The sequence below is a fragment of the Butyricimonas sp. DFI.6.44 genome (genome assembly GCF_022132345.1).
In the GTDB taxonomy this organism is placed as follows: domain Bacteria; phylum Bacteroidota; class Bacteroidia; order Bacteroidales; family Marinifilaceae; genus Butyricimonas; species Butyricimonas muris.
The window spans coordinates 1-230,686 of sequence record NZ_JAKNJD010000008.1 but is presented as its reverse complement, the minus strand read 5'-3'; the positions used below and the strand labels follow the sequence as shown (position 1 = coordinate 230,686).

At 44.6% G+C, this 230,686-nt stretch carries 166 protein-coding genes, 3 tRNA genes and 1 pseudogene (1 of these 170 cut by a window edge); 112 read left to right on the top strand and 58 right to left on the bottom strand.

The features are described 5' to 3' along the window. From L0M98_RS12785 to L0M98_RS12775, 3 genes are all read right to left on the bottom strand, one after another. Window positions 1-816 carry the 5' portion of a primase-helicase family protein gene (locus L0M98_RS12785; protein ID WP_227216294.1) on the bottom strand. It extends 372 nt beyond the left edge of the window, so 816 of the gene's 1,188 nt are visible here — the first part of the coding sequence; it begins with the start codon at window positions 814-816; its stop codon lies off the left edge, out of view. Window positions 817-1,063: 247 nt separating this feature from the next. After that, entirely contained in the window at window positions 1,064-1,429 is a 366-nt protein-coding gene (locus L0M98_RS12780; protein WP_195483799.1) for a hypothetical protein, read from the bottom strand. A gap of 10 nt (window positions 1,430-1,439) precedes the next feature. After that, window positions 1,440-2,648, bottom strand: coding sequence for a site-specific integrase (locus tag L0M98_RS12775; protein ID WP_227216292.1), 1,209 nt, complete (start codon window positions 2,646-2,648; stop codon window positions 1,440-1,442). 340 nt (window positions 2,649-2,988) lie between these two features. On the opposite strand from L0M98_RS12775, the gene L0M98_RS12770 reads away from it, so the two are divergent. Next, window positions 2,989-4,335, top strand: coding sequence for an ATP-binding protein (locus tag L0M98_RS12770; protein WP_227216290.1), 1,347 nt, complete (start codon window positions 2,989-2,991; stop codon window positions 4,333-4,335). A gap of 69 nt (window positions 4,336-4,404) precedes the next feature. Here the strand turns inward: L0M98_RS12770 and L0M98_RS12765 are convergent, their stop codons facing one another. Together L0M98_RS12765 and L0M98_RS12760 are read right to left on the bottom strand one after the other, a co-directional pair. Continuing rightward, window positions 4,405-5,055, bottom strand: coding sequence for a hypothetical protein (locus L0M98_RS12765; RefSeq protein WP_227216289.1), 651 nt, complete (start codon window positions 5,053-5,055; stop codon window positions 4,405-4,407). 80 nt (window positions 5,056-5,135) lie between these two features. Next, window positions 5,136-5,774 carry a DUF6266 family protein gene (locus L0M98_RS12760; RefSeq protein ID WP_227216287.1) on the bottom strand — a complete coding sequence of 213 codons (639 nt, stop codon included), beginning with the start codon at window positions 5,772-5,774 and terminating at the stop codon, window positions 5,136-5,138. Between the two features lie 625 nt (window positions 5,775-6,399). Here L0M98_RS12760 and L0M98_RS12755 point away from each other — a divergent pair. Continuing rightward, complete coding sequence (locus L0M98_RS12755) at window positions 6,400-8,283, top strand: leucine-rich repeat protein (RefSeq protein WP_227216285.1); 1,884 nt, start codon at window positions 6,400-6,402, stop codon at window positions 8,281-8,283. Window positions 8,284-8,324: 41 nt separating this feature from the next. Then, on the top strand, window positions 8,325-9,581 hold the full coding sequence (locus L0M98_RS12750) for an agmatine deiminase family protein (RefSeq protein WP_227216283.1): 1,257 nt from the start codon (window positions 8,325-8,327) through the stop codon (window positions 9,579-9,581). 180 nt (window positions 9,582-9,761) lie between these two features. Here L0M98_RS12750 and L0M98_RS12745 read toward each other — a convergent pair whose 3' ends face one another. Together L0M98_RS12745 and lon are read right to left on the bottom strand one after the other, a co-directional pair. Continuing rightward, complete coding sequence (locus L0M98_RS12745; protein WP_227216282.1) at window positions 9,762-10,874, bottom strand: Fic family protein; 1,113 nt, start codon at window positions 10,872-10,874, stop codon at window positions 9,762-9,764. A 162-nt stretch (window positions 10,875-11,036) separates the two neighbouring features. Then, window positions 11,037-13,451, bottom strand: coding sequence for an endopeptidase La (gene lon / locus L0M98_RS12740; RefSeq protein ID WP_099290623.1), 2,415 nt, complete (start codon window positions 13,449-13,451; stop codon window positions 11,037-11,039). A gap of 219 nt (window positions 13,452-13,670) precedes the next feature. On the opposite strand from lon, the gene L0M98_RS12735 reads away from it, so the two are divergent. Further along, window positions 13,671-14,846 carry a GlmU family protein gene (locus L0M98_RS12735; protein ID WP_227216281.1) on the top strand — a complete coding sequence of 392 codons (1,176 nt, stop codon included), beginning with the start codon at window positions 13,671-13,673 and terminating at the stop codon, window positions 14,844-14,846. 54 nt (window positions 14,847-14,900) lie between these two features. Here L0M98_RS12735 and L0M98_RS12730 read toward each other — a convergent pair whose 3' ends face one another. Continuing rightward, window positions 14,901-15,164, bottom strand: a complete 264-nt coding sequence (locus L0M98_RS12730; RefSeq protein WP_099290812.1) for a type B 50S ribosomal protein L31 — start codon at window positions 15,162-15,164, stop codon at window positions 14,901-14,903. A gap of 218 nt (window positions 15,165-15,382) precedes the next feature. Then, entirely contained in the window at window positions 15,383-16,138 is a 756-nt protein-coding gene (locus L0M98_RS12725; RefSeq protein ID WP_099290621.1) for a Fic family protein, read from the bottom strand. 175 nt (window positions 16,139-16,313) lie between these two features. On the opposite strand from L0M98_RS12725, the gene L0M98_RS12720 reads away from it, so the two are divergent. Further along, the gene (locus L0M98_RS12720; RefSeq protein ID WP_099290620.1) at window positions 16,314-16,811 is read left to right on the top strand and encodes a 3'-5' exonuclease; all 498 of its coding nucleotides are present in this window, start codon (window positions 16,314-16,316) and stop codon (window positions 16,809-16,811) included. On the opposite strand, the gene L0M98_RS12715 is transcribed toward L0M98_RS12720, so the two are convergent. Genes L0M98_RS12715 through sppA form a run of 3 tightly spaced genes read right to left on the bottom strand, consistent with a single transcriptional unit; the run spans window position 16,806 to window position 20,465 of the window. Beyond that, on the bottom strand, window positions 16,806-17,618 hold the full coding sequence (locus L0M98_RS12715) for a purine-nucleoside phosphorylase (RefSeq protein ID WP_186976864.1): 813 nt from the start codon (window positions 17,616-17,618) through the stop codon (window positions 16,806-16,808). The genes L0M98_RS12720 and L0M98_RS12715 overlap by 6 nt on opposite strands. After that, the gene (gene lpxK / locus L0M98_RS12710; RefSeq protein WP_227216280.1) at window positions 17,593-18,645 is read right to left on the bottom strand and encodes a tetraacyldisaccharide 4'-kinase; all 1,053 of its coding nucleotides are present in this window, start codon (window positions 18,643-18,645) and stop codon (window positions 17,593-17,595) included. The genes L0M98_RS12715 and lpxK overlap by 26 nt, the downstream gene beginning before the upstream one ends. Window positions 18,646-18,659: 14 nt before the next feature. Then, complete coding sequence (gene sppA / locus L0M98_RS12705) at window positions 18,660-20,465, bottom strand: signal peptide peptidase SppA (protein WP_186976860.1); 1,806 nt, start codon at window positions 20,463-20,465, stop codon at window positions 18,660-18,662. A gap of 200 nt (window positions 20,466-20,665) precedes the next feature. Here sppA and murA point away from each other — a divergent pair, with 200 nt between their 5' ends. Together murA and L0M98_RS12695 are read left to right on the top strand one after the other, a co-directional pair. Beyond that, the gene (murA, locus tag L0M98_RS12700; RefSeq protein ID WP_186976858.1) at window positions 20,666-21,973 is read left to right on the top strand and encodes a UDP-N-acetylglucosamine 1-carboxyvinyltransferase; all 1,308 of its coding nucleotides are present in this window, start codon (window positions 20,666-20,668) and stop codon (window positions 21,971-21,973) included. Window positions 21,974-22,067: 94 nt separating this feature from the next. Further along, entirely contained in the window at window positions 22,068-22,304 is a 237-nt protein-coding gene (locus L0M98_RS12695; RefSeq protein ID WP_227216278.1) for a hypothetical protein, read from the top strand. Window positions 22,305-22,344: 40 nt separating this feature from the next. Here the strand turns inward: L0M98_RS12695 and folK are convergent, their stop codons facing one another. The 4 genes from folK to L0M98_RS12675 all read right to left on the bottom strand — a co-directional run bounded on the left by folK (window position 22,345) and on the right by L0M98_RS12675 (window position 27,088). Next, a complete protein-coding gene (folK, locus tag L0M98_RS12690; RefSeq protein WP_227216276.1) occupies window positions 22,345-22,824 on the bottom strand; it encodes a 2-amino-4-hydroxy-6-hydroxymethyldihydropteridine diphosphokinase in 480 nt (159 codons plus the stop codon). Between the two features lie 67 nt (window positions 22,825-22,891). Then, the gene (locus tag L0M98_RS12685; RefSeq protein WP_099290613.1) at window positions 22,892-23,524 is read right to left on the bottom strand and encodes a DUF4290 domain-containing protein; all 633 of its coding nucleotides are present in this window, start codon (window positions 23,522-23,524) and stop codon (window positions 22,892-22,894) included. 145 nt (window positions 23,525-23,669) lie between these two features. Then, window positions 23,670-25,940, bottom strand: a complete 2,271-nt coding sequence (locus tag L0M98_RS12680; RefSeq protein ID WP_227216275.1) for an ATP-dependent helicase — start codon at window positions 25,938-25,940, stop codon at window positions 23,670-23,672. Between the two features lie 428 nt (window positions 25,941-26,368). Beyond that, window positions 26,369-27,088: a 16S rRNA (uracil(1498)-N(3))-methyltransferase gene (locus tag L0M98_RS12675; RefSeq protein WP_227216273.1), complete on the bottom strand. Its 720-nt coding sequence runs from the start codon at window positions 27,086-27,088 to the stop codon at window positions 26,369-26,371. 213 nt (window positions 27,089-27,301) lie between these two features. On the opposite strand from L0M98_RS12675, the gene L0M98_RS12670 reads away from it, so the two are divergent. After that, window positions 27,302-27,766, top strand: coding sequence for a hypothetical protein (locus L0M98_RS12670; protein WP_227216271.1), 465 nt, complete (start codon window positions 27,302-27,304; stop codon window positions 27,764-27,766). A gap of 84 nt (window positions 27,767-27,850) precedes the next feature. Here the strand turns inward: L0M98_RS12670 and L0M98_RS12665 are convergent, their stop codons facing one another. From L0M98_RS12665 to L0M98_RS12660, 3 genes and pseudogenes are all read right to left on the bottom strand, one after another. Next, window positions 27,851-30,463, bottom strand: coding sequence for a golvesin C-terminal-like domain-containing protein (locus L0M98_RS12665; RefSeq protein ID WP_227216357.1), 2,613 nt, complete (start codon window positions 30,461-30,463; stop codon window positions 27,851-27,853). A gap of 174 nt (window positions 30,464-30,637) precedes the next feature. Then, window positions 30,638-31,222, bottom strand: a pseudogene (locus L0M98_RS22695) (ABC transporter permease); the annotation flags it as partial. 238 nt (window positions 31,223-31,460) lie between these two features. Continuing rightward, window positions 31,461-33,620, bottom strand: coding sequence for an elongation factor G (locus L0M98_RS12660; RefSeq protein WP_227216270.1), 2,160 nt, complete (start codon window positions 33,618-33,620; stop codon window positions 31,461-31,463). Window positions 33,621-33,806: 186 nt separating this feature from the next. Between L0M98_RS12660 and L0M98_RS12655 the strand changes: the two genes are divergently transcribed. Then, complete coding sequence (locus L0M98_RS12655; RefSeq protein ID WP_099290811.1) at window positions 33,807-34,487, top strand: zinc metallopeptidase; 681 nt, start codon at window positions 33,807-33,809, stop codon at window positions 34,485-34,487. Between the two features lie 137 nt (window positions 34,488-34,624). Here the strand turns inward: L0M98_RS12655 and metK are convergent, their stop codons facing one another. Beyond that, window positions 34,625-35,911, bottom strand: a complete 1,287-nt coding sequence (gene metK / locus L0M98_RS12650; RefSeq protein ID WP_227216269.1) for a methionine adenosyltransferase — start codon at window positions 35,909-35,911, stop codon at window positions 34,625-34,627. Window positions 35,912-36,148: 237 nt separating this feature from the next. Here metK and L0M98_RS12645 point away from each other — a divergent pair, with 237 nt between their 5' ends. The 12 genes from L0M98_RS12645 to L0M98_RS12590 all read left to right on the top strand — a co-directional run bounded on the left by L0M98_RS12645 (window position 36,149) and on the right by L0M98_RS12590 (window position 53,926). Next, a complete protein-coding gene (locus L0M98_RS12645) occupies window positions 36,149-37,069 on the top strand; it encodes a cation diffusion facilitator family transporter (RefSeq protein WP_186976841.1) in 921 nt (306 codons plus the stop codon). 137 nt (window positions 37,070-37,206) lie between these two features. Next, a complete protein-coding gene (locus L0M98_RS12640; protein WP_186976839.1) occupies window positions 37,207-38,391 on the top strand; it encodes an ROK family transcriptional regulator in 1,185 nt (394 codons plus the stop codon). Between the two features lie 24 nt (window positions 38,392-38,415). Further along, window positions 38,416-40,344, top strand: coding sequence for a glucosamine-6-phosphate deaminase (gene nagB, locus L0M98_RS12635; RefSeq protein ID WP_227216267.1), 1,929 nt, complete (start codon window positions 38,416-38,418; stop codon window positions 40,342-40,344). A gap of 184 nt (window positions 40,345-40,528) precedes the next feature. Beyond that, window positions 40,529-41,035 (top strand): sigma-70 family RNA polymerase sigma factor, encoded by a 507-nt coding sequence (locus tag L0M98_RS12630; RefSeq protein ID WP_141560884.1) that lies wholly within the window; start codon window positions 40,529-40,531, stop codon window positions 41,033-41,035. A gap of 49 nt (window positions 41,036-41,084) precedes the next feature. After that, window positions 41,085-42,218 carry a FecR family protein gene (locus L0M98_RS12625; protein ID WP_186976835.1) on the top strand — a complete coding sequence of 378 codons (1,134 nt, stop codon included), beginning with the start codon at window positions 41,085-41,087 and terminating at the stop codon, window positions 42,216-42,218. 168 nt (window positions 42,219-42,386) lie between these two features. Next, on the top strand, window positions 42,387-45,659 hold the full coding sequence (locus L0M98_RS12620) for a SusC/RagA family TonB-linked outer membrane protein (RefSeq protein WP_227216265.1): 3,273 nt from the start codon (window positions 42,387-42,389) through the stop codon (window positions 45,657-45,659). A gap of 12 nt (window positions 45,660-45,671) precedes the next feature. Beyond that, window positions 45,672-47,168, top strand: coding sequence for a RagB/SusD family nutrient uptake outer membrane protein (locus L0M98_RS12615; protein WP_227216263.1), 1,497 nt, complete (start codon window positions 45,672-45,674; stop codon window positions 47,166-47,168). Between the two features lie 21 nt (window positions 47,169-47,189). Continuing rightward, on the top strand, window positions 47,190-47,945 hold the full coding sequence (locus L0M98_RS12610) for a DUF4843 domain-containing protein (protein WP_227216261.1): 756 nt from the start codon (window positions 47,190-47,192) through the stop codon (window positions 47,943-47,945). A 12-nt stretch (window positions 47,946-47,957) separates the two neighbouring features. Next, on the top strand, window positions 47,958-49,538 hold the full coding sequence (locus L0M98_RS12605) for a hypothetical protein (RefSeq protein ID WP_227216260.1): 1,581 nt from the start codon (window positions 47,958-47,960) through the stop codon (window positions 49,536-49,538). Window positions 49,539-49,549: 11 nt separating this feature from the next. After that, complete coding sequence (locus tag L0M98_RS12600) at window positions 49,550-50,656, top strand: hypothetical protein (RefSeq protein WP_227216258.1); 1,107 nt, start codon at window positions 49,550-49,552, stop codon at window positions 50,654-50,656. A 55-nt stretch (window positions 50,657-50,711) separates the two neighbouring features. After that, window positions 50,712-52,127 (top strand): BACON domain-containing protein, encoded by a 1,416-nt coding sequence (locus L0M98_RS12595; protein WP_227216257.1) that lies wholly within the window; start codon window positions 50,712-50,714, stop codon window positions 52,125-52,127. Window positions 52,128-52,222: 95 nt separating this feature from the next. Continuing rightward, the gene (locus L0M98_RS12590; RefSeq protein ID WP_227216256.1) at window positions 52,223-53,926 is read left to right on the top strand and encodes a thioredoxin family protein; all 1,704 of its coding nucleotides are present in this window, start codon (window positions 52,223-52,225) and stop codon (window positions 53,924-53,926) included. Window positions 53,927-53,987: 61 nt separating this feature from the next. On the opposite strand, the gene L0M98_RS12585 is transcribed toward L0M98_RS12590, so the two are convergent. Next, on the bottom strand, window positions 53,988-55,625 hold the full coding sequence (locus L0M98_RS12585) for an ABC-F family ATP-binding cassette domain-containing protein (RefSeq protein ID WP_227216254.1): 1,638 nt from the start codon (window positions 55,623-55,625) through the stop codon (window positions 53,988-53,990). A 151-nt stretch (window positions 55,626-55,776) separates the two neighbouring features. On the opposite strand from L0M98_RS12585, the gene L0M98_RS12580 reads away from it, so the two are divergent. The 21 genes from L0M98_RS12580 (at window position 55,777) to L0M98_RS12480 (ending at window position 84,779) form a co-directional block, all read left to right on the top strand. Next, complete coding sequence (locus tag L0M98_RS12580; RefSeq protein WP_227216252.1) at window positions 55,777-56,823, top strand: PDDEXK nuclease domain-containing protein; 1,047 nt, start codon at window positions 55,777-55,779, stop codon at window positions 56,821-56,823. Between the two features lie 118 nt (window positions 56,824-56,941). After that, entirely contained in the window at window positions 56,942-58,054 is a 1,113-nt protein-coding gene (locus L0M98_RS12575; protein WP_227216250.1) for a helix-turn-helix domain-containing protein, read from the top strand. A 118-nt stretch (window positions 58,055-58,172) separates the two neighbouring features. Beyond that, on the top strand, window positions 58,173-59,933 hold the full coding sequence (locus L0M98_RS12570; RefSeq protein WP_227216248.1) for a leucine-rich repeat protein: 1,761 nt from the start codon (window positions 58,173-58,175) through the stop codon (window positions 59,931-59,933). Between the two features lie 224 nt (window positions 59,934-60,157). Then, a complete protein-coding gene (locus L0M98_RS12565) occupies window positions 60,158-60,967 on the top strand; it encodes a KilA-N domain-containing protein (protein WP_227216247.1) in 810 nt (269 codons plus the stop codon). A gap of 66 nt (window positions 60,968-61,033) precedes the next feature. After that, on the top strand, window positions 61,034-61,942 hold the full coding sequence (locus tag L0M98_RS12560) for a fimbrillin family protein (protein ID WP_227216245.1): 909 nt from the start codon (window positions 61,034-61,036) through the stop codon (window positions 61,940-61,942). A gap of 377 nt (window positions 61,943-62,319) precedes the next feature. Continuing rightward, on the top strand, window positions 62,320-63,228 hold the full coding sequence (locus L0M98_RS12555; RefSeq protein ID WP_227216243.1) for a PLP-dependent cysteine synthase family protein: 909 nt from the start codon (window positions 62,320-62,322) through the stop codon (window positions 63,226-63,228). Window positions 63,229-63,594: 366 nt separating this feature from the next. After that, entirely contained in the window at window positions 63,595-65,070 is a 1,476-nt protein-coding gene (gene gnd / locus L0M98_RS12550) for a decarboxylating NADP(+)-dependent phosphogluconate dehydrogenase (protein WP_186976815.1), read from the top strand. Between the two features lie 6 nt (window positions 65,071-65,076). After that, entirely contained in the window at window positions 65,077-66,579 is a 1,503-nt protein-coding gene (zwf, locus tag L0M98_RS12545; protein ID WP_227216241.1) for a glucose-6-phosphate dehydrogenase, read from the top strand. Further along, window positions 66,576-67,418 carry a patatin-like phospholipase family protein gene (locus tag L0M98_RS12540; RefSeq protein ID WP_370645651.1) on the top strand — a complete coding sequence of 281 codons (843 nt, stop codon included), beginning with the start codon at window positions 66,576-66,578 and terminating at the stop codon, window positions 67,416-67,418. The genes zwf and L0M98_RS12540 overlap by 4 nt, the downstream gene beginning before the upstream one ends. A 4-nt stretch (window positions 67,419-67,422) precedes the next feature. Further along, complete coding sequence (locus tag L0M98_RS12535) at window positions 67,423-67,839, top strand: DUF2721 domain-containing protein (RefSeq protein ID WP_186976810.1); 417 nt, start codon at window positions 67,423-67,425, stop codon at window positions 67,837-67,839. A gap of 102 nt (window positions 67,840-67,941) precedes the next feature. After that, complete coding sequence (locus tag L0M98_RS12530; RefSeq protein ID WP_227216240.1) at window positions 67,942-68,718, top strand: Cof-type HAD-IIB family hydrolase; 777 nt, start codon at window positions 67,942-67,944, stop codon at window positions 68,716-68,718. Window positions 68,719-68,974: 256 nt separating this feature from the next. After that, window positions 68,975-70,585, top strand: coding sequence for an ABC-F family ATP-binding cassette domain-containing protein (locus L0M98_RS12525; protein ID WP_227216238.1), 1,611 nt, complete (start codon window positions 68,975-68,977; stop codon window positions 70,583-70,585). A 69-nt stretch (window positions 70,586-70,654) separates the two neighbouring features. Further along, window positions 70,655-71,629, top strand: coding sequence for a phosphatidylinositol-specific phospholipase C (locus tag L0M98_RS12520; RefSeq protein WP_227216236.1), 975 nt, complete (start codon window positions 70,655-70,657; stop codon window positions 71,627-71,629). A 562-nt stretch (window positions 71,630-72,191) separates the two neighbouring features. Beyond that, window positions 72,192-72,752, top strand: coding sequence for an RNA polymerase sigma-70 factor (locus L0M98_RS12515; RefSeq protein ID WP_227216234.1), 561 nt, complete (start codon window positions 72,192-72,194; stop codon window positions 72,750-72,752). Window positions 72,753-72,807: 55 nt separating this feature from the next. Further along, the gene (locus L0M98_RS12510) at window positions 72,808-74,022 is read left to right on the top strand and encodes a FecR family protein (protein WP_227216232.1); all 1,215 of its coding nucleotides are present in this window, start codon (window positions 72,808-72,810) and stop codon (window positions 74,020-74,022) included. Between the two features lie 75 nt (window positions 74,023-74,097). After that, window positions 74,098-77,655, top strand: a complete 3,558-nt coding sequence (locus tag L0M98_RS12505) for a SusC/RagA family TonB-linked outer membrane protein (RefSeq protein WP_227216231.1) — start codon at window positions 74,098-74,100, stop codon at window positions 77,653-77,655. A 10-nt stretch (window positions 77,656-77,665) separates the two neighbouring features. Next, complete coding sequence (locus L0M98_RS12500) at window positions 77,666-79,261, top strand: RagB/SusD family nutrient uptake outer membrane protein (protein WP_227216229.1); 1,596 nt, start codon at window positions 77,666-77,668, stop codon at window positions 79,259-79,261. Next, window positions 79,249-79,890: a hypothetical protein gene (locus L0M98_RS12495; RefSeq protein ID WP_227216227.1), complete on the top strand. Its 642-nt coding sequence runs from the start codon at window positions 79,249-79,251 to the stop codon at window positions 79,888-79,890. The genes L0M98_RS12500 and L0M98_RS12495 overlap by 13 nt, the downstream gene beginning before the upstream one ends. 10 nt (window positions 79,891-79,900) lie before the next feature. Next, window positions 79,901-80,704 carry a hypothetical protein gene (locus L0M98_RS12490; RefSeq protein WP_227216225.1) on the top strand — a complete coding sequence of 268 codons (804 nt, stop codon included), beginning with the start codon at window positions 79,901-79,903 and terminating at the stop codon, window positions 80,702-80,704. A gap of 20 nt (window positions 80,705-80,724) precedes the next feature. Further along, window positions 80,725-82,002, top strand: coding sequence for a thioredoxin family protein (locus tag L0M98_RS12485; protein WP_227216223.1), 1,278 nt, complete (start codon window positions 80,725-80,727; stop codon window positions 82,000-82,002). Beyond that, on the top strand, window positions 81,999-84,779 hold the full coding sequence (locus L0M98_RS12480) for a M16 family metallopeptidase (protein WP_227216221.1): 2,781 nt from the start codon (window positions 81,999-82,001) through the stop codon (window positions 84,777-84,779). Before L0M98_RS12485 ends, L0M98_RS12480 begins: the two co-directional genes overlap by 4 nt. A 210-nt stretch (window positions 84,780-84,989) precedes the next feature. Here L0M98_RS12480 and L0M98_RS12475 read toward each other — a convergent pair whose 3' ends face one another. From L0M98_RS12475 to L0M98_RS12435, 9 genes are all read right to left on the bottom strand, one after another. Continuing rightward, window positions 84,990-85,544, bottom strand: a complete 555-nt coding sequence (locus L0M98_RS12475; RefSeq protein ID WP_227216220.1) for a tetratricopeptide repeat protein — start codon at window positions 85,542-85,544, stop codon at window positions 84,990-84,992. Window positions 85,545-85,690: 146 nt separating this feature from the next. Next, window positions 85,691-86,860 carry a TlpA disulfide reductase family protein gene (locus L0M98_RS12470; RefSeq protein ID WP_227216219.1) on the bottom strand — a complete coding sequence of 390 codons (1,170 nt, stop codon included), beginning with the start codon at window positions 86,858-86,860 and terminating at the stop codon, window positions 85,691-85,693. Between the two features lie 37 nt (window positions 86,861-86,897). Continuing rightward, window positions 86,898-88,091 (bottom strand): TlpA disulfide reductase family protein, encoded by a 1,194-nt coding sequence (locus tag L0M98_RS12465; protein ID WP_227216217.1) that lies wholly within the window; start codon window positions 88,089-88,091, stop codon window positions 86,898-86,900. Between the two features lie 22 nt (window positions 88,092-88,113). Continuing rightward, window positions 88,114-88,836 carry a fibrobacter succinogenes major paralogous domain-containing protein gene (locus tag L0M98_RS12460; RefSeq protein ID WP_227216214.1) on the bottom strand — a complete coding sequence of 241 codons (723 nt, stop codon included), beginning with the start codon at window positions 88,834-88,836 and terminating at the stop codon, window positions 88,114-88,116. 2 nt (window positions 88,837-88,838) lie between these two features. After that, entirely contained in the window at window positions 88,839-89,756 is a 918-nt protein-coding gene (locus L0M98_RS12455) for a hypothetical protein (protein ID WP_227216213.1), read from the bottom strand. A 21-nt stretch (window positions 89,757-89,777) separates the two neighbouring features. After that, window positions 89,778-91,367, bottom strand: a complete 1,590-nt coding sequence (locus L0M98_RS12450; RefSeq protein ID WP_227216211.1) for a RagB/SusD family nutrient uptake outer membrane protein — start codon at window positions 91,365-91,367, stop codon at window positions 89,778-89,780. Between the two features lie 12 nt (window positions 91,368-91,379). Then, a complete protein-coding gene (locus L0M98_RS12445) occupies window positions 91,380-94,991 on the bottom strand; it encodes a SusC/RagA family TonB-linked outer membrane protein (protein WP_227216203.1) in 3,612 nt (1,203 codons plus the stop codon). Between the two features lie 163 nt (window positions 94,992-95,154). Beyond that, window positions 95,155-96,297, bottom strand: a complete 1,143-nt coding sequence (locus tag L0M98_RS12440) for a FecR family protein (protein WP_227216197.1) — start codon at window positions 96,295-96,297, stop codon at window positions 95,155-95,157. A gap of 123 nt (window positions 96,298-96,420) precedes the next feature. Beyond that, window positions 96,421-97,023: an RNA polymerase sigma factor gene (locus L0M98_RS12435; RefSeq protein ID WP_227216195.1), complete on the bottom strand. Its 603-nt coding sequence runs from the start codon at window positions 97,021-97,023 to the stop codon at window positions 96,421-96,423. A 134-nt stretch (window positions 97,024-97,157) separates the two neighbouring features. Between L0M98_RS12435 and L0M98_RS12430 the strand changes: the two genes are divergently transcribed. After that, window positions 97,158-97,892, top strand: coding sequence for a hypothetical protein (locus tag L0M98_RS12430; RefSeq protein WP_227216194.1), 735 nt, complete (start codon window positions 97,158-97,160; stop codon window positions 97,890-97,892). 119 nt (window positions 97,893-98,011) lie between these two features. On the opposite strand, the gene L0M98_RS12425 is transcribed toward L0M98_RS12430, so the two are convergent. From L0M98_RS12425 to L0M98_RS12360, 14 genes are all read right to left on the bottom strand, one after another. After that, window positions 98,012-98,084 (bottom strand) — tRNA-Gly (locus L0M98_RS12425). A gap of 5 nt (window positions 98,085-98,089) precedes the next feature. Beyond that, window positions 98,090-98,171 (bottom strand) — tRNA-Tyr (locus L0M98_RS12420). A gap of 170 nt (window positions 98,172-98,341) precedes the next feature. After that, window positions 98,342-99,025, bottom strand: coding sequence for a NigD1/NigD2 family lipoprotein (locus tag L0M98_RS12415; protein WP_227216192.1), 684 nt, complete (start codon window positions 99,023-99,025; stop codon window positions 98,342-98,344). A 261-nt stretch (window positions 99,026-99,286) separates the two neighbouring features. Continuing rightward, on the bottom strand, window positions 99,287-101,050 hold the full coding sequence (locus L0M98_RS12410) for a sensor histidine kinase (RefSeq protein ID WP_227216190.1): 1,764 nt from the start codon (window positions 101,048-101,050) through the stop codon (window positions 99,287-99,289). A gap of 12 nt (window positions 101,051-101,062) precedes the next feature. Further along, the gene (locus L0M98_RS12405) at window positions 101,063-101,740 is read right to left on the bottom strand and encodes a response regulator transcription factor (RefSeq protein ID WP_099290574.1); all 678 of its coding nucleotides are present in this window, start codon (window positions 101,738-101,740) and stop codon (window positions 101,063-101,065) included. Between the two features lie 10 nt (window positions 101,741-101,750). Further along, complete coding sequence (locus L0M98_RS12400; RefSeq protein WP_227216188.1) at window positions 101,751-102,428, bottom strand: phosphate signaling complex PhoU family protein; 678 nt, start codon at window positions 102,426-102,428, stop codon at window positions 101,751-101,753. 118 nt (window positions 102,429-102,546) lie between these two features. Beyond that, complete coding sequence (gene pstB, locus L0M98_RS12395) at window positions 102,547-103,314, bottom strand: phosphate ABC transporter ATP-binding protein PstB (protein WP_227216186.1); 768 nt, start codon at window positions 103,312-103,314, stop codon at window positions 102,547-102,549. 68 nt (window positions 103,315-103,382) lie between these two features. Further along, complete coding sequence (pstA, locus tag L0M98_RS12390; RefSeq protein WP_227216184.1) at window positions 103,383-104,246, bottom strand: phosphate ABC transporter permease PstA; 864 nt, start codon at window positions 104,244-104,246, stop codon at window positions 103,383-103,385. A 7-nt stretch (window positions 104,247-104,253) separates the two neighbouring features. Then, window positions 104,254-105,105 (bottom strand): phosphate ABC transporter permease subunit PstC, encoded by an 852-nt coding sequence (gene pstC, locus L0M98_RS12385; RefSeq protein ID WP_227216183.1) that lies wholly within the window; start codon window positions 105,103-105,105, stop codon window positions 104,254-104,256. A 108-nt stretch (window positions 105,106-105,213) separates the two neighbouring features. Beyond that, window positions 105,214-106,272 (bottom strand): phosphate ABC transporter substrate-binding protein PstS, encoded by a 1,059-nt coding sequence (pstS, locus tag L0M98_RS12380; RefSeq protein ID WP_227216181.1) that lies wholly within the window; start codon window positions 106,270-106,272, stop codon window positions 105,214-105,216. A 99-nt stretch (window positions 106,273-106,371) separates the two neighbouring features. Continuing rightward, window positions 106,372-107,352: a hypothetical protein gene (locus L0M98_RS12375; protein ID WP_227216179.1), complete on the bottom strand. Its 981-nt coding sequence runs from the start codon at window positions 107,350-107,352 to the stop codon at window positions 106,372-106,374. A gap of 115 nt (window positions 107,353-107,467) precedes the next feature. After that, on the bottom strand, window positions 107,468-108,004 hold the full coding sequence (locus tag L0M98_RS12370) for an RsmD family RNA methyltransferase (protein WP_227216177.1): 537 nt from the start codon (window positions 108,002-108,004) through the stop codon (window positions 107,468-107,470). Continuing rightward, window positions 107,992-108,834: a DUF3822 family protein gene (locus L0M98_RS12365; RefSeq protein WP_227216169.1), complete on the bottom strand. Its 843-nt coding sequence runs from the start codon at window positions 108,832-108,834 to the stop codon at window positions 107,992-107,994. The genes L0M98_RS12370 and L0M98_RS12365 overlap by 13 nt, the downstream gene beginning before the upstream one ends. 26 nt (window positions 108,835-108,860) lie before the next feature. Then, window positions 108,861-109,511, bottom strand: a complete 651-nt coding sequence (locus L0M98_RS12360) for a hypothetical protein (RefSeq protein ID WP_099290566.1) — start codon at window positions 109,509-109,511, stop codon at window positions 108,861-108,863. Between the two features lie 181 nt (window positions 109,512-109,692). Between L0M98_RS12360 and L0M98_RS12355 the strand changes: the two genes are divergently transcribed. After that, window positions 109,693-111,120 carry an ATP-dependent DNA helicase gene (locus L0M98_RS12355; protein WP_227216167.1) on the top strand — a complete coding sequence of 476 codons (1,428 nt, stop codon included), beginning with the start codon at window positions 109,693-109,695 and terminating at the stop codon, window positions 111,118-111,120. Window positions 111,121-111,197: 77 nt separating this feature from the next. On the opposite strand, the gene L0M98_RS12350 is transcribed toward L0M98_RS12355, so the two are convergent. From L0M98_RS12350 to L0M98_RS12305, 10 genes are all read right to left on the bottom strand, one after another. After that, the gene (locus L0M98_RS12350; RefSeq protein WP_227216165.1) at window positions 111,198-114,473 is read right to left on the bottom strand and encodes a hypothetical protein; all 3,276 of its coding nucleotides are present in this window, start codon (window positions 114,471-114,473) and stop codon (window positions 111,198-111,200) included. Between the two features lie 156 nt (window positions 114,474-114,629). Then, window positions 114,630-115,010 carry a fibronectin type III domain-containing protein gene (locus L0M98_RS12345; RefSeq protein ID WP_227216163.1) on the bottom strand — a complete coding sequence of 127 codons (381 nt, stop codon included), beginning with the start codon at window positions 115,008-115,010 and terminating at the stop codon, window positions 114,630-114,632. A gap of 249 nt (window positions 115,011-115,259) precedes the next feature. Beyond that, window positions 115,260-117,002 carry a phospho-sugar mutase gene (locus L0M98_RS12340; RefSeq protein ID WP_186976770.1) on the bottom strand — a complete coding sequence of 581 codons (1,743 nt, stop codon included), beginning with the start codon at window positions 117,000-117,002 and terminating at the stop codon, window positions 115,260-115,262. Window positions 117,003-117,155: 153 nt separating this feature from the next. Next, complete coding sequence (gene rplS, locus L0M98_RS12335; protein ID WP_099290562.1) at window positions 117,156-117,509, bottom strand: 50S ribosomal protein L19; 354 nt, start codon at window positions 117,507-117,509, stop codon at window positions 117,156-117,158. A gap of 240 nt (window positions 117,510-117,749) precedes the next feature. Beyond that, window positions 117,750-119,447 (bottom strand): dipeptidase, encoded by a 1,698-nt coding sequence (locus tag L0M98_RS12330; RefSeq protein ID WP_227216162.1) that lies wholly within the window; start codon window positions 119,445-119,447, stop codon window positions 117,750-117,752. Window positions 119,448-119,483: 36 nt separating this feature from the next. Then, window positions 119,484-119,945, bottom strand: coding sequence for a DUF4293 domain-containing protein (locus L0M98_RS12325; protein ID WP_227216161.1), 462 nt, complete (start codon window positions 119,943-119,945; stop codon window positions 119,484-119,486). 15 nt (window positions 119,946-119,960) lie between these two features. Beyond that, window positions 119,961-120,839, bottom strand: a complete 879-nt coding sequence (locus L0M98_RS12320; RefSeq protein ID WP_227216159.1) for a nucleoside phosphorylase — start codon at window positions 120,837-120,839, stop codon at window positions 119,961-119,963. A 93-nt stretch (window positions 120,840-120,932) separates the two neighbouring features. Further along, complete coding sequence (rny, locus tag L0M98_RS12315; protein WP_099290558.1) at window positions 120,933-122,468, bottom strand: ribonuclease Y; 1,536 nt, start codon at window positions 122,466-122,468, stop codon at window positions 120,933-120,935. A 276-nt stretch (window positions 122,469-122,744) separates the two neighbouring features. Further along, on the bottom strand, window positions 122,745-123,032 hold the full coding sequence (locus L0M98_RS12310; protein ID WP_099290557.1) for a cell division protein ZapA: 288 nt from the start codon (window positions 123,030-123,032) through the stop codon (window positions 122,745-122,747). Between the two features lie 2 nt (window positions 123,033-123,034). Beyond that, a complete protein-coding gene (locus tag L0M98_RS12305; protein WP_099290556.1) occupies window positions 123,035-123,325 on the bottom strand; it encodes a hypothetical protein in 291 nt (96 codons plus the stop codon). 88 nt (window positions 123,326-123,413) lie between these two features. Between L0M98_RS12305 and L0M98_RS12300 the strand changes: the two genes are divergently transcribed. The 16 genes from L0M98_RS12300 (at window position 123,414) to L0M98_RS12225 (ending at window position 140,552) form a co-directional block, all read left to right on the top strand. Further along, window positions 123,414-125,087, top strand: a complete 1,674-nt coding sequence (locus tag L0M98_RS12300) for a M23 family metallopeptidase (RefSeq protein ID WP_227216157.1) — start codon at window positions 123,414-123,416, stop codon at window positions 125,085-125,087. 78 nt (window positions 125,088-125,165) lie between these two features. Then, window positions 125,166-125,444 (top strand): tetratricopeptide repeat protein, encoded by a 279-nt coding sequence (locus L0M98_RS12295; RefSeq protein ID WP_186976747.1) that lies wholly within the window; start codon window positions 125,166-125,168, stop codon window positions 125,442-125,444. Window positions 125,445-125,988: 544 nt separating this feature from the next. Further along, complete coding sequence (rpsU, locus tag L0M98_RS12290) at window positions 125,989-126,180, top strand: 30S ribosomal protein S21 (RefSeq protein ID WP_099290553.1); 192 nt, start codon at window positions 125,989-125,991, stop codon at window positions 126,178-126,180. A 70-nt stretch (window positions 126,181-126,250) separates the two neighbouring features. Further along, window positions 126,251-127,162 (top strand): tyrosine-type recombinase/integrase, encoded by a 912-nt coding sequence (locus tag L0M98_RS12285; RefSeq protein ID WP_099290552.1) that lies wholly within the window; start codon window positions 126,251-126,253, stop codon window positions 127,160-127,162. Window positions 127,163-127,180: 18 nt separating this feature from the next. Next, a complete protein-coding gene (gene hpf / locus L0M98_RS12280; RefSeq protein ID WP_099290551.1) occupies window positions 127,181-127,477 on the top strand; it encodes a ribosome hibernation-promoting factor, HPF/YfiA family in 297 nt (98 codons plus the stop codon). A gap of 171 nt (window positions 127,478-127,648) precedes the next feature. Further along, window positions 127,649-128,836 carry an elongation factor Tu gene (gene tuf, locus L0M98_RS12275; RefSeq protein ID WP_099290550.1) on the top strand — a complete coding sequence of 396 codons (1,188 nt, stop codon included), beginning with the start codon at window positions 127,649-127,651 and terminating at the stop codon, window positions 128,834-128,836. A gap of 97 nt (window positions 128,837-128,933) precedes the next feature. Then, window positions 128,934-129,006 (top strand) — tRNA-Trp (locus tag L0M98_RS12270). A 19-nt stretch (window positions 129,007-129,025) separates the two neighbouring features. Continuing rightward, window positions 129,026-129,217 (top strand): preprotein translocase subunit SecE, encoded by a 192-nt coding sequence (gene secE / locus L0M98_RS12265; RefSeq protein WP_099290549.1) that lies wholly within the window; start codon window positions 129,026-129,028, stop codon window positions 129,215-129,217. An 18-nt stretch (window positions 129,218-129,235) separates the two neighbouring features. Next, window positions 129,236-129,784, top strand: a complete 549-nt coding sequence (gene nusG, locus L0M98_RS12260) for a transcription termination/antitermination protein NusG (RefSeq protein WP_099290548.1) — start codon at window positions 129,236-129,238, stop codon at window positions 129,782-129,784. Window positions 129,785-129,807: 23 nt separating this feature from the next. Beyond that, complete coding sequence (gene rplK / locus L0M98_RS12255; RefSeq protein ID WP_099290547.1) at window positions 129,808-130,245, top strand: 50S ribosomal protein L11; 438 nt, start codon at window positions 129,808-129,810, stop codon at window positions 130,243-130,245. Between the two features lie 24 nt (window positions 130,246-130,269). Next, window positions 130,270-130,965: a 50S ribosomal protein L1 gene (gene rplA / locus L0M98_RS12250; protein WP_099290546.1), complete on the top strand. Its 696-nt coding sequence runs from the start codon at window positions 130,270-130,272 to the stop codon at window positions 130,963-130,965. Between the two features lie 29 nt (window positions 130,966-130,994). Next, window positions 130,995-131,513 (top strand): 50S ribosomal protein L10, encoded by a 519-nt coding sequence (gene rplJ, locus L0M98_RS12245; RefSeq protein WP_099290545.1) that lies wholly within the window; start codon window positions 130,995-130,997, stop codon window positions 131,511-131,513. A gap of 42 nt (window positions 131,514-131,555) precedes the next feature. Next, a complete protein-coding gene (gene rplL, locus L0M98_RS12240) occupies window positions 131,556-131,933 on the top strand; it encodes a 50S ribosomal protein L7/L12 (protein WP_099290544.1) in 378 nt (125 codons plus the stop codon). Window positions 131,934-132,026: 93 nt separating this feature from the next. Continuing rightward, entirely contained in the window at window positions 132,027-135,839 is a 3,813-nt protein-coding gene (gene rpoB / locus L0M98_RS12235) for a DNA-directed RNA polymerase subunit beta (protein WP_099290543.1), read from the top strand. Between the two features lie 91 nt (window positions 135,840-135,930). After that, window positions 135,931-140,175, top strand: a complete 4,245-nt coding sequence (rpoC, locus tag L0M98_RS12230) for a DNA-directed RNA polymerase subunit beta' (RefSeq protein ID WP_227216155.1) — start codon at window positions 135,931-135,933, stop codon at window positions 140,173-140,175. Between the two features lie 59 nt (window positions 140,176-140,234). Further along, the gene (locus L0M98_RS12225) at window positions 140,235-140,552 is read left to right on the top strand and encodes a DUF3467 domain-containing protein (protein WP_099290541.1); all 318 of its coding nucleotides are present in this window, start codon (window positions 140,235-140,237) and stop codon (window positions 140,550-140,552) included. A 124-nt stretch (window positions 140,553-140,676) separates the two neighbouring features. On the opposite strand, the gene corA is transcribed toward L0M98_RS12225, so the two are convergent. After that, entirely contained in the window at window positions 140,677-141,738 is a 1,062-nt protein-coding gene (gene corA, locus L0M98_RS12220; protein WP_186976727.1) for a magnesium/cobalt transporter CorA, read from the bottom strand. A gap of 20 nt (window positions 141,739-141,758) precedes the next feature. After that, a complete protein-coding gene (locus L0M98_RS12215) occupies window positions 141,759-143,309 on the bottom strand; it encodes a mechanosensitive ion channel family protein (protein ID WP_227216153.1) in 1,551 nt (516 codons plus the stop codon). Window positions 143,310-143,703: 394 nt separating this feature from the next. On the opposite strand from L0M98_RS12215, the gene L0M98_RS12210 reads away from it, so the two are divergent. Further along, complete coding sequence (locus L0M98_RS12210; protein ID WP_186976725.1) at window positions 143,704-145,548, top strand: 2-oxoacid:acceptor oxidoreductase subunit alpha; 1,845 nt, start codon at window positions 143,704-143,706, stop codon at window positions 145,546-145,548. A gap of 2 nt (window positions 145,549-145,550) precedes the next feature. Further along, window positions 145,551-146,567: a 2-oxoacid:ferredoxin oxidoreductase subunit beta gene (locus L0M98_RS12205; RefSeq protein ID WP_099290538.1), complete on the top strand. Its 1,017-nt coding sequence runs from the start codon at window positions 145,551-145,553 to the stop codon at window positions 146,565-146,567. Between the two features lie 52 nt (window positions 146,568-146,619). On the opposite strand, the gene L0M98_RS12200 is transcribed toward L0M98_RS12205, so the two are convergent. Further along, window positions 146,620-148,983 carry a GH92 family glycosyl hydrolase gene (locus L0M98_RS12200; protein ID WP_227216151.1) on the bottom strand — a complete coding sequence of 788 codons (2,364 nt, stop codon included), beginning with the start codon at window positions 148,981-148,983 and terminating at the stop codon, window positions 146,620-146,622. Between the two features lie 115 nt (window positions 148,984-149,098). Between L0M98_RS12200 and L0M98_RS12195 the strand changes: the two genes are divergently transcribed. From L0M98_RS12195 to L0M98_RS11950, 50 genes are all read left to right on the top strand, one after another. Further along, entirely contained in the window at window positions 149,099-151,252 is a 2,154-nt protein-coding gene (locus L0M98_RS12195) for a cation:proton antiporter (protein WP_186976716.1), read from the top strand. Window positions 151,253-151,269: 17 nt separating this feature from the next. Beyond that, complete coding sequence (locus L0M98_RS12190; RefSeq protein ID WP_227216149.1) at window positions 151,270-153,879, top strand: hypothetical protein; 2,610 nt, start codon at window positions 151,270-151,272, stop codon at window positions 153,877-153,879. A 21-nt stretch (window positions 153,880-153,900) separates the two neighbouring features. Further along, complete coding sequence (locus tag L0M98_RS12185) at window positions 153,901-154,500, top strand: RNA polymerase sigma-70 factor (protein WP_227216148.1); 600 nt, start codon at window positions 153,901-153,903, stop codon at window positions 154,498-154,500. A 195-nt stretch (window positions 154,501-154,695) separates the two neighbouring features. Continuing rightward, window positions 154,696-155,877 (top strand): FecR domain-containing protein, encoded by a 1,182-nt coding sequence (locus L0M98_RS12180; protein ID WP_227216147.1) that lies wholly within the window; start codon window positions 154,696-154,698, stop codon window positions 155,875-155,877. Between the two features lie 149 nt (window positions 155,878-156,026). Continuing rightward, window positions 156,027-159,575, top strand: coding sequence for a SusC/RagA family TonB-linked outer membrane protein (locus L0M98_RS12175; RefSeq protein WP_176554917.1), 3,549 nt, complete (start codon window positions 156,027-156,029; stop codon window positions 159,573-159,575). Window positions 159,576-159,582: 7 nt separating this feature from the next. Further along, window positions 159,583-161,148, top strand: a complete 1,566-nt coding sequence (locus tag L0M98_RS12170; protein WP_227216139.1) for a RagB/SusD family nutrient uptake outer membrane protein — start codon at window positions 159,583-159,585, stop codon at window positions 161,146-161,148. 19 nt (window positions 161,149-161,167) lie between these two features. Further along, window positions 161,168-162,001: a hypothetical protein gene (locus L0M98_RS12165; RefSeq protein ID WP_227216137.1), complete on the top strand. Its 834-nt coding sequence runs from the start codon at window positions 161,168-161,170 to the stop codon at window positions 161,999-162,001. A 131-nt stretch (window positions 162,002-162,132) separates the two neighbouring features. Then, a complete protein-coding gene (locus L0M98_RS12160) occupies window positions 162,133-164,898 on the top strand; it encodes a zinc-dependent metalloprotease (RefSeq protein ID WP_227216135.1) in 2,766 nt (921 codons plus the stop codon). A 130-nt stretch (window positions 164,899-165,028) separates the two neighbouring features. Beyond that, a complete protein-coding gene (locus tag L0M98_RS12155) occupies window positions 165,029-165,574 on the top strand; it encodes an RNA polymerase sigma factor (protein WP_227216134.1) in 546 nt (181 codons plus the stop codon). A gap of 128 nt (window positions 165,575-165,702) precedes the next feature. Further along, on the top strand, window positions 165,703-166,893 hold the full coding sequence (locus tag L0M98_RS12150) for a FecR family protein (protein WP_227216133.1): 1,191 nt from the start codon (window positions 165,703-165,705) through the stop codon (window positions 166,891-166,893). 144 nt (window positions 166,894-167,037) lie between these two features. After that, on the top strand, window positions 167,038-170,553 hold the full coding sequence (locus tag L0M98_RS12145; RefSeq protein ID WP_227216131.1) for a SusC/RagA family TonB-linked outer membrane protein: 3,516 nt from the start codon (window positions 167,038-167,040) through the stop codon (window positions 170,551-170,553). Between the two features lie 21 nt (window positions 170,554-170,574). After that, window positions 170,575-172,071, top strand: coding sequence for a RagB/SusD family nutrient uptake outer membrane protein (locus tag L0M98_RS12140; RefSeq protein WP_227216129.1), 1,497 nt, complete (start codon window positions 170,575-170,577; stop codon window positions 172,069-172,071). Between the two features lie 10 nt (window positions 172,072-172,081). Then, window positions 172,082-172,990, top strand: a complete 909-nt coding sequence (locus L0M98_RS12135) for a hypothetical protein (RefSeq protein WP_227216127.1) — start codon at window positions 172,082-172,084, stop codon at window positions 172,988-172,990. Between the two features lie 9 nt (window positions 172,991-172,999). Next, entirely contained in the window at window positions 173,000-173,998 is a 999-nt protein-coding gene (locus tag L0M98_RS12130; protein WP_227216125.1) for a TlpA family protein disulfide reductase, read from the top strand. Between the two features lie 116 nt (window positions 173,999-174,114). After that, complete coding sequence (locus L0M98_RS12125; protein WP_227216354.1) at window positions 174,115-175,815, top strand: S8 family serine peptidase; 1,701 nt, start codon at window positions 174,115-174,117, stop codon at window positions 175,813-175,815. 18 nt (window positions 175,816-175,833) lie between these two features. Continuing rightward, window positions 175,834-176,967 (top strand): aspartyl protease family protein, encoded by a 1,134-nt coding sequence (locus L0M98_RS12120; RefSeq protein ID WP_227216123.1) that lies wholly within the window; start codon window positions 175,834-175,836, stop codon window positions 176,965-176,967. A 3-nt stretch (window positions 176,968-176,970) separates the two neighbouring features. Beyond that, on the top strand, window positions 176,971-178,245 hold the full coding sequence (locus L0M98_RS12115) for a thioredoxin domain-containing protein (RefSeq protein ID WP_227216122.1): 1,275 nt from the start codon (window positions 176,971-176,973) through the stop codon (window positions 178,243-178,245). A gap of 180 nt (window positions 178,246-178,425) precedes the next feature. Next, window positions 178,426-178,971: an RNA polymerase sigma-70 factor gene (locus tag L0M98_RS12110; RefSeq protein WP_227216121.1), complete on the top strand. Its 546-nt coding sequence runs from the start codon at window positions 178,426-178,428 to the stop codon at window positions 178,969-178,971. Between the two features lie 79 nt (window positions 178,972-179,050). After that, window positions 179,051-180,214 (top strand): FecR domain-containing protein, encoded by a 1,164-nt coding sequence (locus tag L0M98_RS12105; protein WP_227216120.1) that lies wholly within the window; start codon window positions 179,051-179,053, stop codon window positions 180,212-180,214. Window positions 180,215-180,319: 105 nt separating this feature from the next. Next, window positions 180,320-183,895: a SusC/RagA family TonB-linked outer membrane protein gene (locus tag L0M98_RS12100; RefSeq protein ID WP_227216118.1), complete on the top strand. Its 3,576-nt coding sequence runs from the start codon at window positions 180,320-180,322 to the stop codon at window positions 183,893-183,895. Between the two features lie 16 nt (window positions 183,896-183,911). Further along, on the top strand, window positions 183,912-185,396 hold the full coding sequence (locus L0M98_RS12095; RefSeq protein ID WP_227216116.1) for a RagB/SusD family nutrient uptake outer membrane protein: 1,485 nt from the start codon (window positions 183,912-183,914) through the stop codon (window positions 185,394-185,396). 26 nt (window positions 185,397-185,422) lie between these two features. After that, window positions 185,423-186,331, top strand: a complete 909-nt coding sequence (locus L0M98_RS12090; RefSeq protein WP_227216114.1) for a hypothetical protein — start codon at window positions 185,423-185,425, stop codon at window positions 186,329-186,331. Window positions 186,332-186,387: 56 nt separating this feature from the next. Continuing rightward, window positions 186,388-187,386, top strand: a complete 999-nt coding sequence (locus L0M98_RS12085) for a TlpA family protein disulfide reductase (RefSeq protein WP_227216112.1) — start codon at window positions 186,388-186,390, stop codon at window positions 187,384-187,386. A 98-nt stretch (window positions 187,387-187,484) separates the two neighbouring features. Further along, window positions 187,485-189,185, top strand: a complete 1,701-nt coding sequence (locus L0M98_RS12080) for a S8 family serine peptidase (protein ID WP_227216352.1) — start codon at window positions 187,485-187,487, stop codon at window positions 189,183-189,185. A 14-nt stretch (window positions 189,186-189,199) separates the two neighbouring features. After that, window positions 189,200-190,339, top strand: coding sequence for a retropepsin-like aspartic protease (locus L0M98_RS12075; RefSeq protein ID WP_186976680.1), 1,140 nt, complete (start codon window positions 189,200-189,202; stop codon window positions 190,337-190,339). Between the two features lie 3 nt (window positions 190,340-190,342). Further along, window positions 190,343-191,512: an aspartyl protease family protein gene (locus L0M98_RS12070; RefSeq protein WP_227216110.1), complete on the top strand. Its 1,170-nt coding sequence runs from the start codon at window positions 190,343-190,345 to the stop codon at window positions 191,510-191,512. A 5-nt stretch (window positions 191,513-191,517) separates the two neighbouring features. Then, window positions 191,518-192,789, top strand: coding sequence for a thioredoxin domain-containing protein (locus L0M98_RS12065; protein ID WP_227216108.1), 1,272 nt, complete (start codon window positions 191,518-191,520; stop codon window positions 192,787-192,789). A gap of 395 nt (window positions 192,790-193,184) precedes the next feature. Further along, window positions 193,185-193,748 carry an RNA polymerase sigma factor gene (locus tag L0M98_RS12060; protein ID WP_227216107.1) on the top strand — a complete coding sequence of 188 codons (564 nt, stop codon included), beginning with the start codon at window positions 193,185-193,187 and terminating at the stop codon, window positions 193,746-193,748. 85 nt (window positions 193,749-193,833) lie between these two features. Beyond that, entirely contained in the window at window positions 193,834-194,982 is a 1,149-nt protein-coding gene (locus tag L0M98_RS12055) for a FecR domain-containing protein (protein WP_227216106.1), read from the top strand. Window positions 194,983-195,060: 78 nt separating this feature from the next. Beyond that, the gene (locus L0M98_RS12050) at window positions 195,061-198,630 is read left to right on the top strand and encodes a SusC/RagA family TonB-linked outer membrane protein (protein WP_237961705.1); all 3,570 of its coding nucleotides are present in this window, start codon (window positions 195,061-195,063) and stop codon (window positions 198,628-198,630) included. Window positions 198,631-198,642: 12 nt separating this feature from the next. Continuing rightward, a complete protein-coding gene (locus tag L0M98_RS12045; RefSeq protein WP_227216103.1) occupies window positions 198,643-200,208 on the top strand; it encodes a RagB/SusD family nutrient uptake outer membrane protein in 1,566 nt (521 codons plus the stop codon). 27 nt (window positions 200,209-200,235) lie between these two features. Next, complete coding sequence (locus tag L0M98_RS12040) at window positions 200,236-201,174, top strand: hypothetical protein (protein WP_227216100.1); 939 nt, start codon at window positions 200,236-200,238, stop codon at window positions 201,172-201,174. A gap of 17 nt (window positions 201,175-201,191) precedes the next feature. Then, window positions 201,192-202,322 carry a TlpA family protein disulfide reductase gene (locus L0M98_RS12035; RefSeq protein ID WP_227216099.1) on the top strand — a complete coding sequence of 377 codons (1,131 nt, stop codon included), beginning with the start codon at window positions 201,192-201,194 and terminating at the stop codon, window positions 202,320-202,322. Between the two features lie 15 nt (window positions 202,323-202,337). Beyond that, window positions 202,338-203,480, top strand: a complete 1,143-nt coding sequence (locus L0M98_RS12030; RefSeq protein ID WP_227216097.1) for a TlpA disulfide reductase family protein — start codon at window positions 202,338-202,340, stop codon at window positions 203,478-203,480. A gap of 883 nt (window positions 203,481-204,363) precedes the next feature. After that, window positions 204,364-204,915, top strand: coding sequence for a sigma-70 family RNA polymerase sigma factor (locus tag L0M98_RS12025; RefSeq protein ID WP_099290513.1), 552 nt, complete (start codon window positions 204,364-204,366; stop codon window positions 204,913-204,915). Between the two features lie 105 nt (window positions 204,916-205,020). Further along, entirely contained in the window at window positions 205,021-206,187 is a 1,167-nt protein-coding gene (locus L0M98_RS12020) for a FecR family protein (RefSeq protein ID WP_227216096.1), read from the top strand. A gap of 145 nt (window positions 206,188-206,332) precedes the next feature. Next, window positions 206,333-209,899 carry a SusC/RagA family TonB-linked outer membrane protein gene (locus tag L0M98_RS12015; protein ID WP_176554914.1) on the top strand — a complete coding sequence of 1,189 codons (3,567 nt, stop codon included), beginning with the start codon at window positions 206,333-206,335 and terminating at the stop codon, window positions 209,897-209,899. Next, window positions 209,896-211,404 carry a RagB/SusD family nutrient uptake outer membrane protein gene (locus L0M98_RS12010; protein ID WP_099290510.1) on the top strand — a complete coding sequence of 503 codons (1,509 nt, stop codon included), beginning with the start codon at window positions 209,896-209,898 and terminating at the stop codon, window positions 211,402-211,404. The genes L0M98_RS12015 and L0M98_RS12010 overlap by 4 nt, the downstream gene beginning before the upstream one ends. 20 nt (window positions 211,405-211,424) lie before the next feature. Then, on the top strand, window positions 211,425-212,300 hold the full coding sequence (locus L0M98_RS12005) for a hypothetical protein (RefSeq protein ID WP_227216095.1): 876 nt from the start codon (window positions 211,425-211,427) through the stop codon (window positions 212,298-212,300). A gap of 143 nt (window positions 212,301-212,443) precedes the next feature. After that, window positions 212,444-215,089, top strand: a complete 2,646-nt coding sequence (locus L0M98_RS12000; protein WP_227216093.1) for a zinc-dependent metalloprotease — start codon at window positions 212,444-212,446, stop codon at window positions 215,087-215,089. 7 nt (window positions 215,090-215,096) lie between these two features. Next, window positions 215,097-216,188, top strand: a complete 1,092-nt coding sequence (locus L0M98_RS11995) for a TlpA disulfide reductase family protein (RefSeq protein ID WP_227216091.1) — start codon at window positions 215,097-215,099, stop codon at window positions 216,186-216,188. Window positions 216,189-216,585: 397 nt separating this feature from the next. Further along, complete coding sequence (locus L0M98_RS11990) at window positions 216,586-217,122, top strand: RNA polymerase sigma-70 factor (protein WP_227216089.1); 537 nt, start codon at window positions 216,586-216,588, stop codon at window positions 217,120-217,122. Between the two features lie 195 nt (window positions 217,123-217,317). After that, window positions 217,318-218,493 carry a FecR family protein gene (locus L0M98_RS11985; protein ID WP_227216087.1) on the top strand — a complete coding sequence of 392 codons (1,176 nt, stop codon included), beginning with the start codon at window positions 217,318-217,320 and terminating at the stop codon, window positions 218,491-218,493. Between the two features lie 145 nt (window positions 218,494-218,638). Continuing rightward, complete coding sequence (locus L0M98_RS11980; protein WP_227216085.1) at window positions 218,639-222,178, top strand: SusC/RagA family TonB-linked outer membrane protein; 3,540 nt, start codon at window positions 218,639-218,641, stop codon at window positions 222,176-222,178. A gap of 35 nt (window positions 222,179-222,213) precedes the next feature. Further along, window positions 222,214-223,695, top strand: a complete 1,482-nt coding sequence (locus L0M98_RS11975) for a RagB/SusD family nutrient uptake outer membrane protein (RefSeq protein ID WP_227216084.1) — start codon at window positions 222,214-222,216, stop codon at window positions 223,693-223,695. A gap of 21 nt (window positions 223,696-223,716) precedes the next feature. Beyond that, window positions 223,717-224,676 carry a hypothetical protein gene (locus L0M98_RS11970; protein WP_227216082.1) on the top strand — a complete coding sequence of 320 codons (960 nt, stop codon included), beginning with the start codon at window positions 223,717-223,719 and terminating at the stop codon, window positions 224,674-224,676. Between the two features lie 95 nt (window positions 224,677-224,771). Next, window positions 224,772-225,773: a TlpA family protein disulfide reductase gene (locus tag L0M98_RS11965; protein WP_227216080.1), complete on the top strand. Its 1,002-nt coding sequence runs from the start codon at window positions 224,772-224,774 to the stop codon at window positions 225,771-225,773. Window positions 225,774-225,883: 110 nt separating this feature from the next. Next, entirely contained in the window at window positions 225,884-227,584 is a 1,701-nt protein-coding gene (locus tag L0M98_RS11960) for a S8 family serine peptidase (protein WP_227216351.1), read from the top strand. 6 nt (window positions 227,585-227,590) lie between these two features. Next, window positions 227,591-228,760: a hypothetical protein gene (locus tag L0M98_RS11955; protein ID WP_227216078.1), complete on the top strand. Its 1,170-nt coding sequence runs from the start codon at window positions 227,591-227,593 to the stop codon at window positions 228,758-228,760. A gap of 25 nt (window positions 228,761-228,785) precedes the next feature. Then, entirely contained in the window at window positions 228,786-230,057 is a 1,272-nt protein-coding gene (locus tag L0M98_RS11950; protein WP_227216077.1) for a thioredoxin domain-containing protein, read from the top strand. A 301-nt stretch (window positions 230,058-230,358) separates the two neighbouring features. Here L0M98_RS11950 and L0M98_RS22690 read toward each other — a convergent pair whose 3' ends face one another. After that, on the bottom strand, window positions 230,359-230,622 hold the full coding sequence (locus tag L0M98_RS22690; protein ID WP_370645653.1) for a putative quinol monooxygenase: 264 nt from the start codon (window positions 230,620-230,622) through the stop codon (window positions 230,359-230,361). Window positions 230,623-230,686 lie beyond the last annotated feature (64 nt).

Sequence of the window (230,686 nt, the reverse complement as noted above, 5' to 3'; positions counted from 1 at the left end):
TGACAACTCCCGATGGATAAGGAAGTACAGAAAAGCGGGGATTTCATCCTTCAGCTTTTGCAGGAAATCGGTGTCATCACACTGCAACCGTCCTATCTTGCGTACCCAATAGCGTGTCTCGCCTGCGTCAATGATGACGGGCAAATGCTCGTTGTTGGAACACAACACGAACTTGGCGAAGAAACCGATTTCGTTACGGTCTTTGCCTTTGGCTTCCACCTTATAGGACAATGTAGTACTGAGGTTCTTCAACCGTTCACTGTCCTCCCTGCGGTTGAGCAGTACTTCGTCCACCATGATGAGCAGTTTCCCTGCCCAATCGGAATTGAACTGGCTGCGGAAGTCCTCGTTGGTGTTGAACGTCACGTTATCTTTAAAGATGGCTTTCAGGAAGTTCAAGAACGTGCTTTTGCCCGTGTTCCGTTCTTCGGACACCAACAGCAGGATAGGCAGCTTTTGAACAGGTTGCAGGTAAAGCAGTTGCAGGTAGTCCATGCCCAACTCGTATTGCTCTCCGAAGATATGCTCCACTAACGAGCGGATGCAGGGGAAGCAGCCCTCCTGCGGTCGGTGTCCTATCGGCTCGTAGAGGTTGAGGAACTTTCCGACAACGGGCTTGTAGCCCACATGGTCGGGGACGGTACAGAACCCGTCATACTTCGGCACGGTCGCCATGCGGTCTTTGCCGTAGTCCTGCCGCAAGGTCTCGGAGTTCCATGCGATGCGCTTCTTTACACAGCCTCCGTCAATCAGTGGCTGGTCAACAATCTTGTAGAGGGTTGTCCCTACGCGGATGAATTCGTTTTGTTCTGCCATAGGCTTTGCTTGGTTTTATGTCGCCGACAACAGTGTCTGCAACGGGTTAAACAATCGGATGCAAAACTACGGCACAATGCTTAAAACATTGATACGCAAAACGAAGCGGAACGGTGCAATCATAACAGACAGACGAGAAAATGCAGAAAATCGCATAAGGGAAAGGAGCAGGAAAGAATAAAGAAAGCCCGAAGAAGAGTGGCATTGTCGCTTCTTCGGGCGGTTGTCGTATGTACGTACCCACGCTCTAACACTCGCACATCGGTCTGTTTACTGACACCCACAAGACTTGTTTCTCTTTTCGCCCGTAGAACCTTTCCAATAGGGCATCGCGTACCCTTGCCGCACATTCGGTATTGATGCGGAATGCGAGTGCCACGACCATAGACAGGGCATACACGTCCATGCCGTAGCCATCGGGCAAACAGATATACCGTTCTGCCTCATGTTGTTTCAGCACTCCACTTTTATATACGGCTCGGATGGCTGTACGGAGTGTCGGGGCGATTGTACCAAACAATGAGGACAACTCTGCTTCCGCCATCCATACATTTGTAGTAGTGGGTATAGTCACTCTACCGTACTCATTCATCGTAATAATGTCCCGTTCCATAATCAAGCGATTATATCGTGAAACGTCCGCTTATTTTGCTCTCAAAGGCTGAAATGTCGCTGTTTAGTTTCGTGTTCGTTACCTTGGCATAAATCTGCGTGGTCTTGATGTCCGTATGTCCGAGTATCTTGCTCACGCTTTCTATCGGCATACCGTAGTTCAATGCCATGACAGCGAAGCTGTGGCGACTGAGGTGAAAGGAAACCGGCTTCTCGATGCCGCACTTCCTCGCTATGTTCTTTATGCGTTTGTTCACCATGTCAAGTGAGCCTATGTTGAACAGTCTCTTGTCTTTTCGGAACGGTTCATAATGCTTGATTATCTGCATCGGAATGTCCATCAGCTTGACTTGGAACGGAACACCTGTCTTTTGCCGTTTCGACACAATCCACAGCGCACCGTTCATTTCCACGACATTATCAGTCGTGAGGTTCTTGATGTCTATGAACGATATGCCCGTCCAGCACCCGAACAGGAACAAGTCCCTTGCCAGTGCAAAGTTTGGATTCTCCAGTTTGATAGTACCCAATGCCTGAAGTTCCTCCTCCGTAAGGAAGCCGCGCTCCTTGTGGTCGGGGTCAACGTGGTACATTGCAAACGGGTTTCTCGGTATCTTTCCGTTGTAGTGAGCCGTGGTGACGATATGTTTCAATGGTATGGAGTATATCCACACGGAAGATTGTGCAAGCCCTGCCTCGTTGCGCAGATACAGGCAATAGTCGCGGATGAAATCCTCCGTAAGTTCGTTCATCGTTATGTCGGCACGTTTATATTGCTTTCTGATAAACTCGGCTACATACTTGCGGACAGTCAGGTATTTCAGATATGTGCGCTTGGAGCGGTCTTTACCCACACGTTTGGCAAAAGCCGCGTTTTCCTTGTCAAAGGCACGTAACAAGGTTTCATATTCTGTGCCTATGCCCTGATAAGCATTACGTACCATTTCAGCGGTCACACAGGCTTCACGGTCTGAAAGACGTTGGTAGTGCTTTGCTATCTGTGCCTTAATGTTCTCCAACGCGAAGTTTACCGTCTGTGCCTCCTTGCTCTTGCCTTTGGCGCGGTTGCCTTTTGCGTCCCAAAGTGCCTTCGGGATGGTCTGTTTACAACTGAACTGTGCGATTGTCCCGTTGATGGTCACACGTCCCATGATGGGGACAACTCCGTTTTTCTCCTTGCTTGCGTTCACGTAGAACACGGTCTTGAATGTACTCCTCATAATCCTTACTTTTTGTTTGGTGCAAAATTAGTTTATGGGAGTTGTAAGGGCAGAATGTAAACCTACGCAGAACGCAGAAATATAGACCGTTAGCGTTAAAAGTGCATCCGATGTCGGGTAATGATTTGGAAGTGCATCTGTTTCCATATTCTTCCCAAAGCCTGTCTCCCGCATCTGTGCCACTTTGTGCCAATCTATGCCGAAACCTCCTGACTGTCAATTGAAATGCTCAATTCTGCTCAAATCTTCATTTTATCCTATTCTTTTTCACGAAAAAACGGTAAAAGTATCCCTGATTTTTCGTGAAATTGTTATCTTTGCAATTAAAATAGAGTGTATTATGAAAAATGTATATTATCCGAGATTAATTGACAAGTACTTGTTGGAGTGGAAAAATGAAAGAAAGCATAAACCATTGTTGCTTCGAGGTGCAAGGCAGGTTGGGAAATCTTCAGCTATTCGTCAGTTGGGTAAGACATTTAAGTATTTTGTTGAAGTAAATTTTGAACGGGATAAAGAGATTGCTTCTGTATTCAAGGGTAATTTGAAGCCTCAAGAAATTGCGTCACGTCTTTCGGTTTTTTATGGATTACCAATCGTGCCCGGTGAAACACTTTTGTTTTTGGATGAGATTCAGACGTGCCCGGAAGCCCTGCATAGTCTTTGGTTCTTTTATGAAGATTATACCGACCTTCATGTTGTGGCGGCTGGGTCGCTACTTGAGTTCGCGTTAAAGAAAATGACGTCATTTGGTGTTGGGAGAGTGCGTTCGTTTTTTATGTACCCGATGTCTTTTGATGAATTTCTTGTGGCAATGGGCAATGAAGGTTGGGTGGAATTGAAACAAAAAGCATCTCCTGTTAGTCCGGTGTTCGAGGCTCTGCATGGGAAACTGGTTGAATGTTTCCGCGATTATCTGATGGTTGGGGGAATGCCCGAATCCGTGGCAAATTGGGTGGAAACAAGAGATTACTTGAAGTGTCAGCAAGTTCAGGATGACATAATGCTGGCCTATGAAGATGATTTCTCGAAATACGAAGAAAAAGCCGATCCGATATTGTTAAGACAAACTCTTCGAAGCGTGGCGTTGCAGGTCGGATGTAAATTTGTTTATAGTGACGTGCAGGGTAATTATCGCGGTGAAAAGGTAAAAGGTGCGTTGGAGTTGTTAAAGGATGCAGGATTGATTAGACCGGTTGTTCATACGGCTGCAAATGGAATACCGCTTGGGGCCGAAATAAACGATAAGTTTATCAAGTATATTTTTTTAGATAGCGGATTGTTGTTGCGGTTGTTGGGCATGGAGAATGCGGGTGGTGCGTCTGAAATGTCCAAGTTGATTCTTGTTGGTGCTGCTTCCGAACTGGTGAATAAAGGGCGTGTGACAGAGATGGTGGCCGGCTTGGAGTTGTTGAAATATAATACTCCTGCGCAGCGGCATGATTTGTATTATTGGCAGAACTTATCTCGTGGAGCACAAGCGGAAGTGGACTATGTAATAGCCAAGGATATGAAAGTAGTCCCATTGGAAGTGAAAGCGGGTACAACAGGTTCAATGAAAAGTATGTACCAATTTATGGCGAATAAACAACTCACGTACGGAATACGAACATCGCTTGAGAATTTTGGCGCATTGGAGAAGGTGGATATTATTCCGCTATATGCGTTATCCAATATGTACAGGTGAAGCAATAGATTAAGTAATAAAGATTGCAGATTAGTCTTCTTAATCTGCAATCATTTTTATAGGAGGCACTCAGAGTTCCACCCTCGCGTGCCAGCTCGCGGAGAAATCCGTGCCATTGTTTCCAGCGAAAAAGATATACACGTGTGCTGATGTCCCAAGCCTTTCATCAAGAGTAAATTCTCCTTGCAAATCACCTCGGCATCCTTTCACGTTTGGAGCCAAGCGGGGTGAGCGTTGCAGGTTGTCATACAATATTCCTACCTGCATTGTGTCCGTTCGTGCTGTTGTGGTCCAGAGCCTTTCCTCCTGCCATGTTACCCGGAAATGATTGCCTTCCCGTGTCACTTGCAGATTACGGGGCAATGCCAATATTCCTTGGGTAAACACGAAATTCTCGAAATCTACAAGTTCCCCTTGCCCGTTGAAACAGCGGGCGTTGGTTGAGTGAAATAGGTTCGGGGCTGTCCGTCTTTTGGGCTTGGCGGCAGCACGCCACACGTCGGGCGAAACCTGTTTCATGTACTCCCTGTAAAACCATTGTACCGCCGTGAAGCGGGTGGTTACTTCCTGTTGTTTCGTGGTACGTCCCTTCTCTTCCCATTTCCTCGGTTTCCCGGGAATGGCGTATCGCTTGATGTGTAATTTGTCATTGCGCACGAAAAAAATCATGTTGCCTTTTCTACCGCGGATATGGCCTTTGAAAAAATCGATGACTTCCATAGTCGTGTTTTGTCATATTTGATACTTTAATAAAAGGAGAGGGAAATTCCCGTTTCTGGTTTTTCCCTCTCTGTTGGATGTTAGACGCCTTCCTCCACCGTTAAGTACATGGACTTGGATGCCTTCTTACCGTCGGCGCTCGTGGCGAAAACGTACACGTGCACGTGCTCTTTCTCCCACCTCTGCGGTAACGCGATGGAGGTGGAGCCGCTTTCTCCTCGTTGGCGCAAGGTTTTTAGTCGGCATAAGCCTTGGTTGCTTTCCAGCAACACGGCATACACCTTGTCGTCTGCGTTACTGTTGCTCTCCTCTTCCGGTGCCATTTGCTCGAACGAGAATTTTTGATTCTCTGTCGAGTAAGTAACGGTCACTTCTGGTGTGAGCAACTGTCCGTTGGCACAGAGCAACTGCTCGTAGTCGACGGTGAGCACGTTACTCTCCACCGAGCAAATGTCTTTGTTTATACTGACAAATGCGTTTGCAGCGGAGAGTCCTCGTTTGCGCTGAGGAAATCCCTGCGTGATAATCGTTTGGAGGATAGTTGCCAGCTGGATCAGCATTCCAAACTTCATCCGTTGCTCAACAGCAGCAGGTGAATTGCTGCTTTTCCCGCCGGCACCCTTTCTTCTTGCGATATTATCACTGTATCGCATGTAATACGATACTTTTCCCACGGAGCCGATGATGGCTCCCAGCATGTCTAATAAAACTTTAGCCATAATTGAAAATTATTATAATAAAACAATATTTGTATAATAATAGCCCGTATGGGCTTTTGCTTTTTAAAATGTTGTTGGTGAACGAATTTTTTTCATGTTAGTAAATATTTTAAAAATAAATAGTATGTATAATTAATTTGTATAATCAAAAATAATATAAATCTTATTACTTGAAAAATCAAATATTATATGTGATTAATAAATAATATATCTAATATTTTTTCATTTTGTTTGATTTGATATTTCTGATGCGATTTACCATAAAATTATTTACTTTCATTATATATATTAATACTAGTTATACTGAATATGTTATATAAATAAATATTCTTACATTTGCGGTAATGCTCGGGTTATGGAAGCGTCTGTTCCGGGCAGGACATATTCAAAAGCGTTTTGCTTATCCTTACTTTGAAAACGGCCAATTTTTAGCGCGAAGGATAAACAGATTAAGACGCTCATGCTTTCCGTGTACACTTTTCTAATGTATATCGGCTAAGCGTGGGGTGCTGTTTATTTTGCGCTGGGTGCTTGGCCGTACCTCAAAGTAGATAAACTAAAAGTTCCCACGCTTTTCTTTTTTATTAATAAACCATCCGGGAATTGTGGTTCAAATGGCTAGACTATGAAAAGATGTATTTTCTTTTTACTCTTTCTCTCCCTGGGATTGCTTGTCGCTTGTAGCAAGTATGACGATGGTAAATTGTGGGATAAAGTAAACGACTTGGATTCCCGATTGGCAGCTCTTGAAAAGCAATGCAAGGAAATGAACACGAACATTGCTTCCATGAAAGTTATCCTTGATGCCTTGCAAACCAATGATTACATTACCAATGTAACCGTTATCTCCGAGAACGGTATCGAAATCGGTTATAAACTCGATTTCAAAACACACCCGTCCATAACAATATACCACGGGAAAAACGGAGAGGCGGGACAAACCCCGGTAATAGGAATAAAGCAAGCAGAAGATGGATATTATTATTGGACTCAAAAAGTAGGTGACCAAACCACATGGCTTTTAGACGAGGGTGGAAATAAAATAAAAGCCAAGGGAGAAGATGGTGAGGATGGTGTCACTCCTCAGTTACGAATAAATAATAATAAATGGGAACTTTCCGTGGATAATGGTGTTACTTGGAGCGTGTTGGGAGAAGCAAGTGGAGATTCTTTTTTCAAAAACGTGATCAATAAAGAAGATATATTAATTCTCGAACTTGCAGATGGAACAGTCGTTACGTTACCAAAAGGAGCAAGTTTTTCGGTCGTTTTAGATAGAGATAAAATAGAGAATGCAAGTCATAATACTACGTATAATATTGGTTATGTGGTAATTGGAGGTGAAAGTGTAATCGATGTGAATGTTGTTGCGAATGGCTGGAATGTTACTGTTTCAAGAGGACAAAATAGTGGGAACATAAGTATAACGACTCCAGAAATTGTAATTGATAGTCAATTCTTTGTGATTTTTTCAGATGGTAAGAGTGTAGTTACACGTGTGATTACAATAATAAATGGACGTTTAATTCATGTGGAAAAAGCGGGGACGTTGAGTACATTAATTTCAAAAGAGGAAGTACATCAATGTGAACGCATTAAAATTACGGGGACATTGAACGATTTTGATTATAACTTTATCCGAGAAACAATGAGGGCAAATCGAGTAATTACACTAGATTTGTCAGCTTTGGATGATGAAACTATTCCGGAATCAGCTTTCAAGTTTACTGGTTTACAAACTATTGTTCTACCAGAAAAATTAATAGCAATACCAGATAATGCATTTTATAATTGTAGCATAACTTCAATAAAGATTCCTGATGGTGTAACCGTAATTGGGGACTCTGCTTTTTATCGCTGTCGTAGTATACGTGGAGATTTAGTTCTTCCTGATAATGTGCGAAGTGTTGGAGCGCATGCTTTTGAATTTTGTGGTTTTGACGGTCAATTGTTTTTGAATGTAATGTTACGAGAAATAAAAGAATATGCCTTTTCGAGGAGCCAATTTACGGGAAAATTGACGATTCCTACAAAAGTGGAATATATAGGTGATTATGCGTTCTCTTATTGTAAAGGCTTTACAGAACTTGATTTTACCCTTGAATCAGAACTTGGTGAAGCTAAATTGTCTATAATAGGAGAGGGTGCTTTTGAACACTGTGCGGGATTCAAGGGAGATTTAGTATTTCCTGATAATTTGGAAAAGATAGGTAGTCGGGCTTTTAATGAAAGTTTTTTTGGGGGGAGAAGTGGTAATTTAGTGATGGGTAAAAAAATTAAGGAATTAGGAGGGTTAGCTTTCACTTATCTTGATTCAGATAGAGCGTGTTGTATTTTGAGTAAAGTGTATTTTAAAAGTAGTGTACCACCGTCTGGGGGATTTAAGGCATTTTTCGGGTTTGAGAAATATAAGTATTTAGATTATGTCGGAGTGCCGTATGGATGTAAGGACCTTTATTACAATTATTTTAGTCGTAATATTTATGTTATAGAAGAGGTCGGTTTTTAAAAAATCTCCTTGCTTGTTTTACCTCATTTAATTATTTACCTATGAACATCGAATTCATCATCGGAACCCTCCTCGGGGTAATCGGAATCATCCCTATTCTAATCTCGGTTGTTAGATGGATGAGGAAATCCGATTTATCCCGGTTGATGGAAAAACTCGTCGATAAAGAGATTTCTCGAAAGGAACATCAGAAAATTTTGCGTGTCATGAACAAAAGGCTATTACTCTCCGGTTACAAGAAGCTGGGCGACGAATACATCAACCAATTCACCCTTGGTAAACGGGGCAAAGAAGCCGTTTTTGAAGAAATGTGTCTGCAAAACCGTATCGAACCGACTCCCGAGTTGTGTCGAATGTTCTTGAAGGCTGATGCTCCGTCCATTCGTGAACGCTATTACCGTCAGGTTGATTCCCCGTCCGCCACTCCCGTCACGTCAAGAGGTGCCGAAAGTACGAATAGCTACCAAGTTGTCTATATGTCCGAATTGTTACTGGAAAAATACCCGATCACGTGTCGTCAACTAACGGGAATCTTGGAAAAACATGGAATTCCTTTCCGTTTCTTGAAAGGCACAAAAGATATCTGGTGTCGGGATTATATGCCAATACAAACGGCATCGGGCAAATTGGTGCAATTCCATTACGAACCTTCTTATTTGAAGGGTGAGGAATGGGAAAGTTCCCGTTCGGATGTTAAGGAAGTCTGCCGGAGCAATGGTTTTCACCCGATATTCTCTAGTATTAACCTTGACGGGGGTAATGTCTTGTTGTGCGAGGATCGTGCCATCATTTCCGACCGGGTATTTACCGAAAATCCCGGGTACCCGGACAAGCAACAATTGATAGCGGAAATCGGGGAGTTGTTGGAGGCGAAAGTGATCGTGATTCCCGCTCAAAAGGGAGATATGACGGGGCACGCGGATGGAATGGTGCGGTTCGTGAATCGTGACACCCTCCTTGGCAATAACCGATTGGATGACTACAAATACTGGCGGGATGGAATCGACAAGGTGTTGAAACAATATCATTTAGAGTATGAAGACGTCCCTTTTTTCTGGGATTACAAATCTCCCGCTCATCCCCATCACGCTATCGGTATTTACGTGAATTATTTGGAAGTGGGTAATTTGATTGTATTACCTGTTTTCGAGGTTTCCGGTAACAAGGATGCTGAGGCTGTGGAACGTTTCCGGCAAATCTTCCCCGATCGCGTCATAGAAACTATAAACTATAACGAAATCGGCTTGGAGGGAGGGTTGCTGAACTGTACGACTTGGGTGATGCGAGAGGTCGTGTAGGGGATATCCCCGTCCGTTACGGTTATCAAGTATTGATTAGGTATTGACTATCTATTGACCATGAATTGTGAATACAATAGTTAGTCAATACTTATTTAATAGGTAATTAGTACTTCAGAACCGGAACGAATGGTGAAGTCATGAATAAAACCCTGCAACACGAGTGAAAAAGAGGTGAGGTTATTCTACGTTGTCTTTAAGTAAGTAGTTTGCGCTTCGTCCGCCACCATCTGCTGATATCAAGATACCTTTCTCTATAAGATCGGTTATATCTCTGAGTGCTGTTGCTTGTGAAGTTTTGGTTATTTTTGCCCATTTCGAAGATGTGAGTTTGCCTTCAAAGCCATCCCAAAGACGGTTTATAATTTTTACTTGTCTTTCGTTCATAGATACTTCTCGGTGTCTTTGCCAGAACGAAGCTTTCTGAACAACTCTTTTCACGACATTCTCGGAGTGAAGAATAGCTGACTTCATCGTCAGTAAGAACCATTCAAGCCAGAGAGTGATGTCTGTGGTGCCTGTCGTGGTCTTTTCCAATACCTCGTAATAGCGTTTTTTTTCTCTGAGTATTTCTGCTGACATACTGTAAAACCTGAGTGGAATCCCATCAGCCTTCGCGAGTAACATATCCGTGAGCGTTCTGGTTAAACGCCCGTTTCCATCATCAAATGGGTGGATTGCCACGAACCACACGTGTGCAATTGCGGCTTTTAACACGGGGTCTATACTATTCTCCTCGTTTACCCAAGCAACGAATTCATCCATCATAGTTGGTACTACATCGGATGGCGGGGCTTCATAGTGAACTTTCTCCTTGCCCATTGCGCCGGAAACCACCTGCATCGGTTCCGCTCCGACCCTGTATGCTCCGACGGTTATTGGGTATATTCCGCTTCTTCCTGTAGGGAAAAGGGCCGCATGCCAATTGAATAATCTCTCGTTTGACAATGGCTTCCCGCTATTCCTGACGGCATCTAACATCACTTGCACGACTCCTTCCGTGTAATGGTCTGGTTCTGGCAACCCTTCCGTTTCAATGCCTAGGTGTTTTGCAATAGATGAGCGTACTCGATCTGAATTCAGTACCACGCCCTCGATTTCATTAGAACGCAATATGTCTTCTGTCATCACGTCCAATGATGTCTTGTTTTGGATATCGAAACCCAATCCTCCCATTAATCCTTGTATCTTCCCTTCGAGGTTACGAACTTCTGAGAGTAGAGTGATGAGTCTGGAATTGTCCCACGTGAATTTTGTCCAAGTTGGATATTGCCATATATATGTTGGTTTCATATTGGTGCGATTATTTCACAAAGATAATTCCATGATGTGAAAAAACAAATTATTCTCTTCAAATTTTGATGAGAATAGTGCCAGTATTCAAATCAAGCGATTTGAACTAGTCAGTCATGTGGGTTTACGTCTGAGTGTTTCAGACGTAAACCCCAGTTATTTTTAAATCAATGCGATTTCCAGTACTTCCCGGATGTGGTTGACGAAATGGAAGGTGATACCCGAAACGTATTCCTTTTTGATTTCGTCGATGTCTTTTTTGTTCTCGCAGCAGAGGATAATCTCTTTGATTCCGGCTCGCTTGGCGGCGAGGATTTTTTCACGGATGCCGCCTACCGGAAGGACTTTGCCGCGCAGGGTGATCTCTCCGGTCATAGCAAGAGCTTTTTTCACTTTTCGTCCGGTCAGTGATGATGCCAAGGAGGTCACCATGGTGATACCTGCCGAAGGACCGTCTTTGGGTACGGCGCCTGCCGGAACGTGAATGTGAATGTTATGTTCCTCTATTGCCGCGGGGTTGATGCCCAATTCTTCGGCGTGTGATTTAATATATTCCAATGCCAGCGTGGCTGATTCTTTCATTACGTCACCGAGGCTTCCGGTCATGGTTAATTGTCCTTTGCCTTTGCTGATACTCGATTCCACGTATAGAATTTCTCCGCCCACGGCAGTCCAAGCCAAGCCTGTCACAACACCCGGTAGTTCATTTCCTTGGTATTCTTCTCTGGTAAAGATAGGAGTTCCGAGGTATTCTTCCACGGTATCTTTTGTCGGTTGCACCGTGAAGCTGGGGTCTAAGGCCACGTTTTTAGCCACTTGGCGCATAATCTTAGCCAAGGTTTTGTCTAAACCGCGCACGCCGGATTCACGGGTGTATTTGTCGATAATATAGTTCAATATATCATCCGAGAATGTGATCTGTTCTGCTTTTAGCCCGTGATTTGCCAGTTGCTTCGGGATCAGGTGACGTTTGGCAATTTCGATCTTTTCTTCCATAAGATAGCCGCTGACCTCTATCATTTCCATACGATCTCTCAACGGGGGAGCGATCGTGGAGATGTCATTCGCCGTGGCGATGAACATGACTTTTGATAAATCATAATCGATATCCAAATAATTGTCATGAAAAGCCGTGTTCTGTTCGGGATCAAGTACTTCCAATAATGCAGACTGCGGATCTCCTCTGAAATCCTGTCCTACCTTGTCGATTTCGTCCAGAATAAACACGGGGTTCGAGGTCCCTGCTTTTTTGATACTTTGTATAATCCTACCCGGCATGGCACCGATGTATGTACGGCGGTGTCCCCGGATTTCGGATTCGTCATGCAAGCCGCCTAATGACATGCGAACGAATTCCCGGTTCAAGGCACGTGCAACCGATTTGCCGAGAGAGGTTTTACCCACACCCGGGGGACCGTACAGGCAGAGAATCGGGGATTTCATATCTCCTTTCAGTTTTAACACGGCAAGGTATTCCAGAATGCGCTCTTTCACCTTATCCAGCCCGTAGTGGTCGGCATCCAGTATTTCGGATGCTTTTTTCAAATCGAAATTGTCTTCCGAATAGTGCTCCCACGGCAACTCGGTCAATTCCTTCACGTAATTGAATTGCACTGAATAGTCCGGGGTTGACGGGTTCTGGCGTTTCAGTTTTTGGAGTTCCTTGCGGAATATTTCTTCCACGTTCTTCGGCCATTTTTTCTTTGATGCGGCCTCTTCCAGTTCTTGCAGGTCTTCATCCACGGGATTTGCGCCCAACTCGTTCTGGATAGTCTTCATCTGTTGATGAAGCAGGTATTCTCTTTGTTGTTTATCAAGGTCGACCTTGACCTTTTGTTGAATATCCTCTTTTAATTCCAGAACTTTGACTTGTTTACCCAGTAGTTCCAGTAATTTGTTTGCCCGTTCTTTCAATCTGTCGATTTCGAGCAATTCTTGTTTATCCCTGTAATCAATCTCTGTGTTTGAAGATATGAAATTGACAAGGAATAACATGCTCTCGATATTTTTCAAGGCGAAGCCTGCCTCGTTGGGAATATTGCTGGAAAATCTCACGATTTTCATTGCCATATCCTTTAGGGCTTCGGAAATGGCATTGTATTCCTGATCTTCCGTGTGTATTTTTTCCTCTTCTTTCACGATGATTTTACCCACGTGATAGGGTTCATCATACAAGATGTCATCCAAATGGAAGCGTCTTTTCCCTTGGATAATAGCTGTGGTCGTTCCGTCGGGCATCTCTAGCAATCTTAGCACGGAAGCGACCGTACCTGTCGTGTACAGATCGGTTTGCTGCGGGTTTTCCGTGAGGATATCCTTTTGTGCGATGACACCGATTAACGCGCTTTGCTTGTAAGCGAAACGTACCAGTTTTAGCGATTTTTCCCTACCGATATTGATTGGGATAATTACCCCCGGAAACAACACGGTGTTCCGTAGTGGTAAAATTGGCAGAGTGTCAGGTATATTACTGTGATCGTTCAGCATCTCTTTCTCGTCACCCAGTATAGATAAATAATCCTGATTTTCCTCTGATAAATTATCTTGTAAAAAATCTTTTAAATCTATATTGCTCATTATAATCTCCTTATCTATTTGTAGTTGTTTCTTCGTGTGATTTGGTTTCTTTCGGGAGTCCCTTGATTAGCCTTGAATCAGAGGACTGCCATTTTGGCAAAAAATTCCTGAAAAATAAACCATTACTTAATAGGACAATTCCTATGCCAAAGATTTTTTGGTCGAAATAGGGTAAAAAAAGATGCAATTGTTACTTTTGCACATAAATATAAAACACAAATGAAAATAATTTTATTCGACGATAAAAGTTGGAGAACGTTGAGACCTCTTACTTTGACTCGTCCGGTATCTGAACTAAGGGTAGGGATTCTCACGATTCGAGAGAAGTGGGAAAAACGGTTAGGTGACAAGGTTGCATACCTGACCAAGGACTACCTGCAAGAAAAATACCCGTTGTCTGTGGAAGATGATAATTTGCTGATCAACGCGTCCGTGTGTCCGAACCCACGTTTGTTGGGTGAGATCGGTGGTCTGCAGCCGGGGGAAATGTTATTACAGGGCGATTGTGTAATCGCTTTGCGTGTGGATAAACGGGAGGTCGCAGCCTTTAATCCTGCCGTGTTACCGGGTTTAGTACGAAAGGAGTTCACGGGTGAATTTAATCGTGTGGAATATCCTTATCACGTGTTTTCACTGAACGGGCAAGAGTTGGAGATTGACTTCAAGTTATTGACCGAGGGACGGAAGAGTGCGCCGTTGGATAGTGGCGTGCGGGTATACGGGAAGTATCCTGTCTTCGTGGAGGAAGGTGCCGTTGTTCGCGGTGCCGTGATCAACACGGAAGGCGGTCCCGTGTATATCGGGAAGGACGCGGAAATCATGGAAGGAGTCCTCGTGAGAGGTCCTTTGGCGATGTGCGAACATGCGGTATTGACGATGGCGGCGAAAGTGTACGGTCCCACGACTTTAGGACCTTATTGCAAGTGCGGGGGTGAGGTAAATAACGTGGTTTTGCTCGCGTACTCCAACAAGGCTCATGATGGGTTCTTGGGTAATTCCGTGCTGGGGGAATGGTGTAATATCGGGGCGGGAACAAACAACTCGAACTTGAAGAATACCTACGTGGAGGTGAAGTTATGGGATTACGAAACGAGACGTTTCCGGAAAACCGGACTTCAGTTTTGTGGTCTGATTATGGGTGACCATGCCAAGTTGGGAATTTCTACAATGATTAATACCGGAACGGTGATCGGCGTGGGAGCTAACGTGTACGGGGCAGAATTTCCCCGTAATTTTATTCCCTCTTTTGCTTGGGGCGGTGCCTGTGGATTTACCGAACATATGATGCCTCAGTTTATCGCGACAGCCGAAGCCGTGATGAAACGTCGGAATAAAGTATTCGATGACGTGGATCGTCGGATTATCGAGCATGTGTTTGCTGATCCGGACAGATAAAATAAAAAAAGGAGATTCTGTGAATCTCCTTTTTTTATTTCTATTTCAGAAAGATTATTTCTTTCTGTTTTCCATGTGCGATTTGTAACGGTTCATGAACTTGTCAACACGTCCTGCAGTATCGATCAATTTGATCTTACCGGTATAGAACGGGTGAGAAGAGTTAGAAATTTCCATTTTTATCAATGGATATTCAACTCCGTCGATTTCGATAGTCTCCCTCGTTGCGGCGGTAGACTTGGTGATAGTAGTCATGCCATTAGACATATCTTTAAATACTACTAATCTGTAATTTTCAGGATGTATGCCCTTTTTCATCTCGTATATAATTTTTAAAATTGTTTCTACATTAACGGGCAGCAAAGATAGTCGATTCATTATAAATCACAAAGAAATTCAAGGACTTTTTTCGAGATGAGGTATTAAAACGTCATTTTTCCGTGAAGAGTACCGTTTGTTTGTATTTTTGGAAATAAAATGACGCCGGGGTTTACGCTTGTCAGCACGTACCTTCCGGCGTCGGGGAATGGATTATATCATTTTTGCGGGACCACTTCCTTCCTTAAGTTTTTCAGCAATTCTTCCCCCACGAAGCGCTCGAAGACTTCCGGTGTCGGGTTGTCTTTCTGCATCTTTAGAGCCGCGAGGTATTTTGCCTTGTCCTCGCCCGGAATGATAATCAAGGGTTCAAGGAACATCATCTGTATGTAGTTCATGAATAATAAAGCAACAGTGATGTTTGCCGCCCCGAAAGGCTTGATATGGGAAAAATAATAATGAAAGTCTGCTCCCAATTTTACGGTAAGTATATCATGAACGTTATTCAGTTTCTCGTTTGTTTCTTTACACAGGCTGTCCAGTTTGTCCGGTATTTGATCATAGTTTGCCGTGACGCCTTCTTCGTAGTATTCTTCACCTAAGCGGAAATCTCCCAAAGAGGTATCGTAACTGCCCACGGGAGTCGTTTCTTCTTTCCCGGTATGGTGCATTACTTTGGCACTGACCTCCCGAACGAAATCGGACGAAAGCCGCTTGCGCTGTTGGGCACATTTCATGAGGAAGAGAAAAGCGTTGCTCAAGTCTTTTATCCGTAGTACGGTTTCCCGCTCTACCTTGGGTGAAATCTCGATGTCATTCAAGATATTGAAAAAATCTTGTTTCTTTATATCCATCCCGTCCAGACGGGCAATCTCGTAAAGCAAGGTTTCCACTCTTCTTGGGGAATAACCTTTTGTTGCCAGTTTGGCTCTTCCGAGATATTCTTCTCTTGTTCTACATAGTTCTTGCCACATAATCGTTCATTTTTTCTATTTGGTACGTGGTATTTGTCGGTTTAGTTTTGTTTTTATATTTATTTGATAGATGAGATTATCTGTTGACAATACAGGGGTGGATATTGACAATAATATCGTATTTTTGTATGCTTGATTATGATTCACCAAGCGTATGCTGCTTAAAGAATAAAGTATGTTGAAGGATTTTACGGCAATAGATTTTGAAACGGCTAACCACCACCCGACGAGTGCTTGCTCTATCGGGATAGTCGTGGTGCGTGACGGTGTTATCGCGGATGAGTTTTCGCATTTGATAAAACCGGAACCGTTTTATTTTTACCGGAAATTTATCGGGATTCACGGCATTACCCCCGCGATGGTGGAAGACGCTCCTTCATTTTACGATTTGTGGGGAAAGATGGGGCGGTATTTTGACACGGAGGCGTTGGTTGCTCACAATGCCGGGTTTGATATGAGTGTTTTGAAGGCTTGTCTGGAGCGGTCGGACATCTATATCCCGATGCCCCAATCGTATTGCACGTGCCGACTCTCCCGAAAATTGGTAAAAGGTTTACCTAATTATAAACTGAACACGTTGTGCGAGCATTTCGGGATAGAACTGAATCACCACGAGGCATTGAGTGATGCCCGTGGTGCTGCTAAAATCATGATAGAACTCGGCCGTTTATAATCGGCTGATAATTTCCTTGAATATGGCTCCCATGCGTGGTTGGGCGTGGTTGCCCACGTCTTGTACTTCCGCGTGATTGGTGTCGAGTAAATCCGGAGTGGCGGTACTGTTCGTGATGACGGACATGCCGAAACATTCCATCCCCATGTGGCGTGCCACGATGATTTCCGGTACGGTAGACATTCCCACGGCATCCCCGCCTATAACGCGAATCCAATTGTACTCCGCCGGGGTTTCGAACGAGGGACCTTGCAGTCCGGCGTAGACGCCTTTCCATAATTTGATATCCAGTTTTTTCCCGGCTTCCTCGGCGAGCTTGATCAGGCGGGTACTGTATGCTTCCGCCATGCTTGGAAACCGGGGACCCAATTCGTCGATATTCTTACCCCTGAGCGGGTGTTCGGGAAAGAGGTTGATATGATCCCGGATGATCATAAGGTCGCCCGCGAGATAACTCGTGTTCACGCCCCCGGCGGCATTCGACACGAACAATGTCTTTACACCCAAGGCGTGCATGACTCTCACGGGGAAGGTTACTTCTTGCATGGAATAGCCCTCGTAATAATGGAAACGTCCTTGCATGGCGATCACTTTCTTGCCCCCGAATGTTCCGATAAGCAATTGTCCCCGGTGTCCCTGTACCGTGGATACGGGGAAATGAGGGATGGCCATGTAAGGAATGGCGTGTTCTATTTCGATGGATTTCCCGAGTTCTCCCAATCCGGTACCCAAGATAATCCCGATCGTGTGTTCTCCTTTGATATAAGGTGCCAAGTATCGGCTACTTTCTTTTATCTTGTCTAACATAGTTGTATATATTTTTAATGAGTTGGTCTTGTGATGTCAGAAATTCCGGTTCGATGGGAACATAGAATATCCGTTGTCTGATTTCATCCGGGATATTACTCAAGGCTAACCGCACGGCATCTTTTTCTGTCGTGAAGATGTATTTGTTCGGGTTGCTGATTTTGTCGTATTCCTGAATGATACGGTGAATATCCCCGTCCCGGTAATTGTGGTGGTCGGGGAAAGCGATTTGGTGTATTTGTTTGGTTAATTTTTCAAGATACTCGATGTAAGGGGCCGGTTGGGCGATTCCCGTTACACACAGGATAGCGCTGTCCGGGGTAATGGAGCAACGGCTGGTTTTATCCAGCGGGGTGATGTCCCCGTATTTCATCGTGGTGAACAGCAATTGCTGGTAAGCCATCAAGTTCAAGTGTTTCAAAATAATCCGCTTCTCGATGGGAGAAATGTTAGGCGGACATTTTGTCACGATCACGTAGTTTGCCCTGTCTTTGGCGCTTGCTTTCTCTCTGAGGCGTCCCAAGGGCAGGAGGTGGTCTTCGTATATCGGGCGGTTGTAGTCGATCAACAAAATATTGATATCCGCTTTCACGTACCGGTGTTGAAAACCGTCATCCAGAACGATAACATCCGGTTTCTCCGGCAATTGCATCAGTTTCTTGATGCCTCTCACCCGGTTGGCATCAACGGCGACCGTGATATCCGGGAATTTGTTTTTTATTTGCATGGGCTCGTCACCGATTTCGCTGGCAGTCGATGTCTCCGTTGCCAGCACGAAACCGGACGTTTTACGTTTATAGCCCCGGCTCAGGCAAGCTACCCGGTAGTCGTTTTTCAGCACGTTGATTAAGGCTTCCGTGTGGGGAGTCTTGCCTGTACCGCCCACGGTGATATTTCCAACGCAGATAATGGGAATATCAAATTCGTGAGACTCCAGTATGCCTAAGTTAAATAGTCTGTTTCTGACGCTGACACCTAGACCGTACAGGACGCTTAATGGCCATAAAGTAAGATATTTGAGCACCATGTTCTACATTCGCTTTAGTTAAAAGTGAGATCGTAAGGTATTCTGGCTACCATACCGTTTATTTTTAGTAATTCTTTTTGACTCCGGTATATATCATAGAAATCGCCCAACTCTTCTTTGACAATTTTTGCTTTTACCGTTTCGGTAAGGTTGGACAGGATATCTTCAAGCGGGTTGCGCTCCGTCGGGAGTTCCGTGATCTGGTATTCCGTCAGACCGGCTTTCGCGGCGGCAATTTGGATGGCGTCGTTCAAACCGCCCAGCACGTCAACCAACCCGATTTTTAAGGCGTCCTCTCCGGTCCATACGCGCCCTTGAGCGATCTCGTTCACTTCCTCTTTCGTCATGTGGCGTCCTTGGCTAACCCGGTCTAGAAATGTATCATATCCCCGGTTGATGTAGTTTTGCATCACGTTTCTCTCGTAGGCGGTCATCGGTCTGTCGCTGATTGGTATAGGTAACGGGTAACCACCGCCGAAATCGCTGTGGTCGTTGGTTTTTACCACGTCGGAATTGATTCCTAATTTATCCTTTATCAATTTCTCCCCGCTAAACAGCAACCCGAATATCCCGATGGAACCGGTTAATGTCGTGGGATCGGCAACGATCGTGTCGGCAGCACAGGAGATGTAATATCCGCCGGAAGCGGCAACATTTCCCATCGACGCGATGAGCGGTTTCTCTTGGGCGGCAAGCTGAACTTCTTTCCAGATGATATCGGATGTCAAGGCGCTTCCCCCCGGTGAGTTTACACGTAGTACGATAGCCTTTATATTTTTATCCTCCCGGGCCTTGCGTATGGTTTGCGCTAATTCCGGTCCGATGCTTGTAGCTGACTGTTGGAAACCGATATCCCCTTGCGCGTAGATAACGGCAATCTTGTCTTTGGCAAGGTTAATGGTCGGGAGTACGGCTCTTTGATATTTATCGAGCGTGATCATGGATAATTGGGTAGAGTCCGGAATGCCACAAGCCGTGTTCAATTTGCGGAGCATTTCGTATTCGTAGAGAGTGCCGTCGAAGAAGCCTTCTTTCACGAATTCCTCGGCAGGATATACTTGAAACTCGTTTGTCAGTCGAGTGATTTTCTCTACCGGTATATTACGGGTTACTGAAATTCCCTTGATGATATTTCCCCAGAGAGAATTTAAGTAGGTTTGCACTTGTTCACGATTGGCGTCGCTCATGTGATCTTGTAGGAAAGGCTCTACTGCCGATTTGAATTTCCCTACACGGATAACTTCCGGTTCGACGCCGATTTTCTTCAACAGATCCTTGTAGAACGATACGTTGGCGGACATTCCCGTGAGTAATAACGGGGTTTCCGGGTTCACGAATATACTGTCGGCAACGGTTGCCAGATAGTAACTTTTCTGGTCGTATCCCAAGTTCGAGTAGCTATAAATAAATTTTCCGCTTTCTTTGAATTTCAATAGCGCGTCCCGAATCTCATCAATCGTGGCGAGTGCCCCGAAGTTGGATTTTATTTCCGTCAAGTCAAGATAGATTCCCTTGATCCGGTCGTCTTTCCCGGCTTGTTCGATGTATTTCAGTATTTTATTTAACCCGGTTTGTTTGTTCATGGATAAAGACATGATATTCAGATTTTCTAACGGGTTATCGGAAGCTCTGTCCGGTATTGGATCGCTGAAGGATAATTTCAGAATAGAATTGTCCGTGACAGTAACACTCTTGCTGCCGGCAAAACTGATGAGGCTGACAGAACTGATGAACATTACCATGCAGATAATGAGCATGAATATGTTCACGATAAATACGCCGATGACGGTCGCTAATAGATACTTTAGAAAGCTTTTCATAATGTAATTTTAGTCGTTAATTATTTATTATACAATAAACGAGTTAGCTTTTTATATTGGGTACGTGAGAATCATTTTTCAATAAAAAATGATTTTCACAAATGTATGCAATAATTTTGGTCATGCAAATTTAAAATTGGTGTTGTTTTGTTTCTCGTCTATTTTTTGATAGTTTTACGTCGGAACAAAATAGATACGGAATGAGTAAGTTTGAAGTTATAGGAGGGAAGCGGTTAAAGGGCGAACTGGTCCCTCAAGGAGCGAAGAATGAAGCGTTGCAGGTGATATGTGCCTGCCTGTTGACGAAAGAAGAAGTAGTGATTAGCAATATACCGGAGATACTGGACGTGATCAAGTTGATCGAGTTGCTGAAAGGTATCGGTGTGCAGGTGGAGCGATTGCAAAAAGGGGAATACTCCTTCAAGGCTTGCAATGTCGATTTGAAGTACTTGGAAACGGAAGATTTCTACCATAAGGCATCCAGTTTGCGCGGTTCCATCATGATTCTCGGACCTTTGTTGGCGCTCCACGGTTTCGGGTTGGTGCCGAAGCCGGGTGGGGACAAGATTGGGCGTCGTCGTCTGGATACCCATTTTTTGGGCTTCGAGAAGTTGGGGGCTACTTTCGAGTATGACGGGGTGTCCGGGTGTTTTAAGGCGTCGGCACAAAAGCTCAAGGGGGCTTATATGTTACTGGACGAGGCGTCGGTGACCGGAACCGCGAATATCGTGATGGCGGCAGTCCTCGCCGAAGGGGTTACGACTATATATAATGCGGCTTGTGAACCTTACGTGCAACAACTTTGCAAGATGTTGAATGCCATGGGAGCCCGTATTTCGGGGATTGCTTCCAATCTGTTGACTATCGAGGGTGTCGAGAGTCTTCACGGTTGCCGTCACCGTTGTTTGCCGGATATGATTGAAATCGGTAGTTACATCGGGTTGGCCGCTTTGACGCGTTCGGAGATCACGATCAAGGGATGCGCCATTCCCCAGTTGGGAATTATCCCGAATGCTTTCCGCAAGTTAGGAATCCGCATCGAGGAACGGGACGATGATTTATACATCCCCCGTCAAGAGCATTACATGATAGAGGACTTTATCGACGGGTCCATTCTCACGGTTGCCGATGCCCCGTGGCCGGGTTTGACACCCGACTTGTTGAGTGTCTTTTTGGTTGTGGCAACGCAGGCTAGGGGTAGTGTGCTGATTCACCAGAAGATGTTCGAGAGCCGTTTGTTTTTCGTGGATAAGTTAATCGACATGGGAGCAAAGATCATTCTTTGTGACCCGCACCGCGCCACGGTTATCGGTCAAAACCACGAGTCGCAACTGCGTCCCACGAAAATGACCTCTCCGGATATCCGTGCCGGAATCGCCTTGTTGATCGCTGCCCTCTCCGCACCGGGAAAGAGCGTGATTGACAATATCGATCAGATCGACAGGGGGTATGAAAATATCGACGAGAAACTGAACGCTATCGGGGCGGAGATCAAGAGAATGGTGTAATTGATTACAGTGTGTAAGTTGTTGAATATGAATAACAATATGGAAAAATAAGATTGCGTTCTTCAAGGATGCGGGGACTGTATTGGAAGTTCCCGTGTCAACAGAAGAAAAAACAGTATGGCTCAATCGTCAGCAGATGTCTGTATTGTTTGATAGAGATGTAAAGACCATTGGTAAACATATCAACAATGTTATGCATGAAGAATTGGAAGGACAAGTGGTAGTCGCAAAATTTGCGACTACCACTCGGCATGGTGCAATGGAAGGCAAAACACAAACTAAACAAACGGAATATTATAATTTAGATATTAGATTGAAGGATACTCTATGAAGATTTTTGTAATCTAAAATCATAAATCTAAAATCGTAAATTACAAAATTATTTCGGCTTTTAAAGTATCCGGACTTTCTTGCAGGAGTTCGGATATTTTTTTACGGAGAACGGGATGCATGAAGTCCGGCATGATTTCATTTAACGGGCACAGGACAAAATTGCGTTGTGCCATTCTGGGATGAGGTACTGTCAGACGGGGGGTGTCGATGATCCGTGAGTCACAGAACAGTATGTCGATATCCATGGTACGGGAACAGAATTGTACTCCCGCGCGTACCCTCCCCAGTTTTTGTTCGGTTTGCTGGCATTTGTCGAGAACTTCTTCCGGGGATAATTCCGTGTTGTAGGTCACGATTTGATTGTAAAAGGTATTCTCCGATTCAAATCCCCAAGGGGCGGTTTCGTAGAGGGAAGAACGAGTTTCGATCTTCCCGAGCTCCGACATTTCTTTTACCGCTTCATCAATGAGTGCTTTCCGGTCACCTTGATTTCCCCCGAAAATAAGAGTTACCAGCATGTACTAATTTTAGATTTTAGATTTTAGATTTTAGATTGAGTAACCTCAGTCTGAAATCTAAAATAAATTAGTGTTTCTTGTAATTGAACTTTCTATTCTTTTGTTGCCTGTTATTATTATTGTTGTTGGAAGGTTTTTTATTCGTCTTCTGCAACAAGTCTTTAGAATGAGATAATGTCATTCCTTCCGGCATTTCGATATTACCACCGTACAACGTGTTTATATCACAATAGATTTGTTCGTCTTCCACGGAGTCTTTGTTCCACGTGAGGAACGATTTTTTCATGTGGTTTGCCGTCAATACGGTAAGAACTCTCTTTATTTCAGGGTCTTCTGTTTCCTTGATTTTCTCGATTAGTTTTTCGGTGAGCAATCCGTAATGTTTATATTTGATACGGTGTTTGCTGTACGGCAGCCTTTCCGGCTTTTCTTCCAGAATGGCTTTATCGGGAAGCGGGTAGGGGGAGTCGATATCCAACGTGAAATTCGACATGATCATCAAGTGATCCCACAGTTTATGCCTGAAATCCGGCACGTCGCGTAAATGCGGGTACAAGTTTCCCATCACGCTGATAATCGTTCTGGCTGCACGGGTGCGTTCGTCTCTATCTTCTATTGTTGCCAGATGGTCAATCATTATTTGAATATTTCTCCCATATTCCGGAAGAATCAGTTTTTTTCTTTGGCTATTATAGTCCATTACAGGATATGTTTTGTATTTAAATTAGTTATTTATGGGGAAACGCCGGAAAAATCATTTCGCTATACCGGAATAAAACTCCCTCACGTGTAATTATAGATATTTAGAATATGCCGCAAATATAATACTTTTTATTTATAAGTCGTTAATTTGTATCCCCTTGCACGTATAGTTTTGCAAACTTTAACAAAAGTACTTTCTGACCATGCTTGGCAAATAGCACTTTAGCTTTTTTGTTTACCCCCAATCCGTCGAGCGTGATGACCTTTCCCGCCCCGAAATTCGGGTGATAGATAATCATTCCGGGTACTACCGTGTCGCCGCTGATCGCTTGCAATCTGGAGGTGTCCACATCCGGTATTTCCACGTTCGGCTGAGGGGATAAAGTCGGTTTTGCCATCCTCGTCACGCGTCCCGGCACTTGCAATTGCCGGTCTTCCCGTGAGCGGGTGGGGGTGAAAAAACCTTCCAGATACACGGGGTCGATTTCCGCGATAAATCGTGACGGTTGCGGGTACACCACGTTCCCGTTCTTGTAGCGGGTGGTGGCGTATGTCATGACCACTTTTTTCTCCGCGCGGGTCAGTGCCACGTAAAACAGGCGTCTTTCTTCTTCCAGAGCCGCGGGGGTATAAGCGCTTTGTTGAGCGGGGAAGAGGTCTTCTTCCATGCCCACGATAAAGACATTCTCGAATTCCAATCCTTTCGCCGAGTGAATGGTCATCAGCGTCACCTTGTTGTTGTCTTCCGGTTTTTCGCTATCTTGGTCAGTCAACAAGGCAACTCCCTCGAGGAACGACGGGAGTTTATCATCCCGTCCCTCGTTGTAAGCCGTTTCGCTGAAGTCTTTCACCGCGTTTAGCAACTCCTGTATATTTTCCTTTCGGGATACGCCTTCCGGGGTATCGTCGGCGGATAGATCGTCGATGATACCGGATGTTTTGGCGATACGGTAAGTCGTGTCGTACGCGTTTTCTTCTTTTGCCAACTCGGTAAAGCCCTCGATCAATTGCCTGAAATGCGTCAGTTTGGCAGCCGTCGCGGCAGAAACCACGCCGGGTACTTTGTTCAAGTTGCAGAGTACCGTCCAGATGCTCGCGTTGTATTTCAGGGCGACTTCCTTGAGTTTGTCCACGGTCGTGTCGCCGATACCTCTTTTGGGATAATTGATGATTCGCTTCAAGGCCTCCTCGTCATTCTGGTTGACGGTCAGGCGAAGGTATGCCAACAGGTCTTTGATCTCCTTTCTTTGATAGAAAGAGAGTCCCCCGTATATTTTGTAAGGAATATTTCTTTTGCGCAAAGCCTCTTCCATGATACGGGATTGCGCGTTTGTCCGGTAAAGGATGGCAAAGTCATTAAATTCCGCTTGCTCGTTCTGGGAGATGCGGAATATCTCTTGGGCAACTTGGAAACCTTCTTCTTTGTCCGACATGGCTTTCATTACCCGTATTTTGTCGCCTTCCTCGTTTTCCGAGAAAGTCTTTTTGGGTATCTGCTCCTTGTTCCGGCTGATGATACTGTTCGCCGCGTCCACGATGGTGGTCGTGGAGCGATAGTTCTGCTCCAGTTTGCAGAGCTTGTAGCCGGGGTAGTCGTTTCGGAAATTCAGAATGTTCTCGATACGGGCGCCCCGGAAAGAATAAATACTTTGCGCGTCGTCCCCGACCACGCATATATTCTTGTGTTGTTCCGCGAGTTTCTTGATAATAAGGTATTGCGAGTAATTGGTATCCTGATACTCGTCGACCAGAATGTAATCGAATTTCTTCTGGTATTTTTCAAGTATTTCCGGGAAGTCACGGAACAATATATTGGTTTGCAACAATAGATCGTCAAAATCCATGACATCGCTTTGGCGGCATCGTAACTGGTAATACTTGTATATTTCCGTGATCATCGGTTTTTTCGCCGCTTGATCGGCAGCCACGATTTTTGCCGATTGGGCGTACGCCTGCGCTACGACCAGATTGTTTTTAGCCATGGAGATTCGTCCCAGCACGTCGTTCGGTTTATATACCTTATCATCCAGTCTTAAATCTTTAACGATCGATTTGATCAGGTTCTTGGAATCCTGCGAATCGTATATCGTGAAATTGGACGTGTACCCGAGATGTTCGGCTTCCACCCGTAAGATTTTCGAGAAGATGGAGTGAAATGTCCCCATCCACAAGTTGGAGGCATTTCCTTGTCCGACGAGCGTGGCAATACGTTTTTGCATCTCGCGTGCCGCTTTGTTCGTGAAGGTTAGCGCCAAAATACGGTAGGCGGGTACGCCTTTGCTCAGCAAGTTAGCGATGCGATATGTCAATACCCTTGTCTTTCCCGATCCTGCACCGGCAATCACAAGCGTGGGGCCTTCCGTGTTTACAACAGCCTCTCTCTGGTTCTCGTTCAATTCGTTAATAAAGTCCACGATTTTTGAGTTTTCTGGAATCTTGAATTAGTCGTGCAAAAATATAAAATCATTTCCATATCGACTGGTGTATCGCGTGAAAATTTACAATTTGTTCCGAAGGAGCATTTATGCGGGGAATATTTATCTCACTCTCTTTGGCTTGAGTGAGGGAGGCATAACGGTTATGCTAGGGTTAAGCTCCGGTGTCGGGTAAAACTTGTTAAAATTTTGGTCGTGTATTGCTACGGAACGAGGATTTTTCGCCCAAGTTAAAAAAGCGTATTTTTTACTAAAACGTGGGCGAAGAGTGGGCTATAAGTAGGCGAAGAGTGGGCGATCCCGCCCAATAGTCTGCCAATTGTCGCCTTTTAACCGCCTAATGGGGTAGTATATCCCTAATTTGCGGGTAGGAAAAGTTATAGCCAAGTAAGGGAAGATGCCGTTTGTCAGTCGTGTTTTACTCGGGTTTCCTGTATGAAATTGATGCTGTGGCAAGCCACGATGCCTGCGGTTTCCGTGCGCAGGCGACTTTCGCCCAGTGTCAGGGGGATAAAGCCGTTGTTTTTGGCAAGTTCTATTTCCCGGCTGGAAAAGTCGCCCTCGGGACCGATTAGTATGGTGATCGGCTGGTCGGGGAGATAGGCTTCGTCCAGTCGTTTTTTGTTGTCCTCGTCACAGTGGGCGATACATTTTACGCCTTCCCGCCGTGCCTGCACGAAATCGTCGAAGGGTGTCATCGGGTGAAGCTCGGGAAGGTAGGCTTTCAGCGATTGTTTCATGGCGGAAACGATTACTTTTTCCAGTCTGTCCGGTTTGATGATCTTTCGCTCCGAGTGTTCGCAGAGTAGCGGGGTGATCTCGTCGATTCCTATTTCCGTGCATTTCTCGAGGAACCATTCGATGCGCTCGATGTTTTTGGTCGGGGCAATGGCGATATGTACGCGGAACTCCCGTTGCCCGTAATGTTCTATTTTCTCGATGCACTTGATTTCACAGCGCTTGGCATTCGGCTGGATGATCTCGCAGGTGTAGAATCCCCCTTTACCGTCGATTAGCGATACTCGGTCACCCGCTTCGAGGCGAAGTACTTTGATGCAGTGTTTTGATTCTTCTTCCGGTAGCGTGTATTCATTGCCCGTGATGTCCGGCGTGTAAAATAGGTGCATAGTTCCGTGTTTTAATGACGGGGCAAAGGTATAAAAAGGCTTGATAAGACACAATTGCAGTCGATAATAATATTTTTAAGCGTACGTTCTTTTCTTGTTTAGTGTTGTGATTATATATTGTAATTATTTTACTAATGTGATATATTTATGTTGAGTTATTCATTGAGATTTAATATATTTGCAAATATGATTATTAATCTAAAATAAATTAGTATGAAAAAAATTAAATTGTTAGTGTTTATTGTCGTTTTAAGTTGTGGTGTTTTTTATACCGCACGTGCTATTATTTTCGATGAAGTGCCCGGTACTCCTAGTTTTATATATTGGAACGTGGATGGTCAACACGAGGGGGACCCTTTGATTTTAAAATTGGGAAGTTCGCTAGAAATGTATATTTGTGCGGAAGCTCCATTTGATGTATATCGTCTTGGAATCGAGGCAAGAATCACAATGTTAGGAGTGACGTTTAATATTCCTATGCCGGAAAATGATTATTCGGCTCATATTGTAAATGCGGAATTGCCTTTAAAAATGGGAAGAGATTTGATATGTCGATTTACGTTTTTTATGCCGGATTATACTTTTATGGACGGATTGCCGGGGAGTATGGAGATTTTGTTTTATGATGGCTCAAAAGTAATTGCGGCGGGTAAAACAAAAGTGAAAATAAGTAAATGATATGGATTGAAAAATGATTATACATTAGAATTGTTGGAATATTTGTTTTTACGGTATCTAATGTATAATCACGTTTTGTCAGTGTTATTTCGTGTTTTTATATACCCATTTGATGGCGTCCGCAATGAGAATTTGCTCCTCGTCACCTTCATCGTAAAGAAATATTTTATGCTCTCCGGGTGTGCAATAAAATGAACCTAAAGAGTGCCAGCCTTGATTTTGATTCATATTAATGTACGAGAGTTCTTCCTGCTTGTCATGGAAAAAAATTCCATATTTTTGTATATAGGATTTTAAACGATTATTAGCTGGAATATAGTTTTCCGGTATATAGACCAGAATCTCGAACATTCCTTCCCTGTCGAGATTGGTTTTCCATTCTGCTGCAGATTTGTTGCTGGATTTCACTTTTTTGTACATGTAACTTCGAATCGGGAAACCATAGGCTTCTTGATGGATATATTGTTTCCATGTATCGGGGGAAGTTGTTATCCATTGAGATTTGAAGTTCTCGTACTTTTCCCATGTATGGATATCATTTTTCAGATGAGCTCGTAATTTACCGGAGTATTGTGTCGTTTTGAATCCGGGATCGGTGTTATCCACGATAGTTTCGTCAGGTGTTGTTAGAAAATGTTCTTTAGTAAGATCACGTGTATATTGTGTCGTATCGGATGAGAAGGCATTAGGGGTGCTGTTAATTTGAATCCGGTTCGGGATATTTCCTGAAATGTTCGTGTTTAGACTTATTGCGCGTAAGTTGTCCACCATGAAAGAGAATTCTTTTCCCGTGTTGGCTTTGATTTCAATCGCTTGATATTTAATGAGGTGTGCTCTTTTCTTTTCGTCAAGAGCCTGTCGCAATGCGGTCAAACCACCGGGTGGTAAGGTTTTACTTTCGATATTTATGATGCCGTCTACGTTGCTATTGTTGAAAATGCTGAATTTGACATTACTCCGGTGGCGTCCGTCTGTTGTTTTGATAATAGTGTAATAGGTGTTTTGAATAAAATAGGTTGGAATTTGATTGCAATTGTACCATATAGGGATAATTTCTTCCCAATCGATGTGGTGTTTTGCTTTGAATTCTTCGTTGAGCAGCTGAAAATTCACTTTTTGAAATTGATACCGGGTGATAAAAGTGTTCAAAAATGATATGAGGCTATCTTGGGGTATGCCTCGTGTGTTGAGAATATCTACCAATTCCCGATTTTTTAATACTAGAATGGCATCAAGAACAGGTGATTCGATGTGCTCGTCTTGCAAAGCTTCTTTCAGACTCTTGCCGGAAAGATATTCTATGGCTTGAAACTCTGTTCTCGGTAATATATGTTTGCGTCCGTCTGTGTTTGTCGCGTTGTTGTCAATTAAAGTGATGTTGACGATGGTATTGATGCAGGGGTATTCGCTTGAATACAGGTATGTCATTTGATTGATAAAAAGCGGGAAAATCAAATGCAGGTTTTTCGAATACTCGAAAGAATCAGGATAAAGTAGCTTTTTTTTTCTTGAATATAGTGCCAGAATATTTTCCCATGAAAACGAGTGTTGAATGTTGTTTTCTTTTAATAGGAAATTTTGAATACTTGAACTTTGTTCGTCGGTTGTTTTTTTGCTTGGAGAAATTGGTGTGCCGAATCCTCGCTCCGGGTAGAATACCAGTTCCGGTTGAACGAATTCACTTCCCCCTTGCGCGTTACGAAAGTAAGAGGTGAAATTGACAGGGGTTTCGGTGAGGATAAATCGTTTGTAGGGATAGTTTTTTCCTGTGGTAACTTCTGCTACATGTTTCACTTGTCGTATTAAGTCCACGAGAGAGAAATCTTTGTGTTTCCCGAAATTTTTGAATAAGTGGGCGTGTTTGTTAAAGATATTAAGTTCGTATGTGATTGAGTCAACTGTGATTCTACGAGTTATGTAATCCCCGATACAGAGTGAAATACCGGTGAGTGGATATTCATTTTTAAAAACGGTGTATTTGCTGTTAAATGATTTTTTCCCTTGTGAGATTGCTTTGTTTTTTCCGGTGGGTGATACTTGTAATGTATAATTCGTGAAATTTTTAGGTGTTTCGTGTGGTGAATGTGGATTTACGGGAGGTTCCGTTGTTGGATACCATGAAACTTCCGGGGTTAGTAAAGTGAAGTTTTTTTCTTGGTATGCGTAATGTTTTCCGTGGCGACTCGCTAAATACATTTTATCACTTGTATTCGTGATTGCTTTGTCCGGGATATCCAAATAGCATAAATTTTCATCGACTCGTCCTTCGTATGATATTTGAAACTCTATTGAATCATTGACAAGGAGCTGGTTTTTAATAATAATGACTTGCTGCTTGCGTTCATAAGGTAGGGGTATTCCGTTAGAAGTCAGCGAAGTGATTTTTAAACCGGGATTAAGATAGAGGATAATTTCATCAAGTATTTTTCCCGATAGGTTTTGTACGAGTAATTCGGAATTTACTGACATTTTTTTATGCGTTTGCTCGTATTTTATGTTTTGCGATAGTAATGTTGCTTTGGGGGCGGATGTAAATTTGTTATAGATGTCAGAATAAGTATGACGGAGTGAGAGTGAACATTGGTTTGAAATGAAAAAGGTGATACCGGAGAGAAGTCCGATTGTGATGAGAGTTACTGTGATGTAGAGCCTCTGTTTTTTTGAGGGATGATTGGGAAGCCGGGGAAAGTTAAGCACGGTCAATTGAATTAATCCTAAGCCAAGGAAAAGCCAGCAACCGCGTTGGAGAAGATAATTTGTTATATTCGGGTGTCCCGTGATGTCAGAGAATGTATTGGGAAGCGTGATCCCGAACGGGTCAAGAAGGCCGGATTGATAATCTGTAATGTAAAATACGGTGAAAAACACGTATCCCAAAAGAATAATAATACTTAGTATGTGGTTTTTTATCCAAGTAACCATGAAAAACGAGAGTCCCAATATAAATATAATGGTGGGGACAAGTAGCGTGAGCAGATAAAATAAATAATGTAATATATTGAAAGGTGCAGAACTGGTAAATACATGCGTGAACATGGTTAATAACAGAAGTAATGTGGCAACTCCACCAAAGACACAAATAAATGCAAAACAGATTCCCTGTATATATTTCGTGTTACTTATCGGGCGATAGTATATTGTTTCTAATGTGTCGATTTTGCGTTCTTTGTACAAAAAGTATGATCCGAAGACAATTAACGGGAGTGTTAGAAAAATAGAGAAGAGGAAAGTATTCATGTATGGAATAAACGAGGAGAAGTTTAATTCATCCAAGCTGGAAGAATAGAAAATATTACTTTGGTTTCGTATTTGTGCATATATAATGATTCCATACGTGAAAAGAAAATAGATGATCAAGAACTTGCTTCTTAGCAAGAGTTTTATGTTATAATGAATGACATGTAAATTAAGAATTTTGTTTTTAGACAATTCTTCTGTTTGTTTCTCGGGTGTCATAGATTAATGTATTGTTTGCAAGTTTTGAGCGTGTGATGATACAAATATATACAAATGTATTTGTTTTTGTATTATTAATATGTAAAATTGATGTATTGCTCCGGGAATAATGAAATTTAGTGGCTGTTATTCCGTGTAATTAGTATTGTTCCACTTGTTCGCGAGTAAAGAAACTCCAACTATTTTGAATACAATCAAAATAGTTGGAGTCGTGTAAGTTGAATTTATGTATCTGTAATTAATCTTCGTCTTCCTTCTCTTCTTGGTAAGTTTTCAGCAGCTCATCCTGAACTTCTGACGGCACTTTTTCATAGCTGGCGAAACTCATCGTGAAGGAGGCGCGTCCACCGGTGATGGAGCTTAATGCCGTGGAGTAGCGTTGCATTTCTTTTAACGGTACTTTCGCCATTAGTTTCTGGAACCCGGAGTCGGCTTCCATTCCCATGATGATGGCTCTACGGGTTTGGAGGTCGCCCATCACGTCGCCCATGTATTCGTCCGGAACGAGGACTTCCACGTCGTAGATAGGTTCAAGGATTTTCGGACCGGCTTGTTTGAACGCGGCGCTGAAGGCATTGCGTCCGGCAAGTTTGAACGAGATTTCGTTTGAGTCCACGGGGTGCATCTTGCCGTCGTACACGCTGACACGGATGTCGCGGGCGTATGAGCCGGTAAGCGGGCCTTCTTCCATTTTCTCCATGATACCCTTCAAGATTGCCGGCATGAAGCGGGCGTCGATGACACCACCCACGATACAATTGTAGAATACCAATTTCCCTCCCCACGGCAATTCAACGACTTCGGTGTCTTTCACTGAAATTTTGCTGTCGACACCGTTGATTTTGTACATGGTCGGGGCGGGCATGCCCTCGGCATAAGGTTCTATCACGAGATGTACTTCTCCGAATTGTCCGGCACCTCCCGATTGTTTCTTGTGGCGGTAGTCGGCGTAAGAGTATTTGGTGATGGTTTCGCGATACGGTATTCTTGGCGGGTAAAATTCGATTTCCAACTTGTCGTTGTGCTCGATGCGCCATTTCATCGTGTTCAGGTGGAATTCTCCCTGACCGGAGATAATCATTTGTTTCAATTCCTTGGAATATTCCACGAGGAACGTGGGGTCTTCCTGATGAATACGTTGCAGTACTTCGGCGAGTTTTTCCTCGTCGCTCGTGTTGGCGGCACGTACGGCTGTTCTGAAACGGGGATTCGGGTATTGGATTTGACCGAATTTATAATGAACGTCTTTCTCGTTCAGCGTGTCGCCGTTGTTCGTGTTTTTCAGTTTAACGGTGGCGCCAATATCTCCTGCCATCATTTCAGGTACTTTCGCACGGTTTTTCCCGGCTACCGCGTATAGCGTGGAGATACGTTCTTTACTGTCGTTGGTGGCGTTATATAGATCGTCACCTTCATGTACCGTGCCGGAAGCCACTTTGAAATAAATCACTTCTCCCAAATGAGGCTCTACCGTGGTGTTGAACATGTACAGGGAGGTCGGGCCTTTTTCGTCGTAAGGAACTTCTTGACCGTCTTCGGTGATGGACGGGGGCATGCTGCCGGCACTCGGTGCCACGTTGATAACAAATTCCATGAAACGACGCACGCACATGTCTTTCTCTGCCGACACGCAGAACACGGGGAACATATCCCGTGCGATGAGTCCTTTGCGGATTCCCGTGCGCATCTCGTCTTCTGTTAGCGAGCCTTTCTCGAAGAATAATTCCATGAGTTGCTCGTCGTTCTCGGCGGCAGCCTCGATCAATGCGTTATGCAGTTCGTGCGCTTTCTCTTCTTCTTCTTTGGGGATGGGGAGTACTTCCGGTTTGCCGCCCTCGGGTTTCCATTGGTACATTTCCATCTTTAAAACGTCAATTACCCGGTTGAATCCGAGTCCCGGGTTCACGGGGTATTGTACTTGCACGACTTTTGAACCGAAAGCGGCTTTCGCTTGTTCCATCGTGTGGTCGAAATTCGCTTTCTCGTGATCTACTTGGTTGATAACGAAAATCAACGGTTTGTTGAGTCTTTTCGCGTGACGTGCGATGATTTCGGTTCCTACCTCGACACCTCTAACGGCATTAATGACCATTACTCCGGTATCGACAACGTTCAGCGCAGAGATAACTCCTCCGACAAAATCGTCTGCACCCGGGGTGTCAATAAAATTGAGCTTGTGCTCTTTCCACTCCGTGTATAGTACAGCCGGGAATACTGATGATCCGTATTCCTGTTCTACCGGACGGTAGTCGGATGAAGTGTTTTTTGCACTAATGCTACCTCTGCGCGGGATGACCCCGCCCTCGTACATCATGGATTCCGCTAACGTGGTTTTGCCGGACCCGGCACTACCCACCAGCGCGATGTTTTTAATTTCGTTAGGTTTATAGGTCTTCATTATAATACAGTTTAGTTAATAACGTATATAACTGTTCAAATAATTCGAGGGTTACAAATTAGTGAAGATTTTATTAAAAAGCAATAGTTTATGTCATTCTTGCTAAAAATATTTATCAACGGGGGGAATGGTCTGTTTTTTGTATATATTTGAAATGAATTTTAATTTGATTGATTTATGACAGGAATGAGTTTGATTTGGATAATATTTATTGGATTTGCGATCTTGAGTTGGTTGGTAAGTCACCAGTTACAAGTTCGTTTTAAGAAGTACTCTAAAATACCCACCGCTAACGGGATGACCGGGAAAGACGTGGTGGAGAAAATGTTGAGGGATAATGGTGTACAAGGGGTGAAGATCGGTAGTGTACAGGGGCAACTGACCGACCATTATAATCCGACGAACAAGACGATTAATTTGAGTCAGGAAGTATATTATGGTGCCAATGTGGCAGCTGCGGCTGTGGCAGCACACGAGTGCGGTCATGCTTTGCAACACGCGCAGGCTTACGGTATGTTGAAATTGCGTTCGGCTTTGGTGCCGATGGTAAGTTTTGCTTCCCGGTGGGTACAATGGATACTGTTGGCGGGAATCTTAACATTACAGGCATTCCCTCAAGTAATGTTGGCTGGGATTATTCTTTTTGGAGCAATGACTTTATTTAGTTTTATCACGTTACCCGTGGAAATTGATGCCAGTCATCGGGCATTGGCATGGTTGCGGAATTCCGGCATAACGACTTACGAATCGCAAGAAAGTGCTAAGGATGCCTTGAAATGGGCTGCTTACACGTACGTGATTGCCGCACTTGGTTCTTTAGCTACCTTATTATATTATGTCATGATCTTTATGGGGCGGAGGGACTAATAAGTTTGTAAGGTTTATAAAGTTTATAAGGTTCGTAAGGTATAAGGACTTTGAGAACCGAAGGTTCAACTTTATAAACTTTATGAACTTTATAAACTTTACGAACTAAAAAAACGAGAGGTGTTCCCTCTCGTTTTTTATAAAAAGGCTTCTTTGATTTTTTCGACGTAATCGAGTTTTTCCCACGTGAAAAGTTCGACTTCTACTTCTTTAGTCGGCCAATAGTTCGAGGTGAATACTTTTTTCACGGTTCTGGGAGTTCTTCCCATGTGGCCGTAACTTGCCGTTTCCTGATAGATCGGGTTACGGAGTTTCAAGCGTTGCTCGATGGCTTTCGGGCGAAGGTCGAAAAGTTGTTCGATTTTCCCGGCAATAGCGGAATCGCTCAGGTTCACTTTTGCCGTGCCGTAAGTGTTCACGAATATTCCCACGGGACGGGCGATACCGATGGCGTAGGAGATTTGAATTAATATTTCATCGGCGATGCCTGCCGCAACCATGTTTTTAGCGATATGACGGGCGGCGTAAGCGGCTGAACGGTCTACTTTGGAAGGGTCTTTGCCGGAGAATGCGCCGCCGCCGTGCGCACCTTTTCCGCCGTAAGTGTCAACGATAATTTTTCTTCCGGTAAGCCCGGTATCCCCGTGAGGACCGCCGATCACGAATTTGCCCGTGGGGTTGACGTGGAGAATCAGGTTCTCGTCAAACAGGGCTTGCACGCGTTCCGGCAATTGTTGTTTTACCCGCGGAAGCAGAATGTTGATGATGTCCCAACGGATTTGATCCACCATTTGGGAGTCAGCTTCAAGCCGGGCTTCCGGTGATGTTTCTTTGGCACGGACAAATTCATCATGCTGGGTGGAGATCACTATCGTGTGAACACGGGCGGGTTTGTTGTCGTCGCCGTATTCAATGGTTACCTGTGATTTCGAGTCCGGGCGCAGGTAGGTCATTTCCTGTCCTTCCTTGCGGATTCGGGCGAGCTCGAATAACAGCAGGTGTGATAACTCGAGAGCTAGCGGCATGTAGTTATCCGTTTCGCTGCAAGCGTAACCGAACATCATGCCTTGGTCGCCGGCTCCTTGTTCCATCGGGTCTTCGCGTACCACTCCCCGGTTGATGTCGGGAGATTGTTCGTGAATGGCACTGAGGACTCCGCAGCTGTTCCCGTCGAACATGTATTCGCTTTTGGTGTAACCGATGCGGTTGATCACGTCACGGGCGATTTGTTGCACGTCCACGTAAGTTTTCGTTTTGATTTCTCCCGCGATGACGGTTTGTCCCGTGGTTACCAGTGTTTCGCAGGCAACCTTGGCGTCCGCGTCGAACGCGATGATTTTGTCTAGCACGGCATCCGAAATCTGGTCTGCCACTTTGTCCGGATGTCCTTCCGATACGGATTCAGATGTAAATAAGTATCCCATAAATTAATTTTAGATTTAAGGATTTTAGATTTTAGATTGAATCATAAATCGTAAATTAAACTATAGGAAAGTACATGGATGGTTGAATTCAGAATTATTCTGCGTTTTAGCACTTTTTTTCCGTGGTTGCAATCAGCCAAATCTTTCCACTTTTATCGGGTGCAAAGGTAATTATTTTCTCGATGAAATGAAACCATTCATGGAAGAATTGAGTATTTTTACAAAAAATAAGTAGCCATGAAGAACGAACATTCGCACGAGGGACATTCACATGCAGGTCACAATCATTCCCACGGGGATAGTACGAAGAATTTGGGTATCGCTTTTTTCTTGAATTTAGGTTTTGCTGTTATCGAGATTATCGGGGGCGTGTGGACGAATTCGGTAGCGATTATATCGGATGCCGTCCATGATTTCGGGGATGCTTTTTCGATAGGGGTATCTTTTTTCTTGGAACGATACTCGAAGAAACGGAGAACCCGGACATTTACTTACGGGTACAAGCGGTTTTCAACCTTGGGAGCTTTGATTAATTCTATCGTGTTGCTCGTCGGGTCTGTTTTTGTCTTTATGGAGACGATACCCCGTCTTTTTCATCCTGCCGAGGTGAATTATTCGGGGATGATGTGGTTGGCTATCGCGGGGTTGGCGGTAAACGGTTTTGCGGCGTTGCGTCTGATGAAGGGAAATTCCATCAGTCAGCGTGCCGTGATGCTACATTTACTGGAAGATGTGCTGGGGTGGTTGGCGGTACTGGTCGGCAGCTTGGTTATCCGTTACACGGGATGGTATTTCATAGACCCGCTTCTGTCCGTGTGTATCGGTATTTTTATCCTGACAAACGTGTGTCGCAACCTGTACGCTATTTTCCGGATTCTTCTGCAAGCGACGCCGGAACGTATACCGGAAGATAAGGTGAAGCCTGTTCTGGAGGGGGTGTCGGGAGTGAAGGAAGTGCATGACCTGCACGTGTGGACGTTGGACGGGGAGAAGAATATCGCTTCCGCTCATTTGATTGTCCCGGACGTTGCCTCGCGGGAAGATGTTATCAAGGTAAAGCACGAGGCTGTCGATAAGTTGAAAGAGATGGGAATCGACCACTTGACCGTCGAGATAGAGTACGAATCGGAAGGTTGTTACAGTTGCCCGGATGAATAGCATGTTTTGAATAACGGGTAAAAGTTATGTAGTAAGAAAAATATTTTTCATTTTGAGTGATACTTTCGTAAATATTTTAGAAAGTATTTTGTATATTTGTGGTGTGATAATGATGAATTCTTCGGATAGATGAAATTATGAACGACTCGAACACCATAAATAAAGGTTTTTTACCGGGCTTGAAGGAGAAACGGTACTTGCAGAAGAAGGCGATTATCGGCTTCCTTTACAAGATGGGCGAGTTGTCGAAGCCTGAAATCTGTCGGTTGACAAACGTGACTACTCCCACGGTCGGTAAGATGATTGATGAGTTGATGGAGGAAGGTTGGGTTGTTGACCGGGGATGCGGAAATTCTATCGGGGGGAAACGTCCTCATGTTTTTTCATTGAATCCCGATGCTGCCTATATACTGGGCGTGGATATAGGGCGCGAGTATTTGCGAATAGCTATTTTTAACCTGCAAAACGAGCCGATAGAGGGGATTCTGGAATACCCGTCCATATTGGAAGGACAGGATGATGACGTCACGCTGAAATATATCAAGGAGAGAATTGACGAGGTTATCGAGAAATTGGGTGTTGACCGCGCGAAGATCAAAATGTGCGGGGTTGCGCTTCCGGGATTGATAGACCGGGAAGGGAATACCTATACTTATCTGACGTACGAACGTCCCGGTTTGAAGGACATTCTGGAAGAAATGTTGGGGATGCCCGTGTTTATCGATAATGACTCGAACGTGATGGCAATGGCGGAACACACGTTCGGGATAGCGAAAAATATAAACAATGTTCTTTGTATTAGCGTAAACGAGTGTATCGGTTTGGGAATGATTTTGAACTCCAAGTTGTATCGCGGGGGAATCGGGATGGCCGGAGAGTTCGGGCATATCCGTATTTCGGGACTGGATGCGCCTTGCCATTGCGGGAAAATCGGATGCTTGGAAACGGTGTCTTCCGGTCGGGCAATCGAGAAAGTGGCGGGGAGGTCGTTGCAAGCCGTTATAGATGCCGCCGGAAAAGACGATATTTCGGCAATCGAGGTGTTGCATCAGGCGGGCGAGAAGTTGGGCGAAGGGATTGCCGCGATGATACACCTGTTTAACCCGGATATGGTCGTGATCGGGGGTGAAGTCACGGAGGCGGGGGATTTGCTGATCGTTCCGGTGCGACAGGCGGTAAATAAATACGCTTTGGCACGGATGCGCAATCATTGCGAGCTGGTGATGAGTAACTTGGGAGGCTATTCGGCGATACTGGGAACGTTGATGATTGTGATGGAACATTTGTATGATGATTCGGAGAGTGTTTATTCACTCTATTAACCGGTATATAAAAGGAGGAATAATATGGTAATAACAAAAAACTACATCGCGAAGGGAGAGGGAGCTGACAGGTTCGAGAAGATACCCGTTCAGATCTATGAAACGGCGGACGAGGCGGTGAAAGCCGTTGCCCGGGAAATCGCGGATTTGGTGCGAACCAAAGCTGCCAGCAGTGAAAAGTGTGTTCTGGGATTGGCGACGGGAGTTTCCCCGATTAAATTGTACCAAGAACTCGTGAGGATGCACAGGGAGGAAGGCTTGTCTTTCCGCAACGTGGTGACGTTCAACTTGGACGAGTATCTGCCGATGCCGAAAGAGTCGGAGCAGAGTTACCATTATTTCATGCATCATCATTTATTTGATCATATAGATATTGATCCTAAAAATATTCATATACCCGACGGTACTTTACAGACGGAAGAAGAGATAGAGAAATTCTGCGAGGATTACGAGAAAGCGATTGACGCGGAGGGCGGAATTGATCTTCAAGTACTGGGTATCGGTCGGACGGGACACATCGGTTTCAACGAGCCGGGGTCTTTTATCACGTCTACCACGAGAAAGGTTTACTTGAATGACTTGACGATTAAAGACGCGATTAAGGATTTCGGGAGCCGGAATCTGGTACCCACGAAAGCGATTACCATGGGGGTGGGGACGATCATGAAAGCAAGACGGGTTGTTTTGCTCGCGTGGGGAGAGAAGAAAGCCCCGATCATCAAGGCTACCGTGGAAGGACGGGTGTCGGACACGGTGCCTGCCACTTTTTTGCAGATGCATTCGGACGTGCAGTTTGTGATTGACGAGAGTGCGGCGGGTGAATTGACGAGAGCGGATTACCCGTGGTTGGTGAGCAAGGTGGATTGGGACAAGAAACTGATTCGTAAGGCGGTTTTGCGTTTGTGCCAGAAATTGAAAAAGCCTATATTGAAGGTCGAGGATAAAGATTATCAGGAGAATGGTCTGAGTGATTTGATAGAGTTGTTCGGTTCGGCAAATAAAGTGAATATCGAGGTGTTCAACGATATGCAACACACGATTTCCGGTTGGCCGGGAGGGAAACCGAACGCCGATGATTCAACCCGTCCGGAAAGGGCGAATCCTTACCCGAAACGCGTGTTGATTTTCAGCCCGCACCCGGATGATGACGTGATTTCCATGGGAGGTACCGAGGCGCGTCTGGTGGAACAGGGGCATGAGGTGCACGTGGCGTACCAGACATCGGGGAATATCGCCGTGTTTGACGATTATTTGTACCAGATGATGGATGTTGCCGATATGTTCTCTCGTAACTTGGGAATGGAGAACGAGAGTTTTAAAAGCTTGAAAGACAAGATACATAACCGGAAACCGGAGGAAAACGAATCGCCGGAGTTGTTACCGTACAAGGCGGCACTGCGTTCGGCAGAGGCGTTGTCAGCCTGTCGGTTTATGGGAATACCGAAAGAGAGAGTGCATTTCTTGAATATGCCTTTCTACGAAACGGGTTCTGTGAAGAAGAAGCCGTTAGGAGATGGGGATATTGATATTATCGTGAAATTGTTGCGGGAGATTAGGCCTCACCAGATATATGCGGCGGGGGATCTTGCCGACCCGCACGGGACACATGCCGTTTGTTTGGAGGCTATCATGCGGGCGTTTGATGTCGTGAGTGGGGATGAATGGTTCCGGGATTGTTACACATGGTTGTACCGCGGGGCATGGTTGGAATGGGAAATGGAGAAAGTCGATATGGCTGTACCGGTGAGCCCGTCGGAATTGACAATCAAACGGGAAGCCATTTACAGGCACGGTTCCCAGAATAACGGTCCGGCATACCCGGGAGATGATCCGCGGGAGTTCTGGCAGCGGGCGGAAGATCGCAATCGTAACACGGCCGATTTGTATAACAAGATCGGGATGGCGGAATACGAGGCGATGGAGGTCTTCGTCCGTTACAAGCATGAAAAATAATATGTTGTGTTTTATATTTTTTTTGCGGGAGCGGGATTCTACGGGATCCCGTTTCTTTTTATTCGCCGGTGGAAGCTCATTAAATGGTTGCGTATGGAGAGAGGGGTGAAAGAAAATGGTTTTGTTTTTGCAAAATGTCGATGAAATTGTATTAATTTGTCTTTAGGATTTATATTTGATATTTATGTTGGGGCGTCGAAATTTGGAGCGAGAGTTCGAGAATATGTTTAAGGAGAACTATTCTCGTTTGTGTCAGTATGCTTATACTTACTTGAATGATAAGGATGCGAGTGAGGATGTGGTGAGTGAAGCTTTCGAGTATGCATGGAAGAAGTATAAGGAACTCAAAAAAGATGAATTGTTTGCAGTTCTTGTTTTGCGGGTGAAACATGGAAGCATGAATTATTTGCGTCATCGCAAGGCGGTCGATAAATATGCAGCAATGCTTATGAAAGCGGATAGAGAGGGGGAGGATTTGACAGGAGAGGATGAGGATAGAATAAAGCGTGTGGAAAAGGTGATCTCTACTTTGCCTGTTCAAACTCGGAGAGTGTTGGAAGAATGTTGTTTTAATAGGAAGACGTATTTGGAAACGGCGGATTTGTTGGGAATTAGCAGAAATACGGTGAAGAAGCACATGATGAGGGTTTTGGAGTTGTTGAGAGAAGAGTTTTTTGGAAAAAATGAATGAAGGGGGTACCCTAAACAAGATGATAGGTGTATTTATTAAAGGTTAGAAGATGGATAATATAAAGCAAGATATGGATAAAACAGATAGGTTGTTGGATGCTTTGGATGATCCCCAAATCAAGGATGAGGAGCTGGAAAGGATGTTATCGGATCCGGACTGCGCACGTGATATGCGTTTGTTGGAAGATTGCAGAAGTTATTTCGTCCGTGAGTTGCTGGAAACGGATTCGGATAAGGCGTGGGGTAAGTTTGCACGAAAACAGCGGGTGAAGAGGTATAGACGTTTGTTGGTCGGTTTCGTGAGCGGGGCGGCAAGTATTTTGTTATTGTTGTGGATATTTAGGTTTGCTTTCCAGCCTTCTGTTCAACGAGAGTTTGTTACATTTTTGCCGGACACTTCTTTCTCGAACGTGGTGTTGTGCACGGGTGACGGACGAAAGGTGGTTCTTTCGAATTCGAAAATGGATAGTTTGCCGGGTAATATCATGGTGGCTTCCGATAGTGGCAAGATGTTGGTTTATGAACCTGTAGAACCGGACCGAGAGATGGAAATGCACACGCTTTCGACATCCAGCGGGTGTTTTTATCAATTGTGTTTGTCGGATGGAACCCGGGTGTGGTTGAACGCGGAGAGTAGGTTAAGGTACCCTAGTGTTTTCCCGGAAGGAGAGAGAGTTGTCGAGTTGCAGGGAGAAGGTTTTTTTAAGGTGGCACATGATGCGGCACGTCCTTTTAAAGTGAAGGTCGGGGAGCTGGTGACGGAGGTGTTGGGAACGGAGTTTAACGTGCGTGCTTATTCCAGAGAGGATACTCACGTGACGTTGTTGCAGGGGAGCGTCCGGGTGACGGATAAGGTTTCTGCCGCGGAAGCGGTTATTCGTCCGGGAGAGGATGCGTTTTTAAGGGAAGATGGTTCTTTCGAGATTAAAAATGTGGACACAGATAGTTTTTATTTATGGATTGAAGGGTATTTTTATTTTGATAACGAGTCTTTGGCGGAGATTATGCGGGAGTTGTGCAGGTGGTATGGTGTGCGTGTCGTGTTCCGGGATGAAACATTTATGCATTTGCGTTTGCATTTCTTGGCGGAAAGGGATTTGCCCGTGGATAATGCCTTAAAATTATTGAATATGATGGGAGATATGAAAATTACTCGTGAGGGAAATACGATATTTGTAGATTAACAGGTTAGTATATTGTGTTTGTGTTGTTTAACAGCCGTGTTTGCGGCTGTTATTTTTTTGTCTAATTTTTTTAAAAAGGGGGGTACCCTATTTTTAATTACGCGTGTTCTTGTATATGAATTATAAAATTAACAAGACAAATTTATGGGACATCAAAGTATTTTTTGCATGCGAGGGCAAATTAGGCTGTTCGGGGTTTCTCGGATTGTATTGTTCGCGTGTTTCTTGCTTTTAACGTCTTTTGTTCAGGCTCAAGAACGGAAGAATATTACGGTAGATTTTAAAGAGGAGGCTTTAGGGGAGGTGTTGAAAAAGTTGGAAAAACTTTCTCCGTATAAGATTTTGTTCACGTATGATCACGTGCAGGGGTATAAGGTGACGGCATCATTGAAGAATGTCACGATACTCGATGCGTTGAAAAAGGTGTTGGAAGGGAAGCCGTTCACTTACTCGGAAATTACCGATGGCAAGTATATTACGGTGAAATACCAATCCGATAAGAAGAACTTGGACGGGAAGGTCGTTACAGTCAAAGGAGTGGTGCTTGATAAAAATAAGGAGCCTCTTCCGGGAGTGACAGTGATAATCAAGGGTACTTCTACGGGGGTGGCAACTAACGCGGATGGTATGTACGAGATTGTTGTCCCTACTTCGTCGGAAACGGTGTTGCAATTCTCTTGTATCGGGATGAAGAGTGAAGAGGTTAAGGTCGGAAAAGAGAAGACGATTAACGTCACGATGAGCGAGGAGGTGAACGAGGTGGATGAAGTGGTGGTAAACGGTATATACACGGCATCAAAGAATAGTTACACGGGAGCGGTATCCACGGTTCGTTCCGAAGATATTCTTGCAGTTTCTCAGACGAATTTGTTCAAGGCGTTGACCGTGCTTGTGCCGGGAATGAGAATCGTGGATAATAACGAGCAGGGTTCGAATCCTAATTATATCCCGGAGATTATTATCCGGGGTACGACTTCGATAAAGACTTCCGATGACCAGTATGGTTTGAACTCTCCATTGATTATCGTGGATGGAGTGGAAACAACTTTGGAAGGATTGTATGATATGGATGTGTTTGATATTGAGCGTGTCGATGTGTTGAAGGATGCTTCGGCAACGGCTATCTACGGTGATAAAGCGGCTAACGGGGTTATCGTGGTGACTCGTAAACGAGTTGCGGATAGTAAATTGCGGATGCGTTACAATTTTGTGCCTGATATCCAATTCCCTGATGTGAGTTCTTATAGTTTGTGTAATCCAAGACAGAAATTGGAATTGGAAAGACGTTGGGGAATATATGAGGGAATGAATGGAGAGAAGGAAATGGAGTATAACAGGAAATTGAAGTTGGTTAACTCGGGTGTTTATACCGATTGGGCAGCAATACCCGTGCGAATTGCTTGGTCGCATAGTCATTCACTTTCTGTTACCGGTAGAGGAGGCGGTTTGGATTATAGTGTGACTGCCCGTTACGGGGATGCACATGGTGTAATGAAAGGGGATTTTCGGCGGAATTACGGTATCGGTTTTTATTTCTCGTATATTTTTAGAAATAAATTGACGGTTACGTTCCGTTCGGATATTCGAAAGACGGATTCGAAAAATTCTCCTTACGGATCGTATTCTCAATGGGTGGTGCTGAATCCATATGATTGTCCGTACGATGAGTATGGAGAATTAATACCTAAACTTTCTTTTGGTGCAGTTAATCCTATGTATAATGCGTCAACGGGAAGTTTCTCGAAGAGCAAGTCGAAGAATATAAGTAACAATTTGACGTTTCGTTGGGATGTGATGAAGGGTATGATTGTAAATTTAAGTGCGAATTTATCTTTAAGTGATAATCGAAGTGATGATTATATATCTAGTTTGCATACATCATCTATGGTGGGAAATGAATCTGCCAATACCAAAGGTAGATACGTTTTGTCGGGGGCAGAGGGGACAAGTTGGAGTATGACCGGGTCGGTAAGTTATTCGTTGCCTTTTGATGACAAGGGAAGTATTTTGACAACGAATGTCGGTTCAACAATAACTCAAAGTAATTCATCGTCATTCGGTATGGAGGGAAGAGGTTTTCTTAAACCTGTAATGAATGATATTAATTTTGCCCGTACTTATCCTTCGGGAGGAAAGCCTAGAGGTAGTAACGATTATTCGGCAAGCGTGGGGGTATTTGCGAATTTGAATTTTATCTTTAGAAATCGATATTTCCTTGATGGAAGTTATCGAAGTTCCGGTAGTTCGGTTTTGGGAGGAAATAATCAATGGGCTCCTTATTGGTCTTTCGGAATAGGTTGGAACGCTCATAACGAGAGTTTTATCAAAGCACTTTCTTGGATAAGTACTTTCCGATTCCGCGGTAGTATAGGTTTTGTCGGTAGTGGTAATTTTGGTGGTAATATGGCGCAGACAATCTATACTTACGGGGACGCATATCTGTTAGGATTAGGAGCAATTCCATCGCAATTAGGGAATCCCGACTTGAAGGCACAACGCACCTTGAATATGAATGGTGGTGTCGTGTTGGATATTCTTGAAGGGCGGTTTCAGGTGAATCTTGATTTTTACAGACAACGCACGAAAGATGCCTTGTTGCCGATCGGACTTCCTCTTTCTACCGGGGCTGCCACAGTTCAAGCCAATCTCGGTGAAAGTTTGAACTGGGGAATGGAGATATCTGTTTCTTCTTTGCTGGTGAGGACAACGGATTGGTTGTTGCGTTTGACTGTGAATACGCATCACACGGAAAATAAATTGATGAAAATTAGTAATGCACTAGCCAGACAGAACGAGGCGAATATGCGGGACAAGGGGGTAGCCCCCAAGTTGCAACTTCGCGAAGGGGAGTCAATGGATGCTATTTATGCCGTGGATTCGTGGGGGATTAATCCGGCTAACGGGTTGGAAGTGTTTCTTAAAAAAGATACGAAAGAACCCACGTATACTTATAATGTGGAAGATATGGTCGCATTAGGGGATACAAAACCTTGGTTCGAGGGAAGTTCGTCCCTCTCGGCAGCTTGGCGGGATATAAGCGTGGGTATGGCATTCAGTTACACGTTCGGGGGGTATATTTATAATTCGACACGGGCTGCAAAGGTGGAAAATATAGATATAACCAAAAACGTGGATGTGCGGGCATACACGGAGCGTTGGGTAAAACCGGGTGATGTGGTGGCGTATCCTAAAGGAGAGTATGAGCAACAACGGTTTGTTAAATCGGCCCGGTTTGTGGAGAAGAAGAACGAGGTTTATTTGTCATCTGTGTCAATCTCGTATAATTTGCCTCAAACGTGGGTGAGAGGAATCGGCTTGAAGCGATTGACAGTGGGTGTTACATTCTCGGATGTGTTGCGGTTATCTACCGTGAAGTATGAAAGAGGTACTTCTTATCCGTTTATGCGCGGTTTCAATTTTATGATTAGTCCTACATTCTAATATAAATGAATTATGAATAGAGTTATTGTATTGGTATTTTTACTGGGAGTTTTTTTTTCTTCCTGTGAGGATTTTTTAACGGCACGCGATAAGTCTTCTATTTTGGAAGATGATTTGTTCACGGATCAAGAGGGGATAGAGGAGGCTATGTACGGGCTTTACGTGACGTTAGCAAAGGGGGATATGTATGGAGAAACTTTCCAACAGACGATTGATTTGTTGGGACAGTATTTCGCTATAGGGAAAGAAGCGGGTAGTGATGCTTCGGCGGGTGGTATATATGACAAGATTATAATGCATGATCACACGGACCAACGGGCGATAGACAGGTATAAAAAAATGTGGCAGACTTCTTACAAGTTTGTAAGTGACGTGAATAAAATATTAGAGAGGTTGGAAATTTGGGATGGAAAGAGGTTGAAACATGAAAAGATGTACAAAGGGGAAGCTTTAGGGGTTCGTGCGTATGTCTTGTTTGATTTGTTGAGGATGTACGGTTCGGCTTTGGAAGAAAACAGGGGGATTCCCTATGTTACACAATACGGGATGTACGTGACACCTTTTTCCACGACGGGAGAATGTTACGAGAAGATTATTGCTGATTTGAAGGCAGCGGAACAATTATTAACAGAAGACGAGTCGCTCTTGGTCTATCCTCGTTTGCCGGAGAATATGTATGATTTGTTTACCAGTGAACGCGTATCTCATTTTAATCTTTACGCGGTGAAGGCAACTTTAGCCCGTGTCTATTGGACAAGGGGAAGGGCGGGTGATTTGGATAGTGCGGGAATGTATGCCCGTGAGGTAATCGAATCCGGCAGGTTTCCGTTACCGAGTGACGGAACAACGATTAGTTCCACGCATTTTATCCGCTGTATGGGAGGGACGGTAAACGCTGATGAAGCTATTTTCGGACTTTATGTTTCCAATATGTATGATAATTGGTCTGGGGAGCTTCTTTTGCAGAGCGGGGGGTGGTTGCCTGCGGAGCCGGAAATGTATAAAAGACGGGATGATAAGTTTGATTATCGTAATGAATGGATAGGGGTGCCTAATATATATAATATGTCGCTAGCGGATAGAATCCGTATCTATGGAGATCGTTATCTGAAAGTGTTGGATCGTGTGCTGATAAATCCGGGCGATAAAGATTTGGCGGGAATCGGTTTCAACGGAGCGAATATGATTCGTATTCCGGAAATGTATTTGATACTGGTTGAATCTTTGGTTGAATCTTCTCCAGAAGAAGCAAAAATTTTCTTTAATAAATATTATGCTTCGCGAGGAATGGGAAACTTCGAGGGTGATTTGACAATTGAAATTATTGACGAGGAATTCAGAAAAGAGTTTGTACTGGAAGGACAATATTGGTTTCGTTTGAAAAAAAGACAGCCGGATAAGTTAAAATTGGTTCCTCAGATTGGAGGTGAACTTATCATGGATGAGGATAAATGGAATTTGAATATACCGGACGAGGAGTTTGAATACCGCGATGAATCGACATATTGATTAATTAAAGAGAGAAGAGTTATGAAGAAGAAATTTTACGTGATATGGAGTATTATTTTATTGATGTTTTTCGCTTCGTGTGAAAAAGATCCGTGGGTATGGGATACAAGTAGAAAGACGGGTATTGCTTTAGATCGGAATGTCGTGGAAATACAGTTTTCAGAGTATACTGATACGACTTGGGCAGCGGGAGGTGCCTCGTATTCGATACTTGGAGTCCCGGTTGATTATGATAGGGAGATTCTTGTAGAAGTTATTGATAGTTTGACGAATATGCCATCAACGGATTATAAGATTGAGGCAGTTTTAACGGCAGGAGCCGTGCGGGGAGCGATTCGAGTGTGGGCTCGTCGTCCGGCTTACAAGGAGTATGAGGACATGAAATTGTGGGTAGGATTGAGGATTTTGGAAAATGATGAATTTATACCGATGATGCAGAGTCCGGAAGTGACTTTTGGCGTGAAGGTCGTGCATCCCCAGCAACCTAAATGGTGGGTGGAAGATTTGTTAGGGAAATTTTCGGAAGTTGCCTACAGAAAGTTATTTGAGATTTATAATGAATTATGGTATAAATGGCCAAGACCGGAGGAATATCGCGCCATGCTTGATCTGTTTGGGTATCGGTTGCAGATGCTTACGAATGAGGGAAAGTGGAGTGGGATATATTTGGCTTATCAACCCTTATTTAAGCAAGGAGTGTTGGTGCCGCTGTTTGATTATTTTACGGAACATCCTAATCCGGAGGTGGAAATTCCGGAGTGGTACAATAATAAATAAAAGTAGATGAGTATGAAAAAGGTAATATTAGTGGTGCTTGCGGTTTTTCTTGTCGGCTTGGTAAGTTGCGTCAAAGATAAGACGACCGGACCGCATATAGAGGTTTCCGATATATATATATCCGATCAGGATACCGTGTTATATCCTAAGTTGGGGGAAGAGTTCGTGTTTGATCCTTCTGATCGGATATCACAAACAGATCCGTCCTGTCCGCTGACTTATCAATGGCGTTATGGAAAGATTTATGTTAGTGCTAAAGGGGAGTATATGGTTCATCCACAAGATTCATTGAAAATGTTATCGAATGATAAAGTGCTAAGATTCACTTTCGACAGGCAAGAGCCTTATTTTGCTCGTTTAAGGGTTTCGAATGAATTTGGCAGTGCGTATCGTTATTTTATTGTAAAGCCGAGCAGTAATTTTGACGAGGGGTTGGTTATGTTGAGTCGCAATGATGAGGGTGATGCCATGTTTTCCGTGCAGAATACCGTGACGGATGAAATAGAACTCGTGCAAAAAGAGGCTTCCGATTTCTGGTATCGGACTTCAGAGGATGTACCTGTTCTAAAAGATGATATCGTGGATTTTGCGTTTGTTTGCGGGGGGGGCGATATTTGGTTTCCTCGGGTAGGTTATCCTTATATTCTTTCCCGGAAAAATAAACAGGCATATTATTTGGATCACAATACATTGAGAGTGATTACCGGTTTCGAGTTTTCAGGAACGCCATTAAAGTTAGGAATGTGTGGGGTGGGCAAGTTTGATTTGTTTGCATTCTGTGATGATGGGGATATGCGGGTACAAACTTGGAATTGGCAAATGGAAGTAGAGAGGAAAGTTTTCAAAGATGTTCATCATTGGGATCGCTTTCAGCGGGTTAAAATACGTTCGGGCATAGAGAGAAACAGCGCTTTTCTAGATATTCTTTTTTTGCATGATGACGAGAATTCAAAGTTATATGGCATATGGGCTGATGGACTTTCCAATAGTGGGATAGGGCCGGAAGCTTATCCGGGAGAAAAAGTGATTTACGCGATACCGTTTGAAACGGCAAATATCGGTGTACATGATTTTTATATTGTGACGCAAAATATCGAGAATCCGTCGAAGATAACGATAAGGCAAGTTTCCGATGTCGGATACACGGGGAGTATGTATCTTCTGTTTGGTTTATACAATGTGGTATCTTCGTATACGTATGATTTACCGGAGGGTGAAGAGTTGACTTTAACACCGGAAGCGCAGGTTTTGAACGTGTATCAACATCGTTCGATTTTGTATAATACAGACCGTAAGATTTACATGTGGAAACCCGGTGCTTCGACGGAACCTAAGTTGCCGACAGAAGAATCCGAGCTTTGTTTTGACGTGACCAGTGTGAATCCCAATGCCGTGATTACTTGTATGACACAGGATATTACGAATAAATATGTCTTTGTCGGGGTGTATGACCCCACGGCAGAGGGAGAGCGTAAAGGTAGCGTGTACGTGTTGGATTCGTTTGATTTGTCTTTGCTCAAAAAGTGGGAACACGTGGCATACAAGCCAATGAATATGTATTATAAACTTCATTTGTTGCGTACGGATTACTGATTTATACAGGTATGAATAGATATGTTATTAATTTAGTGGGATTGCTGTTTGCGGTGTTGTTGGGCTGTACTTTTCAGGTATATGCACAGAAAAAGAAAGGGACGTGTGAGTATGCCATTCTGGTGAGCAAGGCTGTGCGAGAGGATTTAGCGTGGAAAAAATTGACCGAGACATTGAAGATGAATCACGGGGGAGTGGAGTTTGATTATAATCAATATCCCGGGGAGGTTTTCGATAAGTTGAAACAGGCACAGCCCCGTTACGTGACTGTCGTGGAGAAAGCGGAGAAGATAACCCCGTTGTTCGTGAGAATGATGCATGCCATGAGTCGTAATATGAGTGATACCCCGTACGAGGATTTTGTCTGGGGAATAATAACCGGAGAGCAAGCTGTTGATGCGATGCGGATGGTGACAGATGCACAGACTCCGAAAAAGGTGGATATGGGATGGTTGGAAGCGTGTGAGTTGGAGAAGTTATCAGGTTATAATGGGGTGAATTGGAGTACCGGGGCTTGGAAAGATAGCTGGAAGGAACGAATGAAGACTCCGGCTAAGCACACGGTAGCCGAGGCTGTGTTTTTGCAGCAGCAGTGTATTTTGGAACGTTTGGCGGCGTGGGACCCTAAGTCGCTTGGTTTGGTTTTGCCGGAGAATGAAGAGGGATGCGTGGTTGACGATGAGGCGATAAGAATCTTGGTAAAAAAAGAATTGGGAAAAGAGTGTACGGGAGAACAGATCGAGTTGCTGAAAAACCGGGATGTGTTGGTGTATTACGGGGATCCGAAGTGGAATATCAGGTTGAAAGAGGTATTATCTCCTTTTAAGATGACGTGTAAGAAGCAACGTTTGCTTTGTACGGTGACTTTCGAATCGAACGGGAAGGCGTGTGATATTGACGAGTATATCTTCTTTTTCCCGAAGCGTCTGGAGGAACCGAGTTTGTTGGCGGAATTGCGTGAAGGAGAAGAGCTTTTGTTTGATGATACGTTTATGATTATTCGTAATGTGCATCTTGAAGCGGGAGAGAAGTATTCAATCAAGTTTTCGGTAGAAGGTGCGGATTCCATGGGAATAAAAGTGATGAAAATATTACAATCAAAAAGTGTAGAATTTTAGAAATATGTTTTTAATAGGCATAATTATATTTATTAACAATCAAAAGACAAATATTATGAAAAATTGGTTTTTGTATTTATGTTTGGCTATGTTTTCTGTTTTTTTTGCGTGTAGTGATGACAAGGAAGAAGGGGAAGATGAGAAGTTTATGTTGACGGTAGACAAGGAAAAGTTGGAATTTGAAGCGGGAACAACTGAAGGCATGATGGAGCGTATCCGTGTCACGACAAACGCAGAGGATTGGACCGTTGATGTGGAGATGGAAGGGGATAAAAAATGGTTCTCTGTGACCAAGTTGGATCAGCAATGGTTGGAAGTTGTGGCCGAAGTGAATAATTCTGTAGAAAAGAGAGAAGGTAAATTATTGATTAAGTCGGTAGGGAATCCGGATAAAGTGATTCCTGTGCTTCAATCGGCGGCGGCAGAAGCTACTTTGGAGTTGTCGAAAAATGTAATCATATTTGATAAAGCAGGAGGTAGCGAAGCTATCACGGTTACAAGTAATCAAGCTGCCATCCGCTTGGAAAATGTGGAGAAGGAGGATTGGTTTAGCGTGACTCTTGCTGAAGATAATAAGTCGTTTACGGTGGAGGTGAAGGAAAATGCAGATGAAGAACCGAATGAAACAAAGTTTAATGTGGTGGCAGGGATTGATGAAGAGAATCAAAAAGTAATTGAAGTTACTGTGAAGCAAGTTGATGCTGTGGTGTTGAATGCCAGTGGGTATCGCATTGTTTTAGATGCTCCTGCTGGGGCAACAACCGCGGAATCAAGCGAGGATTGGTGTACGGCAGAGTTGAAAGACGGTAAGTTGGTGGTAAGTGCATCCGGTAATGTCGGGGGAGATGCAAGGAGCGCGACTGTAACTATGGGTGAAACGATTGTTCTTGTGGAGCAAGAAGGTGGAGTGTTTAATCCCGGAGATGTTTTCAAACATAATGGAGTGGCTGTTGGTATTGTCGTTAGTCATGATGAAGAAGGACTTTTGGTGATTGCCTTGGAAGAAAAAGAAAATGTAATGTTTTGTGCTAATGGCGCAGTGATAACAGGGGGAGGGTATGAGCCTATTTATAGTAAAGTCAAAGAGATGTATCCGAATGATTGGAAAGATGCATTTCCTGCATTTGCTTATTGTGCGGAAATGGAAGAGAAAACCGGAATGGAAGGATGGGTTTTGCCAAGTTTTTGGCGTTTAAAGGGGGATTTCGTTACACTGGAAGGTAATCTAAAATCTGAATGGCCTAAATTGAAAGCTAATTGTGAGAAAGTAAATAATGCATTGAAAGCGTTGAACGTGCCGGAATATACCACGGGATGGTATTGGTGTGATGCTCATATGGATATGTATGGATGGGGATGGGCTTGGAATTTGGAAAATAATCCAACTATGGGTGGAAGATGTATGAGTAAAGGCTCTACTAATATGTTCATTGCTCGTTGCTTCTGGTGGAAACGTGATTTAGCGAAGTAAAAGCTTTTGATTCTTGTTTGACAAAAGAGTTGCAATGAATCTATTAGATGTTTTATTGCAACTCTTTTTGTGTTCTAAAGAAATTAATTTGTAATATGAAAATTATTATTGTCAATTTATTTTTGTTGATATCGAGTTTATCTCTTTTTGGACAAGGAGTAAATTTTGAAGCTCTTACGTTTAATGAAGCTTTGGCGAAAGCAAAGCAAGAAAATAAACTCGTGTTTGTAGATTGTTATACGGCATGGTGTGTTCCGTGTCGTGTTATGGCAGAAAATGTATTTCCGCAAAAGGAAGCCGGTGATTTTTTTAACCCTAAATTTGTCTGTGTGAAATTTGACATGGAGAAAGGGGAGGGGCTGGAATTGAGTAAGAAGTTGAAAATTAAAGCTTACCCGACGTTTTTTATAATTCGTCCGGATGGAACCATACAACATATGATTGTAGGGGGAGGTGAGTTGGAACCTTTTATTAATAAAGTAGAGCGAGGGTTAGACAAGAAAACTTCTCTTACTTATTTGAACAAGCTGTACGAGAAAGGAGAAATGACGAAAGAGCAGTTGATGATTTACATGGTCGTGCTGCAAGATGCGGGTGAAAGGGCGAAGAGCAAGGAGATTGGAAAGAAGTTGGACTCCGTGTTGACGGAAAAGGATAAAATGAAAAAAGAATATTGGCCTATTCTTGAAAAAAGTGTTTATGGTTCAGATGATTTTAGCTTAGTATTGAATAATATCGCTATTTTCAAAAAAAACGTGGGAGGAGAAAACGTGGAGTCGTATTTGTATCAAAATTATAGCTCGACTTTAAATCAACTTGTTTCTGAACGCCCGAAAGATTTTTCCACTCGTTTTACTCAAATTCGCGAGGAATTGGAGAAATCGTATTTTGAAAAACGGGAAAAATTGGAAGTTTCCCTTGACTTTTGTGAAGCTATTGCAAATGAGGATATTGAAAAGATTATAAATTTGATTTCACGAGGGAACGTGGAATTATGGAGTCATACGGGGAAACGAGCTAGCGAATTGCTCGTGCATAGGGCGTCAATAGATCAGTTGAAGAATGTGGCAGCTTTAGAGTGTCAATATATCACCGGTAACGAGTCGGAAGCAAAAAGGAAATTTTTGAAAGAGATGTTTGTCGATTTTAATATAGCTGCCCGCACGATGACTTTTGAGGAGGCATTTGAAGTGGCTAAACAAAGACGGGGACGTGTTTTTATAGATTGTTATGATTCAGATAGCCCGGTTTGTCGATATATGTCAGATACGGTATTTCGGGATGAAGAGCTCAAACGTGTTATGAACGAAAATTTTATATACGTGAAATGCGATATAAAAAAACAAGAAGGTCGGAAGGTTTGCAAAAAATTTGATGTACATGTTTACCCGACTTTTGTTGTGGTGAATTGGAAAGGAGGTGTTCGTCATAAATTTACTGGAATAGGGGATGCGGAATATTTTTGCGCAAAACTTGAAGATGTGTTTAATGGGTATACGGCGTTGGAGTGTCTAGAAGAATTTTATAATATGGGAAGACGGGATAAGAAATTGTTGACTTCGTACGCGGAAGCATTGGCCTCTGTCAAGGATTCCCGTGCTCCGGGGGTTGTGAAGGAATTATTTCGAGTACTAAGTGACGAGGAGAGAGTTTCATCTCGTTATTGGTATATTTTTTCAGAAAAAGAATACAGTCCTAACGGTTCGGATGCGGAGAAATTTTTATTGAAGAATCGGACAAAATTTGTAGAGGTACAAGGGTTGGAAACCGTTGAGCAACGATTGAGGGATTGTCAATAACGTGTGGGGGATATTATTGTAGCGAATATTACTGTAATATTCGCTACAATAATTAATGTTATTATCCCTTTCGCTCGATTTCTTTCAAGTTCTCCATTTTCTTTTTCCGGAGGAAGCCTTGGATGTCTTCGAGGTGCTCGGTGACTTTCTTGTTGCCGAACTCGTAGACTTTTTCTGCCAGTCCGGTGAGAAAATCACGATCGTGCGACACGACGATGAGGGTGCCGTCGAAGTTTTTCAAGGCGCTTTTCAGAATGTCCTTGGTACGTAAGTCTAAATGGTTGGTCGGCTCGTCGAGAATCAACAGGTTCACGGGGGATAGCAATAGTTTTATCATTGCCAGACGGGTACGTTCGCCCCCGGAAAGGACTTTTACTTTTTTGTCCACGTCGTCGCCGCTGAACATGAAGGCTCCAAGCATATCCTTGATTTTGTGTTTTAGTTCCAATGGGGTTACGTCATCGATGGTCTGGAAAACGGTGAGGTTTTCGTCCATGAGCGAGGCTTGGTTCTGGGCGAAATACCCGATCTGGACGTTGTAGCCCAAAGTCAGCTTTCCGGTGTAGGGGATTTCTCCCATGATACATTTCACGAGGGTGGATTTTCCTTCCCCGTTGCGTCCGACGAATGCTACTTTCTCGCCTTTCTCTATCGTGAAGCTGGCGTTTTGAAAAACGACATGACCGTCATAGTCCTTCGTGAGTTCCTCGGCGATGACGGGATATTTACCCGAATTGGGGGAAGGCGGGAATTTCAGTCGTAAGGCGGAAGTATCTACTTCATCCACTTCCAGTATTTCGAGTTTCTCGAGCATTCTTACCCGGGATTGCACTTGCAGCGTTTTGGAGTAGGTTCCCTTGAAGCGTTCGATAAATTCCTTGGTTTCGGCAATCATTTTTTGTTGCTCGTCATAAGCCTTTTGCTGTTGGATACGGCGTTCTTGGCGCAACACGAGGTATTGCGAGTAATTTACCTTGTAGTCGTAGATACGCCCCATGGTGACCTCTATGGTGCGGGTGGTGATGTTATCCACGAAAGCCCGGTCGTGGGAGATCACGACAACCGCTTTCCCGTTGTTCACGAGGAAGTCTTCCAGCCATTGGATGGAGTCGATATCCAAGTGGTTGGTAGGCTCGTCGAGCAGTAATACATCGGGATTTTTAAGCAGCATTTTTGCCAACTCGATACGCATACGCCATCCCCCGCTGAAGTCGGAGGTCGGGCGGTTGAAGTCTTCCCGTTGGAATCCCAAGCCTAAAAGAATCTTTTCAACATCCGCCTCGTAATGCGTGGAGTCGATGCTGTAAAATTTCTCGCTCAGGGTGGAAACGTCCTCAATCAGTTTGTAATACTCGGGAGAATCATAATCCGTTCTTTCGGTCAGTTGTTGGTTCAGACGTTCAATCTCTTTCTCCATCTCGAAAAGATGGGCGAAGGCCTGTGCGGTTTCATCGAAGACGGTACGCTCGTTTTGAGTCATCAGATGCTGGGGCAGATAGGCTATCACCGTGTCTTTCGGGCAGGAAACGTTACCCCGGTTGGGTTGTCTTTCCCCGGCAAGGACTTTCAACAGGGTGGATTTCCCCGCCCCGTTTTTACCCATGAGGGCGATACGGTCTTTGTCGTTAATCACGAATGATATGTCTTTAAAAAGTGCTCTGTCTCCAAATTCTACTGTTAATCCGTCTACTGAAATCATATAAATTGAAAATTGAAAGTTGAAAATTGAAAATGGATTCACCATTTCCAAATGGCGGTGCGAAGATAAAATAATTTGTTTATATTTGTGCATGAACGGCGAAAAGAGAAAACCTGCTTTTGTAAAAGGCATGAAAAATGAAGGAAAAAATATGAGCAAATCTATTAGTATATTAGACAAGGACTATCTGCAATGGGTGAAGGAGTTGAGTATCCGTTATCGTCAGAGTCAGATAAAAGCGGCGGTAAAGGTGAACAGTGTTCTCATCGAATTTTATTGGGGATTGGGAAGCGATATCGTTTCGTTGGAAGTGGATAATAAATACGGGGGTAAATTCTATGCTACCCTTAGTGCGGATTTGCGTAGGGAAATGCCCGGTGTAGAAGGACTTTCCGAATCGAATATACGATATGCCAAGCGTTTTTTTCAGCTTTATGCCGACCGTACCCGAAATCTTCAACAACTTGTTGAAGAATTGTGTAACATACCGTGGGGACACCATATACGCATCATTGACAAGTGCTCGGATAATCCCGACAAAGCCTTGTTTTATGTGCGCCAAATCTTGGAACACGGGTGGAGCCGTGCAATGTTGCTCAATTTCCTTGATACCGATTTATATGAACGGCGAGGGAAGGCTTTAACTAATTTCCAGCACACGATGCCTGTTGTTACAAGTGATTTGGCTCAAGAACTTACAAAAGATCCTTATAGTTTTGATTTTCTTGCCATGCGTAAGGGCTATAATGAACGACAATTGAAGGATGCGCTGTTGATGAATATCACTAATTTTCTGGTAGAACTTGGAACGGGCTTTGCTTACGTGGGGAGGGAATATCGGTTGCAAATAGGTCAAAAGGAAAAATTCATCGATTTGTTGTTTTACAATCTTACTATCCGTTGCTACGTTGTGGTGGAAGTCAAGATAGACGAGTTTGATTCTGCCGATATAGGTCAGCTTGGTACTTATGTGACAGCCGTAAACCATCTTTTACGTAAAGAAGGAATAGATAATCCAACAATAGGGTTACTTATTTGCAAGAATAAGGACAATTTGTTGGCGCAATATGCGCTGGAATCAAGTCGTCAACCGATTGGTATATCAGAATACGAGTTGTCCCAACTTTATCCAACCGAAGTAGAGGGAACCATACCATCAATTAATGAGATAGAGTCGAAGTTAAATGATAGGTCGTAAATTCAACTTAGAAAGAAATGGACTTTTGCACACCTTCATTGTGTAACGTACCGTGGGGATGCCATATTGTATAAACAGCGAAAAGCAAGTAATTTCGCGATTGTAATGATTTGAAAGGATGGATGTCGTAACGTATAAATTTTTGATGGGAACCTCGGCTTTCGTGATCGCGATACTCGGGGTTATGCTGGCGGCTACGACAATACAGCCGGAAAGCGGGTTGGAGAAGTTGCGTAAGGCGCGCAATATCCTTGTGCCTTCGTATTTCGTGTTGGCGCTTCTCAGTCTGGTGTGCTGTTTCACGGGGTATGACCGTCGTGTCGAACCTGCCAGCACGCTTTTTGTAGCTTCGTTTCAAGCTCTTCTCTTCACCATGTCCATGTTGGTTTTCATACGTCCGAATGTAGTCCGGTGGGGAATCGTGCTCCGGCAGGCAGGAGGAATCACGGTAGCGGGCGTAATCTTGTTTGTTGCCTTGTCCTGTTTTGCCGACTATTATTGGGGGCTTTTTTACGCGGGCATTGTTGCTTATATTATCCAGCTGGTGATATACACGCGGCTATTCATGTTGGCGTACCGCCGGACGGTGCGCGAGGTGGAGGATTATTATGACAATGACGAGGAGTACCGTCTGTCGTGGATAAAAACGGGGTTTTATAGTGCGTTGGTTGTCGGCGTCATGGCAATACCCGTGTTATTTTTTACCGCCTTGTACAAATACTTCGTCCCGTTGTACGTGCTTTACTATAGTTTCATGGTGATGTGGTTTGTCAATTACTATCGCAGAATGAAATTCGTGATGCCTGTCATCACGGTTGCCTCGTCGGCAGCGGCTGAAAGCGCGAGAAAGCCCGATGGCGAGGTCGTCGTGGCGGATGCTGCCGGAAAGGAACGGTTGTTAAAGGAAAAATTACAAAAATACATAGACGAGAAAGAATACTGCCGGAAAGATATTTCTTCCGATCGCGTGGCGGATTCTTTCGGGGTGAGTCTGTCATTCTTCCGGCAATACATGAAAACGTGCCACGGGATGGATTTCCGTTCGTGGCGCAAGGAACTGCGTTTACGCGAGGCAACGCGGTTGTTTGACGAACACGCGGAATACGGCATAGATGAAGTCTGTGAAAAAGTAGGTTACAACAATTGCAGCAATTTCAACAGGGACTTTAAACAGATGACGGGGACAACACCTAAATGTTACCGGGAGAGAGTTAATGGGGAAGCCCGCTAATTATCTTTCGTGCAAACAAACGAAAGATAATTCATTTTTTTTGCCTCGGCGGCTTTTACTTTGTATTTTTGTAGATATATCTCCACGGTGAATTATCATTCAATCAATATACAAGCATATGAAAAATAATCTATTTTCACTTGCGCTGGCAATGCTGTTGCTTGCCTCGTGCGGTAAAGACAAAGGTCATAACCCGGAAGAAGACAACAATGTCGTGCAAATCACCGCCTCTATCGACGGCACTGTCGATGGCGGAACGGTATCCGCGGGGCGTGCGACTGTCGATAATGACGGGAAAGGTACATTCGACCCCGGCGACACGTGGGGACTTTACACTTACACGGCTAAAGGCGATTACATGAACGCCAACACGGAATATAAGTACGGGGAAACTACCTTGCACTGGGATGACCTCAGCGAGACGGAAGCGGTGACTTTCTCCGCCCACTACCCGCGCATCACGGGCACCATGCCGGACATTGACGACCCGGCGGCATACCCGTATATGCCCCAAGCGTGGAACCACACGGACGACCTGCTCCATGCCACTGCCACGGCAAGCAAGGGCGGGACGGTGGCACTGACATTCAAGCATCTGATGCACCGGCTCGTCGTCAACCTGGCGGGGGGCGATGGCATGGAGGGGGCGGACTTGTCTTCCGCCCTGATAAACTCTGTGGCAAAGGATGGTTACACGCCAACGATGCGTGCCAACGTGGAGGTGAACCTGCTGACCGGCGCAGTGACCTATGGCAGAGCAACGGGCAGTGTAATCTTCAGCAACGGAGGCGGTGCCAAAGCCGACTGGAAAATAGCGCCGCAAGACCTCACCGCAGGCGCGGAATGGCTCAGGATAGAGGTTGGCGGGGATGTGTGGTACTATCATGTACCTGCCGACCTGAACACTGCCGAACCCGGCAACCAAACCCGCCTCGAAAGCGGCAAGCAACTCACCCTCAACCTCACGCTGAAGAAGAACCCCGACACGGGCAACACCGAAGTGGAACTCACCGGCAGCGAAATCTCCGGCTGGGACACGCAGCCCCCGATTAACGACATCATCGACATCAACGGAAGCGGAGCCCCCACCTCCGGCGACATCGACATGACCAACATGAACGCCGACGAAGTAAAGGCCGCCATTACGGCAGCCCTCGCCGCAGGCCACACCGAAATCAAGCTGACGGGCGAATTTTCCAAGATAGGATTGGGCGCAGTGGACGACGCATTGGGTACATTTTCCTATAATACGAAAATCACGAAATGCGACCTCAGCGAAGTGACGGACTGGGGAACACCGGTAACACTGCCCGGCAACGCCTTTGCGGGTTGCACCGCTTTGCAGGAGGTGACGCTGCCCGATTACGTGCAGGTAATCGGAGAATATGCTTTTTTCAATTGTACTGCGCTGACTACGGTGAATCTTCCGCAGGTTACCCGGATTGAACAATACGCATTTCAGCTATGTACTTCATTGGCGGAACTCACGCTGGATAAAGTGGCAGCGATAGACAAGTGTGCTTTCTTCGGATGCACGAGCCTCAAAACGCTCAAACTGCCGAAGTGTACCCGGTTCGGTGATTATATCGTAACGGGCTGTAGCAGCCTCACCCGAATAGAAGCCACCGCAGCCGGAAATTTCGTTGACATAGAAAATGGTACCAGTATAGAGCACTCCGCCGTTTTTCAGAACAGAGCCGGCACTCATACCGGAGCGAACACATTCGACTCCGCCAAGTGCGACCTCGTGCTGAACGCCGACAAGCAAGAGGGTGGCTCTGCCGTCCCCACAGTCTACAACAGCAACGAATGGGCTGGGAAGGGAGGCAGCGGCTACCTCATGCAATGGAAGAGCATCAGCTTTGCGCAGCAGCCGTAATCCGCGCCTTTCCCGAAGTTGAACTCCGAGGCGGTCAAAGTTCAACATTGGCACCGCCAAAGTTCAACTTCGGGAAGCGGTTCGCCCCCGCAAGGGCACAAGCGTTCTTTGAAAGATTGTATTGGAGATGGAAAGGAAAAACGAGTGGGATACTTGGCCATCCGGCAGCGAATCGGTACTTTTGCAACCGAAACTATAACCTATAAGAAAGGAGAACTCTGAAAATGGCAAAGATAACCGTACAGAACAAAGAAATCACCATTGTGTCGGCAAACGATTCGGACTATATCTCACTGACAGATATGGCAAACGCCAAAGAAAGTGAAAGCCGGGCAGCAGACATTATAAAGAATTGGCTGCGCAACCGATATACACTTGAATTTCTCGGAACATGGGAAATAGTTCACAATCCTAATTTTAAAGTGGTCGAATTTGACCACTTTAAATCACAAGCCGGATTACCAAGTTTTGTAATGAGTGTGTCCGAATGGACGGAAAAAACAGATGCCATCGGTATTATCGTAAGAAAAGGAAAATATGGTGGAACATACGCCCACAAAGATATAGCATTTGAATTTGGATCGGCCATCAGCGTGTTGTTTAAAATCTATTTGATTGAAGAGTTCCAGCGCCTCAAAGAGCAAGAACAAGCCCAAATAGGCTGGAGTGCCAAGCGTGAACTGTCGAAGATAAACTACCGCATTCACACGGATGCTATCAAGCAAAACCTTATCCCCGGGGAAATCACCCCGCAACAAGCCTTGCGTATTTATGCCAGCGAAGCCGATGTGCTGAATGTAGCCATGTTTGGCATGACCGCCCTCGAATGGCGCGACGCGCATCCCGACCTCAAAGGAAACGTGCGCGACTATGCCGGTATCAACGAGCTGATTTGCCTCTCGAATATGGAGAATCTGAATGCCGTTTTCATCAACGATGGCCTGCCGCAGCACGAAAGGCTTGTCCGCCTTAACCGGATAGCCATTCAGCAAATGCAGCTTCTGGAAGACGTAAACAAGAAATACCTGAAATAACCCCATCCTCCAATATCCTCTTTCATATTGAACGCTTAAAATGTAAGAACTTAAAATTAAGCGTATATGAACAAGAAAACATTTTTATCCTTCGGCCGCAGGCAAAGCGTCTGCATTGCCGTCCTGCTGGCGATAGCCGCAACCGCTGCGCTCACCTCGTGCAGCGACGACGACACTCCCGGCAACACCATCCGCTTCACCACCGCCGTTGCCGACTTCACGGGCAGCGATGCCGCCGATAACTCCGGCACACGCGCCACCATCAACGACGAGGACGGCACGGGCAGCTTCGCCAACGGCGACGAAACGATGATTATTGGATTCGCCTATACAACAGCGATGTCGGTTGTCACAAAAGAACACCCCGCCACCTACAAGGACGGAACATGGACTACCGACATGACGTGGGATGAATTCGGCGAGGTTGGGATTGTCCGTTTCTCCGCCTTTTTCCCGAAACGGTCTCTGGCCGACTTTGATGAAAACGGTCTAATGAACTTTAATCCCACCGATCAAAGCACCCCGGAGAAGTATGCCGCCTGCGACTGGATCAGTGCGTTGGCTACCGGGAAAAAAGCCGACCAACCGACGATACAGCTGACGTTCAGCCACCTCATGCACCGCCTCACGGTAAACCTCAGCCTGTCCGACACTCCCGGCACATTGACACAGGCGGATGTGGATGCCGCTACGGTCGTGATAAAGAACATGGAGACCAAAGGTGTTGTAAGTTTTAGCGGCGGCGTAGAGCCGCAGGCTGGGAATACCGGAGACTTCACCCCCTTGAAATCCGCTTCCGGCAACAGCTTCTGCGTCCTCCTCCTGCCACAGTCTGTTACTCCCGGAACCCCGTGGATAGAAATCACCGTGGGCGACCGAACCGTCACCTACGCCGTCCCTGACGGACTGACCGAGCTGCAAGGCGGAAAGGAACAGGTGGTGAACCTTGCGCTGACCAACAGCGGGGTAAATTGAAACTGTGCCGTCCTGAAATAGAGTAAACCGATTTCAGGACGGCACAATAAAATAACTGAACTTATCGGGAGTTTATTTCAAAAAAGAGAGGGAAACGGTAAAAAATGTAATGTTTTTCTTATATTTGCGGTATAAACAAAGTGCCGCAAGGCAAATATTAATCTTCTAATACATGAACACGATGGCAATTCTTTTACAACAATCGCAAGTGGGGGTATTGAACTTTGAATCTGTCAAAGGGAATGCTTGCTGCTGTTGTTGCTGTCGATGTAGATAATTCGGAACTTATTTATTCAGTGATGTAATGATTTTTGATTCGGTGATTATTTAGAATCATGGAGTCATAAATCGTCGATCATAAATCAAAAATTATACAAATGGTAAAGAAGAACATTCTTGAAACCATCGGTAATACACCGATGGTGCGTATTAATAATTTATACGTGAAATCCGGCGTGAATATTTACGCCAAGTTGGAGGGATTTAATCCCACGGGAAGTATTAAAGACCGGATTGCAATGCAGATGATCAAGCAGGCGGAACGGGAAGGGAAGCTGGTGCCCGGGAAGACAATTATCGAACCCACGTCCGGTAACACGGGAATCGGGTTGGCAATTATCGGTATCGTGAAGGGATATGACGTGGAGATCGTGATGAGTGAGGCGGTTTCCGTGGAGCGACGGAAGATTATCCGGTCGTATGGGGGAAAAGTGATTCTGACTCCTGCGGCGGAGGGAACGGACGGGGCGATTCGGCTGGCTCATAAATTGGTGGAGGAGAACCCGGGGAAGTATTTTATGCCCGATCAATTTAGTAATGCCGGGAATTATCAAGCTCATTACGAGAATACGGCGATCGAGATATGGCAGCAGACAGAGGGGGAGATTGATTATCTGGTGAGTGCTCTCGGTACTTCGGGGACGATTATGGGCGTTTCCCGTTTTCTGAAAAAGATGCAGCCGAACATAAAGGTCGTGAGCGCCCATCCCGTGAAAGGGCATTATATACAGGGACTGAAAAACATGGATGAGGCAATCGTACCCGCTATTTATGATCCGTTGCATATCGATATGCAGGTTATGGTCGAGAGCGAGGAGGCTATTGCTATGGCACGGGAGATTATCGCCAAGGAAGGTATTTTTGCCGGCATGAGTAGCGGGGCGGCTATGCTGGCGGCATTGAGAACGGCGGAACGGATCGATGCCGGGAATATCGTGGTGATATTCCCCGATAGGGCGGAAAAGTACTTGAGTACCTCGATGTTCGATGATCTGGCAGATGATTAAATCTGCCGGATAACCCGTGCAGGGCAAACGCATCAAGACGCTTTTTGCCCGGTTCATAAAGTTGAGCTTTCAGCTCCTAAAGTTTATAAAGTTCATAAAGTAACGGGCGTCCTTCGGACAAGGTTTACCGGCAGCCATGCTGCCGTGGACAAAGCGCCCGCTAGGGTCCATAAACCTTATGAACTTTATAGACTTTATAAACTTTTAACTAAAAGGGCAAAAAGCGTCTTGACGCGTTTGCCCTAGTGGGGGATGGCACCTTTTTTGTTAGCTTGTTTAACAAAGTTAAGAATAAAATAGTGTGAACGAGAACAAAACGATAAGAAATATCGTAAAACGTAGTTACGAATAAAATTACAAATTATTATGCAGGTATCAGATATAGGATTGATAGGTTTGGCGGTGATGGGTGAAAATCTTGCGTTAAACTTGGAAGATAAAGGTTACACGGTTTCTGTTTATAACCGGGTACATCCTGACCGTGAGAGCGTCGTGACTCGTTTTATCGAGGGACGGGGGAGAGGGAAACGCTTTCATGGGACCTACACGATAGAGGAATTTGTGGAATCGGTGCGTCTGCCCCGGAAGATCATGTTAATGGTCAAGGCGGGCGATCCCGTGGACGAATTGCTCGGGCAGCTTGTGCCGTGGCTTTCTCCCGGGGACGTGATTATTGACGGGGGAAACTCCGATTATCACGACACGGAACGCCGGGTGAAGATGTTGGAAGAGAAGGGATTTTACTTTATCGGGGCAGGGATTTCCGGTGGTGAGGAAGGTGCTTTACACGGGCCTTCTATCATGCCGGGAGGGTCTGAAATGGCTTGGCCGCTCGTGAAAGATATACTTCAATCGATTGCCGCGAAACTGGATGACGGTTCGCCTTGTTGCGAATGGATAGGGGCGGGGGGTGCCGGACATTACGTGAAGATGGTTCACAACGGTATCGAATACGGGGATATGCAGTTGATTGCCGAGACATATTCCATATTGAAGAGGAGGACCGGGTTGGATAATGACGGGTTGGGCGACGTGTTCGAGCAATGGAACCGGGGAGAATTGAATAGTTTTTTGATAGAGATTACCTCTCGTATCCTGCGCTATAAAGAGGAGAACGGGGATTATCTTTTGGATCATATACTGGATGTCGCCGGACAGAAGGGAACGGGGAAATGGAGTGTCATCGCCTCGCTGGATGAAGGTGATCCCCTGACGTTGGTTTCCGAAGCCGTGTTCGCCCGTTTCATGTCGGCATTGGTGGAGGAACGGGAACGGGCTTCCAAGCAATATCCTTCCGGTAAAGTGGGTGATATGAAGACGAATATCCCCTTGAATCACGAGGGAATAGAAGCGGTGAGGGACGCGTTGTACGCGGCGAAGCTGATTTCTTACGCGCAGGGCTTTTCCTTGATGCGCAGGGCTTCCGAACGTTACGGGTGGAACTTGGATTTGGGAACGATAGCCAAGATATGGCGTAAGGGCTGTATTATTCGTTCCGTGTTCCTCGAGCGGATCACGCGGGCATTTCATAAAAACAGTTCTTTGGAGAATCTTTTGTTTGACGCCTTTTTTCACGAGAAGATGGAGGATGCACTTTCCGCCTTGCGGGGAGTTATCGTGGATTGCGTGTTCAACGGGATAGCTGCTCCCTGTTTCTTCGCGGCGTTGAGTTATTTCGATAATTTGCGCACGTTGGATTCTTCCGCGAATATGATTCAGGCACAACGGGATTATTTCGGGGCGCATACTTACGAGCGGACAGACACGGAGAGAGGGCGCTTCTTCCACACGGACTGGACAGGGGAGGGCGGAAAAACAGTTTCAGGTACTTATAACGTGTAAAAGAATATGAACAGACCGGAGGATCAAGTATTGGTAATTTTCGGGGCATCGGGCGATTTGACTAAACGTATGCTGATGCCATCGCTATACGAGCTCCACGTGCGACAAATGTTGCCGGAGCGTTTTGTTATTTTGGGGACGTCGCGAACCCCGATGAGTGACGATGAGTTCCGCTTGTCTATACGCGTGATGCTGCAGGAGTTGAAAGGGGAGAATAATTTGAAGGGTGAGGAGGTCGATAGTTTCATGCGGAAAGTGTATTACCAGCCGTTCGACCCGGAGAATGGGGCGGACGAGTTGGGAGAGCGGGTGATGTTTCTTATGGAGGAGAACGCGATTCCCATGAAGGTCGTGTATTATCTGGCGACTCCGCCGACTTCTCAACAGGCGATAACGAAATATTTGGGGCGGAGTTGTTTGTTCCGGGTGAAAGAAAAAGGAGGTTGGCATCGTATCGTGGTGGAGAAACCTTTCGGGATTAACTTGGAAACCGCCCGAACGTTGAATAATTCTTTGCTGGAAGTATTTCGCGAGAACGAGATTTACCGAATCGACCATTTCTTGGGGAAGGAAACGGTGCAGAATATTTTGGTGTTGCGGTTCGCTAACCAGATATTCGAGTCGATGTGGAACCGGAATTATATTGATTACGTGGAGATATACGCTTTGGAATCTCTTGGAATCGAGAAGCGGGGGAAATATTACGAGACGGCGGGTGCGCTACGGGATATGGTGCAAAATCACTTGATGCAGTTGCTGGCATTCGTGGCGATGGAGTCACCGGCGACGATGGAACCGGAGGTGATACGCGACGAAACGGCAAAAGTATTGCGTTCCCTGCGGCTATGGACGGGTGAAGATATTGCCCGTAATGTCATCCGGGCGCAGTACGAGGGGGGAGAAGTGAAGGGGCAAACCGTGCCGGGATATCTGCAGGAGAAGGATGTAGCCCCTGATTCGGACACGGAGACGTATGTTGCCTTGAAAGTATTTATTGATAATTGGCGATGGAGTAACGTGCCTTTCTATATTTACACGGGAAAGCGTTTGAAGGATAAACGTTCGGGCGTGGTAATCCATTTCAAATCTACCCCGCACAAGTTGTTCGAGGGGCAATGTCAAGGGACGTCCTGCAACCAGTTGATTATCAGGATGACGCCGGACGAGGGGGTGATGCTGAAATTCGGGTTGAAGATGCCGGGAGGCGGATTCAAGGTGCAGCAGGTGGGTATGGATTTCCTGTACGCGTCGCTTTGCAATAATTATTTGCCGGGGGCTTACGAGCGCTTGTTGCTGGATGCCATGCAGGGGGATTCCATGCTTTATACCCGGAATGATGCTTTGGAGGCAAGCTGGCGTTTTATTGACCCTATCGAGAATTATTGGCGGGAACATCCGGGGAAAGATTTGTCGCGTTACGCGGCAGGGAGCGAGGGACCTGATTTAACCGGAGTGTGGGACGTGTTGCCGCCCGTGTCGAAAGAAGAGAAAAATGTTTGTTGGTTATGATGATAGATGAACGTACGGGATTGGTGTTGGAAGGCGGTGGTATGAGAGGTGTCTTCACTGCCGGGGTGTTGGATTGGCTGATGGATAACGGGAAGTATTTCCCTTACACGATAGGCGTTTCAGCCGGGGCGTGCAACGGTTTGTCGTATGCTTCCCGTCAACGGGGGAGGGCGAAAATCTGTAATATCGATTTGTTGGACAAGTACCGGTACATCGGGGTGAAATATTTGTTCACGAAACGGAGTATCATGGATTTCGATTTGATTTTTAATGATTTCCCGACTCGAATTATTCCTTACGATTACGATACTTATTTCGCTTCACCGGGGCGTTTTGTCATGGTCACGAGTAATTGCCGGACGGGCGAAGCGAATTATTTCGAGGAGAAGAACGATAGGGTACGTTTGTTGAATATCTGCCGGGCATCATGCAGTTTGCCTTTCGTGTGCCCGAAATCTTACGTGGACGGGGTGCCTATGCTCGACGGGGGAATTAGTGACGCGATACCCATCCGTAGAGCGATTGCCGATGGTTTTTCCCGGAACGTGGTTGTGTTGACACGTAATAAAGGTTACCGGAAAGAGGTGACGGATAAGTCTATCCCGTGGTTTATGTACCGCCGTTACCCGGCCTTGCGGGAGAGCCTGAGAGTGAAGAATAAGCATTATAATGAAACCCTCGACTACGTGGAGCAACTGGAAGAGAAAGGACAGGTGATTATCATCCGACCGGAGCGACCGCTTGAGGTTGACCGGATAGAACGGGACGTGTTGAAATTGACGGATTTGTACAATCAAGGATATGAATGTGCCAAACAGGTATTAAGCAGTTATTTGTGATGTTATGGAAGAATTGACGTTGACAACCCCTTCGATATTATTTTCCGCCATTTCGTTGATCATGTTGGCGTACACGAACCGTTTTCTGGCTTATGCCCAAGTGATACGGAATTTGAAAGGGGAGCATGAAAGTCGTCCGAACGCGATGACTAAATTGCAGATTGATAATCTGAAAAAGCGACTTTATATGGCAAGGTCGATGCAGATATACGGGGTAATGAGTCTGCTGCTTTGCGTGATATGTACCCTTTTTATCTATATCGGGTTGCAGACCGTGGCGGTTTACACTTTCGTGCTGGCTTTGTTGCTGCTGGTAATCTCTTTGGGAATATCCGTGAAGGAGATACTTATTTCCGTGAAGGCGTTGGAATACAGGTTGGATAATGTACTGCCGGAAGAAAAGGAACATCCACGCCGATAATTACCTGATGTTTACGGGGAATGTCGTCGGAAATGTTTTTTGATATAGAGCAATTTTTCCGGTGCGATTTATTCTTTACTTTTGTGGCGAAATAATAAGGAGATGGTAAAAGCAATTTTTTTTGATATTGACGGGACTTTAGTGAGTTTTGAAACTCACCGGATACCGGAGTCCGCGGAGAGAGCGATACTTGCCTTGCGGGAGAAAGGCATTTTGGTTTTTATCGCTAGCGGAAGACATTTGCTTTCTATAAATAACTTGGGTTCGCTGGTGTTTGACGGGTATATTACTTTGAACGGGGGATATTGTCTTGCGGGGAAAGAGCGGGTGATTTACAAGCATAGTATTCCCGAAGAGGATATTGCCTCGCTCGTGCAATACATGGAGAAGGAGAATGAGTTTCCTTGTATCTTTGTTCACGAGCATACACTGTATTTGAACTACCATAACGAACAGAGCCATCAAATCTTTCGAATGCTGGATTTCCCGGAACCCCCGGTCGCTCCTTTGCGGGAAGCGAGTAAGGGAGAAACGTTTCAATTGGTTGCATTTTTCACGAAAGAACAGGAAAGAGCAATCATGGAGGCTATGCCCCACTGTGAGGCAACTCGGTGGAACCCGCTTTTTACCGATGTTATTCCCCGGGGCAGCAGTAAAAGTGTCGGGATTGACAAGATGCTGGAACATTTTGGAATTGCTTTGGATGAAACAATGGCTTTCGGTGACGGGGGGAATGATATTTCCATGTTACAGCACGCGGGAATCGGCGTGGCAATGGGAAATGCCGGGGATGAAGTGAAGAAAGTTGCCGATTACGTGACCTCTTCCGTGGACGAGGATGGCGTGATAAATGCTTTACGTCATTTCGGGGTGTTGTAAATCCGAATAAAATCCTTACTTTTGTGCTTGGAAACTAAAAAAATACACCAATGAAGATGTCTAAATAATTAAGTCGGATTTTATCAATTGTTTCATGTGCCGGTATGACCGTTCAGAGGGTCATCGAGTGCCGACTTTTAATTTAGAATCATGTCCCTTAATCTATAAGAGTTTGTAAAGTTTATAAGGTTTGTAAAGTTCATAAAGTATCTTGTAAGGATGCGTACCTTACAAACTACCTTTAAACATTGTATTTATGAGTGATATAATAGTAAAACAAATAACTTATATTCACCCGGATAGAGAGCCGTTGTTTCAAAATATCAGTTTCACGGTTGATGCGGGAGAAAAAGTGGCGTTAGTAGGAAACAACGGTTCGGGTAAGTCCACGCTTCTGAAGATTATAGCGGGACAACTACAACCTTCGGGGGGAGAGATTGTCTGTGATGCCGTACCTTATTACATCCCGCAGCACTTGGGACAATATGATTCCCTGACGGTAGCGGGTGCATTGCGGGTGGAGAGAAAAATAAACGCCCTGCACGCTATTTTAAGAGGTGAGGTTGATGCAGGGTATTTCTCGGAACTTGATGACGATTGGCAGATAGAGGAGAAGTGTCGGGCAGCGCTGGACGGTTGGGAGTTGCAACACGTGGAGTTAACCACGTGTATGGCGTTGTTGAGCGGTGGGGAGAAAACCCGTGTTTTCCTTGCCGGACTTGATATCCATACCCCTTCTGTCGTGTTGCTGGATGAACCGACGAACCATTTAGACCATTGGAGCAGGGAGAAATTGTATGAAACGATTTGTCGGGGGAATGCCACGGTCTTGGTAGTGAGTCACGACAGGACTTTGTTGAATTTGCTTCACCAGACGTTGGAGTTGAGCGGAAGAGGAGTAACTGTTTATGGCGGGAATTATGATTTTTACCAAGAGCGGAAAGAGATTGATATTCATGCTTTGCAGGAACGTATTGAAGATAAACAGAAAGAGTTACGTCTGGCAAAGAAGATAGCACGGGAGGCAGCGGAGCGTCAGCAAAAGAGAGAGGCGCGGGGTGAGAAACTGAGTTCGCGGAAAGGGACTCCCCGTATCATGATGAATACGTTGAAAAACAGGGCGGAAAGTAGTTCGTCCAAGTTGAAGGACGTGCACGCGGAGAAGATAGGCTCTATCGCCGACAGTCTTTCGGAAAGTCGTGCGGCGCTACCTGAGCCGGGACGGATGAAAGTGAATTTTAACCCGTCCGTGTTGCACGAGGGAAAGATTTTGCTCACGGCACGGGATATTAATTTTGGATACTCGACGGAAATGTTGTGGGCGCATCCTCTTCATTTTCAAATTAAGAGCGGGGAACGAATCGCTTTGAGCGGACGAAACGGTTCGGGGAAAACTACCTTGTTGCGTATGCTGTTGGGAAAATTAGAACCGACAAGTGGCGAACTGATACGGGCTGATTTCAAGTATGTCTATCTTGACCAAGAGTATTCCATGCTACGGGATAATCTTACTGTTTACGGGCAGGCGGAACATTACAACGTGAACAATCTGCCGGAGCATGAATTGAAAACGCGACTTAATCGCTTTTTATTCCCTGCCGAGGTATGGGATAAACCTTGCGAGCAATTGAGTGGAGGTGAACGGATGAGATTGATTTTTTGTTGTCTGATGATAAGTAATAACACGCCCGATGTGTTCGTGTTGGACGAACCCACGAATAATCTGGATATCCGGAATATTGAAATCATGACTTCAACGATTCGGGATTACCGGGGTACCGTGATTGTCGTGTCGCACGACCGGCGTTTTATGGAGGAGATAGGGGTGGAACGTTGTATTGATTTATCTTCGAGAGATTTGTGTTAAAAGTTAATTTCCCTATATTTGCGATTATTGTTTGGTAATAGAGAGTGGATATTAAAATGGATTTGGCAAATGAGAGCATGTGTTTTATGGATATTGTATTTGTGCGTGTGTTGTTCCGGGAGTAAAGATGATAAGATTGAGCAAGTTCCGGAATCATCTTTGGATACTTATACTTGGATGGGAAGTCTTGAAGACGAGTGCTTGTTGAGCATGTTGTCCATTCCCGGGACGCATGACAGTGGGGCGAAAGGTTCTATTTTAGGAATGGCTAACGCTCAAGATTTAACTTTGGAAGAACAATTGGGGTTGGGAGTTCGCTGTTTCGATATTCGGTTGAAGGACGCGAAAGAGGGATTGGAAATTCAACATGGCATAGTATCTTTCGGCTTGTCTTTCGAGAATGACGTGTTACCCGTGTTTCGCCGGTATCTCGAGAAATACCCGACGGAAACACTGGTTGTAAGTTTGAAAGATGAAAATTGTAAAAACACGGAGGTTTATGTCGATGAGGTATGGCGTGTACTGAATAGTGATGCTATGCGCCCCTTTGTCGTGGAGGATTTCAAGGCAAACCTGACGCTTGGGGAATGTCGGGGGAAAATTTTGTTTCTGCATCGTTATAATTTGCGGAAAGAAAGATATGTCGGGGGTGAGTTTGCTCCCGGTGGATGGAAAAATAGTGCAACCTTTGAAACGAAAATCTGGGGAAACGGGGATAGAATGGCGACATGTGTCGTGGAGGACGAGTATGAATCCTACGCGCTGAAAGACTCTCAAAAGAAGGTGGACGCGGTGATGGCGAATGTACGGCAAGCCCGGACAAGTGCCGACACGGATTGGTATATAACATTCGTTAGTGCCACGAAAGGACTTACCGCCACGCCGGAGGCTTTCGCCGATAAAGTGAATCAGCCGGTAGCGGATGCTATTGGGGTTTTAGGAAAAGGGAAATGCGGATTCGTGCTGATGGATTATGCCGGGAAAACGGAAGGGCGTCAACTGGTGCAGGCTGTTATAAATAGTAATTTTAAAGTTTCAGAATAGTAGGGCGAACTCACGAATCTTTGGAAAGCGATGATGCCGCGGTGACTCGCTTTTAAAATTGTGCGATTTAGGTTTACGGGATACCGTAATGGCTATTTCGCGCAATTTTTGTTTTGTATAACCAAAGTTCCGGAGAGGAACTACTGCGGTAATATATTAATTCATGTTTACTAACATATCACTTCCGGTTTAATAGTACAAAAAATGTTGTAGATTCCCTGTAGGTTCGCTGTAGAAACGCTGTACATATACAGCGTTTCTACAGCGAACCTACAGGGAATCTATTGTGTTTTATACGGCAGTAATGCGGTATTGATATGGGTTTAATATTTGTTTCATGTCTGTATTCCATTTGTTTGCGCTGTATACTCTTGCTTTTTCGCACATGACCTCGAGGGGAGAGCGTATACGAAAATGCTCTTGATGGTCTTTATAGGTTTTCTAGGGGTGTTTTGATTTTTTTCAGGATAAATATGCGTTGATAGATAGAAATTGTGTGGAAAATTTTGGAGATTTGCGGATAGAACGTATTTTTAGCTTCTCAAAAAATAATTAGGTAACCGTGGAGGGAGAGGATTTGTCCATAAATGCTTTGCAGCGTTATGACGATGACGCTATCAAGTTGTTGTTCGAACAGTATTACACCCCGCTTGTATTGTTCGGGAAAGGTTACGTGGACGATTTGGACGCGAGTAAGGATATCGTGCAGGAGGTTTTCACGGTTTTGATTGAGGCGAAGGAGAAATTTGCCTCGATAGATAATCTGAAAGCTTATTTATATCAGGCGACGAGAAATCGTTGTTTAAAGTATCTTCGCCATGAAGAGGTGAAGAAAAAGTATGCGGAGGATGTGTTGCACGGGAGCGAGGAGTATTATTTGAATAGTATTTTGGAGGAAGAGGTGTATCATCATTTGATGAAAGCGATTGCTGAGCTTCCCGAGCAGTGTCGTAAAGTGTTTTTGTTGGTATTGGAGAATAAAAGTAATCAAGAGATTGCTGATATTCTGTCGCTTCAGGTGGAAACCGTGAAGTCGTACAAGAAAGCGGGTAAAAAGATGCTTTACGAGCGTTTGAAACATGTTGTTCCCGCGGCAGGGCTGACCTTTTTGTTTTATATCTGATTTTTTTCGAAAAAAATTGTCGGTTTAATACCCCCTTTTTTTAAAGATGGGGGTCATGGTGTATGTAATGATAGAATTGAATATGAAAAAAGAAAAAGATATATTTCGGTTGGCGGATGTGATAGCCCGCTCGTTGGAAGGGACATTGAGTGCCGATGAACAGAGAGAGTTGGACGAGTGGTTGGCTGTTTCGGCAGCTAACCGGGAGAAATACGAGGGGTTTAGGACAGCCGGGGCGTTGGAAAGAAAGAGCGCGGAGTATCAGCAAGTGGATTGGCAAGGTGATTGCAAGAAGTTTATGGCTTCCCGGGCGAGGTCGCAAAGACGCCGGAGGGTGCAATGGTTCGCACGGTACGCTGCCGTGTTCGTGTTGTTGTTCGGGGTGGCGATTTGGTTATATATCAGCGCGGGACACGAGAAGGGCGAGCGTCCGGTAGCCCAATCCGGGGTGGCTGTTTCAAAGAATGCTATCTTGACGTTGGCAGGGGGAGAGCAAGTGGTTTTGTCCGATAGTAATTTTAGCGCGTTGAAAATGCAAGGGGATATACACGTGACCGTGGAGGGGAATAATATATCTTACACGAATCGTAATGACGGTGAGGAGAAGAGGGAGAAGAAGGTGTTGTTTAACACGCTTCGGATTCCGAGAGGGGGAGAGTATTTCTTGACCTTGTCTGACGGGTCTACCGTTTGGTTGAACGCGGACACGGAGATACGCTACCCGGTGGAGTTCGTGGGGGATAAAAGAGTCGTGTACGTGGAGGGGGAGGCTTATTTTGACGTGAAGAAGGACGAGAAGCGTCCTTTCGTGGTGAGAGCCGCTCAGGCAGACGTGAGGGTGCTCGGTACCTCGTTTAATTTCAGGGCTTATCCCGACGAGGATGGTGTTACGACCACGTTGGAAAGCGGGTCGGTTATCATGGTATCCCAGAAATCAAAGCAGGAAGTTCGTCTGGAACCCGGGGAACAGGGGACTTTGGATAAGGAGTCGGGAGAGTTGTCGAAGCACGCGGTGGATACGTATTTGTATTCCGCGTGGAAAGACGGGCGTTTTGTTTTCGAGGATGCCCGTTTGGAGGATTTGTTCCATGTTTTGGCCCGTTGGTATGATTTGCACGTGTTTTACGTTCATCCGGGGGCGAAGGATATTCGTTTCACGGGGGATTTGAACAAGAGCGAGGATTTCGGGGCGATACTCGAGATTATCGAGAATAATGAACGTGTGGAATTTGAAGTGAACGAACGGACAGTGTCTATTCGATTGCGATAAAATTAGACCCTTGGTGCGCCAACACCAAAGGTCTAGAGATTGTTATTAAGTTTTATTTTACAACAGTACAAATGTATGAAAAAAACAATTGAAAATTGCCATCATCATGGTAGATGGCGAAAAGAATGGAGAATTATGAAGTTATTTTTTATCTTGGCCTTTATAGGGGTGATGCAGGTGTCTGCTCGCACTTATTCGCAGACGGTAAGATTGAGCGTGACGTGTTCCGACGCTTCTTTGAAGAGCGTGATGAATGATATTCGGGCTCAATCCGAGTATAGCTTTTTCTTTGATGATGTCGCGGTAGAAAAGATAGCGAATATCTCTTTGGATTTGAAGGATGCCACGATAGATGAGGTGCTGGAAGCCTGTTTGAAGGGTACGGGATTCGGGTACCGGATTCTGGATAAGACTATTATTCTTTTCAGGGAGAAGGCAAAGGACGAGGAGAAGAAAAAGACGTATCTTATCAAGGGAAAGGTGCTTGACAACCAGAATCAACCTTTGCCGGGGGTAACGGTTTTACTGGATAGTACCCGGATTGGAACGGTGACGGATACCGCCGGGGGATTCGTGTTGCCTTTGCCGAAGGAGAAAGGTTATTTGTGTTTTTCTTTCATCGGTTTCAAGTCACAGCGGGTGGCTTACACGGACGGGAAGCCGTTGACGGTGAAGATGCAGGAGGATATATCGGGCTTGGACGAGGTGCAAGTGATTGCCTACGGTTCACAGCGGAAGAGGAATGTTATCAGTGCTATTTCTTCGGTGAAAGGGGAGGATTTGCAAGAGATGCCGACGCATAGTCTGGAAAATTTGCTCCAAGGACATATGGCGGGAGTCGAGATTAATAATATTTCCGGTTCTCCCGGTGGCGGTGGTACCGTGGTTGCTATCCGCGGTTACAATTCTTTGTTTGTTGAAGGTGAGGGGCAGGACCGTTCGTACGGTACGCCTTTGTACGTGGTGGATGGAATCCCGATGCAGGCGTTTACTTCCCCGGTGACGGGTGCCAACGCGTTGTCGAATCTGGACCCTTCGATGATTGAGTCTGTCGAGGTGTTGAAAGACGCCGCGTCTGCTGCGATTTACGGTTCGCGTGCCGGTAACGGTGTGATTTTGATTACCACGAAGAAAGGACAGAGCGGTAAAGCCCGTTTCACGGCAAACGTTTCTTATTCGGCTTCTTGGTTGCCCGTGGCACCGAAGCAGGTGGGCGGACGTTACGAGCGGATGTATCACTTGAATGCTTTGGTTAACACGGTTGCTCCTTACAAGACGGAGAGCGGGGAGTGGAAGTTGCCTACTTCTTACGAGGAGGTGTATAATAATCGTTATGACCACGGTCCGGTTTATGATTGGTTCTGGGGTGGTGCCAACGGACCTCAGAATGCCTTGATATTACAGGATAGTTTGAACCCGTTCTATAATAACTCGACGAATTGGTATAGGCAGAATTACCAGACGGCAAAGGTGATTAACGCTAACTTGCAGGCATCGGGAGGAACGGGAACCACGCGTTACATGGTGGGTGCCGGGTATTATGACGAGGAAGGTATCATGCCGAACACGGGTTTTACTCGCTTTACCGTTCTATCTAATTTATCCGCTCAACCGGCGAAGCGTTTACGGTTGGATTCTCAGTTGGGACTCGCCTATAGTGACCGTAGCCGGGGTAGTAATGCCGGGTCGGGAGCCGGTAAGTTCGAGGAAATTACTTCCGACCCCACGGAGACACCCACGTTGTTGCCCGGTAGCGGGGCTTTCGGGGAAGCCATGTTGAAGAATTTGAACCAGACTTCCGAGAAGAACCAAAGTTATTCGTTGCGTTACAATATGGTGCTTGATTACGAGTTGATTCGTGATTTGCATTTGAAGGTGTCAGCGGGTATCGATTATAACCAACAGAATCAGAATGTGTTCAAACCGAGTACGTTGGACCCGAACACGAATGCGGCTTATCGTTTCTCTACTTCGAAAGGGACGATTACCCGGGATTTGTCGATACTGAACGAGAATTTGTTGACTTATAGTTTCAATTACTTGGAGAAGCATAATTTCGATGTCATGTTGGGATTGTCTTTCCAGAAGGACCAGAGTTTTTCGAATGGAGGAGAGGGGATTAACGGTCCGAACGATAAAATTCAGTACGTGGGTGACGGTTGGGGCGGCTCGAATGGTATAAATCAAGTTGCCCCGGGTGAAACATTGGATTCTTATGCTTCGGCCTTTAGTTATTCATCCGGGTTCTCGGAAGAGCGGATGTGTAGTTATTTCGGGCGTTTGACTTACAATTTCAGAGATAAGTATATGCTTGAAGCCACGGTTCGTCGGGATGGTTCTTCCGTTTTCGGGGAGAAGGTGCGTTGGGCTACTTTCCCATCGGTTGCCGTGGGGTGGATTTTCACGGATGAAGATTTCATGAAACGTTTTTACTGGTTGAGTTTCGGTAAAATCCGTGCCAGTTGGGGTACTTCCGGTCAGAAATTCGGGCAACGTTATCTGGCTCAAGGCGTGTTTTCTGCCAGCGGAATGTTCTTGGGAAACTCGGGAATGGCACCAAATAAGAGTGGTGGTGTGATTAACAGGAGGTTGAGTTGGGAGAAAACGGACCAGTATGATGTCGGTTTGGACTTGAGTTTCTTGGACTATCGTTTGAAGATGAATCTCGATTACTATTATAGGTACACGACCGGGCGTTTGAGTAAATGGGATTTGCCGGGAGATGTGTATTTCCATACCTTCCAGTGGCAGAACGCTATGGCGATATCCAATCAAGGTATAGAAATTGAATTGGAGGCAGATATTTTGCGTGAAACCGCGGTGAAGTGGAGAATGAAATTTAATTTCTCGAGAAACTGGAATCGTTTCGAGAAGAGTGCGAACGGTTATGATTACGGTAGCCAAGTGATAGGTAAACCCTTGAATCAGATTTTGGCATACAAGACTTCCGGTTTTTATGATAGCATGGATGAGGTCCCTTTTATTTATAACGCTCAAGGAGAGAAACAACCCTTGTGGTCGGGAGTGAACACGTATGCTGTGTTTTTCCCGGGGGCTCGCCGTATCGAAGATTTGAACGGGGATGGAAAGATTAGTTTTGATGACAGGTACTATGCCGCAAGCCCTCTCCCGAAAGGACATGGTGGTTTTATAAATGAAATTCGTTGGAAGAATCTTGATTTGAATATCATGTTCAACTATTCGATAGGTCGTCATGCAGTGGCTGTTTATGATGACTACTGTTTGGCCCCGAGGGAGAAGAGTGGTCCGCTGTTCGTGAGTCTTAAAGATTTGAAACCATGGACGGGTGCCGGTTCGAAAGCCGATTATCCGAAAGCACAGAAGTATATGTACTTGGAAAACCAGTACGTGGGAATATATGACGAGGATATCGAAACGGTGCATTTCGTACGTTTGAAGCAGTTGACTTTAGGATATAATTTTGGAGAAGGTGTTTGTAAAAAAATAGGTTTAAGTGGAATCCGGGCTTTTATGACGGCGGAGAATTTATTCCTGTTGACGAATTATTCCGGTATTGACCCCGAGTTGATAGATATTACTTCCGGGACGGATAATTTGCGTTCTTATCCTTTGCCGCGGAAGTTTACAATCGGATTGACTGTTAATTTTTAAAATGTAGAGCATGAAAAAGATATTGATACTTTTTTTGTTTATTCCCTTGTTCTCTTGTAATGATTGGTTGACGGTTGAGCCGGAGGATTCGGTTACTTTTGTGAATTATTTCAAGAGCGAGAGTGAATTGGAAGCTTTGTATAATATGGTGCAAAGCAGGATGAAATATGTTTGTTTTGGCAGACAGCCTTATTTTTATTCTTCCATAGATGCGGATGATGTGCAGTCCGACGTGGACGGGTATCGCAAATTGGATGTGCTTAAATACACGGGGACTTCAAACACGCAGAGTTGGACGGCTTTTTATAACGTGATTTATTTGACAAACGTGATGATCGAGAATCAACATCGCTTCGAGAATGTGTCGAAAGAACGGGCGGATTTTTGGTTGGGGCAAATACATTTTGCCAAGGCATTGGCTTATTTCCGGGTGGCTCAGATTTGGGGTGATGCTCCTATCACGCCGAGTTCGGAGTCCATTGACCCTATCGGTAAAAGTCCCGCTTTGGAGGTTTTGCAGGAAGCGCTCAAGGAAGCTAAAGCCGCGTTGGTTTTGCCCACGCATGACAAGTTGCTAGGTGCGACAGGTGCCGCGATAACCACGAAACAATGTGCCAGCCTAGGGACGGTAAATACTTTGTTGGCTAATATTTGCGCTTGGATGGGCGGTTTGACCGGGGAGCGGAAATACTGGGAGGATGCGGAGCGGTATGCTTCCGAGGTGTTGGACGGGAAAGCCGGAGTTTACGATTTGGAGAGTATGAACGGGTTGATAGAGAACGTGCTTGGCAAGAACCGGAATAGTGAAGAGGTTATTTACGCTATTTCGAACAACGCGTTGGATTATGACCGGAACTACGAATCGTTCCAGAAAGAAGCTCCGGGGCATTTCCTGATTTCTTATCCTTATCTCACGGAAGATAAAAGTGAGATTGCCAACTTGGTGAATAATAGTAAGAACGCGTATACCCGAATAAAAGTGACCACGGTAAAGGAAATCTATCCGGAGGAAAATGATTTGAGAAGAAAAGAGTTTTGGTATAAATTGGGAGAGTTGAAGTATTATTCTAAATCGGAGTCAGAATCAGAGTCAGAGTCGGAAACAGACTTGGAGTCGAAAGAGGATAGCTTGTATTCTCCTTACGCTCATATCGCGAAGTGGCGTTATATGGTTCGACAAATGAAAGAAGATATCGCAGGTATGCCTGCTATCTTGACTGATTGCGATTGGGTGTTCTGGAGATTGGCGGACCTGATTTTATTACGTGCCGAGTGTCGGGTGCAGTTGGATATGACGGAGGAGGCTGTTAGTGATTTGGACCGCGTGCGTGAACGTGCAGGATTAGCAGGATATGCCGGTAGCACGAGCAAAGAGGCTTTGCGTGAAGAGGTGTTCTTGGAAAGACGTCGGGAGTTGTTCGGCGAGGGGCAGTATTATTTTGATATTGTGCGGAACGGGTATTTCCGGAAATATTTGTTGGGTGGCTATCGTACGCTGACCAACGAGGATGTTAAGAATGGCGCTCTTTACACGAAAGTGCATTCCAATGCTTTTAGAAAGAATACGTTAATGACTCAAAATACTTATTGGCAATGGCAAGAATAATGAATAATATATTGAAAATTGCGATTTGCATCGTGATGGTAGGATTGGTTTCGTGTACCAAGTGGAATTACGATGACGGGGGTGTGTCGAATGGGGTGCACGATTGTTCCATGTGGGAATACCTGCATACCCAATCCCGGGATTGGGATTCTACAATTGTGATGATTGAGCGTGCAGGGTTGAGAGAGTTGTTCGAGGGGAAAGGGGAATACGAGCAAATTACTTTCTTAGGATTGACGAACTATTCGATTCGTACCTATTTGTTGGATATGGGATACAAGCAGGTGAACAGTATGTACGGGGATGAGTGTCAAGCTATTTTAAGCAAGTTGATTATCACGGAACGGGTGATGGTGGCAGACGTGCCTCGCGGAACATGGGATAGCCAAACGGGCGAGGTGACCGGAGGCAAGGAATATACTTTGCTGGATGGCACAACCGCGATATTGTGGACTACTCAAGAGCCTTATATGGATATGAATACCAGTGAAGTGGGTATCGTGCGATTGAATTTCAAGCTGGAGGAAACGAATGTGTCGCGGGCATTGATATTCTCTTCGGATATTCAGACGAACAATGGTGTAGTGCAAGCACTGGGATATGATTTTAACGTGTCGGATATATATTAAAATGAAAGCGATGAAGAAATTATTATATGCACTCGTGTTATTGGGATGTAGCTTTTTGTATGCTTGTAATGACGTGACTGTCGGGTATTTGGATTGTGCTAATGCCGGATATTCGAAGGATTCGTTGGAAATCGTGCGTTTTTCTAATCTAGCCACGAAGATGGAAGGATTGAAAACGACATTGGATGCCTTGTATTCCAACGAGGAGTTGGCAGGGCTGTTTGACCAAATGGAGTCGTTGGATGTCGAATTGAAGGAGTTGGAAGCGAAAATGGAAGAGATATATGATCAAGTGTATGCGTTGATGGAGGAAATTGCCATAGAAGAGGGGGCGTTGAATCCGGATCAAGATAAAATCGATAAGCTGTACGAGAAAGGGTATGAGTTAAGCGATATCATGGAGAATGAATACCTTCCTCGGCAAGAGGGCTTGGAAGACGAAATTTATGCATTGACGGATCAAATCATTGAAATATGCACGGGTATGGGGCAAGATGATCCTTTCACGATGGAAGAACAGATCGTGCAATTGCAAAACCAGATTGATAAAAATACCCCGTGGACTACGTCGACGATTGGTCAGATTTTGGGGACAGAGCCTATGCGTTATTATTTGGAAAGCGTTCGTAGCGACCGGGGAGAGGAAGCCGCAAAGGATTTTGCCTCTTACGTGCAAGTTGTCGGTGGCGGTCGGATTTACGTGGATATGCAGGTTGATTCTCCGGCAGGTAATTATTGGGTATCCTTGAGGGTGGAGAATGAAGGGCATTCGGCTGTCTTGCGGGATGTGTTTAAGTTTATATTAAAAGATTAGATTCAAAAGAAGGAAATATTATGAGAAGGATTAAATACGTGTTGGTGTTCCTGTTGATGGGGATGGTTGGAAATCTATCCGCTCAAATTGCTTTTTTTCAAGGTACTTTCGAGGAGGCTTTGAAAAAAGCGAAGGCAGAGAAAAAGGATGTTTTCGTTGATTTTTACACGGAGTGGTGCGGACCTTGCAAGGTGATGTCGCAAAAAGTGTTTACTGTTCCAGAAGTGGGTGACTATTTTAACACGCATTTCGTGAGTTGCAAGTTGAACGCAGAAGCTCCCGAGCAGGCTGAACTGGTGAAAAAATACGGGGTGGAGGCTTTTCCCACGATGATATTCGTGAACGTGAAAGGAGAGGTGTTGCGCGTGGTGCGGGGGGCGAAAGCCCCTGCCGCGTTGCTCAATGAAGCGAAGATGGTGACGGGTGATATGCTGACTTTCGAGAAGTTGTATGAGAAATCGAAGAAGGAAAAGAAGAATACCGACCTGCAACAGGAGTTGTTGTTTCGGGCTCCCGAGTTTATCGCTACCCAAACCGGGTATAACCGGGATAAATGGATGGTGCGTATCGAGGCTCTTTTCCCGGAGTACGTGAAGAACAAGAAGTTGGAGAATATGATTAACGCCGAGGATTTGTATATCATCAGCATGTATCACAATGAAATCAAGGGTAATGACGAGATTTTCGATTTTCTGGTGAAAAATTACCGAAAATACGAGGAGATTGTGGGGAAAGAGAAGATTCAGGATTTCATTTTGGGTGTTTATAATAATTATATCATCTCTTTTTGTAAAAACGGTAAACAGGATTACAAGAAACATTTAGAGCGGGTAAAAGGAGATTTGCAGCCGGTATATAGCGATATTTCATTTGGTTCGCTTTCCGCTTTTGAGGCGATATCTTTGTTATCGGACGGGTATTACAGTCTTTTCCGCAAGGATATAAACACGTTTTTCGAGAAGATGAATCAATACTTTTCCGGCGCAGAGAAGGCTTTGACGGTAAACGATTATACCCAACCGATTGAAGATTTGTACACCGTGTACCGGGGTAATTTGCCGGAGGGTGCGAACGAGAAAGTGATAGTGTGGTTGGACAAGGCTTTGCAATACGAGATGGCGGCACAGTTGCGTACTCGTTTGTTGTATATGCTGGGAGATTGTTTCAATGCCACGGGTAATCCGGAAAAAGCAAAACAAAGTTTGAATCAAGCTTTTGTCGTTAGTTCCGGAATCGAAGAGGTGGAGTTGATGAAGCAGTTGCAGAACATGATACAAGAGAAGTTGAGGGAGTTATGAGAAGTTTGTTACTATTGTTTTTTGTTTTTTTATCCTTCGGGCAATCGATTTTAGCGCAAGAGGAATCGGTGAATTTCCGGCAGGGGCGATTGGAAAACGGGCTGACGTATTACATTCGCCGTACGACAAGTTCGCCGGGACGTGCCGATTTTTATCTCGTGCAGAACGTGGGAGCGTTGATGGAGGAGGAGCAGCAGAATGGTTTGGCTCATGTGCTCGAGCACATGGCCTTCCATGCCACGGATAATTTCCCGGATGGGGTTCCGGCTTTTTTGAAACGGCACAAGATAAGTAATTTTAATGCTTACACGGGACACGACGAAACGGTGTATAACGTGAATAATGTTCCTACTGCTTCGAAGTTGTTGGTTGATTCTTGTATTTTGGTATTGAGGGATTGGTCCGGTTTTCTTAAATTGTATCCCGAGGAGATGGAAATCGAGAGGCAGGTGATACAGGAGGAACGGCGTGCGGGAATGGATTTGTCCGCTCGATTGCAGAAGCAGGCGAACTTTTTCATCTACAACGGGAGCAAGTACGCCACGCATGACGTGATTGGTTCCGTGGAAGTGTTGCAGAGTTTCACGGCGGAACAAGTGAGGGATTATTACAAGGATTTCTATCGTCCGGACCAACAAGCCGTGATTATTCTCGGGGATATAGACGTGGATGCGGTGGAAGCGGAGGTGAAACGCTTGTTCGCTCTCATTCCCCGGCGGGAGAACCCGAAACCTCGCCTCGTGTACGATATTCCGGATAGTCCGCAACCTCAATATTATAAGTTGATAGACAAGGATGTGCCGACGAACGGGATGGTGCTTATGAAGCGTTTCCGGAAGAATCCGGTGCGTTCGTTACGGGATATGTTGCGGGAAGATTTGATGCGGGAGTTTTACAACAAGATGATGCGCGACCATTTGGCGGAGTGTATGGAAAATTCCGATGTGGCGTTTCTTAACGCGAGTATCGGTATCTTCGATATCGTTCGGGGTTACGAGGGATTGAATGTCGTGGTGTCGTCTTTGCCCGGGCAGGAAATCGAGGCGTTGGAACAGTTGATGGAACAGATGGTACGGGTTCATCAGACGGTGATAACCGATGAAAAGTTACACGGCATGGCGTCCGGTTATCTCAAGCGGTTGGAGCAGTTTAAGTTGCAAAAAGAGCGATTCCCGAATAGTATGTACTTGCAAATGTACCAGAATAATTTCTTGTTGGGGTACCCGATTAGCGAGTTCGAGCAGAATATAGATACGACGGCAGCGATTCTTAACGGTCTGACCGCCGAGGATTTCCGGAAGTGGATTGCTCGCTGGTTTGACGACGACCGGAATTGGATTTATATCATGCAAGGAAATAGCGCGGATTATCCTTTCCCCGCGGAAGAACAAATTTCAACCGTGATGCAGGAGGCTCGCGAGTGGACATTTGAAGCCGGGGAGGGACAGGAGAAGTTGGCGGGCAACGGTGTTTTGGTCGATTTCGAGATTCCGGCGGGTAAAATTGTCAAGGAGAAAGCGTTGAAGCCGATAGAGGCGGAAGAGTGGACGTTGAGTAACGGGGCGAAGGTCTATTACAAGTACACCGATTACAACAAGGGTATGTTTAATGTTTTGATAGGTAGCCGAGGAGGACGTTCTTTGCTTCCAGCAGAGGATTTGCCGTCAGCCGACGCTATGGTGGCTTTATTCTTGAAGAGCGGTTTGTACAAGTACGGGACTCGAGAGTTGAACGCGCTCGTGCAGGAGCATTCCATCAACATGGATATTTCCTTGGAGGAGAACTCCGAAAGTATCAATTGCACGAGTACGACGCGTGACGCGGATTTCGCTTTCCAATTTTTGCATTTGGTGGTGGAAAAACCTCGTTTCGACAGAGCCGCTTTTGACAAATATGTGCACGTGAATAAGTTGACATTGGCTCACTCTCGTAAAACGACGGACGACACTATCAATGACGTGTTGCGTGAGTTGCGGATGGTGAAGTCGCCCCGGCTTTGGGTGAGGGATGCGCGGTATTACGAGGCAATGGATTACGAGAAGATGGTTCGTATTTTCAAGGAACGTTACCAGAATGCCTCGGACTTTTCTTTCTATATCGTGGGTGATTTGGAACGGGAGGTAGCCCGGGAGCTTGTTAGTCGATATATCGCTTCGCTTTCTTCTACTTACCGCAAGGAGAAGCCCGTTAAGTACGAGTACTATAAAAAAGAGAGCGTGGCGAAAGATATTGCCGTGGATATTCCGGAGCAAAAGTACATGGTGGATATGGCTTTCACGAACACGTTGAAGACGAAACCGGCGGATAAGCTTTGCATGATGATTCTTCAGAAGCATTTCGAGTACTTGTTTCAACAGCGTATCCGGGAAGCGGAGGGCGGTTCGTACGGGGTACACGTGCGGACGGATGTTACCGGTCAGCCCGACCCCTCGCAGTTATTTAACGTGCAATTCGAGAGTTCCTTGGAGAAAGGGCCTCGTATGCGGGCTATCGTGCACGAGCAGATTGAGCAGTTCTTGAAAGAGGGAATGTCCGATGAAGACGTGGAGGATTTTATCCTGTTATTGAAAAAAGAACGGGATGCCGCTCCGGATTTTGGAAGTATTCCTTTTTGGACGGAAAATATCCAGTTTTATCAACGCACGGGAAAAAGTTTGGATGCTCCCGAGTTTTTCGAGAAAGTGATTGATAAGATTAAGGCGAAAGACGTGTTGGCTTTTGCCCGTAAGTTTTTTGCTGATGCGCAATGCGTTGATATCGTGGTGAAATCACGATAGCCGTCACGAAGAGAAGGTGTGTTTTGACACACCCCTCTCGTCCATAAAGTCTGAAAGTCCATAAGGTCCGTAAGGTCAAATATGCAGGTAGTGTATGTGTTATGGAGTTGAATATTAGTATACTATTAAATTACGGACTTTATAGACTTTAAGAGCCGGGGGCTCGACTTTATGAACTTTATAGACTAGAGGTGTGTTTAACACACCTCTTTATTTTATCTTCCAAGAGCCGAAAATGGTTTTCTTGAAGCGGGTCTTGTTTTTCTTTGCTTCTTCCGAGTCGTATTCGATGGCTCTGTCAAAGTATTCTATCGCCAAAGGAATGTTTTGTTCTGTACCTCTTCCGAAGCCATAGGCAACACCGAGGGCGTTGAGTACCATGGCGTCAAGTGGTTCCCACACGTCGTCGAGCATTTCATTCCCTTCAAGTTCGGAAAGGAATTGAAATGCCGTGTCGTCATCTTGAAAAGTCCCAAGACCGTCTTGATAGCAGATGGCAAGTTCGGCGGCAGGCTGCCAGCAATCCTCGGCTTCCATGTTTTGGTACGCTTTGTTGAGCCACGTTACGGCCTCGGCGTAATCCTGTGCAATATTGCCTCTTCCCTCGATGTAAAAGTTGCCAACTTGAAATTGTGCGCCCGGGTGCCCGGCCTCGGCGGCAATCATGTAATTCTCGAAAGCTTTGTCCAAGTCTTGTTTTACGCCGTAGCCTGTCGCGTGGCACACTGCTATGTTGTAGGACGATTGGATATCACCACGTTCCACTTTATTTAGATGGCGCAAAAATACTCAATTATCTCTAAAAGTAGTCTTTGTACGGGTGTGGATGCACTCGATTACCACTAAAACGAAGAAAGCACCTACTTTCGTAAGTGCTTTTGATACCCGCTTGGTAGGTATGCGGATTGTTGTCAGTGTGTAGTATTTGTATTTATTTTAGGTAGTTGTTCCGCCAGTTCGTTGATGGAACTGCCGGAAAAGACGATTCGTCCTTCGCTATCAATGATAAAGAAGGTTGGAATACCAATGAGATTATATTGTTCCGCGAACGCTTTGGTTTGTTCGGGCAAGCTGCGGAATTGTGCCCACGGCAGGTTTTCTTCTTTCAAGGCTTTTTGCCACTCTGCCTCTTGTTGATCGAGGGACACGCTGATAAAACGGATGGAATCCCCGTGAGTTTTGTACACTTCGCGTAGGTATATCAGGCTTGCTCGGCAGGGAATGCACCATGATGCCCAAAAATCAATCAGCGTGTATCCATCTCGGTTTAATTGGGCGAGCAGCGATACGCTCTTTCCTTTATCATCGACCACTTCGCCTTCTTGCAACGGTGAGCCTTGAACCAGCCGGGAGGCGTCACGGAGATAATGGCGAAACTCCCTCAATGCGGCACAAGTGTCTTGACAGGAAGCAAAGAGTTCTTCCAGTTCGTCGAGATAAGCCTGATTGTAGGTGAAAGCGGGTTTCTTCAATGTTCCGACAATGTAGAGGTTCGTTGCCAGATTATCGTTGTTGCGGATAAATGCCCGGCTTGCTTTGTCCAGTTCCGATTTCATGGTTTCCAATCGGCTGTTATAGTCCGGGGTTTGCTTCTCCTGCTTGCGGAGTTCCTGTATACCGTAACGCAACGGAAAGGTTTGTTGTTGGTAGCGGTAGTATGCTTCTTGAGCGCTGGAACCTTCCACTCGGTAGTTCTTTTCTTTCCGGATGTCGTAAAGCCAGTATGCTTGTGGTAGGCTGTCGATATGTGGCGTGGTAAAGGTGAGTTTGCCGTTTTCGACAAAGAAATTAAGCTCGTAACAATATGCCGATTCTTGATTTTGCTTCGAGCGTAGGATATAATCCGTGTTACTCACGCTAAATTTACACATGGAGGGAGCGTCCAGTTGCCCGCGCAACTCGAATTTCCCGTCAATGACGTAAGCGCTGGCTAAATCTTTGTCCCATCGGGTGATGGTTCGTAGGGTAACTTTCGTGCTGTCCATGGCACCGGGAACCGTACCCCGTAGGATAAAGTGGTCGGCAGGCTGCCGTGTACAAGCGGCAGCACCGAGCAGTAATATAAAACAGAGTTTTTTCATTGTTCTCTTATTTTTTTGTTTTAATCTTCGGAATATCTTATTTTTCCAAATATTCTTCAACAGTTACTCGTAATGCGTTGGCATCGTTACCGCTGAAAACGATTTTGCCATCGGGTGCGATGAGCATCAGGCGCGGAATGCCGCTGATATTGTAGGCACGTTGGGCAGCGGTAACTTGGTCACGATTGCCTGTCCATAATTGAGTCCAAGGCATGGCTTCCTCTTTCATTGCCGTTTCCCAGTCTGTTTTCTTTTGGTCGAACGATACGCTGATTACGGTCAGGCGGTCTTTTGGGGAGTGTTCATAAATTTGCTCCACTTTGGGGATGGCCCAGCGGCAGGGACCACACCACGATGCCCAGAAGTCTACCAACGTGTAGTGGTCGGGAAGTATATACTGTGATAGTTTCACGGTTTCGCCTGTCGGATTGGTCAGTTCAATGTCCTTGTATGATGCTCCTTTGTATAATATGCTTGCAATTTCTGCCATCTTTAATACTCGGGGACGACGCACTGAATCTTCGATCTGTTTGGCAATGCGTGTCAGTTCTTTTATCTCTTCGGGAGTGCGCGTAAAAGTGGTGTTCAACAAGCCTTCCGCAATGAAAAGCGATACTGGTGATTGTGGATGTTGGCGGATAAATTCCATTTTAGCAGCATCAATAGCTGCTTCCGCTGCCAGCTTCTTAGGATATAGTTCGTCAAATCGGTTGTTGAATTCCTCCGTTGTGTATTGGTTTTCTTGCATATTCAGCGTGGCTGAAGCGATATTCACTTCCGAGGCAGCCAACAGCAAAGGCATTAAAGCATCACGATATTCATAATATTCTCGCTGTAGTGGACCTCCTTCTACACGAGCTTTCGATTCGGCAGTTTCAGCCACGAAGGGGTGGATGAATTGCAGACTGTCGAAATGGGTTGTGTTTACCGTCAGTTCGGAATTGTCTAGAAACATGTAAATATTAACCATTTTGCCCATGTGGGGGGAAGAGGTGTTAGAGCTGATCAATAAATTGCAGTATTGCGGTGAAGCAGTTACGCCCTGCAATTCAAATTTGCCGTCTTGAATGGTATCTGTTGCCAATATCGCTTCACCTTCCATGGAGCGAAGCGTGACCAGCATCCCGTCTTGTAACCCGGGAAAATTGCCCCGTATCACGAATCCCTCGGGGCGGGAAGTACAGGCACCACACAATAGCAGTGCCGCGATAAAAAAGAAAATTCTGTTCATAGAAATTATTTAGAAGTTTATATTATTTCTCTGCATCTCGGCAACAACGTATGCGCATCATTCTTTCCAGTGTCACCGTTCCTCGGTAGACAGTCGTGTAATGGGCACATATTTTCCGGAACCAGACCGTTGTGGTTTGTAAACCGTTGTTCTCCACCTCTGAAGCCGACCAAAAATACCCGTACTCGCCGACAAAACACAAGAACGGGGAACGTCCCCAAGCTTCAGCATCTGCAACCTCGCCTCCTAATTGGAGTGCCATGCCCGTTCCTTCTGACCCTTGGCGGAGAAGGGTGGCTTCCTGATTTCCCCGCCAGCCTTCCGAATCGGCTTCTCCGGCAGACATGCCCAATGCTGTTTCCAGATTCTTCCAGTCCTCATCGGTGGGCAAACGCCAACCTTCAGGACAAAGCGTGCGGGCTTCCTCCCAAGTATAGAAGTTCCCATATTCCTTGTAATCTGCCGCAAAATCGATATCGAGGAGATGGGACTTAATCTTGACCGGATAGTTAGCCCCAAACAAGTCGTACGTGCATTCGTAATAAGGTGCCTCGGAATAATATTTTAGATTGGAAGTCATCCATTCCAAATTGCCGATTCGAACCCACCCGTAGGTGTTGCCGTCACGTTCGTCCGTGTACTCGCCGGTAGTGGAGGGACTGACTCTCGGCAAATTATCATCGTCACTGCATGAGCAGAATATAGCACTGCAACATACAAATAAAGCTATTATATACTTTCTCATAATCAATTAAATTTAATTCCGGTTGCTTCGAGCAACGGTTTGATGATATCATATTTTTTTCTGGTATATCCATTGATGTCGTTCTCCCCGTATTTTTCAAAGAATTCCTCCTCTGTCAGCGACAAGCAGGCTTTGATATAAGCCACGGCATCTTCTTTCGGGGAGGAGAAATTATTTTCATAAGGATCTTCCAGAAATCCCATCTCCAACGGATTCAAAATCTCCGTGGGAGCCCACCAGTATGACTTGGGGGTGGAATAATTGTTGTAGTTGACCGCGAAGAACTCTCCAGCTTTTCCGTCTGTATACTTGTTGCCCGCTGTTCCCCCGAAAGAGGCAAAAATGATCTCGCAGCAAATATCCTGCGCGTAGGCTTTACGTTCTTCTTGAGTCAATTCCCACAATCCGCTGACATTTAATGCCAAACAACGCAAATTGTTATAGGTCAACGGGGAGCCGACATAATCATAAGTAACGTCCGTGGTATTTCGCTGGTATTCATCAATACCGTTAGCCACTAGCAGGGAATAAGGCATCACGTTTTTAATATACGGTAGTAAATCGTTCTGCAAGAAAGTTGTGACTTGACGCTTTTGTTCTAACGTTTGCAAATAGTCGAACTTAAAGCGGAGATTGCTTGTATTCGTTAGCTGGTATTCCAGGCCTAAGAGTTCTGTTTCATAAAAAGGCTTGCCATTCTCGTCCGTCCCTTTGTATTCGTGTCGGAGCGTATCGTTGAAAAGGAGATGACATCCGGTGGTATTGAAAAACTCCTCTTTGAGTTTTGACTCCTCGTCCGTGGCTCCAGGCGAAATGGCAAAAGAATTGGTCACGGCAAGCGGCTCCAACTCGTCTTCTTGCTGGCAAGCATATAAACTACCAGCCAAAGCAATTATAAAGATTAATATTTCTGATTTCATATCTTTGCGTTTAAGTATCTGTTAATTACCGATAGGTATCGATTTCCCTTTTCGAACCGGACGTTGGTTTGTCTGTAGTGTATTCTGAAAATCTAAAACCTCTTTGGGGAGCATCAGCGTGTAAGCGTCGTCGTTCTCCTCCAAAACGTATTCCACGATTTCAGTCGGGGTCGATATGACAGGAATGAATCCCGATTTCACGTATTTGATATAGCGGTGTGTAATCTTTTTGGAATATGGGAATTTGTCACATACCGTGTAACGACGTAAATCGAACCAACGATGACCTTCAAAGCATAGCTCGCACTGGCGTTCGCGACGGATGAGGTCTACCAGTTCCTTGCCGCTTGCTGTCACTTCACGACTTTCTTTCAAGCGATGATTCAACAGAGTTTTGAGCATCGTGCGGGCTGTCGTTTCGTCACCCGAGTAAGCTGCCGCTTCAGCCGCATTCAAATAGGCTTCCGCTGTCCGGAACATGAAGTGGTCGGAAGCTTCCTTGTAACCGAATACCCAACCTTGTACTTTGGATAGCACCCATGCATCCGTGTAGACGTAATTAGTCGACATACCTCCTATTGATTCTTTCATGATATAATATTGTGTGCGCCAATCATTATCGCCTTCGGTAAAAGCCGATAGCAAATCTTGGGAAACGACGTAAGCCGGGAACTTCTCCTCTCCTTCTCTTGAACAATACATGCAACCGGCCAACGGGTAGCCTCCCATGGAGAAGATAGTTTCGGGCGAGGCTTTGGTTAATATTTCTGTGTCCGGGGTATGTGTATTCAAGTCCAATAGTCCGTTCCGCTTGTCCAATACCATGTTAGCGTATTCCAAGGCTTTTTCCCAATTTTGCATGTAAAGATATACCCTGCTTTTTAATAAATACACGGCAATGATATCTGCCCGGTAAGGATAGTTTTTCACCTCGTTATCTTTTAGATAAGTTTCGGCTTCGTCTAAATCGGTAAGTACTTGGATGTACACTTCCTCTACCGTGTTGACGGTATACTCTTTGTCTTCCACGTACTCCGTCAATTTAAGCGGTATGGCCGGAGTGCCTAGCGTTTGTGTACAATAAGGCTGTCCGTATAGATTACCTAAGGTGAAATAGTAAAGCGCACGAAGGAAATGAGCTTCTCCCTTGATACGTTTTTTTTGTAGTTCCTCCACTAGATTATTTACGGACAAGTCATTGACGGAAGTCAGTACCATATTGCAAATGTTGATACAAGAATATGCCTGCTTCCAATCTCTGCTTTCCGAAGTACGGGAATTGCCCTCGTAAGGTAGACCAACGCTTTGCTGCCACGTGTACCAACCGAACATTTGGGGTTGTATTCCTGCAAGATCGCCTAAATTGCTTCGTTCGTTAAAAGCCAATTCATCTGCCATGTGATGGGTAGCTTGGAAAAAAGCATTCACGGGTGATACTCCATACTCATTATTCTCGAATCTGCCTGATGGCATATAACCTTTTCCCAATAGCACTTCATCCAGATCGGAAAAAGTTTCCACTTTAGCAAGGTCCTGCGAGTGTTCTTCCAAAAAATGGGAACATCCGCAAAATAAACCCGCCATGCAACATAGAACAAGTATTTTTTTCATGTAATCGATGTTTTAGAATGAAACGGTTAATCCTAAAGTATATGTAGGTCGATCGCTCAACTGGATGCTGGCAAAACCTCCTTGTGTCGGGGCTTGTCCCTTCAACTCTTTGGCCGAAATAGTGAACAGGTTAGTGGCTGAAAATGATACATCCAATTGTGACAGACGCAGTTTTTTCAGTATCGTTTCGGTGAACTGGTAGGTTAAACTCAAGTTGGAACATTTCAAATAATTACCGCTTACCACACGGTGGTCACCGTAATCATACATTTCCCATGCGGAAATTGCTAAAGGTTGAATATCTTGATATTTATCGCTCCAGTGTCTTTCATATAGCGTATAATTGTCATCGCCTTTTCCTATAATCGCCGGGATATTCGTGTGGCGCTCATCGCCCGGTTTGCGCCAGCGGTTCAAGAAATATTTGCTGACGTTATTTTCGGGGCGGATATTTTGGGCATCCATTACCGCATCGCTAGCAGCATTGTAAATGGCAAACAGACGAATTTTATTTCCCATGCTGTACGCGAAGTTTCCGCTCAGACGGATATTTTTCCAACGTAGTGTCGTGTTCAAATTCCCTGATATTGTCGGTTCGCGTCGTCCGGAAGGCTTTAAAACGCGTGTGTACGTGTCATATTTATTCAGACCGCGCAATACTTCGGGATTGTCGGCATAATCATCGAACATCGGTCCGCCGTTTACAGGACTCAGCCCGATGAATTTATAGGAGTAAAAAGTACCGATAGGTTGACCTTTCACGAGAGCCGAACCATTAAGGAAGTTCGAGAGTTCATATTGATCGACATCCGCTTTACTCTTCATTTTATTAAAAGACTTGGAAATTGAAGTCGATACGGACCAGAACCAATCTTGGGATTGCAATGGCATGAATGTCAGCGAAACATTGTACCCGTGATTGTCAATGTCACCTTGATTTACTTGGTAAACGTCATTGGGCACCCCGTTCATTGTCGCGATAGCTTTATCCATAAAAGCATCTTCGGTGTGTTTCCACCAGTATTCAGTTTCTATCATTACTTTTCTCTGGAACAACCCGAGCTCTATTCCTAAATTATAGGAAGTGGTGGTTTCCCATTTCAAATTTGGATTAGGATAGCGTGAAACTGAAGCCACGTTCTCCCCGAAATGGGAATCGAGTGGCTCTTTGGAAATAATCATTACCGGACTTTGGTCACTGAGCATATTACCTTGGTACCCAAACGACGCTTTCAAGCGGAGAAAATCCAACCAGTTTGCTTCTTTTAGCCCCCATAATTCCGAAATGTTCCAGTTGGCAGAAGCGGACCAGATGGGCAATAATTTGTTATTGCTTTGATCTCCGAATGCGTTGGAACCATCAATTCGGGCATTGGTATTCACGGTAAAATAATTGTAGTAGCTATATGATATGGAAGCATAGCTTGATACAGTATTGCTTTTACTATCAGTCAACCGAGCAGGATTTTGAAATACCCATCGGGCGTAATCGGGAAATTTCTCGTGGTCAATGTTATTCACGAAACTCATCCCCCGGTCTTTGTAATAACCGCGCTCGGTACGCACGTAGCCGCGGGTGCGGGTTGAACTCATTTCAAAACCAATGGAGCCGTTGAGGTTATGCTGGTTTGATTTACCGAAAAAGTAGTTCCCATCTAACTGTAAACGCACCGTATAAGACTGATTTCCCGATTGATCGTGTGTTAGTTCTCCACCATAGGGCAATAGACTTGTTCCCCCGATATAGGTAGGGTTGCCCAAGTAATCCGGTTCTCCTTCGGTTCTTGGTGCCGGCAATACACCGTATTCTGTGCCCCGTAACATTGCGGCATAGTTGGTCTTCTCACCCCACCAGTTTTCTTGAGTCGTGTTCGACGTCTGGTAGGATGCGACAACGTTAGCTTTCAACCAATCTAGCAAACTGAATTGCAAATTTGTCGTGATGGTTAATCCGGAACCGTGTTGATTGTAGGAACTGTTTTCCAATTCATTGAGAATATTGTATTGGTAATATTCCGGACTCATCGTTCCCCATTTTCTTTTCAAGAAATAGAAATATTCCCCGTTCTCGTCATAGGCGGGTAATGCGCGAGTTGTTTTGTAGGCGTACTCCATGGGTGACAACTCCTGTTGGTAATATTGGCGGGAAGAAATATTCCCGTTCATGTTCAAAGAAGCGTTTAGCCAAGGTGTGAGGTTGGCATTCAGTTTCATCGTGGCAGTATAACGCTCGTTGTTACTGTCCCAAATCACATCATTATCGCGCGTGTAACCGATCGAGGCGTAATAAGTGGCTTCCGGCGACCCTCCGGAAATACTGATCGTGTGTGAATGTGATACGGAATTTTTAGTCAGTAAGTCGAACCAATCCGTGTTGATAACGCTAAGGCGTCCTACTTCTTTTTCGAATTGTTCGTCGGTCAGTTCATGATTGTATAATTGATTCAACAGACCTTCATAACCAACCATGTTTATATCATCCGGGAACGGGTAATGTTGTGCTACCAATTCACGGGAAAACTGGATGCGCTCCTTGGAATTCATCACGTTAATTGCCCGGTCGTTGTAGGAGGGGCGTTGACGAAGAGTTGTTGTCAAGTTGTAATTGACAATAGGTCGTCCGATGCGTCCCTTTTTAGTTGTTACCACGATCACCCCGTTGGCGGCGCGAGTTCCGTAAAGAGCGGTTGCGGCAGCATCTTTCAGTACGTCTATACGCTCGATATCTTGCGGGTTGATTCCGGCGATGGCATTACCGATACGGTTGATATAGTCCGGGTCATTCAAATCCGAAGCCGGCACGTTTACGGGATCCTGCATAATGATTCCGTCGAGTACCCACAGCGGTTCGCGATTGCCGATTAGCGTGGAGGTTCCACGGATACGCAGTTTGGGAACTACGCCTACCTCTCCGGAATTACTCATCAAAATCAAGTCCGGGATACGTCCCTGCAACATCTGATCTATAGAGGAAACGCCCGGGATGTTTAAATCCTCCATTTTAATGGAGGTCACGGAACTGGTGGATTTCCGGCGGTCTACCGTTTGGTAGCCGGTGATTACAACCTCGTCCATTTGGGTGGTTTCCTCTTCCATCGTTATATGTAATTCGGGTTCTCCCTTCCAAATGACTTCCCGCGTTTTCATTCCCACGAAAGAAAATACCAGAGTAGTTTCCCGGGAAGATACTAGAACCAGTTTGAAACGACCGTCTTTGTCGGACGTTACTCCTGTGGTTGTCCCTTTTATAATAATGGTCACTCCCGGCAATGGTAATTTATCTTTATCTCTGACAATTCCTTGGATGATAGTGTTTTTTGTTTTTTGAGGTTTGATGATCACCGTTTGTTCGTTAAAAACAAAGTCGAGTTCCAAATTTTTGAATAGTCGTTTCAGTAAAGTTTCCACTTCTTCGTTCTTTGCTTGAACGTTGAGTTTTTCGATGTGTTTGAAATTCATGTGATTATAGACAAAAAACAAATCTGTCTGTTGCTGTATAGCTTGAAAGAGTTCCATTACCGTACACTCTTTCAAATCTAACGTGACACGTTGTTGTTGGGCTGACGCTCGTGCCGACACACTTAAACCGCTTAACGTCAACAAGACTATTACTAGTAATTTCATGACTTTTCCGGTTTTCTGTAGATAGATTGTTCCGGGCCATCGAATGGTTCGATTTTTTTTCATACTTTTGAATGTTGATTAATACTACAAATACTTGACAAAATGTTAGTTTAAGGTTTTGATCATTCCGGGAGAAAATGGCCGTTTTCTTCCGGATTTTATTTCAATACCCGACGATAATCTTATTTTGTACCATTTTAAAATGCACGTATGAGGTTTGCTCTATTTTTTGGAGAATGGACATAACTGATTCTCCCCGGGGCAAATATCCACTGAACTTTTCCTCTTTTACTCTCGAGTTTTGGTATTCAACCCGAATGTCATACCATAATGACAATTCTTGCATAATTTCTTCTATAGTCGCTTCTTCGAAACAGAAACGTCCATGACGCCATGCGATATATTTTTTGATATTTACTTGTTCTACAGTGGTTTGTCCGGAAAGTAAATCCGTCGTTGCCATTTCTCCCGGGGTTAAAGTATATGGAATGCCTTCCTTGAACGCTACTTGTACTTTTCCTTCCACCAAGGTAGTCCGTATGCTGGTTGGAATTCGGGTATTGACATTAAATTCTGTTCCCAGCACCGTGACAGTCAATTCACCGGTACGCACGATAAAGGGTTTGCTCGCGTTGTGACTTACTTCGAAATAGGCTTCACCGTGTAATTCCACTTCGCGTATGCTTTTTTCGAAATTTGTCGGGTAACTCATGCGCGTATCCGAATTCAACCATACCCGGGTGCCGTCACTCAGTACCAAACGATATTCTGCACCTTTCGGCACTTCTATTTCGTTATACATAGGTTGTTCGACTTGTGGTTCCTCGGGGTTTTTCTCGTAGATAAGGGTTCCTTGGTCTTTAACAAGTTTGGCTCCGTCAATCTTCAACGTATCCGATATAGTTTGAGATGACAAGTTCAATACCTTTCCGGAGGCTGTTGTCAGATGTACAGCATTCCGACTTGGTTCTTGTGCGAAAGGCTCTACAATGGTATGCGGTTTGTTTTCCATGCTTAACCACCAGTAACCGCTTCCTAGAAACAAAAGTAAAACGGCAGCAGCCACTGACAATTTTAGAAATATGCGCTTCTTTTCCTGTCGTTTACGTGCAATTAGTTTTTCACGGAATGCTTGGCGCCAGCGAGTAAATTCTGCGGTGTTGTCGTCCATGTTGTTGGCACATTTGATTTTATCGTACAGCATCCTGTGCTTAGGGGAGGCCTCTAACCACTCGTCGAAGAATTGCTTTTCTTGAGGTGTTAATTTCTTATCTAAACTTTTTTCAATAATCCACCAATCTATCATAGTGTATAATTTATATGATTTTACCCTAGTAACACGGTAAATAGTGAATGGTTACAAAAAAAATATGATTTTTTTTGTAATTCCGGTGGAATTTAAAATTTGTGGAAAGGTTATTACTTTGAATTATTCCCGGTTGGATGGCGAAGGTACGGTTGGTGAGAGTATGGGGAAGATGAACATTAATATCCCTATAATGTGTTCGTTACTATTGGTTAATGCTTCTTTTATTTTCTGTACGGCTCTGTGAATTTGGACTTTTGCAACATTTTCACTGATACCAAGGCGTTCGGCAATCTCCGAATACTTTAGATTATAGTAAAACCGGAGTTCACAGATATTCCGATACTTTTCTGGTAATCCGGTAATAATTTTCTTTATATCTTTGATTAATTCTTCATCGTCTAGCCATTCTAATGCTTCCGCTTGCTCGATGGCTTGAAGATAAAGAATCTTATGACGATCCTCCACTCCCCGATCTCGTAAATAATTCAGACAACTATTGCGTACTGTCACGCAAAGATATGCGCCGATATTTACTTCCGAATTAAGTAGAGAAATATTTTCATATAGTTTGATTAAAGCATTCTGAACGATGTCTTTAGCAACTTCTCCATCAAATACAAAATTCCGGGCAAATCCATGTAGCCTGGCAAAATAATGATCGTACAATTCCATGTAAGCACGATTTTCTTTTTGCTGTAAACGATGTATAAAATTCTTTGCCATTTTTTTGAGTATGTTTTCTGTTTGCAAATATATAATCAAAATGGAGCAAAAAACAAATTTTCGTAATAGAATTGAAGAATACCTATGAAAACAGTTTTATTTCCTATATTTACGGTTGAAAAATCAGATTTACAATGGAATCATTGCCTCAAGAGTACGTGTTGTTGAAGAAAATCAATACATATATTGATAAATTGTTAAACGAGTCTGCCGCATCGGAAATCGCTCGATTGAATGATATATATGACTATATTAAAGGTAAAGAGGATTTCGCTAAACATTTTCCGACTCCGGTGGATTTTAGTCGTTTTATGAGAAAAATGCACGATCAGGGTATTTTGAAGCAATTGATTAGAAATTGCACGGTGGATACCACTATTTATCATCATTACCAGTGGCGTTTTTTTCCTAAAGCCAGAGTGATTAAAAAGGAAACCACTTGTGAAGATCGGAATGTGGCGGATTCGCATCCCGGGGCGGGAACATTTTTCAAGAGTGCTAAAAAGTATGAAGCGGCTAATGGAGTACTCGTGCGTTCGACGCAGGAATTGTATATACTGAATCAATTGTTGGCTGTGGATTTTTTTGACGTGTATTATGAGGCGCCTTTGGCTGTCGGAAAACAGAAAAAGTTTCCCGATTTCACGGTACGTAATAAAATCACGGGAACGATATTTCGGTGGGAGCATTTCGGTATCAATGATGAATCGGATTACGGGGAGGCGATGGCAGATAAGCTATCGTGGTATAGGGATATCGGATTTCGGAGTATCGAGGAGGGGGGAAGATTGGTGGTGACGATTTATCAAAACGACGATCAATTGGTGGCAGCTGTCACACGTTTAATCGAGAAGATGAAAGGGAATTGATCTTATTTTTCTCAAAAAATGAAGCGTGGTTGACGTTTTGGTTGACAAAAACTATTCGAGTCTCATGAAAACCGTTTAAAAGTAAAAAGCACTTACCTTCGTAAGTGCTTTAAAATGAGAGCGGAAAACGGGACTCAAACCCGCGACCCCCAGCTTGGAAGGCTAGTGCTCTATCGACTGAGCTATTTCCGCGAATGTGGGGAGAGCAGGATTCGAACCTACGAAGACGATGTCAGCTGAGTTACAGTCAGCCCCAGTTGGCCACTTTGGTATCTCCCCTTTGTTCAAAGAACGGTTGCTTTTGTTAAGCGGGTACAAAGATAGAGAGTTTTATTGAAAGTCCAAATATTGGGAGAGAAAATTTTGAAAAAAGATATTTTCGTCGTAAAAAAAGTACGGGGAAGTTCAGAACGAAACTTCCCCGTTACATCTTACCGTCACGAAGAGACCTATTTACGAGGACGATAAGTAATGTCAATTGTTTTTTCTTTTTGATCAAACGCTTTGTAGTGTATTCGGAGTTCGACAGAGTCCGTTACCTCGCTAAAGGTTTCCTTTAGCGGGAAACTTACGTAACCGTTTCTACTGGTGTTTTCCGGATCGTTGTAAGCGTTATGGCGGAATTCCAGTAATACCTTTCCGTCGGCAGTTTTTTCTTCATGCTTGGTGAGGTTTACCATGTGGGTAATGCTTCCGCCACCGCCGTAGAAAAAACGGAAAGTGATGAAGTCATTGGCGATCCAGTACTCGGGTAGTTCTATCGGATCCATTCCTAAACTGTCGCTGATGGCTTCTTTGTACGGTACGATCGGTTTCGTCAGTAATTCCTGCAAACCGTTTACTTTCACGTAATGATCCACGTCTGAGCCCGGGTTGGCATCCTGCAGGATCGTGAAGTCAGCGAATACTCGTGCGTTGTTTTCCAGTGAACGGGCGGGTACGTTCGAAACGGAGGGAAATAGCACGGGACCTTTATCCAAAAGGATTTGGTATTCGTTATCTCCGGTTTTCTCGATCGTGCCAAACTCTAGCCAAAATTTATCCAAGCTATACCCGTCATCGTTACAAGAGGAAAACGTGAGTGTAGTTATGATCAAAAAAATAATTAGCGTGAATGTGGTCTTGCTTTTCATTTTTTTCCTTTCTTATTACTTGTTGTTATCACATCTGCCATTAAGCATCTATGCATTAGATGGATGATTAACAAAATGGTTGCGTTGAATAGTATTAAAATAAGTTTATAAAGTTCATAAGGTCGAAAGTCCGTGGACCCCTGCGGGGCGCTATACCAACGGCAGCACAAGCTGCCGTTTTGATTTTGTCCGAAGGACACCCGTGACTTTATGGACTTTCGACTTTACGGACTTTATAAACCTTATAAACTTTATAAACCCTTACGTATTCTCGATCTTCCTTAGCGAGAACAAAAATTCCAATCCCCCGTCTTTCCTGTTTTTAGCTGATATTTCTCCTTTATGGAAAAGGACGGCGTTCTTCACGATAGAGAGTCCCAAGCCGGAGCCTCCGGATTGACGGCTGCGTCCCTCGCATACCCGGTAGAAACGTTCGAAGATACGGTTCAGGTGGTTTTCATCGATGCCTCGCCCCGTGTCGTAATAGGAGAAATAATAGAATTCGTTGTCTTCCGTGTAATTGTTGATCCCGATAGAGATGTTTTCTCCGGCATAGTTGATCGTGTTTTCGATGAGATTACGGAATATGGCGTACACGAGAGTCTTGTTTCCCTCGATAGAGATTGCCGGATCGACGCTATTTTTGACGGTGATGCCATGAGATACGATCGGCTTATGTAAATCCGTGATAGCTTCCTGTAGAGTGGCGTGGATATTGACTTGCTCTTTTTCAAACATTTCCGCGGCTTCTTCTGTTTTCGTGATTAAGGCAATATCCCGGATCAGATCGGATAATCTCACGACTTGCGAATAGGTGCGTTCAAGGAAAAAACGTTGTTTGTCGGGAGCGATATTCTGTTGTTCCAACAAGGTTTCGATGTAGCCGCGGATACTACTCACGGGGGTTTTCAGTTCATGGGCGATATTGTTAGTCATCTCTTGTTTCAACAAGCGGTTTTTCTCGTTGTCAGAGATGTTGTTTAGCGTGATTTCAAAACTGTTATCCGTGAATATCAGTAGTTGAATGGCGAAGTGCTTGCCGGATTTGCTGATTTTATTCTGGTAAACGGGGATGTTCGCGGTGTTGGGGTTGACCGGGGTGTTGCGTTTCAGGAAGTCTGCCACTTCTTTGAAATCCGGTTGGTCGAGGAGTCCTTCCACCTTAAAGGTCGGTTCATCCAAAATCGTGTTCAGGTATTGGATAAAATGCGTGTTGGCGTATATTTTTTCTTGGTTGGCGGAGAAAATGGCGATACCTTCGTCGGAATAATGGAAATGGCGGAGTAATTTTTCTTGTTCCACGTTGATTTGCTTGTTGCTTTCTTCCAGTAGACGGTAGCTGTGGATGATTTTCTCTCCTATTTCTCCTAATTCCGTGTGCGGGAAACGAATATTTTTGTAGTCGATATTATGATTCTCCGCGGAGATAATGAAGTCTTTCAAGCCGGAGATAGCTTTCCCGAACCGATCGGATATGTAAATCAGCGAGATCAGCGTGATGAAGAACAACAACGTGATGAAATAGAGGAATATATTGTCCGTTTTCAAGAAATTTTGTACCTCGATGTCGTAGGGGAGTGCAACCCGGATGTAGTAATTGATATAGTCTTTGGCGTAGTAATAATATTCTATTCCCGTGCTTCGCGAAAGACGTATGGCTGTACCCGTTTTTTGAATGGACGCGGATTGTATTTCGGGGCGTTGTAGATGGTTTTCTATCTCTTTTCCCGTGTCGAGATTGTTGTCATACAGGACTTTCCCGTCATGGCTGACTATCGTCAGGCGCAAGTTGGAAGGCATGAGCGTTAATACGCTGTTTAACGAGTCAACCCGATGTTTTTCAAGTAAATGATGTTGATGGATAAAACGAGCTATGATGTCTGAATAGTCATCCAGCGTGGTGCGTAGGGTTTCGGTCTTGTATTCCTTTTCCCGGTTTTGTTGGAAAAAGGTAATTACGAGGGTGAATGCCGCGAATACAATGAAGAAGTAGATGAATAACTTCTGTTTATAGGATAATTTCATGGGAATAATTTTTTAAAGTTCTATACAATAGCCATACCCGGAGCGATTGATGATATGTTTTCCTTGGTCTCCGAGTTTTTTTCTCAGCCGGGTGATGTGGACGTCTACCGTGCGTTCCAGCACGTAGCTGTCGTCGTTCCATACTTTATTGAGAATATCTTCGCGGGAAAATATTCTTCCGGGGGCTTGTGCCAACATGTTTAATATCTCGAATTCTTTTTTAGTGATCGGGATAATACGGTCATTAACGGACACGCATTTCATACTTTGGTCAATATGCATTTCGCCGACGTCGATGATGGTTTTCTTACTCTCCGGGGAACCTGTTCGTTTCAGTACCGCTTTCACTCTTGCCGATACTTCTTTTATCGAGAAAGGCTTGGAAATATAATCGTCCCCGCCGATGCTGAAACCGGTGAGCATATCGTTTTCCGTGTCTTTGGCAGTAAGGAATATAACCGGGGTGGCATTGTGCAGGTCTTTGCGCATTTTCTCTGCCATTTTGAAACCGGACATTCCGTCCATCATGACATCCAGTAATATCAGGTCATATTCCTCGGGGAGCATCTTTAATGCCTGTTCCGCGGAAGGAGCCGTGGCGACGAAGTAACCCTCGCTCTCGAGATTGAATTGCAGGATTTCTCTTAAATCAGCCTCGTCATCAACCACTAAAATGCGTTTTTTGTCCATCGTTTCAATTTTAATTGTTATGAATATGTTTCGCGTTCTTGCCTTCCATGAGATAGATAGCCGCTTCTGCTATATTCGTGGCATTATCGCCGATTCGTTCGATGTTGTATGACATGTTGCTCAGTGACAAGGCATCTAATAAATCTTGATCTTTGACGGTTCTACCCACGAAATGAAGAGGTATCCCGTGAACGATTTCTTTGTGGTTTTTGTCCACGATATCATCCGTGCGGATAATCTCTTTCGCCAAGTTTTCGTCTTCACACGTGAAAGCAAAGATAGCATTTTGTGTCATTTTTTTCACTATTTCCAGTTGCTTGCGAATGATTTCACGGAAGAGGGTATATAATTCCCCTTGGAGCTCGACTTCACGCAGGAAGTCTGCGATGTTTAAAAGCAAGTCCCCTATTCTTTCCAGATAGGCCGTCATGTCGTGATAAGACATGATTTTGCGGCAATCGCTCGCTCTGGGGCAATAGAGTACGATGGAGTTGATCACTTCGTCCCGTATTTTTACTTCCAGTCCGTCGATGATTACTTCGTTGTGTTCTATTTTATCGTGTAATTTCGCGTCTTTATTACTTCCCGTGAGTGTGAACACGATATCCATTTGCTGGATAACGACGGTAGACAGTACTTCAAAATCTTCTTTTATTTTCTCGAGGTATTTTTCTCTTATTGTAGTCATAATATGAAATTTGATGATTTAAGATTGATGATTAGGGATTTACGATTTATGATTGTAGATTTATGATTTATTGTTTGAAATTTGAAATCATAAATCTGAAATCATAAATCGTAAGTTGTTATCCGAATTGTCCCGTCAAGTATTCTTCCGTGCGTTTGTCACTCGGGTTGGTGAACATCTTCCGGGTTTCATCATATTCAACGAGGTTTCCGAGGTACATGAACATGGAGTAATCCGAGATACGTGCGGCTTGTGACATATTGTGCGTGACAATCAAGATCGTGAACTCTTTTTTTAAATCGAGTAACAGTTCTTCTATACGGTTCGTGGCAATCGGGTCAAGGGCGGAGGTCGGTTCGTCCATCAGTAGTACTTGCGGTTTTAGCGAGAGAGCCCGTGCGATGCAAAGGCGTTGTTGCTGTCCCCCGGAGAGGAAAGTTCCTTTTTTGTGCAGGGCGTCTTTCACTTCATTCCACAGACCCACGTTCTGGAGGCTTTGTTCCACGAGTTCGTCTTTCTCCTGTTTGGAGAGGGAGATGCCGTTCAGTTTATATCCGGCAATGACGTTGTCGTAGATGCTCATGGTCGGGAACGGGTTCGGGCGTTGAAATACCATACCTGCCATGCGGCGTACCTCCATGGGATTGGTTTTCAATATATTCTTCCCGTTCAATATAATTTCTCCGGTGGTTTTTATATCCGGGTATAACTCGTGCATCCGGTTGATTGCCCGTAATAAAGTACTTTTCCCGCATCCCGAGGGTCCCATGATTGCCGTAATCTTTTTCTCGGCGATGTCTGCGCTCACTGACTCCACGGCATTTTTCCCGGGTGTATATGAAATAGATACGTTTTTCAGTTGTAGTATAGGATCTTTGATTTCCATGTTGGTTATGATTTTTGATTTTTGATTTACGATTGATGAATCTGAAATCGTAAATCATAAATCGTAAATTATTGGATTCTCCATTTTTTAGCGATCTGTTTTGCTGTGATATTAAGTGTCAGAATCAAGAGCAGCAGGAATAATGATGAACTCCAGATCATGTCTATCAAGTTGGGATCGTTGTAGAATTCCCAAATTAATAGAGGTACCGCACTGGTAGGTTTCACGATATCCCAGTTGATTGTGGTACTTCCCAGAGCCGTGAGCATGAGTGGTGCTGTCTCTCCCATAATGCGGGAAATCGCTAAAAGGATTCCCGTGAACAGTCCCCCGAAGGCTGCCGGCAGTAATACTTTGAGTACGACACTCGTGTACGAGGCGCCGAGGGCGAGCCCGGCTTCTTTCAGGCTGCCCGGTAACATTTTTAATGTTTCTTCCGTTGAGCGGACGATCAAGGGAAGCATCATGATACTCAAGGCAACGCTTCCCGCCAAAGCGGAATAGCTACCGATTGGTTTGACGATCCATGCATAGGCGATAATACCAATCACGATAGACGGACTACCTTGTATCAAATCCGTTAGAAAACGGGTGATATTGGAAAACTTGGTTTTCGGGTGTTCCGACAGATGAATACCTACCATGATCCCGATCGGGATAGCGATAACGGCGGCCAACACGACCATAAGTAATGTACCCGTGATTCCGTTAGCGATACCGCCGGGAATGATGTCACCCGTGTTGCGTGCTAACATGGCATCCAAGGTGCTGGGTGCGCTTTCCGTGAAAAAGTTCCAGTTGATTTGCTTGTAGCCTTTTCTGATGAGTTCCCATATAATAGCGAATAGGGGGACTACTGTCAGTGAGGCAAAAAGGCACGTGATGCAGAAGAATGCCTTGCTTTTTATCGTTCTATATTTTAGACTACTCATTTCTCTATCAGTTAAGTTTCTTTATAATGAGTTTCGCTATCAGGTTGATGATAGCCGTGATCAAGAACAAAAGCAGCCCGATAGCGATGAGCGAACTTAATTTCAGACCGTCCGCCTCGCCGAACTGGTTGGCTATGATACTTGCCATCGTGTTACCCGTGTCGGCAAGTGAGGTCGGTAGATTGTTCGTGTTACCGATTAGCATGGTGACCGCCATGGTTTCACCTAAAGCCCTTCCCAAGGCAAGGATGTAGCTGGCAAATACGCCGGAGCCCGCTGCCGGGAAAGTGACGCTTCTGATGACCTCGTAACGGGTGGCTCCAAGGCTATACGCGGCTTCTTTCAGTTCGTTGGGAACCATGGATATGAATTCGCCACTGAGAGAGGATGCATAGGGAATGATCATGATTGCCAGAATGATAGAGGAGGTTAATATCCCGAATCCTTGCGCGTTCACGCCCATTTCTATAATGAGCGGGCGGAAGGTATAAAATCCCCATAAACCGTAGACGATAGAAGGGATTCCTGCCAATAAATCAATGATAGAACTGATAAAAGTGGCTATTCTTTTGCCTTTGAAGAATTCTCCGGTAAAAAGAGCGACGGGCAGGGAGAATGGGATGCAAAATATTAATGCCAGAAAAGAGGTTAATAATGTTCCGACGATAAACGAGAGTGCCCCGTATGTTTCTCTGTCCGGGTGGGGATCCCATTCTGTTGAACCGATGAACTGGAAGAATCCGTACTGACCGAATGCGGAGAGAGAACCACTCACCAGAGAGTAAATCATTCCGGCACTGATCAAAAGTATCAAGATGCAACAAATGGAAAGTAACCGTTTAAAAATAATATCACGCATTAAATAATAATTTAAGTTACAAGTTGCAGGTTACAAGTTTCAAGTCGGGTGCCGTGGAGAACCTGCAACTTGCAGAGCCGTAGGCTCAACTTGTAACCTGTAACTTTATTATTTAAGGACTTGTTTGCCCTCGAAACTTATAGAGTTTAATAGTGCTTTGGCGTTGTCCACCGCGGATTTTGGGAGTGGGGAGTAGTGTACTTTTGTTGTTAATGCTTGTGCCTCGGGGCTTAACATCCAGTCCAGTAATTTAGCAGTGGCTTGAGCCTGTGCCAAAGTTCTGTTGGCGTATGCCTGTTCTTTGTAAAGGATAATCCACGTGAAACAGCTGATGGGATACGCGTCCGGTGCGTCCGAATTGGTGATCATGGTACGGGTATCTGCCGGGATATCCCCTTTTGCCGCGGCAGAGATACTTTCGGTATTCGGGGTGATGAAGTTCCCGGAACTGTTTTTCATTTGTGCCATCGGGATATTCAACGAGAACGCGTATTCAGAGCCGATGTACCCGATTGCTCCCGGTGTTTGACTGATCGTTCCGGCTACGCCCGGGTTTCCTTTGGCTGCCAGTCCTACCGGCCATTTCAATGACTTTCCGGTACCCACGTTCTCTTTCCAGTTTGCGCTTACCTTGGTAAGATAGTCGCTGAACACGAAGGTCGTACCACTACCGTCCGAGCGGTATACCGGGGTAAGTTCTTTGTCCGGGAGGGTAATGCCGGGGTTCAATTCTTTGATTTTGGCATCGTTCCATTTGGTGATTTTACCCAGATAAATATCGGCAACCACCTCTCCGGATAACTTTAAATCTTTCACTTCCGGCAAGTTGTATGCCACTACCACGGCACCCATGCAAGTGGGGATGTGTATCGCGGTATAAGGCATTTCTTGCATTTCGGAGTCGGAAAGATAGGCGTCCGAGCCCCCGAAGTCAACAATTTTATCTTTCAAGCTTCTGATTCCGCCGCCACTACCGATTCCCCCGTAGGTTACCGTGTTGCCGGTCTTCTCTTGGTAGGTTTTGAAGGCCAGATTGTAGAATGGCAGAGGAAATGTAGCTCCGGCGGCAGCGATATTCATTTTCTTGTCTTCGGAACCCTTGTTTTTCTTTGAGTTGCCGCAAGATGCAATCGCGATAGCTAGAAGAATAATAAATAAGTTTTTCATTTTTGATTGTATTAATTTCAACATCTATTGATTCATTTTTTACAATGCAAGTTTAGATGAATCTTGTTACATGAATGTTGCACGAATGTTACATTAATGTTACAACTTGAATTCGATGTTCAAATAAGCGAAAGAACTTGATTTTCCGTCTCTTGGATTCCATGTCGAGAAATTTGGGGCTATCTTCAACTGTTTGATCGGGGAGTATTGGATACCGATTAAGACCCGTTGCCCGTCTGCGCTGCTCCAATCGTCTTTGGAAGCCAAGTTGTCATATCTCCCGAAAGCGTCGAATTTTTCGGCTAATTTCACCGTGGAGTAAACGGAGAAACCGTTTTGGTCTTTATCTTCTTTGGATTTGGTGTTGAACATTTGGTCGTATTCACCGCCAAGAGAGAAAAGTTTGTGTTTATATCCGGCGAAGAAAGCCAAGTTCTGTTGATCTTTCAATCCGTCTGCATCACTGCTTTTGCTGGCGAGGTCATAGTAGGCACGGATAGTCAGACCTTTTACCGGGAATAAAGTGGCTCCGACGGCATATCGGTATTTGTTGTCTCCGTTCAATTTTTTGTACCCTTCGCCGTTGCTGATCGTGATATCGGCAGAGAGCCATTTGGTAAATTTGTATCTGCCCAAAATACCCATGTCTGCGCTGGAACCGAACTTGTACTCGTCTTGGAATGATTTCATGATGTAACGGTATCCCCAGAACTTTTCTTGCACGTTGAATTGTTCCAAACCGATCAACCCGAAATCCAAGGTAAAATCTCCTGTCTTCCAGCTTAACATGGCGTTTTTGATATAAGCCACTCTTTCAAGGTCTGCGCCGTCTACTTTCGTGGAGCCCATGTCGAATACTACCTTTCCGCTAAGTTTCTCGGTTAGTGAAAATTGATAACCCAAGTAAGCGCGATCCAACGCGAATCCGGACTCTTTGTTCGCGTCCCCCAATCCGGCATGATAGTTAGCGAAAACGGTAACGATAGGTTTCCCGGTAATCTGGAATTTCTTTTTTTCTTCTTGTCCGAAACTGCTCATGCAGGCGATAATCAAAACCACACTCATTAAAATCTTTTTCATTTGTCTAAATTTTAGTCGTTAAATAAATAATTGAAAACCTCTTGTTTTCGACGGCTAAAGTAGATTGAAAAGATTTCTAAAAAGATACATTTTAATTACAACAATGTTACATTTTCTATTTCCTGAAAATAGAAAAATTCACGCTGCCGTATTGACGGTGTTCGGAGAAGAAGGGGGCAGATGAGAAGTCTACCGTGCCGGGATGTTCAATAATAGCCAACCCATCCGGGGCTAATAATTCATTGTCAAATATAGCGGCCGGGATATCCATAATCTTTTCCAGATCGTATGGAGGGTCGGCGAAGATGATATCAAAGGACTGGCCTTTCAGTTTTTTGCAAGCGATAAACACGTCGGTTTTGAATACGTTGATATTCTTGAAACCGAGTTGGACTATCGTCTTTTTTATAAAAGAGTAATGATTGTAGTTCAATTCCACGGATACGATTCGTTCTGCACCGCGTGAGGCAAATTCGTAGCTGATACTTCCCGTGCCGGAAAATAAGTCCAACACGACGGCTCCCTCTATATCGATGTAGTTGTTGAGCACGTTAAACAAGTTTTCTTTAGCAAAGTCCGTTGTCGGGCGAGCCCTGAAATTTTTGTCCGGGAATATGACTTTCCCCTTGTGTGTGCCGCTTATAATCCGCATCGATGAAGATTTAACAAGTGAATGAAATAGGATGAATTGATCTCCTTGCCGGGCAAGATACCGTTTAATATAGGTTCTTTCGCGAAATAAGGAGTGGGTAAATAGGTCGAGAGCAATTCTTTCAGTTTCTCGTCATTTGTTGCTGCACCGAACACCGAAACGTGTAGTTTCTCTTTTTGAATGTCACATTCTTTGATGCAATTCAACAGGAAATAAACGATGTCGGTTGCCGTCCTGTGATTAAACGAGTTGAATAATTGCACCCTTGTATCTTTTATAAATAGGATATCGAAAAAATCAGCCTGTATGTTCAGGAATATTTGTTCCGAACCATGCAATGCTTTTGTTAACGCTCCTTGTATAAAGGGGTATGCCTCGTTCACGATTTGGAGCACCGGGAAATGTTCCCGAACGAAATTGTTGAGAGTGGTATTGATCGTTTCCACGAGGTAGGCATCTATTTTCTCGATATGATGATACAAAAGCGTATCATCGGGGGTAATCTCTTGATTCACGGAATAGAGGGTTGCCACGTTCGCCTTGTTAAAGAGAGCCCCGGGGATAATGGTTCTCTCGCTGAAACAGGGCATAAGATATACCTTTTTGAATCGCAGGTTCAGAATCACGTCGTTCACGAGATAATTCTTCAACCGGGCAATCACGGCTTCACGAGAGTCCGCGGCATAAGGTTCGTGAACAAATACCATTAATTTGTCACGGGCGTCATGCACGCAAAACGAAAATCCATCCGTTGCATAACGGATGGATAATATCGATTGTGTAGATAATTCGTAAGTGAAATCCGAGTCAACAAAATAAATACTCTGCATGTATTCCTCGTTTACGAACCGGAATGTTACTCCCAGTTACCCACGTTATTGTTTGCCTCTGCCACGCTACCCACTTTCAGACCGGGGTATTTTTGTAATCTTTTTCTTTCACCGTTGTATTCGAGAATGGCATCTTCGTATTCTTCAAATAAATCTTCGAAGATAACCATGTTGTTTACACGAGCCTCGAACACGGGAACCTCGATACCTGATTCCGTCCAGATCATGTTTGTTCCCATGAGGAATTCATGTTTCCGTTTGGTGAACGGTACATAACGAAGATCGTCGATCGGGTAGTTTTTCCCGAAAAGTTGCTCAAGTGCGGATATACGCATCGTGTCACGGATGATAAGACCTTTCTTCAATGCCTCTTGTTCCGTCATACCTTGATCCAGTTGGTCATCGGTAAGCTCTCCGATAGAACGCACTGTTTTCAACGAATCGTATTTCACGAAATGAATCAAAGTATCGAAACTACTAGTGTATACCCCGTGGATACTCTTGTAAGCATCTTGTGCAGTTCTGATATCCTTTAACCTTTGGATAATTCTATCGTATCTTTGGTTTCTCAATTTTTCAAATTGAATAGGGTTCTGCACGCTTGCATAACACAAATAACCCAGGTAGATAGCCGCAAGTGCTAAAACGATTTGGATAATGATCTTAACTGGTTTCATTTTTTCTGTCTGTATATTTGTTATATATTAAACAAGTTAGTTCTACTGTTTTCAAGCTGTTTTTTTCATATCTTTACACGGTGTTTATTCAACACCTCGCACGAATCCACGTTGGATTACAGTGTCGGCAAATATAAGAAAAAAAAAGTTTATACCACAGTTTTGGCTATTTATTTTAATCATGATACATGAACATTTTGAACGTATTGTAAAAGAGAAGTTTGGGTTTGATTTCTCTCCCTCTCAACAGGAGGCGATGAGATGTTTCACGACTTTTTTCTTTGACCGAAACCCCGAAAGTTTGTTCTTGTTGAAAGGATTCGCGGGAACGGGAAAGACCTCTCTGGTGGCGGCAATCGTCAATACATTGCTGCAATTCGAGTATCATGTCGTGCTATTAGCCCCGACGGGACGTGCGGCAAAAGTGTTTTCCGGTTATTCGGGGCAATCGGCGTACACGATACACAAGAAGATTTATCGCCAGAAAAATGCACAGGAAGGAATTGGCGTCTTTAACTTGGGATTTAACGCGGGAGCCAACGTGTTGTTTTTCGTGGACGAGGCATCCATGATTTCGATGAGTTCTCAGGATTCTAATTTCGGAACGGGTTCTCTATTGGATGATTTGTTTGAATTCGTGTATAACGGGCGCAACAATCGTTTGGTGCTGATCGGGGATACGGCACAGCTTCCCCCGGTTGGAGTGGATGTCAGTCCGGCATTGGATGCCGAATTTCTGCAAGTGAGTTACGGTATGGAGGTTTACGAGGCAAGCCTCACGGATATTATGCGTCAATCCGAACAATCCGGTATCTTGTACAACGCGACTCTCGTGCGGGAGATGATCGGGGCGGCTCCTTATGCCAAATTGTTGTTGAAAGTTGCACCCTTCCCGGATATAGTACGTGTCGGGGGAGGAGAACTGTTGGATGAATTGGATCATTGTTACGGTAGGTTCGGCATGGACGAAACGATGGTTATCTGCCGTTCCAACAAGCGGGCGAACCGTTTTAACGAGGGTATCCGTGCCCGTGTGCTTTACCGGGAAGAAGCATTTGGCGGTGGAGATAAGATCATGGTTGTAAAGAATAATTATTTCTGGGGTGCCGAATATGATAAGATTGATTTTATCGCCAACGGCGATATTGCCACCGTAGAGAAAGTGGGAAAATACAAGGATTTGTACGGCTTTCATTTCGTTCATGCCCGCCTCAGTATTTACGGGTACGAGGAAGAGATTTCGGCTTGGGTGATGCTCGATACATTGACCTCGGAACAACCTGCGTTGAGTTATGACGAATATCGCAAATTGTTTGCGGCAGTGGAGGAGGATTACATGGATATTCCTTCCAAACAAAAGCGGTACAAAAAAATACAAGAGGACGAGTATTTCAACGCCCTACAAATCAAATTCGCTTACGCCGTGACTTGCCATAAGGCACAAGGCGGGCAATGGGATGCTGTTTTTATCGATCCGGGATGGATGGGGGACGAGATGATGGACGACGAGTATTGGCGTTGGCTTTACACGGCATTTACACGTGCCCGCAAGAAATTGTACCTGATTAATTTTAAAGATGAGCTGTTTGGGGATTCTGTGATGGAATGAATTTGTAAAATATTCATAATGAAGAAACCCTAAAAGTATCTGACTTTTAGGGTTTTCGTTATCGTATAAATTTTTCATTAATATTTTTTCTTTACCCACTTAACGGCATCGGCGACTATCATTTGATCGAACTCGCCAAATAATCTATCTGTAATAGGAGGCACTCCCCGGTCATCCAGTACGACTCGGGATTCGCCTGCCGGCAGGGTAAATGTACCTAGTGATACCCAGGCTTCTTCTTCCGGTAAAGTGGAGGTGCATCCTATCCAAATATCTTCTTTATCAGGAATGTCTAAGATGATTTCTTCTTTTCCCTTTGGGGTATAAACTGTATAGTAATTTTTCATTCCAGGATGATCGCTTGCGGTTTTTCCTCCTTCGAATCCGACAAGATGAGGTCTATAGACAAATATTTCGTATTTCCCTGCTTCCGGAAGATTTGCTCTCCATTCTGCCTTGAATTGTCCCGTGCCGGCTTTTTTTACGAAAGCACTACGAATATACTTGCCGTGGAGTTCCTGTAATATAGGTAAGCTCCATGCGTTAGTTTTAAGGTTCAGCAAGTAGTTAATATATTTCTGGTTGTCTTCTTTTTTGATGATATCGGTCAGTCGTTTTCGATTGTTTGCCGAATCGATTAAAGAAAAATTATCATCCTCGTTGTCTACAATGATTTCCCCTGGGGGATAGAATTGATTCCTATCAAGTAACGTGATACCTTCCTTCGGTATAGGACCGGATAATGGGGATTGATTGACTTCGAAATAAATGTTTTCAGGGAAATGTCCTGAAAAGTTTGTGGTTAATTGTACCTTATATTTTATGTCTTCATGAACGACGATTCGTTTGCATTCTCCGGCTTTAATCAAGTAACTTTGAAGATTTCTGATTACACTTTTCTCTGGGTAGCTCGTTGCTACGATTGATACAATACCGTCTGTCTTGCTGAAATTACCAACGTTGAATTCGATGATTTGCGTATCTTCTGTGGTTTTACGGGATGCGTCTTTTATTGATAACAAGGGAACTTCGTGAGTCGTGTACCATTCGTCCATGTATGCCTTAATGTCTTGTCCGAAACGTTGTTCGAATTTCTCGATAAATGAATCGAAGTTAACTTCTTGGAAGTAAGTACGTGTATTAAATTCTTGCATAAGCTGGCTCAAGGAATCCCAGGTCGTGATTGTGGTAAGATACCCAAGTAGATGAGAAACTTTCGAACGGATGGCGATGTTTTGTTCTCGGCTATATTCTTCGGCAATGATTCCTTTTAATCCTTTTTCAGCGATGTGATTTAATAATTTCGGACTCGTGATAGCATCGGATTTTGTATATATATCCGGGTTTATCATTTGTTTGAATATTAGTTCTATGCCTTGGTACGTGTCGGACGTGATGCAGCTATTGTAATCTGTGAAAATATGTTTTATTCTCATATAGTTATTCCATAAAAAAGGGATATTGACAGTTAAAAGATATTCTTGTACGCTTCTGTCGTAGAAGTTATTATCTGGATAATCAGCAGGATTGTGAGTTTCTATGCGACATAATCGTTCATGGAAAAATGCGATTTCCGGTTGCATGCCGTCATTAAACAACGTCGAACGTAGAAAATAAGAAGATGAAGGCACCTCAATCAGTTTGAAATATTTGAAAGGATAAGGATTGGGTTTATCTTGCTCAATCTCATCTTTGCACAGATAAAACATTTTTTTTAAATCTTTCTCCCGGTTCGGGTTGTCTTCTTTGAGAAGATCCCATTCGTCGAAATATTTCATGTAGCAATCATTTCCCGGGTAAGTATAAAGTTCCACGGTAAGTGAGTCCACTGTAAGGGCTCTTTTCTCATATTCCCCGATACAGAGGGTTAGTCCCGTTAAGTTTTGTAAATTGTTGAACGTAACATACTCACCTTCTGTTGTGGGTACTCCTTGGGATAGAACAGTCAGTTCGTTCGTTTTTTTGACATGGAGCGTGTAACTCGTGAAATTCATTTCTGCAGATGCTTGCAATGCTATCGAGGGAACTGCTGTCGGGTACCACAGCACTTCCGGTCTGAGGAAAGTGAATTTACTTGATACAAAAGCGGGATGTTTGCCATAATTCTCTTTAGAAAAAGGATTATCTTCTAGGGAGAAAAAAATCTCGTCAGGTATGTTTATCTGGTAAATATCTTCGTCAATGTATCCCTCGTACGTGATATCTAATTTGATATATTCATTCGGAGCCAGGGAACATTCGATGACAACAGCTAGGTGGTCTCTATGAAAGGGAAGGTTTTGTCCGTTGGATTCAATCTTGTTAATTTTCAGCCCTGGGTTAAGGAATAACAAGAGTTGGTCAATTTTCTTTTTTTTCTGGTTTTGTACTTGCATCCGGCTTGTTGCCGAGAATGTATTTCCCCTGGGGTGATATGTGATGTCGTGTGTAATCACGCGGGCTTTGGGTGTTTCGGTGTATTTAAGAAAGGCTTCGCGGCAGGTAATTCTATTTTCCAGGCGGGATTGGTGTTTTTCAATGTAGATGAAACCGAGGTACAGGGAAAATGCTAAAAACAACATGGCTGGAACGGCTAAATAACGCTGCCGACCGGCGCTCCCTGGGAGCCTTTTCACGAGTAAAACGCTAAAGTGGAGAAAACTAATCCCTAATAGCAAGAAAACACCCCGGTGGAGTAGGAAATTGGATATGTCCATGAATCCTATTAGGGTGGAAAACGAGTTGGGAAGCAAGCGTCCTTGGAAGTCCAGTATGCCGTAAAAAGCTGTTACAGCGTAATTGTATTCGAAATAAAGAAAAACCATTAGAATCAACCAACTAAACATGGGGTGTTTAATCAGTTTGTTGACAAGTATAGATAGGCTGGTGATGAAAACTAGCGTGGGAACCGTATAGGTGAAAAGATAGAAAAGGTTTATCCATAAACTGACGGGAGAATTCGGGATGAATATATTGATAATCATGGATATGGTCATGAAAATAATATCTATCGAGAGGAATGGGATAAGAATGCCTATAACCTCCCCGAGAAGGGTTTGCCCGTTGCTGATAGGTCGTGTCAAGAGAACTTCTCTGGTTTCAGCTTTTTTCCGTTTCCTTTGAATGTCACAAACAAGGAAAGTAACAATGAGAGATTGAAACAGGTTCAGAAAATAGATGCCGCGTAGAGGCAGGGAAGAAGTTAAGGCAACATCTCGCCACGAAATCCACCCCATACCCCCAATACCCGGAACATTCGGGATAAGAGAGATTAATATATACGCTATTCCAAGGATGAAAAGGTAAAATAGCCAATTCCTTCTTGTCAACTTACTTTCATAAGTTATAACTGTTTTTAGATCTGTTATTTTCATGTTTGCAGGTTTATTTTTAGTATGATAGAGTGAAAACGTGAATGTTGTATTGTAAATAAGAATATTTTCTGAAAATAAATATCTAAAGAGAGGTTATTCTTCCTCTCCTCAGATAATTTAATAAACTTAGTATTATTGAATTATATTTTTTTATTGTTATCTTGCAAGATCGCTGAATGTAATTTCTTTTGTTTCTACAGGATGACTTCTTCCAACGCTATTTAAAGCTGAAATACGGAATTTAGTTTTAGTATACTTAGGCATGGAAACTTCATGACTAAGCGTAGTAGATGATCCTCTGCTTGTCCATTTTGCCGTATCAAAATTAAAGCTTTCAATCTCATAGGATACAATTGGACTCCCCCCGTCATCTATGGGAGCTTTGTATGTTATTTCGCATAACGTGGCTGTTTTTAGATTTACATTAGGATCTTGCGGAGGACTAGGCGGATTAAGGACTACGTTAGCAACAGCAATTGTTGCAATCACTAAACTTAGACAGATAAACACGAATGGCTTTAAAAATGTTTTTTTCATAATTTTGTTCTTTAAGGGTTTTATTTTTAGTATATCGTTGTAAATATAAGTAAATGCTAGACTATTGGCAAATATTTATCATGATTTTTAAGAATAAATTGTCTTTTGTATAATAAATTTTTTGTAGGCTAAAGTAAATTTGACTATTAAATTGGAAATGGAACAATGATTATTTAAAATATATTAGCCGACTAATTCATGAAAATTAGTCGGCTAATACTTATAATCGGCAATCACCGAATCACGAAATCACTGAATCTTTAAATCTTTGATAATGTCATCAATCCGGTCATTCGCCTCTTTCTGTGCCCGCTCGTAATCATTCACGTCTTTCATCTGGGTGCGGGCTTCAAAATAGAATTTGATTTTGGGTTCCGTGCCGGAGGGGCGTACGGAAATCTTGCTGCCGTCGGCAAGGAAGAATTGCAGTACGTCGCTGGTCGTTTCAAAATCAAGGTGTTTCTTTTCACCCGTGCGCAAATCGGTCGCTTCCAGTGTTAAGTAATCCTTTTTGAGGACAACGTCGCTATGGTTAATGCTCTTCGGGGTATTGTGACGGAATTCTTTCATCATGGATTTGATTTCCTCTGCCCCGGTGATGCCTTTGCGCACGATGTAAATCATTCTCTCCTGCGAGAACCCGTATTTCGCGTAAATTTCTTTCAAGAACGTGTAGATGGTTTTGTTTTGCATCTTCACCCATGCGGCAATCTCTGCCATGAGTGAAGTGGCTGATACCCCGTCTTTATCACGCGTGAAAGCGCCCGGCATGAAACCGAACGACTCTTCGCCGCCACCGATGAATTTCTCTCCTCCTTCTTTGCGGATCACGTCGGCAATCCACTTGAACCCGGTGTACACGTCGTAACAAATGATATTATTTTTCTCTGCTATATCCTTGATTAATTCCGTGGTAACAATCGTTTTCACGGTGTATTCGCCACCTTTAAGCAATCCGAGTTCTTTTTTTCTACGGATGATGTATTCCGTGAATACAATGTTGGTTTGATTACCATTCAATAAAGTCCATTCTTCTTTGTCATCCTTGACTGCGATACCGATTCGGTCGCCGTCGGGATCACATGCCATGGTAAGGTCAGCATCTATTTTGCGAGCCAGATCCAACGCCATTTTAAATGCGGCGGGTTCTTCCGGGTTGGCGGAAGCCACAGTCGGGAAATCCCCGTCCGGGATGCTTTGTTCGGGTACGGTGTGGATGTTCGTGAATCCCCAGTTGCGCAAAGATTCCGGCACGAGTTCGTAGGTCGTGCCGTGCAGCGGGGTAAAGACGATTTTTAAATCATGTTCTTTTTGGATGGCCTCCGGTGAAAGGCTTAATGTCTTCACTTTGTCGAGGTATTTCTTGTCGAAGTCTTTCCCGAGAATGGTGATCATTTCGGGAACACCCTTGAATTTGATATCCGTGACTTGTACTTTTTTCACCTCGTTGATCACGTTTTTGTCGTGCGGGGGAACAAGTTGCGAACCGTCGTCCCAGTAGGCTTTGTACCCGTTATATTCTTTCGGGTTATGCGAGGCGGTGAGAATAACTCCCCCTTTGCAACCTAATTCCCGGATAGCGTACGACATTTCCGGGGTGGGGCGCAGGTCTTCAAACAGGTAAACATGTATTCCGTTAGCCGAGAAGATATTGGCGGCGGTTTCCGAGAAAAGATGGGAATTGTGTCGGCAGTCGTGTCCGATACATACGGCTTTTTTCTCGTTCGGGAACATTTGGTTGATATAGTTGGAGAAACCTTGCGTGGCGGCTCCTACCGTGTAAATATTCATCCGGTTTGTGCCGACTCCCATGATTCCGCGCAATCCCCCGGTTCCGAATTCCAGATCGTTGTAGAACGATTCCACCAGTTCGGTTGTATCCGTGTTATTTAACAGGCGTTGTACTTCAACTCGTGTCTCTTCGTCATAAGCCTTATCCAACCATTTTTCGGCTTTGGCTCTGGCTACTTTTATGATGTCATTGTTTTCCATAAGCTATCATTTTATTTACCTTCTTGCAAAGGTAGGATTTTCCTGAATGAATAATATGGATTTTGAGATTAAATTGTTACGTTTCAAAGAAGAAAAATGCAATAAAAAAGCCTCGTTGCAGAACGAGGCTTTTTTATATGGCTAAAGCTTAAATTAAAATTTTCTCTCTTTAATTTTTGCTTTCTTTCCGGTAAGTTTACGGAAATAGTAAATTCTGGCTTGACGAACAGCACCTCTCTTGTTCACCTCGATCGCTTTAATATAAGGAGAACTGAAAGGAATGATACGTTCTACACCAACGTTACCGGACATTTTCCGAACCGTGAAGGTTTTCGTGGTTCCGGTACCTTTAATTTGGATAACTACGCCTTTGAAAATTTGGACACGTTCTTTGTTTCCTTCAACAATCTTGTAGTGTACACTGATCGTATCACCGGTAGAAAATTCGGGAATTTCAACACTGTTTTCCTGTGCAAAAGCCTGTTCCGCAATTTTAATTAAGTCCATTGTCTTTATTTTAAAAGTTCACTTATCGAACGCAGTATTACGACCTTTGTCTTTCATGTAAGAGACTGCGTACGTTTTAAAATCGAGTGGCAAAGATATGAAAATAAATATTCCGGTGCAATAGCGCCGGAATATTTATTTGTTACAACTTCACAAGTTACAGGTTGCAGGTTCTCGAACTTGCAACTTGCAGAGCCGTAGGCTCAACTTGCAACCTGCAACCGAAATTGGAAGTAGTAGTTATTCTACTACTTCCAATTTCTTGCCTGTCTGTTCGATAATCATACGCAAATACCATTCCGGTAAAGCGGGTTGCTCTACTTTCGGGTTCTTTTCTCCCGGGATAGCGGTTTTCACGTTTCCGTCCATGTATTTGCAAAACAGATAGCCGTAGAAATCTCTCCACGTGTCCACGAGCTGGTTTCCGGTACGGCAAGAAAAATCGGTGATAAATTCGATAGTTGCTTTTCTGTCTTTTGCTAACATTTCCTTTGCCCCGGCGTCAATCATCTGCACGAAATTCACGTATTGTTTTTCTAACGCGACTTGTTTCTCCCGAATTTCCGGGTGAATCAAGTTGTAGCGGGTATAAGCAAAATTCGTTACTTGGTTGAAAACCCAGAAAGCAGCCTTGTTCGTGAATTCCATCATGCTACCGTTACCTTCGGCAAATGCGAACGGAACTTCCGTTGATGCAGAGTACATCGGGAAATATACCGAGCTTGCTGCGTCGTCAACCCCGAACCAAAGGATACCGCCGATCTCGTCCGGTAGCCAGCTTCTACATTGAGCGACAAAAGTGAAGCCTGTTTGTTGAGTGGCGGTTGCTCTCTCGTGTACATATTCCTTGCCGTCGACCTTGAAGCTCATCGGGCGCCATCTGTAAGGACATTCGTAAGGTCCTGCACCCATATCCTTGCTCATATCCAATTCAGTTCCTTCCAGATGGTCACGCATGAAATCCATTACCTGAAGTACGTCAACCTTCTCGCTCGGTTTGATCCACAACGGCATACGGTTCGTGGCGTATCCTTTAGCGTCGCGCTTGATATCTCTTCCGTTGGCGTAATTGAAATATTTTCCCATATCCGGGTTTACGGCATTGAAGAAAGCCCACACGCGGATTTCGCAAGCACGTGCTCCGCTGAAATCTACCGGTGCGTAGGTATCCGAGAAGCTGAAATCTTTATTTTTACCGTCTTGGGGATAGAATCCTTTTTCTTTTGCGAAAGAGATCACATCTTTAGCATACACGGTGGTGATGTTCGTGTCGTAGATCTTGTTCATGTTGTCGGAAGAGATAGAAGTTTTGCCTTCCAACGGGAACGTGGTGATACGGGCTTGATTGGCATGTGCCGATACGTATCCGTCCGGAATCATGCGGGCAACCCACACGGCACCTTTCTCGCCTTCTCCTTTACCGATAATTTCAAGAATCCATACTTCGTTGGGGTCGATGATAGAGATGGATTCTCCACTACTTGCCCAACCGTATTTTTCAATCAAGTCGGTCATTACAACGATCGCCTCGCGGGCTGTTTTGGCACGTTGTAACGTGATATAGATTGCACTACCGTAATCTATAATGGCTCCAGTTTGAGTTTCCAGTTCTTTTCTTCCGCCGTAAGTCGTTTCGGAAATAGCCAACTGGTGTTCGTTCATGTTACCGACTACATTATATGTATGTGCTACTTGAGGGATTTTGCCCATGAATTTACCGGTATCCCACTCGTAAACGTCGAGCATGCTTCCGGCTGGCCAATCCCGTGCAGGCCAATGATATAATTCTCCGTACAACACATGAGAGTCCGCGGAGTAGGTAACCATCGTGGATCCGTCTTTCGTGGATCCTTTCGTGAACAGAAAGTTCGTGCATGCCATCGTGTAAGAGGTGCAACAAACCAATGCTAATGTAATTAAGGCGTTTACTTTTCTCATTTTAAGTTATTGGTTTATATATGATTTATTTATTCATTATCGAATCCGATCCAAAGACTTCAGTAATTTGATGTCTTTGAATATTCCCCGCATAGCCATGTATGCGAGTACCACACATACCAAGGGAAGTATGAAACTTATTTTATATATGATATCTGCATCTATCTTGCTTTGAAATTGATTGATATGGTACCACATCAATATCATGGAGCCCAACAGAAGAATAATTTCAGCTATGCACAAGCGGATTTGCAGGAATCGCTTCTTGTAGAGGAATATAGTCACGAAGGGCAACCCGATCATGAAAATATTCAAGATAAGTAAAGCCCAGTAATTTGCTTGAAGTACTGTTTGTTGTCCGATCATGACCACCCCGTAAGTGAAAAAATTGTAATTTGCATCGTTGGGTACAAGTACTTGTGCGATGGGGGCAAATAAAGGTATTGCCATGATGATGGCAATGATAAGCAGGTAAACTGTTTGTATTCTTTGTATCATATCTAAAATTAAAAATTAACGCACGAGTGAATCTAACGTGTATTCGACAAGTTTTTTCATGTAAGGTTTGTAATTGGAAGATGCGTCCCCGTTTGCCCGGTTCGCTATGATCAGACAGAGCGTGGTAGCATGATGTCCCATGAGAGCGGAGAGTCCGGCGATAGCGGCGCTTTCCATTTCGTAGTTCACTATTTTATGACCGTTGAAATGAAAGCGGGCAATTTCGTCATTGACCGTCGGCATCTCTATCGGTAGGCGGAGTACCCGACCTTGCGGGCCGTAAAATCCGTTTGCGGTGAGCGTCACGCCTTTCACTGTCACGCCTTCCGTGTGCAATTTACTTACCAGTTCCGGTGAAGCCTTTACAGCGTAAGGGCGTGCGGCAAGGGGAGTCCAGTGACATTCTTTGATGAAAGCGTCTTCGAAAGCGGTATCACATACCGTTTCATTGTCCCGGTAGAAGCGTAATACCCCGTCGATGCCCAAACTCATTTCGGATATCACGAAAGAATGAACCGGAACATCGGCTTGCACGGAACCGGAAGTTCCGATGCGTACGATATTCAATCGCTTTTTCTCCGGTTTGATTTCTTTGGTTTGCAAATCAATATTCACGAGGGCATCGAGTTCGTTCATCACGATATCTATATTGTCTGGTCCGATTCCCGTGGAGATAACGGATATTCGCCTTCCCTTGTACAGTCCGGTGATTGTGTGGAATTCCCGGTCGCTTTTTTTGATTTCAATATGATCAAAATAAGAAGCGATCATTTCGACTCTTGACGGGTCGCCCACGAGGATGATTTGGTCTGCCAAATCACCGGGTTGCAGGTGAAGGTGAAAGACGCTACCGTCTTCATTCGTGATTAGTTCAGATGATTTTATCGGCTCCATAATCTGTTTACTTTTTTGAGCAACCAAATTTAGTAAAACAAATAATACCGGACAAACATTTGCCCGGTATTATTTGGTTTGGGGATTCTAAAACTATTTAGCGTAATTGATTGCTCGAGTTTCTCGGATGACCGTTACTTTTACTTGTCCCGGGTAAGTCATTTCATCCTGAATTTTCTTGGCGATCTCGTACGAGATTTTTTCTGCTTCCGTGTCGGAGATCTTTTCACTTCCCACGACAACCCGGAGTTCGCGGCCTGCTTGGATGGCGTATGTTTTCACCACTCCATTATATGAGAGAGCCAAGTCTTCCATTTCTTTCAGACGTTTGATGTAGGATTCTACAACTTCCCGTCTTGCTCCCGGTCTTGCCCCGGAAATAGCGTCGCAGGCTTGAACGATGGGAGCGATGAGTGTAGTCATTTCAATCTCCTCATGGTGGGCCCCGATAGCGTTGCAAATATCCGGTTTTTCCTTGTATTTTTCAGCCAGACGCATACCGAGAATCGCGTGCGGTAATTCCGGTTCGTCGTCGGGTACTTTACCGATATCGTGCAATAGTCCGGCACGTTTTGCCTTCTTCACGTTCAACCCGAGTTCGGCGGCCATGATAGCGCAAAGATTCGCGGTTTCGCGGGCATGTTGCAATAGGTTCTGTCCGTATGAGGAACGGTATTTCATTTTACCTACCAAACGGATTAGTTCCGGGTGCAGACCGTGGATGCCGAGGTCAATCGTGGTACGTTTACCCGTTTCCACGATTTCTTCCTCTATCTGTTTTTTCACTTTGTTCACCACTTCCTCGATGCGTGCCGGGTGAATACGTCCGTCCGTTACCAACTGGTGCAAGGACAGGCGAGCGATTTCACGTCTTACCGGGTCAAATCCGGAAAGAACGATAGCCTCCGGGGTGTCGTCCACGATGATTTCTACTCCGGTTGCGGCTTCGAGCGCGCGGATATTACGTCCTTCGCGGCCGATGATACGTCCTTTGATTTCATCCGAATCAATGTGGAATATGGATACGGCATTTTCCGTGGCGGTTTCCGTGGCAACCCGTTGAATTGTTTTTACCACGACCTTTTTCGCTTCCATGTTTGCCGTCATTTTCGCCTCTTCCATGATCTCGTTCACGTAAGACATGGCTTCCGTTTCCGCTTCGTCTTTCAAGGACTGGATCAGTTTTTCTTTCGCTTGTTCTGCCGACATACCGGAAATGGCTTCCAGTTGCTCGATCTGTTGTTTTTTGAATTTATCCAGTTCCGCGTGTTTCTTTTCCCACAATTCCTTCTGCACTTCCAGCGTCTCTTGTTGAGTTTCCGTTTCCTTTATTTTCCGTTGGCATTCTTCCATTTTGCGTGCCAACTCGGCTTCTTTTTGTTTCAGCTTGTTCTCGGTGAGAAGAATTTTGCTGTTTCGGGCGTTTACCTGCTTTTCGTGTTCAGCCTTAATTTGTAAGAACTTTTCTTTTGCTTGCAGAATTTTGTCCTTCTTGATCACTTCCGCCTCGGCTTCCGCTTCTTTGATGATGTTTTTGCTTCTGTATTTGAGGGTGATGTTTATCAGGATATAACCGATAACGAACCCCACGACCAAAGCAACAACACCGGTAATTATTGTTGTTATCATATTTGTAACTTGAATTTATAGTTGTTATATATAATTATTTTGGTGTTTTTTGTCAAAACAAAAAACCCGCACTATTTCTCTTTAAAAAACCCCTGTTAGACACGGGTAGAGCTGCCGTTAGATTCAGACTTCCACCGTCCCGGAGGAACCCCGAAGGGTCGAGGCCTGTCCTTGGCTAACAAAGCTTCACTCTAATTGGTTAAGTGTTGAGTTTTCCAGTTAAATACGAAATAATGCGGGTATATCTATTTCCTTTTCAAAGAACTCTTGTTTATTCTACTCTTTCAGAACTCCGTCCAGCCTGTTGCTGATCTTCCTCACTTCCTCTAATACGGGCTCGACGTCGTTTTGTTTCTCGGCTTCCAACATTTTTACCGTGAATTGTAACGCGGTAACTGCTAGAAAGTCGACGGGATCGGCATTCGCATACTTTTCCCTATATTTTGCAATCTTACTATTAATCAGCTGGGCGGCTTTTCTGATCGCCTCTTCTTCCTCTCTCTCGATGGTCAGAACGCAAGGCCTACCGGCTATATTTAGAGTAACAGTAAGTTTATCATTCATATTTAATTATTCAAAAGAGCAATACATTTATCAATCTCCCGCACAAGTTGGCTTATTCTACTTTTCGCCTCGGTACTTCCTTCTCCGGTTGAAATAGCTGTCGCCACCTTCAATGTTTTGATTTCTTCATGTAATTTTATGTTCTCGCTTTTCATCCGCTCGATCCGGTCACGGAGTTCTTTAATTTCCGTATCCTTCTCTCTGTTTTTGTCCAGCGAGGATATATATAGTTTTATCAGTCGTTCAATTTTCTCGTTTAGCTCGTTAATAACGGCATTGTCTTTTGCTGTCATAACATATTCTTTACACGACAAAGATAGAAATATTTCTTTTAAATATCAAGAGTGTTATTAAATTTGCGGTGAAATTAATCGTTTTTTTATGAAAAGGAAAAGATTGTGGAGAAGGATTCTGTTGTCGGGAATCACGCTACTCGTTTTATCATCAAATATTTGCGCCCAGTCGGAGCGGTTGTTGTACCCGTTGCACGGGACCCCGCTATTGAGCGGAAATTTTGGAGAATTGCGTGCCACGCACCTGCATTCGGGGCTCGATTTTAAGACCGGGGGACGCGAAGGGCTGCCCGTGATCTGCGTGAAGGACGGGGTGGTTGCCCGAGTCAAGGTGTCCCCCACGGGATACGGGAATGCCTTGTATATCGAGCACGAGGGAGGAATCACTACCGTGTACGGGCATTTGAGTCGTTTCGTGCCCCGGGTGGCGAAAGTGGTACGGGAGATACAATATAATAAGGAATCGTTTGCCATTGACGAGAACCTCGTGGGACGGCAGCTTTTCTTTCGTGCGGGTGACACGATCGCTTATAGCGGTAATTCCGGTTCCTCCATGGGGCCGCATTTGCATTTCGAGGTGCGGGAAACGGAAAGCGAGCACGCACTGAATCCTTTGAACTATCTTTCCGTGGCGGATGAAACGGGACCTAACGTGCGGGGTGTTTACGTGTACACTTTTTCTCGTGAAGGAGTGAACGCCGGATCCCGTCGGGTGGAAGTGAAAAACACGGGAAGCCGGGTGTATCGGGGTGGGAAAATCAGCGTGCCTGCCGGTAATGTCGGTGTCGGCGTGCAGGCTGACGATTTCATGAAAGATTCATGGAATAAACTCGGGGTGTATGATATGGAAGTATCGGCAAACGGGGAGAAAATTTTCGAGTTGAAAATGGATCGCCTGTCTTTTGATCAGTCCCCGCTGGTAAACACGATAAAAGATTTTCACCAGTACCGGGAGGGCAGATACGTGTATCTGGCTTTCGGGGATTATCAGTCCCGGTTGCTGGGAGCGAACAACAGGCAAGGCGGTTTTATCGGGGTGCAAAAGGATAGTGTTGTCGACGTGGCAATCGAATTGCTGGATATAAACGGGAATCGTTCCAAGGTGTTGTTTCAACTGGTGGGACGGCAGGAGGCTGTCGGGTTGGATATACCGGAGGGGGCGGAGGTTCTGGCATGTGATCGGGAATATAATTTGCGGAACGGTAATTATTCTTTGTGCTTGGAAGCGGGGGCATTGGCATATCCCGTTATTTGTAAGCCTCGTGTCTGCTCGAGGAAGAAGGATAGCACGGGGGTGGTAGAGGTTTTTTCTTTGACAGAACGGGTATATCCTTTGTTGAAGAGTGCAAGGTTGTCCGTCGAAGGGGATTTCCCGGATAAATCCGTCTTTTGTCTGTTGGAAGAAAAAGGACGTTTATCTCCTTTAAATACCGTGTGGCGCACCGGAGGGTTGGAGGCGTCTACCCGTGTGTTGGGAGAATACACTATCCGGCAGGATACAATTGCCCCGGTGATTTTATACACGGGGGTGAAAGGGCGAAGGGTTCAATTCCGGGTATTCGACGATTTGTCCGGAATTGCTTCTTACCGGGTGGAGGTGAACGGGAAGTGGTGTCTGTTCACTTACGACGCCAAAAATCGCTTGCTCGAGGGAAGTCTTAACGAACCGGTCTTCGTGAAAGGGAAAAACCGGCTCGTGTTGAACGTGAAAGATGGCGTGAAAAATGAAGCGATTTTTGAAACCGACGTGTATGTAAAATAGTTCAACAAAAATTACTATCTTTGGAATGGACAAAAAAGTCCTGTTAAGTTTATACATATTATATAAGTAAATTTCGATATGATGAATATAGAAGAGGCAAAACAATTAGCGAAGAACGGACAGCGGGATGAAGCTATCGCGATGCTTTTGCAAATGTTGGAGAATGGTGCGGGAGAACGTGAAACCGTGTTGTTGGAGTTGGGGGCGGTGTATTATGCCAAGGGGGATACCACTCAAGCGTTGAATCATTTTAATGAAGTCGTGCGGATAAACCCGGAAAACACGAAGGCGAAGACCTATCTGGATATGATTAACGGCATCTTGAATTATTATTGCAAGGATTTGCTGAATCCTTGAGTTAGCAAGGGATAATTATTCCGGGAGTAAGGTTATGCTATGTCATAGATAGGGATGTTCTATGATTTTACCCGGTTTTTGGGTGACTTATAGGCGGCTATTGGGCGGCATCGCCTACACTTCGCCCATAGTTTGCCCACTTATCGCCCACGTTTTTGCATAAAAAAGGTATTTTTAACGCGGGTGGCATGCCGATTGTCCCGTGATGAGTTCCGGTTGCTGAAAAGCAGGTGGGGTGCTTTGCTGTTGGTCAATGGGAGTTTTACCCTTGTTCATGGTATTGTGCTCAAGGGAAGGGAATGATTATTTCTTTGTGTACGAGAAAAAAATAGGCTGCAAGGGTTTTATATCTTAATTAATTGATATATCTTTGCAACCAGTTTTTTGAATTGTTAAATATAAACTTCAATCCGCTTGAAAGGGGGTGGTCAATTATTATCGAGAGATTAAAAAGAATACATATTATTTAGTGGAGAACAGCACGATAAAGTGATGTCGAATTTTGTGTTATATAAAAAATATTCATTTTAAATACTAGAAAATCATGATAATTGTACCATTAAAAGAAGGTGAAAACATCGAGAGAGCGTTGAAGAAATTTAAAAGAAAATTCGAGAAAACCGGTGTTATTAAAGAACTGAGAGATCGTCAAGCTTTCACGAAACCGTCTGTAAGAAACAGAGTGGCTCGTATGAAGGCTGCCTATCGTCAATCTTTGCAACAAGCTGAAGATTAAAAAATCGAATTCTTCCTTTGTTTTTCCAAACAAAAGGCGTAACTTGCTTACGACTTATTATTTATAAAAAATGACACAGATCGGACTATTTTTGAAATACTTGGAAGACGTGAAGCGTTACTCCGCTCATACGGTGGTCGCTTACAAGACGGATTTGCGTCAGTTTTACGACTTTTGTGGAATGGACGAGGAAGACGAGGATTTTTCCCGAATGACGACCAAGCTCGTGAGGGAGTGGGTCGTGGCGGAAATGAGAGGAGCCTTGAGGAACAAAGGGGGGAAACAAAAGTTGCATCCGGCTTCCGGTAAGCGTAAGTTGAGCAGTGTTAAAGCGTTTTTCCGATTCCTCGTGAAAGAAGGGGTGATGGAGGTGAATCCGGCCGAAGATATTTCGGGGCCGAAGTTGCCGAAAAGATTGCCTGTTTTCGTGAACGAGCAGGATATGGAGATCACGCTGGATGATGCGGAGAAAGAGGAAGGCTTTCATGGGTTGAGAGATTTTCTGATTTTGCTGATGGCTTACGACACGGGCATGAGGCGTTCTGAAATTGTCGGATTACGGCTGGTTGATGTTGATTTGTCGCGGCATTGTATACGTGTCCACGGTAAGGGCGGAAAACAGCGGGAAGTCCCGATCTTGAGAGAACTGGAGGAGGATATTGCTTGTTATATCAAGGGGCGTGCCGAAGTCGTGGGACGTGAACACGGGATGTTCTTCGTGACCGATAAAGGTAAGCCGATCTACCCGCAATTCGTTTACCGTTTGGTGGTGGCGGCGTTGGCAGAACATACTTCATTGTCAAAGCGCAGTCCGCACGTGTTGAGGCATTCGTTTGCCACTCACTTGCTGGATCGGGGGGCGTCAATCCAAGGTATCAAGGAATTGTTGGGGCACTCCAGTCTGGCAGCCACTCAGGTTTACACGCATAATTCGGTAGAGAAAATGTTGGAGATTTTTAAACAAGCTCACCCGCGAGCATAAATTATAGGAGGAAACGATATGGAAATTAGAATTAATCCTGTAGGTTTTTCAGTTAATCCGGTGTTGGAAGAGTTTATAAACAAGAAATTCTCGAGGCTGGAAAAGTACCACGACGGTATTATGGGAGTTGACGTTACCTTGAAATTGGAAAAGGATGATCAACTCGAGAATAAACTGACCGAGGTACATGTAGATATAAAAGGGCAGGAAGTATTTGCCAAAAAGAACGCGAAAACTTTCGAGGAGACTGTCGATGAGTTGTATGATGTGCTCAAGAGACAGTTAGTTAAGGCGAAAGAAAAAAGAGAAAATTGAGAAAAATGATCTCATTTATTGTGAGATATGATTTTTAATTTGTACATTTGCAAGCCAAATTAAATGGGAGATCTCGCCTTTTCTGTTCAAGGAGTGGATAGACAGCGAGTTACTTGCATGAATATAGAGTTATTGTGATAAATTGTTTAATAATAAAATTGTTTTAGAGTTATGGCTAAAGAACATTTTGACAGGTCCAAACCACACGTAAATATTGGTACTATCGGTCACGTTGACCACGGTAAAACTACTTTGACGGCTGCTATCACTACGGTATTAGCAAAAAAAGGTCTTTCTGAATTACGTTCATTCGATTCTATCGATAACGCTCCGGAGGAAAAAGAAAGAGGTATCACCATTAATACTTCTCACGTAGAATACCAGACTGCCAACCGTCACTATGCACACGTTGACTGTCCGGGACACGCCGACTATGTGAAGAACATGGTAACTGGTGCTGCTCAGATGGACGGTGCTATCTTGGTTTGCGCCGCTACCGATGGTCCGATGCCTCAGACGCGTGAGCACATTCTTTTGGCTCGTCAGGTAAACGTTCCGAGAATCGTTGTATTCTTGAACAAAGTGGATATGGTTGACGACCCGGAAATGTTGGAATTGGTTGAGATGGAAGTTCGCGAGTTGTTGTCTTTCTATCAATATGATGGTGACAATACCCCGGTGATCTTGGGTTCTGCTCTTGGAGCGTTGAATGGAGAAGCTAAATGGGAAGAGAAAGTAATGGAGTTGATGGATGCTGTTGACAACTGGATCGAGTTGCCGCAACGTGCCGTTGATAAAGCTTTCTTGATGCCTGTTGAGGACGTGTTCTCTATCACTGGTCGTGGAACTGTTGCTACCGGTCGTATTGAAACTGGTATCGTTCACACTGGTGATGAATTGGAAATCATCGGTTTGGGTGCTGACGGTAAGAAAACCGTATGTACCGGGGTTGAGATGTTCCGTAAGATTCTTGATGAAGGTCAGGCTGGTGACAACGTTGGTTTGTTGCTTCGCGGTATCGATAAAGACGAGATCAAACGTGGTATGGTGTTGGCAAAACCGGGTTCAGTTAAACCGCACGATAAATTCAAAGCTGAGGTTTATATCTTGAAGAAAGAAGAAGGTGGTCGTCACACTCCGTTCCATAATAGATACAGACCGCAGTTCTATATCCGTACCTTGGACGTTACCGGTGAAATCACTCTTCCGGAAGGACGCGAGATGGTAATGCCCGGTGATAACTTGACCATCGAGGTTAATTTGATCACTCCGGTAGCTTGTAACGTAGGTTTGCGTTTTGCTATCCGTGAAGGTGGTAGAACCGTTGGTGCTGGTCAGATCACTGAGATCTTAGACTAATAAGATTTTAGATTTACGATTTTAGATTGATGATTTAATCTGAAATTACTAAATCATAAATCCAAAATAAATGAGTCGGCTTCGTGCCGACTCACACACGGGAGTGGCTCAGTTGGTAGAGCATCGGTCTCCAAAACCGAGGGTCGGGAGTTCGAACCTCTCCTCCCGTGCAACTAAATTAAAGAACAAATGAAAGTTAAGAGTTATATATCAGATGTTTATAATGAGCTGGTGAATAAAGTAACTTGGCCTACGTGGTCTGAGCTCCAAAGTAGTGCGACGATCGTGATGATAGCTTCCGTCATCATAGCGCTTTGCATATTCGCGATGGATTTCTCGTTCAGACATATCGTGACCGGTATATATAATTTGTTTTACTAATAATCTTGGAGGTCTAACATGGCTGAAATACAGAAAAGATGGTATGTGCTTCGAACCATTGGAGGTAAAGAGAAGAAGGTAAAGGAGTACATCGAGAATGAAATCGCCAGTTTAGGGCTTCAGGAATATGTTTCTCAGGTTTTGGTGCCTGCCGAGAAGGTGTATCAAGTGCGTAACGGGAAAAAGTATAGCAGTGAGCGAAACCTTTACCCGGGTTACGTGTTGATTGAAGCCGCGCTCGTTGGAGAAATCCCTCACATGCTTCGTGACATCACGAACGTGATAGGCTTCCTGGGGGAAACCAAAGGAGGAGATCCTGTGCCGATGCGTCAAGCGGAGGTGAACCGGATACTCGGTACGGTGGATGAACTCGCGGAACAACCAGAAGAAATAAGTATTCCTTATTTCGTTGGCGAGTCGGTTAAAGTGACTGACGGACCGTTTAATGGTTTTACCGGCGTGATAGAGGAGGTGAATTCCGACAAGAAACGCTTGAAAGTAATTGTCAAGATTTTCGGACGGAAAACGCCACTTGAATTGAGTTTCATGCAGGTAGAAAAAGAATAACAATTATTTGATTAAAAACAATCATGGCAAAACAAGTTGAAGCTATTATCAAGCTGCAAATTAAAGCCGGAGCTGCAAACCCGTCCCCTCCAGTAGGACCGGCGTTAGGTTCTAAGGGAGTCAACATCATGGACTTCTGTAAGCAATTCAACGCTAGAACTCAGGAGATGGCAGGCAAAATCATCCCGGTAATTATACAGGTGTATGGTGATAAGTCGTTTGATTTTATTACAAAACAACCTCCTGTTGCTATTCAACTTTTGGAAGTTGCTAAACTTAAATCCGGATCCGCGGAGCCCAATCGCAAGAAAGTGGCTTCTATCACTTGGGAACAGGTGAGAGCTATTGCCACGGACAAGATGAAAGATTTGAACGCTTTCGAGATTGAAAAAGCAATGAGTATGGTAGCTGGTACCGCCAGAAGTATGGGTATTACCGTAACCGGTGACAGACCTTTTTAATGAACTTGTAACACTTCAAACGTAATGAGTAAACTGACAAAAAATAAAAAGTTAGCTTTAGCGAAGATCGAAGGTGGAAAGGTATACTCTATCGACGAGGCCGCACAGCTTGTGAAAGAAGTAACTTTCACGAAGTTTGAGGCGTCAGTTGACATGGACGTTCGACTGGGTGTAGACCCGCGTAAGGCCAATCAAATGGTGCGCGGTGTATGTACTTTACCTCACGGTACCGGAAAGCAAGTAAGAGTTTTGGTTTTGTGTACTCCTGACAAGGAGGAAGAAGCTAAAGCAGCCGGGGCCGATTACGTGGGCTTGGACGATTATATCGAGAAATTGAAAGGCGGCTGGACCGACATCGATATTATCATCACGATGCCTTCTGTAATGGGTAAGGTAGGTGCTCTTGGTAGAATTTTGGGTCCTCGTGGATTGATGCCTAACCCGAAGAGTGGTACGGTAACCCCGGAAATCGGGAAAGCTGTTACTGAGGTTAAAGCAGGTAAGATCGACTTTAAAGTTGACAAATTCGGTATCATTCACGCTTCTATTGGTAAAGTAACGTTCGAGCCGGAGAAGATTATGGAGAACGCGAGAGAATTCTTGAACGTGATCAATAAACTGAAACCGACTGCAGCGAAAGGTACTTACATCAAGAGCGTGTATCTGTCAAGTACGATGAGTCCCGGTATTCAAGTAGAACCAAAGACTTTACTTGATTAATGTAGTAATCTAAAAAGGACTTCAGTAGTATGAAAAAAGAAGATAAAAAAGTCGTAATAGAGACCTTAACCGAACAAGTGAATACTTACAAGCACTTGTATGTTAGTGATATTTCAGGACTTGACGCTGTGGATACACAAGCTTTGCGTCGGGCTTGTTTCAACGCTAATATCAAGTTGGTGCAAGTAAAGAATACCTTGTTGAGAAAGGCTTTGGAAAACGCTAACAACAATTACGAGGAGCTTTTCTCCGTGTTGAAGGGAGATAGCGCTATCATGTTGAGCGATACCGGAAATGGTCCTGCCAAACTGATTAAAGAGTTCCGTCAGACCAAAGATAAACCGGTATTCAAAGGAGCTTTCGTTGAGGAATGTACTTACGTTGGTGAAGACCAACTTGAGGCATTGATCAGTATTAAGTCTAAGGAAGAGTTGATTGCGGACGTTATCGCGATGTTGCAATCACCGATGCAGAATGTTATTTCCGCGTTGCAATCCGGACAAAATACGATCGCTGGTGTTGTTAAAACACTTTCTGAAAAAGAATAATTTTTATAGTTTAGTAAACAAACAATTTTAAATAGAATAGAAATGGCAGATTTGAAACAACTTGCAGAAGAGTTAGTAAACCTTACCGTAAAAGACGTAAAAGAATTAGCTGACATTTTAAAAGAAGAGTACGGAATTGAACCTGCAGCTGCTGCTGTAGCTGTTGCTGCTCCTGCAGCTGGTGGCGCTGCTGCCGCTGCTGCTGAACAAACTGAATTCGATGTTATTTTGAAATCAGCAGGTGCCGCTAAATTAGCCGTAGTTAAGTTGGTTAAAGAATTGACCGGTCTTGGTTTGAAAGAAGCTAAGGAAATCGTTGACAAGGCTCCGGCTCCATTGAAAGAAAAAGTTTCTAAAGAAGAAGCTAATTCATTGAAAACTCAATTAGAAGAGGCAGGAGCTGAAGTTGAACTTAAATAAGGTATAAAACCGGTAGGTTTTTAGGTTTAGAGTCTCATGTGGACTCTAAACCATTTTGTTGTTATGATTGTTTAGGTTCAAAAAAAATAATAGATGTCTTCATATAATTCAAACAATAGAATAAGCTTTGCATCGATAAAAAATCAGCTGGAATACCCTGATTTTCTTGAGGTGCAGTTGAAGTCTTTCAAGGACTTTTTTCAATTAGGTACCACGCCTGAGAACAGAAAGAATGAAGGCCTTTACACGGTTTTCAAGGAAAATTTTCCTATAACTGATACACGGAACAACTTTGTTTTGGAATTTTTGGACTATTTTATAGATCCGCCCCGCTACACGATCGAGGAGTGTCTGAGTCAGGGATTGACTTTCGGCGCACCCTTGAAAGCGAAGTTAAAGTTGTACTGTACAGACCCGGAACATGAAGATTTTGATACCGTTATCGAGGATGTATATTTAGGAAATGTTCCTTACATGACTCCGAAGGGTACTTTCGTGATCAATGGAGCAGAGCGAGTGGTAGTTTCTCAGTTACACAGGTCTCCCGGCGTTTTCTTCGGGCAAAGTATCCACGCGAATGGTACGAAGCTTTATTCCGCGAGAATTATTCCGTTCAAGGGTTCATGGATCGAGTTCGCCACGGACATCAATAACGTGATGTATGCGTATATCGACCGGAAGAAAAAATTGCCCGTGACAACTCTTTTGAGAGCGATCGGGTTTGAAACGGATAAGGATATCCTCGAGATATTCGGTCTTGCAGATGAAGTCAATGTTTCCCGTACGGGGTTGAAGAAAGTCGTTGGCAGACGTTTGGCTGCTCGTGTTTTGAAATCTTGGATTGAAGATTTCGTTGATGAAGATACCGGTGAGGTCGTTTCTATCGAGCGTAACGAGATTATCGTTGATCGTGAAACGGTACTGGAGCCTGAGCATATTGATGCAATTGTCGAATCCGGCGCGAAAACGATCCTTCTTCACAAGGAAATGCAAAACTTGGCTGATTATGCTATTATATATAACACGCTGCAAAAGGATCCCTGTAATTCAGAGAAAGAAGCGGTGTTGCATATTTACAGGCAATTGCGTAGTTCGGAGCCGCCAGATGAGGCTACTGCACGCGATGTGATTGATAAGTTGTTTTTCTCGGACAAACGTTACGATTTGGGTGACGTGGGACGTTACAAGTTGAACAAGAAGTTGAATCTTGCGACAGACCCGGATATCCGTGTGCTGACGAAAGAGGATATTATCGAGATCATCAAATATTTGATCCGTTTGTTGAACGCCAAGACGGACGTGGACGATATCGACCACTTGAGCAACCGCCGCGTACGTACGGTTGGCGAACAATTATATAATCAATTCGGAGTAGGGTTGGCCCGTATGGCACGTACGATTCGCGAGAGAATGAACGTGCGCGACAACGAGGTGTTTACCCCGGTTGACTTGATTAATTCGAAGATTTTGTCTTCGGTAATTAACTCGTTCTTCGGAACGAACGCGTTGTCCCAGTTCATGGATCAAACGAATCCGCTGGCTGAGATAACCCACAAAAGACGTATGTCCGCATTGGGACCCGGTGGTCTTTCGAGAGATCGTGCCGGATTCGAGGTGCGTGACGTGCATTACACTCACTATGGTCGTTTGTGTCCGATCGAAACGCCCGAGGGACCGAATATCGGTTTGATTTCATCTCTTTGCGTGTACGCGAAGATCAATGACCTTGGCTTTATCGAAACTCCCTATCGTAAGGTGAATAACGGAGTGGTGGATTTATCTGAAGAAGGAGTGAGATATTATTCGGCAGAGGAGGAAGAAGAAAAGGTAATTGCTCAAGCTAGTTCCCCCATTGATGAAGAGGGAAAGTTTATCAATAAGCGGGTAAAAGCCAGACAAGATGCCGACTTCCCGTTGGCAGCGGGTGAAGAGGTGGACATGATTGATGTTGCCCCGAACCAGATTGCTTCTATCGCTGCCTCTTTGATTCCGTTCTTGGAGCATGATGATGCTAACCGCGCATTGATGGGATCTAACATGATGCGTCAGGCAGTTCCGATTATTTCTCCGGAGTCCCCGATCGTGGGTACCGGTTTGGAAGCTAACTTGATCAAGGATTCCAGAACACAGATCGTTGCTGAAGGTCCGGGTGTGGTTAGTTTCGTGGACGGGCGCAAGATCGTGATCAAGTATGACCGCACGGAAGAAGAGGCTTTTGTAAGTTTCGAGCCGGATACGAAAGAGTATTATTTACCGAAATATCAACGTACTAACCAAAGTACGACAATCACGTTGAAGCCGATCGTGAGAAAAGGCGAGCGTGTAGAAGAAGGACAGATTCTGACGGAAGGTTACTCTTCCCAGAAGGGTGAGTTGGCTCTCGGGCGTAACCTGAAAGTGGCATTCATGCCTTGGAAGGGGTACAACTACGAGGATGCTATCGTGATCTCCGAAAATATTGTTCGGAATGACGTGTTCACTTCTGTTCACGTGGACGAGTATTCTTTGGAAGTGCGTGAAACGAAACGCGGTCTTGAGGAGTTGACGGCCGATATCCCGAACGTGAGTGAAGAGGCAACGAAAGATTTGGATGAAAACGGAATCATTCGTGTCGGAGCTCGTGTACAGCCGGGAGATATCCTGATCGGTAAGATTACCCCGAAAGGTGAGTCTGACCCGAGTCCGGAAGAAAAGTTGTTGAGAGCCATCTTCGGTGACAAAGCCGGTGACGTGAAAGATGCTTCTTTGAAGGCTTCCCCGTCTTTGAAGGGTGTGATTATCGACAAAAAGCTGTTCCAACGCACGATCAGCGACCGCAAGACTAAAGCTGCCGGAAAGAATATACTGGCAGAGTTAGACGAGCAGTTCCAACGTAAAGTAGGTGATCTTACTTCTCTGTTGATCGATAAGTTGTTCGAACTGGTGAACGGTAAGACTTCACAAGGCGTGAAGAATTATTTGAACGAGGATATTGTTCCGAAAGGCGTGAAGTTCTCGTACAAGATGCTGCAGAATATGGATTTCTTGCAGATCAACCCGAACAAGTGGACGACAGACAAGCAGAAGAATGATATGATCCGCGACTTGTTGCATAACTATATCATCAAGTACAAAGAGATAGAGGGACAGATCAAACGTAAGAAATACAACGCTACTGTCGGGGACGAACTTCCCACGGGTATTATCAAGATGGCGAAAGTTTACGTGGCTAAAAAGCGTAAATTACAAATCGGTGATAAGATGGCAGGACGTCACGGTAACAAGGGTATTGTATCCCGCGTGGTAAGGGTGGAAGATATGCCGTTCTTGGCTGACGGTACTCCGGTTGATATTTGTTTGAACCCGTTGGGTGTGCCTTCCCGTATGAACTTGGGACAGGTATTCGAAACCGTATTGGGTTGGGCAGGTAAGAACTTGGGAGTGAAGTTTGCTACCCCTATTTTCGATGGTGCAACTCTTGAAGATATCAATAAGTACACGGACGAAGCCGGTGTACCCAGATTCGGTACCACGTACTTGTATGACGGGGGAACGGGAGAACGTTTCGACCAGCCGGCAACCGTGGGTGTGATCTACATGTTGAAGTTGGGGCACATGGTTGACGATAAGATGCATGCTCGTTCTATCGGTCCGTACTCGTTGATTACTCAACAACCTCTTGGAGGTAAGGCTCAGTTCGGAGGTCAGCGTTTCGGAGAGATGGAGGTTTGGGCACTCGAGGCATTCGGTGCATCACATATCCTTCAAGAAATCCTGACAGTGAAGTCGGATGACGTGATGGGAAGAACGAAGACTTACGAGCATATCGTGAAAGGGGAACCTCTGCCGAATCCCGGGATTCCGGAGTCTTTCAACGTGTTGTTGCATGAGCTTCGCGGGTTAGGATTGAGCGTAAACCTAATATAATGGAAAATTGAAAATGGAAAATTGAAAATGGGGAAAGAAAGTCTATTAATTTTCAATTCTCAATTTTCAATTTTCAATTAACAAATAAAATATGGCCTTCAGAAAAGACAATAAAGTAAAGAGTTTTACTAAGATAGCGATTGGGTTGGCTTCGCCGGAAGAGATTCTGGAACGATCCAGTGGCGCTGTACTAAAACCGGAGACGATTAACTATCGTACATACAAGCCTGAACGTGACGGTTTGTTCTGCGAGCGTATTTTCGGACCGGTGAAGGATTACGAATGTCATTGCGGTAAGTACAAACGTATTCGTTATAAAGGGATCGTTTGTGACCGTTGTGGTGTCGAGGTGACGGAGAAGAAGGTAAGACGTGAGCGCATGGGGCACATTCAATTGGTGGTTCCGGTGGCTCATATCTGGTATTTCAAATCATTACCGAATAAAATCGGTTACTTGTTAGGTTTGCCTTCCAAGAAACTGGATACCGTGATCTATTACGAGAGATACGTGGTGGTGAATCCGGGTATCATGGGTGATACCGGTATCAAAACAATGGACTTTTTGACGGAGGAGGAATATCTGGATATTCTGGATAAGCTTCCGACGGATAATCAATATCTGGATGATGATGATCCGAATAAATTCATTGCTAAGATGGGTGCCGAGGCGATCTCCATGTTGTTGGAGCGTCTGGATTTGGATGATTTGTCCTATGATTTGAGAAATAAAGCGAATACGGAGACTTCTCAACAGAGAAAGAACGAAGCTTTGAAACGTTTGCAGGTTGTAGAGGCTTTCCGCGAGAGTAAAGAGATTAATAAACCGGAATGGATGATCGTGAAGGTGTTGTCTGTGATACCGCCTGAGTTGCGTCCGCTGGTTCCGTTGGACGGTGGTCGTTTTGCGACTTCCGATTTGAACGATTTGTACAGACGGGTAATCATCCGTAACAATCGTTTGAAGAGATTGATCGAGATCAAGGCTCCGGATGTGATCTTACGTAATGAAAAACGTATGTTGCAGGAGGCCGTGGATTCATTGTTCGATAACTCTCGTAAGTCTAACGCTGTAAAGATCGAGAATAACAGACCGTTGAAATCTTTGTCCGACAGTTTGAAAGGTAAACAAGGACGTTTCCGTCAGAATTTGTTGGGTAAGCGTGTTGACTATTCCGCACGTTCGGTAATTGTCGTTGGACCGGACTTGAAGATGCACGAATGCGGTCTTCCGAAAGATATGGCTGCCGAATTGTACATGCCGTTTATTATCCGTAAGTTGATCGAGCGCGGTATCGTGAAGACGGTGAAGAGTGCGAAAAAGATTGTGGATCGTCGTGACCCGATTGTTTGGGATATTCTGGAAAATGTGTTGAGAGGGCATCCGGTTTTGTTGAACCGTGCGCCGACTTTGCACCGCTTGGGTATTCAGGCTTTCCAGCCGAAATTGATCGAGGGTAAGGCTATCCGTTTGCATCCTTTGGCTTGTACCGGATTTAATGCCGACTTTGACGGTGACCAGATGGCTGTGCATTTGCCGTTAGGTAACGAGGCTGTTCTGGAAGCGCAGATTTTGATGTTGTGTTCGCATAACATCTTGAATCCGGCTAACGGTGCGCCTATCACGGTACCTTCTCAAGATATGGTACTCGGTTTGTACTATATCACGAAACCGAGAAAAGGCGTGAAGGGTGAAGGTTTGAAGTTCTATGCTCCCGAGGAAGTGATTATCGCTTTCAACGAGCGGGCTGTGGATTTGCATGCCGAGATTGAAGTGAAAATTGATGATGTAGATAATGAAGGGAATGCGATCAACCACATGATTAAGACTACTGTCGGTCGTGTGATATTGAATCAGTTTACCCCGAAGAATTATCCGTATATTAATACCTTGATCACGAAGAAAGCTTTGCGTGACATCATCGGTGACGTGTTCAAACGTTGCGGGGTGGATGTGACCGCCAAGTTCTTGGATGATATCAAAGACTTGGGGTACCGTAAGGCGTTCGAGGGTGGTTTGTCATTCAACTTGGGTGACGTTATCGTGCCGGAGAACAAGCAAGATTTGTTGCAGGAGGGATACGATCAAGTGGAAGAGGTGATGATGAACTATAACATGGGATTCATTACCAATAATGAAAGATATAACCAGATTATTGATATTTGGACACACGTGAACGCTAACTTGACTTCAACTTTGATGAAGCAGTTGGCATCTGACGACCAGGGATTCAATTCTATCTACATGATGTTGGATTCCGGAGCCCGTGGATCTCGCGAGCAGATTCGTCAGTTGGGTGGTATGCGTGGATTGATGGCGAAACCCCAAAAATCCGGAGCTACCGGTGGTCAGATTATCGAGAACCCGATTTTGGCGAACTTCAAGGAAGGGCTTTCGGTGTTGGAGTACTTCATTTCAACCCACGGTGCTCGTAAAGGTTTGGCGGATACGGCATTGAAGACGGCAGACGCCGGATACCTGACTCGTCGTCTGGTTGACGTGGCAAATGACATCACGATTACCGAGGAAGACTGCGGTACGTTGAGAGGGGTTACCATTTCGGCTATCAAGAATAACGAGGAGATCGTATCTTCTTTGTCCGAGAGAATATTGGGACGCGTGTCCGTGCATGATATTTATCACCCGAATACCGGTGAATTGATCGTGGCATCGGGTGACGAGATCACGGAAGTGATTGCCGATATTATTGAAAAATCACCGATCGAGCGAGTTGAAGTACGTTCTGTACTGACTTGTGAGGCGAAGAAAGGAGTTTGTGCTAAATGTTATGGACGTAACCTTGCTACCAGCCGTATGGTTGAGAAAGGTGAGGCTGTCGGAGTTATTGCGGCACAGTCTATTGGTGAGCCGGGTACCCAGTTGACATTGAGAACTTTCCACGTGGGAGGTACTGCCGGAAATATTTCCAGCGAGAACTCGTTGAAAGCGAAATATGACGGTTATGTCGAGTATGAGGAATTGCGTTCTGTCGAGCATGTGTTGGATAACGGAACGACTTGTGATGTTGTTGTCGGACGTTTGACGGAGTTGCGCATTCTGGATAAAAACACGAATATTATATTGATTTCTCACGCTATCCCTTATGGGGCTAAATTGTTCGTGAAGGATGGTGATGAAGTAAATAAAGGTGAGTTGCTTTGTGAATGGGACCCGTTCAATGCGTTGATCATTACTGAATTTGCCGGAACTGTCGGGTTGGAGAACTTGATTGAGGGTGAAACCTACAAGGAAGAATCTGACGAAACGACCGGATTTAGAGAGATGATTATCATCGAGTTCCGTGATAAGATGAAAGCTCCCGCTTTGCGTATCAATGATGCGGAAGGAAATATGATCAAGAGTTACAACTTGCCGGTAGGCGCTCACATCGTTGTAAAAGAAGGTGCAGAGGTAACGGCAGGTAGTACGATCGCGAAGATTCCGAGGGCTGTTGGTAAGGCAGGCGATATCACGGGAGGTCTTCCTCGTGTTACCGAGTTGTTTGAAGCTCGTAACCCGTCGAACCCCGCGGTTGTATCGGAAATTGACGGGGAGGTAACTTATGGTAAGATCAAGCGCGGTAACCGCGAGATCATCGTAACTTCTAAAGCCGGAGAGGTGAAGAAGTATCTGGTATCTCTGTCAAAACAGATATTGGTTCAGGAGAACGACTATGTACGTGCCGGAACCCCGTTGTCTGACGGTGCGATTACCCCGATCGATATTCTGAATATCGAGGGACCGATCAAAGTACAGGAATATATCGTGAACGAGGTACAGGATGTGTATCGTATGCAGGGTGTGAAGATTAACGATAAGCACTTCGAGATTATCGTACATCAAATGATGCGTAAGGTATTGATTCAAGATGCCGGAGACACGAGGTTCTTGGAAAACCAAATCGTTGACAAAGGTGAGTTCATGGAAGAAAACGATTCAATCTACGGTAAGAAAGTTGTACTGGATGCCGGAGATTCGGATCGGGTGAAACCGGGACAAATTATCACGGTACGTATGTTGAGAGATATTAACTCTCAATTGAAACGTCGTGACTTGAAGGTGATAGAGGCTAGGGATGCGGTGCCCGCAACTTCGGCACAGGTATTACAAGGTATTACCCGCGCTGCATTGCAGACGGCAAGCTTTATCTCTGCTGCTTCATTCCAAGAGACCACGAAGGTGTTGAACGAAGCTGCAATTTACGGTAAGGTCGATCCTCTGGAAGGATTGAAAGAGAACGTGATTTGCGGTCACTTGATACCAGTGGGAACAGGTATGAAAGAGTTTAGAGGTATGATCGTAGGCTCTAAGGCGGATCTCGAAAGGATGGAAAAATAACGATAAGATAGAGGCGCCGAAAGGCGCCTCTATTGTTTTATAACTATAACCGAACCATTATGGAAGAGAAAAAACAACAACTTGATATCGAATTAAGTCATGAGGTGGCACAAGGGACTTATGCTAATCTGGCTATAATTTCCCATTCCTCGTCGGAGTTTATCGTGGATTTTATTCGTATTATGCCGGGTGTGCCGAAGGCTGACGTGAAGAGTCGTATCATACTGACCCCGGAACATGCCAAACGTTTGATGTTGGCGTTACAAGATAACATCCGTAAATTTGAAATGAATTTCGGTAAAATTAACTTGCCCGAAGGTGGTGGTCCCGGAACTCCGATGTTCCCGTTGGATTTGGGAACGAAGGGACAGGCTTAGTAATTTACGATTTCAGATTTATGATTTTAGATTCCCACGTACTTATTCAATTTGTAATTTAGCAATCAAAAGCGCAGATTTGTGCGACTGGAATCATAAATCTGAAATCGTAAATCTAAAATTACTAAAGCCATTTTTTCCGTTTAAAATAGAGTAGCATGATGATGGTGATGAGAATCATGATACCCCATAGGATGAAGTAAGCGTAGCGGTGATTTAGTTCGGGCATGTATTGGAAGTTCATTCCGTAGATGCCGGCGATGAAAGTGAGCGGGATGAAGATGGCGGAGAAAATTGTCAATACTTTCATGACGTCGTTGATCCGGTTGCTAGTGTTGGTTTGGTAAAGATTGATCTGGTCGGATACCATGGAGTAGTAGATTTCGATAGCTTCCTGTGCTTGTAGAACCAAGTCGTCCAAGTCGTGCAGATAGGTGTACGTGCGTTCATTGATCAGGGGCGAATCACAGTTCGTGAAACGGGAGGTGACTTCTTTGAAAGGACGGACGTTTTTCCGGATGTAGGATAATTCCGTTTTGTAATGATAAAGACCTTCTATTGTTTTCACGTCGGATTCGAGAATTGTTTTTCCTCTTGACTCAATATCGGCACCCAGTATTTCCAAGTTGATGATATAGCTGTCTACAATTGTATCCAGCAGCGCATAGCAAAGATAGTCCGTGCCATAAGTGCGGATACGGGTTTTCCCGTCATAAAGGCGTTTCTTTACATCCTTGAAATAATCTGCGTCGGTTTCCTGTACCGTAATCAGGTAGTGTGAGCCGACGATGAAAGAGAGTTGTTCCATGTGCACGACATCATCTTCTTTGCCTAAATAGAAAGATTTGGCAATAATGTACAGGTGGTCGGATTCATCGCTGAACCGGGGACGCTGGTCTGTGTTTAAAATGTCTTCCAGAAAAAGGGAAGATATATCGAATGCTTTTCCTATTTCGGCAATCAGGCCTGTGTTCTGAAGACCGGATATGTTGATCCATGTCATGTGGTCGTTGGATACCATATTACTGATACCGTCGACTGTTTCCGGAAAGGATTCTTTGACTCCTTCCGGGGTGTATTGTATGACATGGATCGAATTTTTAGTCATTTTCTGTTTCCCGATAAAGATAAGGGAACCGGGAGCGGCTCCTTGTGATTTTGTCCGATCTTTCAGAAATCTAGCCATAATGCAATATAAATTAAAAGTTATTTTGGAATATCGGAAGTGTCCGAATCGGAGTTTTCTATTTTTAGTTTGATGGGATTGGAACTATCGCCCCACGTGAGAGTCCTGTACGGGAACGGAAATTCGACGTTTTTCGCGTCAAATACTTTTTTCAGACGCCTGCGATATTCTCTTCCGACAGCCCATTGTTGCATGGGTTTGGTTTTGAGGACAAGACGGATAACAACGGCACTGTCCGCGAAGTCATTGACGCCGCTGATGGATATCGGTTCAAGCATCAGTTCCTTGTAAACTGGGTCGTTATACATTTCATCACCGACTTGCTGCATGAGCATGACGGCATTGTCCGTGTCTTCTTTGTACGCTATACCGATTTGCAGGACGATGGCAGACCATTCTTTTGTCATGTTCGAGAGGGTATTAATTTTTCCGTTTTGGAAAATGTGTACTATGCCGGAACTGTCCCGTAGGGTAACGGTACGTAGTTCTATTTTCTCGACCAAACCTTCCGTGCCGTTGATAACAGCCCAGTCCCCGGTACGCAATTGATCTTCCAGCAGGATAAAGAAACCGGAAATAAAGTCCCGAACGAGTTCCTGTGCGCCGAAGCCGACAGCCAGACCGACAATACCGGCACTGGCAAGGATGGGGGCGATGTTGATATTGAATTTGCCGAGAAGAATCAAAAGGAAGATGACCCATAAGAAGATTCTTCCGATACCATATATAATACCCGTGAGTGTGTTTATCCGTTTTTCCGCTTCCATGTCGTCAATATCTGCGGCTTTGTGGGCTTTTGATACGGCAATTTTTTTCATTTTTTTGGTTGTGAAGCGTAATGCCCGGAGTAATGAAACGAAAAGGACGATTAATATCGCGATGGAGGGAAGTTGTATCACGCACCAAGTGATTAATTTGGTCAGCATTTCATTCCAGAAGTTTGCCGTGAATACAGCCGGAACCCGTGATGCGGCCTCTTTCGTGTTCCAGAAAACAATAACCCCGTCTATTTGTGTGCTGTCCGGAATGTTTTTCTCGATTACTTCATTGTTCGTGTTATCCCACCAAGAATCATCCAAGTTAGCTTTGTTAATTAGAAAGTTTGTGCTGACTTTCGGAACAGAAACAACGATCTCGCCCGAAGAGGGAAGGAAATGAATATTGTGATAGGCATCCCGGAGTTGTCCCAGCGTGGAGTTGAGCCCGATGCCCTCTGCCGTCTTGAAGACGGTATCCCGGATGATAATACGGTTGATGTATGAACTGGTATCTCCCGCGACTTCGGAGGTGGCGGTGAATAATAATTTCCCCTCCCGGTCATACACGTTGTAGTCGTCAAACTCTTGATTGAAGAATCCTTCTTTGTTTTTAATCAGTTTGATTTGTTTTTTAGGGTATAACGAGTATAACTTGTTGATATTCGTGCCTCTTTGAATAGGTCCCACGTGATTGGCGCTGATCGTGTACGGGTTTCGGTCGTCGGGATTTTCGATGAAATCGGAGAGTTTTGATTTCTTTCCGCAACTTGCGAGCCCCATAACCAAGCAGAGAAGAATCAAGTAATGTTTCATGGTAATATGTCTTAATATTTAATATGTTATTATACACGATATATTCGATAAAATTATACAAAACTTATTATCTATACAATTTTGGGTAGGTTTTTGTTCCATTTTGAAAGGGAAATTATTCATTAGAATTTTCAACCGTAACAAGAAAGTAACAAAAAAAGGCGGAAAAACGAGCCTTGTTTAGAACTGTTTTATTTTATTTGTGTTGAAAAACATGTTTTTCAACATGCTCAGGCTTGATTGTCAATGGTATATATCGAGAGAAAAAAATAATGATGCAAACTTGTTTAGATATTTGTATTGGCTACCTTTACGCATGTTTTACAACATAAAAATTGTGTGATTTTGTAATATACATTTTGTAATTTAATATTAAAGAACAAGTAACTAAGTCATGAGTGAAAAGACAGAAGTTATCGACAAAAAAAATATTGTAATCCGTTTTTCGGGGGATTCGGGAGACGGTATGCAATTGACGGGTTCGCAGTTCTCGGATGCTGCAGCTTTATTTGGAAACGGAGTATCAACGTTTCCGGATTATCCCGCGGAGATACGCGCACCGCAAGGAACTGTAGGTGGTGTTTCCGGTTTTCAGGTACATATTGGGGATAATCCGGTGAAAACCCCGGGTGATTTTGCTGATGTGCTTGTGGCGATGAATCCTGCCGCTCTGAAAGCTAATTTGCGTTGGGCTAAAAAGGGTGCAACGATTATCGTGAATTTGGATGCATTTAATGATAAGAACATCGAGAAAGCAGGGTATAAGGCAAATCCATTGGAAGATGTTGTCTTGCAGGATTATAATGTAGTCCCGGTAAAAGTGACAACTTTGACGGAAGAAGCTTTGAAAGACAGCGGTCTGGATCAAAAATCTATCGTTAAATGTAAGAATATGTTTGCTCTTGGTATGATATACTGGATGTTTGACCGTACGGTAGATCACACGAGAGATTTTATTAACCAAAAATTCGGTAAGAAACCGGAGATCGCGAAAGCTAACGTGAAAGTTTTGGAAAGCGGATTTAATTATGCTGCCAACGTACACGCTTTAGCTGTACACTTCAATGTGGCTCCCGCTCATATAGAAAAAGGTCGCTACCGTACGATTACCGGAAACAAGGCAACTGCGTGGGGATTCCTTGCAGCGGCTGAAAAGGCTAATTTACCTTTGTTCTGCGGTTCTTATCCTATTACTCCGGCAACGGATATTTTACAGGAATTAGCATTAAGACGCGATTTAGGAGTGAAAACCTATCAGGCAGAGGATGAGATTGCCGGAATTTGTACTTCTATCGGTGCAAGTTACGTGGGTAATCTGGCTATAACTACTACTTCCGGTCCCGGCCTTGCATTGAAGAGCGAAGCTGCCGGATTGGCTGTAATGGCTGAATTGCCTTTGGTTATTGTTGACGTTCAACGCGGTGGTCCTTCAACAGGTCTTCCCACGAAGACGGAGCAATCCGACTTGTTGCAGGCTCTTTACGGGCGTAACGGTGAAAGTCCTATGCCTGTTGTAGCAGCAAGTACCCCGGGTAACTGTTTTGATTACGCGTTCTGGGCAGCTAAAATAGCTGTTGAACATATGACTCCCGTTGTTCTGTTGACTGACGGTTATCTTGGAAACGGTGCGCAACCGTGGAAGATTCCGGCAATGAAAGATCTTCCGGTGATAACCCCGAGAGTGGCTAAAGAGGGAGATGATTACAAGCCTTACGCTCGTGATCCGGAAACTTTGGCTAGAATGTGGGCTTTGCCGGGAACGAAAGGTCTGGAACACCGCATCGGTGGTTTGGAAAAAGTAAATGTTACCGGAGAGATTAGTTATGTTCCTGAAAACCATCAGGTGATGACTGACTTGCGTGATGCGAAAGTGGCTAAGATTGCCGATTATATCCCGGAACAGGAAGTGTTCGGAAGCCAAGATGGTGGCGACGTGCTTGTTGTCGGATGGGGTGGTACTTACGGTCACTTGTATTCCGTGGTAAAGGAACTGAGAGAAGAGGGTGCGGATGTTAGTTTGGCTCACTTCAATTTTATTAATCCGCTTCCGAAGAACACGGGTGAAGTGCTTGCGAAATTCAAAAAGATTATTGTTTGCGAGTTGAACTTGGGACAATTTGCTCAATATTTGAGAGCTAAATTCCCGGCATATACTTATTATCAATATAACAAAGTAGCAGGATTACCTTTCACGGTAGTTGAGCTGAAAGAAAAAATAACCGAATTATTAGGAAAATAATCATGGCAGAACAATATACACCGAAAGATTTTAAGAGCAACCAAGAGATTCGTTGGTGTCCGGGTTGCGGTGACCATGGTATCATCAACTCTGTACAAAAGGCCATGGCTGAATTGGGGTACCCGAAAGAATCGTGGGCAGTTATTTCCGGAATCGGGTGTTCTTCTCGTTTCCCCTACTACATGAACACGTATGGTTTCCACACGATTCATGGGCGTGCTGCCGCGATAGCATCCGGGGCAAAGAGTGCTAACCCGAAATTGAATATCCTTCAGGTTTCCGGTGACGGAGATGCGTTGGCAATCGGGGGTAATCACTTTATTCACGCTATCCGTCGGAATATCGATATTACCACTTTAGTGTTCAATAACGAGATTTACGGTTTGACAAAAGGACAGTATTCTCCGACCACGAAATTGGGTACGAAGACTAAAACTTCTCCTTACGGTACGATTGAAACTCCGTTTAATCCCGGAGAATTGGTAATCGGTGCACAAGGAAAATTCTTTGCTCGTTCGTTGGATATGAATATTAATTTGACTGCCGAGGTGATCGAGGCCGGTGTGCGTCATAAAGGGACTGCAGTTGTGGAGATTCTTCAGAATTGTGTGATTTTTGCCGATGGTGCTCATGCCGCGATTACCGATAAAGAAATGAAAGAGGAACGTCAGTTGATTTTGAAACACGGTGAACCGATGGTTTTTGGAAAGAACAAAGATAAAGGTATCATGTTCGATATGAAAGCCGGAAAGTTGAAAGTTGTGGAGATAGGTAAAGATGGCATCACTCTTGACGATATCATGGTACATGACGCTCATAGTGTGAATCCCTCTATACATTGGATGCTGGTGCACATGAAAGCTCCGGAATATCCCGTGGCATTGGGAGTTATCCGTGATGTGGAAGGCATTACTTATAATGATGCACTGGAAGGACAGATTGAAGACGTGAAAGCAAAATCACCGATTCATTGTGTTGACGATTTATTGAACAGCGGTGACGTTTGGGAGGTAAAATAAATTGTTTGATAATAAAAAAATAGAGGCGTTTCATTGAAACGCCTCTATTTTTTTATTTCGAGTGGGGTATGGATGCGATACCCCATTGGGTATTGGGAATAGAATCCATTTTTAATTTTAAATGTCCGCCGTTCATGATTTCCTTACGATAGAACCAGCAGTCGTCCAACGGTTTGCCGTTTAACGTGGCGGATTGAACGTAATAGTTTGTCGGGGAGCAATTTTCCGTTTCAATGATAAATTCTTTTCCGGAATAATATTTCGGGTTAAGTTTGATTGTAATCTTGTTGAATTTGGGGCTACCGATTTGGTAGGACGGGGTGATGTTTGTTCCCCCTTGCACGTCGAACAGTCCCATGGCAGCCAGTACGTACCATGCTCCCAGTTGTCCTTGGTCTTCATCTTGCCCGTAGCCATAGCCGTGTTCGGGAGTGAGTCCGTAAAACTCGTCACAAATTAGACGGGTATATAGTTGAGTCAACCAAGGTTTGCCGGAATAATTGAATAACCAAGCATCGTGCAGGCAAGGTTGATTACCTTGGTTGTACAGTTTCTCGACACCCGAAAAACTGTCGATTTCTTTGCCGCCGCCGAAAAGAGTCTTGCGTGACTCGGCGAACGTGTTTTCCAATCTTTCGTTGAAGACATCTATTCCCATGAGGGAGATTAGATTTTTCACGTCATGCGGAACGTACCACGTGTATTGGGCGGCATTCCCTTCTTGGAATCCTTTCCAGCCTTTCATCGGGTCGAAATCTTTCATGAATGTGCCGTCCTCTTCCCGCGGGCGTATGTATTTTGTTTCGGGGTCAAAAAGGTTTTTGTAAGCATGCGAGTAATGTAGCAGCGTGTCATACTCGGCTGTTTTGCCCAAGGCCTTTGCCAATTGTGCTGCGGCATAGCAACTGAATGCGTATTCCAGCGTGTGGGATGCCCCGAAATTGCATACCCATTCGTTCGGGTACAGGTAATCTTTCAGGGGTATATAGCTCCTCTTGATAAAGTATTCGTTATCGTATTTCCCGTTACCCATGTCCCTGCCGATGTATTCCAATTCGTTTTTACGCACGGCGTCCCATGCCGTGTGGATATCGAAGTCCCGGATGCCTGCCTGATAAGCGGCACAAATCACTAGCCCTTGAAAGTTGGTTTGCACGCCATTCGTGTAGACTCCTGCGGCTTCGCCGTCATGTAACCAACCGGAATTTTTGTAGAAGTCGAGATTGGATTTCACGTAGCTGGAATAGATTTCCGGGTAGGCGAGAGTCCATATTTGCGTGAGGTTCCAGAAGCCGCCCCACATGCCGTCCGTGTTGTGGTGGGCGTATTGCGGTAGCCCGTGTTCATCCAAGGGAATTTGACCGACCGTTTTGTCATGTTGAATAAATTGCCCGTTTATGTCGTTGGCAATGCCTCTGCCGAGTAAAGCATGGTATAGTCCGGTGTAGAATTTGGTTTTGTCTTCATCGGTTCCACCCTCGACTTGTACGCGTCCCAGCATTTCGTTCCATGTTTCGCGAGCGCTGTTTCTCACGTTGTCGAATGTTTTGCCTTTTGACTCTATTTCCCGATTGTTGCGGGCGTTTTCAATGCTCGTGTAGGATAGTCCTACCTGCATTTGTATCTGTTCCTGCTCTTTTGTCTTGAAATTCAAGAATAATCCGCATCCGGGACCTTGCACGGCGTGAGAATTTTCGGTAATCTTGTCATTGATAAATGTACCGACGGATTCCGGTTGCTTATCCAGTTTGGCGGCAAAGTAGATTTTCACTTTTCCCTCCGGTTGACAGAAAATAGCGTAAACCGGATAGTTTTCCACCCAACCGGTCACCTCGTTGCTTTCGGGATGATAGGTTACTTCTGCGTCGGTCACGGTTGCGCTTTCGCCTTGTTTGTGTCCGATGTCGAATAATATTCTTGCTTCCGATGATTCGGGGAAAGTGTAGCGGTGAAAACCCGTGCGGGTTGTTGCCGTGAGTTCGGCTTTGATATTGTAATCGGTGAGATTCACGGAATAATACCCCGGTGTGGAGCATTCCGTGTTCTTGTCGATGCGGGAACGATAACCTTCATCCGGATTTTCAAGAGAACCGGGAAGTGTTTTCAATGTGCCCGTGGTTGGGATTGTCACGACTCCCCCGATTTGAAACTCGTGAAAATGGGCAAAGCCCTCGATTGAATGATGGCGGTCATCATATCCACAGGGAGTCCAACTTCCGTAACTTCCATAGGCGTTTGTCGTCGGGGCTAATTTTGCCATACCCATAGGGAGTGCCGCGGGTGTATAGAAGAACCAACGACAATGCACTGAACCGATTTGTGGGTCTACCCAATCAACGGGTTGCTTTTTTACGTTCGTGTCTTGACACGAGTAAAGTAGTGATATAAACAGAAATAGGCTAATGAGAGTTCTCATGGATACTTGCTATTTTAAAAGTTTTGATGATTTTGCCTACAAATTTATCTTTTTTTGATTTTCTCTTCATTAAAAAAGAATAAATTTGTAATGCAAAGAATTAAATTTTTTTCCTATGATGCATCTGAATATATTAAGTGTTACATTGCCTCTGACCAATCCGGTGTTGATATTCTCTGTAATTCTTTTTATTATTCTGTTTGCACCTCTCTTGTTACACCGGTTCCGGATTCCGGATATTGTCGGTTTGATCATAGCCGGGGCGGTGATAGGTCCTTACGGTTTGCACGTTATGGATCGGGATAGCAGTATCGTGTTGTTCGGGACGGTAGGATTATTGTATATCATGTTTGTTGCCGGTCTGGAAATAGACATGGCGGATTTCAAAAAGAATAGCAAGAGAAGTTTAATATTCGGTTTGTACACGTTTTTTATTCCGATGATTCTGGGAACGTTTGCGGGAGTCTATTTATTGGATTTTTCTTATCCGACTTCCATATTGTTGGCGAGTATGTTTGCTTCGCATACTTTGGTGACTTACCCGATTGTCAGTAAATACGGGATCACGAAAAACAGGGCGGTTAATGTTGCGATCGGGGGGACTGTTATTACTTGTCTGCTCGCTTTGCTCGTGTTGGCGGTGATTGTCGGAATGTCTACCGGGGAACTGACTCAAGGTTTTTGGATCAGACTGGGAGTTTCGACGGTATTGTTCGCGTTTATTGTCTTGTGGGTTTTTCCCGTCGTGGGACATTGGTATCTCAAGCGTTATGATGATCGGGTAGGGCAATTTATTTTTGTGCTGGGATTGGTTTTCTTGGCTTCTTTCTTGGCGGAAGCCGCCGGGTTGGAGGCAATTATCGGGGCATTCCTTGCGGGGTTGGCATTGAATCGTCTGATTCCGAATACTTCCGCTTTGATGAACCGGATCGAGTTCGTGGGAAACGCTCTTTTTATTCCGTTCTTTTTGATAGGAGTCGGGATGCTGGTTAATTTTCACGTGTTTTTTAATGATCTGACTTCGATATGGGTAGCAGTAGTTATGACGGTGGTAGCCACGGTTTCCAAGTTTATTCCGGCATGGTTGACTCAACGGAATTTTAAATTCACGAGTTCGGAGAGAACGTTGATTTTCGGGTTGAGTAACGCACAAGCCGCGGCAACTTTGGCAGCCGTGTTGGTCGGGTATAACGTGATATTAGGGACGACACCGAACGGGGAACCGATTCGTTTGCTGAACGAGAGCGTGTTGAACGGTACGATCGTGATGATTCTGGTGACTTGTATTGTCGCTTCCTTTGCCACGCAGAAAGGGGCGCAAGAGGTAGCCTTGGCGGAGTTTGCCGAGGAAGAGATGGAAAGTGACGAGGATGCGGAAGACCGGATATTGATCCCGTTGAGTAATATCGAGAACGTGGAAGAGTTGGTCAATCTTGCCGTAACCATAAAATCAAAGAAAGCGAAGTCGGTCATGACCGCTTTGAACGTGATTAAAGCGGACACGGGTGATTCGACGGCAGAAAAAAGAGCGAATCTGTTATTGGAAAAAGCCACGAAAGCGGCAGCCGCCACGGACAACCAGTTAGTGACTTCTTTGCGCTATGACGACGACGTGGTGAACGGTATCAAAAATGCCACGAAAGAACATAAGATCACGGATATCGTGTTGGGACTCCGTAAAGAGGGCGAGATATCGGATACTTTCTTAGGTAATCTGACAGACCGGGTTTTGTCGAAATGTGCGACGACTACTTTGGTGTACCGTCCGTCGCAACCCTTATCGACAATCAAACGATATATCGTGGTGGTTCCCCCTCGTGCCGAACGGGAAATCGGTTTCCCGTATTGGGTTATACGGATATGGAATATTGCTAAAAATTCGAGTAGTAAAATTATATTTTATGCTGATGCCTCGGTGTTGTCGGTCTTGCAGGAAGTGAATGCGAAACATGCTGTTGAAGTCGAATTTAATGAATTTGCCGATTGGGATGATTTCTTGATTATTTCCCGTGATGTAAAGGAGAACGATGCTTTGATGATCGTGATGAGCCGTCGGAATTACCCGTCTTACGTGAAAAACATGACGTTGGTGCCGACGTATCTGAACAAATATTTCAATAGGCATAGTTGTATTTTGATTTACCCGATGCAAATAGGTATAGGTGAACAGGAACTTGGAGCGCTAAAGAGTATACCGCATGCGGATTCACATGATAGTCTGGATGATTTGGCGGACGTGATGAGGAGTCTGTTTAAAAGGAATAAATAATTTTATGTGGTAGGTGTATGAAAAAAGTCGTTGTCATTTTAGGGATTATTTTACTGGCTTATGCGTTTAAGGAAATGTCCCCGTTCGAGAAAAAGTTATTGAGTAACCTCACGGCACAGATTCGGGAATTGCAGCAGGAAAAACTTTATCTGCACACGGATAAAAGTGTCTATAACGTGGGGGAAAAAGTCTGGTTTCGGGCGTATCTTGTTCATGCGGCGGGCTTGCAGCCTATCGTGTACAGTCGATTCGTGTATGTTGATCTGGTAGACCGACGGGATTCTATTGTGCAGCGTATCAAGGTGGTGTCACGGGATTCCTCTTTTTACGGTCAGGTGAACATCCCGAAGGATTTGCAACAAGGGGATTATTGTTTGCGGGGATATACTTACTATATGCAGAATCAAGGGGAGGATTTCCTGTTCAAGAAGAAAATACGGGTTATAAATCCGGAAGATTCCAAGGTGTGGACGGATGTGACTTACACGAAAAACCGGGAGAATAATTACACGGCGACGATTCGGTTGCTGGACAGCGAGGGAGAGCCTTATGATGGGGTTTTACTGACATATATCGCCGGAATTAAAAAGGATCAGTATTCCAAGAAAAACGCCCGGACGAATAAGGAGGGGAAATTCGAGGTGAAGATTGATACCACGATGAAAACTATCGAGGTGGAGTTTCCGGAGGGACGTCCGTTTCCTTTCAAACGATATATTCATATACCAGCCCATTTGCGGGATTTTGACGTGCAGTTTTTCCCGGAAGGCGGTTCGTTGTTGTCCAATAATTGGCAGAAAGTGGCGTTCAAGGCTATTGGGGCGGATGGGCGTGCCGTTCATGCCAGCGGAGAAATATATCAGGATTCCGTGGTGATTGCCACGATAGAAACAGTACATGACGGGATGGGATGTTTCAAGTTACCGGTGAATCCGGGTAAGGAATTTTATGCCGTCATGAGAACGGAAGAAGGGGTCGAAAAGCGATTTGATTTGCCGAAGGTTTCTGACGACGGGTGGGGTATCTCGCTTATCGGGCAGGACTCTATGTTACATTATCGGGTAATTAAGGCAGTGAATGCGAAATTACCGAAAGAGTTGTATGTTCTGGTACATTGCCGCGGTATGCTTCTGGGGTCCAACCGGGTAAACGGATTAATGAAAGGAAGTATCGATATGAGCGTTATTCCGGAAGGAATTTCACATATCGTGTTGATGGACGGGGATGCTAACGTGTATAGCCAGCGTTTGTTTTTCAGGAAGCTCAAACAGCGTCCCGAATTGAAGATTACCACGAATAAACCGACTTACGTCAGCCGGGAACTGGTGGAGATGGAAATTGATTTCGATGAACCTTTCAAGGGATATCTGGACGGCTCTTTTTCTATTTCTGTCACGGACAATGATAAGGTGGTGCAGGATTCGCTGGAGGATAATATTTTGTCCAATTTGCTGATGACTTCCGATATAAAGGGGTATATAGATCATCCCGCGTATTACTTTAACGATACAACCCCGGAGGTTGCCGCGCACCTTGACCTCGTGATGATGACTCACGGGTGGACCCGGTTTGATATTTCCAAGATTGCCAAAGGAGAGTTCTCTGAAATGAAATTCCCGTTGGAAATCGGACAAATCGTGTCCGGACGGGTAAATAATTTCTGGGGGAAGAAGTCAAAGGGAGCGAATATCGTGTTGATTTCCAATTACGGGCTTTGCCGTATGGTGGAAACGGACGAAACGGGAAATTTTGTCGTGGACGGAATAGCATTCCATGACAGCACGAGTTTTCTGGTACAGGCATTGAGTGCGAAAGGGCGTCGGGGTGTTACCGTGAGAGTGGATGAGGATGAATTTTTACCTGCCGTTTATGACTTACCCTATAATATGCAGGAGAAAAAGAAAGAAGAGGAATTTTACAAGCAACACGGGTTGAATTACTATTACGAGAATGGCGAGAAAATATACGTGTTGGACGAGGTGCAAGTCGTCCGGCGGAAAATCAAGAAGTCCTACTCGTTCTATGATAATCTGGCGAACCACCAGTTGGATTCCGCCCAAATTGCCGAGAATGGGATGTTCGATATTACCCAGATTATCCAATTGTTGCCCGGTGTCACTTTCGAGAAGGATGACGAGGGGGAAGATTGTTTCAAGCAGTTCGGGCGTAAACTTTATGTACTGGTGAATGATTTCGAGGAGCCGATGGATCAAATCCGGTTGATTCCGGTGGGTGCGTTACGGAATATATCTTTGTTAGACCGTATGCAGGGACAGATCTTTTTTGGCGAACGAGGAGCGAACGGGGTGTTGATTATTTCAGCGGAACCGGGATGGACTCCGAAACCCTTGGGACGTCCGAACGTATTACCGTTTAAGCTACTGGGTTATCAAGTACCGGACGAATTCTATGTACCGAAATATGACGTGGATTCCGTACGCAAAGATAATCGCTATGACGAACGTTCCACGATTTACTGGAAGCCGGTTGTGACGATAGACAAGGGAAATCCGGCAAAGCTGTCGTTCTATACCGCTGATACTTACGGGAAATATACCGTTACCGTGGAGGGAATCACGACAAATGGAATTATTTGCCGGAAGCGAATACCGTTGATATTGAAATGATCCTGTATAAATTTATGCATCGTGATAGATAGAAGTTTACAAAACAAGAGATTTCGGGAAGAGCCGGATTATCTGGTGAAAAGACTCCGGGAAAGCGATGAGGAAGCTTTGGCTTTCTTGTTGACAACTTACGGCAAGTCTCTTTATTTTTATTGTAACTCTATTCTGAAAAATGATGTTTTCTCGGAAGACATTGTACAGGAAAGTTTTATGAGTTTGTGGGAGCGGCGGAAAGATTTTGTTGCTTTACTACCGATTCGTGTATTTCTTTACCAGAGTGCCCGGAATAAGTGTTTGGATCAATTAAAGCATCAGCAAGTGATAGAGAAGCATGAAAACGAGCTGATTCGGGAGTTGAGCGAAGATACTTTGGACGAGAAGATGATCGAGGAGGAATTGCTGGGGCAACTCTATCGGGCGATAGAAGAATTGCCGACCGAATGTGCCCGGGTATTCAAATTGGGATTGGAAGGTTTGAGTAATCAAGAGATTGCCGACACGTTGAAAGTATCTATCCACACGGTGAAAACACAAAAACAACGGGCGATGACGACCTTAAAAAATCGTTTTGGTGTAGGAGTCGTGTTAGTGGTTTTCGGGGAAGCTTTTTTATGGCTGTAGAGATTGTTGCCGAATAATCCGGTATGGCGAAATCCGTGTAAAACACTGTGTAGTTTCCAAGAATTTATATCGGATTTTGTTTAGTTCGTATCGGTTAATTTTTAAGATGGATTATTTTTTTTCAAAATAAATGGAAAACTTGTCATTCTTTTTGATAGGGTAGTCGTTATTTGTTCAAATGGTGGAAATGCAAGTATGGTAAATGACAAGAATAATTTGAAGATAGCTTCGTGGATTGCAGCCCGAATGAAAGGAATTATTCTTCCGGATGAAGAGAAAGCTTTGGAAGAATGGTTGGCGGAATGTGATGAACACAAGGCTTTTTACGAACGGGTGACAGAGGTGGAATTTGTTGCCGGAAGATTGCGGGAATACGAGGCTTATTCCTTGGATAAGGTGAAGGAGAGGGTAATGCCCGGCGTGCGGCAGACCGGACGAAAAGTTCGACGGATACGTTGGTTTGTGCGGGTGGCTGCCGTGTTATTGATACCTTTGCTGGCTGTAGGAATCCTTTTATTCACGAGCGAAGAGCAGAAGCCGAGTCCGGTGGTGGCGGATGTGCTTCCCGGTGGAGAACGTGCTATATTGGAAATGGCTGATGGCAGCAGGATAGATTTGACAGCCGGAGAGGCAAAAGACCTTTCGCGTATGGCCGGAATAACGGTAAAGAATGATTTAAATATACTCGCTTATCAAGTGGATGGAAATGTTTCGGGGACAAAGTTGGAGTACAACACGATAATTATTCCCCGCGGGGGAGAGTATCGCTTGACACTGGCAGACGGGACACGGGTGTGGTTGAATTCGGAAACCCGGTTGCGTTACCCGGTGGTTTTCACGGGTGAGCGACGGGATGTGTATCTGGAAGGTGAAGCCTATTTCGAGGTGACACGCACGGGAAAACCGTTTGAGGTACATTGTGAAGGTATGGCGATACGGGTGTTGGGTACCGCGTTTAATGTAATGGCTTATCGGAATGAGCCCGTGATACAGACTACGTTGGTAAACGGAAGTGTGCGGGTAACTTCGGAAATACAGCCGGGACAACCGGTGGTGCTGACTCCCGGACGACAGGCAGAGATGAATGTACGCACGGGGAATATTGAGAGCCGGGAAGTCAGCGTGGAAAGTTACGTGGGATGGAAAGATCAGCTCTTTGTGTTTGACGAGGAGAATATGGAGAGTATGATGCGTAAATTAGCCCGTTGGTATGACGTGGATATCACGATCGAGTCGCCCGTGTTGCGGGAAAAGACTTTTTACGGGGTGATCCGGAAGTACGAGAATATTTCAAAAATATTGGATATGCTGAAAAAGACCCAGAACGTGGACTACACGATTAAGGGTCGAAATATCGTGATAAAAGAAATCCGATAAGATCGGGTAAATCTTATCGGACAGATTGTAATTAAACTCGCCTCGGTTTGGCAATTGACGCGAGAATAAATTAAAAACGTAACAAATGTATGAAAAAACAAGGATTAATTGTTCACCTGCATGGGTGGAAAAGTAAAATTTTGCGAGTGATGCGACTAATTGTAATCATGATGCTGTTCCCGACTTTGCTGTCTGCATTGCCGGGATTGGGACAACAGCAAATTAAAATGGAAGTGAAAGGTGCGACACTGGAACAGGTGCTGAAGGAGTTGCGCGCGTTGTCCGGGTATTATATCCTGTATAATATTCAGGACGTGAGAGCCGTGAAAGGAGTCGATCTGAAGGTGAAAAATGCGACCGTGGAGGAAGTGTTGAAACTCTGCCTGAAGAATACTAATTTAGTTTACGAGATTTCTGATAAAACGATATTGATATCCGCAAAGAAAGCGACGGTTAGTCAACCACAACAGCGAGAGCGTAGGATTCATGGCGTGGTGAAAGACGAGCAAGGGCATCGGTTAGCGGGAGTTGTGGTGTTTTTGAAAAGTAACCCGCGACAGGGAACCGTGACGGATTCGCTGGGATTTTTTTCTATCAACGTGAAGGACGGTATAGAAGAGAAATTACTTGTCCGTTTCGTGGGAATGGAATCGCAAGTTGTTCCGGTGACGAAAGTGATGGTATACGAGATTGTGATGCGGGAAAAAGTGGAAGAGGTAGACGAAGTTGTTGTAACGGGTTACCAGACTATTGCCAAAGAATTGTCGGCAGCTTCGACCTACACGGTGAAAATGGAAGATGTTATGGTGCCGGGAGCTACTTCCGTGGAAGATGTTCTACAGGGTGAAATTCCGGGCTTGATGTTGCTGTATGGTTCCGGCAGTCCTTCTTCTTTGCCAAAGGTGAGAATGCGGGGAACGGCAACATTGTTGGGTAATGCCGCTCCGGTATGGGTGGTCGACGGGGTGATTCAGGAAGATATCATGAACCTGTCGAATGAAGATATAATGGCTTTGTCGGACGGGGAAGATTACTCTATGTTCGGTAATGCCATTTCCGGTTTGAACCCGATGGATATTGAAAGTATCACTTTTCTGAAAGACGCGGCAGCTACCGCTATTTATGGAACGAAAGCGGCCAACGGGGTTATTGTGGTTACTACTAAAAAAGGAAGTGCCCGAAAAATGACGGTGTCGTACACGGGAAATTTGAAATTCACGGAGCGTCCGAGTTACCGGAAGTCGGCTAACATGATGAATTCTAAACAGAGAATGGCTATCACGAAAGAGATGTTTGACGATTGCCTTGTGTTTGAAGTGTTGCCACAGTACGGTTTCGAGAAAACCATGATTGATTATTTGAACGGGAAAGGGTCACTGGAGGATGCCTTGAAAGAGTATCAATACCGCGAGCAACTTAACACGGATTGGTTTGATTTGCTATTCGAGAACACGGTAAGTGATAATCATTCGTTGTCAGTTTCCGGTGGAAATCAAAATACAACGTATTATGTTTCATTGGGACTTGCCAATGACCGGGGAACTCAAAAAGGTGACGACACGAAACGTTACACGGCTAACGTGCGGGTGAACACGGAATTGGCTAAATGGTTGAAAGCGGATTTAAAAATGGGTTATTCGAGCCGTAAAGTATGGGGTTTCATGGGAACTACCCCGATGTATTATGCCTTGCAGACATCGAGAACGATTGCTCCTGACGAGCGTTATATCACCGAGATAAAATCTTTATCCGGGGATGTTGACGGGATAAAATATAAATTCGAGAACCCGATCACGTTTAATATTTTCGACGAGTTGGCAAACACTTCCAAGAAAACCCAGACAACGGAATTTTCTGCTTCTGCAAATTTGAAAATGGATATTTGGAAGGGTTTACGGGGCGAACTGCTTTTTGCTTATAAGGAGGCACATGGAGTGGAGATTGGTTACGCCACGGAGCAAAGTGCCTATATGGCACGAAAAAGAGGGTATGATTACGGGACTGTCGATATCGGGGGAATGGAAAGTAAGCTTTCCCAATACCCATACGGGGGATATTACCAACGCCGCGATCAGGATAATAACCGATGGGAACTTCGCGGAACACTTCGGTTTACCCACGTGTGGAAGGAGGCTCACTCGTTGAATCTTATGGGTGGAGGTCAAATTTCTTCACAGAAAAGCAGTGGCTTTAATTCCAGTGATTATGGTTATTTCCCGGACAGGGGAAAGACTATTTTTTATGAATATAATAAAGATGATTCCGGTTTTTTAGGCAATAATTATGGTTCTTCGACGTCGAAACACCGCGTGACACTTTCGGACAGACCCAACAATGCCGTGAAAGTAATGGCAGCATTGGTTTATGATTACAAACGTCGTTACGTGCTGAATGCTAGTTTTAGCGTGGATGGAACCAATCGCTTCGGTGAGAACAAGAAGTTCCGTTTCTCTCCTATATGGAGCGTGAGTGGTCGTTGGAACATGTTGGAGGAGAAGTGGATGAAAGATCAGAATTTGTTAAGTGCTCTCGACGTGAAAGTGAGCTATGGTTTTCAGGGAAACGTGGTGTATGGCGTGAGTCCGAAATTGATAGCCGGGTATCTGACCGGAAATAATGCGATAAATCCTTACGTGGGAGAATTCCAATTACAATTGAGAAATATCCCCAATTCCGATCTGGATTGGGAGAAGACGCGTACCGTGAATTTTGGAGTGGATTTGGGATTCTGGAAAAACAGATTCTCGCTATCAGCGGAATACTATATCAAATTTGGTGATAAGGTATTATATGATAGACAATTGCCATTGGCGTACGGGGTTGAGAAAACTTATTTTAATGATAGTAAGTTGACTAATGAGGGTGTTGAATTGTCATTGAGGGGGAATGTCGTGAAAACAAAAGATTGGAACTTCGTTTTGTCGGCTAACGTGGCTTTTACGCGTAACGAGGTTAAACGTCCCGGGTATAGAGATGTGTACTTGAGTTATTTGAACGGGTATTCCGCTTTTTCAGGTTACTCCGTGGGTTCTTTCTGGTCGTGGAACTTTAAAGAATTGGGAAGCAATGGAATGCCTATTTTTGATTTAGGGGAAAACACCTCTTACACGAAAGAAGAATTAAGAAGTGATCCGATGAAATATCTGGTACATTCCGGTAGTAAAAATCCGGATATAGTAGGAGGATTTAACGTGAACCTATCCTATCGGAATTTATCCTTTAATTCGAGTTTCGCTTTTGCTTTGGGAGCAATGAAGCGGTTGCGTACGGTTTATCAGAAGGGGCAATATACGGTTACCGTTCCGAAATTCGATGCAAATTTGCCCGTGGAATTTGTTGAACACTGGAGAAAATCCGGGGATGAAAATACAACCAACAAACCGGGTTTCTTGCGTCCCACGGAATCGGCATCTTGCATACACCCCGGTGGAACAAGTAATATCTATGAAATGTGGGATGCTTCCCAGCATCGAGTAGTGAGTGCCGATTTCATGCGTTGCAAATCGATGACTTTGACCTATAAAGTGCCCGAGAAGATATTGTCAAACGTGAAATTATCCTTTTTGTCTTTCAGTTTGACGGGAACGAATCTGTTTGTGATAAAGAATAAACGGTTGCATAAAGAAGATCCGGAAGCCGGTTCCATGAATGTACCGATTCTTCCATCGTATAATTTTTCAATTAATTTAAATTTATAGGAGTACCATGAGAAGATTGAATATATTACTGTTGATAAGTCTTGTGCTAATCTGTCAGGCTTGTGATGATTTTTTGGCGAAAACTCCTTCGGATGAAGTAACTCCGGAATCTACCCAAGCATTTAGTGAATTATTGTTGTACGAGGGATATCTGCCTAATAGTCAGGTTGTGAATAGGATGCTCTATTACATGGATGATGACGTGGAGAATAATTATCCGACCAGTACTTACTCTTCGGGATACAGGGATGCTGATATCGAGAATAAATTATTCTACACGTGGCAACCCGGGGCTGTAAATGATGTCATTAATAATACGGCGGGGAGTACTTATAGTGCGACTAAGGGGGTGTTACCTTGGCAGGCTCATTTTAAATGTATATTGGGATGCAATATTATTCTGGAATATGCGGATGAATCCGTCGGTTCGGAAATTGACAAAAATTATTTAAAAGGAGAAGCTTATTGCCTGCGTGCGTTCCATTATTTCCAGTTGGTGAATTTGTACGGTTGGCCTTATAATGACGAGAAAAACGATCCCAAGGTAAGTTTGGGTGTTCCTATTGTTACCGAACCGGAAATCGGGGCGTTAAGTCTTGCCCGGAGTACGGTAGAACAGGTTTATTCGTTGATCGTCGAAGATATCGAGAACAGTATAAGATATTTTGATAAAGGGAAAAAGGAAAGTACGAAATACCGGGTATCTTCTCTCACTGCTCATTTGCTGGCTTCAAGAATCTATTTGTACATGGAAAATTGGGAAAAGGCGTTGGAGCATGCCCGGGTGGTTATGGGACAAAAAGAATTGTGTGATTATACACAAGGTGTACCGACGGCTATTTTTACGGCTGAAAATGATGATATTCTCTGGATGTACGGGACTAAGGATAATGTGTGGGGCATAGGTGATGCCAATCTTTCCAGCAGTGCGTTTGTCGCTTCTTATAGTCTGTATGAATCTTTCGAGAGTGAAGAATGGAAAGATGCCCGTGCTGACGGTTTCTTCTCTGTGGCAAGGGATAGTGTGTTTGACTCGTATTACGATTATGAAACGGGACAAGTTATTAAGGAACTTATTAGTTCGAGTGTCATGGTTTCCGTTTTGAAATACCCGACTTCGACATCAGCTTACACGCAAGGAGTGCGGGTGACGGAGGCTTACCTGAACGCAATAGAGGCATTGTTGGGGCAATACAAGGCGGGAAATTCCGGGGCAGGAAATGAGGCATTGCAATTGTTGAACGACTTCCGTTCCAAACGTTACGTGTCCGCGGGCGGAGCTGCCTTGCCCGGCATCGAGATGAAAAATGCCGACGAATTAATAGATATCTATCGTTTAGAACGCCGGAAGGAGTTGTGTTACGAGGGACAACGCTGGTTCGATTTGCGTCGTTTCGGTATGCCTCGTTTGGAAAAGATTTGGGCTCTTGACGGGAATGCACGAGAAAAATACGTGTTGGAGAAGCATGACCCTCTGTACGTGTTGGAAATTCCTGCTTACGTAACAGATTTGAATAGTGGTTTGCAATTGAACGAGACGTTATCGTCTCCGCGTTTACCCGTGAGTTTATAATAAAAATATTAGAAGATATATGAATAGGATGACTTTTTTGAAACCGGTAGTTTTTGTATTTGCCGTGTGTTCTTTCATGATAGGAGGATGTAATCAGGATGACGATCCGATAGCTCCTTCCGAGGCCTTATCCGTGAAATACGTTCTCCCGCAGGGGAACGAGAAGTACGATTCGTTGATACTCGATTTTTACAACGAGAATAAAATATTTATTCTGTACGAGTACGGGGCGCATGATCCGCTATGGAATATCCAGTCTATCGAAGGGTACGGACTCTACCGTATCGTTCCGCCTAAAAAAGAGAGTCTTGAAGCGGGAGTGAACAGTTTGTTTGATTTATGGTTGGATCTTTATCCGGGAGAATTTTTCGTGGGACGCCTGCCTCATTATATTTATCTGGCGGACAGTATCTGGAACGGATATTCAAATGCGGCGAATTTGACAACAAATATCAGTATTACTTTCGGTAATATCAACGAGAGCCTGCAGAACATGACAGCAACGGCGGAGAGTACTTTCAAAAAGAATATCAATAGTGCTTTCTGGACCTATATTATTGATAACGGGAAATTTGAAGTTCCGATAGCATTGAATTTGGATTATTCGTTAGCGACAAATTTGACGGCAGCATATAATATGGGAATTATTCATGGGAGTACTTACAAATTGAACCTTCAGGAAGATTTCAAAAAAACGATAGATTATTTGATGTCGACGAGTCAAACGATCATCAATATGCGATTTCGGAGTTATCCGGCATGCAAAACCAGAGTACAGTTATTCGTGAGCGAAATGAAGAGATTGTATGATATAGATTTGGAATTGTTGACCGGAAAAGTATTGACGGATTAGAGCGAGTTTTAATGTTTATGGGAGAAGTTGTTCGAAAAGTGGTTAAAGACTTTTTGAACCTTCTTTCCCTGTGACTCTATTTGTAATCGAATAGAAATGGAAGTTTGTTACCTAATTTTTAATAGAATAGTATGAAAAATTGTATGTATGCATTGTTGGTAATATTAATATTATTACCGGGTTATGGAAAATTGTTTGCCTCGAATGAGGTGAAGAGCGGTTACGGATGTCTGTATGATACCTTGACCAAGGATAGTACTAAAGAAACCGAGGTGCGGCGAAAATTGAAAGAGGTCATGGATAAAAAGAAATCCAACCGGAAAGAGGGCGCTGAAAGTGATACCTTGGTTAATGATAGTGCTAAAATGGCGCAGGAAGAAGCGAAAAGAAAATTGAAGGAATTTTCGGAAAAACGGAAAACCGCCTATGATCGCTTGTTTGCAGACAAGGCATTTGAAACTTCTGAAAGTGATTTTATCACGCTGCACAAGATAGACAAGAAACTCTATTTTGAAATGCCTCTTGAATATTTCGGACGGGAAATGGTGCTTTCTTCTGCGGCTTCGGAAACAAGTAACAGCGTGTTTGCCGATATGGCACACAGAACGATGATGCACGTGAAATTCAAGTTGGTCGATTCATTAGTTTATTTGCAACGTGTAAATACCACGACTACTTATGACGCGAAAGAAAAAAATATCAAGTCGGCGATCGAGGCTAATTCTTTAGATGTTGTTGTCGAGGCATTTAAAATTTCAGCTTTTAAACCGGATCAAACGACAGTCGTGTTCGAGGTAACTAAATTTTTCACGGAAGAGAACGAGTATTTGCCATTATTCCGGGGAAGCTATTCCGTTTTTAATATTTTGCCGAAAATGAAATTTGGTGCTTCGGTTGTGAGTAGTATCAAAACGTTTGATGATAATCTGACGGTAAAGGTACTTATGCCTTACACGGTGAGTCTGACTTATCTAATGTCAACCTACGCGAGAGCGGATGTGACGGTGGTTGCTACTCGTTCCCTGATGTTGTTGCCCGAGGATAAAATGCGTCCCCGTAAGAGTGATTTGCGTGTCGGCATCTTTTTGACGGATAAGGAACATTTCACGCAAGCTGAAGACCGGTTGGTCACTTATTCCGTGGCACATCGCTGGCGTGTTGAACCCAAGGATGTCAATGCTTACAAGCAAGGTAAACTGGTAGAGCCGAAAAAGCCGATCGTGTGGTACGTGGATACGGCTTTCCCGAAAGAATGGATCGAACCGGTTAAGAAAGGCATTTTGCGCTGGAATAAAGCGTTCGAGAAAATCGGTTTCAAGAATGTGATGCAGGTACGGGATTTCCCCAAAAATGATACGATCTTTGATCCGGATAATTTGAAGTACTCTTGTGTGCGTTATTTACCCACGAGTATCGCTAATGCCATGGGTCCCTCGTACGTGGATCCTACCACGGGAGAAATTATCAGTGCTTCCGTGTTAGTTTACAGTAATATGGTGCAAATGATTAATAATTGGCGTTTTGTCCAGACTGCACAAATAGATCCGTTGGTGAGAAACAAGAAAATGCCTAAAAAGATTATGGATGAATCTATCGAATACGTGGTAGCTCACGAAATCGGTCATACACTCGGATTTATGCATAATATGGCGGCGTCTGCCGCAATCCCGGTAGAATCTTTACGTTCGGCGGAGTACACGAAAAAATACGGGACAACACCTTCTATCATGGATTATGCCCGTTTCAATTATGTCGCGCAACCCGGGGATAAAGGTGTCAGCTTGACTCCCCCTGATTTGGGTGTATATGATGAATATTTGGTAAAATGGAATTACGAGTATTTCCCGACAGCTAAAAGTATGAATGAAGAAGCGGTAATTCTGGAAAAAATGGTAGATGCCAAAGCCGGGGATCCGATGTATCGTTACGGTCGTCAACAAGTATATAGCCGTTATGATCCGAGTGCGCTGGAGGAAGATTTGGGTGATGATCCGATGAAGGCGGGAGAGTACGGGATTAAAAATTTGAAATACATTTTGTCAAATTTGGATTCTTGGATTAAAGATGATCCGGACGATTCTCACAAGTTGAGTCTTTATCAAGGTATTTGTAACCAGTATTATCGGTATATTCGTAACGTGATGTATAATATCGGGGGAATCTATTTATCCGAGGTGAAAGAAGGGACTCCGGGAGAACGGGTTGTTTCTGTTCCCAGAGAAAAACAGAAAGCTTCGATGAAATGGGTGATGAACGAGTTTCGCAATTCGGATTGGGTATGTGATAAGAAATTGATTAGTAAATTCCCTCTTGGAATTGATATGGGAGTAATGATCCAAAAATCATTAGCCTTGAGTTTGCATCAATTGTATAAGGGTGTGATGTTGTCCGCGCACGTTGCGACGGATCCTTACACGGTAGAGGAGTTCTTTGATGATTACTACAATTTGGTTTTTGAAAATACGATTAATGGCAAACCTTTGACAGAGGGGGACAAAATGTTGCAAATGGCTGCCGTGAATATGGTAGCGGAAACGTTTAAGGATAAACAATCCGGAGGACTATTCGGGGTCGTGAATGCACAGGACGCGTATAGACCTTCCTTGGAAGATGTGCTTGCTTACGGGTTGGATGAATCCGGACTCACGAATAAATTTGCCGGTGAATTAAGAAGAGAAGAATGCCAGGATATGCCGGAAACTATTAAATTCGGTTCCGGGTATGGATGGCAAAGACAAATTTCCATGTTGGCTATAGATAATTCGGACATTCATATATATACGTTAGGGAAACGGATTCAACGTTTGTTGGAAAGTAAAGTTTCCACGTCACAAGGTGCGGAGCTTATGCATTATGAAGCATTATTATTTATGTTAGAAAGAAGATTAAAAAAATAGTCGGGAAGCATAAATGTATTTTAGTAAGGTCGAGGGAATTCTTCATAAAAGAATTTCCTCGACTTTTTTCAGGGTAATACATGAATATTGTTTATTTTTGTTTCATAAATAAAGATAACATGGTGATGTAATGCGAGATATTATATCGGATATAAAATTAGGGAATTTGAAGGCATTCAAGGAATTCTTTGATGATTACTATATCATGTTATGTGTTTTTGCCGCTAAATACCTGAAAGATGATGAGCAATGTAAGGATGTTGCTCAGGAAGCCTTAGCTGATTATTGGGAAAAACGAGAGCGTTTTGACGATATTTATAAGGTAAAAGGATATCTTTATACAATCACTCGCAACCGTTGTTTAAATATCTTGCGACACGAGAAAGTAAGTCAGGGGTATTTGGAGAAGTACGGGCGGGAGTTGGAATCTGAGGGTGTTTTCGAGGATCAGGTTGTTGCACAGGAAACGTATCTTTTGGTGTGGAAGGCTGTAAACGCGTTACCGCCGCAGATGCGGACTATCATTCGTTATTCTCTTGACGGATTGACGAATCCCCAGATTGCAAAAGAAATGGGGATTGGTGAAGGTTCCGTGAAATCTCTGAAACAAACTGCCTATCGTAAATTGAGAGAGCAGTTGAAAGAACATTTTTATTTGTTGTTATTGTTTTGCTGATGTTTTATGCTTCTCATTACTAAAGTTTTAATGCTTCTGCTTATCCGCTGTGTAATTTTTTTTTGATTTCGGACTATTCCTGTTTTGAACTTAGCGTGTTATAGTATAAAATTATAACGACAAGTATTATGGGTTTGTCTAAGAAACATTTTAAGATTGCAGAAATTCTGGCAGCTATTTTCATGAATACTCAGACGGAAGAGGATAGGAAGAGGTATGAGCTTTGGGAGAAGGAAAACAGTTGTTTGGCCAAGGATATCTTTAAACGGGAGAATTATGATGAATTTGAACATGTCGCTGGACGATTTGACCGGCAAGAGGGATGGCAGGTTTTCGAGGAGAATCGGAGGACAAAGGTACTCCCGGGAGAAAAGCAAAGCAGTCGGGTGAGTCGGTTCAAGTTCGTTTTCAGATACGCGGCGGTGGGGATAATACTAATCGCTTGCGGTTTGTTTTTTTGGTTGAATCAATCTCATGAAGAAGAGCCGAAACAACCTGTTTTTGCTTACCAGATAGAAGCGGGAACCACCGGGGCACGTCTGACATTGGCTGACGGGAAAACGGTGGATATCGTGAAAGACCAAACGTTCATGATGAAGGAAACGGACGGGACTCTGATTGTGACGGATTCGACGGGAATAGATTATGTCGCACACGATGTAAAGGATGAGGAGGAAATCCGAAACACGATAAGTACTTTGACGGGGATGGAATATACATTAACCTTGTCGGACGGCACAAAAGTCTATTTGAACGCGGAATCGGAATTAAGTTTCCCCGTAAGTTTCAAAGGGGGGCAGAGGATGGTCGAGTTGTCCGGAGAAGCTTACTTTGAAGTAGCGAAGGATGCAAAACATCCGTTCGTGATAAAGACTCGGGATTTGTCCGTCAAGGTATTGGGAACTTCTTTTAATCTGCGGGCTTACGATGATGAAAAGAGCGTGACGACAACTCTGGCAGAAGGAAAGGTGCAGGTTTTTGACGGTCGGCAATTTGAGGATATTGTTCCCGGGGAGCAGGTGATTTACGAAAAAGGCGCGAAAACGATGGTAATCAATAAAGTGGATGTCGGGCGTTATATCGCATGGAGGGAAGGGAAATTTATTTTTCGGAATGAACGTTTGGAAGATATAATGTCTTATCTGGCCAAGTGGTATGATGTCAAATATCAATTTATGGATGAAGAGGCGAAGAATATCAGGATTGGAGCCAAATTGAACCGGTACGACAATATGAATCCGATTATTGATATGCTGCAAATGAATTCGTCAATGTCGATCTCCTTGAGGGATGGCGTGTATTATATTTCAAGTAAATAATAAAAGATGCGCTTATGCTGGTAACATAAACGCATCCGAATCAACTTAATAATAATTGTTCTTTATTAATCATTCAAAATTATGGAAAAAAAACGAGATTCTAATTTTCTCTCACGAGGAAATTGGCAAAAAATTTCATGGATTATGCAATTGAAAGTATTTTTGATTCTGTTTTCTTGTTTTCAGGTAACGGCTGCCGTACATTCTCAAAGTAAATTATTGGATGTACAGTTGGAAAATGTATCTCTGGAACAGGTAATCTGGGAGCTGGAAAGGAAGACGGACTTTACTTTTATGTATTGGACGTATGAAATCAAGGAGGTGAAAAACCTGTCGTTGGACATGAAACAAAAATCGATAAGCGATATCCTTGATTTTTGTTTGCGTAATACCAACTTGAAGTACGAGATTAACGGGGATGCCGTTGTGATTCACCGGGTGAAAGATGGAGAGCCTAAGGATAAGAACAAGGTGATCCGAGGGGTTGTAAAAGACCGGAAGGGGGAAACACTACCCGGGGTTACTGTACTCGTGAAAGGCACGAAAATAGGTGTCGCCACGGATGTTGAAGGAAAATTCGCCATGAGTGCGACGCGGGATACCGTGGAATTATTGTTTTCTTTCGTGGGCATGAAGACGAAAGAGGTCACGTGGAAAGGAGAACCCATGTTGACAGTGGTATTAGAGGAAGAGCCTAACGAGATGACAGAGGTTGTCGTGACGGGTTATCAGACGGTAAAGAAATCCAACATGGCAGGCTCCGTGAGTACTATCAAGGCTGAAGATCTTGTATTGAACGGGACGCAATCTCTGGAGCAGGCATTGCAAGGGAAACTGCCGGGAGTGGTTATCCAAAATCAGGATGGTTTGGTGGGTACGCGCCAGAAAGTACGGGTGCGGGGAACTTCGACATTGTTGGGTAGCCAAGAGCCCGTATGGGTTGTGGACGGAATCATACAAGAAGATCCGCTTCCTTTTAAAGCAACCGATTTATCCACGTATAATACCAGTCCGGATAACATCGATATGATCCGGAATTTCGTGGGGAGTGCCATTTCTTGGTTAAATCCTTCCGATATCAAAGATGTAACCGTGTTGAAAGATGCTTCTGCCACGGCAATCTATGGTGTGAAAGCGGCAAACGGAGTCATCGTGATCACAACGAAGAGAGGTGAGAAAGGGCGGATGTCTATCAGCTATTCGGGTAATTTCTCTATTGGTTCCAAGGTCACGTATGATAAGTTGAATTTAATGAATTCCAAGGAGAGGATTGATGTTTCACGGGAAATGTATGAACGCGGATTAGTCGGCAGTTCATCCTCTTTGGCAAATGTGGGGTACCAAGCTTTGTTGCAACAATATTTGCAGGAAAAAATTTCTTACAACGAATTCAATACCGGGGTAAAGAAATTGGAAGTCATAAATACGGACTGGTTCGATCTCTTGTATGAAAATCCGTTTAGTTATTCCAATAACATCAGTATTTCCGGGGGAAGTGACAAAACTACGTATTATGCTTCTTTCGGTATTACAAATAATAACGGTACTGCCAAAGGAAATGACTCCGAGAGCTATCAGGGAAGTATAAACGTGAACACGGTTTTCTGGGATAAATTGCAATTCTCGGCTAGAGTTGCCGGTAGCGTTTCAAAAACGAATGGTTTTCACAATAGCATTTCGCCTTATTCTTACGCGTCTACCACGAGCCGGGTTCTTCCCGCGTTTGAAGAAAATGGAGAATTGGCATATTATACCACTCGTGACGGATATAAATACAACGTGTTGAATGAGTTGGCAGAGTCCGGTAACGGGAATACCTCAAATTCATTGAATGTGAATATCGGTTTGAATTGGGAAATTATTAAGGGATTGAAATATGAGATGGCATTAGGGTACAACTATTCTTCCACTCACGGGGAATCTTGGATAACGGAGATGACGCATTTTATTGCGAAAATACGTGGGTATGAATTTGGTATGTATGGTCCGAATGATGATAAATACCAACTTTCAAGATTACCTCACGGGGGACAATTGAATATGTCGGATTCACGCAGTGAGAACTATACTTGGAGGAATCAATTTTCTTACGTGAAGAATTTTGGAAGACATCTGCTTACCGCCACGGTGGGGCAGGAAGTCAACAGTACAAAATATGACGGATTCACGGGGACATATTATGGTTACTTGCCAAAGAGAGGACAGACGATAAAGAATCCGCCTTTGACGACACAGAACGTCGGAAGTATTAGCGAGAACACGTTGTACGCTCAACCGACAACCTCTATTATTGATAACAAGTCCAACAAACTGTCCTTCTACGGCGCTTTTACTTACACTTTCGATGAGCGTTACGTTTTTAATGCCAGTGTTCGGTCGGATGCTTCCAATCGTTTCGGGCAGGACAAGGATGCCCGTTATCTTCCGGTTTGGTCTTTCGGTTTGCGTTGGAATATGGGACGGGAACATTTTTTGGAGGGACAGGATTTCTTGAATGAATTTAGTTTCCGATTGACGTACGGATACCAAGGAAATGCAAGTGAGGCGGCAAGCCCGGATTTGATTGCCAGAATACCGTCCGGAGCTGGAATATCCGGAGCCACGGGTGAGTATTACATGGAAATAAAGAGTTTGCCGAACCCGAAATTGAAATGGGAAAAGACAGCGACAGTGAATGCCGGTGCTGATTTCGTGTTTTGGAAGAATAAAATTAACGGATCGTTCGAGTATTATTATAAAAAGACCACAGACGCTATTATTAATAAAGAGGTTCCTTTTGAGAATGGCGTGTTGAGTATGCCGATGAATGGAGGTTCGTTGGAAAATTACGGTTGGGAATTATCTTTTAGTTTTGCCCCCGTGCGGACGAAGAACTTTATTTGGACCATGGGATTAAATACCTCCAAGAATTATAATAAAGTTACCAGTAAATTGGAATCGAACGAGAACTGGACGCAGGCAGTTGCCGGGAACGTGAACAAGAAAGGTTATCCCGTGTCGGGATTTTGGGCATTCGAGTTTGCCGGATTAGACCCGAAGAACGGAGTCCCTCTGTATAATTTGCCCGATGTCGATGCCCCGGAAGCCCGCACGGATGCTACCGTGTATATGAAGTATATGGGAAAGTTAGATCCGGATTTTACTGCCGGACTGAACATGGGATTTAGATTCAAGGATTTAACTCTTTCTTCTTCTTTCTATCTATCGGTCGGAGGTAAAAAGTTTTTAGCGACCATGTTTGATGACGACATAATAAACAGTACCCCGTACGAGTATAATAATTTACCGAAAGATTTAGTAGACCGGTGGCGTAAACCGGGTGATGAAGAACACACGAATATCCCTGCTTTGCCGGAATACAAGAAAACGAATGCCAGTACGAATTTACCTTCCGGGAGTACTTATAGTTACCGATTGTATAATTACACGGATATCCGGGTTGTGAATGCTTCTTTTCTTCGGTGTAACAATATTTCACTGTCCTATAACTTGTCCAAGGGGTGGATCAAGAAGTTTGCTCAAAATGTGGGCTTCTCGTTCAGTGTGTCCAATCCTTTTATGATTGTAAGTAAGGATTTTAAAGGAAAAGATCCTGAAGTTGCCACCGGCTCTCAACCCTTGTCGCAAAATTATACATTCAGCTTGAATTTAAGTTTCTAATGACTATATATGATAAATCGTATGAGAAATATATTATTCTTTCTACTGTTATTGGGATTCGTCGGGTGTAGCGATTTCCTTGAAGAATCCAGTAAGGACCAAGTGCGTCCGTCGACTGTTGACGATTTGATGCAGGTAATGGTTGGTGAGGCATATCCCATGAACTATTTGCAATATGCTTATATTGATTTTTTTACGGACGATGTGCAATGTAACGGTGCCGGAGGACAGGAAACGCTGGAAAGTTCTGTCGAGAATATGTATCCCTTGTTTTCTTGGGGGGATGATATATACGAGAAACTCACTGATAACCGGTATAATACTTGGAAGGTTTGTTATAATAAAATCATGGGGTGCAACACGGTCATGGATTATATGGATCGGGTAAGCGGGGAGGAGAAGACAAAAAATAATATGCGGGGACAGGCTCTTGTATTGCGTGCGTATTATTATTTTTTACTGGTAAATTATTACGGACTACCTTATAATTATGGAGATCCGGCTCAAAACCCGGGAGTACCTTTAAAATTGGAGATGGAGGTGAACGATGGCTTCATGGAACGGAATACCGTGGCAGAGGTGTATAAACGGATAGTAACCGATCTGGAAGAAGGGATTAAGCTAGTGGAAGAAAATAGGATAGACATGTCCTTGTATAAAATCAGTGCCTTGGCTGGAAAGTCAATTTTGTGTAGAGTGTATCTTTACATGGAAGATTGGGATAATGTTTTGAAATATGCCAACATGGTGTTGGGAGAGAAGTCCGTTCTAACCTCTTTGGCGAGTGCGACGGAAGATGCCATGCAATATCAGGGAAGCAGTACTTGGAGTGTCTATAATGAATCTACCAGTGATGAAATTATCTGGATGTATGGAGGTCAAGCGGAATCCGCGTGTTATCCCGGAGGGGGCGGTTTGGCAACAGCTCCTTATACTGCATCGGACGAGTTAATGGATTTGTACGAGTTTTCTGCGGAGAGTGATAATCATTGGGATTTGCGGCGATATATGTATTTTAAATATGAGGCTTGGATGGATTGGTCTACTTTTAGAGCTGTTATTTATCCTTCTTATGGTTTTAAAGGTGGAAAAAATAATAAATGGGCGACACGGGGAATTCGTACGGCAGAATTGTACTTGAATCGGGCAGAAGCGTATGTGCGTAAATTCATGGAAACAGGTGAAGATAATTACCGGACATTGGCCTTGGATGATTTGAATAGGTTGCGTGAAAATCGTTATGATACGCGGAATGTCACTTACACGAAGGTTGATATCGCGGATGCTGACGAATTATTACAGTTCTATAAAGACGAACGCCGTAGAGAGTTATGTTTCGAGGAACATCGTTGGTTTGATCTGCGTCGTTACGGGATGCCTGAATTGACACACGTGTATTTTATTGCCCCGGAATCTAAACAGGAAATCAGCTTGGAGCGGGAAGATCCCCGTTATGTATTGCCGATACCGCAATCCGCTTTAGATCGTAATCCTTATTTGAAACAAAATGAACGTTAATCGAGAAGTTATGAAATTGCATTTTATTTATTTGTTTATATTAGCCGTTTCTCTAGTCGCTTGCGATGATGAGAATGCTTTAACGCCGACAGCAACTCCTGAATTCGGGTATAGCGTGCCTCAGGGAGAGCACGATTATGATGATCGTATTGTGGATTGGAATGAAAGGTGTAATACGTTTATCTTGTATAAATTCGATTTAAAAGAATTGTACTGGGATCTGGACGGTTGGAATGAGTCTGTACCGACTCCGGAAGGCAGCAGTTCTGCATATCCGTACAATAATGGATTGCTTGGAGCCATCGCGGATGAAACTTACGTGGGTGAGCAGTTGGATTTGATTGAAACGTTGTTTCTGGATTTTTATCCGGATTCCACTTTACGTCGTTGTTTACCATTAAAGTTATTGTTATGTAGTGAATTGACTTGGCGTACTGTATCCGGTACTACAACATTGTATAATGTATATAGCGGGTATGATTTTTTAGCATTTAACTGGGGAAACGAGAATGTTTTGACCATGACAAATGCTCAAAAGAATACCTTTAAATACGATGTTAATAATGCTTTTTTAAGTCGATTGCTGAATAATAGTAAGATCGTCGAAGATGCGGCGTTTTACGATGGAATGAGTTACGAGGAAAGAGTGACGAACGCGAATATGTATGAGCGGGGCTATATAAAATCCGGTACGAAACTGGAAGATGATGTCGAGATTTATATGCGGGCGATCATTCAGACCCCGTATGAAGTTTTAATCGCCGAACCGGCTGCTAACGATTACACGAACAAGGGAATATTGCATGCCAAAAAAGATGTAAATGGTTATATCCGGAAGAAATATGATGTTCTTGTAAATAAATTTAAGGAGAACTACGGGATAGATTTACAAGCTATTGGTAATGTTGTTTTGCAATAATAAAAAAATATGCTGAGAATTGTTTTAGTATTCTTGCTAATCTCGGGAGCGTTTGCTCCCGGGATAGCTCAAACCGATTTTGTGCTATCCGGGAAGTTGCGATTGCTGGAACCTGCGGAAATCAAAGTAACTTCTATTGATGGAAAAGAGATATTATCTATTTCTGTAACCAATGGGAAAGAATTTCGAGCTATGTCCGGAGAAGTCATGCCGGACGTGTATATTTTGAGCGTGGGCAGCACGGAACAACCGATTTATCTGGGTGGTCGGGAGGTAACAATAACAGGATTTTATAATGGAAAGAATCCCGGGAATAGCTCTCTCTCCTTTCATGGGATAGACGATTTTTGGGAATTGTCGAAATGGATACCCACGGAGAAAAATCCGAAGAAAAAGACAATTGCCGAAGAAGTGAAAGGAAAGTTACATGGAACCATGTATAGTGCGTTGGCCTATATTGCCGATATGGAGGCGTATGAACCGAATAAGATGTTATTGGATTTAGTACCGGAAGCTGACCGAAATTCTCTATCCGCGAAATGGCTGGCTCATCGGGTGGATAGTCTGGGAAAGTTTGCCGTGGGTGCGGAGGCTTATGATTTCGAGTATGTTGATCCGGAGGGGAAAAGGGTTCGATTGAGTGATTTTCGGGGGAAATTGGTATTGGTTGATTTTTGGGCATCATGGTGCGGACCTTGCCGGCATGAGATGAAAAGTCTTTTACCGATATATAACGAGTTAAAAGGGGATGATTTGGAATTTATCAGCGTGTCGTTGGATAAACGGGAAAAGGACTGGCGTAAGATGTTGGAGGAAGAGAAATTACCTTGGGTGATGTTATGGAATCAAGAGGGGTTCACGATCGGTAATGAACCTAACACGATTCAGAAAGCCTATGGATTTTACGGAATCCCTTTTATCGTTTTGATAGATAAGGAAGGACGGATACTCGCGAGAGGTTTGCGAGGGGAGAAAGTGAAGGTGGCGATAGAGGAAGCCAGAGAGTAATTTACGATTTTAGATTTTAAATTTTAGATTGTGTGATTGTGGATTACTCGATTGTCTATCATTGCGTGTAAATTTTAAAGATTTCGTATTGTATAACAAGATAAATTCTGTAAATGATGAAAAAGTATTTCTTATTATTACTGGTGTGCATCGGTATAGGTAACGTGAATGCACAGTTAATTAAACAAGATGAGCAGGCACAAAAGAAACAAGCGGATTTGGATTGGTATAATTGTGCTTTTGACCAAGATGGCGTATACGGGGTAGAAGTGAATAAGGCTTATGAATTTCTGAAGGGGAAAAAGATAAAGAAAAGACCGGTTGTCGCTTTAATCGGGACAGGTCTGGACGTGGAGCACGAGGATTTGAAGCAGGCGATCTGGGTAAACCCGAAAGAAAAAGCAGACGGAAAGGATAATGACAAGAATGGTTTCACGGATGATATTAACGGGTGGAATTTCCTTGGAGGTAAGGATGGGCAGGTCATGGAATCCTTGATGCAGGAAGGAGATCGGGAATTTTTGCGTTTGAAAGATAAATACGCGGATTACATGACGAGTAACGGTGAATTTTTTAAGATTATCGACGGGAAACGGACGAAAGTTCCGGCTCCCGAAAATTTGGCGGAGTATTCCTATTACAAGAATAAAGTCGTGCCGGAGTCCAAGCTTGCCGGAACTTACGGGGGATGGAGAATAGGCTATGTGATAGAAGAGTATGCTCAAAAATTCAAGGAGCAGATGGATGCTAAATTCCCCGGGCATAACCATACTTTGGAAGAATTTCAGACTTGCTATGATCCGAAAGCCCCTCAAGATTCGTTAAGCGATGTCGTTTTTACACTGATCGCGTATGGATTTAGTCTATATAAAACGGAGGATTTTGATGTGATTTATAAAAATTTTGTCCAGACTTCCGTGCAGAGAGGCAGGGAATCTTACGAGAAAGCATTGCAAGCATTGGGTAATGACGGGCGTAAGGAGATTGTCGGTGATAATTATATGGATATAAAAGACAATAAATACGGGAATAATGTATTGCTGACATCCGAAGCTGCCACGGGAACCATGCAAGCCGGAATAATCGGTGGAAAAAGAGATAACGGTTTGGGAGGAAACGGTATTATGGATGAGGCTGAAATCATGTGCTTGCGGGTGAGTGGAGGTGCCGGAGAACCTTATTTAAAAGATATGGCTTTGGCTATTCGCTATGCAGTGGATCACGGGGCGGATGTGATCGTGTTGCCCCAACAAAATACATTGTACCCGGAAGATCAAAAGGTTTGGATGAACGAGGCAATTCGATATGCCGAGAGTAAAGGGAGTTTGGTCATTGTTCCGGTTTGGGAATTGGCGTATGACCTTTCCAAAGTAGAATTTTTCCCGAATCGTTGGATGGATGGAAGTAAGGAGTTGACCAATCTAATGGTCATCGCTTCTTCTGATAAAAACGGAAACCCTTCGATGAACTCTAATTACGGGGCGAAAGAACTGGACTTGTTCGCACCCGGTATGGATATCTACGCTGCCTATATGGGCGATACGTACAAAACGGGAACCGGGGCAGGGTTGGCATCAGCCACGGTCGCTGGGGTGGCGGCTTTGGTAAAAGCTTATTACCCGAATCTGACGGGAGCACAAATACGTGAGATTCTTTTGGAAACCGTGACATCCAGAAGGGGGGTGGAAATAGAGAAAGGTATCGTGGTGAATGGCAAAAGAGCTCAGGATTTATTCCTTTTTGATGATTTGTGTTTATCCGGTGGCATCGTGAATGCGTACCAAGCTGTCGTGGCGGCGGATAAACGGAGTAAATAGTCTGTAAACAAGTATCGTATGAAGTATAGGATTATTACTATATGGTTATTCTGTATGATGACTTTCTCGGTAGTGGCACAGCAATACAAGACTGTGCTACCTTACCGGATGGTCGGGGGTAAAATGATCGTGGAGATGATTATGAACGGGACACCTCGTTCGTTTATTTTCGATACGGGAGGGCGCACGGCTTTAACCGGGGAGATTTGTGAAGAACTGGGATTAACGGTGACGGACTCTCTTGTCGTGACCGACGTGAACAGCAACCAAGCGACTTATCCGATCGTGGTTATTGAGAGTCTGCTTACTCCCGACGGGAAAATAAATTTCAAAGGCGTTCCGGCGTTACAATTGGCGCAACCGTCACCTTTCGAATGTTTTCACGCGGACGGGTTGATCGGTAGCGATTTGTTGGCACGTACTATCGTGGAGATTGACGGGAAAGCGAAGACGGTCACGATAACTTCAGCCGAGAAAGCCTCCACTATATCATTGCGAAAAATGATCCCGTTCGTGAAAGCGGGTATGCCGCTCATCTCGTTGCAGGCGGGAGTGGGAAATAATATCACTTGTTTGTTCGACACCGGGTGTCCCGGCTTTTTTTCTTTGAAAAATACGGATTTCGAGGTATTGAAATCAGCCGCGGCGTTTAATATATTGTCCGAGGGATACGGTGAAGGTTCTATCGGTGTTGCCGGGATGGCTGCCGCGGATGTGTCTTACCGGGTACGATTCCCTTTGATATCCGTGGGAAGTACAAAGTTCAAAAACGTGAGTTCCGAGACATCTACTCCGCCATTTACTTTATTAGGCGTAAGATTGTTGGATTACGGCAAGGTAACGCTGGATTACCCCCGAACTCGGTTTTATTTTGAGGCTTATGAGCCGGAGAATGACTTGGAGAGTAAGCACTATAACGTGGCGTTGCGGGTAAAGGATGGTGAGTTGTTCGTGTCTACCGTGTGGAGTGCCATGAAAGGCATTGTCGAGGTGGGCGATAAAGTCACGAAGATTAACGGGAAACCCACGGGTAAATATGACTTCTGCGAGAGTATTATTAACGGCATACCCGAGTTGAAAGCGAAGAAGAAAACCAAATTGACGATCCGAACCCGGCAAGGGGAGAAAGTTATCGTTTACGAAAAAGAGTGAAGTATGAAAAATAGAATATTTATATTACTGGCAATAATATCTTTACCCGTGTTGATATTTGCCCAATCCAAGAATACCGCCACGGAGGTGAGGGATTACCGGGAAGTGGACGGTAAAATTATCGTGGAGATGATTGTAAATGGCGAACGGGCTGATTTCGTGTTGGACTTGACGGGACATAACGCTATCTTGCCGGAATACGTGGAGAAATTCAAAATAGACCCGAATCAACCGGGAGATTTCCGTTATAATACATTCCTTCACAAGAAAGTACCGACCGCCAAAAGTGTTTCAATAAGTACGATCGCTTTCGGGAATAACGTGTTCGGCAATGAAGTGGCGGCTTTTGTACTGGAAGATGAACCTTACTTGCGGAAACTGGGAGTGGCGGGAGTTATCGGTGGAGCTCTGTTCCGTAATGTCGTGTTGACGATTGACGGCAGAAGGAAGAAGATCACGACTTCAGTACCTTATCGTCCGTCATACATGAAATTGGATCATCGGGCGGATTTGGATATACTTCCGGGATCGGTGGTCACGTTTCCCGTGACGGTTGACGGTGTGTCGTTGCCATTAGCTTTTGATACATGGAACGAGGGTATGATTACTTTGACATCATCCGATTATGCCCGAATAAACGGTACTGCCGGAGGCAAGGCCGAATTGTTTAATGGTTACGGAGAACCGGTGGTAACGAATAGTACGAAGTTGGCAAAGAAGTGTACTTTCGTGAAGAATGATTTTTCGGACGTACTCGTGTCGGAGAATAAGGATTTGCCCCGTTCCGTGTTGGGAACCGGAATATTGAAAGAGGGAATTATTTCTATTGATTTTCAAAAACAGAAGGTGTATTTCCAATCTTTTGATTTGGCGGAAGTGAAGGATGAGGTACAATCCGGGACGGAAGTAACGGTAGAAGCGGGCAAACTGAACCCGATCACCCGTGATTATTTTCTCGAACACGTGTATGATTACCGTGCAAGCAAAGAGTTTGTGTTCAAGGGTGACAAACCTGTCGTGATTGATTTCTGGGCGACGTGGTGTGGGCCTTGTATGCGATTGATTCCCGAATTGGAAAAGATGGCGGAGAAATACAAGGATAAAGTTATATTCTTGAAAGTGAACGCCGATCAAGAGAAGGAATTGTGCAGTATATTCAACGTGGTGGCACTGCCGACTTTGTTTTTTATTCCTGTCGGGGGTAAACCGATTATAGAAACAGGCGCTTTGCCGGAGGCATTCGAGAAGATTATTCAAGAGCAATTGTTGAAAAAGTAAATAGTTAATACCTTTTTTTGAAAATTGTTGGTTTTAACCAAAAGGTAAATATCAAGCTTTGTTTTCGGAAAAAGAAAATTTGTCAAGTCTTGTATTCTGATAATAGAATACAAGACTTTTAGCGTATTTCAAAATTTATTTGCATATTTGCTACGCTCTGAGGTGAGTAAAGATGCAGTTATGAATAGGAATTACAGTATTATATTGGGTAATGGTACACGTCTTGATTTCAAGAACGTGTTCAATCAATATTTCAATACGTTAGTTCTTTTTGCTGATCGTTATTTGGGAGAGAGAGAAGAATGTGAGTCATTGGTGCAGGATACTTTTCTGGCTTTGTGGGAGAATAGACGGGAATTTCCGGATGAGGTTTCGGTGAAGGCTTATCTTTATACCACGGTGCGCAACAAGGCGTTGAATGTGTTGAAGCATCGTAAAGTGGAGCGGGAATACGTGAATGATATGCTACGGGAGGAGGACTCCGAACTTTATTACATGAAGTCGGTGATAGAGGAGGAAACCCGACGGTTGATATTCACGGCGATTGATTCTTTGCCCGAACACAGCAGGAAAGTATGTTTGTTGTATATGGAGGGAATGGATAATCAGGAGATTGCCGAGGAACTGAAGATCTCGTTGAACACGGTGAAATTTCATAAAAAGAATGCTTATAAATTGTTGCGTGAGAAATTAAGGGATAACTTCTACCTTCTGTTTTTTATTTAAGACGTTCCAAATTTTTTTCTCATTTTCACTACCCGTTTTTTCTTCTCGGTTGTTTTAGTAATGTAAATGCAATAAATATATGACAAAAAGATATATTCAGATAGCGGATTTAATCTACAAAGTAAAAATAGGGATTGCTACCGATGAGGAAAAACGGGAGTTGTTCGCTTGGGTGGATGAGTCTGATTTTAATCGTCAGCTATTTGACGAGTTGTCCGAGGGAAGTGCGTTGAGCAGGAGTTATGACGAGTATCGTGCGATTCACCGGGAAGAGGTGTGGCGTCGGCTGGAGCAACAAATTGCGCCCCGTCGCCGGAACTTGTCGTGGCGATGGATCGGTTACGCGGCTTCCGTGATTGTGCTGGTTGCGGCGGGATGGTTCGCCGTTATGATGACGGGACGGGTAGATGAGCAAAAGGAGGTGAAGAAGGTGGTGGCGATAGTACCGGGAGAGCGGAAAGCTATTTTGCATCTGGAGACGGGCAAACAAGTTGTCTTGGGAAAAAATAGCGGTGTGATTGTGAACGATAGCCTATCCGGGAAAATAGAGCAAATAGACAATACTTTGGTTTATCAAGCGGAAACCGATGTGCAGGCGGAAAGGTTGAATGTGCTGGAAGTCCCGAAAGGGGGAGAGTTTAACGTGACCTTGGCTGATGGAACGAGGGTGTGGCTGAATGCCGGGTCGAAGTTGACTTATCCGGTTGCTTTCGTGGGGAATGAACGGCAGGTAATACTTTGGGGTGAGGGGTATTTTGAAGTAAAAAAAGATGACACGAAACCCTTCCGTGTAGAAGTAAACGGGATGCAGGTAACGGTGTTGGGTACTTCCTTTAACTTGAAATCGTTCCCTTCCGACGAGCGGACGACCGCTACCTTGCTTAGTGGAAAGGTGGAGGTAAAAACACTATCGGAGAGCGTGATACTTGAACCGAACCAACAGGCGGATTTGATTGTCGGGGAGAATAAACTGGAAGTACGGGAAGTGGATGCAGAGGCGTATCGGGCATGGACGAAAGGACAGTTTGTCTTCCGTCGCGAGCGTTTGGAGTCTATTCTGGACGATGTCGCGCGGTGGTATAACGTGACTGTGTTCTACGAGCAGAGCCGGACGAAGGATATTTTGTTCTCCGGTACAATGGAAAGATATTCCGATATCGCGGAAACTTTGAGGATGTTGGAAAAAACAGGTAAAGTATCATTTACAGTGGATGAACAGAAAATTATTGTGAGAATTAGATAAAAAACAAAGACGTGCGCCAACACGTCCTTGCTTAAAGTTTCATGATTGTTTGCTTGCGCCAACAAGCTTGCAATCGGGTTTAACCTTAATAATTAGTACAAAACTATGAAAAAAAAGCGAGAATCGAGTTTTCTCGGCAGGAGAAAAATGCAAATTACTTTTTTGAAAATGAGAGTGACAGTGTTATTACTTTTGATGAGCGTTCTGCAAAGTATGGCAGGAGCGTATTCCCAGACAGCGAAATATGATATTTCCGTGACGGGGGGAAAGTTGGAGAGTGTATTCAAAATGATAGAACAGAAGGGGGAATTTACTTTTCTGTACTCTATCGAGGATGTGGATCATATTTCAGCTATTGATATTAACGTGAAGCAAGCAGATTTGAGAGAAGTGTTGGATATCTGTCTGGCTAAAACGAAATTGACTTACGAGATTAACGGACGTCTGATCGTGATTCGGGCGAAGGACGAGGAGCCGGAAGATAAAATGTTAGTCATTAAGGGTAGCGTGAAAGATAAAAACGGAGAGCCCTTACCCGGCGTGACAATTATCGAAAAGGGAACGAGTGTCGGGGTGGCTTCCAACGTGAAGGGAGAATTTACTTTCACGACGGTAAGAAGAGATAGCGTCACTCTTTTATTCTCGTTTGTGGGAATGAAAACGGAACAAGTGGTATGGCACGGGCAGAAAGAGTTGAACGTGGTGTTGGAAGAGGATGCCCGTGAAATGGACGAAGTCGTGGTAACTGGTTACCAAACTGTCAAGAAATCCAATATGGCAGGTTCCGTGAGTACGATTAGTGCGGACGAATTGGTATTGAACGGAACACAGTCATTGGAACAGGCATTACAGGGAAAGCTACCGGGATTGGTAATCACCAATCAAGACGGTTTGGTGGGAACCCGCCAGAAAGTGCGTGTTCGCGGTACTTCCACTTTATTGGGAAGTCAGGAACCGGTTTGGGTGGTTGACGGAATTATTCAACAAGACCCGCTTCCGTTCAAGACAGAGGAGTTTACTTTGTTCGGGAATAATCAGGATAATATTGATGTGATCCGTAATTTCGTGGGGAGTGCCATTGCTTGGTTGAACCCGTCCGATATTCAGGATATAACCGTGTTGAAAGATGCTTCGGCAACGGCTATTTATGGCGTGAAAGCGGCGAACGGGGTAATCGTGATTACCACGAAGAAAGGGCAGAAAGGACGATTGTCGCTCAGTTATAGCGGAAATTTTTCAGTCGGCTCCAAAGTAACCTATGATAAGATGAATCTGATGAATTCCAAGGAGCGTATGGACGTGTCGAAAGAAATTTTCGAAAGAGGTTTGGTGGGAAGTCAAGCATTGACACCCGTGGGATTCGAGGGGCTTATGCAGCTTTATTTGCAGGAGAAAATCACTTATGCCCAGTTTAACGAGGGGGTAAAAAAATTAGAGGTTACAAATACGGATTGGTTCGATCTTTTATTCGAGAACCCGTTTAGCCATAAGCATAACCTGAGTATTTCGGGGGGAAGTGAAAATACCTCGTATTACGCTTCTTTCGGTATCACGAAAAATAACGGAACCGCCAAGGGAAATGATTCCGAAAGTTATTCCGGAAACGTGAGTTTGAACACGATGTTGTGGGATAAACTTCAAATAAATGCCGGAATGGCGGGAAATGTTTCTAAAACAACCGGTTTCAATAAGGTGTCGCCTTACAATTACGCGTCGACCACGAGCCGGGTGATCGCGGCTTATGATGATGAGGGTGAATATTTTTACTACACGGCTCGTAACGGTGGCAAATATAATGTACTGAACGAGTTGGAAAATACCGGGAATGAAAACACGACAAATTCCATTAACGCGAATTTGCAAATGACGTTAGAAATCTTGAAAGGATTGAAGTTCGAGTCTACCTTCGGGTACAGTTATTCGTCTTCTTACGGGGAGGCGCACGCTACCGAATACTCGAATTATATCGCTAATATCCGCGGGTACGAGTTCGGCGAGTACTTGTCTTCGGATCTGGATTATAAGATGTCGAGTTTGCCTCATGGCGGTGAATTGTCTATTACAGAGAATAGAAAGTCAAACTACACGTGGAGGAATCAGTTTTCATACGTGAAGAATTTTGGTACTCATTTAATTACCGCTATGGCTGGTCAAGAGGTGACGAGCGCAAAATACGACGGTTTGTCGCAAACACTTTACGGCTATATACCGGGACGCGGTAAGATTGTGGTCAATCCTCCTCTGACGACACAGAATACTATGGGAGATTTACGGGAGAATACACTTTACAACCAAATATCCACGAAAATCTCGGATAGCAAAATAAACACGCTTTCTTTTTATAGCGCTTTCACGTACACGTATGATGAACGTTACGTGTTGAATGCCAGTATCCGTACGGATGCATCCAATCGTTTCGGGCAGGATAAAAGTGCCCGTTATCAACCGGTATGGTCTGTTGGTTTGAGATGGAATATGGGACGCGAGCGTTTCCTAGAAGGACAGGATATACTTAACGAGTTCAGCATCCGTGCTTCTTATGGTTTCCAAGGAAACGTGAGTGAAGGTGCGGGACCGGATTTGATAGCTTATATCCCGGACGGTTCACAAGGAATCAGTGATGCGACGGGTGAATATTTGCTTAAAATCAAGAGTTTGCCGAACCCGAAATTGAAGTGGGAGAAGAATAAAACGACGGATTTAGGGGTGGATTTCGTGTTCTGGAAGAATAAGATTTCCGGTTCTTTCGAGTATTACTGGAAAAGAGGAGAAGATATTATCGTGATGAAGGAAGTTCCGTTGGAAAATGGAGTTGCTAACATGCCGATGAACGGGGGAACGATGAAAAATTCCGGTTGGGAAATTAGCTTGAGTTTCGCACCCGTGCGGACGAAGGATTTCGTGTGGTCAGTGAGTTTCAACACGTCGAAGAATTACAATAAGTTGACGAGCGAGTTGGCTTCAAACGAAAGTTGGCAGGTGGCAAAGTCCGGGACGTTGCATAAGAAGGGGTATCCGGTTTCCGGCTTTTGGGCTTTTGAATTTGCCGGACTTTCGGCGGAGAACGGGAATCCCGAATTTAACCTGAGTGGAATGGAAAACAATATTCTGGCAGAAACGGATGCGACGCAATACATGAAGTATATGGGTAAACTGGATCCGGATTTAACGGCAGGATTATCGACCTCTTTCCGTTACAAAACGTTGACGTTGTCTGCATCGTTTAACGTACAGTTGGGAGGGAAGAAATTTTTAGCGCCGATGTTTGATTCGGATATGACCAACACGACGCCGAATGAATATAATAATCTGCCGAAAGACCTCGTGAAGAGGTGGAGAAAGCCGGGTGACGAGAAAAACACGAATATTCCTTCATTGCCGGAGTATAGAAGAGCCTCGATAGAATTACCTTCCGGTTCGGATTTACTTTATCGGATGTACAATTTCTCGGATATCCGGGTTGCCAAGGCTTCTTTCCTGAGATGTAATAATATTTCGCTGGATTACAATCTCCCCTCATCGCTGGTTTCGAAGTTTGCCCAGAATGTAGGTTTGTCTTTTTCCGTTTCCAATCCGTTCATTATCGTGAGCAAGGATTTCAAGGGAAAAGACCCGGAAGTAGCCACGGGTTCACAGCCTATAAGTCAGAACTATACGTTTAGTGTAAGAATGAGTTTTTAATAAATGAAAAGAGAGTATGAAGTATAAAATAATTATATGGGGTGTGCTACTCGTGTTTGGTTTAAGCGCTTGTAGCGATTTCTTGGAAGAAACAAGTCAGGACGAGGTTCGTCCGACAACGGTGGATGATTTGATCCAATTGATGGCAGGCGAGGTTTACCCGATGAATTCGTATGAATGTCCTTACTTGGAGTTATTGACGGATAACGCCAAATGCAACGGGCTACAGAATCAGGAGCAATACAGGAGTATGTTGGAAAACGGTCGTTTGATATTTTCATGGGATGAGAGAATGTATGAAGATCTGATCGGTCTGCAAGGGATGAACTCGTGGGCGAAATTCTACACGAGAATCATGGGTTGTAATACCGTGTTGGAATATCTGGAGCGCGTAAAGGGAGAGCAGGCAACGAAAGAGAATGTGCGGGGACAGGCGTTGACGATGAGGGCATGGAGTTATTTCTTTCTGGTAAATCTTCATGGCTTGCCTTACACGGTGGGTGATCCTAGAGAAAATCCGGGAGTTCCCTTGAAGTTGAACATGGGAGTAGATGACAGTTATTTTACCCGTGCTTCCGTGTTCGATGTGTACGAACAGATTGAAAATGATTTGTTGACGGGAATTAAACTGATGGATGAGAACCGGCTGAACGTGACTTTATATAAGGCTTCCCCGTTAATGGCAAAAGCTCTTTTATCCCGCGTGTATTTGTACATGGGGAAATGGGATGAAGCGGCCGCATACGCGACGGAAGTTCTGAACGAGAAACCCGTGCTTACCGTTTTGGCGCAAGGGGCGGATTGGGATTATTATACTTTTACGCGATTGTACGACTTGGATGTTAGTACCGAGGTATTGTGGATTTACGAGAGTCGGGAAACTGTTAATGCTTTCTTCTCTTACGGTGGTTATGATCATCGTCCGGTTTTCAGTATGTCGGATGATTTGATTGATTCGTTTGAGGAGGATGATCTGAGGCTAATTTCCGGTCATGAAAGAGGAATGGATTTCACGACTTATCAGACTTACTATTGTTTCGGTTACAAGGGTACAGCCACGGGTAAGGGTTCGAAAGGGATCCGCACGGGTGAAGTGTATTTGAATCGGGCGGAAGCAAATATTCAGAAGTACATGGAAACGCGGGACAACAGTTACCGTACGGTAGCTTTAGCCGATTTGAATACTTTGCGAGCGAGTCGCTATAACATTTTGGAAGAGGTGTATGTCAATATTGAAGAGCGGGCGGATATAGATGTTTCAACACCGGAAAGTTTGTATAAATTTTATCAGGAAGAAAGACGTCGGGAGTTGGATTTCGAGGATCATCGCTGGTTCGATTTGCGCCGGATGGGAATGCCTCGTATCGAACATAAGTTCTTCGTCGATTCTGAAAATGATGCTCAGGTTTTCGTGCTGGAAGCTAATTCCCCGTGGTATGTATTACCTATACCGAAGGAGGCAAGCGACCGTAATCCTTATTTGCAACAAAATCCTCGTTAATTGTCGAATTTTAAACAGAGCGTGTTATGAATAAAATAATAGGATATTTACTTTTAAGTTTTACTATAAGTATGCTCGCTTGTAATGACGAGCATAAGTTGAGCCCTTCCGAGGGGGATATATATGGGTATTTCGTACCGCAGGGTGAACATGACTATGATGACAAGATTGTTGAATGGAAGAATCGTTACAACATTTTCGCTTTGTATAAGTGGAGTCCGAGAGATTTGTATTGGTCACCGACGAAGTGGAATGAGGCGCAAGAGGATACCGATGCGAATGCTTATCCATGGGTTGCCGGATATTACGGGGAACAGGCGGACGAGGAGTACGTGGGGCAGCAGTTGGATTTGATAGAGAAATTATTCTTGTCCTTCTATCCGGATTCCACCTTGCAACGGTGTTTGCCTTTAAAGATGTTGTTGTGCAAAGAGTTAGAGCAAGTAGACCGTGCCGGGGAACGTTGGGATGTAAATATATTCAGTAGCTTTGATCTTTTGGCATTTAACTGGGGTTCGGAGCGAATACTGTCTTTGTCGCCGGAGGAGAAGACTGAAATAAGGTTAGATATAAATTTGACCTTTTTGGCAAGGTTGAATAGTAACGCTAAAATACCGCTATCCACGGAGTTTTATAGTTACAGTGATTATGGCTCGGATATGTCGCGCTATAACTATTATGAACGCGGTTTTGTTATGTATGATAATAATGATAAAACGAACACGGACTGGCAACATTATCTGGAAGCGATACTTTCCACGTCATACGATGATTTGACGCGTGAAGTGGACGAGGACGACGATTCCTTCCACGGTATACTGAATGACCGTAAGGACACGTATGGATTAATCAAAAAGAAATACACGGCGATCATAAATCATTTCAAGAGCTATGGGATTGATTTGCAGAGGATAGGCGATACCGCTATCAATTGAATTTAATTGCAGGCTGTCCGATACTTCGGACAACCTGCAAATAATAAAACTGACGTATGTTAAGATTTGGAATCATGCTTCTGTTTTTGGGAAGTACAGTATCCGTTTTTGCTCAAACTGGATTCAAATTGTCGGGTAAATTGCGCGTGTTGAATCCCACGGAGATTCGCGTGGAAACCATAAACGGAGAATCCTTGTTATCGGTTCAAGTCCCTAGCGGGGGAACGTTTTCCTCCGGGAGCAGGGAAATCGAGCCGGATTTGTATATCCTATGGATCGGGACTACGCGACAGGCGGTGTACCTGACGAATACCGAAGTTACCATTAAAGGGTATTACGATGAGGTGAAACCGGAGAACAGTTCTTTGAGTTTTTCCGGGATTGACGATTTCTTGGAATTGTTAAAATGGATGCCCGCGGAGCAAAGTCAAAAAAAGAAAACGATCGATCCGGGGGTGAAAGGGCGTTTACGGGGAACGATGTACAGTGCATTGGCATATCTGTCTGAAATCGAGGCGTATGAACCGAACAAAATGTTGCTGGAACAAATTGCGGAAGAAGAACGGGATGCTTTGACCGTGCAATGGTTGGCTAATCGGGTGGATAGTCTGGCTCGATTCGCGGTAGGGACACAGGCTTTTAATTTCAATTATGTAGATCCGGAAGGTAATATGGTTCGTTTAAGTGACTTCCGGGGGAAACTGGTGTTAATTGATTTCTGGGCTTCATGGTGCGGTCCTTGCAGGCATGAGATGAAAAGCCTTTTGCCGATCTATAACGATTTGAAAGGGGATGATCTGGTATTTATCAGTATCTCGCTCGATAAACGGGAAAAAGATTGGCGGAAAATGTTGGAAACGGAGAATTTGCCTTGGGTAATGCTTTGGAATAAAGAGGGATTCACGATCGGCGATACCCCGAACGAGATTCAAAAAGCCTATGGCTTCTACGGTATACCTTTTATCCTTCTGGTAGACGAAGAGGGTAAAATCCTTGAACGCGGCTTACGGGGAGAGCAAGTGAGAGAGGCGATTTTAAAAGCCAGACGGGAATAATTTTAGATTTATGATTTTAGATTTTTGATTCCAGCCGCACGAGTAACTTTATATTTTTAGTTTTTTCGTATTGTATAACATGATAAATTCTGTAGATGATGAAAAAGTATTTTTTATTACTTGTGATCGGGTTGTATGCTTGCGTGGCGAGTGCACAATTGATTAAACAGGAAAGCCAGTCCCAAAAGAAACAAGCGGATCTGGATTGGTACAATTGTTCTTTCGAGGAAGACGGGGTGTATGGGGCAGAGATAAATAAGGCTTATGAATTTCTGAAAGGAAAGAAAATAAAGAAAAGACCGATTGTCGCATTGATCGGAAGCGGGTTGGATGTGGAGCATGAGGACTTGCGGCAGGCTATCTGGGTGAACCCGAAAGAAAAGGCGGACGGTAAGGATAACGACAAGAACGGTTTGGTGGATGATATTAACGGTTGGAACTTTTTGGGCGGTAAGGAGGGACAGGTTATGGAATGGCTGATGCGGGAGGGCGATCGGGAATTTCTGCGTCTGAAAGATAAATACGCTGATTATATCACAAGCAACGGGGAATTTTTCAAGATAATAGACGGGAAAAGGGTTAAGGTGCAGGCACCGGAGAACTTGTCCGAGTATTCTTATTACAAGAATGTGGTTATGCCCGAATCCCAGCTTGCTCGAATCTATGGCGGGTGGAATTTGGCTTATGTTATTGAGGAATACGGACAAAAGTTTAAGGAGGAATTGAACGCGAGATTTCCCGGACAGAAGATCACGTTGCAGGAATTTCAGACTTGTTACGACCTGAATGCCCCTCAAGATACTTTGAGTGAGGTGGTATTCTCGTTTATCGCGATGAGTTTCCAGTTATATAAAACCGATGACATGGACTTCGTGTACAAAACTTTCGTGGAAACCAGTGTTGCCCGCGGTAAAGAGGCCTACGAGGAGGTGTTGAAACAATACGGTTATGATGGCCGGGAGGATATTGTCGGTGACGATTATTTGAATATAAATGACAATAAATACGGCAACAGCGTGTTGTTGACATCCGATGCGGGGTTGGGAACGATGCAGGCTGGGATTATCGGGGGAAAGAGAGGTAATGGCTTAGGCGGTGACGGTATCATGGATGAGGCGGAAATCATGACATTGCGCGTATTGGCTTCTGGCGGAGAGCCGTACATCAAAGATATGGTGTTAGCCATCCGTTATGCGGTGGATCACGGTGCTGACGTGGTCGTGTTGCCTCAACAAAACACGTTGTATCCCGACGGGCAGAAGGAGTGGATGAGCGAGGCTTTGCGTTATGCCGAAAGCAAGGGGGTATTAGTGATTGTACCCGCGTGGGAATTATCTCAGGATCTGGCAAAACAGATGTTTTACCCGAACCGTCGGATGACCGGCGACAAGGAATTGACAAACCTCATGATCGTCAGCTCCTCGGACAAGGAGGGGAACCCGTCGTTGAACGCGAACTACGGGGCAAAGGAACTGGATTTATTTGCCCCGGGTATCAATATATACTCTACCTATACAGGTGATACATACCAAACGGGAAGCGGTGGCGGTCTGGCGTCAGCGTCCGTGGCGGGGGTGGCAGCTTTGATTAAGGCTTATTACCCGGAATTGTCGGGCTCTCAAGTACGTGATATATTGTTACAAAACGTAACATCCAGAAAGGGGGCAGAGGTAGAGAAAGGGATTCAAGTCGGTGGGAAACAGGCACAGGATTTATTCCTTTTCGATGATTTGTGCTTGTCGGGCGGAGTACTGAACGCTTACCGTGCCCTTGTGGCTGCCGATAAATGGGGTAAATAATTTATGATTTCAATATGAGGATAAGAAATAAGATAATCTTTTCATGGCTGTTTTTTATGATCATATATCCGGTGGCGGCACAGCAATATAAGGCTGTGCTGCCCTACCGGGTAATCGGGGGTAAAATGATCGTGGATATGGTAATGAACGGAACGCCTCGCTCTTTTATTTTTGATACGGGCGGGCGTACGGCTTTGACCGGAGAGATATGCGAGGAATTGGGATTGGTCGTGGTAGATTCTTTACAGGTAACGGACGTGAACAGTAACGTGGCAGCCTATCCGATTGTGGCAATCGAAAGTTTGCTCACTTCCGACGAGAAAATCAATTTCAGAAACGTGCCGGCGATGAAATTGCCGGAACCCTCGCCCTTCGAGTGTTTCCGTGCCGACGGGTTAATCGGTAGCGATTTGCTCGGGCGTATGATTGTCGAGATTGACGGGAAGGCGAAAACGGTCACGCTCACTTCTGCCGAGCGGGCTTCTGCGATATCATTGCGGAAAATGATTCCTTTCACGCGGTCGGGTATACCGGTTATAGCGTTGCAGGCAGGTGCGGGAAATAACATCGTCTGTTTGTTTGATACCGGATGTCCCGGCTTTTTTTCGTTGAAAGACACGGATTTCGAGGCATTGCAATCCGCTGCTGCGTTTGATATTCTGGCGGAAGGATACGGGGAAGGTTCCATCGGGGTTGCCGGAATGGCTGCCGCTAATGTATCCCGTCGTGTATGTTTTCCTCTGTTGTCCGTGGGAGGTACGAAATTTAGAAACGTGAGTGCCGAAACATCTACGCCGCCCTTTACTTTGTTAGGTATTAAATTGTTGGATTACGGTAACGTCACGCTCGATTATCCGCGTGCCCGCTTTTATTTTGAAGCTTATGAGCCGGAAAACGATCTGGAGAGCAAACATTATAACGTGGCGTTGCGGGTAAAAGAGGGCGAGTTGATCGTGTCTGTCGTGTGGGGCGATATGAAAGGCGTGGTCGAGGTCGGTGACAAAGTCACGAAGATCAACGGGAAGCCCGTGGGGAAATACGATTTCTGCGAGAGTATTATTAACGGGATTCCCGAGTTAAAAACGAAAAAGAAAACCAAGCTGGCGATACAGACCCGACAAGGGGAGAGAATAATCGTTTATCAAAAGGAATAGCGTATGCGGAATATTAAAATATTACTTGTGTTTCTCAGCATCGCATGTTTATATTTAAATGGGAACGCGCAGCAAAATACGAAACGGGTATGTGACACGATTCATTACGAGTTCATCCGCGAGAAAATCATTATTCCCGTGACGGTAAACGGGGTGACCGTGAAATATATCGTGGACACGGGCGGGCAGACAGGCACGGTGAGAGAGTACGCTGCGGAAATGAAAGCGATGCAAGGGATGGGTGTCCGCGGGGTTTCAGACGTGAACGGGATGAGCCTTTCTTACGAGGAAGCCGTTTTAAAGGACGTGCAGTTAAGCCCGAATTATAAATTGGCTCAGATGAAGAGTATCATTTTCCCGCCGAACGGTTTCTTTCGTGAACTCGGGGTTGCTGGCATACTCGGGAGCGACGCTTTCGCGCAAGCGGTTGTCACCTTTGATGCCCGGAACAAGATAATGATCATCAACTACCCATACCGTCCCGCGGGGTTGAAGATTACGGACGGTGTGCCGTTTTACCCGGGTGGTGCCAATCACTCGATCGTGGATGTTGATTTCGGGGGAATCACCCGCCGTGTGTTATTCGATACCGGTGCCAGCGGATTGTTATCGCTTTCCGCCGATGATTACACCGGGTTAAAAGACAATGCGGGCAACTGTTTGTTGGGAACGGCTAACGGGATAAAAAACGTCGGTATAGGCGGCTTTGACTTGAAGAATACCGCGGAAATGAGTAAGGTCAGAATCAACGAGGTCAACTTTACGGGAAAGAAATTCACGAACATGGAGAGCGTCACGATCAAAATGGGAATGTCTTTGTTGGGAGTGGAGATGTTGCAATATGGCAAAGTGGTGATAGATTATGCCCGTGACCGTTTTTACTTTTTCCCTTATGAAGATACGATCGAAGATTTGTCCGGCAGGTTAAAAACTTGGAACGTGGGGATATTGCCCGTGGGAGGCCATTTCGAGATTACGACGGTATGGAACAGCGTGCGGGAACAGGTTGCGTTGGGAGATCATGTTATTCGGGTAGACGGGAAAGATTTGTCCGGGTTGAAACAAAGTCAGTTTGAGATAGATGCTTTACTCGATGCTATTGAAGGAGACAGAACCGAAATCGTAATCTTGAAGGACGGTAAAGAAAAGAAAGTTGAAATTAGAAAATTCTAAGACCTATGAAAAGTAAAATATTTATGTCGTTGGCAATCGTGTTACTCCCGTTATTGACGTTTGCCCAATCCAAAAATACCGCAACTGAGGTAAGGGATTATCGGGAAACGGACGGTAAAATCATTATCGAAATGGTCGTCAACGGTGAGCGGGCGGATTTCGTGCTGGACTTGTCCGGTCATAATGCCATTTTACCGGAATATGTCGAAAAATTCCATATAGATACCGCCTCGAAAGGTGATTTTCGTTACGATACATTTTTGTACAAAAAAGTCCCCACTGCCGGAAGCGTTTCCATCGGCACGATGGCTTTCGGGAACAACGTGTTCGGGAACAATGTATCGGCTTTCGTGTTGGAAGAGCAACCTTATTTGCGGAAACTTGGAGTGGCGGGAATAATCGGGGGTGCGTTGTTCCAAAATGTCGTGCTGACAATCGACAGCAAGCGGAAGAAGATCACGACCTCCGTACCTTACCGTCCCTCGTACATGAAATTGGATCATCGGGCGGATATGAACACGCTGCCGGGAAGTGTGGCTATATTCCCCGTAACCCTTGACAGTACTGCTTTGTCGTTAGTATTTGATACTTGGAACAACGGAATGTTCACGTTGACTCCCGCCGATTATACCAAAATAAACGGTACGACCGGAAGTTCTACCGAATTGTTCAACGGTTATGCGGAAGCCGTGACCACGAATGACACGAAGTTGGTGGGGAAATGTACTTTCGTGAAAAATGATTTGCTCGGTGTACTCGTGTCGGAAGATAAGGATTTACCCTGTTCCGTGCTGGGGACCGGGATATTGAACGAGGGGATTATTTCTATTGATTTTCAAAAACAGAAAGTGTATTTCCAATCTTTTGACTTGGCGGAAGTGAAGGATGAGGTACAATCCGGGGCGGAAGTAACGGTAGAAGCGGGTAAACTGAACCCGATCATCCGTGATTATTTTCTCGAACACGTGTATGATTACCGTGTAGGGAAAGAGTTCGTGTTCAAGGGCGACAAGCCTGTCGTGATTGATTTCTGGGCGACGTGGTGTGGGCCTTGTATGCGATTGATTCCCGAATTGGAAAAGATGGCGGAGAAATACAAGGATAAAGTTATATTCTTGAAAGTGAACGCCGATCAAGAGAAGGAATTGTGCAGTATATTCAACGTGGTGGCACTGCCGACTTTGTTTTTTATTCCTGTCGGGGGTAAACCGATTATAGAAACAGGCGCTTTACCGGAAAAATACGAAAAGATTATTCAAGAACAGTTATTGAAGTAGGTGATTTCATTGTGAAAGAGAATAAGGAGGGTCAAAAGTCATTTTCTTCTAAAAACTCCTCCGTCTGCTTCGCATCCACCTTCTCTATAAACAGAGGAGGAGCTGGTGACTCTCGCCAAAGACGGTGAGTAACTAAGCTCTCCCTCTGTTTATAGAGGGAAATCGGCGAGTAAGCGAGAACAGACAGAGAACTTGCTCGTTGTCTATCGAGCGAGAGCCGATTCGAGACCGTTTCGGGCTCAATACCCGAAGGGGGGAGGGAGTTTAAAATGATTTTTGACAGCCTCTTATTTTTTTACAAAAAAAGAGACTTTGGCATAAAAATAAAATACTTCGCTAGCAGGTGATTGAAAATTGTTTATTTTTGAAGATTATTAATTGAAGTTTTCATCACCGTGAAGAGAGAGAAGCAAAGGGATAATGCGCAAAATCAAACGTTTACCGTGGATGATCTTTATGATCATTACTACAACGAGTTGGTATTATGGGCTGATTCCATATTGAATAATATGGATGAGGCTGAAGATCTCGTGCAGGATTTCTTTGTGCGTTTGTGGGAGAAAAAATTGAACGAAAACTTGAAAGAAGAGGGACTTCGGTCTTATTTATACGTGTCTGTCCGGAATATGGCGGTCAGAAGACTGAAGGAACAAAAGCGAATGACGCCGTTGTCGGACGTGATTGAGGCGGAAAGGATTTGGGAGGATACGGATTTTTCTCGTGAAGAAATAGTGAACCGGGTATTGCAAGAGTTGGATAAATTACCGCCGAGAAGTCGTGAAGTGCTTGAATGTGTGCATTTGAAAAACATGAAATATGCTGAAGCTGCGGCATATCTGGGACTTTCAGTTGCGACCGTGAAGACTCTTTTAGTGCGGAGTTTGAAGACGCTAAGAGAATCTGTTTCCGGTTCGGCATTCCTCGTGTATGTCTTGATTTGCAGGGGGAAAGACATTTAAATTCGAAAAGTTTAAAAAAAACTGTTTTTCTTGTCAACCGTTTTTGACGTTCTTGTCTACTATAAGTAGAAACAAGATATAAATCATGGATAAGGAGAAATTAGATATACAATTACTTGACTATTGGCAAGGGGAAACACTTTCGAAGGAGGAGAAGGCGGAAGTCCTGCTATGGTTGGAGGAAAGTGAGGAACACCGTCAATATTACGAAACGTTGAAACGGGATTACCTGCGGCAGCGTTGGGCGATGCGGGAGCGTCTGATCGGAAGGAAAGACGAAAGACGATACCGGAAAATGGCAAAAAAGAGAAAGATGATCCGGGTGATTACCACTTTTGCCGCTTCCGTGCTGCTTGCGTTAGGTGTGGGATATTATGGTTCCCGTCCTCAACCGGAACCTGTTCCCGTTATTGCGAAAGGAGAGATTAAAGCCGGATCGGCAAAAGCGAAATTATATTTATCCACGGGAAAGACTGTCGAACTTGAACGGGAGAACATGGATATTTTCGAGCAACAGGATGTATCCATAAAAGTCAACACGGGAGGAATTATCGCTTATCAAGATACCTCAGCTTCTGGCGCAATGTCTACTGTTGCCTATAACCGTCTGGCAGTGAACAAGGGAGGTGAGTACAAGATCGTGTTGTCCGATAGTTCGGAAGTCTGGGTAAATTCAGCTTCGGAACTGGTATACCCGATTCGTTTTGTCGGGAAAAAACGGGTAGTGAAACTTCAAGGAGAGGCTTACTTCAAGGTGCGTGCAGATGCGGAACGCCCTTTCGCGGTGGAGGTAAACGGAGTAGAAGTAACAGCCGTCGGCACGGAGTTTAATGTGAATACCCGGAAAAAAAATAAAGTCGAATCGGTATTGGTGGAGGGGAAAATAAATATACGGAAAGGTCAGACACGGGCAATGTTGAGACCGAATCAATTGGCGATTTATGACGCTGAATCCGGTCAGATTGAGGTAAAAAACGTGGATGTACGAAAATACATCGACTGGAAAAGCGGAGATTTTATCTTTAGTGACGATCGGTTGGAAGACGTGATGGACAAACTCTCCTTGTGGTATGATTGTGAGGTGTTCTATCTGGATGCCAAGTTGAAAGAAGTGCGTCTGTCCGGTGACATGAAACGTTATGGGCAGGTGGAGGAATTTTTGAGATTCTTGGAGATAAGTACGGGAGCCAAATTCGAAGTGCGGGGAAAGGCAATTTTTGTGAGTGCAAAATAAAAACGGAAGGATTGGCAGATCCTTCCGTCATAGAGAGCGCCAGAAACCTGGCAAGTAATAATTTAAGGTAACAAAAGTATGGAAAAAAGTGGAGAATGTAAAGGAAATTTACGCTCGACTCAAAAAGTTTTTAGAGTCATGAAAATGATGTGTTTTCTAATGTTCGTGTTGCTGATGCAGGTTCGGGGGGACGTGGTTGCCCAGAATCAGCTGGTCAGCATAGATTTGAAAAATTGCAACGTGGAAGAATTCCTGCGGGAGGTGAAAAATCAGACGGGAATCCGCTTCATGTACAAGAGTGAATACGTGCAGGCTATCCCTCGTTTTGACGTGCAGGTAAAGAAACGGGAAGTCATGGATCTGCTGAATGAAATCTTTGCCGACAAAGGCATAACATGCTTGTATGATGCGGGAGTAATCATCTTGCAGAAGATGCAGAAAGACGAAAAACCGGAAAAGCTCACGGTAAAAGGTATAGTGAAAGACGAGAGAGGACACGTGCTGCCTGGCGTAACCGTTTTGATAAAGGGAACGAGTGTCGGCGTAGCCACGGACGCCAAGGGAGAGTTTACATTGGAGACAGTGAAGCAGGATTCGTTGACGCTTCTGTTTTCATTTATAGGGATGAAAACAAAAGAGGTAAGATGGACGGGACAAAAAACGTTGAATATCGTTTTGGAAGAAGACACGCAGGATATAGACGAGGTCGTTATCACGGGATATCAGACCGTCAGCCGACGCGAATCGGCAAGTGCCGTTTCGACCATCAAAGCAAAAGATATCATGGTACAGGGAGTCGGGTCTATCGACCAGATGTTGCAAGGGCGTATTCCGGGCATGATGGTATTGAATACTTCCGGGGAGCCGAGTGCCACGCCGAAAATCAGGATTCGGGGTAATGCGACCATTAACGGGAATAAATCCCCGGTGTGGGTTGTCGACGGGGTAATTCTTGAACAGGATGTACCTTTCACCGCGTCGGATATTAATAGTGAAGACGCCGAATATCTAATTGGTAATGCTATTGCCGGGTTGAACCCGCAAGATATTGAAACCATCACCGTTCTGAAAGATGCTTCGGCGACAGCCATTTATGGGGTAAAGGCGGCGAACGGGGTGATTGTCATTACCACTAAAAAAGGCGAGATAGGTAGCCCGAGGATTAGTTACAGCGGAAACGTAACGATCAACACCCGTCCTTCCTACAACAACTATCACCGTATGAACTCACGGGAACGCGTATTGTTTTCGCGGCAACTGGTCGAGTCGAATATGAATTTCGGTCGTATTCCTGTCGGCGAAACCTACGAGGCGGCTTACGAGGAATTAATGAGCAAGAAAATTTCTCAAACGGAATTTGAACAGAAAGTGGATAAATTGCAAACGAGAAACACGGATTGGTTTGACCTTCTGTTTCGTTCGGACGTGACTCATACTCACGCGTTGAACGTGAGTGGTGGTTCCGAAGACGTGAAATATTACGTGTCGGCAGGTTATTCCAATATCGAGGGGGCTGCCCGCGGTTCTAATTCCGAGAAATACAGTGCCTTGGCAAAGGTGGACGTCAATTACAATAAATACTTGGGTTTCACGGCTAAAATAGACTTTGCATCCACCTCGAACGAGGGATATTCGGCCGTGGTAAACCCTTTTGATTATGCGTATTCTACCACCCGCACCATGCCGGCTTACAACGAGGACGGTTCCTACTACATGAGTTACCGGGGAAAAGGGGTAAGCGGCAGGGAATATATCGGGTATAACATCCTCAAAGAGTTGGAGAACACGGGAAAATCTTCCAAAATGGATGACTTCAACGCTTTGCTCGCCATAAGATTGAATTTGTGGGAGGGATTAAAATACGAGGGTACATTCTCGTGGCACACGGGAAATACCTCTACCCGCGATTGGGCTACCGCTCAATCCTACAAGGTAACCGATATCCGTGGATACGAGTACGGCGCTTACACGGAATACGACCCGGAGTTTTCTGAATCAAAACTACCTTACGGGGGTATGCTTACCCAAGGATATACAAGAAAAAGCGGCTACACGATACGGAATATGTTGTCCTACTCTTATCGGGTTGATGTACATGATATTTCCGCTTCCGCCGGAACAGAGGCTCGCCGGAATGAATACAAAGGGGTGTCACAAACCGGTTACGGTTGGGTGCCCGAATTCGGGGAAATGTTCAGCCCGGTTCAAACCGACAGTTACGTGGCTAACTACTCGGGCAATAAACCGACAAACACGAATTCCTTTACTCAAGTGGCGTCGTTCTTTGGTATCGTCAGCTATTGTTACGACAATCGCTACGTGTTCAATGCCAATATTCGTTCCGACGGTTCCAACAAATTCGGTAGCGATCCGAAATATCGTTGGTTGCCCACTTATTCATTCGCGTTGAAATGGAATGTATCCAACGAGAAATTCCTGAAAGACGTGAAATGGATCAGCAATCTTGCCGTACGCGGGTCTTACGGGATACAGGGGAATATCCACGAGGATGCCACGCCTTATTTGATTGTTAAAGTCGGTGACCGGCATGACATTACCGGACTGCCGGTTTCAAAGATAAGCAAACTGCCCAATCCCGACCTGCGTTGGGAGAAAACGAAATCATGGAACGCGGCGGTTGACTTCGCCTTGTTTAACGGAAGAGTGAAAGGCGGTTTTGATATTTATCGCAAAAACACCTCTGATCTAATCATGTCGAAACAAGTGGCGGCATCGACGGGACAAAATATCCTGTATTACAATGCCGGTAAAATGATAAACAAAGGTTTCGAGGGATTCCTCAACGTGGGATTGGTGGAAACTCGTGATTGGGACTGGCGTTTCGGGTTCAATTTCGGGCGCAATGTAAACGAGATCACTCTGGCGAACCGGAATGACTTGAGCGACGCGAGCGTTGTCGATCAGATGTTGGCGGGAACCCTCGCGATAGAGGGAAAACCGATTGGCTCCATGTACGCTTACCGTTTCGCGGGGGTGAATCAAGATAATGGCTATCCCTTGTTTTATGCAAAGAGCGGGGAAATCGTGCATAAAGCATTGCGGCAGGATCTGGAATTAGTCCATCGAGGTTCCATATTTCCGAAACTTACCGGGGGATTCGACACGCAGGTTACATTCATGAAGTCATTCTCTTTATCCATGAACTTCTCGTATAGCGTGGGAAGTGTATCCCGCTTGCCGAAATTCTACGATTCGTCCACCATAGACCCGTTGACCAATCTTTCCGACGAATGGCTGAAATGCTGGAAGCAGGCAGGGGACAACACCATTTACCCGGCGCCCTACAATTACACGGATTTCAGAAATTATCTGGCAACGGAAGCCGGGGCAGCGTATGATATTTCAACCGGACTCACGGGAAGTCCCGACCCTTACGTCTTGTACAATTACAGTGACATAAGGGTGGCGAAAGCCGATTTCTTGAAATTGAAAATGGTGGCACTCAGCTATAATATGCCCCGGGAAGTACTCGATTATTTGCATATTTCCAACATGGTGTTGCGCTTCCAAGTCACGAACCTGTTCACGATAGCCGATAAAAAATGGAAAGGATTAGACCCTGAAACCAACGGGGCGAATATCCCTTCTCTGCCCACGTATAGTTTTGGTGTTAATGTATCTTTCTAAAAACAGACTGTTATGAAAACGATAAATAAATACATTCTCTTGTTATTCATTCCGTGGCTGGCAATGGCTTGTAATGATTATTTAAAGGGAGATTCCGCCGATCTTTTGATTCCGACGGACGTGAATGACTTTGTCCCGCTGTTGTTGGGGGAAGCCTATCCCGATCAATTTGCCTCTCTAATCGGGTGGACAGCCTTGATGACCGATGACGTGGAAATGGGACCGCTCTATTACGACGAATCCATGTACAACAACAGCAAAGTGGACATGATAGATGCTGTCGATCGGGATGCGGGTGACGGCGAGGTACTTTATACATGGTGGGAAGATTATTCGCAATACATCACGGACAAGTTCTGGGACAGCCGTTACAAGAATATACTGGCGTGCAATCTCGTTATCGACGCTTTACCCGATATGAAATATGCCGAGAACGAGCGGGGAACTTATTGTAAACTGGCGGCACAGGCTTACACGCTGCGCGCGTATCATTACTTCTGCCTTGTTAATACCTATGCCGCCCCTTGGTCGGAGGAAAACAAAAGTAAATTGGGTGTAATCAAACGAACCTCTCCCGTGGTCGACGTGGATGCGGTCGAACGGGCATCGGTAGAAGATATCTACACGCTCATTAACGGGGACTTGACCAAAGCACAGGAATACCTGCCGGACGCGAGTTCCGATTATTCCAAGTGGGAAATTACCCCGGCGGCGGTCTATTTCCTTGCCTCTCGCGTGGCTTTGTTCCGGGAGGACTGGAATGAGGTCATCCGGGCTTCCGAAGAGTTTATGGCGTTGGAAGGAAATCCGCTCTATGATCTGAATAACGTCAACCGGGATTCCTGCGGGTTGTCCGGTAGCGACTACTTCTTTATTAATCAAGTAGGTAATAGCGAAACGGTATTCCTTTTTAGTAAAGATGACAAGGAATACAAATTTATGTCACCCGCCAGTTATTATACATATTACGGTTGGGGATTCCATACCTCGTGGACGGGTGACAACGCATTGCTGAACCTTTACGAGGAAGGCGACCTGCGTGAGGAAGTCTATTTCGCCCGATTGTTCAAGTTAGGCGGTACGAGATTAAGACCGGAATATTTTGCGGGACAGGCTTACCCGTTGAAAGCCGATCGGTTTTCAAGAGTGGGGCAGGCGCGTGAATGTTGGAGAAGCCCGGAAGTGTACCTGAATATGGCAGAAGCCTATGCCCGTAAAGATAATAACATCAGCCAAAAGGCAATAGACCTGTTGAACGAGTTGAGGGAAAAGAAATTTCTAGCCGCGTCCTATACCCCGAAAACCGTTTCAGACTTCGCCTCGCGGGACGAGTTAATCCGGTTCATCTGGAAAGAACGCCGTCGGGAACTTTGTTTCGAAGAGGCGATGCGCTTCTGGGACATGCGCAGGCAAGGGATGCCGCGAATCGAGCATAAATTCTATTCCTCGATGAATACTTACAAAACATTCGTGTTAGAGGCGGGCAGCCCGAACTACCTGTTGCCCATCCCGCTTTCCGAGACAGAATACAACGACGGGGTAACCGACAATCCGCGGGTGACCGTCGTGGGACAGTAAGAACATGAACAATAATTCAAAACGAGTATGATGAAAAAATTAATATATAGCCTTGTGATTCTGTTTGTACCGCTCGTGTTTGCCTGTACTTCAGAAGATTCGCTTAAACCGCTGCCGGAATTGGGTAATCCGCCTTTCGAACTGCCGCGTGGAGAGGCAGGTTCCGTGGAAGAACAAATTTATTCCGTTTACGAGAAATACGGCTCGTTCGTGCTTTATGATTTCGACCGGACCGAGTTCTACACGACATGGAACAGTAGGACTGTCTACTGGTACGCTCCCGTGAAAGAAGCGAATAAAAACTACGTCGGGCAAATGGTCACCTTCATGCTGGAAGATGTCTTCGCCAGTTACCCGGAAGCGTTTATTGCCAAGTTCCTGCCGAAGAAAATCTATCTGGTCGATTCCGTTTGCAACTCTTCCACTTACAATCGGTCTAATCTGGTCACCACGCTGAACTTGAACAACCACGGCATGGCGGTTTCGCACGTCGGGAGCGGTATGGAGCAATTCGGTGACAGCGACTGGGAAAAAGTCCGTTCCGGCATCGTTACGGGTATCATGGGGACAATCTACGACTCGATGGATGTGCCCGCCGAATTTTTCTCGTTGGTTTCATACCAGTTTATTTACCAGTATGATGAGGAAGAGGACGCCGACCCGGAAGGAGAATTTGATGCCTACCACTATGTGCTCTATTCACACGGGCTGGTTGGTTCCGATCATTATCCGGATTACGGGTATTTCATGCCGCACAAGGATGGTGCCGATCTGGGGGACTACCTGTCGTTTCTCATGTCGACCCCCAAGACGGAAATGGATCGCATTTTCGCCCGTTTCGATATCGTGAAACAGAGAGCCTTCCTGATTGCCAAATTTATCGTGAAACAGATGGAGATGGACCCGATAGCGTTGCAGAACTCGTTCTGTCCCAACGATCCTCTCCCTGTCGGTTATTTTGATTAAAGTAAAAACAAAAGATAATGTTCAAAAGATTTTTGAGTTTTATAGTATGTTGCCTCGCGTGTGAGGCAGCATATTCCCAAGTCGCCTATGACATCACGGGCGTTTGGAAAAGCGGTGCCGGGAAAACGCTCAGCCTGCGTAGTTTGGAAAACGGGAACATCGAGGGCGTGTTCGTGGATTCCGTGGTTGTGGCTAGCGACGGAACCTTTGCGCTGCGGGGGGAGCTCGACCGGAAACAATGTGCCATGATCGCGTGCGTGAAACAGGGCTATCGTGCCGTTTTTCTGGACGGGACCCCCGTCAAGTTGGAAATCAAGGACGTGGAGTACTCGTACAAAGACCCGTCGGCAGCCTTCGTGCTGGAGAAAGAGACGCGGGAACATGCGGCAGCACAAGATATGGTACGATTCTGGGGAGATGACTACGTCCGTAATTTTTCTCTCGGTGGTTTGGGACTGACTTTGAAGCGGGCTGAAACAAAAGCGAAACGGGATTCTGTCGCCGTGCAGATAGCCGAAGTCAAAAAACAGCAACACGATCAGATAGAACACTTTCTTCAACATTACAATGATAGCGACGTCGCTCCTTTCTTTATCGAGATGAATATGTTGAGAATGATGTCACTCGATGATATCGCTTCTTTTTACAACCGTCTGTCCGAGCGTGTCAAGCAAACGGGTAAAGGAAAAGAAATGGGGGAACGTATCGCCCAATTGAAAAAACTGGCTCCCGGGAGTCCTGCCCCGGAATTTGAATTGACGACTCCCGACGGGAAAAAACTCGCTCTGAAAGATTTGCGGGGGCGTATCGTACTGATTGATTTTTGGGCATCATGGTGCGGTCCTTGCATGGACGAGATGCCTAACGTGAAAGCCTTGTACGAGAAATACCGCGACTGCGGACTGGAGATAGTGGGTGTATCTATGGATAATAACAAAGCGAATTGGGAAAAGGCAATCGGGAGAGCCGGATTGACGTGGCATCACGTTTCATCCCTGAAGGGAATGAACCGATGCCCGATAGCGAAATTATACCAAGTGGTAGCTATCCCGAAACTGTATATCATAGGGAAAGACGGGAAAATTATTGCCAAAGATTTGCGCGGCGAAGAATTGCGCGATAAAATGGATGAACTTTTTCAAGAATAAAATAATAAACTGTATATGATAAAGATATTGACAAACGGGGTAATAATCCTTGCGTGTGCTGTGTTCGCGTTCTCCTGTTCACGAGGTGTCGCCTACCGGATTACCGGCACGTGGGAAAACGGGGCAGGTAACAAATTGTACTTGAATGAAATCGTTGATGGCAAAAATCAACGGGTGATAGATTCGGTCAGTGTGGCTCCTGATTTCACCTTTTCTTTAAAAGGAAATGTAGATGAGGTACAGAAAATGGTATTGACCTATGGCAAAGACAAAAAGAAAGAAATCATAGTGGACGGCGAACCGATGACGATCACCTTCAAGGAAACTACCAAAGAATGGAAAGGCAAACCGACAACCTCGATAACGGTCACGTGTGAAGGCAATAAAGAGCAGGAACTGCTTGAAAAAGGGAGCAGTCTTAAAACGACAGTGTCGTTCATGCAACTGGGAAAGATGATGGCTGCCGGTAAAGTGGATTACAGCGATCAAGCTGCCGTCGATTCCCTCAAGCACATGTTTCACGTTCTGGATAGTGCGCTTACCGCTTCGATTCGGAATTACATGGATTCAACCCGTGATGCTTACGCTTCGACTTATTTTTTCGAGAGTTACCTGATGGATAACTACACGTTCGAGGAAGTGCAGGATTTTTATAATCATCTGACCGATCGGGTAAAACAATCAGCACCGGGCGTGAAATTAAGGCAGAATATCGATGAAATGGGTATGGTAAGTGTCGGGGGAATAGCCCCGAACTTTAGGGCTGCGACTCCTGACGGGCAGGAACTCTCCCTGTACAGTTTGCGGGGACACGTCGTGTTGCTCGATTTCTGGGCTTCGTGGTGTGGTCCGTGTATGGCTGAAATGCCTAACGTGAAAGAGATTTACAAAAAGTATCACGACCGGGGATTGGAAATACTGGGAGTTTCTCTGGATTCGAAAAAAGAACCTTGGGTTGCTGCCATCGAGAAGAACGAGTTGAATTGGAAACACGTGTCAACCTTGAATAAATTCGATTGTCCCATAGCGCAACGCTTCCGTGTAACCGGAATCCCGCGGATGTACATTATCGACAAGGAAGGGAAAATCGTCGCGCAGGATTTGCGGGGAGAGGCATTAGCCCAAAAGATGGAAGAACTTTTCGCCGGACAAAAATAGTTGTTCGCGCCAGCTTTGTGCGTGTGAATTTTGGATGGATTGGAGGTGTGTTTTGACACACCTCTAGTTTATAAAGTTCATAAAGTCGAGCCTTCGGCTCCTAAAGTTTATAAAGTCAGTGTTTTAAAACGCAATGATGTTCAGTGTTATAATATGCTAACAACCTGTACATTTGACCTTACGACATTATGGATTTTCAGATCTTATGGACAAGAGGGCATGTTTAGACACGCCCTCTTTTTTAATTGAGTCCCGTTTTCCCTGTTTTAAGTATTCGAACGGGCAATACTTGAGGAGTAATGTGGTCGTACGTTTGTTATAGATACAGAGTAGAAACGCTTCGGGGTATATCTACAACGGAGCAATAACGATAGAACACTGGGTGAAGGTGCTTACTTTAAGAGAAAGATGACCTTTATGTTTGGGATTCTTCTTTTTATCAGAATTCGGACAGAATTTGAAGAGAACCCGTTGAAGTCCCGAGTCAAACACGTATTACCTTCGAATCACTCCCGTATCAAAGGTGCTTGGGTGCGTTTTTGATACGGGAGTGATTTAAAAGTGATGCAGTCGTGTACACTGATTCGAGCGGATTTGGCACGGGATATCGGTTGCTTAAAGACGTGTTCATGTCTTAAATAGGGGTGTTCGTGAAAACACGTGGGCTCTTTATGAAAAATGGTAGGAAAAGGGTAAAGCGGGAAGTATATTTGTATAGGAAAAGTTCTTTGACATGTTGATTGATACTATTTGCCGGGGTAGTCGGCAGGAGGAAAGTGTGGGATGTGGAACGTGCCTTGTTGGTAAGAACGGAAAATATTTAGTCGTTTTTTGTGCGAAATTTCGATTATTGCCTATATTTGTTCTGTAACAGTGGTGTATTATGGATACGGTTATCGGAATAAATAACAAGGATCGTCGGATTTTCAAGGTCTTTTTCGAGAAGAACTTCTCGTCTGTGGTAATGTTTGCCAATAAATATATTGATGATATGGAGATTGCGGCCGATATTGCGCAAGAATGTTTTATCCGATTATGGCGTGAGGATTTAACTTTCGAGTCGGAGGATAAGATCAAGGGATTTTTGTACACCACGGCGAGAAATCTTGCCTTGAACGAATTGAAACACGGTGCGATTGTTACCCGTTACGTGCAGAAAGGAATGCTGGAATCCGAAGAATATACGCGGGATAATATAATCGAGGAGGAAGTATACGCTTTGGTTTACAAGGCTATCGACGAATTGGCACCACAGTCCCGCAAAGTGATACTAATGTCACTTCAGGAACTCTCGAACGGGGAGATCGCCGAGCAATTGAATATTTCAATCAATTCGGTTAGGACGTTGAAACAGAATGCTTACAAGAAACTGCGGGGCTTATTGAAAGACTATTTTTATCTTCTTTTCTTGGTGGACTGGACTCGCTTGCCTTGATATTGTATTTTCAATATTTAACATTATTTTTTTGAAAAGGGATTCATCGATTTCTTTTTTTCAGTTGTTATATGAATATACAATGCGATAAAACAGTCGAAAGCGATGATACAAGACAAAAGAATATACCAATTGATAGCCAAACAACTTTTGGAAGGGGTGAACGAAAAAGAGAGGCGGGAATTGGAGGAGTGGCTAAAGGAGCCGGAGAACCGGATTCTCTACGAGAAGATGACGGAGAAAAGCCACGTGAGGTCGAGAATCCAGAAATGGGCTTCTATTGACGTGGAGAAATACGCGAATGCCTTCAGGAAGGAAATAGATATGAAGCACGACAGAAGGATCGGGAAATGGTGGGCGTACGCGGCGGCAGTTGCGGCATTGGTCGCTGTCGGAATCGTGTTTTGGGTGTTGACGGTAAAGGATGCGGGGGAGCCGTGTTTGGCGGATGCCGCGATCGTGCCGGGGCAAGCGAAGGCGGTGTTGGTGTTGGACGACGGGAGGCAGGTCGAGCTGGATACTCGAAGTATGAATGAAATCGTCGAGAAAGACGGGAAGATTATCATGAACGATTCTGCGGGAATTAACTATAACCGGGAGGTGGGAGAACAGGGAACGGGATTGACGAATAAAGTTATTGTTCCGACCGGGGGAGAGTATAATCTGATATTGAGTGACGGGACAACGGTTTATTTGAATGCCGAGAGTAAAATAGAGTTTCCCGTGAAATTTTCGGGCAAGGAGAGGGTGGTCACGTTGGAAGGAGAGGCGTATTTTCAAGTGGCGGCATCCAAGAAACACCCGTTTATCGTGAAGACGAAAGATATGGATGTGTTGGTGACCGGGACGGAGTTCAACGTGAAGGCGTATCCCGACGAGTTGAATGTGCAAACCACATTGTTGAAGGGGAACGTGTCTGTTTTCACGGGATTCGGGAAAAAAGAGGAGGTGGGAATCATACCCGCCCAACAAGCACAATGGAACCGGAAGAAAGCGGCGTTGGAAGTGCGTGAGGTCGATCCAGTTTTATTTATGGCATGGCGAAACGGGCAGTTTATTTTCCGGCAGGACAGGTTGGAAGATATTATGCGGACGTTGGCACGCTGGTATGACGTGGAAGTCGTTTATCTTGATGAATCTATAAAGGATATGGCTTTTGCCGGGAAATTGGACAGGAGCGAGGATATCACGCCGATATTGAATGTACTGCGTGCCACGGATAAGTTGACAGTAGAAGTGAATGGGAAACGTATTGTTTTAGGAGTGAAATAAAAACAAGCGATGCTGCGAACATCGCCTGTCAATATCTCACTTTCATGAGATAAGTGTTTTAAAAATTTTGAAAAACAAAGTTATGAAAAAAAAGTGGAAAGAGTATTTCCCCTGTAAAGGGAAGTATGGAAAAATTTTTAGGATTATGAAATTATGTATGTGTGTGTTATTTTGTTCTGTTATGTCCCTGTCTGCCAGTGTGCGGGCTCAACAGATGAAGGTGAGTATAGAGATGAGGGGGGCTACCTTGGAAGAGATTATTTGGACGTTGGAGAAGAAAAGTGAGATTACCTTTTTTTATAACGTGGCAGATGTTGCCGGAATCAAAGGGCTGGATGCAGTTTTTAAAGATACGTCTTTAGAGGAAATTTTAGGTAAGGTACTGGAAGGTACGGGGCTTTATTATCAGATGAATGATAAGGTTGTGGTCGTAAAACGTTTGATAGAATCGAAGACCGATTCTTTAACGAATGCGCGGGTGACAGGGTACGTGAAGGATGAGGGAGGTTTGCCGTTACCCGGGGTTTCCGTGTTGTTGAAGGGGACAACTGTCGGTGTCTCGACGGATAAGAACGGGAAATTTGTTTTGATGGTTCCCGATTTATCAAAGGCGACAATTGTTGTGTCCTTTATTGGGATGAAAACACAGACATTGTCCTGCTTGCGCTTTAAAGAGATGAATCCTTGGGTGATCGTGATGGAAGAAGACGCTCAGGAAATGGAAGAAGTGGTGGTGACCGGGTATCAAAGGATTGACAAGCGATTGTCTGCCAGTTCCACTTACACGGTGAAAGCCGCCGATATTATGAAATCGGGAATGAATTCGATCGATGATATGTTGCAGGGCGAAATCCCGGGATTGATGATTGTGAATACCTCGGGGAGTCCTTCAGCTCTTCCGAAGATACGAATGAGGGGAACGGCAACACTATTGGGAAATGCGGCTCCCGTTTGGGTGATTGATGGAGTAATCCGGGAAGATCCTGTGAATATCGCTAATGAAGACGTTGCTGCCGCGATGGAAATGACGAACCCGAATTATTTAATGTTTGGTAACGCTATATCGGGTTTAAACCCGATGGATATAGAAAGTATCACTTTTTTGAAGGATGCTTCCGCCACGGCGATTTACGGGACAAGGGCGGCAAACGGTGTGATTGTCGTGACGACGAAGAAGGGGCGTTCGGGGAGGACGGCAGTGAATTATTCGGGAACTTATACCGTGAAACAGCGTCCTTCTTACCGGAAATCGGCTGATGTGATGAATTCCCAAGAGAGAATGAAATTATCGAAAGAGTTTTTCGAGGATGGGTTGATACTGGCATCCACGCCTCGTTACGGTTATGAGAAAGCGATGCTTGATTATTTGGAGAATAGGATACCTTTTAGCGATGTAGAACAAGAGTATTCAAGACGGGAGGTTATGAACACGGATTGGTTTGACGTGCTGTTTTCTAATGCCTTCTCCCATTCCCACTCGCTTTCTATTTCGGGGGGAAAGGATAGAATATCTTATTATATCTCGGCAAGTTTTGCCAGTGACAAAGGAACGGCGAACGGGGATGATGTGAAGCGTTACACGTTGAATTCCAGAGTGGAATTACCCGTGTTCAAATGGTTGGATGCCGATTTTAAAATGGAATATTCCAATCGGCAGGTCTCTTCTTTTTACGACGTGAATCCGATGAATTACGCGTTGAGAACTGCCCGTACCTTAGCAGCAGACGAGAGATACGTGAGATCGACGAATTACGTGTCGCAGGAGATTAAAGAGGGACAGTATCAAGGAGTGCATAAATTCACGTATGATTTGACTTATAACGTGCTGGATGAGTTAAGGGAATCAGGTTCCGAGGGAGAAAACCAATCATTCTCGACAGCACTTTCTTTAAGGGCGAATATTCTGGCAGGATTGAAAGGTGATGTGTTGGTTTCTTATTCTGCCACTCGCGGGTTAACGGAAAAGTGGGCTACCGACCGTTCTTATTATATGGCTAATTTGAGAGGTTATGATTACGGGAGCGTGGAGCCGGGAAGTATCAACGAGAAATTGTCAATGTATCCTTACGGGGGCAGGTACGAGCGGGACGAGGAGAATAGTGATTTGTGGATGGTGAATGCCCGGTTGAATTATATGAAGACGTGGGATGACGTGCATTCATTGAACGTGATGGTCGGGGGAGAGATGACTTCACATAAACAAACGGGGTTTGAAACGGCGGAATACGGTTACTTCCCCGATAGAGGTAAAGTGATTTATTATGAATATAATCAGGCAGATGCCGGGAATTTGTACGATTTCTACGGTACTTCCGCCAGCAAGCATCCTGTGTCCTTGACCGACCAGATTAATAATAAAATGTCTTTGTTGGCGACCTTGGCTTATAGCTATAAGAATCGTTATATTTTAAATACGAATTTCCGGGTGGATGCATCCAGTCGTTTCGGTAAGAAGACGAACAATCGTTTTTTGCCGATCTGGAGTATTGCCGCTCGTTGGAACGTGGTTTCGGAGAGATGGATGGAAAAGCAGAAATGGTTTAACGATTTGTCACTTAAAGTATCTTACGGTTTGCAGGGAAATGTGATTTCAACAGTGGGACCGGATTTAATAGCGAAATATCCCTTGAAGCCCATAGACGAGTATATCGGTGAATATGTTCTGAATTTAAAAAGTTTGCCTTATCCCGATCTGCGGTGGGAGAAGACTCAAACTGTCAATTTGGGACTCGAATTCTCTATGTTCGATAGTCGTTTCAGCGGTTCCGTGGAATATTACCAGAAGAGGGGCAAAGAATTATTGTACACGTTGAACGTGCCCGTTGAACAAGGTGTGGATGCGGCTTACCAGAACGGGGCGAATATCCGGAACGAGGGGATAGATGTTTCTTTAACTTTTGTACCGTTGAAAACACAGAATTTTAGGTGGACGCTTTCTCCCGTGCTTTCATGGAACAGAGATAAGATTCGTCGTAAAACGGAGAACAGGTCTTATGGCGAGTATTTGTCGGGGACAGTTGTGTTGAATGATTATGCGGTGAGTTCGTTTTGGTCATGGAAATACAAGGGATTGACACATGAGGATGGCTTTCCTGTTTTCGAGTATGATAGTGGAAACGGGTACACGAACACAGAGATGAAAGAGGACCCGACGAAATTTCTTGAATACTCGGGGCGTCGTAACCCGGTCGTGACCGGAGGGCTTTCCACTCGTTTCGTTTTTTATAATTTCACGTTGAGGGCTTCTTTTGCTTATAATCTGGGAGCTAAAATCCGGTTGCGTCCCGTGTATGATTCCCGTATGGCGCTGGATGCTCCAAGCCACTACGAGAATGTTCCGGCGGAATTCGTGACACATTGGCGTAAGCCGGGGGACGAGGAATTTACCGATAACCCGGGGTTCTTGAAACCGGGACGTACCTATATGTACGTGCACCCGGCGGGCACGGAAAGTATGTACACGATGTGGGACGAGGGAAATCACCGGGTGGTGAGTGGAGATTTCTTGCGTTGCCGCAGTATCGGATTGAATTATTCGTTCCCGAAAAGTGTCGCTTCTCGTTTGGGATTAAACGGGTTGACAATGGAGCTTTCGGGAAATGATTTATTCGTGATAGCTAACAAACGGTTGCGCAACCAAGATCCGGAAACATCGAGTTCGGCCGTACCGAGACAACCTTCTTATAATTTTACTATTAATATTAGCTTATGATGATTATGAGAACGATGAAGCAATTATATATATTGATTTTATGTGCGGGGTGTTTCTCTGCTTGTGATAGTTTTTTGGAGAAGACACCTCAGGATGAAATGATTCCGGAAACGACGACCTCTTTCAATGAATTGTTGTGGGGGGAAGGGTATCCGGCAGAGGGAAGAGCCATGGATGTGGTTTGTTCCTATTTGAGTGATGAGTATACCAGTTTGTATTCTTCCGGCAGATCGGATGAGGCTTTGCTATACCAGAATTTTTACACTTGGCAACCGTTGGCTTATGAAATTGCTTTGGATGCGGAAGAACAAGGCGGATATGGCATGACTGGCGGGATGAATTGTTGGGAGAATTATTATAAACGGGTACTGGGATGTAATATTGCTTTGAAATACGCGGATGGCTCAATCGGGACGGACGAGGACAAGGAGCGTTTAAAAGGTGAAGCTCTTGTGTTAAGGGCTTTCTATTATTTCCAGTTGGTGAATTATTACGCACTGCCTTACAGCAATAAAGATTCGTTGACGAATCCGGGAGTACCGATTGTCTTGAGTCCGGATATTGTAGAAACCGGTTCGCCGAGGAATACGGTATCCGAAGTGTACAGGCAAATTTTGTCGGACTTGAATGAAGGTATCCGTTTGTTGGAAATGAGAGGAAGGGAATCTGCTGTTTACCGTTTGAACGCGTTGTCCGCTCATTTGCTTGCTTCCCGTGTTTATTTGTACATGGAAAATTGGGATGCAGCTTTGATGCATTCCCGTTACGTGATGGAGCGTAAGGATTTGGTAGACTTAACGGGTGAGTTACCAACATTGAAGGTTCTGGAGAATGGAAATAAAGAGATTATCTGGATGTACGGGGCTAAACAGAACTGGTATAATGTGGGTGGTTCTGCTACGGATAGCTACTGTCCTTCCAACGAGTTGATGAAGTTATTTGAACAAACGGCTCCGGCAAAAGATTGCCGTTTGGAATATTATTTTTCGGATATTACGGATTGGATAACAGGCGAGGTGGTTGGTCAGAAGGTGGATAAGTGGGCGGCTAAGTCCGTCACTTTCGGTCAGGCATTCCGGGTTGCCGAGGCTTGGCTGAACGGGTGTGAGGCTTTACTGCAGAAATACAAGAAAACTGGGGATGCACAAGCCGGGCAAGAGGGATTGGATTTATTGAATGCCTTGCGGGCTAAGCGAATATTTCCGGGAGACGGTGAAGTTCTGGATGAAATTCCGATGCAGGAAGCTGATGATTTGTTGAAAATTTATCGTGAAGAGCGTCAACGCGAACTTTGCTTCGAGGGACAGCGTTGGTTTGACTTGCGACGTTTCGGTATGCCTGAAATAAAGAAAATCTGGCAGTTGAATGAACAACAGAATGAAACTTACGTGTTGAGAGAGGGTGATCCGATGTATGTACTTTCTATTCCTTCCGAAGCCATTGACCGGAACGGAAAATTGGAACAGAATCCGGGAGCCTCGGAACCTCAAAGAATGCCGTTATAAATCGAATTAAAATGAAAGATATGAATAGAATAACTATAATTATCGGATTAGGAATCTTGTCCTTGTGTTTTTTGTTGTGCGGGTGTAGTTATGAGGACGATAAGATTGACGCGGAGGGACTCGAGGAAAAATACAGTGTGCCGCAAGGCGAACATGAGTTTGATGACCAGATTGTGGATTTTTATCAGTCGACGGGTACTTTTTTGTTGTATCGTTACGATCTGATTGATGCTGTTTGGAACGTGACAAGTTTGTATCCCAATAACGCGTACCCGTTGAAAGTGACTCTCCCGAAAGAGGAGTATCTGGAAAAGGCGGTTAGTTTGCTATTTTCCGAATGGCTGGGGTTGTACTCCCCCGAGACATTAAAAGCAACTTTGCCGAAAAAGATTTTACTGGCGGATACTGTTTTGCGGAAGAAAAGTCTGACGGATGAAGGTGCTTTGGTCGATTACACGTACACGGTTGATAATATTTGTATCGGGAACGTGAACGAGAGTATTAACTTGATTACGAGTTCATCCCAGAAGAAGAAATACAAGGCGATGTTGAATTTTGCTTATATTTCATATTGTATCGATTATCAGAAGATGGACGTGCCGGAAGCTTTTTATGCGGAAGTGGATTACTCTAAAGTGACGTCCAAGAATGCCGAGGACTGGGGTATCGTGAAATGGAGTTCCGGTATTGGAGCCAAGGAGGATATGTTGGGTTTCATCGAGTTGATTTTCACGGAAGACCAGTTTATGTTTGATTATTTCTGGTTCGCGAGTCCGGATGATTGGGGTGTTGATTCCAAAGGTATGATTAAGAAAAAATGCGGAATCCTAGTCGACGAGATGAAGCGTATTTACGGTATTGATCTGGAAGCTCTTTCCGGTTTGAAATTGAAATAGTGATGTCTGAATATACTACTCCTTCTGCTTCTTCCTTGATATAAACGGAAGTAGAGTCCGGAAAATTGTTCCTTGTATCCTGTGCTTTCCTTAAGGGGGAAGTGGAGGGAGTAGGTTTTGTATGTAATAAATAAAAGTATGTTATGAAAAAGTGGAAAATGGTAAGTGCGGTATTATTGTTGGTATTTCCTTTTTATCGGGAAGTACAAGCCGCGCTGCAAAGTAAAAAGGTTGAAACCGTTGTCAAAGCGGATACGGTAAAGGAAAAAAAGGATGAAGTGAAAAAGCCGACGGCTTACGAGAAATTGTTTCAAGATAAGTCTTGTAAGAGTGTGAAAAGTACGTTTATCACGATTCACAAAATAGAGGACAAAGTTTATTTTGAATTTCCGTTGAAATATTTAAAGAGAGAAATGTTACTTGCTTCATCACCGGCTGCCGCGAGCAATAATTTCGTGTGTGAAATCGGGGTGAAAAGTACGAATCATGTTAAATTCACGAAAGATGATACATTGATTTGCTTGCGGAAAGTTAATTCTACAACGACCTGCACGCAACGGGAGGAAGCGATGAAAAAAGCTGTAGCCCGGAATAATCTGGATCCGATAGTTGCATCCTACAAGATATTGGCTTATAACCCGGATAGTACTGCCGTAGTTTTTGATGTTTCCGGTATGTTTTTGAAGGAAAATGAAATGTTGCCGATTCTGCCAGAACAGGTCGGACAATATTCCGTTTCTTCCAGAATGGGAAATAGTGAACCATTTGTGTCTGAAATGAAGTCTTTTGACGATAATTTGACGATTAGGACGACGATGTCTTTTTCCGTTTCATTAAAATATTTCATGTTTACTGTTTATCGGAATGATGTTACGGTTGTCGCTGCCCGCTCGTTAATGCTCTTGCCGGAAGAAAAGATGCGCCCCCGATTTAGCGATTCCCGGGTGGGAATATTCTTGTACAATAAATTGAATGTATCGACCGAGGAAGATCAATTACAAAGTTATTCCGTGGCTCATCGCTGGAGGGTAGAACCGAAAGACGTGAAAGCATACGCGAAAGGTCAATTGGTAGAGCCTGTGAAACCTATCGTGTTTTATTTGGATGATGCATTCCCGGAAGCATGGAAAAAACCGATAAAAGAAGGGACTTTACGTTGGAATAAGGCTTTTGAAAAAATCGGTTTTAAAAATGTTATTCAAGTGAAGGATTACCCGAAGAATGATGCGTCGTTCGATCCTGATAATTTGAAATATTCTTGTATCCGCTATATCCCGTCTTCCACGGAAAATGCGATGGGGCTTTCTTTTATGGATCCTTCCACGGGTGAGATTATAGCTGCTACCGTATTGATCTATAATGATGTAGTGAAGGTTATCAATGGTTGGCGTTTTGTTCAGACCGCACAACTCGATCCTAGCGTGCGAACCAAGAAGATGCCGGATAAGATTATTGCCGAGTCGATAGCTTATGTGGTGGCTCATGAGGTAGGTCATTCACTGGGATTTATGCACAATATGGCGGCATCCGCCGCTTATCCGGTGGATTCGTTACGTTCGGCTTCTTTCACGAAAAAGTATGGGACGACGCCTTCCATCATGGATTATGCCCGATTTAATTATGTTGCCCAACCGGGAGATAAAGGGGTGAAGTTGACTCCGCCGGATTTGGGGGTATATGATGAATTTTTAATCAAGTGGGCTTACCAGTATTTTCCAAAAGCGAAAGACGCCGAGGAGGAAAGTAAGATTTTAGAAAAATGGGTGGACGAGAAAGCCGGAGATCCTAGGTATCGTTACGGGCGGCAGCAAATATACAGTCGTTATGACCCGAGTGCCCTCGAGGAAGATTTGGGGGACGATCCTGTAAAAGCAGGTGATTATGGCGTTAAGAATTTGCAGTATATCTTGAAGAATATGGATGAATGGATCGTGGATGACGAGAACGGGAAACAGAAAGCTGATTTGTATTCGGAGTTGACGGGACAATATTATCGTTATATCCGTAATGTACTTTATAATATCGGAGGTATTTACTTGACTTCAGTGAAAGAGGGGACACCGGGAAATATTTACCAATCTGTACCCCGGGAGGTGCAAAAGGCTTCGTTGGCTTGGGTGATGAATCAATTCCGTACTTGTGATTGGCTGGATAACGAAACGTTGAAAAAGAAACTTCCGTTGAAAGTCAATTCCAGTATTGTTGTTCGTAAACGGATAGCGGAAGTTTTAAAAAAGAGTTATGAAGGTGTGATTCTGTCCGCTCATGTTGCTAAAGAAGAGCCTTATACGGTGGAAGAGTTCTTTGATGATTATTATAAAGGAGTGTTTGAAAATATTCTTACAGGCAGGGCTTTGACGGAAGGTGATAAGATTTTACAAACGACGGCGCTTGATTTGTTAAGTGAAACTTTGCAGGAGAAGAAAGAGAAAGGACTTTTCAGTTTGGCTTCAAGTCAAAATGCTTATGCTCCTTCACCGGATGATCTGATTGCTTATGGATTGGACGAAAACGAAATGATTGAAAAGTATATCGGAAAGTTCGAGAGATTGGAAACGGAATCTGTAGATTTGAATTTAAAGAAGGAGTTATCTTTAAACAGCTTCGGGAATGGTTATGGCTGGCAGCATGAAGTGAATTGGCAGGTAATAGATAATTCAAAGGTCTATATTTATGATATGGCGTTGAGAGTAAAACAATTATTGGAGGAAACATTACCTTCTTCAACAGGTGATGCGAAACGTCATTACCAGTCTCTTTTGTTTACGTTGAACCGATTATTAAAGTGATAGCGTGATGCAAGTACGAATTTTGATATGGATTATATTTATTGTTTTATTTTTGAAGTGTACCCCTCCCGAGGGGTACCGTTTTTACCTTTCCGGTAATATCGCGGGGAAAGATACAGGGCAAGTGGTGTTATTTACACCGGAAATGACAACGAGTGCGACAGGCGAATTGAAACAGGGAAAATTCAAGTTGAAAGGAGAGGCTGCGGAACCGGGTAACTTTTGCTTGCAGATAGGGGATAAGAAATTATTCTTGTTGTTGGATGGTAAGAAAATGGAGTTGGTTTCGGATTACGAACATCTTTCCGCGGATAGTTTGACAGGCTCTCCTGCAAATGAATTACGTCTGGAATTTGAACGGATTTTATATGAAGAATATGAATCCAAGTTGATGGAAGTGTACGAGAAATATAATTATTTCAAGATCATGGAAGCCAAAGATCAAGTATTATTGGATGAAATGATGACAGAAAGTATGAAACACGATTCGTTACGCCTGAAACTGGCATTACGTTTTATCCAAAAACATCCCGATAATGTTTATTCTGTGTATTTAGCTGATAAAGAACGAAAATTTCATTATGAAATCGGAATAGAAATGTACAGGGCTTTATCCCCGATGATGCAGGAAACGGCGCAAGGGCAACGAATGAGAAAAGCGTTGGAGGATATTTCGGAATCGGCGGTCGGTAAATCCTTTCCCCGGGTGACAGGGATAAATGAAGCTGGTGATACTGTTGTTATCTCTTCTTGGACGGGTCGGGTGACCGTTATTGATTTTTGGGCATCTTGGTGTGCCCCGTGTCGGGAAGAGATGGCAAGTTTGAAAAGATTTTACCCGGATTGGAGGGATAAAGGGGGTGAAATTGTCAGTATCTCCTTGGATAATTCACTTGATGCTTGGCAAAAAGCCTGTCAGGAAGAGCAGATTCCTTGGATTAGTTTGCATAATCCACAAGGATTTAAAAAGACAGGACTCGTGAAGATGTTGGGGATTCGTGCCATCCCGTTTATCGTGGTTATTGATAAAGAGGGCAAAATTGTGGCAAAAGGGCTTCGTCGGAATATGCTACGTGATAAAATTGAAACGTTGTTGTGAAGAAAAGGTTTGGAGTGATAGTTTTATGGGATTGAGGTTGTTCAGCAGCCTCAATCTTGTTTTATGTTTCTACTTCCCGGAATAATCCAAATATTTTCGATTACTGAAACAGATGTGCGTACTTGCCTCTCTGGACGGTCTTTTCCGGCTTTTTGTTTTTATAATTTCGAAAAGGTCGGGGTAATCCCTAGGAGAGGAAAATGTCGTTGTGTGATTGATAATATATTGTATATTAGTGTTATAATAAAGATGGCGAGAGGTAAATATGTCGAAAATAGGAAGGCGTAAAAGAAAATGTTTATTTTGTATCTGAAATATATTACGTATTTTTGTCTATTGGATAAAACAACTCAACGCGAGTCGCATGGAATTGGATAAGGTCTAGAGCAAGTGCAATATGCAGGATATTGTAGCAGATATAAGAGGAGGTAACAAGAACTCTTTCAAAGAGTTCTTCGAGGACTATTACCCTATCTTATGCGTGTTTGCATCCAAATACGTGAAGGACGACGAGCAATGCAAAGACATCGCGCAGGAAGCCTTGCTGAGTTATTGGGAAAAACGGAAAGATTTCGAGGATATATATAAAGTGAAAGGTTTTCTTTATATGGTGGCTCGTAACCGGTGTCTGAATTACTTGAAACGGGAACAAGTAAACCGGGCATACGTGAATGAGGCTAACTTGGAATCGGAGGAGTATTTTCACGAGGAAGTAATAGAACAGGAAACTTACAGGTTGGTACAGGAGGCAGTTGATGCTCTGCCCCAACAAATGCGTACGATTATTAAATACGCGATGGAAGGAATGAAGAATCCCCGGATAGCCGTCGAGATGGGTATCGCCGAAGGTACGGTGCACGCGCTGAAGAAAACCGCTTACCGTAAATTGCGGGAACAGTTGAAAGAGCATTTTTATCTTTTACTGTTGGTATGATACATGGATCGTATTCCATGTTACGCCGGATAACGATATCGAGAAAAAAAGTTTAGAAAAAATACTGCAATAACACATTGAAATATAGAGATGTAATGATAGTTTTCAATTTTTAATTCTCAATTTTCAATTCCCGGACTACCCCTGTTTTGAAACGAGATTGTTATACTAACGTGAAAGAGATAAAAAGTAACTATGGGATTAACAAAGAAACATTTTAAAATAGCCGAGACATTAGCCGCTCTGTTTACCGGTTCGCGAGACGAACAGGATGAACGGGATTTCGAGGCGTGGGTAGAGGGGAATGATAGGCGCAAGGCTTTTGCCGATCGGTTGTTGGACGTGGAGAGATTCGAGGGGAACCGGGAGGCGCTGTCGAAATTCCAAGTGGAGGAGGCGTGGAATAAAATAGATAAAAAATTAGGGACAAAAGCGAGAAAGATTGCTCTCCGGAGATGGATGGCAAGTGCTGCGGCAGCGGTGGTGCTTGCTGTCGGTACCTATTTCTGGTGGAATGGCACGGGGGAGAAAGAACAACAGAAAATGCCTGCCATGTACCGGATCGCGGCAGGAACGACGGGCGCCAGACTGACTCTGGCTGACGGGAGTACCGTGGATGTGATGAAAGACCGGACGATGGAGTTGCAGGAAGTGGACGGAACAAGAATCGTGACGGATTCCGCGGGAATAGATTATTCGGCTAAAGTGACTGAAAACGCGCGAGAGGTGATAAACACGGTACAGACACTCACGGGAATGGAATATATGTTGACGTTGTCGGACGGAACGAGAGTGTTCCTGAACGCGGAAACGAAATTGAGATTCCCGACACGGTTCACGGATAAACAGCGAGCGGTGGAGTTGGATGGGGAGGCTTATTTTGAGGTGAAAAAGGACGAGGCTCATCCCTTTATCGTGAAGACGGGAACCGTGGAGATTGCGGTTCTGGGTACATCCTTTAACGTGCGCTCTTACAGTGGCGAGAATAATATAGCGACGACTCTGGTATCGGGCAAAGTCGCCGTGTCGGACGGAAAGGAAAGCAAGGAGATAAAACCCGGTGAACAGGCAGTATACATCAAGGAAACGGGAAAGATGGAGATCAAGGACGTGGATGTTTCTCTCTACACGGCGTGGCATACCGGGAAATTTATTTTCAAGAACGAGACGTTGGATGAGATGCTGTCTTATTTATCCCGCTGGTACGGGTTCAAGTATCGGTTTGTTGACGACCGGGCGAAGCAGGTACGGATTGGTGCGCGGCTGGAACGGTACGATAACATGAATCCTATCATCGAGATGTTGCGGAAAACAGGATTAGTAAATATTACACAAGTAGACGATATGTTGTATATATCAAGTACGGAATAGAAGAAAAGATGCGTTCTGTGCTGGATACACGAAACGCATCTTGTTAAATTAAAGTTTGTTACACTTTTAATCATTCAAAATTATGAAAAAAAAACAAGAAACCGTTTTCTTCGGACGAAGAAAATGGAAAAAAATTTTATTTGTAATGAAATTGAAACTTGTATTGATTTTAATCAGCAGTTTCCAGTTATCCGCTGCGGTGTACTCGCAGGGTAACGGCTTGACGCTGAAAATGGAAGATGTATCACTGGAACAAGTGATCTGGGAGATTCAGAAGCAGACCGATTTCGTGTTCATGTACGGGACTCGGGACATCGCGAAGGTGAACAAGTTGACCATTGACGTGACTGACAAAACGGTAAACGAGATATTGAATCAATGTTTGAGCGGCACGGGGCTGGTTTACGAGATTTCGGGAAACGCCGTGATTATCAAGCGTGAGGATGAAGATAAGAAGAAGATGGTCATCATCAAGGGAACGGTAAGAGATTCGAAAGGAGAACTGTTACCCGGCGTGACCATTATCGAGAAAGGTACTAGCACGGGCGTGGCAACCGGGATAAACGGGGAGTTTACCTTCACGACGGTACAAAAAGATAGTCTGACGCTTGTATTCTCTTTTATCGGGATGAAGACGAAAGACGTGAAATGGAACGGGCAGAAAGAGTTGAACGTGGTATTGGAAGAAGATGCCCAAGAGATGGACGAGGTGGTCGTGACGGGTTACCAGTCTATCAACCGGAGAGATATGGTGGGGTCGTACACCACGGTGAAGGCTTCGGATATCATGATGCCTGCCTATTCTTCGATAGACCAGATGTTGCAGGGACAAGTGGCCGGATTGATGGTGATTAACACAAGTTCCCGCGTCGGGGCAAGTCCCAAGATCAAGATACGGGGTACATCGACTATTCTGGGTAACCAAGACCCGTTATGGGTGGTGGATGGTATCATCCAAGAAGATCCTATCAAGATGAACGCTACCACGTATATGACGCAGGATTTGTCCAATATCCTCGGTAGTCAGATTTCATGGTTGAACCCGCGGGATATCGAAACTATTACCGTGTTGAAAGATGCTTCCGCCACGGCTGTTTACGGTTCGAGGGCATCTAACGGTGTTATCGTGGTGACGACGAAAAAAGGTAAAACAGATCGTATGACGATTAATTATTCAGGCAACATGACCGTGAATACGAGGCCGAATTACGGGATGTTCAACTTGATGAATTCCAAGGAAAGAGTGCAGTTCTCGGAAGATGCTTTTGCGAACAAGGCGATATATTTGAAGGAGCCTATCAAGCAGTATCATACCTACGAGGGTATCATGAAAATGTACCTCGCGGGCGAACTGTCGCAAGACGAGTATTTTGACCGTAAAGGGCAATTGGAAACGATGAATACCGATTGGTTCAAATTATTGACACACTCTGCCGTGAGCCACAATCACAACGTGAGCGTGTCGGGAGGAACGGAGAAAGTAACATACAATGTTTCCGCGGGTTACAGTAACGCCGAAGGGCAGGAAATCGGGAACTCGGACGAGAAATTAACCGGTCGTGTGGCGGTAGATATGCGGCTTCGCGAGAATGTCCGATTGTACACCACGTTCAATGCGGTGACTTCCAAAACGAAAGGTTTCGGACGAGATGTAAATCCGATGTCTTACGCTACCACGACTTCAAGAGCCTTGCCGGCTTATGACGAAAACGGGGATTTGCTATTCTACCGGAAAAGTGCTTCCTATTCGCTTAACAATACCTTGACGGATTTGGGATATAACTTTATCAACGAGCGTGATAATAGCGGTTCCTCGGTAGAAACCAGCCGTTTTAACGCAGCATTGGACTTTAGCTGGGATATCACGGATTGGTTGAAATATCAATTTACGGGAGGATACACGCGGGATAACAAGAACAACGAATCTTACCGCACGGAGAGAACTTTCGGGATCGCTTCCGATTACCGGGGATATGACTTTAACTCCGTGGATCCGGATAGCCGGGAATTTAAAGCCGCGATATTGCCTTTCGGGGGTGAGTTATTTACCTCGGACGCTTTGCAAAGCGGATACAATATACAAAACAAGTTGATCGTATCGAAGGCCTTCAACCCGGACAATCGTCTGAACGTGATGCTCGCGATGGAAATCCGTTCCACCCGGACATCGAATAATTCCAATACCGTGTATGGTTATTCCCCGGATCGCGGGGGCGCCCTCGTGCAGCCTACCCCGATAGAAGACCTTGAGCCTATTTCCGGTGCCTCTACCGGTTGGGGTATCTTGGATAATATCTACAAGGGAAGGTGGAAAAAAGAGTTGAAAACGGATAATTTCGTGTCTTTCTTCGGGACGTTCGCCTACACGTTCAGGAATCGCTATGTCGCTAACGTGACGGTTCGTAATGATGCTTCCAACCGTTTTGCGCAGGATAAAAACAACCGTTTCGATCCTACTTATTCGTTCGGTTTGTCGTGGCACGCCGCCGAGGAGAATTTCATGAAGGAATATTTGCCTTGGCTTTCAACGTTGAATATCGACGTGACTTATGGTATTCAAGGGAATGCCTTGACCAATTTAAGCCCGGATTTGTTGTTGAAACAGATGGGTGTGGCTAGTATATATAATCAATATTACTCGACCATATCTTCTATCCCGAACCCGAATCTTTCATGGGAACGTACCAAAACTTGGGATATCGGTGTCGATTTTGAACTGTTCAGGATGGTCAGTTTCGAGATTGATTATTACACGAAGCGGACAAATGCGATTGTTTCTAACGAGTTGCCTTTTGAATACGGAACTTCAACCACGAATCTGAATGGTGGTATCGTGCATAACCGCGGATTGGAATTTACCGTTCGTTTTACCCCGGTAAGGACGGATGATTGGGCATTGAGTGTTTCGTTGAACTCGTCGAAGAACTGGAACGAAACCGGGAAGTCAGAAATTCAAGCCAAGTTAGGTCAGTTCTTGGGCGGTTCGGGAACTCAGATATTGAAAAAAGGTTACCCGTTGGGCGGTTTCTGGTCGTATTCGTTTGCCGGGTTGAGCGAGGAGAACGGACGTCCTTTGTTTAACTTGTTGGACATCCCAGAGGGTGGGGCGGATCCGGACATTGATCCGACGTCGTTCCTCGTGTATTCCGGTACAAGTGAACCGACGTTCACGGGTGGTATCAACTTGGGTTTGCGCTATAAATCGTTTAACTTGTCTTCCAGTTTCGCCTTGCTGGTGGGAGGGAAGAAACGTTTACTCTCGCCTTACGCGAATTTCCCTTATTCTGTCAGAATCCCGGAGCCGGATATAAACCTGAGCCGTGACTTGCTGAAACGCTGGAAAAAACCGGGCGACGAGAAACACACGAATATTCCGGCATTGGTGACTTCTGCCATTAATACCCTGCAAACACCGGACGGCACGAATCCGACTTGGATCGAGGCATGGAATCAATCCGACGCGCGGGTGGTGGATGCTTCATTCTTCCGTTGCCGTCAGTTATCGTTGAGTTGGAATATGACTCCGGCAATGTGCCAGCGTATCGGTTTGAAGAGTTTGTCATTGGATGCGAGCGTGAACAATCTCTTCGTGATTGCGAGCAAACGCTTCAACGGGTTTGATCCCGAGTTGGGTGATAGTGTCATGCCGAAGATGTATTCATTTGGAATTAATGTCGGATTTTAATAGATAAGATGATGAGAAAAAATATTATATTCTTTATGCTGGTTTTATTAGGAAGCTCGTCTTGCAGCAGTTTCCTTGAGCCGAGTTCACAAACGGAGTTTGTACCGAAAACTGCGACATCGTTGAACGAGATGTTGCTGGGAGAGGCTTACCCGAGATCGGTAGACGGTCAGGCTGTATTTGCCATGTTGCCGCTGTTTGATGACGATCTCACTTGTTCCGATTTTGCCGGAACTGCCAACGCGAACAGTGCGATGAGTTTTACCGCTTATCACGCGTTGTATTCGTGGCAACCGGACATGTTCGTCACGATGGATAACATGGGAGTTTTTTACAATAATAATTCATGGAAGGGATTATATATTCGGATACGCGGGGCGAATGCCGCCTTGGACTACTTGGACGACGTGACCGGTTCCGCTGACGAAAAGGCTGTTGTTCGGGCTCAAGCGCATGCTTTGCGTGCTTTCTACTATTTCCAGTTGGTGAACCTTTGGGGAGAGCCGTATAACTACAATAAAAAAGCTTTGGGCGTTCCTCTGAAAACGACCAGTGCCATGGAGGCCATGGAGTTACCCCGAAACACGGTGGAAGAAGTTTATAATTTGATTCTTGATGATTTGGATAAGGCGGAGGCTTTTTACGAGGCTTTGCCGGAAGAAGTGCGTTTCAGACGGGATTACAGAACGAGTCTGCCTATGGTGCAATTATTGAAATCGCGGGTTTACCTGTACATGGAAAACTGGAAAGATGCCGCTACTTACGCAGGTAAGGTAATTAATGATTGGAATTTCGGGTTGTTGAATTTGAACACCTTGAAAGCCCCGACTGCTCAGGAGCCCTATTATAATTTCCTCACGATGGATTCGCCCGAGGTGATTTGGAACTTTGGCAGTACGAATGATATTCTGACATACACCTCTGTTTATATAAGTCAGACGAATGGTACGGAAGCTATAACAAGAAAGAAATTCAATGCCTCCGGAGGTCTGTTGAACGGTTTCGGGCAAGGTGATTTGAGAAAAGACCGTTATATCGTGAAGGAATACGCGGATCAGAGCCGTTACTTGCCGTATGGTAAGATGAAGTTCAACTATATGCATGAGCCTATCGGTGAAAACGTCTTCGGTATGGCATTCCGGGTGGCGGAGGCTTATCTGAATCTGGCGGAAGCTGCCGCTATGGACAACGATGAGGCGACAGCCTTGTCCGCATTGAACGAGTTAAGACGCAACCGTATCGCTAACTATCAGGACGAAAGTAGACTGACGGGGGACGAGCTAGTCGAGCAGATTCGTCGGGAGCGTCGTTTGGAGTTGTGTTTCGAGGGACATCGCTGGTTTGACCTGCGTCGTTACGGGATGCCTTCTTTCTCTCGCGAATGGTGGGATAACGGGGTACTCGTGAAACAGTACACCTTGGAGAAGAATGATCCCTCGTACACCTTACCGGTCCCGCAAGCGGTGATCGAGCAAAACCGGAAATTGGAGCAGAACAAATTGGCAAATCCTAGATAATTTATAATAAAGATGAATACTATGATTCTAAAGAAATTACTATACGGAATAATGGGAGTGGCACTATTATCTTCATGTTACGATGAAGACAGCCTGACTCCCGGTGACCGGGTTATTGAATCCCGTTTTGAATTCCCGCAGGGAGACGAGAGTTGGGATAAAGATATTCAGAAGATATATGACGATTTCGGGATTTACGTGATTTATAAAAATTTCACCGTGGATGATTTCGATCGTTCATGGACAGGCGGAGGCGGGGGTGCGCAGGCACATTATGAAGGACAGGATGTGCAGGAAGGGCAAGAAGCTGCCGCTGTCGATTTCGTGAAAAACCATATATTCGCTTACCTCAACCGGGATGTCATCCAGCAGGCTATGCCGCCATACTTGTATATGGCGTATGATCTGGCTCTTCGCATGGAGTTGATGCCGGGATATGTCACGAAGTCAACCCCGAATTTAAGTGTTTCCGGGTTGGACTACTGGGCATTTGGCTGGGGGTACGTGCAAGAAGTAATGGGAAACCCCGTGGGAGAGGTTGCACCGCCTTCGACTGCCGATAGATTCAGATTGTACAGGGGTGAATTTATGCAGATCATTCTTCGGAATGCTGTCGAGAGAGGTAATATAGTGATGCCTAACGGTTTCGGGAGAAACTTTGACTATAAGACTCCCGTTGTGACAGGTTCTGTCAATGAAGACGATCCGAATTATTACATGAAGAGAGGTTTTCCCGGAAAGATGGGATTTATCGGTTTTCGTTTAAGTGCTTTGACGAGTATTAATGACATGAATCCGCGGGAGTGTTTTATATGCTATATCCATATGTGTTTATTTTACACGAAGGAACAGTTTGATACTCAATTTGCCGCGAAGTTCCCCGTGCTGGCGGAAACCCGTCAACAAGTTGTGGACTACGTGAAAGAGAATTACAATGTTGACCTTGAAGCTATTGCCGAGGGACCGGAAGTAGCGCAATAAATAAAATGGGTTGTTCGAAAAGTCTTGACGTGTCATATCGGGCGAAGAGGCTTTTCGGGCAACTCCTTTTCCGGGATTAATTTAATAAAGACACCATGTTGAAATTGAAATGGACTGTTTTGTTACTATTAGTAACGAACGTGTCGGCTTTTGCCCAATCCGGACTGAAAGTATCCGGGAAATTGAGGGTGTTGGAACCGACGACGATAAAAATAGAAACGATAACGGGAGAAGTAATCCTGAGTGCGGAAATCAATAAAGATCAAGTGTTTTCAATGGGTCCCAAGGAAATTACCCCGGACGTGTATATTTTACGTTTGGGAAAAACAACGCAACCGGTTTATTTAACCAACAGGGAGATTACCGTGAAGGGATTCTATGACAGTAAGAATATTTCAAACAGTTCCATTGATTTCGCTGGTATTGATGAATATTACGAGATTCTGAACTGGTTGCCCAAAGAGAAAAGCGATAAGGCGGGCGCAACATTCCCGGGCATAAAAGAGAAACTGAACGGTTCGATGTACAGCGCGTTGGCTTATCTGGCAAATATTCAAGTTTATGAACCGAATAAAATATTGTGGGAGTGTATGCCCGAAGACGCGAAAGCGTCTTATTCCGGTCAATGGTTGCGGCAACGTGTGGATAGTTTGAAAAAATGGGCGATTGGTGCCGAGGCGTATAATTTCACTTATGTTGATTCTGACGGGAAGGAGGTTAGCTTGAGCGATTTCAGGGGGAAACTCGTGCTGGTTGATTTTTGGGCGTCTTGGTGTGGACCTTGCAGGCAAGAGATGAAAAGTTTACTGCCGATTTATAATGAATTGAAAGGGGATGATTTGGAGTTCATCAGCGTGTCGTTGGATAAGCGGGAAAAGGATTGGCGGAAAATGTTGGAAGAAGAAAATCTGCCTTGGGTCATGCTTTGGAACAAGGAAGGATTCACGGCGGGCGATAAGCCGAACACGATACAGCAAGCCTATGGTTTTTACAGTATTCCTTTTATCGTGTTAATTGATAAGGAGGGGCGTATCGTGGAACGAGGCTTGCGGGGAGAGCAGGTGAAAAAGGCGATCTTAAAAGCCAGACGGGAATAATTCTGGATTTATAAATTCTGTGATTTCATGATTATATAATCACGGAATCATTGAATCGGCAATCACTGGATAATAAGGTTTCGTATTGTATAATATTATAACTGTAAATGATGAAAAAGTATTTATTATTACTCGTGTTAAGCGCGTGCGTGAGCGTGGCGAATGCACAGTTGATCAAGCAGGATAGTCAAACCCGGAAACAACAATCGGATTTGGATTGGTATAATTGTTCTTTCAGCGAGGACGGGGTGTACGGGGCGGAAGTGAACAAGGCTTATGAATTTCTGAAAGGAAAGAAATTAATGAAACGACCGGTCGTGGCTCTCGTCGGGACGGGAATCGACGTCGAGCATGAAGATTTGAAGCGGGCGATCTGGATAAACCCGAGAGAAAAAGCGGACGGGAAAGATAACGACAAAAACGGGTTGATTGACGATATTAACGGCTGGAACTTCCTTGGCGGTAAAGATGGTAAGGTCGTGGAAAACATCACGAGCGAGGGAAATCGGGAATTTTTGAGATTGAAAGACAAATACGCGGATTATATCACGAGTAACGGCGAATTCTTCAAAATTATAGATGGCAAGCGGACGAAAGTGTCCGCGCCGGCGAATCTGTCGGAATACTCCTATTACAAGAATAGCGTGTTGTCGGAATCTTCAATTGCCAAGGCATACGGCGGTTGGCAGATCGGGTATGTTATTCGGGAATACGGGGATTTGTTTAAAAAAGAACTGGACGCGAAATTCCCCGGTCAGAAGATAACCTTGAAAGAATTTCAAACGTGTTATGACCCGAAAGCCCCTCAAGATTCTTTGAGAGATGTCGCTTTCACGATGATAGCTCTTGGCTTTCAAATATATAAGGTCGATGATTACGATGTGATATACAAGAATTTCGTGGAGAGCGTCACGGAGAGTGGAAAAGAAAAATATGAACAGGAATTGAAAAAGAACGGTCACGACAAGCGTGAAGAAATCACGGGTGACGATTACTTGAATATAAAAGACAACAAATACGGTAATAACGTGCTACTGACTTCCGATGCGGCATTCGCGACGATGCAGGCAGGGGTGATCGGTGCCAAGCGGGGAAACGGCTTGGGAGGTGACGGCATTATGGACGAGGCGGAGATCATGACTTTGCGCGTGGCAGGAAGCGGCGGTGAACCTTACTTGAAAGATATGGCGTTAGCTATCCGGTATGCCGTGGAGCATAAAGCGGATATCATCGTGCTGCCGCAACAGAACTCTTTGTACCCGGAGGCTCAAAAGAAATGGATGAGCGAGGCTTTACGCTATGCCGAGAGTAAAGGGGTGCTGGTCATCGTTCCAGCGTGGGAATTGTCGTATGATTTGGCAAAAGTGACATTTTACCCGAATCGTTGGATGGATGGCGCGAAAGAATTGACGAATTTGATCGTCGTGAGTGCTTCCGATAAAAATGGTAACCCGTCCATGAATTCGAATTACGGGGCGGAAGAGCTGGATTTGTACGCTCCCGGCATCAACGTGTATGCCGCGTACACGGGCGATACTTACCAGACCGGTTCCGGCGTGGGGCTGGCAACGGCTTCCGTTGCCGGGGTGGCGGCTTTGATAAAAGCCTATTACCCGAATCTGACAGGAGCGCAAATACGGGAAATTTTATTGGATAACGTCACTTCCCGGAAAGGAGTTGAAGTCGAAAAAGGTATTCTGGTGGGAGGAAAACAAACACAGGATTTATTCCTTTTCGATGATCTATGCTTGTCCGGGGGAATACTGAATGCTTATCAAGCGATTGTGGCAGCCGAACAGGCAGGAAAATAATAACGTATGTGGAAGATAAAATCAGTAGGGGCATTTCTTGTCGTTTTGTTTACCTTACCCGGTGTTCGGGCGCAACAGGCAACCCGCCGTGTTTGTGACACGATCCCTTACGAATTTGTGCATGACAAGATCATTATCCCGGTGACCGTTAACGGTGTCCGAGTGAAATATATCATTGACACGGGCGGGCAGACCGGAACCGTGCGGAATGTAGCGGTAGGCATGGGGGCGACAAGTACCGGTGCGGCGAGAAGCGTGTCCGATGTCAATAGCTTGGGGCAGACGTTTGAAACCGGGATATTGCGTGACATCGAGTTGAGCCCGAATTACAAGCTGGCAAAACTGGAAACCATGATCTTCCCGGCGAACGGGTTCTTTGCCGATTTAGGGGTGGCGGGAATCCTCGGGGGTGACGCCTTCGCCGAATCGGTAATCACTTTTGATGCCCGTGCCCGGATCATGATAATCAATTATCCCTATCGACCCTTGGGGTTGAAAATCACGGAAGGAACAGCCATATACCCGGGACAGGCACACCATTCTATTGTTGATGTCGATTTCGGGGGCGTGACCAAACGGGTGTTGTTCGACACGGGGGCTTCCGGTTTCCTTTTGCTCTCTTCCGGGGATTATGCCGATCTGAAAGACCGGGTGAAAAACGAGAAAGCGGGACACGCTTTTGGTGTCGGCAGCGTTGGGATCGGGGGGCTGAATCTTGACAAGCCGATAGAACTCGACAAGGTAAGTATCGGCGAGATGGATTTTCTCGGCAAGAAGTTCACGGGTATCGGGAGCGTCACGATCAACATGGGAACGTCCATCATCGGGGTGGATATGTTGCAACACGGCAAGGTGATTATCGACTATATGCGCGACCGTTTTTATTTCTTCCCTTATGACGATACCGTCCGGGACATGGGCGGGGCTCCGCGGATATGGGAGGTCGGGATATTGCCCGTGAAAGGGCATTTCGAGATAACCACCCTGTGGGATAGCGCGAAAGGTAAATTGGAATTGGGTGACCGGGTGGTCAATATCAACGGGAACGACCTTTCGGGCGTGAAGCAAAGCCAGTTGGAAATAGACGCGATGATGGATGCGATCGAGGGGGATACCGCATATATCGTGATTCTGAAAGACGGGAAGGAAAAGAGGGTAGAGATTAATAAATGGTGATTTAAAGATTAAACACGTGAAGGAAATGAACAAATTATATCTATTGGCATACGTCCTGCTGTTGCCGCTATTGACGTCGGCTCAAGTAAAGAACACGGCGACGGAAGTAAAAGATTACCGGGAAACGGACGGGAAGATGATCATCGAGATGATAGTAAACGGCGTGACTGCCGACTTCGTGCTGGATTTGGCGGGGCATACCGCCATTCTCCCCGAATACGTGGAGAAGCTTAATATTGATCCCGCGAGCGAGGGGGATTTCCGTTACGATACGTTCCAGTACAAAAAAGTGCCCGTGTCCGGTAGTGTTTCCGTCAGTACGATGGCGTTCGGGAACAACGTGTTCGGTAACGAGGTTGCCGCTTTCGTGTTGGAAGACGAGCCTTATTTGCGTGAACTGGGAGTTGCCGGTATTGTTGGCGGCGCATTGTTCCGTGACGTGGTACTGACTATCGACAGTCGCCGCCGGAAGATTACCACCACCGTGCCTTACCGCCCGTCATACATGAAGTTGGATCATCGCGCGGATATGAACGTGTTGCCCGGCTCGGCGGTCGCTTTGCCCGTGACGCTCGACGGTACGGCGTTTTCTCTGGTCTTCGATACTTGGAACGGGGGTATGGTGACATTGACTCCCTCGGATTTCGATAAATTGAGCGGTTCGGTCGGCACTGAAACTTCATTGTACAACGGCTACGGGAAACCCGTGATGACGGCAGACGTGAAAACCGCGGGTAAGTGTGATTTCGTGAAAAACAGTTTTTCCATTATTGCCGTGGTGCTTAACAATGAATTACCCCGTTCCGTGGTGGGAACGGGCATTTTGCGGGAAGGGATTATCTCCATCGATTACCAGAAACGGAAAGTGTATTTCCAATCTTTTGACCTTGCGGAAGTGAAGGACGACGCACGGGAGGGAACGACTGTTACCGTGGAAGCGGGGAAACTGACCCCGATCACCCGGGATTATTTTCTCGAACAGGTCTACGACTACCGGAAAGACAAAGAATTTGTCTTCAAGGGGGATAAGCCCGTCGTGATTGATTTCTGGGCGACATGGTGTGGTCCCTGTATGCGTCTGATTCCCGAGCTGGAAAAGATGGCGGAGAAATACAAGGATCAAGTCATTTTCTTGAAGGTCAACGCCGACAAGGAAAAAGAATTGTGCAGTAAGTTTAACGTGGTAGCCCTTCCTACCTTGTTTTTTATCCCTGTCGGGGGTAAACCGATTGTAGAAACAGGTGCTTTACCGGAGAGATACGAGAAGATTATCCAAGAGCGGTTATTGAAAAACTAATCGTGTAAAACCTGCCTAAAGGTGGCACGCTAACGGGTAAGCGGGTGTAATTAAATAGCCCTGTCGGGTTAAGACCAACTTAAGACCAACTTATGGGCAGGTTAAGGGCAGGTTAACGCGAGGTGTGATACTACTGTACCCCCATTTTTCGGCTTTTGAATCACGGTAGATAATAATTGCTCGTTGAAATAATAAAGGATTTTACATCTTGCCTAAGATAGTAAAAAGCGTGTTACTCTACACGAATAACATGCACGCATTACTGCGCGGGACTGACCGGAAACGGCAGTCCCTCTTTATTCTAAAAGACTTGAATATCAATCTCTGCGGCAAGCAATGGTTTTACATTTTCTACGAAGGTTTGGAAATGAGCGGTACTGCAATGATAGTTAAATGCTTCTTCATTGGTATATTTCTCGTATGCTATAAACCGGTTGTTTTCCGAAGTGTCTTGATATAAACTGTAAACCAGATTGCCCGGTTCTGCTTTAGACAGCTCGGTCAGTGGCGAAATGAGTGCAATGAATTTATTTTCCTTTCCCTTGATTACTTGTATTTTTGCGATTACTACTTTCGGCTCAAGTGGAAAATCTGTGTGTGAAAGTTATTTTTCACACACAGATTTTCCC

What these genes read in the sequence shown, in the direction of transcription:
- L0M98_RS12780 (WP_195483799.1), bottom strand. Translation starts at nt 1,429, where the DNA reads ATGGAACGGGACATTATTACGATGAATGAGTACGGTAGAGTGACTATA.
- L0M98_RS12775 (WP_227216292.1), bottom strand. Translation starts at nt 2,648, where the DNA reads ATGAGGAGTACATTCAAGACCGTGTTCTACGTGAACGCAAGCAAGGAG.
- L0M98_RS12770 (WP_227216290.1), top strand. Translation starts at nt 2,989, where the DNA reads ATGAAAAATGTATATTATCCGAGATTAATTGACAAGTACTTGTTGGAG.
- L0M98_RS12765 (WP_227216289.1), bottom strand. Translation starts at nt 5,055, where the DNA reads ATGGAAGTCATCGATTTTTTCAAAGGCCATATCCGCGGTAGAAAAGGC.
- L0M98_RS12760 (WP_227216287.1), bottom strand. Translation starts at nt 5,774, where the DNA reads ATGGCTAAAGTTTTATTAGACATGCTGGGAGCCATCATCGGCTCCGTG.
- L0M98_RS12755 (WP_227216285.1), top strand. Translation starts at nt 6,400, where the DNA reads ATGAAAAGATGTATTTTCTTTTTACTCTTTCTCTCCCTGGGATTGCTT.
- L0M98_RS12750 (WP_227216283.1), top strand. Translation starts at nt 8,325, where the DNA reads ATGAACATCGAATTCATCATCGGAACCCTCCTCGGGGTAATCGGAATC.
- L0M98_RS12745 (WP_227216282.1), bottom strand. Translation starts at nt 10,874, where the DNA reads ATGAAACCAACATATATATGGCAATATCCAACTTGGACAAAATTCACG.
- lon (WP_099290623.1), bottom strand. Translation starts at nt 13,451, where the DNA reads ATGAGCAATATAGATTTAAAAGATTTTTTACAAGATAATTTATCAGAG.
- L0M98_RS12735 (WP_227216281.1), top strand. Translation starts at nt 13,671, where the DNA reads ATGAAAATAATTTTATTCGACGATAAAAGTTGGAGAACGTTGAGACCT.
- L0M98_RS12730 (WP_099290812.1), bottom strand. Translation starts at nt 15,164, where the DNA reads ATGAAAAAGGGCATACATCCTGAAAATTACAGATTAGTAGTATTTAAA.
- L0M98_RS12725 (WP_099290621.1), bottom strand. Translation starts at nt 16,138, where the DNA reads ATGTGGCAAGAACTATGTAGAACAAGAGAAGAATATCTCGGAAGAGCC.
- L0M98_RS12720 (WP_099290620.1), top strand. Translation starts at nt 16,314, where the DNA reads ATGTTGAAGGATTTTACGGCAATAGATTTTGAAACGGCTAACCACCAC.
- L0M98_RS12715 (WP_186976864.1), bottom strand. Translation starts at nt 17,618, where the DNA reads ATGTTAGACAAGATAAAAGAAAGTAGCCGATACTTGGCACCTTATATC.
- lpxK (WP_227216280.1), bottom strand. Translation starts at nt 18,645, where the DNA reads ATGGTGCTCAAATATCTTACTTTATGGCCATTAAGCGTCCTGTACGGT.
- sppA (WP_186976860.1), bottom strand. Translation starts at nt 20,465, where the DNA reads ATGAAAAGCTTTCTAAAGTATCTATTAGCGACCGTCATCGGCGTATTT.
- murA (WP_186976858.1), top strand. Translation starts at nt 20,666, where the DNA reads ATGAGTAAGTTTGAAGTTATAGGAGGGAAGCGGTTAAAGGGCGAACTG.
- folK (WP_227216276.1), bottom strand. Translation starts at nt 22,824, where the DNA reads ATGCTGGTAACTCTTATTTTCGGGGGAAATCAAGGTGACCGGAAAGCA.
- L0M98_RS12685 (WP_099290613.1), bottom strand. Translation starts at nt 23,524, where the DNA reads ATGGACTATAATAGCCAAAGAAAAAAACTGATTCTTCCGGAATATGGG.
- L0M98_RS12675 (WP_227216273.1), bottom strand. Translation starts at nt 27,088, where the DNA reads ATGCACCTATTTTACACGCCGGACATCACGGGCAATGAATACACGCTA.
- L0M98_RS12670 (WP_227216271.1), top strand. Translation starts at nt 27,302, where the DNA reads ATGAAAAAAATTAAATTGTTAGTGTTTATTGTCGTTTTAAGTTGTGGT.
- L0M98_RS12660 (WP_227216270.1), bottom strand. Translation starts at nt 33,620, where the DNA reads ATGAAGACCTATAAACCTAACGAAATTAAAAACATCGCGCTGGTGGGT.
- L0M98_RS12655 (WP_099290811.1), top strand. Translation starts at nt 33,807, where the DNA reads ATGAGTTTGATTTGGATAATATTTATTGGATTTGCGATCTTGAGTTGG.
- metK (WP_227216269.1), bottom strand. Translation starts at nt 35,911, where the DNA reads ATGGGATACTTATTTACATCTGAATCCGTATCGGAAGGACATCCGGAC.
- L0M98_RS12645 (WP_186976841.1), top strand. Translation starts at nt 36,149, where the DNA reads ATGAAGAACGAACATTCGCACGAGGGACATTCACATGCAGGTCACAAT.
- L0M98_RS12640 (WP_186976839.1), top strand. Translation starts at nt 37,207, where the DNA reads ATGAACGACTCGAACACCATAAATAAAGGTTTTTTACCGGGCTTGAAG.
- nagB (WP_227216267.1), top strand. Translation starts at nt 38,416, where the DNA reads ATGGTAATAACAAAAAACTACATCGCGAAGGGAGAGGGAGCTGACAGG.
- L0M98_RS12630 (WP_141560884.1), top strand. Translation starts at nt 40,529, where the DNA reads ATGTTGGGGCGTCGAAATTTGGAGCGAGAGTTCGAGAATATGTTTAAG.
- L0M98_RS12625 (WP_186976835.1), top strand. Translation starts at nt 41,085, where the DNA reads ATGGATAATATAAAGCAAGATATGGATAAAACAGATAGGTTGTTGGAT.
- L0M98_RS12620 (WP_227216265.1), top strand. Translation starts at nt 42,387, where the DNA reads ATGCGAGGGCAAATTAGGCTGTTCGGGGTTTCTCGGATTGTATTGTTC.
- L0M98_RS12615 (WP_227216263.1), top strand. Translation starts at nt 45,672, where the DNA reads ATGAATAGAGTTATTGTATTGGTATTTTTACTGGGAGTTTTTTTTTCT.
- L0M98_RS12610 (WP_227216261.1), top strand. Translation starts at nt 47,190, where the DNA reads ATGAAGAAGAAATTTTACGTGATATGGAGTATTATTTTATTGATGTTT.
- L0M98_RS12605 (WP_227216260.1), top strand. Translation starts at nt 47,958, where the DNA reads ATGAAAAAGGTAATATTAGTGGTGCTTGCGGTTTTTCTTGTCGGCTTG.
- L0M98_RS12600 (WP_227216258.1), top strand. Translation starts at nt 49,550, where the DNA reads ATGAATAGATATGTTATTAATTTAGTGGGATTGCTGTTTGCGGTGTTG.
- L0M98_RS12595 (WP_227216257.1), top strand. Translation starts at nt 50,712, where the DNA reads ATGAAAAATTGGTTTTTGTATTTATGTTTGGCTATGTTTTCTGTTTTT.
- L0M98_RS12590 (WP_227216256.1), top strand. Translation starts at nt 52,223, where the DNA reads ATGAAAATTATTATTGTCAATTTATTTTTGTTGATATCGAGTTTATCT.
- L0M98_RS12585 (WP_227216254.1), bottom strand. Translation starts at nt 55,625, where the DNA reads ATGATTTCAGTAGACGGATTAACAGTAGAATTTGGAGACAGAGCACTT.
- L0M98_RS12580 (WP_227216252.1), top strand. Translation starts at nt 55,777, where the DNA reads ATGAGCAAATCTATTAGTATATTAGACAAGGACTATCTGCAATGGGTG.
- L0M98_RS12575 (WP_227216250.1), top strand. Translation starts at nt 56,942, where the DNA reads ATGGATGTCGTAACGTATAAATTTTTGATGGGAACCTCGGCTTTCGTG.
- L0M98_RS12570 (WP_227216248.1), top strand. Translation starts at nt 58,173, where the DNA reads ATGAAAAATAATCTATTTTCACTTGCGCTGGCAATGCTGTTGCTTGCC.
- L0M98_RS12565 (WP_227216247.1), top strand. Translation starts at nt 60,158, where the DNA reads ATGGCAAAGATAACCGTACAGAACAAAGAAATCACCATTGTGTCGGCA.
- L0M98_RS12560 (WP_227216245.1), top strand. Translation starts at nt 61,034, where the DNA reads ATGAACAAGAAAACATTTTTATCCTTCGGCCGCAGGCAAAGCGTCTGC.
- L0M98_RS12555 (WP_227216243.1), top strand. Translation starts at nt 62,320, where the DNA reads ATGGTAAAGAAGAACATTCTTGAAACCATCGGTAATACACCGATGGTG.
- gnd (WP_186976815.1), top strand. Translation starts at nt 63,595, where the DNA reads ATGCAGGTATCAGATATAGGATTGATAGGTTTGGCGGTGATGGGTGAA.
- zwf (WP_227216241.1), top strand. Translation starts at nt 65,077, where the DNA reads ATGAACAGACCGGAGGATCAAGTATTGGTAATTTTCGGGGCATCGGGC.
- L0M98_RS12540 (WP_370645651.1), top strand. Translation starts at nt 66,576, where the DNA reads ATGATGATAGATGAACGTACGGGATTGGTGTTGGAAGGCGGTGGTATG.
- L0M98_RS12535 (WP_186976810.1), top strand. Translation starts at nt 67,423, where the DNA reads ATGGAAGAATTGACGTTGACAACCCCTTCGATATTATTTTCCGCCATT.
- L0M98_RS12530 (WP_227216240.1), top strand. Translation starts at nt 67,942, where the DNA reads ATGGTAAAAGCAATTTTTTTTGATATTGACGGGACTTTAGTGAGTTTT.
- L0M98_RS12525 (WP_227216238.1), top strand. Translation starts at nt 68,975, where the DNA reads ATGAGTGATATAATAGTAAAACAAATAACTTATATTCACCCGGATAGA.
- L0M98_RS12520 (WP_227216236.1), top strand. Translation starts at nt 70,655, where the DNA reads ATGAGAGCATGTGTTTTATGGATATTGTATTTGTGCGTGTGTTGTTCC.
- L0M98_RS12510 (WP_227216232.1), top strand. Translation starts at nt 72,808, where the DNA reads ATGGTGTATGTAATGATAGAATTGAATATGAAAAAAGAAAAAGATATA.
- L0M98_RS12505 (WP_227216231.1), top strand. Translation starts at nt 74,098, where the DNA reads ATGAAAAAAACAATTGAAAATTGCCATCATCATGGTAGATGGCGAAAA.
- L0M98_RS12500 (WP_227216229.1), top strand. Translation starts at nt 77,666, where the DNA reads ATGAAAAAGATATTGATACTTTTTTTGTTTATTCCCTTGTTCTCTTGT.
- L0M98_RS12495 (WP_227216227.1), top strand. Translation starts at nt 79,249, where the DNA reads ATGGCAAGAATAATGAATAATATATTGAAAATTGCGATTTGCATCGTG.
- L0M98_RS12490 (WP_227216225.1), top strand. Translation starts at nt 79,901, where the DNA reads ATGAAGAAATTATTATATGCACTCGTGTTATTGGGATGTAGCTTTTTG.
- L0M98_RS12485 (WP_227216223.1), top strand. Translation starts at nt 80,725, where the DNA reads ATGAGAAGGATTAAATACGTGTTGGTGTTCCTGTTGATGGGGATGGTT.
- L0M98_RS12480 (WP_227216221.1), top strand. Translation starts at nt 81,999, where the DNA reads ATGAGAAGTTTGTTACTATTGTTTTTTGTTTTTTTATCCTTCGGGCAA.
- L0M98_RS12470 (WP_227216219.1), bottom strand. Translation starts at nt 86,860, where the DNA reads ATGAAAAAACTCTGTTTTATATTACTGCTCGGTGCTGCCGCTTGTACA.
- L0M98_RS12465 (WP_227216217.1), bottom strand. Translation starts at nt 88,091, where the DNA reads ATGAACAGAATTTTCTTTTTTATCGCGGCACTGCTATTGTGTGGTGCC.
- L0M98_RS12460 (WP_227216214.1), bottom strand. Translation starts at nt 88,836, where the DNA reads ATGAGAAAGTATATAATAGCTTTATTTGTATGTTGCAGTGCTATATTC.
- L0M98_RS12455 (WP_227216213.1), bottom strand. Translation starts at nt 89,756, where the DNA reads ATGAAATCAGAAATATTAATCTTTATAATTGCTTTGGCTGGTAGTTTA.
- L0M98_RS12450 (WP_227216211.1), bottom strand. Translation starts at nt 91,367, where the DNA reads ATGAAAAAAATACTTGTTCTATGTTGCATGGCGGGTTTATTTTGCGGA.
- L0M98_RS12445 (WP_227216203.1), bottom strand. Translation starts at nt 94,991, where the DNA reads ATGAAATTACTAGTAATAGTCTTGTTGACGTTAAGCGGTTTAAGTGTG.
- L0M98_RS12440 (WP_227216197.1), bottom strand. Translation starts at nt 96,297, where the DNA reads ATGATAGATTGGTGGATTATTGAAAAAAGTTTAGATAAGAAATTAACA.
- L0M98_RS12435 (WP_227216195.1), bottom strand. Translation starts at nt 97,023, where the DNA reads ATGGCAAAGAATTTTATACATCGTTTACAGCAAAAAGAAAATCGTGCT.
- L0M98_RS12430 (WP_227216194.1), top strand. Translation starts at nt 97,158, where the DNA reads ATGGAATCATTGCCTCAAGAGTACGTGTTGTTGAAGAAAATCAATACA.
- L0M98_RS12415 (WP_227216192.1), bottom strand. Translation starts at nt 99,025, where the DNA reads ATGAAAAGCAAGACCACATTCACGCTAATTATTTTTTTGATCATAACT.
- L0M98_RS12410 (WP_227216190.1), bottom strand. Translation starts at nt 101,050, where the DNA reads ATGAAATTATCCTATAAACAGAAGTTATTCATCTACTTCTTCATTGTA.
- L0M98_RS12405 (WP_099290574.1), bottom strand. Translation starts at nt 101,740, where the DNA reads ATGGACAAAAAACGCATTTTAGTGGTTGATGACGAGGCTGATTTAAGA.
- L0M98_RS12400 (WP_227216188.1), bottom strand. Translation starts at nt 102,428, where the DNA reads ATGACTACAATAAGAGAAAAATACCTCGAGAAAATAAAAGAAGATTTT.
- pstB (WP_227216186.1), bottom strand. Translation starts at nt 103,314, where the DNA reads ATGGAAATCAAAGATCCTATACTACAACTGAAAAACGTATCTATTTCA.
- pstA (WP_227216184.1), bottom strand. Translation starts at nt 104,246, where the DNA reads ATGAGTAGTCTAAAATATAGAACGATAAAAAGCAAGGCATTCTTCTGC.
- pstC (WP_227216183.1), bottom strand. Translation starts at nt 105,105, where the DNA reads ATGCGTGATATTATTTTTAAACGGTTACTTTCCATTTGTTGCATCTTG.
- pstS (WP_227216181.1), bottom strand. Translation starts at nt 106,272, where the DNA reads ATGAAAAACTTATTTATTATTCTTCTAGCTATCGCGATTGCATCTTGC.
- L0M98_RS12375 (WP_227216179.1), bottom strand. Translation starts at nt 107,352, where the DNA reads ATGAAAAAGATTTTAATGAGTGTGGTTTTGATTATCGCCTGCATGAGC.
- L0M98_RS12370 (WP_227216177.1), bottom strand. Translation starts at nt 108,004, where the DNA reads ATGCGGATTATAAGCGGCACACACAAGGGGAAAGTCATATTCCCGGAC.
- L0M98_RS12365 (WP_227216169.1), bottom strand. Translation starts at nt 108,834, where the DNA reads ATGCAGAGTATTTATTTTGTTGACTCGGATTTCACTTACGAATTATCT.
- L0M98_RS12360 (WP_099290566.1), bottom strand. Translation starts at nt 109,511, where the DNA reads ATGAAACCAGTTAAGATCATTATCCAAATCGTTTTAGCACTTGCGGCT.
- L0M98_RS12355 (WP_227216167.1), top strand. Translation starts at nt 109,693, where the DNA reads ATGATACATGAACATTTTGAACGTATTGTAAAAGAGAAGTTTGGGTTT.
- L0M98_RS12350 (WP_227216165.1), bottom strand. Translation starts at nt 114,473, where the DNA reads ATGAAAATAACAGATCTAAAAACAGTTATAACTTATGAAAGTAAGTTG.
- L0M98_RS12345 (WP_227216163.1), bottom strand. Translation starts at nt 115,010, where the DNA reads ATGAAAAAAACATTTTTAAAGCCATTCGTGTTTATCTGTCTAAGTTTA.
- L0M98_RS12340 (WP_186976770.1), bottom strand. Translation starts at nt 117,002, where the DNA reads ATGGAAAACAATGACATCATAAAAGTAGCCAGAGCCAAAGCCGAAAAA.
- rplS (WP_099290562.1), bottom strand. Translation starts at nt 117,509, where the DNA reads ATGGACTTAATTAAAATTGCGGAACAGGCTTTTGCACAGGAAAACAGT.
- L0M98_RS12330 (WP_227216162.1), bottom strand. Translation starts at nt 119,447, where the DNA reads ATGAGAAAAGTAAACGCCTTAATTACATTAGCATTGGTTTGTTGCACC.
- L0M98_RS12325 (WP_227216161.1), bottom strand. Translation starts at nt 119,945, where the DNA reads ATGATACAAAGAATACAAACAGTTTACCTGCTTATCATTGCCATCATC.
- L0M98_RS12320 (WP_227216159.1), bottom strand. Translation starts at nt 120,839, where the DNA reads ATGGAGCCGATAAAATCATCTGAACTAATCACGAATGAAGACGGTAGC.
- rny (WP_099290558.1), bottom strand. Translation starts at nt 122,468, where the DNA reads ATGATAACAACAATAATTACCGGTGTTGTTGCTTTGGTCGTGGGGTTC.
- L0M98_RS12310 (WP_099290557.1), bottom strand. Translation starts at nt 123,032, where the DNA reads ATGAATGATAAACTTACTGTTACTCTAAATATAGCCGGTAGGCCTTGC.
- L0M98_RS12305 (WP_099290556.1), bottom strand. Translation starts at nt 123,325, where the DNA reads ATGACAGCAAAAGACAATGCCGTTATTAACGAGCTAAACGAGAAAATT.
- L0M98_RS12300 (WP_227216157.1), top strand. Translation starts at nt 123,414, where the DNA reads ATGAAAAGGAAAAGATTGTGGAGAAGGATTCTGTTGTCGGGAATCACG.
- L0M98_RS12295 (WP_186976747.1), top strand. Translation starts at nt 125,166, where the DNA reads ATGATGAATATAGAAGAGGCAAAACAATTAGCGAAGAACGGACAGCGG.
- rpsU (WP_099290553.1), top strand. Translation starts at nt 125,989, where the DNA reads ATGATAATTGTACCATTAAAAGAAGGTGAAAACATCGAGAGAGCGTTG.
- L0M98_RS12285 (WP_099290552.1), top strand. Translation starts at nt 126,251, where the DNA reads ATGACACAGATCGGACTATTTTTGAAATACTTGGAAGACGTGAAGCGT.
- hpf (WP_099290551.1), top strand. Translation starts at nt 127,181, where the DNA reads ATGGAAATTAGAATTAATCCTGTAGGTTTTTCAGTTAATCCGGTGTTG.
- tuf (WP_099290550.1), top strand. Translation starts at nt 127,649, where the DNA reads ATGGCTAAAGAACATTTTGACAGGTCCAAACCACACGTAAATATTGGT.
- secE (WP_099290549.1), top strand. Translation starts at nt 129,026, where the DNA reads ATGAAAGTTAAGAGTTATATATCAGATGTTTATAATGAGCTGGTGAAT.
- nusG (WP_099290548.1), top strand. Translation starts at nt 129,236, where the DNA reads ATGGCTGAAATACAGAAAAGATGGTATGTGCTTCGAACCATTGGAGGT.
- rplK (WP_099290547.1), top strand. Translation starts at nt 129,808, where the DNA reads ATGGCAAAACAAGTTGAAGCTATTATCAAGCTGCAAATTAAAGCCGGA.
- rplA (WP_099290546.1), top strand. Translation starts at nt 130,270, where the DNA reads ATGAGTAAACTGACAAAAAATAAAAAGTTAGCTTTAGCGAAGATCGAA.
- rplJ (WP_099290545.1), top strand. Translation starts at nt 130,995, where the DNA reads ATGAAAAAAGAAGATAAAAAAGTCGTAATAGAGACCTTAACCGAACAA.
- rplL (WP_099290544.1), top strand. Translation starts at nt 131,556, where the DNA reads ATGGCAGATTTGAAACAACTTGCAGAAGAGTTAGTAAACCTTACCGTA.
- rpoB (WP_099290543.1), top strand. Translation starts at nt 132,027, where the DNA reads ATGTCTTCATATAATTCAAACAATAGAATAAGCTTTGCATCGATAAAA.
- rpoC (WP_227216155.1), top strand. Translation starts at nt 135,931, where the DNA reads ATGGCCTTCAGAAAAGACAATAAAGTAAAGAGTTTTACTAAGATAGCG.
- L0M98_RS12225 (WP_099290541.1), top strand. Translation starts at nt 140,235, where the DNA reads ATGGAAGAGAAAAAACAACAACTTGATATCGAATTAAGTCATGAGGTG.
- corA (WP_186976727.1), bottom strand. Translation starts at nt 141,738, where the DNA reads ATGGCTAGATTTCTGAAAGATCGGACAAAATCACAAGGAGCCGCTCCC.
- L0M98_RS12215 (WP_227216153.1), bottom strand. Translation starts at nt 143,309, where the DNA reads ATGAAACATTACTTGATTCTTCTCTGCTTGGTTATGGGGCTCGCAAGT.
- L0M98_RS12210 (WP_186976725.1), top strand. Translation starts at nt 143,704, where the DNA reads ATGAGTGAAAAGACAGAAGTTATCGACAAAAAAAATATTGTAATCCGT.
- L0M98_RS12205 (WP_099290538.1), top strand. Translation starts at nt 145,551, where the DNA reads ATGGCAGAACAATATACACCGAAAGATTTTAAGAGCAACCAAGAGATT.
- L0M98_RS12200 (WP_227216151.1), bottom strand. Translation starts at nt 148,983, where the DNA reads ATGAGAACTCTCATTAGCCTATTTCTGTTTATATCACTACTTTACTCG.
- L0M98_RS12195 (WP_186976716.1), top strand. Translation starts at nt 149,099, where the DNA reads ATGATGCATCTGAATATATTAAGTGTTACATTGCCTCTGACCAATCCG.
- L0M98_RS12190 (WP_227216149.1), top strand. Translation starts at nt 151,270, where the DNA reads ATGAAAAAAGTCGTTGTCATTTTAGGGATTATTTTACTGGCTTATGCG.
- L0M98_RS12180 (WP_227216147.1), top strand. Translation starts at nt 154,696, where the DNA reads ATGGTAAATGACAAGAATAATTTGAAGATAGCTTCGTGGATTGCAGCC.
- L0M98_RS12175 (WP_176554917.1), top strand. Translation starts at nt 156,027, where the DNA reads ATGCGACTAATTGTAATCATGATGCTGTTCCCGACTTTGCTGTCTGCA.
- L0M98_RS12170 (WP_227216139.1), top strand. Translation starts at nt 159,583, where the DNA reads ATGAGAAGATTGAATATATTACTGTTGATAAGTCTTGTGCTAATCTGT.
- L0M98_RS12165 (WP_227216137.1), top strand. Translation starts at nt 161,168, where the DNA reads ATGAATAGGATGACTTTTTTGAAACCGGTAGTTTTTGTATTTGCCGTG.
- L0M98_RS12160 (WP_227216135.1), top strand. Translation starts at nt 162,133, where the DNA reads ATGAAAAATTGTATGTATGCATTGTTGGTAATATTAATATTATTACCG.
- L0M98_RS12155 (WP_227216134.1), top strand. Translation starts at nt 165,029, where the DNA reads ATGCGAGATATTATATCGGATATAAAATTAGGGAATTTGAAGGCATTC.
- L0M98_RS12150 (WP_227216133.1), top strand. Translation starts at nt 165,703, where the DNA reads ATGGGTTTGTCTAAGAAACATTTTAAGATTGCAGAAATTCTGGCAGCT.
- L0M98_RS12145 (WP_227216131.1), top strand. Translation starts at nt 167,038, where the DNA reads ATGCAATTGAAAGTATTTTTGATTCTGTTTTCTTGTTTTCAGGTAACG.
- L0M98_RS12140 (WP_227216129.1), top strand. Translation starts at nt 170,575, where the DNA reads ATGAGAAATATATTATTCTTTCTACTGTTATTGGGATTCGTCGGGTGT.
- L0M98_RS12135 (WP_227216127.1), top strand. Translation starts at nt 172,082, where the DNA reads ATGAAATTGCATTTTATTTATTTGTTTATATTAGCCGTTTCTCTAGTC.
- L0M98_RS12130 (WP_227216125.1), top strand. Translation starts at nt 173,000, where the DNA reads ATGCTGAGAATTGTTTTAGTATTCTTGCTAATCTCGGGAGCGTTTGCT.
- L0M98_RS12125 (WP_227216354.1), top strand. Translation starts at nt 174,115, where the DNA reads ATGAAAAAGTATTTCTTATTATTACTGGTGTGCATCGGTATAGGTAAC.
- L0M98_RS12120 (WP_227216123.1), top strand. Translation starts at nt 175,834, where the DNA reads ATGAAGTATAGGATTATTACTATATGGTTATTCTGTATGATGACTTTC.
- L0M98_RS12115 (WP_227216122.1), top strand. Translation starts at nt 176,971, where the DNA reads ATGAAAAATAGAATATTTATATTACTGGCAATAATATCTTTACCCGTG.
- L0M98_RS12110 (WP_227216121.1), top strand. Translation starts at nt 178,426, where the DNA reads ATGAATAGGAATTACAGTATTATATTGGGTAATGGTACACGTCTTGAT.
- L0M98_RS12105 (WP_227216120.1), top strand. Translation starts at nt 179,051, where the DNA reads ATGACAAAAAGATATATTCAGATAGCGGATTTAATCTACAAAGTAAAA.
- L0M98_RS12100 (WP_227216118.1), top strand. Translation starts at nt 180,320, where the DNA reads ATGAAAAAAAAGCGAGAATCGAGTTTTCTCGGCAGGAGAAAAATGCAA.
- L0M98_RS12095 (WP_227216116.1), top strand. Translation starts at nt 183,912, where the DNA reads ATGAAGTATAAAATAATTATATGGGGTGTGCTACTCGTGTTTGGTTTA.
- L0M98_RS12090 (WP_227216114.1), top strand. Translation starts at nt 185,423, where the DNA reads ATGAATAAAATAATAGGATATTTACTTTTAAGTTTTACTATAAGTATG.
- L0M98_RS12085 (WP_227216112.1), top strand. Translation starts at nt 186,388, where the DNA reads ATGTTAAGATTTGGAATCATGCTTCTGTTTTTGGGAAGTACAGTATCC.
- L0M98_RS12080 (WP_227216352.1), top strand. Translation starts at nt 187,485, where the DNA reads ATGAAAAAGTATTTTTTATTACTTGTGATCGGGTTGTATGCTTGCGTG.
- L0M98_RS12075 (WP_186976680.1), top strand. Translation starts at nt 189,200, where the DNA reads ATGAGGATAAGAAATAAGATAATCTTTTCATGGCTGTTTTTTATGATC.
- L0M98_RS12070 (WP_227216110.1), top strand. Translation starts at nt 190,343, where the DNA reads ATGCGGAATATTAAAATATTACTTGTGTTTCTCAGCATCGCATGTTTA.
- L0M98_RS12065 (WP_227216108.1), top strand. Translation starts at nt 191,518, where the DNA reads ATGAAAAGTAAAATATTTATGTCGTTGGCAATCGTGTTACTCCCGTTA.
- L0M98_RS12055 (WP_227216106.1), top strand. Translation starts at nt 193,834, where the DNA reads ATGGATAAGGAGAAATTAGATATACAATTACTTGACTATTGGCAAGGG.
- L0M98_RS12050 (WP_237961705.1), top strand. Translation starts at nt 195,061, where the DNA reads ATGGAAAAAAGTGGAGAATGTAAAGGAAATTTACGCTCGACTCAAAAA.
- L0M98_RS12045 (WP_227216103.1), top strand. Translation starts at nt 198,643, where the DNA reads ATGAAAACGATAAATAAATACATTCTCTTGTTATTCATTCCGTGGCTG.
- L0M98_RS12040 (WP_227216100.1), top strand. Translation starts at nt 200,236, where the DNA reads ATGATGAAAAAATTAATATATAGCCTTGTGATTCTGTTTGTACCGCTC.
- L0M98_RS12035 (WP_227216099.1), top strand. Translation starts at nt 201,192, where the DNA reads ATGTTCAAAAGATTTTTGAGTTTTATAGTATGTTGCCTCGCGTGTGAG.
- L0M98_RS12030 (WP_227216097.1), top strand. Translation starts at nt 202,338, where the DNA reads ATGATAAAGATATTGACAAACGGGGTAATAATCCTTGCGTGTGCTGTG.
- L0M98_RS12025 (WP_099290513.1), top strand. Translation starts at nt 204,364, where the DNA reads ATGGATACGGTTATCGGAATAAATAACAAGGATCGTCGGATTTTCAAG.
- L0M98_RS12020 (WP_227216096.1), top strand. Translation starts at nt 205,021, where the DNA reads ATGATACAAGACAAAAGAATATACCAATTGATAGCCAAACAACTTTTG.
- L0M98_RS12015 (WP_176554914.1), top strand. Translation starts at nt 206,333, where the DNA reads ATGAAATTATGTATGTGTGTGTTATTTTGTTCTGTTATGTCCCTGTCT.
- L0M98_RS12010 (WP_099290510.1), top strand. Translation starts at nt 209,896, where the DNA reads ATGATGATTATGAGAACGATGAAGCAATTATATATATTGATTTTATGT.
- L0M98_RS12005 (WP_227216095.1), top strand. Translation starts at nt 211,425, where the DNA reads ATGAATAGAATAACTATAATTATCGGATTAGGAATCTTGTCCTTGTGT.
- L0M98_RS12000 (WP_227216093.1), top strand. Translation starts at nt 212,444, where the DNA reads ATGAAAAAGTGGAAAATGGTAAGTGCGGTATTATTGTTGGTATTTCCT.
- L0M98_RS11995 (WP_227216091.1), top strand. Translation starts at nt 215,097, where the DNA reads ATGCAAGTACGAATTTTGATATGGATTATATTTATTGTTTTATTTTTG.
- L0M98_RS11990 (WP_227216089.1), top strand. Translation starts at nt 216,586, where the DNA reads ATGCAGGATATTGTAGCAGATATAAGAGGAGGTAACAAGAACTCTTTC.
- L0M98_RS11985 (WP_227216087.1), top strand. Translation starts at nt 217,318, where the DNA reads ATGGGATTAACAAAGAAACATTTTAAAATAGCCGAGACATTAGCCGCT.
- L0M98_RS11980 (WP_227216085.1), top strand. Translation starts at nt 218,639, where the DNA reads ATGAAATTGAAACTTGTATTGATTTTAATCAGCAGTTTCCAGTTATCC.
- L0M98_RS11975 (WP_227216084.1), top strand. Translation starts at nt 222,214, where the DNA reads ATGCTGGTTTTATTAGGAAGCTCGTCTTGCAGCAGTTTCCTTGAGCCG.
- L0M98_RS11970 (WP_227216082.1), top strand. Translation starts at nt 223,717, where the DNA reads ATGATTCTAAAGAAATTACTATACGGAATAATGGGAGTGGCACTATTA.
- L0M98_RS11965 (WP_227216080.1), top strand. Translation starts at nt 224,772, where the DNA reads ATGTTGAAATTGAAATGGACTGTTTTGTTACTATTAGTAACGAACGTG.
- L0M98_RS11960 (WP_227216351.1), top strand. Translation starts at nt 225,884, where the DNA reads ATGAAAAAGTATTTATTATTACTCGTGTTAAGCGCGTGCGTGAGCGTG.
- L0M98_RS11955 (WP_227216078.1), top strand. Translation starts at nt 227,591, where the DNA reads ATGTGGAAGATAAAATCAGTAGGGGCATTTCTTGTCGTTTTGTTTACC.
- L0M98_RS11950 (WP_227216077.1), top strand. Translation starts at nt 228,786, where the DNA reads ATGAACAAATTATATCTATTGGCATACGTCCTGCTGTTGCCGCTATTG.